The organism is Gemmiger qucibialis, from assembly GCF_027689445.1.
Lineage (GTDB): Bacteria > Bacillota > Clostridia > Oscillospirales > Ruminococcaceae > Gemmiger > Gemmiger qucibialis.
On record NZ_JAQFEN010000006.1, the window covers coordinates 1 to 163,229 of the forward strand.

The following is a 163,229-nucleotide window of genomic DNA, read 5'->3' on the forward strand; positions in this document are numbered from 1 at the left end:
TTGTTAGATAGTATATCATACTGTCTAACAAATGGGGTGCAGTCCACATTTTGGGCCGGCTGCCCTGTTTTTTGTTGCTTGGCGGGCGATTTTGCCCCCACACCGTGCTTGCAATGGGCGGTCAAACGCGGTATAATGTTTTTACATTGCCATTTGCGGGTGGTGCCCGCGCGGCAAATTGAAAGTATAGTAAGGAGACCCCACAACATGAAACAAAAATTCATCAGTCTGGCTCTGGCAGTCATGCTGCTGCTGGGCGTAACGGGCTGTGCCATGTCCACCCCGGCCAGCGTGGGCAGCATTGGCGGCGTTGATATCCCGGCCGGCATCTACCTGCTGGCCCAGTATAACGCCTACAACACCGCTTCCGGCGCAGCAAAGCTTGCCACCGGCGAAACCGCCAGCAATGTGAAAGCCGTGCTGAAAGCTGAGTGCACCGGCACCATTAACGGCGAGGAAGTTACCACCGACGGCGCAGATTACGTTGCTCGCCTGACCCTGCGCAGCCTGCAGTATTACGCAGCTGTGGAAAAGAAGTTTGACGAGCTGGGCGGCACACTGGACGAAGCCGCTACCGCCGAAGCCGCCAAGACCGCCGATACCCAGTGGGAGAATAACAGCGATCTGTACGCAGCAAACGGCATTTCCAAGGCAACCTTGGAAAAGTACCAGCTGAACAGCAAAAAGGCAGATGCCTGCCTGGAGCTGATCTACGGCGAAGCCGGCAGCAGCCCGGTCACCGAGCAGGAATATGCCGATTACATCAACAACGATTGCTACTACCTGGAGCTGGTCCAGCTGCCGCTATTTGACCAGAGCACTTATACCTTTGCCAGCGACGACCAGAAAGCCGAGATTGAAGCCCTGGCCAACCAGTGCCGTGATGACTTGGCCGCGGCTACCAACGAATCTGCCCTGTACAGTGCTGCAATGACCTATGTGCCGCAGGCCTTTACCGCACTGGGCAGTAGCGTGGAAGCAACCCAGGCACTGTATTACACCGGCAGCGGTCTGTTTACGCCTTCGGACCTGTCCAGCTACAACACCAATGACGGCGGCAACAGCATTACCGATGCGGTAAAAGCAGCCGGTACCGGCAACTGGACGGTGGCCGACCTTGGCATGAGCTACATGATCGTGCGCAGCCTGGACCCCATGGAGCAGGGCACGGTGGATGATTTTGTGAGCCGCTATAATCTGCTGGACGCTATGAAGAGCGATGCTTTGCAGGACGAGTTCTATGCAGAGGGCGCCGAGATGGAAAATAACCTTTCCGCCAGCGTGATGAAGACCTACAGCGCATCCAAAATCAAAAAGACCGTAAAGTAATCATCGGGCACCAAAGCCGGAGCAGTGCGGGTTCAAAACCGGCACGCCCCGGCTTTTTTGATTTTACAGAACAGCCAAAGATGTAAAGGCAACACCGCACAATTCCCGCCTAGCGGCTTAAGCACCGCTCCGGCAGCTGCGGCACGGCATCTGCGTTGCCAAAATGCTCGATAAGACATCCAGTATTATCTGCGCTTTTGGCTTAGCATCTGCCGCACCTCGCTCGCCGTATCGGCACTTAGAATTATGCGGTATTGCCCAAAAAAGGGGGAACACTTACATGAAGCAAACAAACATGCGTATGCTGGCATTGTGTGCGGCGCTTTGCCTGTGTGTGGCAACAGCAGCGCCCGCCTATGCGGAAAGCACCCGTCAGACCCCACGGACCAGCTTTGTGGAAACGCTGCTGGACATCCCGGTGCTGGGGGATATTCTGCGGTTTTTCAGCGGGGAGGAACCTTTGAGCCAAGCGGCAACGGCGGAAACCGCAACGGGTGAAACCGCTACGCCGGAAACCTCCACCCCGGAAACTGCCCCCACGGCCACCCCGGAAACGGCAACCCCGACCCCGGCCCCCACGCCGGGCGGTTCCTCCACACCGGAAAGTGCGGCAACGCTGCCGCCCACCGGTACCCCGCAGGTGTACCCCGCGCCGGATATTGTGGTGATGCCTACAGCCACCCCGGCCATTACCGCGGCCCCGCAGCAGGAGGAAGAAAACAATACCAGTGACGAGCCCCCCGCTGCTGCCGCCACATCGGCCCCCGCGGCGGCAACGGCAACTCAGCGCCCGGCTGCAGCCATGCCGCGCCCGACCACGAAGGCTACCCTGAAAGACCCTACCGCCGCCCAGGCGGAAGCAACCCCCATGCCCACCCTGGAACCCACCGCCACGCCGGAGCCGACCGAAAAGCCGACCCCGGACCCGGAGCAGGTGCAGCGCCAGGAACAGGCCGCCCAAACCAGCAGCAAACTGCCGCTGTATGTGGCGGTGGGCATTGCCGTGGTGTGCGCCGGCATTGTGGCAGCCGTGCTGATCAGCCGCCAGCTGCAGAACACCCAGGCACAGACCCAGAAGCAGAAGGACGAAAAGTCTGCTTACCACCGCAAGAAGGGCGGCAAATAATGCCCGCTGCCCCCACAAATATACCCGCACAAGCTGCGGAAGCAGGAGATAGGATATGACGGATTCCCGCTGGAAAAACCTGGCGCTGGAGGTCATCGGCTGTTTTGTTTCGGCCCTTGGCCTGTACAGCTTTGCTGTGGCGGCCGGGGTGCCGGTAACCGGTGTGGCCGGTATCGGTGCCATTTTGTTCCGCCTGTTTGGTCTGCCCATTGGTGTGACCAACATTATTATGAACATCCCCATTGTGCTGATCTGCTTCAAGTACCTGGGCAAGGATTTCTTTTTCCGCAGCGTGCGGTGCATGGTGCTGTTTGCCATTTTTACGGACTATGTGCTGGCTGCGCTGCCGGTGTACCAGGGGGACCGCATGCTGGCCACCATCTGCGGCGGTGTGATCGGCGGCGTGGGGGATGCGCTGATTTATATGCAGAACTCCAGCACCGGCGGCCTGGATTTTATCACCATGGCCATCAAATCCCGCCACCCGCACATGCCGTTCGGCAACCTGACCTTTGCGGCAGCGCTGGCGGTCATCCTTGCAAACGGGCTGGTGTTCCATGATGTGGATTCCATCATTTACGGCCTGATCTTCAATTTTTTGAGCTCTTACATCATCAACCGGATGATGTTCGGTTTCAACGCCTGTATGATGGCTTTGATCGTGACGAGCGACGGCCCCGCCGTGTGCAGGATGATCGGCGAAAAAGTGGACCGCGGTTCCACGATATTGAAAGGTTACGGCGGCTATTCCCAGGATGGGCGCGATGTGGTGCTGTGTGCCTGCAGCTCCAAGCAGCTGTATATCATCAACCGCGAAACCAAGCGCATTGACCCCGGCAGTTTTATCGTGATGCTGCAGGCGAACGAGGTGGAAGGCGAAGGGTTCAAACGGCTGGAACTGGGAGAACAGAGTTAGAAGTTAGGAAGTAGGAGTTAGGAGTTAGAAGCTGCAGCGGGGCAGGAAAGGCGCAGAACAAGGCAAAATGCGTATTTTCGGGGAAAAATGCGGGGGTTCCTTGCAAAACAGTGCAAACCGCTGTATAATAAATTGTCACTTAACAGAAAAGGGGAGTTACCTATGGAAACGATGGGCAGCCTGCGCCGTACCAACTATTGCGGCGAAGTGAGTATGTCAAACGTTGGCCAGGAGATGACCGTTTGCGGTTCCATCGCCCGTGCACGCGACAAAGGCGGTATTATTTTTGCCGACCTGCGCGATACAACCGGTATTTTGCAGCTTGTTTTTGATGAGGATACGCCGAAAGACGTTTTTGCTAAAGCAGAAAGCCTGAAAAGCGAGTATGTTGTGATCTGCCGCGGCCTGCTGCGTGAGCGCGCCGCCAAGACCACCAAGATCGCCACTGGCGATGTGGAGCTGTATGTCAGCGAACTGCGCATTCTGAGTGAAGCCCAGACCCCGCCGTTCGAAATCCGCGATGATATCAACGTCAACGATGACCTGCGCCTGCGTTACCGCTACCTGGATCTGCGCCGTCCTTCGATGCACGAGCCCATTGTGCTGCGCAGCAAGGTCATGCAGATCATCCGCAGCTATTTCTGCGATAACCACTTTACCGAGATTGAAACCCCGACCCTGATCAAGTCCACGCCGGAAGGTGCCCGTGACTATCTGGTGCCCAGCCGGGTGCAGCCCGGCCATTTCTACGCCCTGCCGCAGAGCCCGCAGCTGTACAAGCAGATTTTGATGCTGTCCGGATTTGACCGCTACTTCCAGATCGCCCGCTGCTACCGCGATGAGGACCTGCGCGCTGACCGCCAGCCGGAGTTCACCCAGGTGGACGAGGAAATGTCCTTTGTCAATGAGGACGATATCATGACCATCAACGAAGGTCTGATCAAGCGCCTGTGGAAAGAAATGCTGGGCGTGGATGTGCAGACCCCGTTCGTGCGTATGCCGTGGGACGAGGCTATGGGCCGCTTTGGTTCCGATAAACCGGATACCCGCTTTGGCCTGGAAATTGTGGATGTGACCGACATTTTTGATGGCACCGAGTTTAAGCCCTTTGCCGCAGTGTTGGAGCAGGGCGGCAGCATCCGCGCCATCAATGCCAAGGGCCTGGCTGGCAAGCTGACCCGCAAGCACATTGACAAACTGGGCGAGGTTGCCAAGACTTATGGCGCTAAGGGCCTGGCATTCAGCCGCCTGACCGAGGAAGGCACTTCTTCCAGCTTTGAAAAGTTCCTGACCGAGGAGGAAAAGGCAGCCCTGTACAAGGCGATGGAGCTGGAAACCGGCGACGTGCTGCTGATCGTCAGCGATGCTGACTGGGTCAAGGCCTGCACCGCGCTGGGCCAGGTTCGTTTGGAAATCGGCCGCAAGTACGGCCTGATCGACCCCGACAAGTTCAACTTCCTGTGGGTGGTGGACTTCCCGCTGTTTGAGTACAGCGAGCAGGAGGGCCGCTGGATGGCCATGCATCATCCGTTCACCCTGCCCAAGGCAGAGGATATTGACAAGGTGGAAACCGACCCCGGTGCCTGCCATGCCGTGGCATACGATATTGTACTGAACGGCGTTGAGATGGGCGGCGGTTCTATGCGTATCAATGACCCCGCTCTGCAGGACCGCATGTTCAAGGCTCTGGGCTTTACCGAGGAAAAGGCTCGCGAGAGCTTTGGCTTCCTGATGGATGCCTACAAGTTCGGCGCACCCCCGCACGGCGGTATGGCTTACGGCCTGGACCGCATGGTAATGCTGATGCTGAAGAAGGATTCCATCCGCGATGTCATCGCATTCCCGAAGGTGCAGAACGCAGGCGAGCCGATGTCCGGCGCACCGGATATTGTTGACCCGCAGCAGCTGAAGGACCTGTCCATTGCATTGACGTTGACAGAGTAAATATTAAAGGCAACACCGCACAATTCCCGCCTTGCGGCTTAAGCACTGCTCCGGCAGCTGCGGCACGGCATCTGCGTTGCCAAAATGCTCGATAAGACATCCAGTATTATCTGCGCTTTTGGCTTGGCATCTGCCGCACCTCGCTTGCCGTATCGGCACTTAGAATTATGCGGTATTGCCTAAAGTTGAAAGCCCCGCCGGGCGGCCATTGATGTGGCTGTTTGGCGGGGCTTTTGGTGTTGGTGGGGAAAAAAGAGGGTGGTTAAGGTATAGGCACGAGAACGTTTTAAAGAAAACATCCCGTTATAAAATGTTCCGGATACTTGCCATATTTGGAGTCTGTGGGATATTGTATATAGGTTTCGGAACGGTCAAGACCGTTCCCTACGGAGCAGAATAAAAAGAGCGGTAAACAATAAAAAGACAGCTGCTCATAAAACTCTTGGGCAGCTGCCTAAATTATAATTTAATATAATATTGTATTAAAGTTTCTTCGGTTCCCTTCTTTTCAAAGAAGGGAACAAAATCCCCCGTATAAATCTTACTCTTTTGTCACAAATACCAGGCCTGCGCAGCCGGGGCCGGCGTGAGAGGCAATGACGGGGCCAAGGCGGGCAACGCGCCCGCCGGTCATGTGCAGGTTTTCGTGCATGTAATGGTGGAGGGGGGCCAGTACACCTTTTTCGTCCGAATACAGCAGAGCGTACCCGTACCGAGGGTCCACCCCGCCCATCTTTTCAATGTTCTTAAACATTGCCACAAACGCGCCGGGGCGGCCGCGGGCCGTGTCCGCCAGCTTGATCTGCCCATCCACGACCGAAAGCACCGGCTTGACACCCAGGGCACCGCCCACCAGCGCCACCGCGGCGGGCAAACGCCCGCCCTTGTGCAGGTGCTTCAGGCTGTCCACTACGGCCAGAATGCGGATGCGCTGCTTGAGCTGTTCCAGCTCAGCGACAATCGCGTGCGCGGGCAGGTGCTCCTCGTCGCGCAGGCGCAGCGCTTCGCGAATCAGGATGCCCTCGCCCTGGGATGCCGTGCGGGAATCCACAAAAAAGACATCCTCAAAATCGCAGCTTTCCGCTGCCAGCCGCGCGCACTGATAGGTGCCGGACAGGTTAGAACTGATCAAAATGGCAATTACCTGATCGCCGTTCTCCTTGGCATCCTCAAAAATTGTCATAAAGGATTGGGGGCTGGGCTGGCTGGTGCGGGGGGGAACCTTGTCCACTTTCAGATGTGCATAAAATTCATCAGCCGTCAGCTCCACACCGTCCAGCCCGCCGGTGCCATCGGCAAAGGTAACGGACAGGGGCACAGTGTACACGCCGGGACGGGCACTGTCGGTCGCGGTCAGATCGGAAGCGGAATCAGTCAGAATACGAATCATGCGGAAAAACCTCTTTCTGTGCGGCAGCGCCCGGCGGCAAAAAAACAGCGCTGGGATGCAACATGATTGGGTGGTAAGCAATTGTGAATACACATAATTTTAACACAATAAAAAAAAATGTCAAATATTTGAGCAAATATTTACAAAAAGGTAAAAAAACAGCCGCTCATCAGCGTGCGGCTTGGGGAATATGAGCAATAAAATTTTAAAATCAGACGTCTGTACAAAATATTTTGCACAGACGTATAAAAGTTCGGATGTTGTTGGTGGATGGTTCAGATGTTGTGTGAGCGGCAAATTTCGCAATGTAGGGGGATTGCATTAGGTTGACGGGCGGCCAATGAAAGTGTGTGGCTAGAAAGCCAAACGCACGATAGGGGAATGGTTTATTCCGCTGAATTTAAGGCAACACCGCACAATTCCCGCCTTGCGGCTTAAGCACCGCTCCGGCAGCTGCGGCACGGCATCTGCGTTGCCAAAATGCTCGATAATGTCGGGTTGCGGTACCCGCATCGTGCTTCGGGGGCAAAAGCCCCTCGCACTCTGCGACCGCTGCCCCTGCTTCGGTTCGCTGTTTCCGCCACTGGCGGCGCTCACCTTTGCAGCATCCAGTATTATCTGCGCTTTTGGCTTAGCATCTGCCGCACCTCGCTCGCCGTATCGGCACTTAGAATTATGCGGTATTGCCTTAAAAATCAATCTGTAGGGGTCAATGCTTGCATCGTCCCGTAGACTGGCCCTGCCGGACATCTCACCTCGAAAATAGGGCAAACGCCTTACCGCACGCCATCGCGCAGGCGCTGTACGCAGGCAGTGATCACAGCGGCAGCGGTGTCGATTTCTTCCGCCGTGTTGGCGGCATCCAGCGTCAGCCGCAGGGTGCTTTTGGCCTGGGCGGGGGTCAGGCCAAGGGCCAGCAGTACATGGCTGGGCTCCACCGCACCAGCGGAACAGGCAGAGCCCGCGGAAGCGCAGATCCCGGCTTCGTCCAAAAGCAGCAGCAGGGTTTCGGCCTCCACGCCGTCAAAGGTAATGTTCACATTGCCGGGCAGGCGCTGGGCCGCATCACCGTTCAGATGGGTGCCGGGAATGGCCAGCAGCCGCTCCGTCAGGCGCTGGCGCAAATCCAGGCAGCGGGCTGTGTTGGCGGGCAGGTTGGCATCCGCCTGGGCCAGTGCCGCAGCAAGGCCCGCGATGGCGGGTACGTTCTCAGTGCCCGCGCGGTGGCCGCGCTCCTGGCCGCCGCCGTACAGCACATTCTGCAAGGCAATACCGCGCCGGGTATACAGCGCACCGGCTCCCTTTGGCCCGTGGAACTTGTGGCCGGAAAGGCTGAGCAGGTCAATGTTCGTGGCCTGCACATCAATGGCCAGGTGCCCGGCAGCCTGTACAGCGTCAGTGTGGAACAGCGCGCCGCGCTCCCGGCAGAGGGCACCAAGTTCCGCAATGGGCTGCACGGTGCCGATTTCGTTGTTGGCAAACATGATGCTGACCAGACAGGTGTCCGGCTGCAAGGCGTCCGCCAGCTGCTGCGGGGTGATAAGCCCGGCGGCGCTCGGCGGCAGCAAGGTTACAGTGAAACCCTGCGCCTGCAGCGCCTGTAAAGTATGCAGCACGGCGTGGTGCTCGATCTGGGTGGAGATGATGTGCCGTTTGCCTGCGGCAGCGCCCAGGGCGGCACCGGTGTATAAAGCCTGTACGTCGGATTCGGTGCCGCCGCTGGTAAAGGTGATTTCCGCCGGGCGCGCGGCGTGCAGTACGCGGGCCACCGTGCGGCGGGCGTCCTCCACCAGCTTGCGGGCCTGCTGGCCGGGGCGGTACAACGCGGACGGATTGCCCCAGGCATCCTCCAGCGCGGTGCGCATGGCATCCAGCGCAGCGGGGCAGGGGCGCGTGGTGGCAGCATTATCCAGATATATCATGGAAAAATCCTCCCGGTAACATGGTGGTGCAGGATTTTGGGGTGTTTGCTGCTAGCGCAAACGGGAACTTGTCGGAGTGAAACTCCGCCATTTTGCTTGCGCAAAAACGTTCTGTCACTCAAACACCCCGCAGGGGTGTTTGTTGCTAGCGCAAACGTGAACTTGTCGGAGTGAAACTCCTCCATCTTGCTGACGCAAGACCGTTCTGTCGCTTGAAAGCCCCACTGGGGCTTTCATTGCTTCACTTCGTTTCGCAAACGCGAACTTGTCGGAGTGAAACTCCGCCATCTTGCGCTGTGCGCAAGACCGTTCTGTCGCTTGCACACCCCACTGGGGTGTGCATTGTTGAACATCATTCAACAAACGCGAATTTTCAAATTAGTCTTTGCAAATAACCTTTGAACCTTCACCATCAATTACAATTCCCTGACGGTTGTTAATTGGGCATAGATTCAAATCCGAAAACTCAGTCATTATTTTCTCGGTAACTTTCTTAAATGGTGCTGTAAGATAATGCGGAAGAACATAGAAATCAATCAAATCAAGCCCTGCATCATCTTCTTGTGAGTAGTCCTCCGGCTTTTCATCCATTTGCTCGATATATTGGATGCTTGGAGCGCATATAATCGCACCTGCCGATTCACCAATCATCAGTTTTCCCTTTGCCAATTCTTTCTTCAACAGCTCATCCGTTCCCGTTTTACGGAGCTGGTCTATAAGGAAAAAAGAATTTCCGCCGGTAAAATATATCACATCCGCATCTTCAAAAACAGACTGTATCGTTGAATAAGCCTCCGTTGAAATATCAATTTCAGTTACGATTGCTCCCAACTTTTTGAATATTTTTCGAGCCGAGCCGACATAACCGGTGTAGCCTTCACGCAGCGAAGCTGTTGGAATAAATGCGATTTTTTTATTTTCAATTTCTTCCTTTATCAGACTTCCTACACTTGAAAAGTGCGAACATAAAAACAGTTTCATCAATATTCTCCTTTATAAATTCCGATTTGCCAAACTGCCCACGCAAGTTCGTCACTTTCTGGCCGGGATTTTTTTGCGGATGGTTTCCAGGCGGTTCAGGGCGGCACACAGGGTTTCGTCCCGCTTGGCAAAGTGGAAGCGGATCAGATGGTTGACCGGCTCCCGGAAAAAGCTGGACCCCGGAACAGCGCCCACGCCGACATCGCGGGCCAGCACTTCGCAGAATTCCAGGTCGCTGTCAAAGCCAAACTCGGAAATATCCATCAGGATATAATAAGCGCCCTGGGGAACCGTGTGCTGCAGGCCGATGGCATCCAGACCTTCCACAAACAGGTCCCGCTTGCGGGTATAAGTGGCAAGCAGGTCGTTATAGTATTCCTGGCCGAAGCGCAGGCCGGGAATAACGGCCTCCTGCAAGGGCGCAGCGGCGCCGACCGTCAAAAAGTCATGCACTTTTTTAATGCGGTCAGTGATTTCCGGCGGGGCAATGGTGTAGCCCAGCCGCCAGCCGGTGATGGAGTAGGTTTTGGACAACGAGCTGCAGGAGATGGTGCGCTGCCACATGCCGGGCAGGGTGGCAAAATAGGTGTGCTGGTAGGGCGCATAGACGATGTGCTCGTACACTTCATCGGTGATAACGTAAGTATCGTACTTTTCGGCCATGTCGGCAATCAGTTCCAGCTCTGCGCGGGTGAACACCTTGCCGCAGGGGTTGGAGGGGTTGCAGAGGATCAGCGCCTTGGGGTGCTGGCGGAACGCGGCTTCCAGCTCGTCCACATTAAAGTTGAACAGCGGGGGATGCAGCGGAACATAGATCGGCTCGGCACCGGAAAGGATGGTGTCGGCACCGTAATTTTCATAAAAAGGCGAAAAGACAATGACTTTATCGCCGGGGTTGGCAACGGTCATCATGGCGGCCATCATGGCCTCGGTACTGCCGCAGGTTGTCACAATCTCGGTGTTGGGGTCGATCTGCCGCCCCATCAGGCGGGACTGCTTTTTGGCCAGTGCTTCGCGGAAGTTCTGCGCGCCCCAGGTGATGGAATACTGGTGGAAGTTTTCGTGTGATACTTCGGCCAGGCGGTCCAGAATCGCAGACGGCGGGTTGAAATCCGGGTAACCCTGGGAAAGATTGATGGCACCGTACTTAGCGCTGACGCGGGTCATGCGGCGGATAACGGAATCGGTAAAATGTTCCGTGCGGGTGGATAACGGCTGCATATACATTCCCTCTCTCGATAAAACTAAGGCAACACCGCACAATTCCCGCCTTGCGGCTTAAGCACCGCTCCGGCAGCTGCGGCACGGCATCTGCGTTGCCAAAATGCTCGATAATGTCGGGTTGCGGTACCCGCATCGTGCTTCGGGAGCAAAAGCCCCTCGCACTCTGCGACCGCTGCCCCTGCTGCGGTTCGCTGTTTCCGCCACTGGCGGCGCTCACCTTTGCAGCATCCAGTATTATCTGCGCTTTTGGCTTGGCATCTGCCGCACCTCGCTCGCCGTATCGGCACTTAGAATTATGCGGTATTGCCTAAAAACGGCGGGGAGATTTACCCCCAACGGTGCGCCCTGCGGCCGATGCAGGAACGATATGATCAAACCGTGAGTTCGATCTGGTTCCCCTCGATCGCAGCAATGCAGCTTTCGTAATAGCCGTCGCCGGTCGTTCTGGGATCGCTGATGACCTTATAGCCGTCGGCTTTCAGTTCTGCGGTCAAGGCGTCTACTTTTTCACGGCTGCCCACGCGGAACGCGATATGGGCATATCCGGTACGGGAAAGCTCTTTTGGCTGATCCGGCATTTCCGGTTTGTGCATCAGCTCAAGCCGTGCGCCATCATCAAACGTGAGGAAATACGAGCGGAAGTCTGTTTTGGGGTTATGGTATCCATCGTTTGACGCTGCGCCCAGATATTTCATAAAGAATGTTCTGGCGGCTTCCAGATCATTTACATAAAGTGCGATATGTTCGATCATCATAACGTTATAAACTCCTTTGCAAGCGGCCGGGCGGTTTTATGCCTGCACAGGGAGCCTAAGGCAGCACCGCACAATTCCCGCCTTGCGGCTTAAGCACCGCTCCGGCAGCTGCGGCACGGCATCTGCGTTGCCAAAATGCTCGATAATGTCGGGTTGCGGTACCCGCATCGTGCTTCGGGGGCAAAAGCCCCTCGCACTCTGCGACCGCTGCCCCTGCTTCGGTTCGCTGTTTCCGCCACTGGCGGCGCTCACCTTTGCAGCATCCAGTATTATCTGCGCTTTTGGCTTGGCATCTGCCGCACCTCGCTCGCCGTATCGGCACTTAGAATTATGCGGTATTGCCTTAAAACTCCATGCTGTGCTCGCCCTGGCGGATGTCATCGCGCTGGAGCTCGGCTAAAATATCATCCTGGCCGCTGTGCAGCAGCAGGCGCTTGCTGTAGGTTTCAAAGCGCTCACATTCGTTGTCGGCTAGGTAGGCGGCAGAGTCCGGCCCAAGGGCCAGCTCATTGACAAAAACCACCATCTCCTGCCCATCGGCAAAGGCGCTTTCCATAAAGTCAAAGGCGCTTTCCAGCGCGTCCCCGGCCAGGCCGACGGCATCTTCCCGCTTGCGCACCTGGGCGTTAAAGCTGGCGCGCACGGCATCAAAGGCAGCATCGCGATCCAGCGCGGGGTCAAGGGCAGCGACCCAGGCATGCAGCAGAGCGCTGGCGGTGGTGACAACAGCCAGCTCTTCCCCAGTCAGGGTGCCGGCAGCCTTTTGCGCGGTCAGGTGGTCCGCATAGACATTGACCTGCGCGGCAAACACGGCGGCGGGCACAAAATCATCCTGGGCGGGGTCGGCGTTGTTCAGGGTGCGCTTAAAGCTGCGCATTTCCTGGTAGCAGGCGTCCGTCACCGCGTCCGCCCGGCGGGCAGCGGCAAAGCGGGTGTTCAGCCCGGCCAGCAGCAGGCTGACAAGGCTGATGCGCTCATCAAAAGCGGCTTTCTGTGCGCGCTCCAGCACGGCGGCAAAGGGGCGGCCCTGCAAAATATCTTCCACGCCGTAATCCTGGCGGTACTTTTTGTACAGCTCCCAATAGGCAGCAAAATCGCGGGCAACTTCAGGGTGGCGCAGGTACTGGCCGATCAGGGCTTCGTCCACCGGCAAATCCAGCTTGGTGCAGGCCGTCAGCATGGCGGAAAGATCCTCCCAACCGCGGGCCGTGACAAACTGCGGTCCGTCCACATCGTTCTGGATGCGGTAAAAATGCTGGGGGCGCAGTTCAAGGTAAGCCTGCACAGCGGGGTGCAGGCGGTGGGCGCGGGCATACTCCTGCCAGACGGCAAGGTTCGGCTCAATATCAATGCGGCGTACACGGTCCAGTGTGACAAGGTCAAAATCCCGCACGCTCTTGTTGTACTCCGGCGGGTTGCCGGCGGCAACAATCACCCAGCCGGCGGGCACAGCCTGGTTGCCAAAGGTTTTGCACTGCAAAAATTGCAGCATGGTGGGAGCCAGTGTTTCGGATACACAGTTGATCTCGTCAATAAACAAAATACCGTGTTCCAGGCCGGTCTGCTCCATCTTGTCATACACGCTGGCAATGATCTCGCTCATTGTGTACTCCGTTACGCTGCGGTCCGCGCCGCCAAAATTGCGGTGGCGGATAAATGGCAGGCCCACGGCGCTTTGGCGGGTGTGGTGGGTGATGGTGTATGCCACCAGCGCAATGCCGCATTCCTGCGCGATCTGCTCCATGATCTGGGTTTTGCCAACGCCCGGCGGGCCCATCAGCAGAATAGGCCGCTGGCGGATGGGCGGAATCAGCGGGGTGCCGGTATCGTCCACGGCAAGGTATGCCTTGACCGCGTGTTCAATTTCCTGTTTGGCGCGTTTGATGTCCATGGGGGGTACACTCCTTCATCAAAACATTAGGAACAAATAAGATGAATTACAACTCGGGCAGGTCCTCGGCTTCGTTCTCCTGCCAGTCAATTTCCGGCGTTTTGGGCACCGGGTCAGGCAAAAATTCTTCCGGGCTTAAAACCAGCCGCATGGCCCAGGGCGGGGTATCGGGCGGCGGGGTGCCGGTTTCCAAAAACAGAAAAGCTGTCTCGTAAGGCGGGCGCCTGGTAGGGTAGGTGCCTTTGCCATCGGTAAAGTAAAGCACGCCCTGCAAATCCCGCAGGGTGCCGTCCCGGCGCAGTTCCTCAATTTTGGCAAACGCGGGGCGGAAGTCTGTGCCTCCGCCGCCGGTCAGGGTCAGGCAGGCGGCAAAGCGGTCCAGCTCGTCGGTGCTGTGCAGAAAGGTCAGGTCACGCACCGCATCGTCACACTGCATCACGGCGATGTTGCATTTGGCAAAAAAGCTCTCGCCGGTTTTAAGCAGGCCGAACGTTTCTTTCAAAAATGCCTTGACCAGCTCGCCGGAGGTGGACTCGCTCGTGTCGATCACAATGACAAAATCCCGGATTTTTTTGCTCTCCCGGCTTTCCAGCGGCTCAATCAAGGGCAGGTTGCCGTAGGTGCGCAGGCCGTAAGAGTAGTAGCCCAGGTCAAACTCGTCGGGGTCCAGGCGGGGCTCTTCGCGCATCACGGCAAAGCGGCGCAGAAAGTCCTTGTACAGGCGGCGGCTGTGGGCTGCTTCGATCTGTGCCTGCATCGTTTCGGCCCCGGCAGCCTGCCCGGCCTGCTGGCCTGCCTGCTGCATGCTGATGCGGGTTTCGCGCCCAAGCTGTTCCCAGCGGCGGCCCTGCACCTGGGCCTGCTGGCTGGTGGGGTCCTTGGGCCAAAGGCGGTGGCTGTCGCACACAAATTCCCGGTGCAGCTTTTGCAGTTCGTCAGGCTCCTGAGCGGCAAGCCAGCGGTAAATGGGCCCGGCGGCGGGCATGGCCCCGTTTTTGCGCAGTGCCTGGTAGGTTTTTTGCCGCAGCCAGCCCACCGGACGGGTCAGGGATGGCACCTGCAAGGCATCAATCGTCTGCTCCACGGCAATATCGCAGGCCAGCCCCCACAGGCTGGCGTCCCGGCCTCCGCGCAGCCAGGGGTGGCGGAACACGCAGTGCAGAACGCTGTGCAGCACCGCGCGGGGCAGATAGCGCCGGTTGCTGCGGTACAGCCCAATGAACCATTCCGGGTCATAGCACAAAGCCGCGCCGTCCGTGGCAAGGTTGTGCAGCCCCGCGGCAGGGGTGGGCACCAGCGCACCCAGGGCCGCGTTCATGTAGCGCAGGTCCAGGTACAGCTCACTGCGGATGCGGTCCATGGCGCGTTTGGCCATGGCGGCAACCCATTCTTCCTGGGTCAAAACATGTTGGGAGGGCATTGATCATCACCACCAAAGTATGGGGAATCTACGGCACATCAAAGGTCGTCAAAATCATAGGTCTTCTGCCTGCGGGGGCGCTGGCCGCCAAGGGTCAGGGCTGCGCCCTCGCTCCAGCCGGACTGGGAACAGGCCAATGCAATCTGGCGGCGGTTTTCCTCGTCCGCCAGTTTCAGCACCAGCTGCAAAGATTCTGTATCGCGCCGGGCAATCAGCGGGGCCGCGGCGCTGGCGGCATGGGCGGCCAGGTAGGCGTTGTAGATGCCCTGTGCTTCCGGCAGCAGGGCAAACGGGGTACACAGCCGATCCAGCGCAATGCGGCAGAGCTTTTTTTCGCTTTCGCCCACGCATGCCTGGGGGAACGCCGCGTCATACTCCGCAAAGCGGAGCACGCTGCCGTCAAAACATTGACGGTAGCGGTAGCCCTCGCCCTCAATGCTGTGGTTGAAAATATGGGCGGGGGTATTTTCGTCCAAAAATTCAAAGTATTCCGGGTAGAACACTTTGGCCTGCACCGCCCCGCCGGGGGCAAACACCGCGCCGATGTCCGCGCTGACGGCGGCCACCAGCTTTTTCAGCCCAGTGGGGGCATCGGGGGCGGCATCTAAGATAAAGCGGTCAAGCGCGCGGCAGTTGGTGAACAGATCGCTGCCCACACTTTCCAGCGCGGAACCGGCGCACAGCCATTCCAGCTTGCGGCAGTTATAAAAGGCAGCGTTATGCAGCGCCCGCACCCCGGCGGGCAGGGTAACGCCCTGCACAAAATCCCCCGCAATGGGGTGGGGGTAAGCAGCGGGGCCGCGGCCGTCAACGCTCCAAAATCGGGCATCAGCAGACTGGCTGCGCTGGTTCTGCGCAAAGCAGTAGGGGCCGATCTCCACAACAGGGAACCCTTCAATCTGCACTGGCAGCGCGGGGCAGGGGCTGTCCCCAAACACGCGCAGAATGCGCGCACCGCCGGGGCACGCCTGCCACAAAATACCAAGTGAACTGTTCAAACCATGACCACCTTCAACAACAAAACAAAAGCTTGACAATACCCACATTATAGCATACATTGAATAGGTAAGGAATAGAAAAAGCAGGGCGCGGCGGGAATTGAGGAAGAAACCACGCCCCGCAAAGGACTGCGCACTGTGACAGGGCGGACAATGCCTGTGGCGGTGCGCTTACGTTATGTGGAGGATGTTTATGGCAAGAACGCCGGAGCAGAACAACGCGATTATTACAGGCAGCATACCGCGGCAGCTGCTGTTATTCTTTTTTCCCATCTGGCTGGGCACCATGTTCCAGCAGCTGTACAATACGGTGGATACCCTGATCGTCGGCAACTTTGTGGGTACCCAGGCGCTGGCGGCTGTGGGGGCAACCAGCTCTTTTGTGCAGCTGCTGGTGGGGCTTTTTGTGGGCCTGTGCAGCGGCGCGGGGGTGATTATTGCCCAAAGCTTTGGCGCGGGGGACCACGATGAAGTGAACCGCCAGGTGCACACGGCACTGGCCCTTGCCATTGCGGGCGGCGCGGCGCTGACGGTGATCGGCCTGCTCATCAGCCGCCCGGTGCTGCGCCTGATGCAGACGCCGGATGAAATCGTGGGTATGGCGTCCGAGTATTTGCAAATCTACTTTCTGGGCATGATTCCGCAGATGATTTACAACATGGGCACCAACATCCTGCGCGCGGTGGGCGATTCCAAACGGCCGCTGTACTTTTTGATCGTGGCTTCCATCGTCAACATTGTGCTGGATATTGTGCTGGTGGCGGTCATTCCGCTGGGGGTGGCCGGCGCGGCCATTGCCACGGTGGCCAGCCAGGTGGTCAGCGCCGTGCTGACAGTGCGGTGCATCCATGGCTCCCAGGGCATGCCGTGGCATTTGCAGCTCAAAAATATCCGCATTGAACGCAGCGTGCTGCTGGCGATATGCCGCATCGGCCTGCCGGGCGCGGCACAGAGCGCGCTGTACAGCATCAGCAACATGACCATCCAGAGCGCCATCAATGGGTTTGGCACCGTTGCCGTTGCCGCATGGAGTGTGTACGGCAAGATCGACTTCCTGTTCTGGATGACGGTCAGCTCCTTTGGCATTGCCGTTACCACCTTTGCGGGCCAGAACTTTGGCGCACGCCAGTATGACCGCGTGCGCCGCGGCACCATGACCTGCCTTGCCATGACGGCAGGTACCACCCTTTGCATCAGCCTGGCACTGTATCCATCGGCCCAGCTGCTGTTCCGGCTGTTCAGCTCGGACGATGCCGTGGTGGCGCAGGGAGTGCAGATGATGCACTACCTGGTGCCGGTGTATATGACCTATATCTGCATTGAAATCTTTTCCGGCGCGCTGCGCGGCTGCGGTGATGTGCGGGTGCCCACCATCATCACAGTGTTTGCGGTGTGCATCATGCGCATTGTGTGGCTGGCGGTGGCGCTGCCGTTCAAGCATGAACTTTCGGTGGTGGAATTCAGCTACCCACTGACCTGGATCACCGCAACCGTGCTGTTTGCGATCTATTACGCAAAAGGCGGCTGGATGCAGCGCTGCATTGAGGCCCAGAACGCAAAAACACAAGGGTGAACCAAGATGAAATTTGAAATGCGCCCTGCCCGCCCGGCGGATGTAGAGGCCATTATGCAGGTGATGGCGGATGCCATGGCCAATTTGCAGCACCCGGAATGGTTTGTGCCGGATGATGCGGTGTATATGGCGGAGCATATCAGCGGCCCCAAGGGCTTTTGCCTGGTGGCGGAGGAAAAAACGACCGGCGCACTGGCAGCGTATTTTACCGTCAAGCTGGCCGGTACTGCCCCCGATGCTCTGGGCTGGCAGTTGGGCATGAGCGAAGAAGAACTGAACACCACCGCCCAGATGGACAGCTGCTGCGTGGCCCCGCCCTATCAGGGCAATGGGCTGGAGGGTAAGCTGCTGCTGATGGCGGAAGATACCCTGCGCGGCAGCCGTTACCACCACCTTTTGGCAACCGTGCACCCGGATAATGCCGCCAGCCTGTACACCGGCCTGCACCGCGGCTACACCATTGCGGCGAACCATGTGATCTGCTATGGGGATAAGGTGCGGGATATTTTGTACAAAGAACTGGAAAGTAGGAATACAAATATGAATACAACGATCCGGGCCATGACCCCGGCGGACAAAGACAGCGTGATGGAGATGATGCGGGTGTTCTACAATTCACCCGCCGTGCTGAGCAATGGCTCGGATGAAATCTTTGCGCGGGACATTGAGGGCTGTATCAGCGATAACCCGTATATAGAGGGTTATATGTTTGAGCAGGACGGCGCTGTGCAGGGCTATGGCATGGCGGCCAAGAGCTTTTCGACCGAGTACGGCAGGCAGTGCATCTGGCTGGAGGATATTTATATCAAGGCAGAATACCGCGGCCTTGGCATTGGCAGCCAGTTTATTGATTACATAACGAAGAAATACCCGGATGCTCTGCTGCGGCTGGAAGTGGAAGAAGAAAACGCCCGCGCTGTGCATGTGTACAAAAAGAGCGGGTTTGAGTTTTTTGAGTATAAAGAGATGAAAAAAGAGTAAGGACAACGGGAATTTCAGGTTTTACGGAGAATAATCCGTAGGGGCGCACATTGTGCGCCCGTCGCCTTAGGGCAATACCGCACAATTCCCGCCTTGCGGCTTAAGCACCGCTCCGGCAGCTGCGGCACGGCATCTGCGTTGCCAAAATGCTCGATAATGTCGGGTTGCGGTACCCGCATCGTGCTTCGGGGGCAAAAGCCCCTCGCACTCTGCGACCGCTGCCCCTGCTTCGGTTCGCTGTTTCCGCCACTGGCGGCGCTCACCTTTGCAGCATCCAGTATTATCTGCGCTTTTGGCTTGGCATCTGCCGCACCTCGCTCGCCGTATCGGCACTTAGAATTATGCGGTATTGCCTTATCTGTAGGGAACGGTCTTGACCGTTCCGAAACACTGCTTTATACGTCATAACAGGTTTTACCGCAAAACAAAATGACCCCCACAGCCAGCGCTGCGGGGGTCATGAACTTTTATGGGGAAATATTACTTGGTGCCGAAGATGCGGTCGCCTGCATCGCCCAGGCCGGGGATAATGTAGCCGTTTTCGTTCAGCTTTTCATCCTGTGCGGCAACATAAATGTCAACATCGGGGTGTGCTTCGTGCAGGGCTTTCAGTCCTTCGGGGGCAGCAATCAGGCCAATGAACTTGATGTGCTTGGCACCGCGCTTTTTGATCTGGCCAATGGCGTCAATGGCGCTGCCGCCGGTAGCCAGCATGGGATCCAGAACAAAAACATCGCGCTCGGCAATATCCTTGGGCAGCTTGCAATAATATTCCACAGGCTCCAGGGTCTCCTCATTGCGGTACAGGCCAATGTGGCCGACCTTTGCAGCGGGGATCAGGGTCAGCATGCCGTCCACCATGCCCAGACCGGCGCGCAGGATGGGAACCAGGGCCAGCTTGCGGCCAGCCAGCACATGGGTGCGAGCCAGAGCAATCGGGGTTTCCACTTCAACTTCCTCGGTGGGCAGGTCGCGGGTAGCCTCGTAGCACAGCAGGGTGGCAATTTCGCTGACCAGATCACGGAACTCTTTGGTGCCGGTGTTGCGGTCACGCATCAGGCTGATTTTGTGCTGGATCAGGGGATGGTCTACAATTTTAACAACGCTCATGGCAGATTCTCCTTACAAGATAGAAATTCATCGGATACAATGCAAAGCCTGGTCCCAGGCGGGGTACAACAGTGGGGGAGCCTTAAAGGGTTTCCAGCGCCATCATCTTGTCAATGCGCTTCTGGTGGCGGCCGCCCTCAAATTCGTGGTCCAAAAAGGCGTCAACGATCTGGCAGGCAAGGCCGGGGCCCACAACGCGGCCGCCCAGGCACAGGGTATTGGCGTTGTTGTGGCGGCGGGTGTACTCGGCGCTGAACGGCTCCGAGCAGCAGCAGGCGCGGATGCCCTTGATCTTGTTGGCACACATCGACATGCCCACACCCGTGCCGCAGCACAGGATGGCGAAATCGCTGCTGCCATTGGTCACAGCGCCGCAGGTGGCGGCGGCATAATCGGGATAGTCACAGCTGGCGGTGCTGTTGGTGCCAAAGTCGCGGTAGGCAATGCCGCGCTCTTCCAAATGCTGTTTGATGGCCTCTTTCAGCTCATAACCGCCGTGGTCAGCACCCAGGGCAATCGGTTTTTCAAATTGTACAGCCATAATCAAAATCCTTTCAATTCGTGGCGGATTGTTGGGCGGCTTCGCGCTCGGCGCGCTCACGCTCAGCCTGGCTTAAACGGTGATAATCCGGCAGCAGCTCTGCGGGGGAAACGCAGGTGCCCGCATCCCACATGGCTTTGCCCGCCAGGGCAACCCCTGCGCCGCGCAAAACGCGCAGCGGCTGGGGGCAGGGCAGAATGCCGGGCTGGTCTTTATATGTATTGTAGCACAATGCGGCACCATCGCCAACAAAAATCAAAGGCTTTTTGCACTCTTTTACAAAAGCTTCCAGCGCAGTGACCGGTTCGGCGGCGTCCGGGGTCAGCCGGGCGTGGGTGGCAAGGTCAAACCCGGCCCAGTACACCTGGCCGCGGCGGGCGTCCTGTGCGCCAATCACAGTGCCTTCCCCGCACACGCCGTAAGCCAGGGCAGCCATGGTGGAAACCCCGGCGCAGGGGGTGTTGGCCGCAAAAGCCAGCCCCTTGACGGCGGCAAGACCGATGCGCAGCCCGGTAAAGCTGCCGGGACCGTTGGTCACGGCGTACAAATCCAGCTGGGCGGGGGTCAGGCCGCAGGCTTTCAGGGCGGTATCCACCATGGGCAGCAGGGTCTCGCTGTGGGTTAGCCCGGTGTTGGAAGCCATCTCATATAATAAAGTATCGTCGCGCATCACAGCGACGGCGGCAGTTTTGCCCGCCGTATCAATGGCAAGAATGTTCATTCGGGGTCAGTTCTTCCTTTCCAAAAGGGCGTGGCGTCAAGCCCCAGGCCGGGTGATGGTAATCTTGCGGGTGGTTTCATCCAGCCGGTCAATGTTAATATAAATCGGGTTTTCCAGCGCCAGCAGGTCGGCGCAGTTTTCGCTCCATTCCGCCGCAACCACAGCGCCCATATCCAGGTAATCATAAAAACCGGCGGCAGAAAGGTCCACTTCGGTATGGATGCGGTACAAATCAAAATGGGCAAAGGGCCGCGGGCCGCGGTAGTAGTTGACAATGGCAAAGGTTGGGCTGGAAACAGGGTCCGTGCAGCCAAGGCCCTCTGCAATGCCCTGGCAGAACGCGGTTTTGCCAGCGCCCAGCCCGCCGGTAAAGGCAATCAGGCTGCCGGGGGCAAGCTCTGCGGCAAGGCGGCGGCCCAGGGCCACGGTTTCATCCCGCGAATGGGTAATATATTCTTCCATACAGCAGGCCCTCCTACAAGTAAGCGGCTAAGTCAGCATAAACTACTTTATTATACAACATCCAGCCTGCTTTGTAAAATATTTTTGTGTGGCGCGCCATAAAACGCCGCAAAGCGTGGCATATTGCACAGGAACGCGGTATAATAATCGGTAATACGAGCAGGAACCAATACCATTGCACAGGGCAATGTGCTATACTGGGAACAAGAAAAACAAAAGTGAAAGGTGGCAGGCCATTGCTGCAGCTGACACGCCGCTATTTGCGGCAGATCGACGGAATATTTCTGGCGCTGTGCGCGGCGTGTTCGGTGCTCAGCGTGGTAACACTGGTTTCCATTGGGCATAACCAGCTGGGGTCCATCAACAAAGCATCGGTGCAGTTTATTGCCAGCGCGCTGGGCATCCTGTTGGCACTGATCGTTTCCACGGTGGACTACCGTGCGCTGGCCCATGCCTGGCCGCTGCATGCGGTGCTGGCCTGGGGTATGGTGCTGCCCACCCTGCTTTTGCACAACGTCCGCCTGGGCTTTTTAACGGTGGGGTACGATGCCGGTGGTACTTCCAACTACAGCTGGTACCGGGTGGGCGGCATGACTTTCCAACCGGCGGAACTGGCCAAAATCAGCTTTGTACTGACCCTGGCCCTGCATCTGAACCATGTGCGCGGCCGGGTGAACAAGCCGGCCAATTTGCTGGCGCTGGCGGTGCATGTGCTGCTGCCGGTGCTGGCCATTCACATCCAGGGTGATGACGGCACGGCGCTGGTATTTTTGGGCATTGGGCTGGTCATGGTGTTTGCGGGCGGTATTTCCGGCTGGCTGGTGGCTGGCGGGCTGGCCGCTGCGGGCGGTGGTGCGGCCCTGCTGCTGAAACTACGCCCGGGTCTGCTGAAAGGCTACCAGGCCAAGCGTATTTTTGCCGTACTGGACCCCGAAAACCCGGCTCTGGCCGATATCGCTTACCAGCAGAACAAGGGGGCTATGGCCATCGGAACCGGCGGATTGACCGGAACCGGCCTTTGGGGCGAGCATGTGTTTGTGCCAAACTCCTGGAATGATTTTATCTTCAGCTACCTGGCCAACGCGATGGGCTTTGTGGGGGCGGTAACGCTTCTGCTGCTGTTGCTGGGTATCTCGGTGCGCATTCTGCTGGCAGCGCTGCAAAGCACGGATGCTTTGGGCCGCTATCTGTGCGTGGGCATCTTTGCCGCACTGTTCTGGCAGTGCATCATCAACCTGGGCATGAATTTACAGGTGCTGCCGGTCATCGGGGTCACACTGCCGTTCTTCTCGGCAGGCGGGTCCAGCGTGGTCATGGTGTATTTGTGCGTGGGGCTGGTGCTGGCGGTATCCCGCAAGAACCGCCGCAAAAAGCTGGCGGTGCCCATTGAGCTGGAACAGGTTTGACACCGGCAAACGGACGCACTAAAATAGAAAAAGGCACTGCGGTAAGCGGTTGGCCTTTGGACGAAGAGCTTAGGAAACTTAGTAAACTAAGAACCGCCACTTGACCCGGTGGAGGTTCTTGCTTTTCACAGTGACCGTTGCGCTGCTGCCGCAATTCGACCGCCTGTGCAAGACAAAACAATAAGACAGACAAAATAAAGCCGGTGTACCGTAAGATGAATCAAACGGTACACCGGCTTTTACAGTGTCAGGCTTCCTCTTTTTTACTGGGGCTGCACAATGCGGGAATCAGGCAGATGGCTGCCGCCGCTACCAGAATATACACGGTGCGGGCCGCCCAGCTTGTCTGGCCGCCCAGCAGCCAGGCAATGATATCCAGCTTCCAAATGCCCACAAAGCCCCAGTTCAGCCCGCCAATGATAGCCAGCAGCAGGCAGATTTTTGAAAGAACAGAATTGCACATGTTGGAAAACACTCCTTCCTATAACGGAAGTATGCCCATGCCGCGGTGTGTCTATTCGATTTTCTGCCACCGGGCGGAAGCTTGGGCAAAAACAGCACCGCACAGCAGAAGGGCGGTGGGGTTGGTCGTCAGGTGGAAGGGCTGAACTTCCATATAGGCGTAAGCCAGCATGGCAAACAGGCAGCAAACCTCAACCCGGCGGCCCTGTTTGGCGTGACCCCACAGGGCGGCGGAAAACAGAATACCCAGCAGCGCGGCGACCACCGGACCAAACTGAAACAGTGCAAAAGCAAAGCTGTTATCCACTGTGGGCCAGTTGAACACCTGCCCTGCAATTTTGACATCCAGCAGGCGGTAGGCCATCCAGGTCAGCGAGATGCGGCAGGTGAGCAGGGAGTCCAGCTTTGCCAGCCATGCGGGGCCGATATCATTGTTCCACGGTCCCACCTTGATGACCAGCAGCGGCAAAAGGTAACTGACCGCCGCCGTAAGCCCCACCATACCGGCGCAGGTGCCGGGCCACCAACGGGGTACACTGTGCCCAGTGCGCAGGCGGCAGAACACCAGCCCGACGGCCAGTGCCAGCGTGCACAGCGCAGCGCTGCGGCTGGCGGGCCCCACCAGCAAAAACACGCCGACGGCAAATACCAGCAGGCAGTCCACCCAGCGCACCTTTTGGGCACGCAGCAGGGCATAGGCCAATACCAGGCCGAACACCAGTCCGCCGAATGTGTTGGGGTGGCCGTAGCCGTAAGTGCCGCGCAAAGCGCCCATCCGCTCGCTGGTCAGGTCCGGGGCAACGATCCCGGCAAAGTGCAGTGCCAGCACCACCGCCATGGCGGCACAGCCGCTGGCAAAATAGACCTGCAGCGGGCGGCGCAGGGGAACATCCTTGGCGGCAAGCACCGCCACCACAATGCCGATCCACCAGATGTTCTGGCTGTTGAAATAGACCCAGCGGGCAATGAAATACAGCGCTCCGCCAGCCAGCAGCTCCCGCCAGGTGTAGCGGGTGCCGAACAAAATCTTGGCACCAAAGCACAGGAACGCGAGCCATTCCAGCACGGGGCTCATCACGCCCTGCACCCACGCCCAGTTCTGGCGCGCCATGCTGTTGCAGAACACCACGCTAATCTCATACGCGGCCAGCCCGGCGGCAAACAGAATACGGCCAAGCTGCAGTCGCCATTCGGCCAGCTGCTGCCCAAATAACAGGTGCGGCGTGTTCCACAGGCCGTGCAACGCCCCGCGCAGCCCGCCGCCCCTGGCAAGGGCAAAAATTAGGTCAAAAACCGCTGCGGCAAAGAGCGCCAACAGCAGAAAATTAGCAAAACCAAACAAGGGATTCCCTCCTGAAAAAACGCATGGCCCTGTGTTTGACAAGGGCGGGTGCGGATGGTATGCTTCTATTATAAAGATTTTGGACGCAGCACACAAGGGGGCAAAGAATGACGGCACAACGCTATCAGGCAATTTTTGATTGGTTCCGTGCCCGCCCGGCGGCGCTGCGGGCGCTGGGATATGCACAAAAGATCAGCGTGCTGGGAGTATATCTGGTGTATGGCGCGGTGTTGGCCGTTACGCTCTGGCAGCGCAGCGGCCAGTTCTGGCGCGTGCTGGCGGTCCCGACGGCGGTGTACGTTTTGGGCACGCTGCTGCGCGCGGCCATTAACCGCCCGCGCCCGTATGAGGCATTGAACTTTACGCCGCTGTTCCCCAAGGATACCAAAGGCCAAAGCATGCCCAGCCGCCACTGCTTTTCCGCCGCAGCCATTGTGGCGGCGGCGTTTACCGTGTGGGTGCCGCTTGGCGTGGCCGCCTGCCTGCTGGCGGCGGTTGTGGCTGTGACCCGCGTGCTGACAGGGGTGCATTACCCCAGCGACGTACTGGCTGGCCTGGCCTTTGGCGCCGGGGCGGCTGTGATCGGCTTCCTTGTTATGACATGGGGATGATAACTGTGAAACAATACAAAAAAATAATTGCTGCTGTGGCAGCTGCCGCAATACTGGCCCTGCCCCTGAGCGGGTGCAGCTTTAACGATGTGATGCTGTACCTGTACGGTGGTGACAGCTTTACCAAAGAGGAAGGCGAGGACTACCAGACCTATGACGGCGAAAACGGCATCAGTGTAACCTATGATGCCAATATCTGGAACGAACCCAGCATGTCGCAGGAGGATACCATTGGCATTACCACTGGCAACAAGCTGAGCTATACGGCAGTACTGCTGCAGGTATCGGATGTTTACACGGACTTTTTGGAAGAATCCGCCGCGGAATTGAACGAGGAAGCCCAGACTGTGCGATATGACTTTGATTTGACCATCCCCGATGCAGAAACCGAGTCCGTCCGGTATGACTGCGGCACCTACCAGATGATCCTGGCCGAAGTGAACTATGACTGCGGCGTTACGCTGCATGTATCGGCAGCATCCCGCTCTGCCAGCTATGACCAGATCGTGGCGCTGCTGCAAAACGTGTACCCCACCGGTCACACGCCGGAAACGGCAGAATAAAAAGCAGCAGCCTTTTGCGGGCTGCTGCGGGTGGGAAAGGTTGGCTTGTAAAGGGGAAGTATGCCGTGTTCCGGGGTGAAATATCTGGCAAAGCCCCTATAAATGGGGTTCGGCACAAGTTTTGTAATACGCAACAGGACGAGGCTGTGGCGGGGTGAGGGCACCCCGCCCTACTGCCACTACAAAATCAGCGGATGAAATTGGTGCGGATGGTATTTTCTGCCTTGGGCGGCTCAATCCCTGCGGCTTTGCCTGCGGCAATGCACTTCAAGATCCAGGCCATGTTGTGGCCCAGGTTGCGCATGATCTGCATGCCCTCTTCGTCCAGGGCTGCCTGTTCGGCGTTGCTGCCGTGTACCATCGGCCAGTAGGTGGAGCTGATCAGCGGCATCTGGCAGAACTGGGGAATCTTTTCCAGGGCTTCCAGTGCGCTGGTGGTGCCGGCGCGGCGGGCGCTGGTAACAATAGCGGCGGGCTTTTGTGCCAACAGACGGCCTGCGCTGTAGCCCAGCCGGTGCATGAAGCCCAGCATGCTGGCAGCGGCGGTGGAATAATGTACCGGAGCACCAAACACAATGCCGTCGGCCTTTTCCACCAGCGGCAGAACATCAACGACTGGCCCGCCGAATACGCAGTGTCCGGCTTTGGCGCAGCCGCCGCAGCCCACACAGCCGCCCACCGGGACAGCGCCAATGTGGTAGATGGTGGTTTCGATGCCGTCAGCGTTCAAAGCCTTGGCAATCTCCTGCAAAGCAGCGTCTGTACAGCCATGTGCGTGCGGGCTGCCGTTGATAAGAAGTACGTTCATAATCGTTATGCCTCCGTTTTGAGAAAAAAGCTTTTGCTGCGGGGAAAGTTGGTGCACCGGGGTGCTCATACCCGGAACCGCCGATCCCCCTGTATAAACTATATTATAGCACACCCAAAGAAATGTTGAAAACCCTGAAAGGGAAGAAGGTCAAACACCATGCCTGTAACCTGCACCAATTATAAATTGAAATGCGGCGGCTGCCCGCTGCTGAACCAGCCCTACCCCGACCAGCTCAAGCGCAAGCAGCAGTTGGAACAACGCCTGCTGGGGCGGTTTGCCCCGGTATCCCCCGTGCTGGGGCAGGCAGAACCTTGGCATTACCGTAACAAGGCCATCGCCACCTTTGCCACCGGGCCGCGTGGACGACTGACATGCGGCATTTATGCAGCAGGCACCCACCGCGTGCTGCCGTATACGGACTGCCTGCTGCAGGATACCGTCATTAACCAGACCATTGCCGCTGTGCTGGAAGCCGCCCGCGCCTGCCGCTGGCCTGCTTTTGAGGAGGATCGCGGCACCGGTCTGCTGCGCCATGTGCTGGTGCGCCGCGGTAAAACCAGCGGTCAGGTGCTGGTGGTGCTGGTGACCGCGCAGGAAAACCTGCCCGGCAGCCGCAATTTTGTGAAAGCCCTGCGGGGAAAGGCCCCCTGGGTGACCAGCGTGGTGCAGAACTGCAATCCCCGCCGCACCAGCGCGGTGCTGGGCAGCGATGTGCGTACCCTGTATGGCCCCGGCAAAATTACCGATACGCTGTGCGGGCTGCAATTCGCCATTTCGCCCCGCAGCTTTTACCAGGTCAACCCGGAACAAACCGAAGTGCTGTACGCCAAGGCCATTGAGTTCGCTGCCCTGACCGGCAAAGAAACAGTGATCGATGCCTACTGCGGCATTGGAACCATCGGCCTGTGCGCGGCGGGCAGGGCAAAGCAGGTCATTGGCGTGGAGCGCAACCCGGACGCGGTGCGCAATGCCTGCGCCAACGCCGCAGCCAATAAGATCAACAACGCGCGGTTCATCTGTGCCGATGCAACCGATTGGATGCGCGCTGCGGCACAGCTCAACTCTGGCTTGCCGCACCCCGATGTTGTATTCCTGGACCCCCCGCGGGAGGGCAGCACCCCCGCCTGCATTGATGCAGTGGCTGCCATGAAACCCAAACGCGTGGTTTACGTCAGCTGCAACCCCGAAACTCTTGCCCGTGATTTGACCCACTTGACCCGCCGCGGATGGAAAGCATTAAAAATCCAGCCCGTGGATATGTTCCCCCACACGGAACACGTCGAGACGGTAGTTCTTTTATCCCACAAAAAACCAGATAGTTATATCCACATTGACGTGGAGTTTGGCGAGGGCGAAGGCAAGATTCCAGTGGATAAAATTGTCCAGAGAGCGGAGCAATATAAGCCAAAAGAACGTGTTACCTACAAGAGAATCAAGGAATATATTCTTGAAAAGTATGGTTTTAAGGTTCATACCGCTTATATTGCAGAGGTAAAGAGAAGTTTAGGACTGCCTATGTATGATGCTCCCAATGCAGTTGAAAAATTGAAACAGGCCAGAAAGCATCCTACACCGGAGAAAGTAGAAGCCATAAAGGATGCACTTCACTATTTTGCGGTAATATAATCTTTACATAAAATTAAATATCGCGCTTACATAGCCGTTTGTTCTTACGTTAGAGCAAGCGGCTTTTTTTATTCCCTTACATAGCTGTCTGTCTATCTGACCGGCAGCTTATTTTTGAGAAAGGAGGATTTCTCTTGAACACGCAAATCATCGCCGTCGCCAACCAGAAGGGCGGCGTCGGCAAAACGACCACTTGCGCTAACTTAGGGATAGGGCTGGCCCAGGCCGGGAAGAAGGTGCTGCTGGTGGATGCTGACCCGCAGGCCAGCCTCACCATCAGCCTGGGCAACCCGCAGCCGGACAAGCTGCCCTTTACCCTGTCCGACGCGATGGGCCGCATCCTCATGGACGAGCCGATCAAATCCGGCGAGGGCATCCTGCACCACCCGGAGGGCGTGGACCTCATGCCCGCCGACATCCAGCTGTCTGGCATGGAGGTGTCGCTGGTAAACGCCATGAGCCGCGAGACCGTCCTGCGGCAGTATCTGGACACCGTGAAGGGACAGTATTCCCATATCCTCATCGACTGCCAGCCCTCCCTGGGGATGCTTACGGTCAATGCACTGGCGGCAGCCAACAGGATCATAGTCCCCGTCCAGGCGGAGTACCTGCCCGCCAAGGGCCTGGAACAGCTGCTGTCCACCATCAGCAAGGTCAAGCGACAGCTGAACCCCAAGCTCCAGATCGACGGCATCCTGCTGACGATGGTGGACAGCCGAACCAATTTTGCGAAAGAGATCGCCGCCCTGCTGCGGGAGACCTATGGCAGCAAAATCAAGGTGTTCGGCACCGAGATTCCCCATTCGGTCCGGGCCAAGGAGACCAGCGCCGAGGGCAAGAGCATTTTCGCCCATGACCCCGGCGGCAAGGTGGCCGAGGGCTACCGCAATCTGACGAAGGAGGTGTTGAAACTTGAAAAGCAGCGCGAAAAAAGTAGAGCTGGCCTCGGTAGATGACTTGTTCTCCACAGAGGAAAGCCGGGCCGACGCCCAGCGGGAGAAGGTTCTGGAAATTCCCTTGTCGGAGCTGCACCCGTTCAAGGACCACCCCTTTAAGGTCAAGGACGATGAGGCCATGATGGAGACCGCCGACAGCATCCGGCAGTACGGTGTACTGGTCCCGGCCATCGCCCGCCCGGACCCCAACGGCGGCTACGAGCTGGTCGCCGGGCACCGGCGTCATCGGGCCAGCGAACTGGCTGGCAAGGATACCATGCCGGTCATTGTCCGCGACCTGGACGACGATCAGGCCACCATTATCATGGTTGACAGCAATTTGCAGCGGGAAAGCCTGCTCCCCAGCGAGCGGGCTTTTGCTTATAAGATGAAGCTGGAAGCTATGAAACATCAGGGCGAACGGTCAGATTTAACTTCGTCCCAAGTTGGGACGAAGTTACGAGCAGATGAAGTTCTTGCCAAACAAGCGGGTTCCAGCCGCAACCAAGTCCAGCGTTACATCCGCCTCACCGAGCTAATCCCCGAACTGCTTGACATGGTGGATGAAAAGAAAATCGCCTTTAACCCGGCCTATGAGCTGTCTTTCCTCAAAAAAGAGGAACAGACGCAGCTTTTGGACGCGATGGATAGCGAACAGGCTACGCCGTCGCTCTCCCAGGCCCAGCGGCTGAAAAAGTACAGCCAGGAGGGCCACCTGACCCTCGACATGATGCGGGTCATCATGGGGGAAGAAAAGAAAAGCGACCTGGATAAGATCACCTTCACCAGCGACACCCTGCGCAAGTATTTTCCCAGGAGCTACACCCCCGCCCGGATGCAGGAGACCATTATCAAGCTGCTGGAACAGTGGCAGCGCAAGCGCCAGAGAGACCAAGAGCGATGAAAGGAGCGTCTATGAGGGATATTTCAGCCAGAGAACTGAAAGGACATAACATTTTGGCTGTGGAGCGTTTTCGGGACAATACCCGCTGGATGATTGAGTTTTCCGTCCTGCGCCCCTGCACCTACGGCAGCCCCGGCGATGAAATGCGGCTGTTTCTCACCGAGAACGGGTATCAGGCCGCCTTGCTCAGCCAGCAGCGCCGGGAAATCAAAATCAAAAAGTGCGCCCATGTGGTTGAGGGGCACGTCCTGTATGTAAAGAAAAAACGGAGGAAATGAGATGTTCAGAGAAAAAGAAATCTGTGATGCTATTCGCACAGCATATCTGCACCTGTTCCCTGATAAAAAGGAACGGAAACGGGCGCTCTCCAGACTGGACCTGGAGCTTGTGGCGCAGGGGGTACGCTATCGCGGGGAAAGCGTCCTTGCCTACCAGACTTCCGGCAGCCATGAGTGCGCCCTGGACTATTACGGGCCGGAGCTGTTTCCCCAACGGGGGTGCTGTATTTATCAAAAAACGGTCCAAAGTCATTCCACCCAGGTGGATGCCGCTTGTATCCGGGAACTGTGGCTCCTGGAGGATGGACGGTTTGTGGAGGTGTCCGGCGTAACCACAAAATACCGTTCGACATACGAGCGGTTTTCTACCTGCTACCGCACGGTCCACCATATCGTCAAGGGCCGGGACTGGCAGGACTATCCACCAGAGGAGATTGCCGATGCCTTTGAGGACATCAACGACCATCCCTTTGACGGGATGCCCGGAGTTTTCTATGAAGTTTGAGCCGCGTCATAACTGACAGCGGCTTTTTTCATGCCATAAATGCTGAGAGGAGTGATGAAATGGCCGTTTTTCGCATTGAACGGACCCGTGATTATACCGTGATGTCCAACCACCATCTCCGCGACAAGGCGCTGTCGCTGAAATCCAAGGGACTGCTTTCCATGATGCTGTCCTTGCCGGAGGACTGGAACTACACCACACGCGGCCTCGCCAAAATCTGCAAGGAGGGCGTGGACGCCATCGGCGGGGCGCTGCGGGAGCTGGAAAGCGCCGGTTACATCGTCCGCCACCAGCTGCGGGACCGCCAGGGCCGCATCAGCGACACCGAGTACGTCATCTATGAGCAGCCCCAGCCCAAAGCGCCGGATACGCCCCAGCCGGATACGGCTTCACCAGATACGGAAAACCCGTATCTGGCTGACCCGGATACGGAAAAGCCCGCAGAATTAAATATAGAGAAATCAAGGACCCAAAAATCAAATACCCAGGGATCAAGTACCGATTCCATTCCCTTCCGGGGCTTTGCGGCAGCGCAGCTGCCGGAACGGAAAGGACGGGATGCGATGTCGGTGGAGGAAATGGAGAGTTATCGGGATTTGGTGTTGGAGAACATCAAGTACGACCACCTGTGCCGGGAGTTTACCACCTACCGCGAGGATTTGGACGAGATCGTGGAGCTGATCGTGGAAACGGTCTGCGCCAGACGCAAGACCACCCGCATTGCCGGGGCGGACTTTCCCCATGAGGTCGTGCGGTCGCGGTTCTTGAAGCTGGACAGCTCCCACATCGAGTTCGTCATGGAGTGCCTGCACAACAACACCACTGAGGTCCGCAACATGAAGCAGTACCTGCTCACCGTGCTGTTCAACGCGCCCACCACCATCAGCAACCACTACACGGCCCAGGTCAACCACGATATGCACGCAGGCGGCTGGTAATGGCCGCCTTTTTGCTGCACCGCCCAAGGAGGCACGATATGAACCAGATGGAAATTTTCAAAAACCCGGAGTTTGGCAGCATCCGCACTTTTGAGCAGGACGGCAAGGTGCTGTTTTGTGGAAAGGATGTTGCCCAAGCACTCGGATACCGCCGCCCGGCGGACGCTATCGCGGCCCATTGTAAAGGGGTCTGCGTTTTACCGACCCCTTCTAACGGCGGGATTCAACAAATGAAATTTATCCCCGAAGGCGATGTGTACCGTCTTATTGTCCACAGCAAACTGCCCTCGGCGGAGCGGTTTGAACGCTGGGTGTTCGATGAAGTCCTGCCCAGCATCCGCCAGCACGGAGCTTACCTCACCAGAGAAAAGCTGTGGGAGGTCGCCACCTCCCCGGAGGCGCTGCTGAAGCTCTGCTCCGACCTGCTGGCCGAGCGCGAGAAGAACGCGGCGCTGCAAGCGGACAACGCCCGGCTGCAAGGCAAGGCCGTCTACTACGACCTGTTCATCGACCTGCGGCACAGCACCAACCTGCGCACCACCGCCAAGGAGCTGGAGGTGCCGGAACGGCGGTTCGTCCGCTTTCTGCTGGAACGCCGGTACGTCTACCGCGCTCCCTCCGGCTGCGTGATGCCCTACGCCAAGAGCGCCAACGATGGGCTGTTCTGCGTGAAAGACTTCTGCCGCAACGGCCACACCGGCTCCTACACGCTGGTGACGCCCAAGGGCAAGCTGCACTTTGCAGAACTGCGGTCGCTGATTCTGGTGACGGTATGACAGGCCGGTATCTGCTGCGGCGGCTGGTGGTCCCGCCTTAGTATTCAAGGCCATCCACTGCATAACCGACGAAGGGAGGCGAGAAAAATGCAGGAGGAAGTGGAAAACAGGACTTTGACGCTGATCGTCAGCGGCACCAAGTTCACCGGGCGGCTGTTCAAGGCCGCCATATCCAAGTACATGGCCCACCGCAGGGAGAAAAAGCTGGAAAAGCAGCGCAGCCGGGATTCCCCCGTCATCCCCAAGGGCAAGCAGACGGTGAAGCAGCTCATCGGGCAGAACCAGGGCGTCTCCAACATCGAGATCAACGACCCGTCTATCCGGGACTTTGAGCGCATCGCCCGCAAGTACGGCGTGGACTATGCGGTGAAAAAGGACCGCAGCGCCTCCCCGCCCAAGTACCTGATTTTCTTCAAGGCCCGCGACGCCGACGCCCTGACCGCTGCTTTTACCGAGTACACCGGCAAAAAAGTCAAAAAGGCGGAGAAAACCGAGCGCCCCTCCGTGCTGGCGAAGCTGGCCCAGTTCAAGGAGCTGCTCAAAAATACCGTGGTGGACCGCAGCCGCCGGAAGGAGCTGGAACGATGAAGCAGCTGAATGTGAAAAAGCTGGTGCTGCTGAACCTGCCCTATTTCCTGCTGGGCCTGTTTGCCACCAACCTGGGGGAAGCCTGGCGGCTGGCGACCGGGGCGGACGCTTCTGCCAAGATGCTCTCGTTCTTCTCCACCCTGCCGGTGGCGCTGGGGAGCTGGTGGCCCAGCCTGCACCCACTGGATTTGCTGGTGGGGCTTTGCTGCGGCGCTGGCTTGCGGCTGGCGGTGTATCTGAAAGGCAAGAACGCCAAGAAGTACCGCCACAACGTGGAGTATGGTTCGGCCCGTTGGGGCACCCATGAGGATATTGCCCCCTACATCGACCCGGTGTTCCAGAACAACGTCATCCTGACCCAAACCGAGCGCCTTACCATGTCCAGCCGTCCCAAGAACCCCAAGTATGCCCGCAATAAAAACGTGCTGGTCATCGGCGGCAGCGGTTCCGGCAAGACCCGCTTCTGGCTGAAGCCGAATTTGATGCAGATGCACAGCTCCTATGTGGTCACCGATCCCAAGGGCACCATCCTGGTGGAGTGCGGCAAAATGCTCCAGCGGGGTGCGCCCAAGCTGGGCAAGGACGGCAAGCCGGTGAAGGACAAACACGGCAAAATCGTGTATGAGCCATACCAGATCAAGGTGCTGAACACCATCAACTTCAAGAAGTCGATGCACTATAACCCCTTCAGCTATATCCATAGCGAAAAGGACATCTTGAAGCTGGTGACAACGCTGATTGCCAACACCAAGGGCGAGGGCAAGGCCGGGGACGATTTCTGGGTCAAGGCGGAAACGCTGCTGTACTGCGCGCTCATTGGCTACATCCACTACGAGGCCCCGGTGGAGGAACAGAATTTCTCCACCCTCATTGAAATGATTAACAGCATGGAGGTCCGGGAGGACGATGAGGAGTTCAAAAACGCCGTGGACCTGATGTTCGATGAGCTGAAAGAGCGGGAACCCAACCACTTTGCTGTGCGGCAATATGCCAAATATAAATTGGCCGCGGGCAAAACTGCCAAGTCGATTTTAGTGAGCTGCGGCGCACGGCTGGCGGTGTTCGACATTGCCGAGCTGCGGGAGGTCACGTCCTACGACGAGCTGGAGCTGGACACCCTGGGCGACCGCCGGACGGCGTTGTTCCTCATTATGAGCGACACCGATGACAGCTTTAACTTCCTGATCTCCATGTGCTACACCCAGCTGTTCAATCTCTTGTGTGAGAAAGCCGACGATGTGTACGGCGGGCGGCTGCCTGTCCATGTGCGGTGCCTCATCGACGAGTGTGCCAATATCGGCCAGATCCCCAAGCTGGAAAAGCTGGTGGCCACCATCCGAAGCCGGGAGATTTCCGCCTGCCTGGTGTTGCAGGCACAGAGCCAGCTCAAGGCCATCTACAAGGACAACGCCGATACCATCATCGGCAACATGGATTCCTCCATCTTCCTGGGCGGCAAGGAGCCGACCACGCTCAAGGAGCTGGAGGCTGTGCTGGGCAAGGAGACCATTGACACCTACAACACCGGCGAAAGCCGGGGGCGGGAGACTTCCCACTCGCTCAACTATCAAAAGCTGGGGAAGGCTTTGATGAGCCAGGATGAGCTGGCCGTCATGGACGGCGGCAAGTGCATCCTCCAGCTGCGCGGGGTGCGGCCGTTTTTGTCGGACAAGTACGACATCACCCAGCACCCCAACTACAAGTACACCGCTGACGCCGACCCGAAGAACGCCTTTGACATCGAAGGCTACCTCAAGGTCCGGCTGAAGCTCAAACCTAACCAGGTCTGCGACGTGTATGAGATCGACGCCGCAGCTGGCGATTGATGTTCCGCTTTAGAAGGGAGTGATCGTATCTACCCGCCACAACCGCCCCGAAGGGGCCATCGGCGTACAAAGCGGACGATCTCTATCAAAAATAATGAAAAAAGGAGGAAGGCCGGAGTCAGCCAGCCCGGATACCGGGCGGCGGATTGTCCGGCTTTTGTATGCCTATGAACCATGACTAATCAATCTTTTCAAATGATTCCGGCCAACTTTATTTATGGAATTTTTCAATCAGGCAATCACCGTTCTCCAGACCCTCGTTATCGCCCTCGGTGCCGGTCTCGGCGTGTGGGGCGTCATTAACCTCTTGGAAGGTTACGGCAACGACAACCCTGGTGCGAATGCTCATGTACGATAAAGAAGTAAGATACTAAAAACAAAACATAGACCGCCAGTACCCCGCTATTCCGTTATTACCCTATGCAGAAAGTACAACATTTTGTAACTTTTCCGTGAAGCCTATTGACTTTGATACCCCAAAAGAGATATAATATAGTCGCTACTTAGTAAAACTAAATAGCAAAGCTGAAGAGAGGCGACAGTATGAATAACAGATATGTCCAACAATTCAAAAAAGGCTCTCTGGAAATGATACTCTTATGCCTAATCGGACGCAAAGAAACTTATGGATACGAAATTATATCCGAATTGAATAACAGTGCGTCTGTTTTGGGATATGCAAAAGAGGGAACCATTTATCCTATTCTGTATCGTTTGCAGGAAGCAGAACTAATTAAATGTCGATTGGCTCCGGCTGTGGCAAATGGCGGTTCAAAAAAGTATTACTCTCTAACTGATAAAGGCAGGAATATACTTGATGAACTAATCTTATTTTGGTCAAGCTATGAGAACTGCGTAAACGGCTTCATAGAAAGTTATCAACAAGCGAGGGTATCGAAATGAAAGAACAATATATTAAACAAGTTGAAAAGGAACTATCCTTACCACATAAAGCGAAAAAAGAGGTTGTGCGTGATTTGAATGAAGTTTTCGCGTCTGCTTTGGAGCATGGAGAAACGGAACAGCAGGTTATCCAGCGTTTAGGAACACCAAAAGAATTTGCAGACAGCACCGCAGAGCAGTTTGGTATTGATAACGCCTCATCAAAAAAAAGGAAAGGTATCATTTCTGCGCTTGTTGCGCTTATTGTTGCGGTTGTTGCCTTTTCGATATATGCTGTCACACGATTAGGAAAAGCACCAGAGGGCGCAATCGGACAGGCAGACGCAACAACAAATATCCAGATTGAGAGTGCATTGGGCTTTGATGTTTTACAAATCATTTTGGCAGTTGGGTTTGCCGCAGCGGTAATTGCTGTTTTATTGATTATCCGAACTATACACAAAAATAGGAGATAACTTATGAAGAAGTATATTTCTGTATTGGCAATCATATTCATAATTTCTTTGGCCGCGTGTTCTAATCAAACTATTTCGTCTACACCCACAGGTAATGAGAGCAATATACAATCTAACAGTATTACCACTCTTGACAAGGGTATCTGGCCTGTTAATGAATACACAGAGGGGCTTCCTATTCCGCCCGGTACGGTTGCATGGGCAACACTTGATACAGAACATGAAAATTGCAGTGTCAACCTTACCGGCATTAGCGACGACGACTATAGCGAGTACATGGAGGTTTTGAACCAAGAAGGTTTTTCCGTAATTGAGAATGTATCGGAGGAAATCGAAGAGGGAAACTATGTTTCGATTGGGACACTTTTATCAAACGAAGATAAGTGGTTGAGTATCAGTTACATACCAGATAGTTTAACTATCTATATTTCCTTTGACAATAATTGAAAGAGATAATGAAATAGCAAAGCCAGCCGAGCCAGTCAACGGTCAAGATGAACGGCGCATACGCGCCGCCGTTGACAGTCCCGCCCGTCTTTGCTGGTAGGCAATCAAGGGGCGACAGCAAGGAGTGCTGCCGCCCCGCACTATTATTCAGAGAGGGGGAATTTCCATGACCGAAGATGAAGCCTACAAAGTGCATATCCAGTACACATTCAATGCCTTTTGCAAGATTGTCATTCGTCACGCAGCCATAGATATAATTTTGAAGCTGCGCCGGAGGTGGGAACGGGAAGTTTCCCTTGACTACCTGATGAATGAGAAGTTTGTCCAGCTTGCCGAGCCGGAGCAGCTTGAAGAATATCTTTTTACGGCCTGCGGCCAGACCGCCGTTCTGTACCATGCGGAACTTGCCGCCGCCCTTGCCCGTTTGCCGGAGCAGACACAGGAAAAAATTTTCCGTTACTACTTCCTGCGCCAGCCGCAGCGCGTGATCGGCGTACATATTGGCCGGACACGCAGCACAGCGGGGCGGCATATCCAGCTTGCCTTGCAGCGGCTACGGCGGCTCATGGAGGAAAATCGCTATGAGTAAACTTCTCCCCTATGAAACAATCGTTAAGGCGCATGAGGGCGACCCGGACGCAATCGACACCGTCCTTTCCCACTACGCCGGATATATCCGCTACTTTTCCAAAGTACACGGACAGGTCAACGCTGAGGTTGAGGAATATGTGAAACAACAGCTAATTGCCGCGCTGTTCAAGTTTCGATTTGACCGATAAGAAAAAAACTGAATATCAGCCGCTACCAGCGGCCAGCGAAAGCAGTAAGTCTGAAAAAGATTTGCTGCTTTTTTTGTTGTCCATTTGGCAAAATCGCAAACTCACCCGTAGTAGGTAGGTAAAGCCAGAAAAAGGCTGCCTGCCCCGTTTGGCAAATTTCAAAATGCGGTGTTGTAGGGAGTGAAAGGAAAAATTCTCTGCCCCGCCGGTTGCCAAATTTCTCTTTTCCGCATTACAGAAGCAAAAGGAAATTTGAAAAAATCCCCGGACAGCGGGTAGCTGGCGGCCTTTCAAATGTATCTTTGGCGAAAGGAAAAAAGGCCGCGCACAGCGGGCTGAAAGCCCCGCCCTGTTCGCTCTATGTACGGAAAAACCCGGACAGGGGCAGTCTGCGGCTTACTAAGAGCAAGTTTCTACCACGGTGCCAAAATCCGCAATTCTGCGGTTTTGCCCCTCGCGGGAAACTTGTTGGGGAGTGCCTTCCCCAAACCCTGCTATGCGGCTTGCGCCGCAAAAAGATTTCCGTCCGGCGAAAAGTTTTTTCTCTCTTTCGCCCCAGAAATGGCTAACAGATAAGAGCATTTTTTGTGATAAGTGAAAGGAGGTATACAGCCCATGCCAAAGCGATACAACACACCCCACCGCAGCCGCGTTGTGAAAACCCGGCTGTCCGAAGATGAATACGCCGATTTCACAGCGCGGCTTGCGCCCTATGGTATCAGCCAGTCGGAATTTCTCCGGCAGGCGATACGGCGGGCGACCATACGCCCCGTTATCCATGTGTCAGCGGTCAATGACGAACTGCTTTCCGCTGTCGGGAAGCTGGCCGCCGAGTACGGCAGGATTGGCGGCAACCTCAACCAGATTGCCCGGTATCTGAACGAGTACGGCGCACCCTACAACGCGCTGTCCGGCGAGGTACGCGCCGCCATAGCCGACCTTGCCGCCCTCAAGTATGAAGTCCTCAAGAAAGTAGGTGACGCGGTTGGCAACACTCAAGCATATCAACTCTAAAAACGCCGACTACGGAGCCGCTGAACAATACCTGCTTTTCGAGCATGACGAGTTTACCATGAAGCCCGTCCTTGATGAAACCGGCAGGCTTATCCCCCGCGAGGACTACCGGCTGTCCACGCTGAACTGCGGCGGCGAGGATTTTGCCGTTGCCTGTATGCGGGCAAATCTCCGCTACGGGAAGAACCAGCAGCGGGAAGATGTGAAAAGCCACCACTATATCATCAGCTTTGACCCACGGGACGGCCCGGACAACGGCTTGACCGTAGACCGGGCGCAGGCATTGGGCGAGAAGTTTTGCGCCGAACATTTCCCCGGCCACCAAGCCCTTGTATGCACCCACCCGGGCGGGCATAACCACAGTGGCAACATTCATGTTCATATCGTCATTAATAGCCTGCGGATAGAGGAAGTGCCGTTCCTACCCTACATGGACAGGCCAGCCGACACGAAAGCCGGCTGCAAGCACCGCTGTACCGACGCTGCCTTGCGCTACTTCAAGTCCGAAGTCATGGAGATGTGCCACCGGGAGGGGCTTTACCAAATCGACCTCTTGAACGGCAGCAAGAACCGCGTCACCGACCGGGAGTATTGGGTGCAGAAAAAGGGACAGGCCGCGCTGGACAAGCAGAACGCCCCCATGATTGCAGGCGGTATCACGCCCCGGCAGACCAAGTTTGAAACGAACAAGGAAAAGCTGCGGCAGACCATACGCGCCGCGCTGTCTGCGGCGACCTCATTCGAGGACTTTTCCTCTCTGCTGCTGCGGGAGGGCGTGACCGTCAAGGAGAGCCGGGGGCGGCTTAGTTACCTCACGCCGGACAGGACGAAGCCCATTACCGCCCGGAAGCTGGGCGACGATTTTGACCGCGCCGCCGTCCTTGCCGTTTTGGAGCAGAACGCCGCCAGAGCCGCAGAAAAGCCCGCAGCCATACCCGAATACCCCCGGCATGGGAAAACCGGCATACAGCCCGCAAAAGCCCCACAAACCGCCCCGAAACAGGACGGTGTGCAGCGGCTTGTGGACATTGAAAAGAAGCTGGCCGAGGGTAAAGGCCGGGGCTATGAACACTGGGCGAAGATACACAATCTGAAGCAGGCAGCCAAGACACTGAATGTGTACCAGCAGTATGGCTTTACTTCCCCGGAACAGTTAGAAGCCGCCGTTGATACCGCCTATCAGGAAATGCGCCAGACCAGCGGCAAGCTGAAAACGCTGGAAACGAAGCTACAAGGAAAAAAGGAGTTGCAGCAACAGGTACTTGCCTATGCCAAGACCAAGCCCGCCCGCGACGGGCTGAAAGCGCAGAAATCCGAGAAAGCCCGCGCCGCCTACCGGCAGGCAAACGAGAGCGATTTTATCATAGCCGAAGCCGCCGCCCGGTATTTCAAGGCGCATAGCATTACCAAGCTGCCCGCCCGGAAAGCGTTGCAGGCCGAGATCGAGCAGCTTATCTCCGAGAAAGACGGCCTGTATAACACCTATCACGAACAGAAACAGCGGTTCAAGGAATTGCAGACCGTCAAGCGGAACATCGACCAGATTTTGCGCCGGGAGGAACTCCACCGCAGAAAGGAGCAGAGCCATGAGCGATAAGTTACCGAGAATGGACTACCGCCAGCACCGGCGGGCGCGGCGGCTGGTGCATGAGTGCTGTAACTACGACGAGGGGAACTGCCTGCTGCTGGACGACGGGGAGCCTTGCGTGTGCGTCCAGAGCATTTCCCTTTCCCTCATGTGCCGCTGGTTCCGTGTGGCTGTCCTGCCCCTTGACGGGGAGCTGGCCGCAGCCCTTTTGTACCGGGGAAGCCGGAAACGGTGTGCGGTCTGCGGCGCGGCATTTGTCCCCAAATCCAACCGGGGGAAATACTGCCCCGACTGCGCCGGACGCATGAAGAAACTCAAAGCCGCCGAGAGAAAGCGGAAACAAAGGCAGAGATGTCACGCTTTAGAGCCTTTCAAACCCGCATAAATCAAGGCTTTTTTCGTGGGTGTCAAAGGGTGCGCGATACATTTATCCTTTTCCCCCGGAAACGGCGTTCTAAATGCGTACAAACGCCCCAAATCCACCCAAAGGAGGAACCATGTCAGACAACCGAAAATACTACTACCTCAAGCTGAAAGAGAATTACTTTGACGAGGACGCTATCGTGCTGCTGGAAAGTATGCAGGACGGCATCCTCTATTCCAACATTCTCTTGAAACTGTACCTGAAATCGCTGAAAAACGGCGGGAAGTTGCAGCTTGATGAAAATATCCCCTACACCGCGCAGATGATTGCCACCATTACCCGCCAGCAAGTCGGCACCGTAGAACGAGCCTTGCAGATTTTTATGAAGCTGGGGCTTGTGGAGCCGCTGCCAAGCGGCGCGCTGTATATGAGCAACATTGAACTGCTTATCGGTCAATCCTCTACCGAGGGGGAGCGAAAACGGCGGGCAAGGCTGGCTTTGCAGGAGCAGAAAGCCTTGCCAAAGGCCGGGGCGGACAAATGTCCACCATATCAAGCGGACATTTGTCCACCAGAGATAGAGATAGAGAAAGAGATAGAGATAGAAAAAGAGAGAGAGCGAGAGTTAGATACGGGACAGCCCGCCCGCGCTGCCTATGGCCGGTATGAAAATGTCTTTCTTTCGCAATCAGAACTGGACGGGCTGAAAGCAGACCTGCCCGACAAATGGAACTACTACATTGACCGGCTATCCTGTCATATCGCGTCCAGTGGCAAGCGATACCGCAGCCATGCCGCCACAATCTACAAGTGGGCGCAGGAGGACGCAGCCAAGAAAGCCCCGAAAAAGGGCATACCAGACTACTCATGCAAGGAGGGTGAGAGTTTATGAAGAACGAAATCAACGCTGTTTTGGAGAATATGACGACTGTTACCCCGGAGCCGGAGGACTACACCGGCGAGGACGGTTTACTGTACTGCGGCAAGTGCCGTAAGCCGAAAGAAGCCTATTTTGCGCCGGATAAGGCCGCTATCTTTGGCCGTGACCGTCACCCGGCAGAGTGCGACTGCCAGAGAGCCGCCCGCGAGGAACGGGAGGCCGCCGAGAAGCGGCGCAGGCACCTTGACACCGTGGAGGAACTGAAACGCCGGGGCTTTACCGACCCCACCATGCGGGACTGGACTTTTGAGAACGACAACGGCAGGAACCCGCAGGCCGGGATTGCCCGCCGGTATGTGGAACACTGGGAGGATATGCGAGCCGACAATATCGGCTGCTTGTTCTGGGGCGGCGTGGGAACCGGGAAAAGCTACCTTGCGGGCTGTATCGCAAACGCCCTCATGGAGAAAGAAATCCCCGTTCACATGACGAACTTTGCCCTTATCCTCAACGACCTTGCCGCCAGCTTTGAGAACCGCAACGAGTACATTTCCCGCCTTTGCCGCTATCCGCTGCTTATCCTTGACGACTTCGGCATGGAGCGCGGCACCGAATACGGGCTGGAACAGGTTTTCAATGTGATTGACAGCCGTTACCGCAGCGGCAAGCCGCTGATCGTCACGACCAACCTCACGCTGGACGACCTGCGGAACCCAGAGGACACCGCACATTCCCGGATTTATGACCGCCTGATTTCCATGTGCGTCCCGGTACGCTTTACCGGCGACAACTTCCGGCAGGAAGCCGCGCAGCGGAAAATGGAGAGCATGAAGAAACTGATTACCGACTGAAAGGAGTATTGCCTATGGCAGATAACAAGCAGCACGACACCCGCACAGCCCGCCGCCCCGACTGCGTGACGGAAATCCGCATGGGCAATTCCGTCCTTGTCGTGTTCGGCTATTTCAAGAAAGATACCACGACCACCGCCGCCGACAAAATGGCGCGGGTACTGGAAGCGGAAGCCGCTGCTACACAAAAACCGGAAATTTGACAAATCATAAAGAAGCAGATTTTACACTTTTGCCGCTATACAGCCCCCGCTATTCCGTGGTACAATAAAGCTACGGAATAGTGGGGCTGGCTGTCGGAAACGGAGGATTTTATGTTAAGACAAGCCACCCAAAACCTCATTACCGCCCTTTATCCGAGATTGTCCCATGAGGACGAGTTGCAAGGCGAAAGCAATTCCATTTCCAACCAAAAGCGTATTTTGGAAACCTACGCCAAGCAGAATGGCTTTACCAATCTGCGCTGGTACACCGACGACGGCTTTTCCGGCGCAAACTTCCAGCGCCCCGGTTTTCAAGCCATGCTTGCAGACATTGAAGCCGGGAAAGTGGGTACGGTCATCGTCAAGGACATGAGCCGGTTAGGGCGAAACTACTTGCAGGTGGGATTTTACACGGAAATGCTGTTCCCCCAAAAGGGCGTGCGGTTTATCGCTGTCAACGACAATGTGGACAGCGCAAACGGCGGCATGGACAACGATTTTACCCCTCTGCGAAATCTGTTCAACGAATGGCTGGTGAGAGATACGAGCAAGAAAATCAAGGCAGTTAAGAGAGCAAAAGGCATGAGCGGCAAGCCCGTTACCAGCAAGCCGGTCTATGGCTACCTCATGGACGAGGACGAGAACTATCTCGTTGACGAGGAAACCGCGCCGGTTGTCCAGCAGATATACCAGCTTTGCCTTGCCGGGAACGGCCCGACCAAGATTGCCCGTATGCTTACGGAGCAGCAAATCCCCACGCCGGGGACGCTGGAATACCGTAGGACGGGCAGCACCCGCCGATACCACCCCGGCTATGAGTGCAAATGGGCGACGAACACCGTCGTTCATATCCTCGAAAACCGGGAGTACACCGGCTGTCTGGTAAACTTCAAGACGGAGAAGCCCTCTTACAAGGTCAAGCACAGTGTAGAGAACCCCGTGGAGAAGCAGGCTGTTTTTGAGAACCACCATGAGCCTATCATAGACCGGGAAACATGGGAGCGCGTGCAGGAGTTACGCAAGCAGCGCAAACGCCCGAACCGCTATGATGAAGTGGGGCTGTTCTCCGGTATGCTGTTCTGCGCCGACTGCGGCCATGTGATGTATCAGCAGCGGTATCAGAACAAAAACCGCAAGCAGGACTGTTACATTTGCGGCAGCTACAAGAAGCGCACCCGCGACTGTACGGCGCACTTTATCCGCACCGACCTGTTGACCGCCGGTGTCCTCTCCAATCTCCGGCAAGTGACGGAATACGCCGCCAAGCATGAGAGCCGCTTTGTGAAGCTGCTTATCCAGCAGAACGAGATCGGCGGCAAGAGAAAGACCGCCGCAGCCACCAAACAGCTTGAACAGGCGCAGGAACGCATTGCCGAAGTGAGCCGCATTATCAAGCGGCTGTACGAGGATAATGTGAACGGCAAAATCAGCGACGAGCGTTTCATGGAACTGTCGGCAGACTATGAGCAGGAGCAGCGGGAACTGAAAGACCGCGCCGCCGCTTTGCAGGAAGAACTGGATAAGTCGCAGGCCGCCACCGTCAACGCGGAAAAGTTTATGGGTATCGTCCGAAAGCACCTTGCCTTTGAGGAACTTACCCCCACCCTCTTGCGGGAGATGATTGAGAAAATCGTCGTGCATGAGTGCAGCTATGACGAGAACGGCACCCGCAGGCAGGACATTGAGATTTATTACAGCTTTGTCGGCAAGATTGACTTGCCCGAAGCCTAACGCCCGACCTATCCGACACAGCCCTAAGTGCCGGATAGGAACGGCAAAATTTTTTACATTTCTATTACTTCTTTATCGCACATCAGTAAAAAGCCAGGGCATGAAACAGCTGATGGCCGGCGCGGGCGTCGCCATCGTGGGCATGGTCCTTGTACCGCTGCTGTCCGGCCTGTTCACCGTCTGATCGTACCCCGCTGAAATCCTCGCCCCCTCCCGCGCACAGCGGGAGGGGCTGAAAGGAGGTTTGACACCGTATGGATTTCTTATTGGATGCCCTTACCAACTGGCTGAAAGAGATGCTGGTGGGCGGCATCATGGGAAACTTATCGGGGATGTTCGACAGCGTAAATCAGCAGGTCGCGGATATATCCGTACAGGTGGGCCAGACCCCGCAGGGGTGGAACGGCAGCATTTTCAGTATGATCCAGAACCTCTCCAACTCCATCATGGTGCCGATTGCTGGCGTGATCCTGGCTATCGTGATGACGCTGGAGCTGATCCAGATGATTACCGACCGCAACAACCTGCATGACGTGGACACCTGGATGATCTTCAAATGGGTGTTCAAATCCGCCGCCGCGATTTTGCTCGTCACCAACACCTGGAACCTCGTCATGGGCGTGTTCGACATGGCCCAAAGCGTGGTGGCCCAGGCGTCCGGCATCATCGGCTCGGACGCTTCCATCGACATCTCCGCTGTTATGACCGATATGGAGTCCCGGCTGATGGATATGGACCTGGGGCCGCTGTTCGGCCTGTGGTTCCAGTCGCTTTTTATCGGCATTACCATGTGGGCGCTGTATATCTGCATTTTCATCGTCATTTATGGCCGTATGATCGAAATTTACCTTGTCACGTCGGTGGCCCCCATCCCGATGGCGACCATGATGGGCAAGGAATGGGGCGGCATGGGCCAGAACTACCTGCGCAGCCTGCTGGCGCTGGGCTTCCAGGCGTTTTTGATTATCGTCTGCGTGGCGATCTACGCCGTACTGGTGCAGAACATCGCCACCGAGGAGGACATCATCATGGCGATCTGGAGCTGCGTGGGCTACACCGTGCTGCTGTGTTTCACGCTGTTCAAATCAGGCAGTCTCGCCAAAGCCGTATTTCAGGCGCACTGACCAGGAAGGAGGAAACGCAAAATGGCGTATGTACCCGTACCCAAAGACCTGACCAGGGTAAAAACCAAGGTCGCATTCAACTTAACCAAAAGGCAGCTTGTCTGCTTCGGCGGCGGGGCGCTCATCGGCGTGCCGCTTTTCTTTTTGCTGCGGGGCCCGGCTGGCAACAGCGTGGCGGCCATGTGCATGATGCTCGTCATGCTGCCCTTCTTCCTGCTGGCGATGTATGAAAAACACGGCCAGCCCCTGGAAAAGATCGTCGGCAACATTCTCAAGGTGGCCGTCATCCGGCCCAGACAGCGCCCCTACCGCACCAACAACTTCTATGCCGTGTTGGAACGGCAGGCAAATCTCGACAAGGAGGTGTATGACATTGTTCGCGGCAAAGACAAAGCGGCAGGCCGAAATGGCAGAGTCGCAGACTAAAACCCGGCGTAAGCTGACCCGCGCCGAACGCAAACAGATCGAGGCAGCGATTGCCCGTGCCAACCGCACGGACAAAAAAGAGCAGTCCGCCCAGGACAGCATCCCCTATGAGCGGATGTGGCCGGACGGCATCTGCAAGGTGGCGGATGGACGCTACACGAAAACCATCCAGTTCCAGGACATCAACTACCAGCTCAGCCAAAATGAAGATAAAACCGCCATCTTCGAGGGCTGGTGCGATTTCCTCAACTACTTTGACAGCTCCATTCGTTTCCAGCTGTCCTTTTTGAACCTGGCGGCGTCCCAGGAGACCTTCGCCAACAGCATCACCATCCCGGCTCAGGGGGATGACTTTGACCCCATCCGGGTGGAGTACACGCAGATGCTGCAAAATCAGCTGGCGCGGGGCAACAACGGCCTCATCAAGACCAAGTACCTGACCTTTTCCATCGAGGCCGACAGCATCCGCTCCGCCAAGCCCCGTCTGGAGCGCATCGAGACCGATGTGCTGAACAACTTCAAGCGGCTGGGCGTGGCCGCCGAGGTCCTGGACGGCAAAGCCCGGCTGGCCCAGCTCCACGCCATCTTCCACATGGACGAGCAGGCGCCGTTCCAGTTCGAGTGGGACTGGCTGGCCCCCAGCGGCCTTTCCACCAAAGACTTTATCGCCCCGTCCGGCTTTGAGTTCCGCACCGGCAAGCAGTTCCGCATGGGAAAGAAGTACGGGGCTGTCAGCTTCGTGCAGATTCTGGCCCCGGAGCTGAATGACCGTATGCTGGCGGATTTTCTCGACATGGAAAGTTCCCTCATCGTGAACCTGCACATCCAGTCGGTGGATCAGGTGAAGGCCATCAAGACGGTGAAGCGCAAGATCACCGACCTGGACCGCAGCAAGATCGAGGAACAGAAAAAGGCCGTCCGCGCCGGGTATGACATGGACATCATTCCCTCCGACCTTGCCACCTACGGGGCCGAGGCCAAGAAGCTGTTGCAGGACCTGCAAAGCCGCAACGAGCGGATGTTCCTGGTGACGTTCCTGGTGCTGAACACGGCGGACAATCCCCGCCAGCTGGGCAACAACATCTTCCAGGCCAGCTCCATCGCGCAAAAGTACAACTGCCAGCTGACCCGGCTGGACTTCCAGCAGGAGGAAGGCTTGATGTCCGCTCTGCCGCTGGGGCTGAACCAGGTGGAAATTCAGCGGGGGCTGACTACCAGCTCCACCGCCATCTTCGTGCCGTTCACGACCCAGGAGCTTTTTCAGAACGGCAAGGAGGCGCTGTACTACGGCATCAACGCCCTGTCCAACAACCTCATCATGGTGGACCGCAAACTGCTGAAAAACCCCAACGGCCTGATTCTGGGTACGCCGGGCAGCGGCAAATCCTTCAGCGCCAAGCGCGAGATCGCCAACTGCTTCCTGCTGACTTCGGATGATGTCATCATCTGCGACCCGGAGGCCGAGTACGCGCCGCTGGTGGAGCGCCTGCACGGGCAGGTCATCAAGATTTCGCCCACCTCCACCAACTACATCAACCCGATGGACCTGAACCTGGACTATTCGGACGATGAAAGCCCGCTGTCGCTGAAATCCGACTTTATCCTGTCGCTGTGTGAACTGATTGTGGGCGGCAAGGACGGATTGCAGCCGGTGCAGAAAACCATCATTGACCGCTGTGTGCGGCTGGTGTATCAGGACTACCTCAACGATCCGCGTCCGGAGAATATGCCCATTCTGGAGGATTTGTACGACCTGCTGCGGGCGCAGGATGAGAAAGAGGCGCAGTACATCGCAACGGCGCTGGAAATCTACGTCACCGGCTCCCTCAACGTGTTCAACCACCGCAGCAACGTGGACATCAACAACCGCATTGTCTGCTACGACATCAAGGAGCTGGGCAAGCAGCTGAAAAAGATCGGGATGCTGGTGGTCCAGGACCAGGTGTGGAACCGCGTCACCATCAACCGGGCCGCCCGCAAGTCTACCCGCTACTACATCGACGAGATGCACCTGCTCTTGAAAGAGGAACAGACCGCCGCCTACACGGTGGAGATTTGGAAGCGGTTCCGAAAGTGGGGCGGCATTCCCACGGGCATCACCCAGAACGTGAAGGATCTGCTTTCTTCCCGCGAGGTGGAGAACATCTTTGAAAACTCCGACTTCGTGTATATGCTCAACCAGGCGGGCGGTGACCGGCAGATTTTGGCCCGGCAGCTGGGTATTTCCCCGCACCAGCTGTCCTATGTGACCCACTCCGGCGAGGGCGAGGGGCTGCTGTTCTACGGCTCCACCATCCTGCCCTTTGTGGACCACTTCCCCAAGAATACCGAACTGTATCGCATTATGACGACCAAACCCCAGGAAATGAAGGAGGCTGATGGACGATGAAACCCGAAATTCTGCATAACGACCACATGATGTTTCTGGACCGGGCGCTGGAAACCCAGCGCACCGCGCTGCTGACGGCGATGGCGGACGCCGTTTCCGAGTGCCGCACGGCGACGGACCAGGCCGCTGAACTGACTGAAACCGGCGAAATTGGCCTGCTGCGGCTGGTGGAGATTCTGTGCGCCGCCAAGGTCCAGCGCGGGCAGGCCGGAGGTGCCGTGCTGGAGGGCACCGAGGTCCAGATTTTGGCCGACGTGGTGGCTCAGCTCTACGCCTGCCTGACCGAGTGCCGCTTTGTGGGTCCGCTGGGGCTGGCGGCCTATGCGGAGCTTTCCAGCATGGCGGCCTCCCTCATGCTGGGGGAATGGTTTGATTAAGGAACCGCGCCTGCGCTTTACGGAGGAAGAACGGGCGGACCCGGCGCTGGAGAAGCCCATCCGCAAGGCGGAAAAGGCCGCCGCCAAAGCGGATAAGGCGCAGGCAAAAATCCCGAAAAAGCAGGTCAAGCGGGCCGAGGTGGACCCCAAGACCGGCAAGGTCACGACCAAGCTGGTGCTGGAGGATAAGCCCCGGCCGCCCTCCAAACTGTCCCATACGGTGCGGGACGCGCCGGGCAACGCGGTGGCGGGTAAGCTCCATCAGGAGATCCGCAAGACCGAGGACGATAACGTGGGCGTGGAGAGCGCCCACAAGTCCGAGGAAGCCGTAGAGACCGGCGTGCATCTGGTCCGGGAGGGCTACCGCAGCCACAAACTGAAACCTTACCGCAAGGCCGCCCAGGCCGAGCGGAAGCTGGAAAAGGCCAACATCGAGGCGCTGTTCCAGAAATCCGTCTATGAAAACCCTGCGGCAGCCAGTAATCCACTGTCCCGCTGGCAGCAGAAACAGCAAATCAAGAAACAGTACGCCGCCGCCAAACGGGCCGCACAGTCCGGCGGGAGCGCCGCCGGTGCCGCCCAAAAGACCGGCAAGGCGGCCAAGACGGTCAAGGAGAAAGCCCAGCAGGCCGGGGCCTATGTGATGCGCCACAAAAAGGGCTTTGGCATCGTGCTGGCGATTTTCCTGCTGGTCTGCCTGCTGCTCAACACCATGTCCTCCTGTTCCATGATGGCGCAGAGCATCGGTTCGGCGATCTCCGGCACCACCTACCCCTCCGATGACCCGGAGCTGGTGGCGGTGGAGGCCGACTACGCCGCCAAGGAGGCCGCGCTGCAAGCCGAGATCGACAACATCGAGAGCAGCCACCCCGGCTACGACGAGTACCGCTATGACCTGGACATGATCGGCCACGACCCGCATGAGCTGGCGGCCTATCTGTCCGCCGTCTTGCAGGGCTACACGCGGGCAAGCGCCCAGGCGGAGTTGGAACGCATCTTCGCAGCCCAATACCAGCTGACGCTGACCGAGGAAGTGGAGGTGCGCTACCGCACCGAGACCCGGACGGACAGCGAGGGCAACGAGTATGATGTGGAAGTGCCCTATAACTATTACATCTTAAATGTGACCCTCACCAGCAAGCCCATCTCCTCCGTGGCTTCGGAGCTGCTGACGCCTGACCAGCTGGAAATGTACCAGGTGTACCGGCAGACGCTGGGCAACAAGCCCCTGATCTTCGGCGGCGGGTCCGCCGACACCAGCGATTCCGAGAGTTTGGCCGGTGTGGAGTTTGTCAACGGCACCCGGCCTGGCAATCAGGCGGTGGTGGACATCGCCAAAAGCCAGGTGGGCAACGTGGGCGGCCAGCCCTATTGGAGCTGGTACGGCTTTACCTCCCGCGTGGAGTGGTGCGCCTGCTTCGTGTCCTGGTGCTACGGCCAGATGGGGCTGACGGAGCCGCGCTTTTCGGGTTGCCAGTCCCAGGGCATCCCCTGGTTCCAGTCGCACGGACAATGGGGCGGGCGGGATTACGCCAACATCGCCCCCGGCGACGCCATCTTCTTCGATTGGGACCTGGACGGCAGCGCCGACCATGTGGGCATTGTTGTCGGCACCGATGGCAGCCGGGTCTACACTGTGGAGGGTAATTCCGGCGACGCCTGCAAAATCAAGAGTTATTCCTTGACCTACGAGTGCATCAAGGGCTACGGCTTGATGAACTGGTGACAAATTTTTATGAAGAATAGGAGTGATTTGACTATGGCAAAGAACAAAATCGAGCGCATCGACCAGGAGATCGCCAAAACCCGCGAGAAGATCGCGGAACAGCAGGAAAAGCTGAAAGACCTGGAAGCGCAGAAAACCGAGGCGGAGAACCTGGAGATCGTCCAGATGGTGCGCGCCCTGCACATGACCCCGGCCCAGCTGTCCGCCATGTTGTCCGGCGGCATGGTACCCGGCCGGGCGGCGGCTCCCGCCAATCCCGAACAGGAGGAAATGACCCATGAAGAATAAGAAGATTTTCAGAACCCTTGCCGCCCTTTGCACCTGCCTGATGCTGATGGGCGGCTTTTCTGTGACCGCCTTTGCCCAGGGCGCTGACCCTGCGCCTACGGCCACACCGGCTGCGGACGCCACCAATGACAGCAACGTGGTGGTGGAGGAAACTGAGGACAGCCCTGCCCTGACCCCGGAGGGCAACGCGGCCCTGGTGGATGACTTTGGCGGCAACAAGCAGCTCATCACCGTCACCACCAAGGCAGGCAACTACTTCTATATCCTCATTGACCGCGCCAACGAGGACAAGGAGACCGCCGTTCACTTCTTGAACCAGGTGGACGAGGCTGACCTGGAGGCCCTGATGGAGGACGGCGAGACGGCGGAGGAAACGCCCGCTGTCTGCAACTGCACGGAAAAATGCGCCGCCGGTGCGGTGAATACGGCCTGCCCGGTGTGCGCCGTGAACATGGCGGAGTGTACGGGCCAGGAGCCGGAACCTACGCCCGCCCCGGAAACAGAGCCGGAGCCGGAACAGGAACCGGCGGGGCTGAACCCGGCGATGCTGCTGGTGGTGCTGGCTGTGCTGGGCGGCATCGGTGCGCTGGTCTACTTCAAATTCATCAAGCAGAAGCCCAAGACCAAGGGCAGCGACAACCTGGATGATTACGACTACGGCGAGGACGATACCGAACAGGAGGATGCGGACCCCTGGGAGACCGAGGAATCTGACGAGCCGGAGGACGCCGGCGGGGGCGGCGATGAGGAAAGCGAGAACTCGGCCAAATGACCCGGTTCACCGACAGCCCCTATGAACCCATGATGACGCGCAGGCCGGAGGGCGGGAAGGCGGCTTCCCGTCCTCCCTCTTTATCTCCCGGCCACCCCTGTTATGGCTGCGGAAACTACCGCCCCGGCCAGCCCTGCGTGGGTTTCTGCCACAAAGAGCTGACCGCGTGGCTGCGTGAAAGGAGAAAAGCAAAATGAATTATTTTATCCAATTTCTCATTGTGTTCGACCTGATCTGCTTCGGCGTCTACTTTGGCGGCGACATCATTTGCACGGCGCTTGCCAAGGTGCGCAAAAAACCGGGCCAGAAAGACCCCTATGAATTTGAGGTGGAGGACGAACCCGCTGAACCGCCGCTGTCTATCGACGCCATCCGCCACTTGTTCCGCGGCGAGGTCCGCGATTTTGTCTGCAACAAACTTCTGCCCAGTGGGCAGGAGACGCTTTCCGCCCTGACCGAGCCGGAGCAGACAGCGGCCAGGTTCCTGTTCTGCGCCTTGATCGGCTATCTCAAAGAGGAAGCCCCGATGGATGAGCAGAGCTTCCCGATGGTGATGGAGATGCTGAACTACGCTGAGGGCGCGAAAGAGGACGGCGACAAGGACGTGATTGACATTCTGATGGAGGAAACCGCCGCCAGGACCCGCCAGCGCGAGGAATATTTCAGCGATTACCGCCGTTACCAGCTCATGCAGGTGGATAAGGCGCGGGTGCTGCTGGCCTGCCGGGTCATCATCAACGACCTGCTGGGAAAGCTGTACCGCTATGATTACAACGTCGGCTATGACTGCCTTCTGGACGATGGAAACAGCATTTCCAGAAAACTGAAAAAATCTAATGCAGAAATGGAGGTTGAGGAAGATGCGCCTTGTGATCGCTGAAAAGCCCTCGGTGGCAAAATCCCTGGCCGCCGTGCTGGGGGCCACTTCCCGCAAAGACGGCTACCTGGAGGGCGGCGGCTGGCTGGTGAGCTGGTGCCTGGGGCATCTGGCCGGGCTGGCGGATGCCGCCGCCTACAACCCCGACTATGCCAAGTGGCGCTATGATGACCTGCCCATTTTGCCGGAAACCTGGCGTTTTACCATCGCCAAGGATAAGCGGAACCAGTTTGACGTGCTGCGCACCCTGCTGTGGCGGGAGGACGTGACCGAGGTAGTCAACGCCTGCGACGCCGGGCGCGAGGGCGAGCTGATTTTCCGCACGGTCTACTGCCTGGCGGGCTGCCAGAAGCCCATGAAACGGCTGTGGATTTCCAGCATGGAGGATTCCGCCATCCGGGATGGCTTTGCCAACCTGCGCCCCGGCGCGGACTATGACGGGCTGCACCAGGCGGCCCTCTGCCGGGCCAAGGCGGACTGGCTGGTGGGTATCAACGCCACCCGGCTGTTTTCGGTGTTGTACCACCGCACCCTCAACATTGGCCGCGTCATGTCCCCGACACTGGCTCTCATCGTCCAGCGGGAGGCCGAGATCGACGCCTTCAAGCCGGTGCCGTTCTATACTGTGGCGCTGGACCTGCCCGGTTTTACCGCTGCCAGCGCCCGCATGGACAAGAAAGACGATGCCGAACAGCTGAAAACTGCCTGTCAGGGTGCGGCTGCCACGGTGAAAAAGGTGGAACGCAAGGACAAATCCGAGAAGCCGCCCGCCCTCTATGACCTCACCACCCTCCAACGAGACGCCAACCGCCTGTTAGGCTTCACGGCGCAGCAGACGCTGGACTATCTGCAAAACCTCTATGAAAAGAAGCTCTGCACCTATCCCCGGACGGACAGCCGCTACCTGACCTCCGATATGGCCGAGGGTCTGCCGGTGCTGGTGAATCTGGTCGCCAACGCCATGCCGTTCCGCAAAGGCATCGCCATTTCCTGCGATGCGGCGGCGGTCATCAACGACAAGAAAGTGACCGACCACCATGCGGTGATCCCTACCCGGAACATCCGGGAGGCGGACCTGTCCGCTTTGCCGGTGGGCGAACGGGCCATTCTGGAACTGGTGGCTCTGCGGCTGCTGTGTGCGGTGGCCCTGCCCTATATCTACGATGAAACTTCTGTCACGGTGGACTGCGCCGGTGCGGAGTTTACCGCCAAGGGCCACACGGTGAAGCAATCCGGCTGGCGGGCGCTGGACGCCGCCTACCGGGCCAGCATGAAAAATGCGGAGCCGGACAAAGAGACCGAGGACAAAGCCCTGCCGGAACTGGCCGAGGGCCAGGCGCTGCCAGTCGCCGGTGCCGCCGTCAAGGAGGGTAAGACCACCCCGCCCAAACACTTCACCGAGGACACGCTGCTTTCTGCGATGGAAACTGCCGGAAAGGACGATATGCCGGAGGACGCCGAGCGCAAGGGGCTGGGCACCCCCGCTACCCGCGCCGGGATTTTAGAGAAATTGGTGTCCACCGGCTTTCTGGAACGCAAAAAGAGCAAGAAAACCGTGCAGCTTTTGCCGTCCCACGACGCCATTTCCCTGATTACCGTCCTGCCGGAGCAGCTGCAATCCCCGCTGCTGACTGCTGAATGGGAGTACCGGCTGGGCGAGATCGAGCGCGGCGAGCTGGCCCCGGAGGACTTCATGGCCGAGATCACCGCCATGCTGAAGGAGCTGGTGGGGACTTATCAGGTCATCAAGGGCAGCGAGTACCTGTTTGCCCCGCCCCACGAGGTGGTGGGCAGATGCCCCCGCTGCGGCGGTGAAATTGCAGAAATGCAAAAAGGCTTCTTCTGTCAGGACCAATCTTGCAAATTTGCGATCTGGAAGAACAACAACTGGTGGGCAGCGAAGCGCAAACAGCCCACCAAGGCCATTGTGGCGGCGCTGCTCAAAGATGGCCGCGCCCATGTGATGGGGCTGTACTCCGAGAAAAGCGGCAAGACCTACGACGCCACCGTGGTGCTGGAAGATACCGGCCAGTACGTCAACTTCAAGCTGGAATTTGACCGGCAGAAAGGCGGCGGCAAATGAAATTGAGTTTGTATGAACAGGAAACGATTATCCTCTACAACCAGGCCGAGGCCACCGCCGAGGTCTATTCCCACGACCCGCGCCTGCTGGAAAAGCTGCGGCGGCTGGCGGAAAAATACCCGGACCAAATCGTGAAAAAGGACCGTCAGACCTTTACGGTGCCCAAACGCTGCGTGTCGGTGCGGGAGCCGTACAGCGCCGAGCGCCGCAAGGCCGCCAGCGAACGGGCCAAGGCCGCCGGGTATAAACCGCCCGTCCCGAAAGCGGGCGGCAAGTAAGCATGGGCGAGAGCGTATTTGAAGTCGTAAAACAGTCCGTCACCGCCAGAGAGGCGGCGGAGCTTTACGGCATCGCGGTGGGGCGCGGCGGCATGGCCTGCTGCCCCTTCCACGATGACCGCCACCCCAGCATGAAGGTGGACACCCGTTTCCACTGTTTTGGCTGCGGCGCAGACGGCGACGTGATCGACTTCACCGCCAGGCTCTACGACCTGTCCCCCAAGGAGGCCGCCGAAAAGCTGGCCCAGGATTTTGGCCTTTCCTATGACAGCAAGGCCCCGATCCGGCGAAGTTATGTCCGGCAGAAAACCGAGGCGCAGGTGCGGAAAGAAAAACGAGAACACGGCTGGCGCGTCCTGACGGACTACTATCACTTGCTCCGAAAATGGGAGGCCGACTATTCCCCCAAGACGCCGGACGAGGACCCGCACCCGCGCTTTTTGGAGGCCATCCAGAAAAAAGACTACATGGGCTATCTGCTGGACGCCTTTCTCGACAGCAGCACCGAGGAACAGGACCAGTGGATCGCAGAACACACCGCTGAAATTTCGGCCATAGAAGGGAGAGTGAACATCATGGCTGACAAACCCACCAACCGGGAACGGTTGCAGCAAATCACGGCGGGCATCGAGCAGGGTATCAAGGAACTGTTCGAGAGCGAAAAGTATATGCGCTACCTGTCCGTGATGTCCCGGTTCCACCGCTACTCCGTCAACAACACCATGCTCATCTATATGCAGAAGCCGGACGCCACCCTGGTGGCCGGGTACAACAAGTGGAAAAATCAGTTTGAGCGTCATGTGAAGCGCGGCGAACACGGTATTACCATCATCGCGCCCACGCCGTTCAAGAAAAAGATTGAGGAACAGAAGCTGGACCCGGACACCAAAGCCCCCATGTTGGATCAGGACGGTAAGGTCATCATGGAGGAACGGGAAGTCGAGATCCCCATGTTCCGTCCGGTGAAGGTGTTCGATGTGAGCCAGACGGACGGGAAACCGCTGCCGGAGCTGGCGTCCACCCTGTCCGGGAGTGTCCAGAACTATGAGGCTTTCATGGAAGCCCTGCGCCGGTCCGCGCCGGTGCCGCTCTCCGTGGAGCCGATGGCCGCCAACATGGACGGGTATTTCTCGCCGGACCAGCAGCGCATCGCCATCCGGACAGGCATGAGCGAGGTGCAGACCGTTTCCGCCGCCGTCCATGAGATCGCCCACAGTAAACTGCATAACTACGCCCAGGTCCAGGAGGAAGCGGCCAGGGCCGGTGACAAGGAGCCGCCCAAGAAGAAAGACCGCAACACCGAGGAGGTGGAGGCCGAGAGCATTTCCTATGCGGTCTGCCAGTATTTTGGAATCCAGACCGGCGAGAACAGCTTCGGCTACATCGCCAACTGGAGCCAGGGTAAGGAGCTGCCGGAACTGCGGGCCAGTTTGGAAACTATCAACAAGGCAGCCGGGGAACTGATCGCGGACATTGACCGGCATTATAAGGTTATCTGCAAGGAGCGCGGCATTGACCTGACTGCTGCCCCGGAACCGCAGCGGGACCCTATCGAGCAGCTGGCAGCCGACATCGACCAGTTTTCTTTTGACTACGATACCTATGAATACCGGGATCAGGTGGATAATCGTGAGGATGCGCTGCGGGAATTGACCGCTGCGTTCCGCGGCGGGGATGCCAGCGGTGTTCGGGACTGGCTCCAGGAATTTGCCGATGAAAATGAACCTAGAGAAGCGGCCACAAAAGCTGCCGAGCTGTTGGATCGCCTGGAGCAACTGGTGCCGGAACCTGACCCCAATCTTGTGAAAATGGCGGATGAAGCGATAGCGATGGGCGTAGAAACTACCCCGCCCAGCACCGAGTACCGCGAGGCCCTGCTGGTGCTGGATGATACCACCTATCTTCATGTTCAGCCCTGCGACACCGGCTGGGACTACACGCTCTACGACGCCGCCACCAGGAAGCAGCTGGACGGCGGCCAGCTGGATGCGCCGGAGCTGCCCCTGTCCACCGCCGCGCTGAAAATCTGCGAGATGCACGGGATGGGCGGCCAGACCATTCGGTATGCGCCGCTGTCCATAATCGAGACCTTGCAGGAGACCGCCTACCAGCAGACCGCAGAAGCTACCACCACCCAGCTGCCGGACGCCCCGGAACAGCATCTGGACGAATACCCCATGCCGGACCCGACGCTGACCCAGGACGATTTGGAAAAGTGCGGCTATCTGGACGGGGACCTTCTGCCCCTTTCCAAAGAACGCGCCTATGAGCTGATGGAGCGCGACCTGACCGTTTACATCATCCAGCAGGGTGAGAATCCGGCGATGGCTTTTGATACCACTGACCTGGATGCCCATGACGGTATCTTTGCCGTTACTCGCGAGGAATGGGAGGAAAGCACGGCTTTCGATGCCCAGGTCAAAGAGCGTATGGACCACCAGCAGGAACGGGAGCAGGCGTTCCTCGACCATAAGGGCGACTGCTTTGCCATTTATCAGGTGAAGCACACCGATGAGCTGCGGGACATCCGCTATGAGGGGCTGGAATGGATCAAGTCCATCGGGCAGACGGTGCAGCGAGACAACTACGATCTGGTCTACACCGCGCCGCTGACCCCCGGCGACCTGAAAGGCAGCGTGCTGGACAATCTTGAATACCGCTTCAACAATGAACACCCCGCCGACTACCGCCACCCGTCCATGAGCGTCAGCGACATCGTTGCCATCAAGCGGGACGGCAAGGTATCCTGTCACTACTGCGACAGCTTCGGCTTTGCCGAGGTTCCCGGCTTCCTGCCGGACAACCCGCTGAAAAATGCGGAGATGGCCGTGGAGGATGACTACGGCATGATCGACGGTATCATCAACAACGGCCCCAAGGAGCAGACGGTGGCCCAGCTGGAACAGCAGGCCCGTAGCGGCCAGCCCATTTCCCTGATGGACCTGGCTGCCGCCGCCCACCGGGAGGACCGGGATAAAAAGAAATCCGTTGTGGAGCAGCTGAAAAGCCAGCCCAAACCCGAACATAAAAAGACAGCGCCCAAAAAGAGCGCGGAAAGGGAGATCTGATATGAACGCTTTGACCTTTGAGGAAACCAACCTGCTGTGCATCTACAACCCCGGCACCCGCCAGGGGGCCATCGAGGCCCTGACCGAGATGCGCGGCCACTTGCAGGCGGACGAGACCGAGCTGCTGGCCCTGACGGACAGCACCCTCGCCAAGCTGCGTGCCATGACCGACGCCGAGTTTGACGAGCTGGAACTGTACCCGGATTTTGACGAGTAACCCGCTGTTTTAACCAGCCGGGGCGGCCGCCGTGCCGCCCCATTTTCATATCCGAAGGAAGGGAGGATAGAACCCCATGCCAACCAAAGCAGAACAATATGCGCAGATGGCCGACCAGGTGGCGCGGCAGCTCACCGGCAGCTGGCAGGAGTGGGCGGGCTTTCTCACCACCGCCGCCCGACTTTACAAATATCCGTTCCATGAGCAGATGATGATCTACGCCCAGCGCCCGGACGCCACTGCCTGCGCCGAGTACGACCTGTGGAACAACCGCATGGGCCGGTATGTGCGGCGCGGGTCCAAGGGTATCGCGCTGGTGGACGATTCCGGGGACCGGCCCCGGCTGCGGTATGTGTTTGATATTTCTGACACCGGCACCCGTGAACACTCCCGCACCCCCTGGCTGTGGACGATGAACGAGGAACACGCCGCGCCGGTCATGGCGATGCTGGAGAGTAGCTACGGTGTGGGCGGCGAAGAACTGCCCCAGCAGCTGGCCGATGTGGCCGCCGGTCTGGCGGAAGAATACTGGACGGATCACCGGCAGGACATTCTCTATATCGTTGACGGTTCCTTTTTGGAGGAGTACGATGAGTACAACATCGAAGTCCAGTTCAAGTCCGCCGCCACGGTCAGCATCACCTACGCCCTGATGTCCCGCTGTGGGCTGGAGCCGGAGCAGTATTTCAGCCATGAGGATTTCATGGCGATCTTCGACTTCAACACCCCTGCCACCGTGGGGGCGCTGGGCACGGCGGTCAGCCAGATAAACCAGCAGGTGCTGCGGCAGATCGGCGTCACCATCCAGAACTATGAGCGTGCCAAGAGCGCGGAAAGGAGTGCCACACATGGAGAACAACCTGACTTACACGAGGAACGGCGATTACCTGATCCCCGACCTGAAGCTGTCCGAACAGCCGGAGAAGCCCCTGGGCAAGTACGGCAGGATGAGGAAAGCGTATCTGAAGGAACACCGGCCCATCCTCTACAACCAGCTGCTGATGACCGAGAAGCTGTACTCGCACCTTCTGGAGATCGACGAGACCGCGAACAGCCGTCTGGAGCAGATGATGCCCCGGCTGGCAGAGTCGGCGGGCGCGACGGAGGCGCTGAAAGCTCGCGACCCGATGGCCTGGGTGGGCCTGATGAACACCTGCAAGGCCCAGGCGGAGGAGATTCTGCTGGCGGAACTTATCAACAGCTGACCTTAAACCTGTTCCTCTCCGAAGCGGAACAAATCCAAAGAATAGACGAAGCAGAGAGTGTGAAAACGCCCTCTGCTTTTTCTATGCCAAAACCCGCTGCGCAGGCGGAACCTGTGCGCCGGGCGCTGACCCAGGCGGAAATCGACGCCGCCATCCAGGAATGGAACGGCAATATTGAAAGTAAGAACGCGGTTGTCCGCTACATGAAGGACCACGCCCGTGAAAAGGATACCGCCGCCTGGCTGCGGCAGGAGTACGGCGATGACCTCCCGGCCTTACCTGTGACGGTGGACGGCGCGGTGGGCGACGTGCCCTGGCCCAAGGTGCAGCGCCGGATCGCCCAGCTCATCAAGGAAGATCGGTTCTATACCGAAGCGGAGCAGGACCGATTTGACAACATCGACCCCATCGCCATTCGGGAGGCCCTGGCCGAGCGCGGCATCGTGAACGGCCAGGTGGTGGACCCGGAAAAGCTGGACAACGATCCGTTCATCCAGCAGGTCATGCGGGATGTGGAGGCCGTCGCGGCCGAGGAACAGGCCGAGGCAGCGGCAAAGCCGCCTGTGCCTGACTTATCCGGCCAGCCCATCACCCGCGAGGGCGACACCCTCACCATCGGCAGCGGTGAACCTACCCATGAGATCGACATCACCGTTTCTGACGAGGAATATGAGGCTATCCGGCAGACTATCCCGGAAACAGAAGAGCCTATCGCCTACGACCCCGCAACACCCCCTTACCATGTGGGCGATACGGTCTATCTGGACAATCAGGAATACCAGATCACCGAACTGCGGGAGGATACGGTGCAGCTGCTGCCTACCGGCATGAGCTATCCCATCTTCCGGGCTGAGAGCCGGGAGCGGTTCGAGCAGCTTCTACAAAACGACCTGCGAAACGGCCCCGTTACCGAGTTCCTTTACGTTGACCCGGAGAAAGCGGACCAGGACCTGCGAGAAGTGCTGACTTCCGGCCTGTTTACCCGGCACGACAAGGAGTATATTTCTCACTGGCTGCGGGATGGCGAGGGCAACACTAAAATTGCCCAGCGGTTATCTGAGCTGTATTCCGGGCGCGTGGAAACGATGGACCTTGTGACCGGCGACATAGCGGACTACCGCACCTTCACCACCAGCGTTGAGGTGGAGATCCTGGACCATGAGGAACGAAAACTTACGACCCTGGCATACCACTGGGATGAACTGGCTCCGCTTCTCCGGGGACTGTATGTGTATGAACTGGACGGCTTCTTCCAAGACCCGGAAGGCTTTAAGCGGTATGTGGTAGAAGAAACATCGGATGCGTTTGAAGAACCCTTCATTATTCGCGACCAGCAGACGGGGCGCTATTATGATCTGGATGATATATACCAGACCTTTGAAACAAGGGAAGAAGCTGAAGCCTTTGCGGTCCGGTTGAACACGCCCTTCCTGGAAGGAATCCCATCTTACCAGGTAGGCGATCAGGTAACGCTCCCTGCGCCCGACCACCCCATCGCCGGCACGATTGATGCCATTGAAGATACAACGGTCCGTATTTATACCGGGCCTTACACCTGGAGTTATGATGTCATCAGCCGGGAACAGTTTGAAACCTGGCTGCGCCAGGATGAGCGAAATGCCGGACTGTTCACGCCGGACACCAGAGAAACCCCTGCGCCGGAAATCACCTCCGAGCCGGTAACGGTCTATCCCGGCGACAAAAACGGACTTCCCTATGATGTGGTGGTGGAACGGCTACACATAGACGAGCCGGAACCCACGCCGCCGGAACAGCGTCCGCCTGAGAATTTCCGCATTCTGGACGATGACCTGGGGAAAGGCGGGCCAAAGGAAAAGTTCTGGCGCAACATCAAGGCGATTGCCACGCTGAAGCAGATCGAGCAGGAAAATCGCTATGCCACCCCAGAAGAACAGCATATTCTCTCACAATATGTGGGCTGGGGCGGCGTGGCGGATGCCTTTGACCCGGACAAACCCGCGTGGGCCGCCGAGTATGTGGAGCTGAAAGAACTGCTGACCCCGGAGGAATACGCTGCGGCCAGGGCCTCCACCCTCAACGCCCACTACACCAGCCCCACCGTCATCCGCGCCGTTTATGAAGCCGTGGAGCGGATGGGCTTCCGCACCGGCAACATTTTGGAGCCGTCGATGGGCGTGGGCAATTTCTTCGGGTTACTGCCGGAGAGCATGGCCGGGAGCCGTCTGTACGGCGTGGAGCTGGACAGCATTTCCGGGCGCATCGCCAAGCAGCTCTACCCCAAGGCCGACATCACCGTGGCGGGCTTCGAGACCACTGACCGGCGGGACTTCTATGACCTTGCCATCGGCAACGTCCCTTTCGGACAGTATCAGGTAAACGACAAAGCCTACAACAAGCTGGGCTTCAACATCCACAACTACTTCTTCGCCAAGGCGCTGGACCAGGTGCGGCCGGGCGGCGTGGTAGCTTTCGTCACCAGCCGCTATACAATGGACGGCAAGGATTCTACCGTGCGCCGGTATCTGGCCCAGCGGGCCGAGCTGCTGGGGGCGATCCGTCTGCCCAACAACTCTTTCCGCGCCAACGCCGGGACCGATGTAGTGTCCGACATCCTGTTTCTGCAAAAGCGGGACCGTCCGCTGGACATCGCCCCGGACTGGACGCAGACTGGCCGGACCGAGGAAGGCTTCACGGTCAACCAGTATTTTCTGGATCACCCGGAGATGGTGCTGGGCCGCCCTACCGCCGAAAGCACCCAATACGGCAAACAGGATTACACCGTGGCCCCCATCGAGGGGCTGGAGCTGGCCGATCAGCTGCACGATGCCGTGAAGTACATTCGCGGCACCTACCAGGAGGCCGCGCTGCCGGAGTTGGGCGAGGGCGAGGACATCGACGAATCCCTCCCGGCTGACCCTAACGTGAAGAACTACTCCTACACGGTGGTGGACGGCGCGGTGTACTTCCGGGAAAACAGCCGCATGGTGCGCCCTGACCTGAACGCCACCGCCGAGGCCCGCGTCAAAGGGCTGGTGGGGCTGCGGGATTGTGTGCAGCGGCTCATCGACCTGGAGATGGACGCCGCCGCGCCGGATGCCGACATTCGGGCGCAGATGGCCGAGTTGAACCGCCGCTATGACGATTTTTCCGCCAAGTACGGACTTATCAATGACCGGGCGAACCGGCTGGCTTTTGCCGATGACAGCAGTTATTACCTGCTCTGTGCGCTGGAGGTGCTGGACGAGGATGGCCGGTTGGAGCGCAAGGCAGATATGTTCACCAAGCGCACGATAAAGCCCCATGAGGCTGTCACCACCGTAGACACCGCCTCCGAGGCCCTGGCAGTCTCCATTTCTGAAAAAGCCTGCGTGGATATGGCCTACATGGAACAGCTCACCGGCAAAACCGGCGAAGAATTGGCTGACGAGCTGCGCGGTGTCATCTTCCGTGTGCCGGGCCAGACTGAGCCGGACGGAACTCCACATTATGTGACCGCCGACGAGTACCTGTCCGGCAACGTGCGCCGGAAACTGCGCCAGGCCCAGCGGGCGGCGGAGCAGGACCCGGCCTTTGCGGTCAACGTGGAGGCCCTGACTGCCGCCCAGCCCAAAGACCTGGACGCTTCCGAGATCGAGGTGCGGCTGGGCGCAACGTGGATCGACAAGGAGTATATCCAGCAATTCATGTACGAGACCTTCGACACGCCTTTTTACCTCCAGCGCAGCATTGAAGTCCACTACACCCCCTTTACGGCGGAGTGGCAGATCTCCGGCAAAAATGTTGTGGGGCAAAACAACGTGGCCGCCTATTCGACCTACGGGACCGGCCGCGCCAATGCCTATAAAATCCTCGAAGATTCCCTCAATCTGCGGGACGTGCGAATCTACGACACCGTGGAGGACGCGGACGGCAAGGAGCGCCGGGTGCTGAACGCCAAGGAAACCACCCTGGCCGCGCAAAAGCAGCAGGCCATCCGGGATGCTTTCCGCGACTGGATTTGGCGCGACCCGGAGCGGCGGCAGGCGCTGGTGCGCCAGTACAACGAGGAAATGAACGCCACCCGCCCCCGCGAATATGATGGCAGCCACATTGTTTTTGGCGGCATGAACCCGGCCATCACCCTGCGGGAACATCAGAAAAACGCCATCGCCCATGTACTGTACGGCGGCAACACGCTGCTGGCCCATGAGGTGGGCGCGGGCAAGACCTTTGAAATGGTGGGGGCCGCGATGGAGGCCAAGCGCCTGGGCCTGTGCCAGAAATCCCTCTTTGTGGTGCCAAATCACCTGACCGAACAGTGGGCTTCGGAGTTCCTGCGTCTGTACCCGTCCGCGAACATCCTGGTAACGACCAAAAAGGACTTCGAGAAGCACAACCGCAAGAAGTTCTGCGCCCGCATCGCCACCGGCGACTACGACGCCATCATCATGGGTCACTCCCAGTTCGAGAAGATCCCCATCAGCAAGGAACGCCAGGAGCGGCTGCTGCATGAGCAGATTTGGGAAATCACCGAGGGCATCGCCGAGGTGGAGGCCAGCGGCGGGGAACGGTTCACCGTCAAGCAGCTGGAACGCACGAAAAAGTCTCTGGAAGCGCGGCTGGAAAAGCTGCAAGCCGAGGGCCGCAAGGACGATGTGGTGACGTTTGAACAGCTGGGCGTAGACCGGCTGTTCGTGGACGAGGCGCACAATTACAAGAACCTCTTTCTCTACACAAAAATGCGCAACGTGGCGGGCCTCTCCACCACGGATGCGCAGAAATCTTCAGATATGTTCGCCAAGTGCCGCTACATGGACGAGATCACCGGCAGCCGGGGCGTCATCTTTGCCACCGGCACGCCGGTTTCCAACTCTATGACCGAGCTTTACACCATGCAGCGGTATCTCCAGTATGACCGCCTGCAAGAGCTGGGCATGGCCCACTTTGACTGCTGGGCCTCCCGCTTCGGCGAGACCGTGACGGCGCTGGAGCTGGCCCCGGAGGGCACCGGCTACCGGGCACGGACCCGCTTCTCCAAGTTTTTCAACCTGCCGGAGCTGATGAACCTCTTTAAGGAGGTCGCGGACATCAAAACCGCCGACCAGCTGCACCTGCCCACGCCCCAGGTGGAGTACCACAACGTCGTGGCCCAGCCCACCGAACAGCAGCAGGAAATGGTGAAGGCGCTCTCGGAGCGCGCTTCCCTGGTACACAGCGGCACGGTGGACCCGTCCCAGGACAATATGCTCAAGATCACCAGCGACGGGCGCAAGCTGGGGCTGGACCAGCGGATCATCAACCAGCTGCTGCCGGATGAGCCGGGCACCAAGGTCAACCAGTGCGTGGACAATATCATGCAGATTTGGCGGGACGGCGAGGCTGACAAGCTGACCCAGCTGGTGTTCTGCGACATTTCCACGCCCCAGGCCCGGCCCACCAAAAAGGTGGCGAAGGCGCTGGACAACCCGACCCTCCACGCTTTAGAGGACGCGGTGCCGCTGGACGAGCCGGAACCGGCCTTTACGGTCTATGAGGACATCCGGCAAAAACTCATCGCCCAGGGCGTGCCCGCCGAGCAGATTGCCTTTATCCATGAGGCCAACACCGAAGTGCGCAAAAAGGAGCTGTTCTCCAAGGTCCGCACCGGCCAGGTGCGCGTCCTGCTGGGCAGCACGGCCAAAATGGGCGCGGGCACCAACGTCCAGGACCGCCTGGTGGCACTGCATGACCTGGACTGCCCGTGGCGGCCCGGCGACCTGGCCCAGCGAAAGGGCCGCATTGAGCGCCAGGGCAACCAGAACGAGACTGTCCATGTGTACCGCTACGTCACCGAGGGCACTTTCGACGCCTACCTCTGGCAGACGGTGGAGAACAAGCAGAAATTCATCAGCCAGATTATGACCTCCAAATCGCCGGTGCGCTCCTGCGATGACGTGGACGAAACGGCGCTTTCCTTTGCCGAGATCAAGGCGCTGTGCGCCGGGGACCCGCGCATCAAGGAACGCATGGACCTGGATGTGGACGTGGCGCGGTTAAAGCTGATGAAGGCCGACCACCAGAGCAAACAGTACCGCCTGGAGGACCAGCTACTGAAAACCTTCCCGGAGGAGATCGAGAAAAACAAGGGGTTTATCGCCGGACTGGAAGCCGATATGGCGACCTTGGCCGCCCATCCCCACCCGGAGGACGGCTTTGCCGGGATGGAAGTCCGTGGCGACACCCTCACCGACAAGGAAAACGCTGGGGCCGCGCTGCTGGACGCCTGCAAGGAGGTCAAAGGGGCCGACCCGGTGCCGGTGGGCAGTTACCGGGGCTTCGCTATGTCGGTGTCGTTTGACGCTTTCCGGCAGGAGTATATGCTCCTGCTGAAAGGCCAGATGACCCACCGGGCGACGCTGGGCACAGACCCCCGTGGCAACCTCACCCGTATCGACAATGCGCTCAGTCAGATGCCCCAGCGGCTGGAGGCGGTGAAGAACCAGCTGGACAATCTCTACCAGCAACAGGCCGCCGCCAAGGCGGAGGTGGGCAAGCCCTTCCCCCAGGAGCAGGAACTGCGGGACAAATCTGCCCGGCTGGCCGAACTGGACGTACTGCTGAACATGGACGGCCGGGGCCGACCTGCGCCGGAGGCGGTGCTTGCCAAGAGCAGCCGCCCCTCGGTGCTGGAGGGGCTGAAACGCCCGGTGCCGCCGCGCTGCTCCGAAAAGAAACCCAAACACCACGAACAGGAGGTGCGATAACATGAATCCCGACAAAAACGCGGTCCTCTATGAGAAGATGGCCGCCGAACAGGACAAGTTCCGGGACTGGCTGAAAAGCCAGCCCCCGGAGGAAATTCTAAAGCATACCTATGAGTACACGGTCCGGGAGGATATTTTGATGGCGATGGAGGAGCTGGACCTGCCACAAAGCCGGGCCGCCGCGCTGCTGGCGTCGCCGTCCCCGCTGGCCGATGTCTACAAGGAGTTTTCTGACCGGGAGACTTCCTACATGGATGTGGTGCGGGACAGCATTGAGCAGCGGGCCGAGGCGGCGCTGGACGCCCAGCGGGAACTGCCGCTCTACCGGCACGACGCCGCCTATGCCCGCGAACAGGGCGACCTGGATTTGTACCGGGCGTCCCGCCGCGCCAACATCGCCTGCAAGGAGGCCATTGAGGCATCCATTTCGGAACATTACCGGGACAACCGGCTGGACAAGGATGCGGTGCCCCAGGTGATCGAGCAGTTCGGCTACACCCGCACCCTCTATGTGCTGGCAAACACCGTACAGCAGAAAGATTGGGATGAGCGTTTCAGCCCGGCCAACAAGGCGTGGGCAAAGACGGTGGACATCCCATCCAACCCGGACGGCTTCGGCGGCGAACGCAATCTGGACTTTGTAGTGGACAGCCACTCCGGCCTGGTCGATCTGTTCTTAAGCCAGGCGCGGCAGGATTATCTGCGGCTCCAGCCGCTGACGCCGGAGGAAATCCGCGCCGAGGCCGCCCGGCTCTTGCAGGAGCTTCGTGCGCCGGATACGCCCAACAGCCCCCACGGCACCCACTATATAGCCCGCGTTTCGCCGGACTTTCTGGCCCGCGCAGGTTCCCAGGCCCACGACCAGCTGATGACGCTGCTGCCATTCCGCAGTCTGGCGATCACCGGCATGAAGGACCTGCCCGGCACCTATATCACCATCCTGGCCAGCGAGGACCGCAGCAAGGATCTGCGCCCGCCCCGCCGCTCTGTCCGCCGCCAACTGAAACAGGAGCCGCGCCCCGCTGAAAAGAAAGCTCACATCCATAAGAAAAAGGAGCCGGAACGGTGAGCGCCCCCAAGCGCAAGCGGGAAGTACAGCTGAACTTCCGGGTCTCGCCGGAAGAACTGGCGCTGATCGAGCAGAAGATGGCCCAGCTGGGGACAAAGAACCGGGAAGCCTACCTGCGCAAGATGGCCCTGGACGGCTATGTGGTGCGCCTGGAACTGCCGGAACTGAAGGAGCTGGTGTCCCTGATGCGCTATTCCGGCAACAACTTGAACCAGCTGGCCCGCCGTGCGCATGAAACCGGGCGCATTTACGACGCTGACCTGGAGGATATATCCCGGCGGCAAGAGGCTTTGTGGGATGGGGTACATCAGGTATTGACCCAGCTGGCAAAGCTGTCGTGACAGGGGCATACGCCCCGGCTGTGAGGGAGGTCCGGCGCGTGCGGGCTGCATCGCCGGGCCTCCCTCTTTTTTCTTTGTCGGTATCGTTGCGTTTTGGCGGGTTGTGCTTGATAATGGAGTCAGAAACGAGGTGATGGCTGATGTTGACGTTTGAAAACGTCTTGGAGATTTTTCAAGAATACCTGCTGCGCGACCCGGAGGAAGAAGTTCTCCCTTGTAAACGCGGCTATGTCCGATTGACCTGGGACAAGGATTCCCGCTACTGTGTGGATGGCATTCTCTGCCGGACCCCGGAGGAACTGTTCGATATACTTCTCTCGGATTTTCAGGATTTTGCCATGATCTGCCGGACGCGGGGGCGCCGGGAGGTGACAGAGGCGGACGAAAAGGCCGTAGAGGAACTGTGCCAGCCATACCTGGACTGGCGGAAGGAGGCGCTGAAATGAGAGCGGTGCTGTTTATTTTGAAATTGGGGCTGAAAATCCTTGCCGCGCCGGTAGTGCTGGCGCTGACGCTGTTCACCTGGCTGTGCTTCGGGCTGCTGTATGTGTCCAGCTTTATCTTCGGCCTGGCCTCCACAGTGGTGGCGCTGCTGGGGATCGCGGTGCTTGTGACCTACTCGCCGCAAAACGGCGTAATCCTGCTGGTGATCGCCTTCCTGGTCAGCCCGCTGGGCCTGCCGATGGCCGCCGTCTGGCTGGTGGGCAAGGTACAGGACCTGCGGTATGCGATCCAGGACGCGGTGTATGGCTGAATAGGAAGCGAAGAATTGCCGGGAGTGAGTGCCCGGCAATTTTTTGACTTTACTTTCGTGCTAATTTTGCGTATAATATTAGCATGAAAGGAAGGTGAAGAACGTGAGCCAATTTCAACAGCTGGACCAGCTGATGGAACGTCAGGATGGGATGCTGCGCACCGGGCAGGTCCTCGCGGCCGGGATCTCAAAACCTGTTTTTTATCAATTCGTGCAGTCTCGTGGGCTGGAACAGGCGGCGCATGGGATTTATCTTTCCAAAGACGCCTGGGTGGACGCCATGTATCTGCTGCATCTTCGCTGTCCGCAGGCAGTTTTTTCCCATGAAACGGCGCTGTTTTTCCATGACCTGACCGACCGGGAGCCGCTGGCCTATTCCATTACGGTCAAGACGGGCTACAATCCGACCCGGCTCAAGGACGAGGGCGTTCAGGTCTTTACCATCAAGGCGGAGCTGCATGAGGTCGGCCTGACAACCGCGCAGACCCCCTTCGGTCACGATGTGCCGGTCTATGATATGGAACGGACGATCTGCGATGTGCTGCGCAGCCGGAGCCATATCGAGATGCAGACATTCCAGGACGCTTTGAAAGCGTATGCCCGCCGGAAAGATAAGGACCTGCGGACGCTGGTGCGCTATGCCAAGCTGTTCCGGGTCGAGAAGATTTTACGCCAGTATTTGGAGGTACTCCTATGATAAAGACAGCCAGACAGCTGAAAGATTTGATCCGTAACCTGTCAAAGAAAAATGCTGCGGATGCGCAGGTTTTGATGCGCAACTATATGATGGAGCGTTTTCTGGAACGCATTTCTCTCTCGTCCTACCGGGACAAATTCATCCTCAAGGGTGGGATGCTGGTGGCCGCGATGGTCGGTCTGGACGCCCGCTCTACGATGGACCTGGACGCAACGGTCAAGGGGGCCAACGTCAGTGTCGAGGATGTGGAGAACATGATGGCCGAGATCATCGCTGTTCCCATTGATGACGGCGTTACCTTCCAGGTGAAAAGCATTTCAGAAATCATGGATGAAGCGGAATATCCCGGCATCCGGGTCACGATGACAACGCTCTTTGACGGGGTGCGCACCCCGCTGAAAATCGACATTTCCACCGGCGACGCCATCACCCCTAAAGAGGTGCGGTACAGCTTCAAGCTCATGCTGGAGGACCGCTCCATCGAAGTTTGGGCCTATAACCTGGAGACCGTGCTGGCCGAAAAGCTGGAAACCATCATCACCCGCACCACGACCAACACCCGTATGAGAGATTTTTACGACATCGCCATCCTGCAACAACTCTATGGCAGCACTCTGGACCGGCACGTTCTCCATGACGCGCTGCTGGCGACAGCCCACAAGCGCGGCACCGAGCGCCATCTGGCCGAGGCCGCCGAGGTCTTTGATGAAGTGGAGAACAGCCCGGTCATGCAGGACCTGTGGGCGGCCTATCAGCAAAAGTTCTCCTATGCGTCCGACCTTGGCTGGGATACGGTCATGGCTGCGGTCCGTCAACTGTTCGCTCGTTGCGAGGGCACGGTATGAAAAAGCGTGGACACTACTGCAAGGTCTGTGGCGAGTATAAGGCAAACGAAAAGTTTTCCGGCAAAGGCCATGCCGCGCACATCTGTAAAACCTGCGCCGCCCTCCCGCCAGAAAAGCAGGCGGAAGAAATGACGCTTACCCGCCTTGTCAACCTTCCCTGGCGATTATCCAAAGAACAACTTTCGTGGTTGAAGAAACGGATGAAGGACAAGCGGGATGCCGTGCGGGCCTTGGCAACGGAGCAGTATGAAATGCGGTTCCCGCCCAGGATAGAACTGGATGAATTGGAAGATGGCTTTGAGGAAGATTTCGATTTTTATATGGACGAGGAAACTGATATAGAGTAAACCGATGCGGTCTGTGATAAGCAGGCCGCTTATTTTTTTGGAAAGGAGGCGGACCCCCACATGGCCACCACACGCATCATACCACTGCACGCTGGCAAGGGCCGCACGGTCGGAAAGGCGATCAGCGACATCATCGACTATGTGAAAAATCCAGAAAAGACCGACCACGGCAGACTTATCACCAGCTACCAATGTGACAGCCGCGTGGCCGACGCGCAGTTCCTGCTGGACAAGCAGACCTACGCCGCCCGCACCGGCCGGGTGCGCGGTGCGGACGACGTGATCGCCTACCATCTGCGGCAGTCCTTTGTGCCGGGCGAGATCACGCCGGAGGAAGCCAACCGACTGGGCGTGGAGCTGGCTCGGCGCTTCACCAAGGGCAGGCACGCTTTCATCGTCTGTACCCACATCGACAAGGCTCACGTCCACAACCATATTATATGGAACTCCACCACACTGGAATGTGACCGCAAGTTCCGCAACTTTTGGGGCAGCACCCGCGCTGTCCACCGCCTGAGCGATACCATCTGCATCGAAAACGGCTACTCCATTGTGGAGGCTCCCAAGCGGCGCGGGCAGAGCTACAACAAGTGGCTGGGCGATGCGGCGAAGCCCTCCCATAAGGAGCTGCTGCGCCGGGCCATTGACCGGGCGCTGGCACAGAAACCTGCCAGCCTGGAGGAGCTGCTGCGCCTGCTGGAGCAGGACGGCTTTACCGTTCACCGGCGCGGCAAAACCATCTCCATCAGCGCGGAGGGCTGGGGCAACAACGTCCGCTTTGACCGGCTGGGGGGCGGCTACACGCTGGACGATCTGTTGGCAGTTCTCTCCGGCCAGAAAGAGCATACGCCCCGCAAACAGCCTGCCCCGCAGGCCGCCCCGCCCAGGGTCAATCTGCTGGTGGACATCCAGGCAAAATTGCAGGCCGGGAAAGGTGCCGGGTATGCCCGCTGGGCCAAGGTGTTCAACCTCAAACAGATGGCCCAGACCCTCAACTACCTGTCCGAACACGGACTGCTGGATTATGCCGATCTGGAAGCAAAAACGGCAGAGGCGACGGCCCGTTACCATGCGTTGTCCGACCAGATCAAGGCCGCCGAGAAGCGCATGGCCGAGATCGCCGTGCTGCGCACCCACATCGTCAACTATGCCAAGACCCGCGACACCTATGTGGCCTACCGCAAGGCCGGGTATTCAAGAAAATTCCGGCAGGAGCATGAGGAAGAAATCTTGCTGCACCAGGCCGCCAAGGAGGCGTTCAAAGAGCTGAACGTGAAAAAGCTGCCCACCGTCAAGGAGCTTCAGACCGAGTACGCCAAGCTGCTGGCAGACAAGAAAGAGGCTTACGCCGAGTACCGGCAGGCCCGCGCCGCCATGCGGGAGCTGCTGACGGTCAAGAACAATGTGGATCGTGTTATGGGCTTTGAGGATGAAAAGCAGGTTGAGAAAGAACGTGAGCAGAAGAAGAATCGTTGACAACTTTGGTACAGCAAAGCGCCGGGCGCGGGGGCTATATGGTCTCTGCGTCCGGCGCTGTTTTTTATGGAGCTTCACGAACCCAGCCAATAGGTGTTAAAAACCATCTTTTTTCACTATTCTCATATATATCAAGGAATTTGGATAAATCGCTCCCTTGTTTTCGCACAATTTCATCATCGGTTGGTAGCTGCCATCCTAAAGTCATGTACATTTGATAGTTTTTTTCGTTAAAAGGGCCTAGATCATATTCATTCCCAAAAGTATCATAAATAAGTTGTATTGCATCGCCATAATCGGCCTCTGCTTCGTCAAATGCACCCGAAGAATTTTCAAAAATTGGTTCACCATACTTATTTGCTACAACGTGATATATTTCTTTTCTACCAAGAAAATCAAAATCCGCTGGGCCAGAATAATCACCTATGGGCTTATCACTCGAAGCATAAAAGCCTTTGAACAGCGCCATATAAAAAAAGAGTGCTGCAACCACTATCATTCCGGCTAACACAATGCAAAAGATTTTTACTTTGCTTTTTTTAATTTTCATTGTATCACCCCTAAATAAGTTTTGGTAGTGTCAACTTTATACGTTCAAATCGGCTCAACCCCAGTATAATCAAGGCTTTCAGGGGCTATGAATCTTTTCATAATCAAGTGTTGTTTCATATCCTCGTCCACGGCCAGCTCGTCGATCATGGGGGCATAGTGTTCAATCACCTTTTCCATGGCCCACTTCTCACCCGCGACGGCGGCCCTGCTCGTGGCGCTGTCCAGCAACATTTCCTGTTTGGCCATCCTGTCCACTCCTGTCTTTTTTATGCTTGTATCAGCATAACACAGAACCGGCAGAAATACCAGCGGCGGAAGTTTTTTTCTACGCATTTAGAAGCCATTTCTGGCGGGGATTGGATAATCTGTCCCGCCTGCCCGCCGACCATGTCGGAAAAGCTCCGAAATATCAGGATTTTCAGTGGCTTAAATGCGTAGACAAGAGGTATCTTTTCTCCTGCCATTCGGCTGCGTTCTTCCGACGCGTGGCTGCCGCTGAATACGGTCTGTACTTACACTCTATTATTCATATTTCCTGCCTTGTGTTCTTCGAGCAAATGAAATATAATAAAAAAACTCGTTTGAACACTATTAAGAAATCAGTCTTTTCATGCCGGGAGTGAAATTACCTACTTCGCCTCGGCATTTTACCTGTAAAAATTATTTTGAAAAAAGTGAACCGCATATAAAGTCATGGCGAATATAGGGTGAACGGGCAATGGAGGTGAAACATTGGACGCAAGAGAAATCGAGAAGTGTATTGATGAGTTCGGTACAGATATATATAGATTTTGCCTGAAACTCTGTATGGACAAATCAGAAGCAGAGGACTTATATCAACAGACTTTTCTAAAAGCGTTAGAAGCTGAATGGACGCTTGACTGGGGGCAAAATCCCAAAGCACTGTTTTTTTCCTTGACACACAATCTTTGGAAAAGCGATAGACGAAAGCAGGCCCGCCGAAATATGATTGCTCCATGTAGTAATTTGGATGATGAAGCAGAAACAGTCTTACATTCCGACGAAAGTATTGAAGAAAGCTACTTGCAGAAAGAATTGATTTCAGAAGTTAATCGGATTATTGAAACCCTACCAGAAAAAATCCGAATACCGCTGACACTGTTTTATCTTTCTAATTGTTCCGTAGAGCAAATATCAACAATCATTAAGAAACCGCCCGGAACGGTAAAAAGCCGATTGTTTAAGGGAAGAAGTCTGATTAAGAAAAGATTGGAGGAAGCAGGATATGAAAAATGACCTTTTCAATACAGAAATGGATGAACTCATCCGGGCTTCTATGAAACTGGCTGACGAACCAGACCCGGAGTTGAACAACAAACTGAAAGCGACATTGTATCAAAAAGAAGCGGCAATGCGAAAGCAACCCGCCACACGCGGTTTTTCTCTCTGGTATTTGCCGATGATTTTGAACTTAGTTACATTTATTATGCTGGCGGGTGTAGCACTAATAGTAATCAGCAACACATATTTGTCTTACTTTGCTGCTGGTATCTGTTTCTACATTGGACTGGCTGGCGTTTTGCTTACCATAGTTGGTGTAAAAAGGACAAATATGAAAGAGGATATAACAATCCGTGTTGAGAAAAGAGGTGTATTGGCGTGAATAATACAAAAAAGAACAGGCTTCCGCTTTATATTGGTATTCCAGTTATCTTGCTGTTGATTTTCCTGCGGTTTGGCCTGTATTTTCTAAAAAGTGATGGCTTTAGCGGTCTTTCTATGCTACTTCCCATTCTTCTTCTTCTCTTTATCCTTTTTGCCTTGTGTACTGCTGCTTTCTTTGCGGCGTGGGTATATCAAGATTGCAAAAAGCGGGGCGATGACCCGGTGTTATGGGCGATTGTAGTTTTTATCGCAACCCCTTTTATTGGCTTGCTGATTTACTTTCTGCGCCGTTCAGAGATAAAAGCAACGTGTCCTGCCTGCGGGCATCGAATTTCAATGAAAGCAAAATATTGTGAGGAATGTGGAACACATATTGAAAATAGGGAGGCTAATGGTGTTATGGTAAAACAGGGAACCCATCATTTGACATTGATTGTTGCGGGTATTGTCAGCATGGTGCTTATGCTGATGTGTTTGACCGGCTTTATCGTCAGTGCTGCTACGGGAAATGGTGTGAATACAAATGTTACTTCTAACGACCGTGTTTGGAATTTAGGTGTAATTAGCATGAACTCTAACACCTATCTGAATGGTGTCTGGAATTTGGATTTTAGAAGTGCAAGCGATGGTTTTGTGGAAGAACAGGACATGATGATAGATGATGCAGACACCCAAATGCTTCACGCTGATATTTCCTGCGGAACGGTGCCTGAGGGCACAACACTTGTTTTGTGGTTGGTACAGGGCGAGGTGGTGAAATCCGTTGATGTGACAAATCTGTCCGAACCGCTTGAATATCCGCTAAATGATTTTGAAAATGGAGAAATCCATGTAAGATTGCAAATCAATGGTGTGGAAGATACGATTTCAGAAATCTATGTGAAATAACAAGTTGTTCTCACCTATTTGGTTCATAAAAAACGCCGGGCGCAGGGCCAGCAGGCCGCCGCGTCCGGCGCTTTCTCATGGGCTGTTTTCTACGCATTTAGAAGTGTGTTCTGGCGGGGATTGGATAATCTGTCCCGCCTGCCTGCCGACCATGCCAGAAATACCTTGTCACGGCTGGGCTTTCACCGCCCTAAATGCGTAGACAGGAGGTATCTTTGCCGCTGCCGTTCAGCCTCTTTCTTCCGGCGCACTCGCGCCGCGCAATCCGGGCAGTATTTGGCCCGGTTGGACTTCGGCGTGAACACGGCCCCGCACTCGACGCAGCGTTTCACCTCGTCCCGGCTCTTGCTGATCTCGGCGCACAGGGCCGCGTCCAGCAGTGAACTGGCTATGGCCAAAAGCGTTCGCAAGAACGCGCAGCCACAGATTGAAAATCTGTGTTCAAAGGGGGCTTGGGGGCGCGGCCCTCAACAAGCGCGTGGGGCTATCTGGATAGCCACAAGCATCGCTTGCCAGTCACTCCCGTCCTTATCTTGCAATATTACAAAGTCTGATTTTATGTGCGTTTTACTGTACTTATTAACTTTGTCCTCGACCATCGCTCGTAGAACAAGGGTTTATGCAGGGCCATGCGAATTCCGGCAAAGAACAGCCAGAACAAATACCCGCCGACCAGCAATCCGTGAAGTACAAGAGACGCCAAGCTGTCAAGGTGCAATACATTCATCAGAATAAACAGCAGCCGGTTCAACCAGTATGGAACCCCGACCAGACCAGTTATCAGCAGGCCATACCGAAGAAAATATTGATACCAATGCGCTGTGTCGCTGTTCGCTTGCACGATTTTCATTCGTGTCAGCCGCTTACCTGGAGTCTGCCCGTGACAAAAAGCAGGAAGCAGCCCAAAGTACAGAAGAAATAGAACTGGCAGCCATTGAATGGAAAGGGTAATTCCAAACGGGACTACGAACACGGCCAGGATGCACGATGCAAAGATCAGGCAAGCCATGTCGGCCAGAAAGGCAAAAACGCGTCGCGTAAAGGATATGGAAGCACCCCGTTGGAAACTGACGGTATCCAACTCTTGCCGGGTGGGCAGTAGACGGCTCACCGGTCCGGCCAAAGCGAATCCAATCATGCTGCCCGCTGTGTTAACGATCAGGTCATCCACATCAAACAGGCGGTAGCTGCCCGGATAGACAAAATACAGACCGCTGAGCTGGGTCAGCTCGAAAAACAAAGATAATAAAAAGGACAACCGTAATGTTTTGCGCCAGTGATAACAAAAGTAGTATCTCAGATAGACGCCAAACGGCATCGTCATAAATAGATTGAAAATGGTTGTCCAGAAGGCGCTGCCTGTGAAAATGTGAAGCCAGCTGGCAGGCTGTCCAGGTTGGATTTCTGCTTGCTTGACTATATCGGCAAGAAAAGAAAACGGGATAAGCTGCGCCTTATGCCCATGCAGAGTGGCGGCCTTTTCTGGCGTAGGCAACGGTAGAATGACAAGGCAATAGACGCAGAGAAGGTACAGAAGAAAGCTGTACACGATCAGAACCCGTAAACTGAGGACCGATCCATATTTATGATAACTCCATGCGATGTATGGCACTGTAAACAGGACGACGATCATCGGGTAAATGACCATCGCCTGCCGCAGTGCTTCAAGATATTGGCTCATCTGTTTTCCTTTCGGGGTTTTGTTCTATATTGCCGAGATTTATGAAATAAGTGGCTGGGTCGGCAGAGAGATTCTGACTTCCAACCCATGTGGGGTGCTGCCGGAAAAAGAGACAGTTCCGCGATGAGCTTTTACGATCTGCATCACCAGCTTTAAGCCAAGACCATGCTCGTTCTTTTCATCACTGCCTTGGGTACTGGTAATGTCGTCTCCGCGATTTAATACTTTCAGACGTTCCGGCTTGATCCCTATGCCATCGTCAGAAACTGTGCAAAGGCAACGCCCGTTTTCTTCTCCGACAGAAACGGAAATTCTGCACCCATGCGGGTTGTGGGTGATACTGTTGCGGATCAAATTGTCCAGCATACGCCGCAGCAGTCCATCGTCTCCCAAAAGGTGGATCGAGCGCCCTGGCTGCATCTCGGCAAATACGATCTCATACCGGCTGTCCAGACCACTATTCAGCACTTCACTGACAGCCTGGCGGCTGGTCTCTACCCAATCCACATCTTGGAAGTGAACGGGCTGGAGCGCATATTCCAGCTTGGTAGTCAGGTTCAAATCGTCGATCAGCCGTTTCATCTTTTCGCTTTCCCGGCGAATGATCCCTGCCTGCTTTCTTGCGTTCAGTGGAAGGGCGCAGTCATCTTCCAGCTCGCTGGCATACCCCAGCACCATCGAAAGCGGTGTGCGGATGTCGTGAGATACGCCGCGAATCCACTCCGCTCTTGTGTTGTCCTTCTTCTTCATATAACCTGCGGCCCGGTTCAGTCCGGCGTTGATCTCAGCCAGTTCCCCTTGTTCTTCCAGATGCAAAGCTTTTCCGTGACTTAAATTTTGAATGCCTTGCAGAATGGGCGTCATCGCTTTTTCGACTTTCCGCGTATTCCGCAAAATCAGGAAAATAATGAGCAGCAGATTGATGATAAAAACCGCTGCAATTCCACCAAGTAAAACCCCCATGTAGGGCCATTCCAGAGAAAAATAATATTTTACCAGCGTTCCGGGCTGATAGCCTACAACCATGAGCTTGCCATCTGCACGCGTCCATATTTTAACTGGATAGTCCTCCAGATACCAACGGCTGAAAGAAGCCACCTCTGTACTGGTATAAGAACGCGGCAGCTTTTCTGGCAGGCTCTGCTGCCAGATGACATCGCCATCTTCATTTAGGAGCATTGCCCAGGCAGATTGTTCTTGCAGCATGGAAAGGGCAGTATCATCTGCGACCCATTTCCCATCCTGCAGCACTACATGGTCCGAGAAATCACGGACGGAAAAAGAGGTATCAGCCCCACTCATGCCCCCTGCAATGATGATTACAAAGAGCAAAGCGATGTTGACGGCAAAAAATAAAAGTACGATCCCGACCGTGGAAAGAATATAGCGGCGGAAAAATCGCTGCACGGCGTTCATGGCGACACCTCCTTGAGATTAAGGCGATAGCCAAGCCCTTTAACCGTGACAAGGGAAACAGGCTTCGACGGGTTTTCCTCGATTTTCTCCCGTAAGTGTCGGATATGGGTGGAAAGGGTGCTTTCATACCCTTGCCAAAATTCCCCGCATATCGTCTCGCACAGGATACCCGTGGTAACGATCCGCCCTGCGTTTTGATACAGCTTTTCAAAAAGCTGCATCTCTTTGGCAGTCAATGTTTGTTTCTCTCCGTTTTTCCAAACTTCTGCGTTAGCCATATCCACGGTGGCTCCGGCAAGTTCCACCATTTCATTTTGCTTTGGGTAAGCGCGGTTTAAGATTGCGCCGACCCTGAGCAGTAATTCTTTGGGTAAGAAGGGCTTGGCGAGATAGTCGTCTGCGCCGATCTCTAACCCCTCGATGCGATCCTCCGCTTCACCACGAGCGGTCAGCATCAGAACGGGAACCCGGCTTGTGCGCCGTATTTCTTTCAAAACTGAGAAGCCATCCATGTCCGGCATCATCACATCCAACACGATCATACTTGGCTGCTCTCTCTGCCATATCCGTAATGCCTCAGCGCCAGATGCGGCGGTTATTAGATTTGTATATCCAGCCCGCCGGAAGATTGAGAGCAGCATCTCCAATACATCACGGTCATCATCAACCAGCAGTATTTTGTGATTTGTCATAAGCAAATTTCACCACCTATCTTTATTTACATTATAACGCAAAGGAAGTCGGATGCCTATTCTGTGTCTAAAATCTCAGAGATAATTCAAGGTTGGCTCAGCGTTATCTCAAGGTTGGGATGGTATGCTTAAATCATCACGAAAAGGAGGTATTCGCACATGAGCGATTATGTTATCGAAACCCGTGGCCTTACCAAAACATACGGGGAACAGAACAGTGTATCCAATCTGTCCATCCATGTGAGAAAAGGGCGTATCTACGGCCTGCTGGGCCGTAACGGAGCCGGGAAAACCACCACCATGCGGATGTTGCTGGGTCTTACCGCTCCATCTTCCGGCGATGTGAAGATTTTCGGCAAACCGCTTCGCGGCAACGAAAAAAACATCCTGCCCCGTATTGGTTCTTTGATCGAGTCGCCTGGGTTTTATCCGAACCTGACGGGAACAGAAAATCTTCGGATTTTTGCCGATTTGCGGGGACTCAAAAGCCCCAAATACATCAAAGGCGCGTTGGAGGTTGTCAACCTTCCGTACCGGGACAAAAAGCTGTTTTCCCAGTATTCGCTGGGCATGAAGCAGCGTCTTGCCATCGCACTGGCTGTCATGCACAACCCGGAACTGCTGATTTTGGATGAGCCGATCAACGGCCTTGACCCTATCGGTATTGCAGAGGTGCGCGGTTTCATCCGGGAACTGTGCGACGCCACCGGGAAAACCATCTTGATCTCCAGCCATATCCTGTCGGAGATCTCCCTGCTTGCCGATGACATCGGAATCATTGACCACGGCGTATTGCTGGAAGAAGAAAGCCTTAAGGAGCTGGAAGCAAAGAACGGGAAATATTTCCGCTTTACTGTTTCCAATGCGGCGCTGGCTGCTAACTTGCTTCAGAGCAAACTTGGCATTCAGAATGTCCAGGTGGACAGTGCCAATGAGCTGACGGTCCGAGACCTTCGGTTGGACACTGGCGCGGCGGTCCGGCTGTTTGTAGACGCAGGGCTGTCTGTGTCCGAAGCCCATCTCTATGAGGACACCCTGGAAGATTACTTCAAGCAGGTTACAGGGGGTGAGGGCATTGCTTAAACTTTTGCGCTGTGAGTTTGCCAAGCTGAAACGAAAGCCCCTGTTCTTTGCGGCTGCGGCCATTTCGGCTTTGATTCCCCTGGGGTGTGCGCTGTTTCTGCCGGAGATGCAGGAATTTTCAAGTGGCGCGGAAGCGGTGGACCGCCTGATGTCTACTCTGTTTCAGTTGAGCGCCTATCTGCTCCTGATGCCTGCCGTAGTAGTGCTGGCATCGAATCTGCTCTTTGAAGAACAGGATAACGACACCTTAAAGAATCTCATGACCGTTCCTGTGAGCAAACCCGCGCTGGCCCTGGCAAAGATGACGCTGCTATTTCTGTTTTCCATTGCGTTTATGGCTGTCGGCGGCCTGGTCAATCTGGCGATTGTGCTGGTCTCCGGGCTGGAGCCGGTCGGCTTTTGGGAACTGTTTTTTGTAGGCATCGGACAAGGGATCATGATGTGGGCCGGGGCGCTGCCCTGTGTCCTCCTGGTGGTGCTTTTGAACCGCAGTTACATTATCTCCGTAATTATCACGTTCTTCTACACGGCGGTCAATTATATTTTTGGCACCAACGACTATTTCATCATGCAGCCGTTTGGGTTCAATCCAGGTACGCTGTTACCCGGACCGCTGACCTTCCGCTGGTTCTTTCAGTATCTGGACACATCCGGCGCACAGATGACGGAATTGATGGAGCGGATCAGTCCTTACTTTGTGACAACGCCCCAAGCGTTCCTGGTCGTTATCCTGGAGTCGGCAGTATTCCTGACATTGATCGCACTGGTCTATAAGCGCCAGAGCTGTTAAGGAGGTGTAAAGTCATGTGGAGTATTCTAAAAGGGGAATGGCGCAAACTGCGACGCTGCCAGATCCTGCTGGTTGGTATTGTAGCTCTGGCACTGTGCCCTGTCGTGCAATATGGCACCCAGCTGATTATCAACCCGGAGATGCGGGACCAGAACTTTGATTTTGTCAAACTGTTTGCCAATGTCATTTGGGGAAACACGCAGATTTTCCTGCCGATCTCGCTGGTTATGATTGGCGGCTGGCTGATTGACCGTGAGAACACAAATGACACCATGAAAAATCTGTTGACCGTGCCGGTATCCTACCCGAAGCTGCTGGGCGGGAAACTAATCGTCACGATTTTCCTGTCGATTCTGTTTGGAATTTATAGTGTAGCCATAACGGTTCTGACGGGCACACTCGCCGGTCTGGATGGATTCTCTGCTGATGTTCTGCTGCGGCAGGGCGCGCAGGTGGTTGCGGCCGCTTTCAATACCAGCCTGGTCTGTATGCCGATGATCCTGATTTTTGGACAGATGCGGGGAGCCTACCTGGGTGGGTCGCTTCTGACATTCTTCCTGGGGTATTGCATCTTGTTCTTCAAGAGCGGCTTCCTGCTCTCTGCTTATCCGTTTTCGGCGGCATTGATCCTCGCCGGTTTTGATATGCAGGAATACAATGGCGCTACGCAGGCTCCCAGCGTTTTGTTGGCAGCAGCAGGCATAGCGGCGGTGCTGGTTCTGACGATGGCGATTTTACTGCTTTCCCGCCCCAGCAAAAAAGCAGGCAATAACAAAAAGAAAAAAGTCAAAAAGGGACGCGGCAGGCGTCGCGCCTGACGAAAGGAGAGAGTTCATGCGAAAATTAAACTATGCAGGTAAAATCTGTGCCCTTCTCTGCGCAATTTTTTGTATCGGCAGTTTGTCTGGATGCTCGACGGCCATGCAGTCTTTGGCCGACGGGACGGATGCCGTGTTAAATGGATTGGCGAACGGCACAGATATTGTACTGAACGGATTGGCGGATGGAGCTGATCAGGCTCTTGGTGATTTATCTGAGGCTGACGATGGCCAGGCAAAAGACAGCATTTTAGAAGCCTTTGGCAAACTTGTTGATGATGCGGGGACTGCTGCGCTGACGCCCCAAAGTAAACTGCAAGGCCACAAGGAGAACGGTGCAGATGATTACACGGGGTCCTATGAAGCAACGTATTCCAATTTGACAGGTACAGAGATTTTGTTTGGTGGTACTACCCTGGAGCGCGAAGCGGGTAGTACGATCCACATCACCTGTTCTCTTTCGCTTGAAAACGGCGAGGCAGCGGTTTTTCTTCGCTCAGGAGCAGATGATCCGACCATTCTTCTCTCGGAGAGCGGTGAGTACGATGGCACAATAGAAGTTGATGGTACAAGCACTTATATCGGTGTGTGGGGCGACCAGGCAGAAGGAACCGTATCCATCGAAATTGAGTAAGGAGTACACATTATGAACGCAAAGAAAAAAACAATCATCATTGCTGTTATAGCTATCCTGGTAGTAGCGTTTATCGCGGTTGCTTTTCTTGCCACGCAGAAAAGCGCCGATTACTACACGCAAATTGACAACGACTGTGTAACCGAGATCGCACCACACGGAGCGATGAATTATCGCTACACATTAAGCGCCTACGATGAAACCGGGGCCGAAAAAGAACTGAACTTTGAAACGAGCCGAATTCTCACTGACGATGCCTACTTATGCCTGAAGGTAGCCCCATTCCGTGGTGTTGTTACCTGGGCAGAAGTGCAATTTGATGAAATGCCCGCCGCCGTGCAGGAACAATACGGCGGCAATTCGTAAGCCGAAGCCTATGTAGGCGCTACTTCAAACGGAAAGGCAGGTGCAGCATGAAAAGAATAAGAAAGTTCCTAATTCGCTCCTTCGCGCTTGTGATGCTTGCGATGCTCGTTGTTGGCGGTGTTTTGGGCGGATTTGGTTATAAAATGTACCGTGATGCACTTGCCGAGCAACCTCTTGAGGAAAAAGTTGCCGAGATTCAAGCTGATCCCGATTATACGACCCTTGCTGAAATCCCAGAGATTTATTTGGACGCCGTTGTGGCAGTGGAAGATCACCGTTTTGAACAGCATTTTGGAATTGACCTGATTGCCATAGGACGAGCTGCTTGGAACAATCTGACCTCTTGGAGCCTGCGTGAGGGCGGCAGCACCATAACACAGCAACTTGCCAAAAACCTGTATTTTACGCAGGAAAAAAGTTTCATCCGCAAGATCGCCGAGATGTTTATGGCATTCCGCTTGGAAAATACCTATACAAAAGATGAGATTTTAGAGCTGTATGTCAATTCTATCTATTTTGGAGACGGCTACTACTGTATTTACGATGCAAGCCAAGGATATTTTGGGAAAGCCCCTATTGATATGACGGATTATGAATGTACTCTCTTGGCGGGGATTCCCAATGCGCCCTCAGTTTATTCGCTGACAGCCAACCCAGAGCTGGCGGAACAGCGTCAAGAGTATGTCGTACAGAGAATGGTTCAATACGGCTACATAAGCGAGGATGAGGCACAAAGCATCTTGCAAGACCAATCATAACTGATAGATATATGCGATCTATCTGCCGGACGACGGCAAAAGAAAAAAAGCCGTCGTTCAGCAGGCAATCGCCATGCCCTAAACACACTTACGGCGGCTTTGACAAAATCAAGGCCGCCGTTCCTTATGCCCAAAGAGTGACGACCCTGTTTCAATGGTGACGGCGGCTTTAGGAGGGAGCCGCCGTGAAGCAAAGACTGCTTCGACATAATTCGGCAGGAATTTACCTGTCAAAAAAAGCCTGACCGTCAATCGGCCTCCATCTGCTTATGAACAGGCACTATCGTGTCTGGTCCATAAGCGTCATAAGTCCTCTTTTAGCAGCGCCAGCCGCCGTTCTTCGGATGCTGGCGCTTTTGCTTGTCGTTTTTTCGGGAATTTTCCCGAAAAGTGTCGCCCACCACCTTCGTTTCGGTTCACCCGTCAACCCGTGAATCGAAATGGAGGTACATAATGCAGAAGATCAATCTTCGGGAGCTGTATCCCGATGTGTATAAAACCGATGTCTTTGTGGACGTGGCCGAGGAAGTCCTGGCCGTGATCCGGGGCCAGGAGCAGGACGATGCCGCCTATGAGCGCCGGATGTACCGGCACAAGGCCCACTACTCTCTGAACCGGGAGGATGGCATTGAAAACGATGCCCTCAACCGGCCGCTCACCCCGGAGGAAATCCTGGAGCAGAAGCATCTGCGGGAGGAAGTGTACGCTGCGCTGATGCAGCTGACCGCCATCCAGGCCCGGCGTATCTACGCCCGGTTCTATCTGGGCATGACGGTGGCGGAGATCGCCCGAATCGAAGGCGCTGACCGCCGCCGCGTGTGGGAGAGCATCCGGCGCGGGCTGAAGAAGCTGGCACGTCTGCTGGACACGGCCCGATAACCTGACCGCCGCATAACGGCAAAAGAAAGCCGGTGGGGGATTTTTATTCCTCCACCGGCTTACTTATTCTCTAAATGTTCATCTGGGTCAACACCAGCCGTCTGCACCATCTCTTTCAGCTCATCAGCCAACGCACGGGTCGAGTTTAACAGCACTTTTCTGGCAGCCGGAGGGCACGAAAGGTAAAGCTGCCGCATATCGTTGGCGGCTTGCTCATCTTCTGGTAGATCGAGATTCATCAGGGAATCTAAAGATAAATTCAAGACTTTGCCAAAAGCGCGCAGAACCTCAAAAGAAGGGTTTTTCACCCCTCTTTCGCAGCCTTGAACGTGCTTCAGAGAAACATGGCTCAGATCTGCGAGTTCCTGCTGCGTCAGTCCTTTTTCCTTACGCGCTTTTTGTATCCTTCGTCCCAGCTCTTTTATCAGTTCCATAGGCACTATCGTCTCCTTAATCATATTTTATCGTGCCCATTTCCTTGCAGGAAGAACCTTATAAAAGGCGTTTTTGAGTACGATAGTACCTATTTTATTGTGCTTGTAAGGAGCTTGCGCTGTCCGTAGCTTCTATGAAGCGGTAGGGCAAAATATTTTTTTCAAATAAATCGCAGTACAGACAGGACAAATCGCCTGTTTTTGTCATGGCTATCAAGAAGGGGATTTTTCCTTCGCTGATCTTTGACAACTGAATACACGGCAGAACAGGTACATAACCCGCGCATGAGCGAGTGCAGGACGCCGCGAAGATGGAGCAGCCAGGAGGTGATGGACAAGCTGTTTCGGAGCGATCAACGGCCCTGTGACCCGGATGGTGGCACATCCGGCGCGATGATGGCGCGGGGGCTTAAAGATACTTCCTCACGGCCCGCCAAAGACTTGGGGGGAACCCTGCGGCGCACGCTATGAACGACGCTGCGGAGTTATGACAGCCGCGCCAGCGGAGACCTGTTCTGTCCCCAGCGTCAGGGGTGCGTGGCAAATATGACGAGCATAAGATAAACTACAATACAGCAGCCGTACCGATAAACTGATTCGCACGTATCCTCAAATTTGTCGGTGCGGCTGCTTCCATTTTATATGGATTGAAACAAACTGTTTTCGCAAGTAGCTCATGTTCTTGTTTGCATTTATGAAGGAAGAGGTCATTATGTTTGATAAATTACGACGAGGTGATATATACTCGGCGGATTTAAGCCCATCTGTGGGTTCCGAACAAAGTGGTTTTCGCCCTGTGCTTGTCTTACAAAACAATATTGGAAATTGTTTTAGTCCCACGATTATTATAGCAGCGATTACCGGTGTAAATAAGAAAAGCCAAAAGTTTCCTACCCATTATCATTTGAAAAATGAATGTGGATTGACACGGCCCTCTGTTGTTATGCTGGAACAGATTAGAACTATAGATAAGAAAAGACTCAAAAAGTACATCGGCCATTTGAATGCTGTAGATATGAACAACATAGACGAGACGCTTTTGCAAAGTCTTGGAATTTCGCGGGGCAGCTAATGCCAATCGCCATATCATTTCCAGAGTAACCAAGATGCCATATAATATTCTTAGGAATTGCGGAGGTGATTCTACATGGAAAATATCCATAACGCAGATGCGTTGGCAACTTCAGACCAGGTTCGGATAGAAAATATTTCGGCGAACCAGAAGTTTGAAGCGTTTATCACTTCGTTGGCGCATATAGTCGAAAAGTACGGCATGAAAGTGCTTAATGAGGGTGATGGAGCTGCGTGAAAATCGCAGCTTTACATAATGGATATTTCCCCAAAATAATTTTGGAGGTATAGAAATGAACCGATATGGAAAGAGATGTGTTCTATATCCGCGTGTCAGCACAGAAATGCAGGTAGACGGATATAGTCTGGAAGGTCAAAAAACGATGTTAACTCGTTTTGCTGACCGTGAGGAAATGGTTATTGTCGATACTTACGAAGATGCCGGTAAGTCTGGAAAGTCCATTGAAGGACGTCCTGCCTTTCAGAAAATGCTTAGAGACATTGAAGAAGGTTTGGACATTGATTACGTCTTAGTCTATAAGCTCTCCCGGTTTGGGCGTAATGCAGCGGATATACTAAATTCACTGGAACTGATTCAATCGTATGGAGTGAATTTGATTTGTATCGAGGAAGGAATTGATTCTTCCCAGACAAGCGGAAAACTCCTGATTTCCGTTCTGTCGGCTGTGGCAGAGATTGAGCGTGAGAATATCATAGAGCAGACCATGAATGGACGCCGAGAAAAAGCACGGCAAGGTGGCTGGAACGGCGGATTTGCACCTTATGGATATGCTCTTGTTGATAATAAGCTGGTGATCGCGGAAGCAGAGGCTGTGGCGATCCGAAGGATCTTTGAGTTGTATACATCCTCGGAAATCGGTTTGGGCGGCGTGGCAAATCAGTTGAATCTGGAAGGCATTAGAAAAATTCCCCGCCAAAATGGTACACTAGAAGATTGGACAGGCCATTTTATCAAATTGATTTTGGATAACCCTGTTTATTACGGGAAAATAGCATATGGAAGAAGGATCAAAGAGAAAGTTAAAGGCACAAAAAATGATTATCAGATGAAAAGAAATGATGACTATATTCTGACAGATGGACAGCACGAGGGGATTGTCAGTGAAGAAGTCTGGGAGAAAGCTCATGCTAAAAGACTTCGGACAGGTGTGAAGCAGCCATCCAAAATTGGACGGGATCGCGTTCATTTATTGTCCGGCTTGCTGAAATGCCCGGTTTGCGGAAGCCCAATGTACACCAATAAACACGCGTGGACCAATAAAGACGGAACATACAAAGAAGTATACTATTATGTATGTAGCCGAAATCGTATGGTCAGAGGTAAACACTGTGAATATAAGGCCATGCTGAAAAAAACCGATATAGAACCGATGGTTATCGAAGCGATTAGAGAGATTGTAAGAAATAAAGAGTATGCTCAAGCAATCAAAAAGCGTATAGGTGTTCAGATTGACACGAAGGCAGTAGACAAAGAACTTGAGGGTTATCGTGCAAAGCTGAAGGAGGTAGATCTAAATAAATCAAGGCTGGAACGAGAAATCGATAATCTTCCTATTGACACCAAGTATCGAGAAAGAAAGCTCCATGACATGACCCTGCGGTTAGATTCCCTTTATGACATCATTGTAGAATTGGAAGAAAAAATTGAGGATGCGATGATGAGGCGGGACGCTATCGCCCAACAGGCCATTACCCTTGAAGGTATTTACAAAATCATGGTGAATTTTGACTGCGTTTATAATATAATAAGCGATGAAGAAAAGAGAGCGGTCGTTACAGCTCTGATTAAGGAAATAGAGCTTTATCGAAACGACGAGTCCGAGTGTCCGCTAAAACGGATTGGATTAAACTTCCCCGTGTTTAAAGATGGTAAGGAAGTTTCGGAACTCTTGTGGGATAAAGGGAATACCGTCGAGACGGTATGTTTATTGTCCAAACTTCAAAGTAAGGAACATATCGAGATCGAAGTGAAGATGGACGAGATGGATTTGACTTCGGCTGAGAGTAAGGCGACTTATGAGGAAATCCGGGAATATGTCTTAGAACATACCGGGCTGAAAGTCAGCCATCTTTATATCGCACAGGTGAAGCAGAAATACGGCATTATTGAGCGTGAGAACTACAATAAGCCAAAATCCGAAAACGCCAAGCAGCCCCAATGCCCAGCGGAGAAGGAAAAAGCAATCACGGAGGCATTACGTCACTTTGGGATGATTTTGTAGATGCTTTTTGAAAGAAATTGCAGGTAGCGGTCGGCACCAAATGATCTTTCGCTATCAGGCTGTCTAAAGGCGAAACGGTCAGTATAAAAATGCTAATGAAGGTGCGTAAAACACTGAACTGCAATATTGGAAATATCCGAAAGCTGATTTCTTCCCAAGAAGGCATCGTTGAATAAGAGGTGGATGGTATGTCGGCAAAAAAGAAAAACATAATTAGCAAGGCTAGCCCTCACACAATAAAAAAATTTGAGCTGATAGAAGAGTACATCAAATCGTGGGCACAGAAGTTGCTGCTGACTGAGTCTTGCAATGGGCTGATCTTTATAGACTGTATGTGCAACAGTGGTGTATACACCGACGATGCTGGACAATTGGTGAAAGGTACAGCAGTACGCGTCTCAGAAGCACTTAGGGAAGCATCAAGAACCTATACGGAGAAAAATATACACATTTACTTGAATGACAAGGATAAAGCGCGCGTAGATGAGCTAAAAAAGCATCTTCCACAGGATGAGCGCAATTTTAAGATTGTCACGTCTTGTGGTGATGCGCACGAGCTACTCCGAACTATCGGGCCACAGTTATATGGAACTGGGCACCTGCATTATTTCCTGCTCTACGATCCATATGATGCGACTATTGACTGGGAAGCACTTCTGCCGTTTTTTCGTAACTGGGGTGAAGTTATGATTAATCACATGGTTTCAGATCCGGTGCGGGCGATCACAAGCGCCAAGAAGAAAACGACAAAGGCAAAGTACGAGAACACTTATCTGGAAGACTTTGAGAAACTTGTGCCTTACGGAAGTGACAAGAAGGCCTATGAGGCCAGAGTGGAAGAAATCATAAATTCACTGAAAGGAGCTCGCAGGTACTACGTATCGGCATTTCCGTTCTATAACACGCAGAACTCGCTCGTCTACAATTTGATTCATTGCACGAGCAACAAGGAGGGCTTTAAGCTCTACAAGAAGAGTGCTTGGAAGGTATTTGGCGCACAGTCCTCTACCAAGCACTCGGTTGAGAACAGGCAGTTGTCATTTAACCTTTTCGGTGAGATTGCTGAAGAGGAAGATGAAAGCTGCTTGTATGTTATCGATATAGCGAAATACCTGCAGCGCAGCTTTAGAGGCCGAAAGCAGGTGCCTCTGGATGAGATGTGGGAACTTCTGGATAACCACCCGTTTTTCCCGTCAGAGGGATTTCGTAATGAGGTAAAGAGCGATCTTACCGATTTCTTTGGCGCGAAGATTGAGCAGATTGTGAATCCTGATACAGGAAAGAAGGAAACGGTGATCTCTTTCTCTTCTTGAGACTGAGTTTCAAATAGATGAGGTGGTTGGAATTTATGGCAACGTCGCAGAAATTTGGTGGCAATTGGACTGAGGAGAAGTTGAATATCTTCACCAGCTACCTGGACGCATACCTGATTGCACTGCAAAATCAGAAGTTTAAGAAGATTTATATAGATGCCTTTGCTGGAACCGGTGAGATCGAGACCAGTGACGGCGGGCAGTTTCTTGTGGGCTCTGCTAAGCGTGCACTGGCGTCTGAAAAGAAGTTCGATCATTATTATTTCATAGAAGCGGACTCTCAGAAGGCAGGAGAACTCCAGGATATGATAAATTCCGCGTTTCCGCAGATGAGGAGAATTGTTACGATTTACTGCGGCGATGCGAATGATAAGCTCGCGGAAATTATTAGCAACGTAGACTGGAGATATAACAGAGGATTGCTGTTCTTAGATCCATATGCGACGCAGGTAAATTGGGCTACGCTTGAAAATGTAGCACAGACGAAATCGATAGACGTATGGTACCTGTTTCCGTTCTCTGCACTTGAACGTATGCTGCCGAAAAACGGAAAGTACGATAAATGGGAGGATTGCATAGATCGATTGCTTGGAGATTCCGGATGGCGGAAGGAATTCTATAAGAAAGATCCCCAGATGACGCTTTTTGACTTGTTCCCGGAGCCCGGACAGAGCGATGGCGAACGGATGGTTAAGGACGCAAATCCAGATCACATAAAGGAGTATATCCTCTCTCGGCTTGGGACAATCTTTCCATGCGTGTCAAAGCATGCGCGGATTTTCAGGAACAGCAGGAACTCGCCGATGTTCCTATTCTGCTTTGCCATTGCGAGTGAGAGTCTGAAAGCGCAGGGACTTGCACTGCGGATGGCAGACTACATATTAAAGAACAAGTAGGCGGAGGATGAAAACACCTTGAAGACGATAAAACGAAAATCCATGCTTTATCAAACAGGGGTAGAGTATGGTGACTACACAATGAATCACGTGCAGGGGTGTGCACATGGGTGCAAATATCCATGTTATGCATTCCTGATGAAGAAGCGATTCGGGCAAATTAAAGATTACGAGAGCTGGCTTGAGCCGGTGCTTGTATCAAACACGCTTGAATTGCTGGATAAAGAGATACCGAGGCTCAGAGATAAGATTCAGTCTGTGCAGCTTTGCTTTACCACAGATCCGTTCATGGAAGGATATCCAGAGGTGTCCCAGATGAGCATTGCGGCTATCCGAAAACTGAACGAGGCCGGTATCAAATGCACTACATTGACGAAGGGATTGCTTCCCATAGAATTGGCGGAACTTTCTCCGGAAAATGAATATGGGATCACGTTGATAACGCTGGATGAAGCATACCGGGAACAGATGGAACCGGGAGCTGTTCCCTGTGCAGACCGACTGGCAGCGCTGAGAGCGCTTCACGAAGTTGGTTGCAAGACGTGGGTGAGCATAGAACCGTATCCAACACCGAACATGATAGAGCAGAATTTACGCGAAATCTTGGAAGCTGTAGCATTTACCGACAGGATCATCTTCGGCAGAACGAATTACAGCAAGACAGCAAACGCCTATGAAGGACAACGGCACTTTTACAATGAATGCGCAGCAGAGGTGACGGCTTTCTGTCAAGAGCGCGGCATTGATTATCACATAAAGGAAAAGACGATCACAGAAGAATGAGGTGGAAACAGTGGCGCTATTACAAGACTTGATCCGGCAGATCAACGATCCAACACTTAGGGATAGGATTTTGCAGGAAACCAATAAATTGATGAAGCAGAAAAAGTTCGGACTCGTATTCGAGGAACATCTGCCGGAATGCACGCCACTCTACGATGTGCCGATTCGTGTTGGTTCCAAGGTCGCGCTGAAGACCGGATATGTTAGCGACATCTATACTGTCGTAAAGATGAACGGTGATGAAGTGCTCTGCGATCGCCGAGATACACACGAGCAGAAAAACTTTAAGCTGGATGAGCTTGTGGTAGTGGCTGAGTTTGGTGAGCCGATCTATCCCACACTAAAACCGCTGGATGCAGTTCAGAACGCTCCAGATAGCGACCTTTGGCATACGTTGATTGAGGCGGACAACTACCACGCGCTCCAGTTGCTGGAATATCTGTACGCAGAGAAGGTGGACTGCATCTACATCGATCCACCATACAACACCGGAGCCAAGGACTGGAAATACAACAACGACTATGTAGATGGTTCCGACGCTTATCGTCACAGCAAATGGCTCTCCATGATGGAAAAGCGTCTTAAGATTGCTAAAAAACTGCTGAATCCCAAAGACTCCGTTTTAATTGTAACCATTGATGAAAAAGAATATCTTCATCTTGGCTGCCTTCTTGAGGAGATTTTTTCTGGGAAAACGATGCAAATGGTTAGTATAACCATTAATCCCTCTGGAGCAAAGCGAGATAATCTATTTTCGCGCTCTGATGAATATGCGTATATTATTCTCTTTGGTAACGCACAAGTGGTACACCCGAAAGGAAATGGCAATGAACGAGAAGTAAGATGGTGGTATTTACGCAGAACGGATTATGCCTCCAGAAGAGGGACTGTTAAAGGAGGTGTGGCCCAATTTTATCCAATATATGTTGATGATAAGACAATGAAGATCGTTGCTATAGGAGAGGCATTGAAACCAGAGCAACAAAGATTTGATATCCCAGCTATTGAAGGTGCTACTCCTGTATTCCCCGTTAGAGACGATGGAGTTGAAATGAACTGGGGAATAACAAGGGACTCTTTACAGAAACTTTGTAAAGAAGGCGTTGTAAGAGTTTCTCCAGGAAGCAAAAACCAACCATATGTGTTTAGATATTTAAGTGCTAATTATGTTGATAAAATTAAAAGCGGTCGATGGGCCGTACGAGGCCTACGCGAGGATGGAACAAAAATAGTTGTCGAAACAGAAGGTAAGGTTACAAGAACAACAACCGTATGGCAAAACAAAAGTTATGATGCGGGACAATACGGAACATCTGTACTTGGCGATATAATAGGAAGCGGTAAATTCACTTTCCCAAAATCGGTGTATGCTGTAATGGATACACTCAAGTATTTTATTGCAAATAAGAAAAATGCTCTTGTTGTTGATTTTTTCGCAGGATCTGGTACAACCATGCATGCTGTCAATCTGTTAAATTCGATAGACAATGGTCATCGTCGGTGTATTATGGTGACCAACAATGAAGTTTCAGCGGATGAAGCAAAAGCGTTAGATGAAAAAGGATATAGGCCAGGAGATAAGGAGTGGGATAGACGCGGTATTGCTAGGTATGTCACATGGCCTCGAACGGTTTGTTCCATTAAGGGATGCAATATTGATGGCAAACCTCTCGATGGGAACTATGGATGTAATGTAGAACAATATACCGAAATTGACGGGGAAACTGTTAATCCTGAAACTGGAAAAAAGATTCGAGGAAAAGTATATAAAAAAGAAAAAGAACCTGCTTATCCTGAATTAGCGGATTTGAAGATGTCTGATGGATTCAAAACCAATGCTGTGTTCTTCAAACTGAGCTTCCTTGACAAAACCTCTGTTGCTCTCGGCAGACAGTTCCGTGAACTGCTTCCGGTGCTCTGGATGAAGGGCGGCGCCATTGGTAAGTGCCCTGCTCTTGAAAATGATAATCTCCCGAACATGCTGATCTTGCCGCAAAACAAAATGGCTGTTCTGGTAGATGAAATATATTATTCAGAGTTCGATGCCGAATTGAGCCAGCATCCAGAAATCCAGACAGTATTCATTATAACGGATTCAGAGACAGCATATCGGTCAATGATCCGTACCTACGATGGCAAAGACTGCTATCAACTTTACAGAGACTATCTGGATAATTTCAGAATCAATACGGGGAGGTAAACATCGGTGTACAAGGGGTACAAACAAGATAAAATAGAAATGAGGGGCGATAGAGCGGAAATGTCAGATTTTCCACTCTATCAGAACACGGTCGCTGGTGGCCTTGATCGTAGAGATCAAACCATCGGCGGCTTTTCTTTTGTCGTCAAAATCTATACTGTCCCAGTTGTCGAGATAATAGGATAACTTCTTTATCTGCTGGGGAGAGATGGTTTCAACGCTCAATTCGGCGATTGCCTTTGAAATGGTCTGGCGTCGGGTGTCCAGTTCTTCAATTTTTTTGTTGGCGTAGGCAAGCAAGGTCGCATTGGCTCCGGTCAGCGTATCCAGCAACTTTTCAATTTCTGCCTCCACCTGTGCCAGTTCCACTTGATAGGCTGTCAGTTTCGGATTGACTTTTTCCTCCCTGCCGTGGAGTATCTGAAAGTCTTTGAACTTCTCCTGCATGGCCGAGAAAATGAATTGCTCAAATTCTTCTTTGCGGATTTTCCCGCAGCCCGGACAGCCTTTGTTTTCCGTCCGTTTGGTACAGCGGAAATATCCGGTGCTGTTTGGTACATGGGTGGCTTTCAGAGCATACCCACAATGCCCGCATTTGATTTTTCCGGCCAGCCAAGTATTTTTCGGTTTCCGTCCCTGCTGGAATGTGGTATTTGCCATAAGTTTTTTCCGGCATTTAAGCCATGTGTCAGAGGAAATGAGTGCTTCGTGGGGAGCAATAACAAGTATCTGGTCTTTTAAGCACCTGTCCTTGTCCTCCTTCACATCCCGCCCCTGATAGAGATAGCAGCCGTTTGTTCCGGCAAAGTCGGAAGCGTCATTGACAATCGCTGCGCCCTGACTCTTGAAAAATTCGTACAGCTCCAAATCGGCCTGTGCGTAAACGGGGTTTCTTAAAAGCTGGGAAAGAAATGTACGGAACATGGATTTGCCATAAATTTTTATGTCATGTTCCTCGAAGTATCGGGTAATATCTCCGAAGGAGGTTTCCGATTCAGCGTACATTTCAAACATCAGCCGAACATGGTCGGCGGCTACGGGGTCGGCAACCATTTTCTTTGTGCGGATACCCTCTACCACAGTAGGCTCTAACTGATAACCGTATGGTGCCTGTCCGCTCATGTGAAAGCCTTTCAGGCACCGTGAATAGTAGGCGTCTGTGACACGCTTCTGAATTGTCTCACGTTCAAGCTGGGCGAATACAATGCAGATATTCAGCATGGCCCGGCCCATCGGGGTCGAAGTATCAAACTTTTCCGTGGAGGATACAAACTCTACATCGTACTCTTGAAATAGCTCCATCATCGTTGCAAAGTCCAGAATAGAGCGGCTTATACGGTCCAGCTTGTACACGATGACTCGCCTGACCTTTCCCTTGCGGATCTCGCCCAGCAGCTTTTGAAACTCCGGCCTGTCCGTATTTTTACCGGAATAGCCTTTGTCCTTGAATACCCGGCAGCTCCCACCTTTCAATTCATACTTGCAAAAGTCGATCTGACTTTCAATGCTGATACTGTCCTTGCGGTCTACTGACTGTCTTGCGTAAATACAATCTTCTCTGATAAATTCCATATTGGGCTCCTTTCCTTGTTGGAATGGAGCTACCAACCTTACAACTATATTATACCATCAGCAGCCCCGGACAACAATGTTGCGAATGATTAGGGAAATCTGTCTCCATATTTGCGGAACACCTCATAAAGACAACGCTCAATTTCTTTTTTGCGCTGTGCTTTCTCCTTCGGGGGAAGTACCGGCGTGAGGCTTTCCAGCACAATGATCTTCCCTTGAAATGCGACAGACTTTGTTTCTCGTTCATAAGTGACAGCTTGCGTCATTGAAAACCTCCTTTGCGAAAGTGCGTGTATATGCCAGCCTTTCCCACTTGTCCCGTGGGGAAATGTCAAAAGACGGCACACAGCAGGTGCCGCCCTTTGAGCTTTCTCCACTTCGGGTCAATGTGGCCCGAGGTCAGTAAGGACTGGAAAGGTACTTTTCTTTGGCGCCCTCCACGCTGTTGAGGTCAAATACTTCATAAAGCTGCCCCACAACACGCCGTATATCTTTCTTTGAAAATCCGCAGTCCTCCATTGCCATAATGACATAACCGCGGCAGGCGTCATTGCTCCATTCGTCCGTTTCCAAGCCGGGGATCATTCCAAACGCATTTCCCATAAAGTGCTCCTTTTTTGAAAAGATGGGGAGCCACGCCGGATCGGTTGGCCTATCATCAGACAGCATTGCCGGGGGCTCCCCATAGGTTTTCACTTCATTTCAGACACACCGGACGGGCATAGGCTTCATGCCCCATAGTATTTCAACTCTCCCCATTCTGATGGCAAGGCGTTCTCATTGCCTGCGACGGCTCACGGCTTGCAAGGCCGCTTCAACGCTCGGACTGTGACTAAACGCAAGTATCCGGGTTCTGCGCCTGTTCCGGTGGAGCCAGCCTTGCCCCACCTATGGCATGGACCTGTTCGCTCGCTCAGTTTTACAAAGACTGTATTCTCTGAAATCTGAGGTCATGGCGGGTCTGTCACACAGCGCGTTCCCCTTCGTATCCGGGTGTCTTTTTATTCAATTTTCAATCTGCATGAGGCTTGTCTGAACCTCGGGCCATTGTGACCCGAAGTGTTTTGCCTCTCATAAACCATTTCATTTTCCGACCTAAATCGGTACGCCTTACAAAGAATTTTTCAAAATTTTTTCTAAGCGACGCAGACCTCGCTCGATTGCGACACGAACTACTTTTTCATGGACGCCCTCTGCCCGGGCAATGTCCTGTTTGGTCATGCCGAGAATGAAATGGGCGTAAATCCGTTTTGCCTGTTTGTCTGGCAGACTGGTAATCGCTGCGTGAAGTTCCTGCATGGTCACTTTCCGCTCATACAGTTCATGGGGAGATAAAGCGACAAAGACAGCCTCATGCTCCAGCCCGTCATCCCGATCAAGGGAATAGTAGGCTTTGTGGCGGTATGTACGCAGCCGATAAGCAGCCTCTTTACGATCAAACTCTTTGAACATTTCTGCAACTTCTTCCGATACTTCCATGAAGCAATCCGATGTATAGAATGGGTAATAGTCCCGCAAATTGATAATAGCCATATTGACCTCCGTTTCGGTTGTTGGTTGACGAGTGACCGAAACGAAGGCGGCGGGGAGCGGCACCGGGGAATGACTTCGGGCCAACATGACCCGAAGCAGCCCCATAAGAACACAAAAGCGCCCGGGCGGCATGAAGCCACACGGACGCATGAAATGACATGATAGTTAAGGTTCCAACAAATTTCGCATACATAGCCGGAATAACCCGGAGGGGGAGCTACGCTTTTTTTAGCTGGTGCAGATCATGGGTACTGTGAAAAAAGACAAAAATAGACACGGCGGCAATCCTCCTATATGCCGCCGTGGATTTACACGGTGTTAGGTCGTCGTTGGTTTAGGATAGACGAAAAGAAACGGCGGCTCTGAAAATCAAAGCCGCCGCTTCATAGGCGCGTGAAAATGTGTCTGCTTTACGACGGCTTTTTTTCTTTTGCCGTCGTCCGGCAGATCATTAGATATATTGCATTTATTTAGTCTTGCGGTTCAATCCTTTCAAAATTAACAATGACAAAATCACACAAACCATCAGAATTACAACACCGATTAAAACCTGAAACATATTTGCATTATAATAACCAGAGATATTGAAAACGGCTGTCATGGGATATACCGTCTTTAACTGCTGGGACATACTCGCAAATAATCCAGCAAACGAATAAATTTCTGCAAATACCAGAGCCAGCCAATACCCCTTTTTCATCCGCGCTACCAGAGCGATAATAGGCGAAATTGCAAAGAATACGCCTACCCCATCCAGAAAATATATTTTCAGATTTTCTAACACAAGGCCAACGGAAAGTGCTTCTAAATGCAAAACTGCCTCGACAAGAAAGGTAATTGCAAAAAGTAAAAGGTAAATCAGAACGCTGAACACAAAGGCAAGTATCATTTTGGCAAGTGTCAGTTTCACTTCATCTACGGGAATGAGCCGCAGAGATTTTAAGGTATCCTCCTGTTCCTCCCGGCAAATCATATAACTTCCCAATAGGGCAATTACAGCAGGCAGAACATAAAAGGTAGCAAGGGATTGGGCCGCTGTCATAAACCATCCAGCCCCGTCAATATATCGGCGGTCATAGAATGTAAACTGTCCCTGTGCAAAGACGATCAACCCTACCATGACTGTTGCAAACCCAGCAATCCAGAGTATTTTGGAACGGTGGAGTTTCTGGCTCTCCGCCCAAAGCAAATCTTTCATCATTTTTTGCACCTCACTTTCTCCGAACCAAAGCCACATTCGCCAATACAGCCGAAGCAGCAGCCCATACACCAATACACAGAAATGCGGCTGGAATATTTAATGGCTGATCGAATACAACACCCGGAATATCATACATAACAATAGCGGTCATACTGGACAGCGGATGTAGGTACATATTCACCATCAAGAGGATAAAGCCGAGGAATGTATAAATCAGCGTCAGGCAAACAGGGAGAATATAGCCCTTTTGCGCTGCGGCAACCGCCAGTACTGGTAACACCGCAAAGGCGGTCAACAGAGAAATTTCCATACACTTCCGCAAAAGATAAAGGACACTTTCACTGTCAAAGGGAATATAACCGGATAGTATGCCGGTCAGAATGGACGCCGTTGCGGTAACTAGCATAAAGCAAATGGAATACACCAGCACCACAGCAAACTTGCTGAAAAAGTATGCCATTTTATTGACCGGTACAATCCAAAGCTGTTTGAGCATATCATACTGGTTTTCGTTATACATCAGCATGGTACACAACATCCCCAGCACTACCGGTAGGATGATCCACGGGGTATAGCTGAACGCTGTCCATTTGTAAAACATAATGGGGTCCACACCGGTTCCTTTGACACTTGAAAAGTAAAATACGGCAGCCAGTGGCATAAAGAGCGCCGCCAGCAGCATGAGCCAGATAAACTTTCTCCGGCGCAGTTTTAGAAATTCAACTTGTATCAGTTTAAGCAATTCCCTCTCCCCCTGTGATCTGTTTGAAATAATCCTCAAGGGTATCATTGCAGATTTGGGAGCTGATAACAGCTACATCCTGCACCACAAGGGCCTTGTTGATTGCCGCCATATCCAGTGCGGTGTCATAAAGCCGCAGGTTGTGTTCGTCCTGCACCGCATAATCGGTCACATGGAATTGCCTTTCCAAAATTAAAGAGGCTTTTGGAATATCCGACACTTGAAGCTGGATGTATTTCCGATTTTTCTTTTCTAATTCTTCCATGCTGCTTTCTTCCAGCAGAACCCCGTGGTCGATAATGCCTATGTCATCTGCCAACAGTGAAATTTCGGAAAGTATATGGCTGGAAATTAGGATGGTTTTGCCACGCTCCACACTTAAATTCTTAATAAAGTTCCTCACTTCGGCTATACCGATAGGGTCAAGTCCATTGGTCGGCTCGTCCAAAATCAAAAGCTCCGGGTCATGCAGAATAGCGTTGGCAATACCGAGGCGCTGCTTCATGCCGAGGGAATACTTACTGAACAGCTTTTTGTCCTTGTAGGGCAATCCCACAACTTCCAGCGCGTTCTTGACAGCATTGGGCTGGGGTGTCCCTCGTAACTTCGCAAAAATTTCAAGGTTTTCTGTGCCGGTCAGATTCGGATAAAAACCGGGAGTTTCGATGATGGCTCCAATACGGGGATAAATGCGTTTCTCATGGCCTTTGATGTTCTGTCCGAACACATCTACTTCGCCGGAAGTGATTGGTGTAAGGCCCAAAATCATTTTCATAATTGTGGTTTTACCGGCTCCGTTGCGTCCTAAAAGTCCATAAATCCGGCCCGGTTTTACATGAAGATTCACAGAATTAACGGCAGTTTGTTCCCCGTAAATCTTTGTCAGCTTTTTGGTTTCAATCACAAGATCACTCATAAAAATGCCTCGCTTTCTCATTTTGTTTCGTTCTTCCAGATAACATAGTTGTAAAGGCTGCCATCCGGGAAATAGTTGATGAATACTTTGAAATTGCCTTTGTCACAAGGAATGACAAATTCAACACGGATTTGGTCAGAGTGTTCCGGCACATAGCAGGACACATCCGGGGAAGTGTTCTCCGGCAGCCCGCCCAGCTTATCGACTTCTTCTTCCCATGTTTCCTGTATCGTCTCCGCAGAAATATTGTCCTGTACGCCCTGCGGCAACGCATTGAAGAAAGTTTCAAAATCTCCATCCATCATTTGGTTAAAGTATTCGGTTGCTTCTTCCGTAATGGCCTGTTGGTCGGGAGCCTCGCCGGAAGATGGAGCGGCCTGCTGGCAGGCACAAAGAGAAAAAACAAGCAGAATACCGAGTAATAAACAACTCAATCGTTTCATAGGTCTTTCCTTTCAGTAAGATTGCTTTTTTAGAGCCACTACGGATGCGGCGGCAAATGTAGCACCGATCAAGAGCAGCGAACCGACACAAACAAGCGGCGAAGTATTGAATAAAACGCCTTGCATCAGGCTTTCTACCATAGCTGCGGCCGCTTCGGAAATATGGGGATAAATCCCCATCACGCTTGCCAGCGGGTGTATTCCCGTAAGATAAGCCGGGGCAATGACTACGGGAATCGGATAAAGCAGCGTTGCGCCAATGGGCAGGATATATCCCTTTGACAGCGTGGAAAGAAACACAATCGGAAGCATGGCTATGGGAATCAGAATACCACCTGCCAGATACAAAAGACCAGCGTCCATCAGTGTTTGGGCGTTCAGATCGGGAAAGCCTCCGGCAATCAGCCCACCGACAACACACAAAAGAAAAGTAATCAGGCACAGTCCTACGGACATCAGAATAACCACAGCGACTTTTGAAAAGTATAGCTGTGCTTTTGTAATAGGGATGATAAGCAGTTCTTTCATCGTGTCATTTTTGTGTTCATCGAAAAACAGTGTCGTTGCAAACATTCCCAGCACAATCGGCAGAAACAGGCTGGACAGATTCTTAAAGGCCAGTGTGTAAAGGTCGCCAAAACTATCCATAAAGGGACTGCTCCTTGAAATGCTGCAAGCCCTTTCAATCGCAAACGCTCCAAGCAGAAGTGTTAGAGCCAAAATGCACCAGACAATTTTATTCCGTTTCCATTTCTGGATTTCAGTTGTAATAATCGTCATACGGTTTCCTCCTTTCATGGTTCCAATTATAAAACGCAAACCTTGCCATAACCTTGCCGAGATAAAATTTTTTCAAAAAAAGCTCCGTGGGATCACAGAGCTTTCGGAAGTATGATGATAAAGGTTGTTCCGTTTCCGGGAACACTAGCGGCTGTAATCGTTCCTTTATGAATACTGACTAACTCTTTGGCAATCGAAAGGCCCAGCCCGTTCCCTTTGGCAGAACGGGAGTGATCGCATTGATACATCCGTTCAAAGATATGCGGGAGATCAGAGGCGGCAATCCCGTTGCCGTTATCAGCAACAACGATTTTTGCTTGCTGCTCAGTTTCAGTCACGGTCAGGAAAACTTTGCTTGCATCACTGTGCGTCAGGATATTTTGCAGTAAATTATTGAGAATACGAGTGTAGGCGGTAGAGTCAACACGTGTCATGTATTCTGTTTCGGGTATCTCAATTTCATAGCTAAGATCGTGGTTTTCCAGCAGCGGCACCCAATCAGCCATGATGTCACGGGAAAGCTCATTCAGGTCGCAGACCTCAAAATGAAAAATCTGTTCCCCGGCATCCAGCTTCACCCATTCAAACAGGGCGGTCACAAAATCTTTCAGGTGGTAGGCTTTTTCCATAGCCACCCGAATGTATTCTTCCTTCTCAGCTCCTGTTACCATCTTGCTTTCCACAGCCTCCAAATATCCAACCAGAGAAGCAAGAGGGGTTTTTACATCATGGGAAAGGCTTGTCATAAGCCGTTTATAAGCCTGTTCGGATTGCTTTTGCTGTATAAGCCGAGATTGGCTGCTCATGGCAATCTCGTTAATATCATAACAGATTTGTTTTGTCAGGTCGCTTTCCCGCGCCAATACACGGCGGTTCAAATTCCCGGCTTTTATATCGTTTAGGGCATCCCTAATAAGAAAAAGCTGACCACGGACGCGGTGAAGTTTTCCCAAAAGATAGCTGATTACCAGCAAAGCAATCAATAAGGACAACAATAGATAAAGGTTAATTTCCATGCTCATGCCTCCTTGTTAAAGCGATACCCTACACCGCGGACAGTCTGAATATAAAAAGGTTGTTCTGGATTTGGCTCGATTTTTTTTCGCAGTTTACTGATAAATGCCATGAGGTTATTGTCGTCAAAATCATATTCTTCTGTCCACACCTGCGTATAAAGTTGTTTTTTAGTAAAGACCCGACCCTTGTTGGACGCCAAAAATAGAAGCAAATCAAACTCTTTGCCGGTCAAGTCTACCGGGAGATTTTGAACCGTTACGGTTCGGTTGATTTTATCAATTACCATATCTTTCAGAAGCATGGTGGCGGCTTCGTTTCCGGTCACAGGGTTTAAGGTGGTATAGCGCCGGATTAGAGAATTGACACGAGCCATTAGTTCGTTAATTCCAAACGGCTTTGTCAGATAATCGTCCGCTCCCAGCCGCAGACCAGAAACCTTATCTTCTTCGTCGCTTTTGGCGGTCAGCATCAGCACCGGCACATTGTTTTTCTCTCGGATTTTCTGCAATACTTGAAACCCGTTCATATCTGGCATCATCACATCCAGAATAATTAGTGAACAGGTATCCTTGTTTTTTTCCAGTAGCCTCAGACCCTCTAAGCCGCCATGTGCTACTACCGCAGATAAATTTTCTTGTTCCACACATTTTTTCATCAAGGCACAAAGTTTCTTGTCATCGTCTATAATCAAAACACTATTCATGTTTCAGCAACCTCCCTTGTTTTGTCCGGCCATCAATCGGCTTTTCCGCAGCTTTAGGGATCAGCCAAACACCAGCCATTTTCACAGCACCGGGGATACGTCCACCAGCACAATAATAATTTGCCCTACGAGGTGTCACGCCCCACTTTTCGGCGGCCCCTTTCAATGTCATATAGTCCATTTCGCGCCTCCACAGAATACATTATAGTTCTTTACCTCGAATAGTACAAGTTGGAGGCTGCACATTGATGAAATGAAATACTACTTTATGTAAAATTTCATTACATTCTCATAATCCAACCCGAAATGTACAATGATATAGGGTGATATGAGAATGAACCAAAATGAAAGAAGGTTTGACTTTCACGGCCTCGGGGCGGCTCTCAAACGGGCCAGAGAAGAAAAGGGCTGGACGCAAGCCTATGTTGCGGAATTGGTAGACCGTGACTCCCGTACCATTATGAATATCGAGAACAAAGGACAGTATCCGAGTTTCAACCTTTTTGTAAAGCTCATTACCATGTTTGACATTTCGGTTGACCAGTTTATTCATACGGACGGAGGCGAACAGGAAAGCCCTTGCAGAAAGCATATTGATGTGCTCCTAAACTCCATGAACGAAAAAGAGCTTGTCGTGATAGAAGCCACAGCCGAGGGGCTCAAGAAAGCCAGAGAAACGGAGGTTCCAGAATAAGGGCCTCTGTTTTTTTGCGCCATTTTAGGGGCTGCCGCTAAGTGGCAAGCAATGCCTCTGTGGCCACAAGTGGCACAAAGGCGGCTTGTTGGGGCTCGCCCCAAACCCGTATCTTCGGGCCAACATGGCCCGAAGTGTCAGCGTCGCTTTGCTCCTTGTTTTCATAACCTTAACGCTCCTTTTCCTGCTTTCTTCCCGGCTCGGTGTAGCCCATCAGAGTGTCAATGTTCGCCTTGATTGTGACGATCTCCTGCATATCCCGTCGTGCCTTCTGGTATTCTCCATAGAGCTGTTTTTTCTTTGCTGTGAGCTTACGGCCTTCTTCCTTCAGCACATCCATTTTGGGGAGCTTCGCCCCGCCCAGCAGAGAGCGCATTTCCGTTTGTGCAGCCCGGTACAGTTCAAGGTCGGCCTCATGCTCCGCAAGGAATTTCCGGCTGTACTTCGTCGCCTTATACTGCTCAAAGACTGGACGGGTTTTGGCATACTGAACCGTTGCGGCCTTTAGCCCGGCATTGGTTTTCATGGCCTGTTCCGTCTGCTTGATCTGCTCGGAAATGGCATGAAAACGGTCTGCTGCTTCGGTGGCTTTCTGTGCCAACTGCTCATAATCGGTCAGGCCATTGTCCTGTATATAAGCAAGGGCAGCAGCCATCTGCTTAATGTTAAATACCTTCGCCCAGCGTTCATATCCCGGCCCCTTACCGGCAGCCAGCTTTGCTTGAATATCCACCGCCAGACTGATTTTCCGCTCCGAGCGCCCGGTGCGTTTTTCTTTGCCCTCAATGGCGGACAGAACATCTTGCAAGTCGTAGCCGTCCCCCAGCGTGGAGGCACGCAGACGGGTGAAGCGTTCCTGTCCCTGCCCGGTCAGCCGGAAGCTGATACCGCCGCCCCGAACCGTCTTGACCTCATACCCGGCCCGCTTCATCAAATTGAGAAATTCGTCCAGATCAGCGGGGCGTTCCGCCAGCGCAGTATCAATAGCAAGGCGCAGTCGGTCCTGATAGGAAAGCGGTCCTTTCCGGTCTTTCTGCCACTCCCCATAGTTCCGATACTTGCTCTTGCTCCGGGGCTTCGGGTTCTCCACGATGGACAGCCCGTTTTCAAGGCACAGCCTGTCAGAGAGCCGCCGAAGGGCGAAGCTGGAGCCCCAAAAATTTCGGAATTTCCGGGTGCAGTCAAGGGTGGTGGAGTTGTAATAAATGTGACAATGGATGTGCTGCTTATCGGTGTGCGTGGTAACGATAAAAGCGTGCCGCCCCTTTGTCCAGCGCATAGCCAGCTCATAGCCGATACGGTTCGCCTCCTTCGGGGTGATCTCGCCCGGATAGAAGGATTGTCGTATCTGATAGCACAGCACATTATTTTCTTTCTTCTGTTCCCGGCCCGTCATAGCGGCATAGCTGGCCTTTGCCAAAAGGAACTCGTCCGCCACGGTGGCCGGATCACATTCATAAGCGGAGATATACTTTCCGCTTTCTGTTTTCTCCGGGTCCTTGCCATAGTCCAGACAATCCCGGATAGCCTCAGCAATCGTTTCGCCTTCGCCCGCATGGCGCTGTAACAAAGTTGTGGTAGCCAAAAATCATTCCTCCTTTCCATGAGAAAGGGGCGGCCCATTCAGACCGCCCCGACTTCGGGCCAGTATGGCCCGAGGCTGCTTAACTTGCCAGAAACCGGTACAGAGCGGATTTGCCTCCGTCCAGCGCCCAAAGAAGGGAGCCCGCCGCCGCTTGCAGTCCATACGGCGAAAGAAGGAAGGCAAGAAACAGAAATACAATCCCGCCTATGGGCGTCGGCGTGAAAAAGAGAGCGACACCCAGCACCGCCAGGATCACAGAGGCAATCGTCAGCAGGACGGCACAAATATCAAATAGGAACACCAGCAGAGCCGCCAGAAGGGACAACGCCAAAGCAAAGGGAGCAACCAATATTTTCAGCAGTATCTTCATCATCAAAACCTCCTTTATTCTTTCTATCTCTATTTTATCATGCTTGCCCGGGGACATAAATGTTGCGAAAGATTAGTAAATCCTGTCCCAAACTTTTGGGTCATACTGGCCCGAAGTGGTAAAAAAAGAGCAGGGCGGCAAGCCCCACAACGGAAGCCTGCCGCCCTCGTCTTACTTTGCCACCAGCTCGGAAAGCTCCCGCAGCACCTTTGACACCTCGCCCCACAGCTTTTCATAGTCCCGCTTCAATCCGTCGATTTCCTCCGGGTACACGCCATAGGTGTGTGCGTGTACGGCGACCTGATTGAGATTGTTGGAACAGCGCCGTTGCAGAGAGATCAGCTCTTTTACGGGCGTAAGGTCGATGTGCAGGATATACCCGTTCAGAGCCATTTTCCGCACATAAGCCCCGGCGTTGGAAATGCCCGCCTCAGCCATCCGTTCATGGATGGCTGCCAGCTCGTCCGGCGTTACCATAACGTGCAGATGGACATTCCGCTTGCGGTTCTCCATCAGCGTTCCAACTCCCGGCCTTTCCGGCGCTCTTTGGGCTCCTTTACCTTATCAAGCGGTTTTGCGTCCAACTCCGGGGGCGTGGGTGGGATAGGCGTGTTGTTGGGTACGCCGTCGATCATGTTGCAGTTCTGCTCCGTGGAGAGCTCGGCGGTTTTCAGATAGTTGTCTTTTTCGTGCATGGCGATCCTCCTTTATCGTTCCTCATGGTTTTTATGGCTCCGCTTCTGGCCGGGCTCCTTCGGGGGTTCCTGCCCTCTGGTTCCTTCTTTGAGCCGGGCGGTAATGGATGGGCGCACCCGGTCAGGATTGCCCGGTGCTGGTTTCAGTTCATAATCCTCTATCTGCTTTTCGGTCAGCGGCTTTGCGTAGGTCAGTTCGCCCCATGCCATCAGCCTGCCGTCTGCCACAGGACGCCGCCTGTCGTCATCGTAGTTGACGATGGAAAGAGGCTGGTTATCCGGCGGCTTCGGGTAAGTTCCTATGTCCACGGGCCGCTGGGTGGAATAATAGCGGTAAACGCCCTCCGGTCCCAGCTCGGTATGCTTGACCGCCGCATGGTAAAACTGCTGATAGTCGTCCACCCGGCGATCAAAGTCCCGCTGCGCCCACGCCTGACTGGTTCCATAGCGGCCCCAGTAGTAATCCCGATGGCCGTTTTCCCCCTCGGTAAACTGCCAGGTCACAAAGGGGCTCGGCGCTCCCGGATTATGCCCCAGCGCAAAGCCGTGTCCGGTTTCAAAGGTGGCAGCTTTCAAAATCACATATCCTTGTACTGTCTCCAAGAGATCCCTCCTTTCTATGCCTCGGGTCAACATGACCCGAAGTGCTGGATGTTACGAAATAAGAGGGCAGACCGGGGAGGAATGTAATAAGATATTCCCACCCCAGAAACACCCTCAAAAAAGCCCGGAATGTCAAGCCTTTGGAGGCGGCAAATCGTAACAGCCGCCCGGCCTTTTCTCCCGCATTTTCCTCATGCGTTCCCGGCTTTTCCGACGGTTTCCTTCGGCCTTGCAGACGTCGGAGCAGTAGGCTTGACGCCCCTCGGGCCAAAATGCCTTTCCGCAGACCGCACAGGCCCGCAGTTCCGGGGAGATTCCTTCCGTTGTCAGCGCCGCTTGAAGCTCCGGGTCAAGGGGCAGGACAGCCTCACGGAAGTAACGGCAGTACGCCCCTGTCCAGCACTTGTGCAGCATATAACAGGCACAGTCCAGAGGAAGGCACAGGCCGCTTTCCCTGTCATAGTTGGCACACATCCCCGTGACCAGAGTGCGGATTTTCTTCTTCTCGTCACGGGTCAGCTCCCGGGCGTCCATTTAAGACTTCGGGCCACGATGGCCCGAAGGGCGGGGCTCCACGATCAGCGCCCGAAACTTCTTCCGGCACTGTTTTTTCTTTCCTTTGCACTCCTTGTAGTAACGGCATCCCTTACAAGGGTTGTCATTGTCCCAGCCGGGGTGCGGTACTTCCTTCATCATTCGTTCAAAAGGGCTGCTTGTAAAATTCATTCTCATTCCTCCGTATCTTCCTCCCACGGCGGGGTATCTTCGTCCTCGGGTTCCTCTGCGATCTCCTCCAGCTCCCCGTCCTCATATTCGCAGTAATCATCTTCCAAATCCGGGGCCTCATGCTTCGGCTTGTAAATCTTGAAATAGTAACCAATTCCACCGCCGGCCAGCACCACCGCACCAATCAGGAGCAGAGAGAGAAGGGGGCTGTCCTTTTTCTCCGGCTCGGGTTCCGGTACTTCCTCCACCGGTTCAGTGGGCTTTGGCTCTGGCTCCGGGGTCACTTCTTTGGGCGGTTCCTTACCCTGTTCGGCAAGAGGCAGAAGGTCGTCTGTGGTAACGGTATTGAGGAAATAGACGTTCTCGCTGGTTTTCTGTTTGTCGATCACCAGATAAAACACGCTCTCGTCTGCGGTGGTGATGGTGTAGAACTCCTTTCCATCCTCGTCGGTGGCGTTGTCCACCACGGTTCCCGTCCCGTCCGGGGTAAAGGGGTTCTGGGTTTCCGGCTCTGCTTCGGTTTCTGCCGGGGAGGGAGCTGTCTCCGGCTGCGGCTCGCTGCTCTGTGCATAAGCCGGGACTGTAAAGATCAGGCAACACAAAAGGCTGGCAGCCATCGCCGCCAGCCTGCGGTATTTAATTTTCTTCATGGGCTGTGTCCTCCTTTTCGGGTGCCTCCGGCTTCGGGTCAGTATGGCCCGAAGCGGTAAGGCTGTTTTTGGGGTCATTCAGAAATGCCATCAGCTGGGCGGGCGTCAGTTTAAGGGAGCGCACCGCCTGCACGATCTGGCTGTTTTCTTCCTCCTGTTTCTGCTTTTCCAGCTCCCGGATTTTGGCCTGCCACTCGGCAGCCTTCTCCCGGGCTTTTTCCAGTTCCTTATCGAGCTTGTCGATCTTGTTCATGCAAGGACTCCTTTCCTCTGGCTCACAAACGCCCGAAGGCATAGAAATGTGTCTGCCAGTAGCTTGAATTGATGTTTGCGTATTGGATGGGCGAACCACAATGGAGCATCATCCCGTCGCCCACATAAATCCCCACATGGGACACAGGGCCGGGGCTGTCATAGGTTCCCGTGAAAAAGATAATGTCGCCGGGCTTTGCCTCGGAGGGGGAAATGATAGCGCACTGGTTATAAATGCCCTGCGCCGTGGTACGGGGCAGGTTGTGGACGCCGCTGGCCGTGTACACCCAGCAGACAAAGCCCGAACAGTCAAAGGAGGTGGACGGGCTGGAGCCGCCCCACACATAGGGCCAGCCGATGTACTTTGTGGCTTCTTCCATGAGCGCCGCAAAAGCCGGGTCATCCAGTGCCTCGCCGGGTATCTCATAGCTGGGCCCGGTATCTTCGCCGCCGTTGTAAATCCCTTCCCACAGATAGGGTTTGTTGCCTTTGAGCTGCTGCATAACGGTGTAGATTTCCCGCTGCTGTTCGTTAAGCCTCGGCAGGATCACGGCGGGCAGCGTCTTGTTTGTGAGGATCACATTGAGAATGTAATACTCATAGGGGACTTCCTCGGTGGTGGTTTCCCCGGTCTCCGGGTCGGTGCTGGTTTCGGTGCGGTAGCGTATCTCGACTTCCTCCGTCAAGGTCAGCTCATACTGTGCCTCGAAGATTTCTCGCAGTTCGTCCTGCACCTGTTCCCGGAAATACACATGGTACTTTGCCGAGAGATAGGACGCCAGCTCATAGGGGTTATGGCCGATCTCGTCCACGGAATAGCGGTACTCGTCATAGCCGGGATGGGTGCTTTCAATGTTCGCTACCGTCTGCGCCAGCTCGTTTTCCAGTGCCGTGTAGTCCTCGTCTACGCCCAGCAGATCCGTATCCTCCGAGGCGTAGGAGGTGCCGGATAACGCATTGGCAAGGCCGCTGCCAAGCGTGGGAAAGATGGAGCTTACCGCCGACACAAGAAAACAGAGTAGCAACAGCAGGAGCAGGACCAGCACCGCCACAGGATGACGGGTCACAAACTGCGCCGCCCGCCGGGTCGCAGTTCCCGAAGCGGCAGCGGTTTTCTTTGCGGCCTTTGCGCCCTGTTTTGCAGCCGCCTTTGCCTCTTTGGAATACCGGCGTTTCAGTTTCCATTTCTGCTGCACACGGGAAAGCGGATTGCTGGCAAGTTCCGGGTGATCGGAGGCCATCTTTTGAAAATCCACATTGGCCCGGGCTTTTATGTCCTTCCGTTCCCACTTTGCCACCTTCCGGGCCGGGTGCTCCTGCCAGCGGCGTTTGGCATACCGGGTCAGTTTCCGGGCTCCGGCCTCGGCGGTCAGCTCGGATTTATGGGCTCCTTCCACACCCACATTTTCATGCTCGACCTCGTGTATCTTGTTGTGGACATAGAACCATGCTTCTGTACGGGCTCCCCGGACTGCCTTTTTTGCAAGCCCCGGCGGCTTCTTCGCTGCCCGTTTTGCCTCGGTCTTGTCCAGTTTCTCCCGGGCCTTTCCCAGCTTTTCCCCGGCGTGTTCCGCTTTTGCCTGTGCTTTCTGGTACTTGTCCTTTTTGCTCCCGGCCTTCTCGGCGGAGCCCTCCGGCTCCTGTGCCTTGCCGGTATCCTGCGGCCCGCCCGCTTCATCCTCCTGCCTCATGCGGTCAGAGGGACGGCTTTTCCGGCTGTCCTCTTGAAACTTGCCGCTTTTGGACTTCGGGCCATCATGGCCCGAAGGGCTGTCCTGTCCGGTATCCTCGTCCTCAAACCGCAGACGTCGGGATGGTGCAGGGGAAGGCCCTTCCCGTTCAGCCGGTCCGGGGCGATTGCCCCCGGTATCCTCCGTCGGCCCCGGCCTTTGAAAATTCCGTTTGTCCGGTTTCTTTCCGATGATGTATCCCTCCTTTCCAAACCTCGGGCCATCATGGCCCGAAGTGTGTTATGCCCGGTTCATTTCCTGTTTTTTGTCCTCCGGGCGGGTGGTCATAATGGCGTACAGCTCTGTGTTCTGCGGGAAGCGGTCAACAAACGGGATGGTGGTGTTCCCGAAGAACAGCAGCCCTTCGCCGGAATTGGTATGGGTCACATAGGAAAGCTGGTGGGGGCTGATCCCAAGCTGTTTGGCTAAAATCTGCCGGTCCCCCTGTGCCTGCGAGAGCAGCACAAGGAAGTCCGAGTTTTCAAAGATGTTCTCAATCTCCGGGCTTGCCAGAAAATCCTTTACGTTCTGCGTTAAAGCACTGGGAACGCACCCTTTTTTTCGCAGCATTTTCCAGATCGCCACACAATAGCTTGCCGTCAGACGGTCACGGAGCAGCACATGAAATTCGTCGAAGTAGCACCATGTAGCGATACCGCGCAGGAAATTCATGGACACCTGCGAGTTTACCAAATCCTGCATAATGAGCATGGCAATCGTCCGAAGCCCGGCACCCAGCTTTTTTAAGTCAAGGCATACCAGACGGCGGTTCAGGTCCACATTGGTTTCATGGTTGAACACGTTAAGGGAACCCGACACATAGATTTCAAGGGCAGTTGCCAGCCGTACCGCCTCGCCCTCCGGCTGGGAACAGAGCAGGTCATACAGGGTTTGGAGGGTCGGCATTTTGCTTGTTTCCGGGTCCTGCAAATGTTCCCGGTACATCTGGCGCACACAGCGGTCAATGACGGTCCGCTCCACCGGCTGCAAGCCGTCCTTGCCGCCGACGATCAGTTCCATCAGCGACAGGATAAAGTCGGCTTTCAGCGCCATCGGGTTTTCCTCGTCAAAGCTCAGGTCAATGTCCATCGGGTTGATGTGGTGGGGGCTGTCCGGGGCGATCTCGATGACCTGTCCGCCCAGCCGCTTGATAAGGGGCGAGTATTCGCCCATCGGGTCCACCACAATGATCCGGTCACGGGTGGCAAGGAACACGTTCACAAGCTCCCGCTTTGCGGCAAAGGATTTGCCGGAGCCAGGCACGCCGAGGAACAGGCCGTTGGGGTTTTTGAGCTTTTTCCGGTTTGCCATGATGACGTTATGGGAAAGTGCGTTGAGCCCGTAATAGACGGCTTCGCCATCCATGCGGAGCTCCTGCGTCATAAAGGGAACGAAAATGGCCGTGGAGCTGGTCGTCATGCCACGCTTGATCTCAATGCCGTTATGACCCAGCGGAAGGCTGGAAAGAAAACCGTCCTCCTGCTGGAAGTCCAGCCGCTTCAAGGTGCAGTTGTATTTCTGGACGATACCCGACACCGTGAACAGGTCGTTGTCCAGCTCCCGGCGGGTCGGGGCCATGTTCACCACAAGGAAGGTCAACAGGAACATTCGCTCGTTCCGGCTCTGCAAATCTTCCAAGAGGGTCTTTGCGTCGTTGCTGTACGTTACAAGGTCGGGCGGGAGTATGTCCATGTCGTACCCGGCCCGGGCGGCCTTCTTCTGTTCCTCCACCTTCATCTTGTCAATGTCGGAGACTTTGGCCTTGATGGATTTCACGGCGGCGGCCTGATCGACGGTTTGGATATGGAGAGTGATGGTCATTTCCGCATCCATTTCCAAAAGCTCCGCCAGCAGCTTGTCCGAGAGCTCTGAGGCCAAAATCTGCAAGTAGGAGGCAGCGCCCCAAGTCGTCCCCACCCGGAACAGTCGGCTGAAACGGAAATCGAAGCTGTCCGGGGCGATAAAGTCTTTGGTGGAAAGCCCGGTTTTGGGGATCATATCCCATGAAAACCGGAAGGGGGAGCCGCTGCCGGGGTGGAGCTGCCCGTGAAGAAGCTCCAGCCGTTCCAGCCCCGAAAGGGATCGGCACTTGACGCCCAGCTTTTTGAAGTTCCCGCAAATGTCCGCCTCTACACGTTCCAGCCTTGCCCTGGCGGTGGAAAGGTCGTCCACATTCACGCCGAAGGTCAGGAGCTTTGTGCGGACAATGCCGTTGTTGCTTTTGGCGATCTGGTTTTCCAGCATTTCCACATACTCACACCGGACGCTGTTGTAATCATCGTCCTGCATGGGGATGTTCACGCTGTATCGGCTGCCCGGGCGGCTCCGGTGGTTGAGGAAGGAAAGCTGGAACGGAAGGCTGCTATCAAAGTAGTTGAGGCAGGCGCTCCACCCGTCAAAGATGGCCGCCTGATCTTCGGACTGTGCGAGCTGGTAGTTGATGTCCTCGTATTCAATGGTCTTGGTGTAATAGCGGTCCGCTACCCGGCACACCCCGTCCCGGTACATTTCCCGGTAAGGGAGGGTCTGCTGGGCGGTGGTGGGAATGTTCTTTCCCTTTGTGAACAGGCCGAGAAGGCTCTGCTTTTCAGGCTTTTTGCCTGCGGGCTTTCCGGCCCTTCTGCTGTTTCGCAATCGGCTGCGCCTCCTTTCTGGCGCTAAGCAGCGCATAGAAGTTTTCGGTTTTGTAAGGCCGCACACGGGGATAGAGGAACCGGGTGCGGATGATGTTTTTCAGCACTTTTTCCAGCGGCAGACTGTCTCGTTCATACATAGCCAGAAAGAAGAACGGGAGCATGAGGCCGATCATCAGGAACATGGCGGCGCTGTTCCCGATACTGCCACGGGAAAACAGGTAGGCCGGGAGGCCCACCGCCGCCGCGCTGGAAAAACAAACAAGCTGGCGCTTCGTCAGATTGAAGGCCAGCTTTGTCTTGATTTTGGAAAGGTCTTTTGGTACTGGCACATAGGCCATTTTGGTACACCTCCTTTATTGCTTCGGGCCAGCATGACCCGAGGTTATCTTGCGGCTTCTTTGGCCGGGGCTGTGCTGCGGGCAGCTTCGGCGGCCTCTCGTCCGCTCTGCCTTGCCCGCCAGTATTCGGGGTGATACTGCCGGATGGACTGATTGAGTTTTTCTTCAAACTGTCCTTTGTCCTTAATGCGGTCAGGGATTTTCCACAGCTTTTTGTCCAGCAGCTCCCGGAGCACTACGCTTTCCTGTGCGTCCTCCTCATAGCAGATATAGCCCCTGTCCTTGAAGCCGCATTTTTTGGCCGCTGGGGAGAGAACGGCGGCTACCTCGTTTGCCACCATCGTTCCGCCGTGGCTGGCGGTAGATACCAGAAACACCCCCGGACAGAGGGTTTCACAATTCTGCACCTCGCCCCACGGGGAGCTTTTCGGCGCATGGAACATTCCGCCCGTCCGGCTCCGGTCCGCCTGCATGAGCGCCGCCTTTTCCAAGATGGCTTTCAGTTCTGGGGAAAAATAGGCATATTCCCGAAGGACACGGGCGGCCTCCCCGCCGCAGGCGTTCATCAACAGGGTATAGGCGTCGCTGTCCGCTTTGGTACAGCGGCCCAGCAGTTTTCCGTCGTAATAGCAGGCCGCGTCATAGCCCGTCCGTTTGCGTGGCATGGTTCCCGCCTCCTTTCTGCTTCGTGCCAGCATGGCCCGAGGTCAACGCTCTGCACTGCGGCTGGGCTTTTCCTTCGGAGGCCGCTCTGCCTTTGCCTGTTCGGCAGCCGCTTTTCCGGCTTTGAGCTGGTCGCTGATGGACGCACGCCCCACAGAGCCGCGCTCCGCCATCTGTTCCAGCTTTGCCTCATAGGCTTGCAGAACAGCAGTATTGAGCTGTTCCCGGAACTCCTTTGTGACAGGGTAGGCCATATCCCGATAGCCGCCTTTGCCGTCCGGCTGGCTGGGCATCCCAAGAAAGAGGCCCTTGCTGCCCTGTACGATTTTCAGATTTTCCACCACAAAGCAGTCATTGAATTTCACGCTGGCAAAGCCCATGAGGTTTTTCACAGGTTCGATGACCCGCACGCTTACATCCAGCTTTATAGGGGCGGCTGGTGTTCCGCCCGCTGTTTTTTCCTGCATGGATTTCTCCTTTCCGCTTCGGGTCGTCATGGCCCGAAGTCTCTTAATGGCAGCCGAAGATGGATTTTGCAAGACTGCCTGTTTTGAATAAGGTAAAACACAGCAGCACCGTATATCCCACGCAGCCCCAGATCGCCCCGATGGGGTCGCCGTCGGTGGCGATACTCTGGATCAGCACCGCATAGATGGCGACACAGACTAAGATCAATAGGCCTTGAAAGCCCACCGCAAAGAGGGAGCGGAAATAGTTCTGCCCCATGTGTCCGGTTTCCCTGTTGGGGACTGTGGCAAACGGGATAGGCGCTAAACTTGTGAGTAAATAAATTTCAATCATACGGCCATATACGATGACGAAAATCACGATGTTTAAGGCAATCATGGTAAGCTGGATCAGGAAGGACTGGAGCCAGAGTCCGAACAGAGGGCCTAACTCCATCGCCTCAAGCTCTGTCCGCAGACTGTCCAGCACATCCGGCGTGATTTCTGTCCCGTTCTGGATAATGCCCGCTGACTGCTGGATCACATGCTGGCTCACATCAAAGACCGCCAGCACGATATTGAAGGTATTCGTCAGGATCATCACAGCCACAAAGGTTTTGAACACCCACTTAAAGAACATCCATGTGTCAACTTCATGGAGGTTGTTGCGTTCTATGAGCATCTGTATCAGTTCATAGGTCATAACAAAAGTGAGGATGACCCCGGCGATTGGCAGAATGGCAGTTTCGGAGATCTGTCGTATCATGGAAAAGACCCCGGCGTTCCAGTCCGCCGGGGTCGTGCCTACCTGTGTGGCGATTTCGCCAACGCTCTGATTGACGTTATCGAAAAGGCCGTCCAGATTTCCCATGATACCATCGACGAGCAGACCTTTCAGCCATTCAACGATTGCGTCGATGATAAAGTCCATACATCAGCTCCTTTTCTGGAAAAAGGGACAACGGGTGACATTTAGCTGAACAGCCCGGACAGCAGAGGGATAAGCTGAAGGCCGATCAGAACGACACCGCCGCCAGCCATGAGCTGCTTAATGCCCTGGCTTTTTGCCGCAGGGTTGTCCGACCCGTAACCTTCCAGAAGGTTGATGACGCCCCATACCGCCAGACCAGCGCCAAGAGCCATGACCAGAATTTTAAGAATGTCGATTGCCTGATTGAAAAATTCCATATACGTTCCTCCATTTTGTTTGTTTGATGATTTTGGGTACAAAAAAAGCCGCCCACATCGGCGGCGCTTCGGGTCAACATGGCCCGAAGTTACACAAACTCGTCGCTGTCCAGATCATCGAAATTCAACAGGTCAGCTTCTTCGTCCGTGTCGGAGCCGTCCACTTCGTACACCGTGTATTCGTCCTCCGGCTTTAGTCTCAATGGCCGGTGGCGGAACAGGCTTTCCAAGCGGAAGGCGTTTTTCTTTTTATCAAATTCGGCTGTGTACTTGTAATTCGGGTGCTTTTTCAAGTCATACTTCGGGGACAGGAAGGGCGGGAGCCCCCGAAGCTGCAAGATACATTTATCCCCGGGCATGGTGGTGATCTCGCTGGTGGTCATCAGCTCCCGGCCAAGCCGCTGCATATTCTGGCTGTAACTTTCAGACTGTCCACGGCTTCGGCCCTCGGTCTGCATAGAGATGGTGGCCTTGCCCAGCCAGTTTTCCGAAATATCCTTTAGGGTGGAAGCCTCCCGGCCTCCGAGGAATACGATACTGTCCATGTTGCCCATGATGGTTTCGGAATGGTCTTTGTACAATGCCTTGCACTGGCTCATTGCCTGATAAAAAAGCGTCAGGCTGATCTCACGGGAGCGGATGACGGCCACGATCTTTTCCAGCCCCGGCACCTGTCCGGTGTTGGCTGCCTCGTCCCACAGCACCCGCACATGGTAGGGCAGACGCCCGCCATAGGTGTTATCAGCCCGTTCACACAGAAGGTTGAACATCTGCGAAAAAGCGAGGGCAACCAAAAAGTTGTAGGTGGTGTCCGTGTCGCTGATAAGAAAGAATAGCGCTGATTTTTCATCCCCCAGCTTATCCAGCTCCAGTTCGTCATAAGACATGATCTCCCGAAGTTGGGGAATATCAAAGGGAGCCAGTCTTGCACCGCAGGAAATCAAAATGCTTTTGGCTGTCTTGCCGCTGGCGAGCTTGTATTTCTTATACTGCCTCACGGCGAAGTGCTGGGGGCTGCGGCGTTCCAGCCCGTCAAACATATAGTCCACCGCATTTTTGAAGGTTTCGTCATCCTCCCGGACTTCCATGCTGTTTATCATTTCCACCAGCGTATTCATGTTGCGTTCTTCCTCCGGCCCCTCAAAGACGATGTAGGCCACAAGGGCGCAGTACAAGAGGGTTTCGGCTTTGGTCCAGAACTCGTCGCCCTCCTTGCCGTCGCCTTTGGTGTTGGCGATCAGAGCAGTAACAAATTTCAAAACATCGCTTTCCGTCTTGATATAGGCCAGCGGATTGTAGTGCATGGATTTTGAAAAGTCGATACTGTTGAACACCCGCACCCTGTATTTCTCCCGTTGCAGAAACCGCCCGCACTGGTCGAGGGTGCCGCCCTTCGGGTCTACCACCACATACGAGGAATGGGCTTGAAGGAGCTGCGGGGTCAACCAGAACCTTGTCTTTCCCGAGCCGGACGAGCCGATGACACAGGCGTTTAGATTCCGGGCATTGGCAGGTATCTTCGGACGGGTGTTCATGGTAAGGAACTCCGTCCCGGTCAGAATGACATTGTTCTGAAATTTAGGGTCAACAAACGGCTTTATATCCTCCTTTGTTCCAAAGCGGGCGGTGCCGTATTCCGCATCCCGCCGGAATTTTTTCGCCTGCCTGATCTTTGACTGTATCAGCAGATACACCCCAGCCGCACCGGCAAGGCCCACCAGCAGGTCAATACCGCCAAGCCCCGGCCAGTAGGTTTCAAAGGCTTTGGGGAAGGTATCGAGCATCCCCATGAGCTTTGTCCCGAAGTCTGTGCCGGGGGCGATCCGGTAGGCCGTCCCGATTTTGGAGAAAAACCAGAACACAAAGAGGTACGGCAGGTTGGGGAGCACATATTTTCTAATCTTGTCACTCAACGTCCGTCCTTCACCGCCTCTCTGGTCCGCTGCTTTTCCTTTGCCTGTGTCCTGATCTGCTCCGTGAATTTCCGAAGCTGGCCGAGGATGGAAGCCTTGTCCTGCTCTTTATTCAGCACCTTTGCACTGTACTTCTGGAAGGCCGCTGTGATGGCGTCCGCCTGATTGGCTTTGAAGAACAGCAGGTAATGGCCGGGGCTCACTTTATGGAAAGCGTAGTCCACATGGAACTCCTTTGCGATCCGGTCAAAATCCTTTGGAGCTCCCACATAGGGCATGGCACTTTTGCCGCCATAGTGGTTCATCAGCTTTTTCACGCTCTGGCGTCCCTGCGGGGTCAGCGCCTTCTGGTGGTGCTTTTGCAGCGCCCGAACCACCTTGCCAAGAGCGGCAGCCAGCACTTTTCCTGTGAGCTTCGTTGTCCTGATCGAAAGGGCAACCGTTTTTTGGTTTACTTCTTCCTGCATAAAACCTCCTTTCCGTCGGGGTTCCCGCTATCCGGGAGGCCCCCGTACAATCTCGGGGAACAGAAAACCTCGGGCCAATGTGGCCCGAGGCTTACCGCTCGGCATCTCTGCCGGACGGAGCTTTCTTTTCCGGCTCCGTCTGGACTTTTTCGTCCTGTTCCCGCATGGTCTGCAAGATAGAGGGCTTCTTTTGAAGTTGGGAGGGCTTTTCGCCGGACAGCGGCTTGATACATTCCAGACGGTCAGCCGCCCGGATGGCGTTGTCCGTGAGCTGCCTCTGCCATGCGCCCACGCTGGGAGCCCAACGAAAGCCGCTGCTTTTCAGCTCGGCCCGGGTGTCCGCGTCAGGCTTTCCGTCAAAGAACACCTGCAAGCGGTTGTCCTCCCGGTTCATTTCCACACGACCCCCATCGAACTCCCAGCCGGAAAATTCCTGCTGTGCCTGTTTGGAAAGCTGTTCGATACGGGCCTTTACCCGGCGGATCTCCGCATTGTTGTTGGTTAGCTGGTAACTTTCAAAGGGCCTCGGGTCGCTTCGCCAACTTGACGCCATGCTTGCTTTCAGCTTTTCGATCTGGTCCGGCGACAGCAGCGCACAGCCGTCCAGCTTGCCATGCTTGCGGTAATAGGCGTTGACCTCCTTCATAATGAGCTGGGAGCGTTCCAGCCCGTCCAGCTTCTTCTGGAGCTTTTCAATCGCTGCCGGGTCATCGGCGCTGATCCCGCCCATGCCGGTGCTGCGTATCTTATCCAGCAGCCCTTGAATATGCCGCCATTCCTCCATGTTGCTGTCCCGCGCCCGGTTCTGTTTTTCCTTCTTTCCCACCGGGAAATTGGAAGGCCCGGCGATCAGCACAGAGGGAACCCTCGCGTCAATGGCAAAGCCTTGGTTCATGTTTTCGGCCAGCTTGCGGGCGTAGGTGTCTAACAGATGGTCGATCTTCTCATGGTACATGGGGTCCACCCGGGATTTCTGCTTTTCCGCTATGGCGGCGGCCTTGTCCACCATTGCCCGGTATTCCGCCGTTGCGCTCCCTTCCTTGTAGTCGGAAAAGCTGTTCATTTCTTTTGCCCGGCGGGCGGCTCCTTCATTGATAGGGTAATAGTTGATGGTATGCACCTCCTTTATGCTTCGGGCCATGCTGGCCCGAAGTCTTACCGTTCTTCATGGGAAGGCCCCGCCTTGTCCTTTTTCGGAGCGAGTGGGGCTTCTTGAAACCGTTTGAGTGTAGCGAGAATGGAGTGGACAGGCTCGGCCTTTTCAGGATAGGCAAATATCCGGTGTTCCGGCGGAATGTCCTGCGGCCCGTGGTAATACTCCTTGAAGCCCTCCGGGACTGCCGACACATACCCACCGGGAGCGAATACGCCGCCCTCGTTGATACGCACATCCCGCCCGTATGCCTCATAATCGAAGTAGTTCTGAATGTGCTCCGGTATGTCGATAGTCCCAAGCTCGTCGGCGTAAAGACGGCCCAGCCCTTCATCATCGGAAATATCCGGGTAAAAGCGGTAAAGGTCAAGGTTCTGCGTCAGGTTTATCAAATCCTTCACGCTCCTTGTGTGGTTTCCCAAGACAAGAGCGGCTTCAAAGGTTTCCAGTCCGCCCTTATCCCGTACTTCCAGCAGGGCGTGGCCCAGCTCGTTCAGCTCGTCGATGTTCTCACATTCGTAGAGATAATCGTAGAGCCCCAGCACATCACTGTCAAAGCTGGTAAAGAACACTTCGCTGTACCGTTTCCCGTCTATCCCGATTTTGGCAAGGGCGGCCTGCAACTCCTGTGTCGTCATGGGGAAATGTACCGTTGTCCCTACCTCAATCCCCATTAAGGGGTATAGGGCTGTATTGGTTATATAGGCTTCAAACATGGGCTCATTCCTCCTTTCCGGCCCGGTCAGCCAGCACCTCATAAATCCCGGCCATAATGTAATCGGCGCAAGGGAGGGCAATCGCGTTTCCCAGTGCCTTGTAGCGTTGCAGAGGCCGGATTTCCACGCCGTCCGCCCCGTACTTTGTCCAGCCCTCTGGCAGCCCCATCAGCCGTTCGCTTTCCGTTTCCGTCAGAAAACGGATACAGCCGCCCTTCGGGTCGCCCTCATACCAGAAGGCAAAGGGCGTTACATCACTGGCTAAAAGAGTGGGAAAAGGGTCAGTTGGTAATCCGAAGCTGTTTCGGAAGGCCGTTTCTTCCTGCCTTTTTGCCGCTCCCCGCATACGGAAGCACTGAAAGGGGTGGATGACTGGTATCTGCCGCCCTGTTTCAAAAGAAGCTGTTCGATCTCCTTCGGCGGCGGCCCACCCGCCCTCTCCGCAAGGCGGAGGAAGTGGGAGCATTGGACGGGGCTTAAATAGTATGTCTGCGGCACGTCTGCCTCCAAAATCCGCCACGACGAAAATCCGCTGCCTTCGTGCCAGCCTTCGGGAGCCTGCCCAATACTGGGCGTCCATGAGTCGCCAGCACACATCAGGCGTTCCCCCTCGCACCATTCCGGCGTTTCCCCATCTTCCCGAAGGAGGCATTGGAACTTCGGTGTCCGAGAAGGCGGATAAGACGGCTCTAAAGTCCATCCGGTCATTTGTAGAAAACGCTCCCATGACGTTTTCCCAAACAGCGATAGCTGGATATAGGTTATCAGTAGCATCCCTCATTTCCTGTATGATACGAAACGCCTGATAGAACAGGCTTGATTTTGCCCCGGCAAGGCCGGAGCGGTTGCCGATCAGAGAAAGGTTCTGACAGGGGGAACCGAAGGTAATTATATGGACAGGTGGGATTTTCCCGCCGTCCACCTTCGTAATATCCCCCAAATGCACCATGTCGGGAAAGTGCCTTTTGGTTATGGAGATGGGCGCTTTTTCAATCTCGCTGGCCCATACCGGACGGATACCGCACCGTGAAGCAGCCAGAGGGAACACGCCGATCCCGTCAAAAAGGCTCCCCAGCTTAATGTCCGGCATGGCCCGGGGTGCCGTGTCCCTTCACGGCAAGCACCCCTTCCAGCGTTGTCGCCGCAATGCCCAGCCGTCCGGCAACCGCAATATCATTTTTTACATCCTCGTCCACAGCGCTGCCGCAGACGATCAGGGTGTGGGAGCGCCGCAGCATATCCCGGCGCATATCAATCCCGGCCTTGTGTTCCTCGGGAACGCTGTCATTCAAAAACAGCGGCAGATACAAGAGCGGGCAGATCGGGGAAAAGCCCGCCTCATAAGCAAGACGGCAGTAGTGGGCCGCCAGCTCCATATCAACATCCGGCTCGCCGCTCCATGCGGCGGTCAGGTATGCTAAAGGTCGTTTCATTGGTTGAGCCTCCATTTCTGTTTTGGTTTAGGGAAAAGCAAGAGTTCGCCCAACCCCTCCGCCCCTTCCCCCGGGAAGGGGAACGGCTCTGGAGAATTTATATCCCCGTCGCTTGACCGGGAAAAAGCATAACCGGGAGAAATCCGTCAAGGGTGCCTCTGGCACCGCCTGCGGCGGCGCTGCCCTTGACTGATTTTCCCGGCTATGCTACGGAATAACTGGCGACGGGGAATAATTTATATCTCCAGAGCTTCGGGGCGCGGGGCAGAGCCCCGCAATCCTCGGGCCATGCTGACCCGAAGTTTGGGCTTACTTTTCCTGTTCGGTTTTCTTCTCCGGCTTTTCATGTTCCTTCTGCTGACCCTTCCAGTCGTCCAGCAGCTTGATGATCTGGTCCTTCATTTCCCTCGGCGTAGTTTCCTTGCCGAAATACTTGCTCAGTTCCGCACCTGTCAAAATCACTTTGTCTACCTCCTTTTTGTCCTCCATCATAATGCCGTCGATCACATCCCCGTTGAGCAGCTTCTTTTCGTCCAGCTCACGCATACGCTTTGCCTGCGCCTGTGAAGGCGAGGACTGCTGGCTGTCAATGGCGACGGCGATATAGTTCTGGTTCTTCTTGCCGATATAGGAAAGCTCCACCGCCGTAGTAAAGCCCAGCTTTTTTTCATCCATCAGCTTCATCAGGTCGGGAACCAGCTCATTGAGCCGGATATACCGCTGCACCTGCTTGACCGCCATCTTATTGCGCTCGGCTACAATTTCGTTGGAGCGTTTTCCTGCGTCCTTCGGGTCAATCTGGCCCGAAGTGCGGGAGCCCTGGTGCTTGATGGCCTCAAGCTGCATTTTCAAGGCTTTGGCCCGCTCACTAGGAAGGATTTCTTCACGCTGGTTGAGATTGTCCTCGACCATCTGCGTGATGGCTTCATCGTCCGTCAGATTGCGAACAATACAGGGCATATCCGCATATCCGGCAAGCTCGCTGGCCTTCTGGCGGCGGTGGCCGGACACGATCTCATAGCCGCCATCCTCACGGGGACGGACGATAGCAGGCTGGGTAACGCCCTTGTCCTTGACGCTGGACACCATAGCCCGCATTTCTTCATCGTCTCGGACTTCAAAGGGATGGTTCTTGAAGGCGTGGAGCTCGTTCAGCTTGATATAGACGATCTGCTCCTTGCCCCGGCGTGGAGTATCCTTTGGCTTTTCGGGTCCTTTCGGAGCGGGAGCGGCCTGTATCGTTGGAGCCGTTTTTTTCTCCGGTTCCTTTTTGACCGCCTTTTCCGGTTTCTGTGCGGGAGCTTTGGACTTCGGGGCTGCGGCCTTGTCCTTATTTGCTTTCGGGGGACGGCCCCGGCGCTTCGGCTGTTCCAGCTCTTTGGGTTTTTCCTCTGCTTTTTTCGGAGCCTCCGGCTGCTTTTCCGGTTTCTCCGCTTTTGCCGGGTCAGGCTTTTCCACGCCGGGAGCTGCCGCCCGTTCCTCGACTTTCTTTTCCTTCATAATTTCAGCGAAGTTATAGACAGAAACCTGTGGGTTCTTTACCTCTGGTTCCGTCTTTTTTTCCGGCTCCGGGGAAACGGAAACCTTCCCCGGCTCTTTTGGGGGAGCGGGAGGCGTTTCCTTGCCCGGCCCGCTATCCGTTACCGGCTGTTCCGGCGTTTTTGTGGTTTTATCATCTGCCATAAGCATTTACCTCCTGTTTTTTGGCATGAAAAAAGGGGCTCAACTTTTCAGTCAAGCCCCCGTGGGAAGTTCCTCCTTTCTCCGCCATGATACAAAAATACCGCCCGTAGTCTCGTTTGGGCGGTACTTTGTGTAAGATTGGCAGTCCATTATTAAGTTTTTTATTATGTTCCCTTTGTACACCGTTGCAACCATGAGAGTAGAATTATTCCCTTTTCAGAAAAGAGCGCTTGCTGATATCCGTATGAAGACTGCGGAGGCAATGGGTAGCTATCACAGAACACATGCGCCGCAGGTGGTTTCCTTTACTGCTCCAACCGGAGCCGGAAAGACCATCATTATGTCCGCGCTGATTGAGGCTATTCTTTTCGGTGATGAACAGTATATGGAGCAGCCGGATGCAATCATTGTCTGGCTTTCGGATTCGCCTCAGCTGAACGAGCAGTCAAAGCAAAAGATCGACTCCAAGGCTGATAAGATCAAGTTGTCGCAGTGCGTTACAGTTTCCGAGGAATCCTTTGATAAAGAGGTATTTGAGGACGGTCATGTTTATTTTCTGAATACGCAGAAACTGTCGGTCACCTCCAAGCTAACGAAAAATGGCGATGGCAGGACTTATACAATTTGGCAGACGCTTGCAAATACTGTTCGGGAAAAGAGCGACAGGCTGTACTTTATCATAGATGAAGCGCACCGCGGCATGCAGGGACGTGAGGCCAGCAAGGCCACGACAATCATGCAGAAATTTATCAAGGGTAGCGATGAGGAGCATATTCCGCCGATGCCAGTGGTGATTGGTATGTCCGCGACGACTCAACGGTTCAATGCTCTGGTCGAGGGCACATCCTCAACCATACATAAGTCCATTGTCACAGCGGATGAAGTGCGGGCGTCCGGACTTTTGAAAGACCGCATTGTCATCACTTACCCAGAGGTCAGTGCAGTCAACAACGATATGGCTATCCTGCAGGCGGCAGCAGACGACTGGAAGGAAAAGTGGGAACATTGGACGCAGTATTGTTTTGAGCAGCATTACGCCTATGTGAATCCAATTCTGATCATCCAGGTGCTAAATGGAACCGGAGGCAAGCTGACCGATACCAATCTGGATGATTGCATCGCAAAGATTGAGGAACGGACCGGATTCAAGCTGGAAAACGGTCAGGTAGTCCATACCTTCGGAGGAACAAATGCCTCCCTTACGGTAAACGGGCTTGAAGTACGTTATGAGGAACCTTCCCGTATCGCAAATGACCGAAATATCCGTGTCGTGTTCTTTAAAGAGAACCTGTCCACAGGATGGGATTGCCCAAGGGCAGAGACCATGATGTCTTTTAAACACGCGAATGACGCAACCTATATCGCCCAGCTCCTTGGACGCATGGTCAGAACTCCGATGCAGATGCATATTCAGGTCGATGATGTCCTGAATGATGTGCATCTGTATTTGCCGTATTTTAACGAGGAAACGGTCAAAAATGTCGTGGAGGCATTGCAGAGCAGTGAGGGTGGAGATATTCCGACAGACATATATGGTGAGTCGCTATCTGGGAAACGCTTCGAGACACTAACTGTTAAACCGAAGAAGAAAATGCAAACGTCAATTCCGGGACAGCTGACTTTGGAGGTGCTTGCAAATCAAGGTACCGAGGTGCCAGCTTTGGTATCCATAACGGATACACAGGGTGCACCTACTCCGGTACAGCAGCAGACACAGATCCCGGATGTAGCAGAAGTGACACCCGCACAGCCTACAAATGCCTTCCAGCAAATGAGCGCCGATAGCACACAGACCGTTCAGACGGATGTTAAACCGACAGCAGATGCTCAGCCGAGCGCAGTTACTGCACCTGAAACTATGGCTCCAGATAGCCAGCAGGAAGAAGTGGAGGATTTATTTGACCGTGAAGCGGTTATGAAATTTATCAATGATGCCGGTCTGCTTTCTTATAATGTCAGAGCGCTCCGGATTAACGATTACCTCAAATCGCTATATCGGATGGCACACCTGCTTAGTATGTCCAAGCTGCACCGTGAGGCAATCAGAGAGGTGCAGGATGAGATTGTCCAGATAATTCGTGATTATGTGGAAGATATGAAAGCTACGGGCAAGTACGATGATCTTGTGCAGCAGGTAAAACAGTTCAAGCTGGCCACGCAGATTTTTGATGCGTTCGGCGAGACTGTGGACAACTATTCTGTTCATGATATGTTTACGACGACCGATACAGATATTGAACGTCAGTTCCAGATTGCCGATGTGAAGTTGGGACGTGAAGGCATTGGTATGGCATATGGCAATAAGTATGGCGACCTCAGTGACCTCACGGCTTTTAAGATAGACGTCATTCTTTTTGTTGCTGACGAGAACTGCATGAACAGACTTCACACCTATGCGGAAAACCGGTTCCACGGACTGAATGATGATTATCGCAGATATATTGCCACTATCAGCTCAGAGAAAATCCGCAGAGATTACGACAGCATCGTCTCTGATGGTGATGTGGTCAGCAAGCATAACTTCCGCCTTCCAGAGACAATACAGGTTCCACATGAGGCTGGTGGCAAAGAATACCGTGATCACTTGTTCGTTAGTGATGCCACGGGAACAGCGAAACTGAAGCTAAACGGCTGGGAGGCTGATTTGATTGCAGAGGAAGAAAAGCGGAAGGATTTTGTCTGCTGGATTCGCAATCCTTCCAGAGCGTCATGGGCACTGTGCATTCCCTATGAAATCAACGGAGAGATTAAACCAACTTATCCTGATTTTATCATAGTGCGTGAAGATGAGCGCCTTGGCTATGTGATCGATATCCTTGAGCCACACAGTGCAGACTTTAAGGACAATCTTGGAAAGGCTAAAGGTTTTGCAGAATACGCAAGACAGAATCCGGGTGTCGGTAGAATCCAGCTTATCCGTATGGGTAAGGATGCAGCGGGAAGAAATCAGTTCAGACGACTAGATATGTATAAAACAGCAATCCGTGAAAAGGTTTCTTGTGCGATAAACACAGATGAGCTAGATCATATCTTCGATACAGATGGTGTCATCGAGTAAGAATCATAATATCTAGGTATTTTTACAGCATCTGGAACTTCGATACTTTTGAAGCAAAGTTGGGTAATAACAAACAAAACCTTCCACAGAATTCATCTCCCCACTGGATGAAATCTGTGGAAGGTTATGTTTTAGGAGGCTATAAATGTGCAAGCTGTGATATAGTTGCATCTTCATAGGCGACTAAAACAAGGGGAGTGCAGAGGGGAGCAATCTCCTTTGACGCTGGGTTTCCAATAGGGGCGCGCAGCATCCCTGTTGGCACACGATTTTGCTCTGCAAAGTCTAGTGTGTTATACCTTTGCTTCCGGCTGACGCGGGAAAGGGGTTGGCGGCATACTCTGCGGTGCGGCAGAGTGTGGCAACAAACGCTTTTTCGCGGCAGTAGGACAGGTGGATTTTGTGACGGGGGTTACGGCACAAACGCAGGATTTTTGAGAAGCAAAATCCGACTGGCCGGAAAAGGAAGGAAAGGCATATAAAACCCCTCGTCTCGCCGCCGCGCCGCTCCGGTTTCAACGTTTCTTCCGTTTTCCCTTGCCGTGGGTCATAGTCGTTTTCCCTCGCTGGCTGATGGGGCTTTTCAGGTACTTGGACTTTTTAAGCCCGCTGATGATTGAGACAAATTCTTCCTTCGTGAGTGTGTCATAATCAAGCCCAATCGTTGCCATGAACGCACGGATTTGCTTTTCCTCGGAACTGCCCTCAAAGTTCATTGCCTCCCGCAACTGGTTCTGCATATTTTCTGCAAAGGAGACTTCATCCGCAGTCATGGTGTCAGGGCGATGCTGCTCTCGAATATCACGGAGGATACCTTTCAGATCATCCGCAATCAGGCTTCCGAAATATTTATCTTCCCGAATCTGCGCCACTTCCAGCGTCCGCAGGTGCAGGTCATTTTCCTCGCCGCCATTTTTCATCAATGCCATCTGCCGGATGGCTTCCAGCACGGCGTTCATATCGTTGACGCGCATATCTGCGATTCGGTCAACGTAAATCTCAGCATCCAGCATAAAGCGCTGGAAATCTTTATGGCAGATCAGCTCCGACAGCAGCCGGTGGTTGAACTTGCCCGCTTTCAATACATCAATCGAAGCATCACTCAAATGCAGCTCATGCAGAGCTGTGTTTGGGTGATTTTTTGTTTCCGTCCGTCCCATCAGATAGTCGCAGGAAACACCGTAATAGTCAGCCAGCAACAGAATGCTGTACGGGCTGATGTCCTTGCCGTTATCCGATTCATATTTGCCAAGTGCGGATTTCGAGATACCCACCTCGGCGGCAAGCTGCTCCAACGTCAGCTTTTGTGCTGTTCGTAAATCCTTCAAACGTTCCCCCATTGTCAGCTTAACCTGCATACACCAGCCTCCTTTGCAGCTTTTTCTGTATTATATCATGCTTTTTCGCTTTTGTCTAAGAGCGTGGAAAATCCGACTTTCTCCACGCTTTTCCTACCTCTCGGATATACGGGAAAGAGCCTGTTTTCTTACTAAAATTTAGACGTAAACCACGCAGCACCTTGAAAATTTCATGATCGTCCGATGAGGATATGCTTCCGGAGAAGTACCGCATTCCGCGTACCAAGGAAGAGGCAACGCCGGGGTAAGGACTCGGGCAGGAACGGCATCGAGTAGAACGGCGAAGTTCAATTATTTTACAGGAGGAAACAGGTATGGATTTATTTACACAAATCAAGATGGGATTTTCCGTAAAAGAGGCTGCCGAATACTACGGACTGGAAGTGAACCGTGGCAACATGGTCTGCTGTCCCTTCCACAATGACCGTACACCCAGCATGAAGCTGAACGAGGATTACTTTTACTGCTTTGGCTGTGGGGCAACTGGTGACGTGATCGACCTTGTGGCAAAGCTGTTCAACCTGAGCAGCTATGACGCAGCGAAAAAGCTGGCGTATGACTTTGGGATCGACCCGGACAAGCCCCCGGCCGCGGCAGCGCTGCGGAAGCCGAAATATCCGCTGGCAGAGGCGTTCCAGAAAGAGGAACTACATTGTCAACGGATATTGTACGATTACCTGCATCTTTTGGAGCATTGGAAGGTGCAGTACGCACCCAAAACGCCGGAGGATACTCTTGATGACCGCTTTGTGGAAGCCTGCCAGATGCTCGATTATATCGAGGATCTGACAGATATTTTAACCTTTGCGGAGTTGGAGGTTCGCGTGAAAACCGTGGATATGCTTCAAAAGGACGGCATGATCGACCGGCTGGAAGAACGCTTGAAACGGACGGAAAAGGAGGTGGATGCCCGTGACGAAACGGAAATCGGCTAATTTAGACGCGCCCATCTGGTTTGACGGCACAAATATCAATGAAGCACTGTTCTGTGATGAATTTCTGAACAGCCGGAAAATCATCTTTGCCAACGGTGCTTTCTTCACGCCGGACGGCAGGGTGACCGACGATCTGCCGCTTCGTGGCGAAATCTATGAGAAACTGAAATGCTGCGCCGTGAACAATATCCCCCGCAAAATCACCAACATTCTGGAAGTGATGAAGCTGGCGGCTCATGTGGAGGACTTTGCACCGGAAGCAGATAGAATCCATCTGGCAAACGGTACTTTGAAGCTGGACGGCAGCTTTACCGAGGGCAGACCGAACATTGTGCGGAGCAGACTGCCGGTGGCATACCGCCCTGACGCACCGGCTCCCGTCCGGTGGCTTTCTTTTCTGGATGGGCTTCTCTATACAGAGGACATTCCAACCTTACAGGAGTTTATTGGCTATTGCCTGATTCCCAGCAATAAGGGGCAACGCATGATGGTGATTAAGGGAAACGGTGGTGAAGGAAAATCACAGATCGGTGCTGTGCTGGTTGCGCTTCTCGGCAGCAACATGAAGGATGGCAGCATCGGCAAAATTTCTGAAAACCGCTTTGCCCGCGCCGACCTGGAACACATTCTGCTGTGCGTGGATGATGATATGCGGATGGAAGCACTGCGGCAGACCAACTATGTCAAGTCTATCGTGACCGCCCAAGGTAAGATGGATCTGGAACGCAAGGGCAAGCAGAGCTATCAAGGGTGGATGTTTGCCCGCCTGCTGGCGTTCTCCAACGGCGATCTGCAAGCGCTATATGACCGGAGCGATGGATTTTACCGCCGACAGCTTGTGCTGACTACCAAGGAAAAGCCTGCGGGACGGATAGATGATCCTGACCTTGCCGAAAAGATGAAAGCCGAAGCCGAGGGGATTTTCCTCTGGGCGTTTGAGGGCTTGAAGCGGCTTGCCGCCAACAACTTCAAATTCACGGAAAGCCAGCGCACACGGGATAACCGGGAGGCAGTGAAGCGAGATAACAATAACGTCTTTGATTTTCTGGAATCCGAGGGCTATATCCGGCTGAAGGCGGACTGCACCATCAGCTCTAAAGACTTGTACGAAATTTACCGGATGTGGTGTGAGGAAAATAATCTGACACCGTTAAAGCGCCGCAGCTTCAGCGAGAGTGTGATTGCGAACCAAAGCAAGTACAATCTTGAATACTGCAACAAGATCACCAATGCTGCCGGACGGCGTGTATGGGGCTTCTTCGGGATTGAAGCGATTGCGAAACCTAATATAAATGGGTTTTCTGATGTCTCAGAGCGTACGTACGTACCGGAGGATTGACGATAAATTTTCTGCGACTGCGCCGTGTACGTATGTACGCAGCGTTTTTCCCAAAACGCCGCTATATGAAAAACTCTGACTGGCAGAGCCTATATTTTTGGGCACGAAATCAAGCTAAGTAAAATCCGTAAATTATTTGCCTGATGGCAGAAATGCTTTCACGAAATCACACTTCTCGGAACAACAACATGGGTGCGCGGAAACGCGGGAAATCATACGCTTTAGAGCGAAGTCACTCGGAACAGAAAAGTCGATAGGTGTCACCTGTGGACAGGACATCATAACGGCGATTTTGAGCGGATTTGAGAGTAAGGCTTTTTTCACGATGCAGCGAAGCGGATGCGCCGAATGGCGTACCGGCTTCGCTTTTTCATTATCTGAATTTTGGAGGGGATTTGAATATGAGTGTACGCAATGAAATCAAGGCGCAGATCATTCGCGCCGGTTTTACCATGCAGGAAGTTGTTGACCTGTTACATGATGAATATGGCTGGTCGGACAGCGTTTCCAATTTGTCCGCCAAGTTGCAGCGGGAGAGCATCCGCTATAAAGAGGTCGTCGAGCTTGCCGACGCGCTGGGTTATGAACTGATCTGGCAGAAACGGAGGGAAAAATAAATGAGTAAGCCACAGTTTGCGATTCTCCGCTTTGCAAAGTATAAAGGACCGGAAATTTCTAATATTGAGGCGCACAATGAGCGCACAAAAGACGAATACGCCAGCAATCCGGATATCGACAAGAGCCGCAGCTGTCTGAACTTTCATCTGCTCGAACCGGAGCACAAATATCGTGCAGAGGCAGAGCGGCAGATCAAGGACGCCGGTTGCCGCACCCGTTCGGACAGTGTGCGGCTGGTGGAGGCTCTTGTGACCGCAACGCCAGAGTTCTTCAAGGGTAAGAAGAAAGCTGAAATCAAAGCCTATTTTCAGGAGGCGCTGGATTTCATCCGGGAACACCAAGACCAGAAAACCATTATATCCGCCGTGGTGCATATGGACGAGAAAACGCCCCATATGCACCTTTCTTTTGTCCCGCTGACAGCGGATGGGCGGCTCTGTGCCAAAGAAATCGTAGGCAACAAGAAGAAGCTAACGCAATGGCAGGACAGATTTTGGGAGCATATGGTCAAAAAATACCCGGATTTGGAGCGAGGCGAGAGCGCCAGCGAAACCGGACGCGACCATATCCCACCACGGGTGTTCAAGGAGATGACCCGCCTGACCAAGCAGAAGGCCAAGCTGGAAGAATTGCTTGCAGGTGTCAATGCGTTCAATGCCAAAGGAAAAGCAGCAGAGATCGGTGCATTTTTGGACAAGTATATCCCGACTGTGGAGCAGATGCACACGACGCTGAAAAAGTACAATACAGCGTTTACCGCCACGACCGCCGAGAACAAAAAGCTGAAAAAGAAAACAGAGCAGTTGGCGCAGTCGCTGGACAAAGCTACGAAGGAAAGTACCTTGAAAAAGCTGGCCGATGCCAAGCTGCACCGGGATTATGAGGATGCCGTCGCCGTGCTGGATCGTATTCCGAAGGAAGTGCTGGCGGCATATACGCACAGAACGGAGAAAGAGAGGGAGACTGCCTATGGTAGATGAATGGAGCGGCTTCGCCGCTTTGCTGGCAAATTTGATTGAAAAGTATGCCTTGGTTCTGAATCTTGATGCGCTGCCCGATCTTGTCATAGAGGAAGCCGTGCCTGAAAAAGACGGGGCAGATGAGATGATTCACGAAAACGATATTGAACCCGTGAAAGCAGCATGATATAATTGTCATGAAATAAGTGTCCAAACCGCCATTGCAGGAGCAAAAGCTCCTGCAATGGCAGAAAACGAGGTGAAGTGACCATGGAACGCTGGGAGAATGAGCAGAACAATTCTGAAATGATGATTTATACCACAGAGGATGGCTTAACAAAGATCGAAACGACCTTTGACGGCGATACGGTTTGGCTGTCCATTGACCAGATGGCAGAGCTGTTTCAGCGTGATAGAAGTGTGATTGGCAAGCATGTGCGAAACATTTTCAAAGAAGGAGAGCTTCAAAAGGAAGCAGTATGGGCAAAATTTGCCCATACTGCCGCCGACGGAAAAGTGTATGATGTCGATTACTATAATCTTGATGTTATCATTTCTGTCGGCTACCGTGTGAAATCTCAGCGCGGTGTGCAGTTTCGTATTTGGGCAACAGGAATTTTGAAGGAGTATATGCGAAAAGGCTTTGCTCTGGATGATGAGCGCCTGAAAAATCTGGGCGGCGGCGGATACTTCAAGGAGCTGCTGGAGCGTATCCGCGATATCCGCGCTTCCGAAAAGGTGTTTTACCGTCAGGTGCTTGAAATCTACGCGACCAGTATTGACTATGATCCCAAGGCGGAAATCTCCGTTCAGTTTTTCAAGAAAGTCCAAAACAAGATTCATTATGCCATTCATGGACAAACCGCGGCGGAGGTCATTTACACACGCGCCGATGCGGAGAAAGAATTTATGGGCTTGACCACCTTTGCGGGCAATCAGCCCACGCTGAAAGAGGCGGTAGTTGCCAAGAACTATCTGAACGAGAAAGAGCTTCGTGCTATGGGGCAGCTTGTGTCCGGATATCTGGATTTTGCGGAACGACAGGCGGAGCGGGAGCGGGCAATGACCATGCAGGACTGGTCAGAGCATCTTGATCGGATTCTGACCATGAGTGGAGAGCAGCTGCTGATTGGCAACGGAAGCGTCAGCCATAAGCAGGCTATCGACAAGGCAACCGGCGAGTACAGAAAATACAAAGCCCGTACCCTCAGCGAAGTTGAGCGCGATTATCTGGATTCCATCAAGCTGTTGGAGCATAAAACAGATAAAAAGTAGGCTGAGGCGGAGAAGACATGATGAAAAAAGAAAAGATAAAAGTCTATATCTATACGCGCGTGTCCACCGCCATGCAGATTGACGGATATTCTCTGGATGCACAGAAATCCAGAATGAAAGCCTATGCCGAGTTCAATGACTATGAGATTGTGGGCGAATACGAGGATGCCGGTAAATCCGGCAAGTCCATTGAAGGGCGTGTAGAGTTTAACCGCATGATGGAGGATATCAAGTCCGGTAAAGACGGCGTGTCCTATGTGCTGGTGTTCAAACTCTCCCGTTTCGGCAGAAATGCGGCAGATGTGCTGTCCACTTTGCAGGTTATGCAGGACTTTGGCGTTAACCTGATTTGCGTGGAGGATGGGATCGATTCCTCCAAGGATGCGGGAAAGCTGATGATTTCTGTTTTGTCAGCGGTTGCAGAGATTGAGCGGGAGAACATCCGTGTGCAGACGATGGAGGGCAGAATCCAGAAAGCCCGTGAGGGAAAATGGAACGGCGGTTTTGCGCCATATGGCTACAGGCTGGAAAAGGGACAGCTTTTCATCAATGAGGAAGAAGCAGCGGCAATCCGCGTGATTTTTGACCAGTATGTACATACGGATACCGGTGCAAACGGTCTTGCAAAATACCTTGCAACCCACGGGATTCACAAAATTCAAAGGCAAAACGGAAAAAATCCCTTATTCGATGCAGCACTGATCCGCAGAATTCTAAAAAATCCGGTATACTGCGGGAAAATCGCCTATGGCAGACGCCGGACGGAAAAGGTGCATGGCACCCGAAATGATTACCGGCTGGTGGAACAGGACGATTATCTGCTGGTGGATGGTCTGCATGAGGGAATCGTTTCCGAAGAACTATGGCACGAGGCGCAGGTCAAGCTGCTGGCGCAAGCGGAGAAATACGAACACGTCAACAGGGGTAAGGACACCAAAATTCATCTGCTGTCCGGTATTGTAAAATGTCCGGTCTGCGGTGTGGGAATGTACGGAAACAAAAGCATCAAACATAAGGCGGACGGCTCAAAATACAAGGATTTTTATTACTATGGCTGTAAGCATCGTACAATGACGCACGGACATAAATGCGATTTCAAGAAACAGATCAATGAAGAACTATTGGACAGTGCCGTTGCGGAGGTTATCGTAAAACTGGTAAGCAATCCGAAGTTCGCTGCCATGATGCAGGAAAAAATCAGCATGAAGGTGGATACCTCTTCCATTGAGCAGGAGATCGCAGCGCATGAAAAGCAGCTTCGCCAGAGCTATTCAGTAAAGGCACGGCTGATGGATGAAATTGATTCCCTCGATCCGGACGATAAGCACTACATCAAACGCAAAGCAGACCTTGATGACCGGCTTTACAAGATGTATGATAAGATCGAGGATACAGAAAACCAGCTCGTTGCTGCCAGAGCCAAGAAAATGGCGATTGAGGCGGAAAAGCTGACAGGCGACAACATCTACAAGGTGCTGATTTACTTTGATAAGCTCTATTCCGTCATGGACGATCAGGAAAAGCGGCAGCTCATGGAATCGCTGCTTTCCGAGGTTCAGATTTACGAGGAACGGCAGTCCAACGGTCAGTGGCTCAAGTCCATCAAATTCAGGCTTCCAGTCATTGCGGAAGATATGAGCTTGAGTTTGGACAATGATTCACATATAGAGACGGTTGTCTTGCTTTCCAAGGGTGAGGTCGACTCGAAAAAGATTCGGGTTGAGTTCTCTTTGGAAGATATGGATATGTCCGAATTTCAGGATGGGGCAACCTATCCGCAGATCAAGGAGTATGTGTTGGAGCATACCGGGTTAAAGGTGTCCAACCTCTATATCTCACAGATTAAACGAAAATGTGGGATTGGGGTTGGTAAGAACTATAATCTGCCGAAGTCCGAGGATTCCAGACAGCCCCAGTGTCCGCAGGAAAAAGAGAAAGCAATCCGAGAAGCATTCAAATATTTTGGGATGATCTAACATCCCGCAAAATGGAGGTTTCTTATGGATAGATTGATTTCTTGTGAGTTTAACATGGATACCGCTTGTGTGGAACTGAAATTTTTAGATGGCAGCATGATTGCCATTGATACCATCGCCGTGGAGAATGAGGTTGCTGACAATATGTATCAACGGTCAGAACTGGATTATCTAATCTACAATGATCCGGTTGGATATGCAGACTTGATCTTGAACGGTGATCCCGAAATTTATCTAAAAACTGTAACTGAATGTAAACCCTTAGATTAAAACTCAGCCCTCTGCCTTTTCCTTGGCAGAGGGCCGTTTTTTGCTTAACAGTTATTGAGCATCCCTTAATTGCTCTACAACACTGCATTTCGCTGCATTGTCATACATCATGCAAGGAATCAGCCACCCCAGCAGAAGAAATACCGGAATTGTCAGCAGGACAGGCAGAATGGTGAATCGATACTCAAAGAACCAGAACATACTGCCCAGCATTTTTCCTGCAAGAGGTCCCACCGCCAGCGACAGAATAAAGGCCGCCGATACGGAGGACATTGCGTAAAACAATCCCTCGTAGATCAGCATGGTTTTGAGCTGCCGGTTCGTCATTCCTACAGCCTGAAGCACAGCAAATTCACGGCGGCGGGAAAGAATACTGGTCATCATGGCGTTGAAGAAATTTAAGAGTCCCACCAGCCCGATGATAGCACAGAGGATACCACCTACCAGAAGGAACATCTGCCGGAACTGAGCAAACTCAGAGCGAGCCGTGGCCTTGCTTTCATACATCAAGGGTGAAAACTCACCGGCAGTGAGCTTCGATAGATATTGCTCTGCTTCGGCCTCGTCTGCGTCGTCTGCTGTGTCGAACAGGTAGAGCATCGGAATGGCCGCACCGCCGCTGTCCCTCTGTGCGGTATCCACAGACAAAACTGTCTCATATCCAATACCACCATAACGATAACTCATGGAATACGGAAGTTCTACCAAGGCGCAGACCGTGTACTCTACATCTCTGGCTCCATACAATTTTGCCTGAATGTACTCCTCCGGTGTATCTTCGGTGCAGAGTTCCCCGGTGCGGCTGTCGATATATTTCACATCGTCCGCATAGGTAGCGGTGATCGTGTCTCCCACCTTGGGGTAGTATTCAGGATTGGGCAGATTACCGTAATCATCCAAAGAAACCGCAATGGCAATGGCGTTATTATCCGGCTCCAACATGGGAGAAATATCGCCGTCGAGCACTTGCAGCTTGTCAAACAGACTGTTATCCAGAGCCTCAATTCTGGTCTTTCCCATCACCATATTGCCCCGGTGCTCCAGACGGCTCATATGGCTGTCCAACTGCTCGGCGCTTTCGAACCATGCATAGTCCTGCCGCAGAGCATCCTCCGTCATCCACAGGTAGGCGGGTTTTCGCACAGCATATCCCGTGCCGGAAAGACTGGCCTTTGTGTTTGCGGAGATATCCTCGATCTGTTCTGGCGTGATGAATTCATCTGCCGGGTTGTAACGGAAATAGTCGGGCGTGCTGACGATAAAATCGGCGCAGGTCTTGGCGGATACATACTTCTCCATGCTGAAGCCGCCCACAAAGGCACACAGCGCATTGAACAGTGTCACCGACAGTGCCAGAGACACCACCACCAGCACCGTCTTTTTTTTGTTTCGTCCCAGATTGGCAAAGGCCATCTGATGGAGCTTCGCTCCCCGGGTGCTGCGCTGTTTTTTCTTGGTCTGCATCGCATCTGTATATTTGGTAGCCTCCACCGGAGAAACCTTGGCTGCCATTTTTCCGGGCTTGGAGCAGGACAAGAGCACTGTCAGCAGAGCAAACAGCACGGAGCCAACAAAGATCACAGGCGAGGTGCTGATGGTAGTGATGCCCACCTCCAACTGGGTGGAGCGCAAGACAACAGGCACCAAAACAGCGCCGATGCCGTAGCCCAGCAGCAGCCCTGCCGGAATGCCGATCAGACAAAGCAGAAGTGCCTGCTGGCGAATGATACGTTTGAGCTGCCGGGGCGTTGTGCCAATGGTTTTCAGAAGTCCGTAAAACCGGATATCTCCCGCAACAGAGATCTGGAAAATGTTATAGATGATAAGATACCCAGTGAAAATCACCAGCAGCAAAAAAGCTGCTATGGCGACCATCAGCTCTGGATCGAGCTGTGACTCCAGCTGGGATGAGGTATATCCCCAATTGACGCCGATCCGGACGCTGTTGGGATCGGTATAGCTGTCCCATGTGTAGCCAAGATCGGTATCCACCTGCTCCATCTGCCCTTGAATGTTTGTGCCGGAGGCCAGCATGACATTCAAATCGGTGCGGAAAGGCTGTAAACCTGTTTTCACTGCCTGCGCTTCGATGTCATCTGCGTAATCACGGCTGATGTTGATGTAATGAACAGGCATTAGTTCATCATAGTCCCAATAGCCCACCAGCGTAAAGGTATCTGTTACAGTAAAGGCGGTTTGATCCTTGTCCGTAATGGAATAGGAAACCGTGACCTCGGCGCCCAGTTCCGGCGTTACGCCAAGCAGCTGCAACGCTGCCGTATCCATGGCTACCTCTTTGCCGCTTTCGGGCATCCGTCCGGTAGTAGGGGTTGCATAGCTCCATTTGGTGCAGTTGGCATCCATGTAGCTGATCTCTGCAGGGTTTTTGGAAAAGACACCATCCGCAGTGATGCCGATCACCTTCCGTGCCCCCGCCGCCTTCACCTTTGGGTGGGCAGCGATGCGTTCCGCCTGCTCGGGGGAAACATCCTTAAAGGTGCCATGCGCATAGCCGCCTACCTGCCGAAACTGGTAGGTTTCATAACTGGCGTTCAGCGACAAGACAATGGTGAACATGGAAGTAAATAGCAGCGTTGTCAGCGCAATGGCAAAAATAGCGATCAGATTGCGGCGACGGTTCGCATAAAGAGATTTTAAGCTGAGCTTTCGAATACATTTTCTGTTTTTGACATTCATCGCAGCCACCTCCCGTTAGTTCTGGGAGACAATCCGACCATCCTCGATACGGATAATGCGGTCTGCCATCTGCGCAATTTCTTCGTTGTGGGTGATCATCACGATGGTCTGGGCGAACTTTTGACTGGTGACTTTCAAAAGGCTCAATACATCCTGGCTAGTTTTGGAATCCAGATTGCCGGTCGGTTCATCTGCCAGAATGATAGCGGGTGCTGCCGCCAGCGCACGGGCAATGGCTACTCGCTGCTGTTGACCGCCTGAGAGCTGATTGGGCAGCGCATCCAGACGATCATCCAGCCCAAGTGTCTGTACAATCTGCTGTACGAAATCCTTATTGACCTTGCCACCGTCCAGTTCAATGGGTAGAACAATATTTTCATACACATTCAGCACCGGAACAAGATTATATGCTTGGAACACAAAGCCGATTTTCCTGCGGCGGAAGATGGTCAGCGCTTCCTCCTTCAGGGAGAAAATATCCTGTCCGTCCACCATGACCGTGCCACTTGTAGGGCGATCCAGCCCGCCCAGCATGTGCAGCAGCGTGGATTTGCCGGAGCCGGATGTGCCGACAATTGCAACAAATTCGCCCTTCTTTACACTTAAATCAACTCCATCCAACGCATGAACTGCATTATTGCCGGAGCCATAAATCTTTTTCAGGTTTTTTGCCTGTAAAACTTCCATAAATGAGTACCTCCATGAAAAAATCTGTATGTATGAAAGGAAATGATCCTTTGATACATACAGATTATCGCATAGGAATCTTTCCACATTCTTTCCGGCGGAAAATGAAATCTAACAGTTTTGATAGAATTGTTGTTATTTCGGCAGAAATATGGAAAATGTACTTCCTTTTCCCGGAACGGAAGCAATCTTGATATAACCTTCCTCACCGGATATGATCTGTCGGGCAAGGTATAAGCCGATGCCGACCCCTTCCTGCTCCTGAACCGCCTTTGAGCGGTAAAAGCGAGCAAATATCTTCGCTTGCTCAGTTTCCGGTATGCCTGAACCGGTATCCGATATATCGACCCTTGCAAACATTTCATAGCTTACGGCAGAAATAGTAATGGTGCCATGCTCCGTATATTTGATGGCGTTGTCTACGATATTAGCCAGCGCTTCCGCTGTCCATTTGAAGTCGAATACGGCAAAAGCATCGGTATCTTGCAGTCGCAAAGACAATCCTTTTTCAGAAGCCTTGGCGGCATATTGTTCTACTACGCTTTCAAGCAGCGGCTGCAGCGCTGCTTGCTGAGGGGAGAGTGAAATGATCCCGTTTTCCAGTCTGGAAAGCTTTACGAGAGAATCGATCAGAAATCGCAGCTTTTCCGATTGTTTGTACAGCGCCTCCACATTTGCCTTCGCCGATGCAGGCAGAGTTTCCTCCATCAGAAGCTCGCTGTATAACAGCAGGTTTGCAATCGGCGTTTTCGTCTGGTGGGAAATGTCCGCAATCAAGGTTTTGATTTTGTCTTTTTCCTGCGCTATGTTTTGAGAAGATGCTTCTGCGGCGGAAAGATAGTGCGCAAACTTTGTTTCCAATGCAGACAGCTGGCTTTCATCAAAATTGGTTTCAGAAAAGGAGCCGGTCATGGCAGCGTCCAGCATCCTTTCGATTTCTTCCATCGTTTTTCTGGTCTTTCTCCGCTCCAATAACACAACAGCTGCCACCGCCAGAAAACACAGCAGTATGATCACAATGCCGGTTTTATTCATCTTTTGTCACCCAGCTATAACCGATTCCGTAGATGGTTTTAATGTATTTCTGTGCGCCAAGCTTATCCCTCAGACGCTTGATCGTAACAGACAAAGCATTTTCATCCACATATTCTGCGCCATCTGTCCAGATCCGGTCGACAAGGTCTCCACGGGTCATGGTTCGACCACGGTTTTCAACAAGCAGACGCAGTAATTTTTGTTCTGTTTTACTCAATTCCACTTTTGAATCTCCCACATAAAAGGTCATAGCCTCAAAGTCAAAGTGAAATAGATCCATATGGAACGGCGCATTTTTATGGTTTGACGCTTGCTTTCGCAGTTGGGTATTCACCCTTGCCCGCAAAACCGAAAGAGAAAAGGGCTTGGTAATATAATCATCAGCGCCTCTCTCCAGTCCGTCTACGATATCCAGATCGGTGTCATTGGCAGTCAGTAGAATAACAGGAATCCCGGGCGTGTTTTCCTTGATCTCCCGGAGCAGCTCAAGCCCACTGCCATCCGGCAGATTGATATCCAGCAGAACCAGGGATACACTCCCGCAAAGCAATTGTTCTCTTGCCGCTTTTAGATCATGGCAGGATATAATCTGACGGTCATCTGCTTTCAGCGCTTTGCATAAGCCTTGATTCAAACCGATATCATCTTCAACAATCAGTAATTGCTCCATGTATCTCACTCCCTCGTTATTCAAAGGCCACCATTATTTCCTTGGGTAATTTTTCGTTCTCACAGTTCAGAAGATAGGCGATTGCTCTGCTTGCAAATTTGTTCGTTTTCACTGTATCCCAATCGGCAAGCAAAATGACCTCTGCCTTGCCGTTCTCAAAATCTAATGATATTTCGCCCCATTCGCCGTCGCAGTCTGCCTGATATTCGTAGATTGCGGCGGCGATTTTCTTTTTTCGCTTGGTCTTGGATTTCTGTTTTAGCCGGACTGCATGGATTGCGCCCTCGGCAACCAAAAATTCCGTCAACTTGTCCACTGCTTTTCGGTAGGCTCGTTCTGCACCGCTGGCTGTACTGCCCTCAAACATAACCGCCAGTTCTTCAAAGGTGGGGCGGTCTTTCCATGAGCTGACACGCCCACAGGTCATGCAAATTGCTAATCGTTTTTCGAGCAAGGTCTGTTCCCGGTAATTCAGTTTCTCAAATGCCCGCTGCACCTTTTCTGCCTGTATGCCGTTCCAGAGGATATCGGTATAGTTCCAGCTATCGTCAAGGGCTACATCCTCGCCTGTTTCTTCGCCGTCCTCGTCTGTGACATAGAAAGGCTGCTGATTGCGGATACCTCGCACAACTTTCAGATAGTTTTCGGCAAGAGCAAGATCACAGTTGTATTTCTTGGAAAACTCGTTGACCGCATCCTTGGTATTGTGGTACAGCCAAGCCATTGACCGCACCATTTTGTAATTAGTCAGAGAGGATACCGACCATTTTTCTTCGCCCATGCGAAAACGGAGCATAGCATCCCGGATGAACGGATAGATGTATGTAGCATACTCTGCGCCCTTGGTAAGGTCATAGTCCATCAGTTTTTGGAGCATTTGTTCCCGGCAGGAGAGCTTTATATCTATAAATCGGTCTGTGTCGTACAAATCGCCGCCATCCACACCGAGAAAGTCTTTGATGCGCTTGTTAAGCTGCGGCTCGTAGTGGTGTAGGAAGAATGAGAAATGTATCAAATTCTTTTCCTGCAAGGCAGACAGGATATATTCGTTCAGACTGCCTACCTTTGGCGGCTCAGGTTCCAGTTGGAAGATGCGCTCTGCCACATAGGGAATGATACCATCACCGTGCGGATTGACTTGGTGTTTCGGTATGTATCCGGTCATATTCCATGTAAAATCACTCAGCATAGCGCACCTCCCTTCTCATTTCTATAAGAATCCCTTAAGACATTCTTTCATAAAAAGCATGAAGTATTTCTGCCAATTCCTGCGGTGATTCAATATTAACTTCATGTCCGGCACCAATAATCGTTTTTAATTCCACGTTCTTAAGCAATTCTGCCAATTCAATAGAAGCATTTTTATTCGCAGTATCTTTCTCGCCATATAACAATAGTGTAGGGCATGATATTTTGTGCAGAGAGTTGTTAAAGTCCAACTCCATCATGGTTTCGCATAGAAGTAAGAAATCAGCTTTTCTAAATCCCATTTGTTGAAACATGGATTTAGGCATAAATCTAAAGAGAAGATTTTGAAATTTCAGAAGCTTCTTGGGCATTTTATATTGTGTGGCGATAAGCACCAAGGAGCGAACTTTTTTCGGATATTGTATAGCATAGTTCAGAGCTAATACGCCCCCAAGCGATAAACCGCACAAATCAATAGGCTCATCATATTGATTGCAGTAATCTGAAAATGCAGCATATAGATTATCATAGGTCACTTCTTTGCTATGAACTAAATCAGGAAGATTCGGACACAAGCTGTAATCAGTAGTTTGCAAAATATCTATTGTTTTTGTCCAACTGTCAGATGTTTGTCCTAATCCATGCACATATATTTGTTTCATATTGTTCCCCCACTAAATATGTATCTTAGCTTCTGCAAGCAAAGCAGCCTGTTCCATTTCTTTTTCATAAGCTCCTTTGGCATAAGCAACATCACTTTTTGCCCGGAGTTCTTTATCTTTTGCCAGTTTCTTCATGACCTCCGCAAGGTCAGCGTCCAGAGTACCACGCTTTACATAGCGATTTATGGTGTTCAGCCTCTTTTCATATATCTGGATAATCGGATGATCGTCTGCAAGCTCTCGCTGTTCTCTGCCTTTTAGATTGCCGATCTGCCGGCAAGTGCGGTGCAGCTTGTCCCCCGGTGCATAGCCGCCGCAGTATTTGGTGTGCCTTGCGTTGGTGGTGAGGAACCACTTGCCGCAGATTTTGCATTTTTTCGGGGCATGACCAACACATAAGCCCTCAAAAAGATCAGACCGGAACATCCCTACAAAGGATACATAGTGCATCCGCTTGACCAGCTTCGCAACTTTTTCGCCGGGACGGATGACCGATATATACTGAACGGAATTGTTCAGGGTAGACATCCAGGCATTGCCCTCTGTGATAGAAAACTCCGGTGGGAAATAGGTGCCGAACATTTTCGCAAAGCCCTCTGCGGTGCGGTCTGCTTCGTTTCCGTCCGATTGTTCTGCAAAATCAAGCATCGCCTTTTGGTATTCCTCAAGGGAGTAAGCCAGATGCCCGCATACAGCGGTATAGCGCTGGAGCATCACCGCATCAGCATATTTCGGAACTTCTTCGAACGGTAAAGAATTGGTTACGGCTTTTATGGCGAACTCCACATATTTCAGAGCATTGTCCGCAGTAAAGACCCTTTCTATTCGTTCCCGGTGCTTTGGTATATCCATATAGGAGAACGGCGGCGTTTTGCTGAGAATCTCTAACATTGTCAATGCAGCTTCCTTTGCCATTGGAAAGAGTGCAGAAGTATCCTGTCCGGCATTCAGCATCCCGAGCAGCAGATTGATTTTCTCGCATTGCTCGTTCATTTTTGTAATAGTATCCGCAGGAACATTCAGTGCATCACAGGCAAGCGTGCCGACAGGGAATGTTTTGCCCTCATATATGACCGTATCCTGCCAGAAGTCCAATGTCATCAATTCTTGGTTCATGCTTACCTCCTGTCCTGTTTTTTCACTTTCTTAATTGTATCATGCTAATGTAAAGAAATCTACATCTATCAATAAGTTGTCCTGTTTTTTGAAACGGAGTTGTCCTCCGATTAGCCTGTTTTTTGAGAAATCCGTCATAACCATAATAGAAGGAGCGAAGCACCTGCCAATCACTGCGGGTGCTTCGTGCTTTCCAGAATATTATGAACGGAGGGTTTTTTATGACAATCTATGGAACCATCAAAGCGGCAATCAGTGTCAAGCAAGCCGCCGAACACTACGGGCTGAAAGTCAACCGAAACGGTATGGCTTGCTGCCCGTTCCACAATGACAGGCATCCGAGCTTGAAGCTGAATGAGGACTATTTCTTCTGCTTCGGCTGTGGAGCAAAGGGAGATGTGATCGACCTTGTGGCAAGGTTGTTCAATATGAGCAGCTATGAAGCAGCGCAAAAGCTGGCTTCGGACTTCGGACTTGACCCGAAACCGCCCACTGTCGCAGCTATGGTCAAGCCAAAGCGTCCTTATATCCGTCAGTTCCGGGAGGATGAAATGCTGTGTTTCCGGGTGCTGACGGATTATCTGCATCTGCTGGAAGATTGGAAAGTGCGGTATGCACCCAAAACACCGGAGGAGGCTCTGGATGATCGTTTTGTGGAAGCCTGCCAGATGAACTGTCCTATCGAATATATGGCAGATGTGCTGACCGTGGGTGATCTGGAAGAGCGGGTGGCATTGGTGGACGAGCTGATGAAGGAGGGAAAAATTACTTTTCTGCAAGAGTACATCACACGAAAGAAAAAGGAGGTGGCGCACCATGGCGAAGAACCGGAAAACGCCTGATATGAATTTGCCTGTCTGGTTTGATGGGCAGAACATCAACGAAGCTCTGTTTTGTGAAGAATTTCTGCATGAGCGCAGAATCATCTTCGCAAACGGAGCTTTTTTTACGCCCGATGGTCGAGTGACGGACGATCTCCCACTGCGTGGGGAGATTTACGACAAGCTGAAATTCTGTGCCGTGAACAACATCCCCCGGAAGATCACCAACATTCTGGAAGTGCTGAAACTGGAAGCGCAAGTGCCTGACTTCCCACCGGAGCAGGATCGCATCCATGTGTTCAACGGTACGCTGCTATTGAACGGCACATTTACCGAGGGCAGACCGGCTATCGTGCGAAGCCGTCTGCCTGTTGTCTACAATCCCGATGCTCCTGCGCCCGTGATCTGGCTGAACTTTTTGAATGGACTGCTCCATGCGGAAGACATTCCCACCTTGCAGGAGTTTATCGGTTATTGCCTGATCCCCTCCAACAAAGGACAGCGCATGATGGTGATTAAGGGCAACGGTGGCGAGGGTAAATCCCAAATCGGTGCGGTGCTTTCGGCTATCTTTGGCACAAACATGAAGGACGGCAGCATCGGCAAGATTTCTGAAAACCGCTTTGCCCGTGCCGATCTGGAGCACATCCTGCTGTGCGTAGATGATGATATGCGGATGGAAGCTCTGCGCCAGACCAACTATGTAAAATCCATCGTGACAGCACAAGGCAAGATGGATTTGGAACGTAAAGGCAAGCAGAGTTATCAGGGCTGGATGTTCGCCCGGCTGCTGGCATTCAGTAACGGTGATCTGCAAGCCCTGTATGACCGCAGTGACGGATTTTATCGCAGACAGCTTGTGCTGACCACCAAGGAAAAGCCGGTGGACAGAGCTGACGATCCTGATCTTGCAGAGAAGATGAAAGCTGAAGCCGAGGGTATCTTCCTGTGGGCATTTGAAGGCTTGCAGCGGCTTGTTGCCAACAACTTTAAGTTTACGGAGAGTGACCGTATCCGGGAAAACCGGGAAGCGGTCAAACGTGACAACAACAATATCTTTGATTTCATGGATTCCGAGGGATACATCCGGCGTAAAGCGGATGCGTCCATCAGCTCCAAGGATTTCTATGAAATCTATCGGATGTGGTGCGAGGAAAATTCTCTTGCTCCGCTGAAAGCCCGCAGCTTCAGCGACGCCATGATTGCCAATGCCAAGAAATTCAATCTGGAGCATTGCAACAACATCACCAACTCAGCCGGACGGCGGGTGTGGGGATTCATGGGAGTGGAAGCCATTGCACGACCTCATATAAATGGGTTTTACGGAGATTCGCCGTGTACGTACGTACCGGAGGACATTCCGGAGGAATGGCGGCAGGTCGAGTAAATCCCATTGCTGGTATGTATGTACGCAGCAAAAGAGCGTAAAACGCTTGTTATAGAAACAGCACACATCCTCTCGTTCGGGCTGTTTCTATGTCCACAGGCTTTTGAAAAAGTGTCTGTGGACACCGACTGCAAGAGGAAGTTGACACAGAAGAGCTTCATGCAGACGGGCTGACCATGGGAAAAGGCGCAGACATTTTCGCCTTGGTCAGCAGAGGTCACCGCAGTGACCGCATTCCCCCTCGGGAGAGCCCTCGGAGAGCCCACGGCACTTTGCAGCCAGTATGGATGAAAGTGTCATAGTGGGTTATTACACTTTGAAAAAGTGCCGTTCTCCAGCCTTCCGCTGTCTGCAAATCTCAAAGAAAGGAAAAATCCAATGGCAAGAAATGATGGAATAGACCGTACCGTAGCCAGAAATCAGGACTTGGAAACACCGGCTGATGTGGCGAAGGTACAGGAACACAATGAGCGTGAAAAGGACAGCTACAGCAATCAGGACATCGTGCCGGAACGTACTGCGCTGAATGTTCACTTCAAGTCTCCCACTGACGATTATGTAAAAATGTTCGAGCAGATGGAACAGGATGGCGTGATCTCCACCAGAGGTCTGAAACCGGATGCCGTCAAATACGGTGAGTTGATCTTTGATGTGAACTCTGCTTACTTCTACAATCACGGCGGCTATGAATTTGCAAAACAGTTTTATGCCGATGCCTATAAAGCCGCCGTGGAGATCGTAGGCGGTGAGCAGTATATCCTATCCGCTGTGATGCACGCCGACGAGCGCAACCAGGCAATGTCCGAAGCTCTGGGCGAAGATGTGTACCACTACCACCTTCATGTGGTTTATATCCCGGTGGTAGAGAAGCAAATTCTGTGGTCGAAGCGATGTAAGGATGAATCCCTCCGGGGAACGGTAAAGGAAACGATCACGCAGGTCAGCCGCAGTAAAAAATGGGAGTCCAAGCCGGTGCTTGACAAGGATGGTAATCCAATGTTGAACGCAAAAGGAAAAAAGATTTTGAAGTCGTCCTACAGTGTGTTGCAGGATGACTTTTTTCATTTCATGCGAAATGCCGGATATACCGATGTGGAGCGTGGAGAGCGTGGCAGTACAGAGGAACATCTGACTGTGACCCAGTTCAAGGTGCAGGCAGAACAGCAGCGCTTGGAAGCTGTGACCGGGCAGGTGGCACAGGCGAAGCGGGGGTTGGAGAATGCCAAAGCTGCCACGGAGAAACAGAAAAAGAAACTGGAAGCTCTGCAAAAGGAAACCAAAACAGCAAAGACCGTTGCTCTGACGGTGCAGGAGATTGAAACGATGGGAAAGAAAGCCACATTCGGAAATAATATCACGCTGACACCGGATGAATGCGACACGCTCAAACGCTATGCGGTCAACGGCATTATCGCCAATGCTGACAACAAGCGCTTGAAGGAGAAACTGGCTTCCGCTGAAAAGACGGTTTCCATCTGGAAACAGCGGTATGAAGCAGTAAGCGAAAAATATATGGAACTGAAACAGAAAGCCCAGCCTTTTCTGGATGCACTGGAAATTGCATCCGAAAGGGTTCGGGCTTTTATCAATTCTATCCTCATCAGAGGAAAGGAAACGCAGGAACACAAACACCCTGCCCAGAAGCGTGGACAGGATATGGAACTTTGATGGAGGAATTGCCTATTGAAGAAATATTATGAGGAAGCGAAATATAATGCGGCATTTGACCGCTGTGTGGATGTTATGAGCCAGATGCTCCAGAAGTACGGGCATCAGGTTTTGGATAAATTAGAGCAGGATACTCCACAAACGGTGGAGTGTTCCAAGGATGATAAGCAAGCGCAGCCTTTGACGGATAAGGCTGCGTAAAAATTTACAATTTACACGTTGCGTACTTGTTGCGGCTATGCTATAATATGTACGCAACGTGTATTTTTGCTTTTTTGGAGAAAAGACGAATGGATTGTAAAAACAGAATTATTAAGTTGCGTGAAAGCACAGGACTGAACCGGAAAGATTTTTGCAAGCTCGTCCATATTCCTTACCGGACTATGACCGAGTGGGAATTGGACAACCGCCATGCACCGGATTATGTGCTTAGACTTTTGGAGTATTATATCCGCAACGAGGGATTGATGGTAAAAGAAATGAGCGAAGGAGGTAGCGATTCTGAAAAAGAAGCAACTTAAATGTTATCTATATACGAGAGTGTCCACCTCCATGCAGGTAGACGGATACAGCTTGGATGCCCAGCGGGACAAGTTGCGGAAGTATGCGGCATACGAGGATATGGTCGTTGCCGGGGAGTATTCTGACGAAGGATTTTCCGGCAAGAACATCCAAGGGAGGCAGGAGTTTCAACGGATGCTGAACGACATCCAGGACTGCAAAGACGGCGTTTCCTATGTGCTTGTCTTTAAGCTCTCCAGATTTGGCAGAAATGCAGCCGATGTTCTGAACTCTTTGCAGCTCATGCAGGATTTTGGTGTCAACCTGATTTGCGTGGAGGATGGCATTGACAGCTCCAAGGATGCCGGAAAGCTGATGATCTCTGTGCTGTCTGCGGTGGCAGAGATTGAGCGAGAAAATATCCGCACACAGACAATGGCAGGACGGGAGCAAAAGGCTCGTGAAGGCAAATGGAACGGCGGTTTCGCTCCCTATGGATACAAACTGGAAAACGGAAACCTTGTCATTGCAGAGGATGAAGTGGAAGTTATCCGAGTAATCTATGATCGTTATATTCATACAAACGAGGGTGTTGCAGGAGTTGCAAAATATCTGAACCGCAATGGTTATGTAAAGAAACTAAGACAGAATAATACCATTCCGGGATTTTCAAGAGATTTTGTGAAAAATGTATTGTACAATCCTGTTTATATGGGGAAGATTGCTTACGGCAGACGAAGAACTGAAAAGAAACAGGGTACAAGAAACGAGATTCACGTGGTTGAGCAGTCGGAGTTTCCGGTTTATGAAGGACAGCACGAAGCTATCATTTCTGAAGAGGATTGGTATCTGGCACAGGAAAAGCGCAAGATCAATTCCTTTAAGCGGGAAAAGGTCAACAATCCAGACCACGCACACATCCTGTCCGGTATCTTGAAATGCCCATGCTGCGGAAAGAGTATGTACGGCAATATTGCCAAGGCTCATAGCAAGGACAAGAAAACACGGTATTATTACTACTGCAAAAATACAGTTACGCCGACAGGGCATGAGTGCAGTTTCCGGCTGAATATCGAACAGACAGAGATCAACAAATTTGTGGCGAAGATTATTTCCGCTATGGTCAACAATCCCCGATTTGTAGAAGCAATTCAAGCGAAAATCGGAACAGCGGTTGATACAGAGGATATGGAAAAGCAGATCGCCGTCCTGCAAGGGCAGCTAAAGCAAGCCTTTGGAACGAAAAGCCGCTTGGAGCGTCAGATGGATACCTTGGACATCAACGATGCCCACTATGACAGAAAGATTTTGGACTTGCAACGCCGCTATGATGAGCAGTATGATACGATAGAGGAAATCGAAGTTCAGATTGGCGAATTGCAAAGTCAGATACGCAGTATCCAGCAGGAGAAAATATCCGGCGATAACATTTATCGGCTCTTACTGGCATTTGATGAAGTCTACCATTCCGCAACAGAAGCGGAACAGAAAGAGTTTATGAAAGCCTTTATCGAGCGAATTGAAATGTTCCCGGAAAAGAGAAAAGACGGAAGCTGGATAAAGAAGATTGTATTCAATTTCCCTGTGCCTGTTGATGGCGAGGAAGTGAAAGAACTTCCCTTGGAAACTGAAACAACCGTCGAAACGGTTGTATTGGTGTCAAGGGTTAAGGAATAAAGTGTAAAAAACAACCTATTTCCAGTATTTTAGGCAATATTAGCTGACATCTAAATCACCAACTCACTTGTTTGGAAGTATGCGAGAGAACATATCTGCCCAAGCGGAAAGCAGGCAGGAAAATTGAGTTACTGGATTGGATGTCATAGCTTAACAGCAGTTCGGAGCACTCGATTTTCTATGAAATTGAGTGTGTAGAATTGCACTGATTATAGAGTGAACGGAGTTGTGAAAATGGGACAATTAAAACTGAAAGATTTATATATTGGTAAAACTGATGGATACAACGAATTTTTAGAATACGGAAGTGATGTATGCCGCAATCTATTTTTTGAGTATCCCAATCTAGACATAAGCAAATTACTTGACGGCTCAGTATATTATATCTGTGGTGATAAAGGCACTGGAAAAACCATGTTGCTCAAATATGTTGAGTCACTTATTGCAGATAATTCCGACACCAATTTTTCTCAGTTTATTCGATTTAAGAAAGATGTTGACGAAGACCAGAGAAATCAGTTGAAAAGAGCAGCACTCCCGCAAGCACCTTTTGAAGAAATCATTGAAAGTGAAATTCCAACAGATACTACTATTGATTGCGTTCTGGCATGGCAAGTATATTTAATTAAGGTAACAGTAAATCGTTTAAAAGCAACAGAGTGCGGCGTTTTTGAACGGAACGATACATGGAGCAAGTTATGCTCATTGCTAGATGCTATATACAACGATAAAAATGATACCAATCCCTTAAAGAAGATTTTACCCAAAATAAAAAAGGGCAATGTCGAGATAACGGCTGCAAGTGTGGCCAAACTAAATCTGGATCTTGAATGGACTGACGATTCGAAAAAAGCTGTCCCATTTGTCAATGTAGGCAAAAAGGTTGTCGACTTGTATAGTTCATTAACTCCTTGCGAAAATCGCATCTATGTTTTTGTTGACGAATTAGAACTCTCATTGAAGAAAACCAAAAAATACGAGAGGGACATTACATTAATCCGTGATTTGATTTTTGCAGTACAATACATGAACGAAATATCAAAATTAAATGGCTATAATGTCTTTCTAATAACTGCAATCCGAAATGAAGTATACCAACATGTCAAGTCAAAAGGCCTAGAAATAAACAAGCCCATTCACGATTTTGGCATTCAAATTGATTGGAGACAGAAAGGTGGCAACATTCAAGAACATCCTTTGCTAAAAATGCTTGCTCGACGTTTTCAATACAGTGAGGAGTATCATGGCTTGACTCCAACTCCAAATATATATTCTAATTATTTTCTACCTGAAGTCGGTCGTGCAAAGGTTCCTATTTATAATTATATCTTGGATCAAACATGGTATAGGCCAAGGGATATTATCCGCTTGTTTTCTATTATTCAATCTGTTGCTGGAGAAAAAAATTATATTGACCAGCAGACATTTGAAAGCGTCAAACAACGCTATTCAGAGGAATCATGGGCAGAATTTGAGGAAATACTGACAGTAAAATACTCCGATCGAGAAGTTGGTGGAATAAAGATTGCATTGACTGGACTCCAAGTTCCGTTTACTGTTTCAGATTTTGAAAGAAGCATAAACGGGAAAGCCAGCGTATTTGAAGAAGTGGAATTATTACAAAAGAAAAAGGCAACCTTTATATTACGTGACTTGTATGATATTGGCGTCATAGGTAACTACGGCGATTTCCCACGTTTTTCTTTCAAAGGCGAAAAAGATATCGATCCTCTCCTTCCGCTGACTTTCCATTATCCGCTTCTTAGATATTTTAAAGCATCAATCAGGAACAAAGAAAACCGGTTAGACGTATACAAATAAACAACAAGCCCTCCCGACCATCAATCATGGTAATCAGGAGGGCTTTGTTGTTCCCGCATCACTATTCTGCATCTATGTCCACTTTGAGGCCAGACTTCAACTCGACCGTATAATGGTCCTCGTGAATTACAATCTGCTTGAACCAGCGCCGGACCAGGGTTTCGTCAAATTCCGTCAGTTCGGCGGGCTGGCTTCGGATAAAATCCTGAAGTGCTGTGATACGCTTGATTTGTTCGTCTCTTGTTAGCTGGGATGCCCATCGTAGCCAAAGAAGATACACTGATATCGCGATTTAATAAAATTCAGCTGTGCGTGTATATTATTGATAATGGACAATATGCTAATGAAGTTTAGGCAGTTGCTCTCAAATATAGATGCTAGCAATAGCTACGAAGTTCTTGAAGAGACTGGTGACTTAAAAACAAACTAAAGTACTCTCTGCTGTATTATTGAAAATTGCTATAATTGCGATTGTGAATTTTGCAAACCAGGCAGGATCTGCATTGCAGAATGTGAATTTTGACGATTTTGCTCAAGCAATGACGTCGCACAAGACTTTTAGACTGAAATAACAAACAACCCTCCCGGCCATCATGGTCGAGAGGGTTTCGTGCATCTATGGGATTATCTTTCAATATCCATGTTCAGCCCGGACTTAAGTTCCACAGTGAGGTGGTCCTCCCAGACAATGATCCGCTCAAGCCATCGTTTCACCAGGGTCTCGCCGAAGGCCTCTAAGCGAGCAGGGGGCTGTTTGATGAAAGTCCTGCAGCTCGTTGATGCGGGCAATCTGTGCGTCTCTGGCAGCAGTATTGACCGTACATTTTTCTCGCTGTTCCCGGAGTTTGAAGATCTGGTCGGCAATCTCGTCGTAAAAGTCCTGCAAGAAGTAAATCAGCATAAACTAACGATCCAGTTACGCCTTTTAAAGATAATTAACGATACAGCAAGCCTGAACAATTCCTCCGTGGTAAGCAATGTATACACACCAACAATTCCCCACTTGAATACATATGCTGCAAGCAGACACAGTGGAATTCCGATACACCATGTGCCAATAATATCAATAATCATAATGGTTTTTGTGTTGCCGCCACTTCTTATAATGCCTCCGCCAAGGATCATATTTTCCACCTTGACCGGAGCATACAGGGCAAATACGATGAGCAGCGTCTTTCCAAGCTCTTTTACGCTGTCATCAACACGATATAATCCGGTATATGCTCCAGCCAAAAGAATGAGCAAAGCTGATACTGCTACTCCACCAAATAAGCCTGCATACATAATCTTCTTTGATTCTGCGTAAGCCTCATTATATTCTTTCCTACCAAGCCTTTTGCCGATCATCACACCGGCAGCCGCAGACAATCCACTAAGTGCCCCTACGATAAGCGCTTGTATCGGACCGGTAAGTGTATAGGCTGCAAGGTTTGATGTGCCAAGATGTCCATAAACAGCAGACTCTACATTTTGCCCGAGACTCCATAAAAACTTACTGATCAGAATCGGCATAATCATTATCAGATAATCCCTGATTGTGATTTTTTTAAAATGTAGAGACAATACCGGTTTATCTCCATCTTTTTTGATACATAAGACAAATCCGATAACAATAAATACAAGATTAAACAACTGCGAAATAAGTGTGGCAATCGCAGCTCCTTTTATTTCCATACAGGGAAATCCAAATTTTCCAAATATCAGCAGATAGTTCAGTCCGGTGTTTACAATAACTGCTCCAAAGCTTGCCAGAAATGGTATCGTGGCATATTCCTTACAGCGCAGCCATGAGGATAAAATATTGCTGACAGCCATTGGAATATAAGAAAGCGCTACGATTCTAAAATAAACCGTACCAGTATTTACAATACTCATATCTTTCGTATACAGTCCAAGAATCTGCGACGGAAAAACTCCAGCTGCAAGCAGGAACAATACTGACATTATAATTCCGCAGATGAGGCTCACATCAAAACTGCACCATGCCTCTTTGCTTTCTTCCGCACCAATAAACTGAGCAATTAATATCCCGGCAACCGTGCTTACTGCACCAATCATCACTGAAAAAATCAGTGAAAAATTACCGCATAATCCAACTGCCGATATATTTGTTTCACCTAACTGCCCGATCATGATCTGGTCAACAATTGAAAATGATGACTGCAGCATACTTTGCAATGTGACAGGAAGTGCTATTTTACACAACGATTTCAAAAACCTTGACATTATAATTTCCTCGTACTTTCCCTTTTTATTAAGGCAACACCGCACAATTCCCGCCTTACGGCTCAAGCACCGCTCCGGCGGCTGCGGCACGGCATCTGCGTTGCCAAAATGCTCGATAATGTCGGGTTGCGGTACCCGCATCGTGCTTCGGGGGCAAAAGCCCCTCGCACTCTGCAACCGCTGCCCCTGCTTCGGTTCGCTGTTTCCGCCACTGGCGGCGCTCACCTTTGCAGCATCCAGTATTATCTGCGCTTTTGGCTTAGCATCTGCCGCACCTCGCTCGCCGTATCGGCACTTAGAATTATGCGGTATTGCCTTAAGTTTGCTTCCTGATGAATCGTTGTGAGGGAAGGATTGCTTTCCTTACTTGCCATGCTATCATCAAAGCCAATAATCTGGATATCCTCTGGAATCCGAATGTTCTTTCCTTGCAAAAACTTCATAAATCTGCAACATCTACGATTCTAATCCTGTTCTGTGTCATTTCCATTCCTTCTTCTGTGGCATTATGATTATATGGTACATGATAAATGTGAAATTTACAAAGGTTAAGCGCGTAACCCACTACAAAATTTGCATTCGATTTTTGTGACGTTTTACTAATGTATTACGCATTTTCAGCAATCTGAATACACATGAAAGCTACTTATGGACATAAAAATGACAGGCAGTTTTTTTCACCGTGAAGGAAAGATTCCATCATGGGTTAATCATTTATGACATTCTTATTTTAATAGGTAAGACAAAAAGTAAAAATAATTGATAGTATTGTGTATAAGGGCCGTTCACAGTAGCGGAATTAAAGATGGAGCGCACAAATACATTGTGACTGGCGTGCAAAAGAACAGTGGGCCAAAAGCTGTGCGCTTTCAGGCAGAGGGCGTTGACAGGGAAAGTAAAGCCCATGACCATAACGAAAAAACAGAGAAGCGAGCAATGAACAAAAATAGCGGCTAAAGTGACAAGTGTAAAAACCTGGCAGCTGGTGCCCCTCTTGACAAAAGAGAAAGCTGTGATAAAATAGTTCAAAAATGAACAAAATACAGAAAGGAGAATGCGAAATGCAGCTGGTCAACCCGCTGGAGCAACAGAACGCGGTAAAAACGTTATATTCTGAATTTGTCAGCCCGGTGTGCGCTAAATATGGCTTAACGCGCATTGAGCTGGATATTTTGCTGTTTTTAGCGAACAACACCCGCTATGATACGGCAACCGATATTGTGGAGGTTCGCTTTTTAGCAAAATCTCAGGTGTCGGCGGCAATCAAAAATCTGGAAGCCCGCGGCTGCTTGCGGCGGGAATACCAGTTGGAAAATCGCAAAACCGCCCACCTGCGCCTGTGTGACCCCGCGCAGCCGATGATAGCGGCCGGGCGCAGCGCACAGGAACAGTTTGGCGCGGCGCTGTTGGATGGATTTACCCCCGAAGAGCTGGAGCATATGCAGCGCAGCATGGAGCGCATCCGCAAAAACGTGGAAAAGTATCTGGAGGATAAAAGCAATGACAATGTTGATTAAATTTATCGTGTGCTTTATTGCCGGCATCGGCGCGGGCCTTGGCACCGGCTTTGCCGGCATGAGCGCGGCGGCGGTCATCAGCCCGATGCTCATTACCTTTTTGGATATGCCCGCTTACGAGGCTGTGGGCATTGCACTGGCCAGCGATGTGTTGGCCAGCGCAGTCAGCGCTTATACTTATGGCAAAAACAAAAATCTGGACATTCGCAACGGCGTTGTGATGATGGTATCGGTTTTGTGCTTTACCATGGTGGGCAGCTGGATCTCCAGCCAGGTGCCCAACAGCACGATGGGCAGTTTCTCGGTATTTATGACATTCCTGCTCGGCGTTAAGTTTATTGTAAAGCCGGTTATGACCACCAAGAACGCAATGGAAGCGGTAGATCCCAAAAAGCGGTTTGTACAGTCGGTGATCTGTGGTGTGATGATCGGCTTTATCTGCGGGTTTATCGGTGCAGGCGGCGGCATGATGATGCTGTTGATCCTGACCAGTGTGCTGGGGTATGAGCTGAAAACCGCTGTGGGTACCAGCGTATTCATTATGACCTTTACAGCCTTTACCGGTGCCGTCAGCCACTTTGCCATCGGCGGTATGCCGGACCTGTGGTGCCTGGTGTTCTGTGTGGGGTCCACGCTGTTGTGGGCGCGCATTGCCGCACGCTTCGCCAACAAGGCCAGCCCCGCCACCCTGAACCGCGCCACCGGCGTTGTGCTGGTTGTGCTGGGGGTGGCGATCATGGGGGTAAACTACATTAAATAATTAGAAATTAGCAATGAAAGGAAAAAGCGCACAGCGCCGATAGATCGGGCGCTGTGCGCTTTTTTATATCGCTTAGTAAATGGATTACTGGACGTCGGAGGAAGAGTCGTCGGAGGAAGCTTCGGTGGATTCTTCGGCTTTCTCGGTGGGGTTTTCGGGCAGGGGCTCGTTATCTTTGGCGAGGGCGGCGTTCAGTTCGTCTTCGCGCATCTTGTTGATGGTGCTTTCAATGGTAAAGCACTTGTTCAGCGGCTGGTAGATGCACAGCAGGGCAGGAAGCATCGGCAGCCAGAAGTTGGTGAACGGCAGAATGATCGTCGTCAGCGGGAAGAACAGCAAAATGGCGCCCCAATACACGGCTTTGATGGCGATGGCACCCAGGCTGCGGGGCAAGTAGCCCAAGAACAGCAGCAGGCTGTTTTTCAAAATGCCGTACAGCGGCAGATCCAGCAGGGCAATCTGCGGCCAGATGTAACTTTCCAAGCCCAGCGTTACCACAAAGCTTAGGATCAGCAGCACCCAGGTAACAATACCGGCGCTGATGACCGACATGTGGAACAGGGTAAAGATCTGCATCGAAAGCACCAGGCCGGTCAGCATGCCGGGAATCAGGCTTTCCCTGGCGTTGCGCTTCCACACGCGGCGGTAGGTTTCCCACCAGTAGCCAGGTTCATCGCGCAGGCTGCGCAGCACGGTATCAGCCATGGCGCTCAGCTCCGGGCCTGCAATCAGGCCGCCGATGATACCGGCCAGCAGCATGAACAGCAGCGCGTGCGTTTCAACGGCAAAAAACATACCGATAATGAAAGGCAGGCAGCCCAGGAAAGCCAGGAAACCGGCGCGGAAAAAGTTCCACATATCGCGGCCCATAATTTCGGCCAGGCGGGCAACACCCTTTTTGCGCGGGGCGTCCGGGCGCACGCCCGGTCCGGGACGGGTAAAGCGGTCAGAAGAGAAAAAAAGTCCCATGGCGGTAGAATCTCCTTTGTTTTAACAAGCACTGCGCTTGAAATATACTTATTTATTATATCAGTGTTGGCGGCCAAGAGCAACAAAAAAATGCGGGTGGGGTGTGGGTGGTATGCCGCGGTGACATGTAAAATCTGGTTTTAATCTTTACAAATCATTACAAAACAAGTACAATAAATCTATACGTTGCCCGGAGCTTTGGGCCGGGCAGGATTTTATCCATCCAGCTGTATGAGCAGAAAAGAGGACCCAGCCGATGAAACGTAATATCCTTTGCACTCTGGCCGTTATGGCAGCTTGTGCGATCCTGGTTGCCTGCGGCAAAACCGATGATCAAATCTCGCCCATTACGCCGGAATCCAACGCCGCCAGCAGCGAGGCCGAGGCTACCCCGGAACCCACCCCGACCCTGCCCCCGTATGAAGCCAATGTGCTGACCGGCGAGGCTAAAGGCGAAAATTATCCAGAGGGCCAGCGCATTACCGCCCTTATGGTGAACAACCTTGTGGACGCCCGCCCGCAGCGTGGCCTTTCCAAGGCGCAGATGCTGTTTGAAATCAAGGTGGAAGGCGGCATCACCCGCTTTATGCCGGTGTTCAATGATTACCACGATATTGATGAGATTGGCCCCATCCGTTCCGGCCGTGACCAGTTCTTCCAGCTGATCCTGCCCTGGCAGGCCCTGTATATCCACGAAGGCCAGTCTGTTGTCATGCAGCAGTACGCCCTGGATTATGATTACGGCCTGCTGAACAACAACGATGGTGCTTCCGGCTACCGTGATTACAACCGTGTGAACTGGCGCGGCCTGAGCTATGGCAACGGCCTGGCACTGGAACACACGATGTACACCAGCGGCGAAAACATTGAAAAGTATATCACCAACAACAATGTGGATATGAACCGCACCTACAATTCCACTTTCTTTAACTTTGTGGATTACCGCCAGGATAACCCGGTGCGCGACCTGACCCAGTCCCAGGATTCCCAGCTGACCACCAAGGACGGCCCGGTGGTGAAGGACGGCGAATATGTGGAGATCAGCCACAGCCAGTCCTACAAGACCCGTTTCCTGTACGATAGCACCAACAACGTCTACCTGATGCAGCAGAACTTCTCCGGCAACTGGCGTGATACCATTGACGAAGAGTACAACGATTATCAGCTGCAATTCCCCAATGTGATCGTTCTGTTCACCGATATTCACACCTACCCCGGCCACGAAGCCAAGGACCTGCAGTATGTAGAATACAGCTGGGGCGGCATCGGCTATTACTTCTATGGCGGCAAGTGCGAAAAGATCTACTGGCAGAAGGGTACCCCGCTGGAAGCCCTGCGCCTGTACTATCTGGACGAAAACGGCCAGTGCAGCGATACCCCCTGCGAGATCAATATTGGCAAGAGTTATGTGACCATTGTGGATGTGGACGAAGCCATCAACCTGAAGGTGGGCAACCTGGCCGACTTTGACCTGGATGCCGCAACGGTAAGCGCTTCCAACACTTCCATTGATGCCGACGCCAAGGCGGGTGAAAGCCTGGGGGCTTCCACCACCGACCTGGTCAGCGCAGCGCGCAACAACCAGGCTGTGGGCAACACCGAAAGCAATACCCAGAGCACCACCCAGAGCAGCACCACCACCAATACCAGCAATGACAGCCAGAGCGCGGAGTCTGCCCCCCAGCAGGACAACACCCCGCAGCAGGATGCCGCCGACCAGAGCAGCGCAGATGACACCGCCAGCGATGACAGCGGTGAGGATATCCCCTGGGCGGATTGAGCGTGACGCCGGAGCGCCACGCTCCTGCACCTCTCCTTTGAAACCACTCCATCGCAAAAAAAGCATGTCATCATGCCTTTTTCGCTCGCAAGGTATTCCAAGCGTCGGCGCATGTCTGCCGCTTGGAATGGCTTTTAGAATTTTTTTCGACAGTCTAAAGTGCCCGCCCGCAGGGCGGGTACTTTTTTATAACAGGAGTCTGTATGACTGAGCGTTCAAACAAGAAAAAATACCCCCTGTGTGCCGCAGCCCTGGCGCTGGCTGTGCTGCTGGCAGGCTGCGCCCCGGCGGAAGGCACCGCAGCGGCCACAGCGCAGCCCACAGCAGAGCCGACAGAAGCACCCACCCCAACGCCGGAACCCGAAACGAACCCCCTGACCGGGGAGCAGGGCGATTATACCAACCAGCGCCCGGTGGCGGTCAGCATCCGCACCGGGGATGGCAGCACCCCCCAGTGGGGCATTGCCGCTGCGGATGTGCTGATCGAGGGCGTGACCGAGGGCAAGACTGCCGGGCTGACCGCGGTGTTTGCCAGTGTGGACAGCGTGGAAAAAGCCGGCCCGGTGGCCCCAGGGCGGGATCTGCCGCTACAGCTGGTGCTGCCGCTGAATGCCGTTCCGGTACACATTAACAAAAGCGTGTATGCTTCCAACCTGCTGAACGTGCTGCAATACCAGGATCTGGACGGCTACCATGCGGGCACCGCAGGTTTTGCCTTTGACGAGGACCGCGCCAACAGCGGCTACCGGGAGGAAAACTGCTGGTACACCACAAAAGATCTGATCAATACCGGCCTGGCAACCTATAACACTGATACCGCCGGTGCCAACATGCCGCTGTTCCACTTTATCCAGCGCAAGGACCCGGAGCAGCAGAATGCCAAAAGCCTGTATATCACCTTTTCCAACAAGGATACCGAAGAACTGGTTTATTCGCCGGAAGTGGGCCTGTACCTGAAAAACAATGCCGATGGCAGCCCCATGATGGATGCGGGCAATAACGAGCAGGCAGCGTTCACCAATGTGTTTGTACTGTATGCTTCCTCCGGCGTAAAGGATGACGGCGTGACCCGCCAGTATGACCTGACCGGAGGCACCGGCATTTACCTGACAAAAGGCGGATGGGAGACCATCCAGTGGACCAAGGGCGATGCCACAGCGCCGCTGCAGTTGACCGATACCAGTGGTAAAACGCTGGATGTGAATCCCGGCAAGAGCTTTCTTGCCATCTGGGGCGGCTATTATGGCCAGGCCCTGCGCCTGTTGGACGGGGACGGTAACGAGCAGGCATTGCCGGAAAAACCGGCCCTGCTGGACAGCGCCGTGCCGGACGAAGCCGCCGAGGCTGCTGAGCTGGAACAGCAACGCGCCCAGGCCCTTGTGGATGCCCAGGACAAGCTGAACCAGGCCCAGACTGCCCTGAATGAAGCCCTGCAGGCCCAGCAGGATGCAGCCGGAACGGCAGACAGCGCCGATGACGATGCCGCCAGCCAGCGTGTGGCGGAGGCCCAGGCGGCCTATGACGCCGCCGCTGCCGAGCTTGCCGCTTTGCAGCCCGCGGAGGAACCCGACGGGAACACCGAGCCCGCCGCCGACAGTGCCGAGGAACCCCAGAGCGAACCGGATTCAGCCAACGGGGAAAACGCAGGCTGACCCACAACAGAAAACCCAAAAATAAAATGCCGTCCCTGCCAAAACAGGGGCGGCATTTGGTTGATATTGGCGGTGTTGACGGGATTACTCTTCCGCACCGTCCAGGTAGCCATAGGGCACAATGTCAAAAGCTTCGGCAATATGGTCGCGCATCCACATTTCGGCGTCCAGGCGCAGGCTGTAGCCACAGCCGGGGTCGGTCATCCATTCCTCCGGCTTGTGCTGCGGCAGAACGTGGTTGGCCATCATGTTCATGATCACGCCGCCGTGGGTGATGCAGGCAGCTTCCTCGGTATGGGTGCGCAGCTGGTATTCAAACAGCTTCATCAGCATCACGTTGGTGCGGTCGTAGAAGGCTTTGCGGTCCTCGGCACCATCGGGGTTGGTGCGGCTGGTGGGGTCCATCCACTGGGCAAACTCCGGGTCCTTGACCAGTTCAGTGATGGGGCGGTTTTCAAACTTGCCAAAGTTCATCTCCCGCAGGTCCTGCAAAATCGTGAGCTTGGCGTTGGGGAACAGCACTTCCGCTGTTTGCTGGGCGCGCAGCATGGGGGAGCAGAACACAAGCGGAACATCCGGATACTGGAACTTGGCTTTCAGCTCCTCCAGCTGGGCGCGGCCCTCCGCGCACAGGGGCAGGTCTGTGCCGCTGCCGATATAGCGGCCATCCAGGTTGCCCTGGGTCAGGCCGTGGCGGATCAGATGCAGTTTATAATATTTCAAAAACAAAACCTCCTGACGGATATATGTTGCAAAAAGAGATTACAAAATGGTTACAAAATAAGAACGGGTGAAAAAAGACACACAATATTTGTACAGGAAAACACGCAAAATGTCAATATCTAGTTTGTTTGGCCCGCTTTGAAGGAAATACCGAAAAAATTGACAAAAAATTGGCGAATTTGATGTTTACAAATCGTTTTTTGGCAGATATAATTTACACCATGTAGAATGCAGTAGAGCCCGCATTTGTGCCGCAGCCAAAAGCGGCGCACAAAAGCGCGGTTCCTGCCAATAGGATGCCTACCCGGCCCAACACGGCGCAGCGAACCCTTAAGCTACATTCCGGTGTGCTTTGGGGGATTTCTGCGCATTTTGGGGTCTTTATCTGCCGCAAGCCCGGCAGGGTGTAAGGCGGCAGGCAGCGGTGCAAACCCGCAAGGCGGAAAACAGAACGGCGGGGGCGTGCCGGCCCCTAAGGTGCTGCAGGAACCGGCGGAATGTCCGGCCCCTGCGCCCTGGCGATGCAGCGCAAACCCTGTGCGGCTTTTGCGCGCTGCGTTCTGGTAAAGTGTGAAGGATGGCAACAAGATGGCAATGGAATTTAACCGCATCATTACCCTGCTGCGCAAAGAGCGGGGCATTACCCAAAAACAGGCGGCGCAGGAGCTTGGCATCAGCCAGGCGCAGCTTTCCCATTATGAGAAAGGCATCCGGGAATGCGGCCTTGAATTTGTGGTGCAGATTGCGGATTACTATAATGTTTCCTGTGACTACCTTTTGGGGCGCAGTGCAGAGCGCAGCGGCCAGACCATCAAGGTGGAAGAGCTGCCCGATGCCGGCGGCGCAACCTCCGGCAGCATTTACCGCGGCAGCGTGCTGCCCACCATGTATAAAAAACTGATTGAAAATTCGCTGGACATTTTGTTTGACCGGTTGGATCAGTGCAAGGATAAGCGGGTGGTTACTTCCGTCAGCAATTATCTGATGCTGGCCGTCTACCGCATGTTCCGCCGCCTGTACCAGGCTGCGCCGGGCAATGTGGCCAGCATGTTCCGCGTAACGCCCGCCCGCTGGGAGCGTGACGCCGATGCTGCAATGTTCTTGCAGGAAGGTGAGCTTTCGGCCACCATGGCAGGGGAGAACGGCGCATGCCCCGACCCCGCTGCCTTTGAGATGAACACCGAGACCCTGGCCAGGGATTACCCGCGCCACGCCACCAGCCTGATGAACCTGATCAAGAACAGCGAGGAAGTCATCCACAAGCACAATGCCTGAACCGGATGCCGCTGCAAAATAACAAAAATTCTGCCTGCCCCAAGGGATTGGGACAGGCAGTGTTTGTATAAGGGTGAACGGTGCGGCAGAGCTTACAGTTTGGCAAGCTCCTTGCGGCAGGCTGCACAGATGCGCTTGCCGCGGAAAAGAATGCTATCCCCAGTTACTTCACCACACAGGTCACAGCAGCCGTCTGCGCGGTACTTGCGCAGCAGGATGGTATCACCATCGGTAAAGATTTCAAGGGGAGTATCAGTGGTGATACCAAACGAATCTCGCAGTTCCTTGGGCAGAACAAAACGGCCTAAGCTGTCAACACTGCGGATGATTCCAGTAGATTTCATAGGCTAACCTCTTTCATATGTAGTACATCACCCGGAAAAAGCGACACCAACGCTTTTTGTATACACAGTATACCTTTAATTTCCACCAATGTCAATATTTGGAAATCGAAAAAATGAAATTTTCCGGCGTTTTTGACAAAAAAAGAAAAATAACGTTTTATCGTGTATAAAAATTGTAATTTATGTACGTTTTGGTCATCTTTTGCTACAACTCTGATACCAGTACAGGATATGATACAGATAACGATGGTAGATTTGGAAAGGTTGGTGTGCAGGATGACAAGATACAAACAGGAAAGCGCAAAATATCGCAAAATAGTTGCGGTAGTCCTGATATTGTTGGCAGTGCTGGCGGCCGTTTGGCTGGCGGAAAGATGGTATACCAGGCATAAAACATCGGCGGCTGCAGCGGGTGTAAACCCCATCGGCCAGCTGCTGACCGGCCAGCCCGACCCGGCGGAGCCTTATACAGGTACCATCAGCCTGGTGGTGGCCGGGTATGACCGTTCGGCGGAGGACGGCGAAGAAGAGATCGGCCTGACGGATATGATCCTGTATCTGCAGTGGGACTGTGACCGGAACAAGCTGGAGGTGCTGCAGGTTCCGCCCAGCCTGTATGTGGGGTGGAGCACCGGACAGGCGGAAGCAGGCGAGGGGGAAGAAAACGCCGCAGACCCCACCGGCCAGGGCAGCACAACGGGGCGTATCAATGCCGTAGCCAGGGAGACAGGCGGTCTGCAGGGACTTTGCGATGAAATCACCGCCATGACCGGCCTGCCGGTGGATGGCTACCTTGGCATGGACCTGAACGGCCTGGGCGATATTGTGGAGTACATCGGTGGGGTAGAAGTGGATATTCCGCAGGAAATAGAGAACGGCGGTTCCTACCTGCCCAAAGGCAGGTACCTGTTGGACCGCAGCTCGGTGGAGTTCCTGGTGCGGGAACGCCGCAGTTATGCGTATGGTGATATGGATCGCCAGCGCGTGCTGCGCAGCGTGTTTGCCGGATTGCTGCGGTATGCCCAAAGCTGTACCCTGGTGGATGCCGCCAAGCTGGTGCCGGTCATTATGCCCTATATGCAGACCAATTTGGATATGGATACCCTGATGCAACTTGCCGCCAGCGCGGAGAGCCTGCAGGCAGAACAGGTGGTGTTTACCATCCCCAGTGCTTACGCAGTGCAGACGAACAGCGTCAGCGCGATTGTGTGGGACCCAGAGATTATGGCACCGCTGCTGCGGGTGCGCTTTGGGCTGGACTGTGACCCGCAGGACCTGAACCTGCCCGCCCCCGCGCTGGAAGCCAGCGAAGCGGACGCGGGGGAGAGTTATGCCTATTCTGATTATATCGAAGGCAGCGTGCAGAACCTGAGCGAGCTGGCAGGCGGCGAAGAATGAATCTCCAGAGTCAATAGGAAAAAATTTCCGCACAAAAGTTGTAACAAAACGCAGAGCTGCATCGTTTTATTGAGTGAAACCAGGAACGAGAACATTTCCCCTGCATCACAGGCAGGGGCAGATTAAAGATAAGGCAGAACCGCATCCGGCAGGGCAGCACACAAACCGCCAGGCGGATGCGGGGGCGCCATAGAGTTGTAAGGAAGAAAAGATGGCAGTTTACAGAAAAAAGCAGCCTGCCCGCCGTCCGGTGCGGCGCGGCTGGAAGCGGCACGCGCGCACAGGGATGTTCCTCTTCGCGTTTGCGCTGGTGGCCGTTACTGTGGGGGTGATTTTGCCCCACGCGGGGGTGATGAGCGCTGCGGCAGAGGGCAGCACGCTGACAGAGAAGATTTTTACCACCGTGCAGAACAAGAACCTGCCGGTAATCGCAATCGACCCCGGCCACGGCGGCACTGACCCCGGCAGCGAGGGCAGCGGCCTGTGGGAGTACGAGATGACCTGGCAGGTGGCCAACGAGCTGGTAAACCTGCTGGAGCAGGATGGCCGCTATGCCCCGGTGCTGACCATTACCGAGGAAGAAAGCCAGAACAGCGATATGCCGCGCGTGGAACCGGCGGAACGCGCCCAGCGCGCGAATGACGCGGGTGCAGTGCTGCTGTTTTCTATCCATGGCAATTCCGATCCGAGCGGCACGGCCAGCGGCTTTGAATGTTACGCCATTCCGCCGGGGCAGCAATACCATGACGAGAGCGTGGCCCTGGCCCGCCTGACCGCCCAGAAGATCACCCAGACCGGCCAGCCCCTGCGCGGGCAGGACGGTGTGCGGTACATTTATTTTGATACATACGATAACCGCATGGTGTATGAATCCAGCGACGAGACCCCGCGCAATGAACCGACCTTCCGCCTTTTGGCGGACGCCGACTGCCCGGCGGTGCTGGTAGAACAGTGCTTTTTGACCAACCCCCAGGATGCCGCCCGCCTTGCCACCCCCAGCGGCACCAAACAGGCCGCAAAGGCGTATTATGAGGCAATATGCGAATGGATGGAAGGCAGGTAAAAGGCAGAAAGTAGGAGTTGAAGGTAATTAGGAATTAGAAATGAGAAATTAGCAAAAAAGAACCGGTGCAGTTTGGGCGGGGTTCGTAAAACAGTTAAACCGACCTATGGTTACGATCATAGGCCGGTTTTTATGTTATGCACTGGCGCGGCAGCGCCCAGGGCTCCCTTGTGTAAAGGGAGCTGTCAGCGAAGCTGACTGAGGGATTGCTTTACCGCAGCATCGATATACTCACAAACTCCACAGAAATTTCTGCCGACATCGTTGTTGGGAATACGGATGACTCTCAGACCATATCCCTCCAGAAAAGCGGTGCGGTCTGCATCTTTTTTGATGTTTCTATCCTCATAGTGTTGAGAACCGTCCAACTCAATGACAAGCTTTGCTTCTGCGCAATAGAAGTCAGCGATATATTTTCCCAACACCTTTTGTCTGGAAAAACGGACAGGGTAGGACCGCAGAAAATCATACCATAGGTGCCGTTCTTCCTTGGTCATTTCTTTTCGCAGCTGTTTTGCCAAAGGAACCAACTGCTTATTGTGCTTTGGCTGCATGACAATCCCTCCGTCACGGCTTACGCCGTGCCACCTCCCTTTACACAAGGGAGGCTTTGGTGCTGCGCAAAATTGCAGACCGTACAATACACCGAAAGGTGTATAGAAGTGCGCCCTATCCCAGAACTCGGATAGGGCGCATTATC

At 53.4% G+C, this 163,229-nt stretch carries 164 protein-coding genes and 3 pseudogenes; 95 read left to right on the plus strand and 72 right to left on the minus strand.

Annotated elements, in window-relative coordinates:
- Positions 1 to 207: 207 nt before the first annotated feature.
- The 4 genes from PG062_RS09970 (at position 208) to aspS (ending at position 5,315) form a co-directional block, all read left to right on the plus strand.
- On the plus strand, positions 208 to 1,329 hold the full coding sequence (locus tag PG062_RS09970) for a hypothetical protein (RefSeq protein WP_270752184.1): 1,122 nt from the start codon (positions 208 to 210) through the stop codon (positions 1,327 to 1,329).
- A 280-nt stretch (positions 1,330 to 1,609) separates the two neighbouring features.
- Positions 1,610 to 2,455 (plus strand): hypothetical protein, encoded by an 846-nt coding sequence (locus PG062_RS09975; protein WP_270752185.1) that lies wholly within the window; start codon positions 1,610 to 1,612, stop codon positions 2,453 to 2,455.
- 55 nt (positions 2,456 to 2,510) lie between these two features.
- Entirely contained in the window at positions 2,511 to 3,371 is an 861-nt protein-coding gene (locus PG062_RS09980) for a YitT family protein (protein ID WP_270752186.1), read from the plus strand.
- 162 nt (positions 3,372 to 3,533) lie between these two features.
- Positions 3,534 to 5,315, plus strand: a complete 1,782-nt coding sequence (gene aspS, locus PG062_RS09985; RefSeq protein ID WP_270752188.1) for an aspartate--tRNA ligase — start codon at positions 3,534 to 3,536, stop codon at positions 5,313 to 5,315.
- A gap of 541 nt (positions 5,316 to 5,856) precedes the next feature.
- Here the strand turns inward: aspS and PG062_RS09990 are convergent.
- From PG062_RS09990 to PG062_RS10025, 8 genes are all read right to left on the minus strand, one after another.
- On the minus strand, positions 5,857 to 6,705 hold the full coding sequence (locus PG062_RS09990) for a DegV family protein (RefSeq protein WP_270752189.1): 849 nt from the start codon (positions 6,703 to 6,705) through the stop codon (positions 5,857 to 5,859).
- A 776-nt stretch (positions 6,706 to 7,481) separates the two neighbouring features.
- A complete protein-coding gene (locus PG062_RS09995; protein WP_270752190.1) occupies positions 7,482 to 8,627 on the minus strand; it encodes a cysteine desulfurase family protein in 1,146 nt (381 codons plus the stop codon).
- Positions 8,628 to 9,005: 378 nt separating this feature from the next.
- Positions 9,006 to 9,608 carry a Type 1 glutamine amidotransferase-like domain-containing protein gene (locus PG062_RS10000; protein ID WP_270752191.1) on the minus strand — a complete coding sequence of 201 codons (603 nt, stop codon included), beginning with the start codon at positions 9,606 to 9,608 and terminating at the stop codon, positions 9,006 to 9,008.
- Positions 9,609 to 9,659: 51 nt separating this feature from the next.
- The gene (locus PG062_RS10005) at positions 9,660 to 10,829 is read right to left on the minus strand and encodes a pyridoxal phosphate-dependent aminotransferase (protein WP_270752192.1); all 1,170 of its coding nucleotides are present in this window, start codon (positions 10,827 to 10,829) and stop codon (positions 9,660 to 9,662) included.
- A gap of 374 nt (positions 10,830 to 11,203) precedes the next feature.
- Positions 11,204 to 11,587: a VOC family protein gene (locus tag PG062_RS10010; RefSeq protein WP_270752194.1), complete on the minus strand. Its 384-nt coding sequence runs from the start codon at positions 11,585 to 11,587 to the stop codon at positions 11,204 to 11,206.
- A 343-nt stretch (positions 11,588 to 11,930) separates the two neighbouring features.
- Positions 11,931 to 13,478 (minus strand): AAA family ATPase, encoded by a 1,548-nt coding sequence (locus tag PG062_RS10015; RefSeq protein WP_270752196.1) that lies wholly within the window; start codon positions 13,476 to 13,478, stop codon positions 11,931 to 11,933.
- A gap of 46 nt (positions 13,479 to 13,524) precedes the next feature.
- Positions 13,525 to 14,898 carry a vWA domain-containing protein gene (locus tag PG062_RS10020; RefSeq protein WP_270752197.1) on the minus strand — a complete coding sequence of 458 codons (1,374 nt, stop codon included), beginning with the start codon at positions 14,896 to 14,898 and terminating at the stop codon, positions 13,525 to 13,527.
- Positions 14,899 to 14,936: 38 nt separating this feature from the next.
- The gene (locus PG062_RS10025; protein WP_270752198.1) at positions 14,937 to 15,896 is read right to left on the minus strand and encodes a leucine-rich repeat protein; all 960 of its coding nucleotides are present in this window, start codon (positions 15,894 to 15,896) and stop codon (positions 14,937 to 14,939) included.
- Between the two features lie 193 nt (positions 15,897 to 16,089).
- On the opposite strand from PG062_RS10025, the gene PG062_RS10030 reads away from it, so the two are divergent.
- Both PG062_RS10030 and PG062_RS10035 read left to right on the plus strand, forming a co-directional pair.
- Complete coding sequence (locus PG062_RS10030; RefSeq protein WP_270752199.1) at positions 16,090 to 17,469, plus strand: MATE family efflux transporter; 1,380 nt, start codon at positions 16,090 to 16,092, stop codon at positions 17,467 to 17,469.
- A gap of 6 nt (positions 17,470 to 17,475) precedes the next feature.
- Positions 17,476 to 18,450: a GNAT family N-acetyltransferase gene (locus PG062_RS10035; RefSeq protein ID WP_270752200.1), complete on the plus strand. Its 975-nt coding sequence runs from the start codon at positions 17,476 to 17,478 to the stop codon at positions 18,448 to 18,450.
- A gap of 480 nt (positions 18,451 to 18,930) precedes the next feature.
- Here PG062_RS10035 and upp read toward each other — a convergent pair whose 3' ends face one another.
- The 4 genes from upp to tsaE all read right to left on the minus strand — a co-directional run bounded on the left by upp (position 18,931) and on the right by tsaE (position 21,284).
- Entirely contained in the window at positions 18,931 to 19,560 is a 630-nt protein-coding gene (gene upp, locus PG062_RS10040; RefSeq protein WP_114000394.1) for a uracil phosphoribosyltransferase, read from the minus strand.
- 82 nt (positions 19,561 to 19,642) lie between these two features.
- Entirely contained in the window at positions 19,643 to 20,101 is a 459-nt protein-coding gene (gene rpiB, locus PG062_RS10045) for a ribose 5-phosphate isomerase B (protein ID WP_114000393.1), read from the minus strand.
- Positions 20,102 to 20,114: 13 nt separating this feature from the next.
- Complete coding sequence (tsaB, locus tag PG062_RS10050) at positions 20,115 to 20,822, minus strand: tRNA (adenosine(37)-N6)-threonylcarbamoyltransferase complex dimerization subunit type 1 TsaB (RefSeq protein WP_270752201.1); 708 nt, start codon at positions 20,820 to 20,822, stop codon at positions 20,115 to 20,117.
- Positions 20,823 to 20,858: 36 nt separating this feature from the next.
- A complete protein-coding gene (tsaE, locus tag PG062_RS10055; RefSeq protein ID WP_114000391.1) occupies positions 20,859 to 21,284 on the minus strand; it encodes a tRNA (adenosine(37)-N6)-threonylcarbamoyltransferase complex ATPase subunit type 1 TsaE in 426 nt (141 codons plus the stop codon).
- 236 nt (positions 21,285 to 21,520) lie between these two features.
- On the opposite strand from tsaE, the gene PG062_RS10060 reads away from it, so the two are divergent.
- Positions 21,521 to 22,690, plus strand: coding sequence for an FtsW/RodA/SpoVE family cell cycle protein (locus PG062_RS10060; protein WP_270752202.1), 1,170 nt, complete (start codon positions 21,521 to 21,523; stop codon positions 22,688 to 22,690).
- 247 nt (positions 22,691 to 22,937) lie between these two features.
- Here the strand turns inward: PG062_RS10060 and PG062_RS10065 are convergent, their stop codons facing one another.
- Positions 22,938 to 23,153: a DUF378 domain-containing protein gene (locus PG062_RS10065; RefSeq protein ID WP_114000390.1), complete on the minus strand. Its 216-nt coding sequence runs from the start codon at positions 23,151 to 23,153 to the stop codon at positions 22,938 to 22,940.
- Between the two features lie 51 nt (positions 23,154 to 23,204).
- On the minus strand, positions 23,205 to 24,494 hold the full coding sequence (locus PG062_RS10070; protein WP_270752205.1) for a hypothetical protein: 1,290 nt from the start codon (positions 24,492 to 24,494) through the stop codon (positions 23,205 to 23,207).
- A 107-nt stretch (positions 24,495 to 24,601) separates the two neighbouring features.
- Between PG062_RS10070 and PG062_RS10075 the strand changes: the two genes are divergently transcribed.
- Positions 24,602 to 25,105, plus strand: a complete 504-nt coding sequence (locus PG062_RS10075; RefSeq protein ID WP_270752206.1) for a phosphatase PAP2 family protein — start codon at positions 24,602 to 24,604, stop codon at positions 25,103 to 25,105.
- Between the two features lie 5 nt (positions 25,106 to 25,110).
- Positions 25,111 to 25,668: a hypothetical protein gene (locus tag PG062_RS10080; RefSeq protein ID WP_114000387.1), complete on the plus strand. Its 558-nt coding sequence runs from the start codon at positions 25,111 to 25,113 to the stop codon at positions 25,666 to 25,668.
- A 187-nt stretch (positions 25,669 to 25,855) separates the two neighbouring features.
- On the opposite strand, the gene PG062_RS10085 is transcribed toward PG062_RS10080, so the two are convergent.
- Positions 25,856 to 26,476, minus strand: a complete 621-nt coding sequence (locus PG062_RS10085) for a flavodoxin family protein (RefSeq protein WP_270752207.1) — start codon at positions 26,474 to 26,476, stop codon at positions 25,856 to 25,858.
- A gap of 159 nt (positions 26,477 to 26,635) precedes the next feature.
- On the opposite strand from PG062_RS10085, the gene rlmD reads away from it, so the two are divergent.
- The 45 genes and pseudogenes from rlmD to PG062_RS10320 all read left to right on the plus strand — a co-directional run bounded on the left by rlmD (position 26,636) and on the right by PG062_RS10320 (position 71,133).
- Positions 26,636 to 28,105, plus strand: coding sequence for a 23S rRNA (uracil(1939)-C(5))-methyltransferase RlmD (gene rlmD / locus PG062_RS10090; protein WP_270752208.1), 1,470 nt, complete (start codon positions 26,636 to 26,638; stop codon positions 28,103 to 28,105).
- 134 nt (positions 28,106 to 28,239) lie between these two features.
- Complete coding sequence (locus PG062_RS10095) at positions 28,240 to 29,061, plus strand: ParA family protein (RefSeq protein ID WP_270752209.1); 822 nt, start codon at positions 28,240 to 28,242, stop codon at positions 29,059 to 29,061.
- Positions 29,018 to 29,944 (plus strand): ParB/RepB/Spo0J family partition protein, encoded by a 927-nt coding sequence (locus PG062_RS10100; protein WP_270752210.1) that lies wholly within the window; start codon positions 29,018 to 29,020, stop codon positions 29,942 to 29,944. The genes PG062_RS10095 and PG062_RS10100 overlap by 44 nt, the downstream gene beginning before the upstream one ends.
- An 11-nt stretch (positions 29,945 to 29,955) precedes the next feature.
- Complete coding sequence (locus PG062_RS10105) at positions 29,956 to 30,222, plus strand: DUF5720 family protein (protein WP_270752211.1); 267 nt, start codon at positions 29,956 to 29,958, stop codon at positions 30,220 to 30,222.
- 1 nt (position 30,223) lies between these two features.
- Positions 30,224 to 30,727: a hypothetical protein gene (locus PG062_RS10110; RefSeq protein WP_270752212.1), complete on the plus strand. Its 504-nt coding sequence runs from the start codon at positions 30,224 to 30,226 to the stop codon at positions 30,725 to 30,727.
- Positions 30,728 to 30,786: 59 nt separating this feature from the next.
- On the plus strand, positions 30,787 to 31,665 hold the full coding sequence (locus tag PG062_RS10115) for a DUF6017 domain-containing protein (RefSeq protein WP_270752213.1): 879 nt from the start codon (positions 30,787 to 30,789) through the stop codon (positions 31,663 to 31,665).
- Between the two features lie 38 nt (positions 31,666 to 31,703).
- Positions 31,704 to 32,441 (plus strand): BRO family protein, encoded by a 738-nt coding sequence (locus PG062_RS10120; protein WP_015573040.1) that lies wholly within the window; start codon positions 31,704 to 31,706, stop codon positions 32,439 to 32,441.
- Between the two features lie 87 nt (positions 32,442 to 32,528).
- Complete coding sequence (locus tag PG062_RS10125) at positions 32,529 to 33,029, plus strand: PcfB family protein (RefSeq protein ID WP_270752214.1); 501 nt, start codon at positions 32,529 to 32,531, stop codon at positions 33,027 to 33,029.
- Positions 33,026 to 34,855 carry a VirD4-like conjugal transfer protein, CD1115 family gene (locus PG062_RS10130; RefSeq protein ID WP_270752215.1) on the plus strand — a complete coding sequence of 610 codons (1,830 nt, stop codon included), beginning with the start codon at positions 33,026 to 33,028 and terminating at the stop codon, positions 34,853 to 34,855. The genes PG062_RS10125 and PG062_RS10130 overlap by 4 nt, the downstream gene beginning before the upstream one ends.
- Positions 34,856 to 35,072: 217 nt before the next feature.
- Positions 35,073 to 35,201: pseudogene (locus tag PG062_RS10135) on the plus strand (Maff2 family mobile element protein); the annotation flags it as partial.
- Between the two features lie 197 nt (positions 35,202 to 35,398).
- The gene (locus PG062_RS10140) at positions 35,399 to 35,758 is read left to right on the plus strand and encodes a PadR family transcriptional regulator (RefSeq protein WP_055194866.1); all 360 of its coding nucleotides are present in this window, start codon (positions 35,399 to 35,401) and stop codon (positions 35,756 to 35,758) included.
- Positions 35,755 to 36,213, plus strand: a complete 459-nt coding sequence (locus tag PG062_RS10145) for a DUF1700 domain-containing protein (RefSeq protein WP_055194864.1) — start codon at positions 35,755 to 35,757, stop codon at positions 36,211 to 36,213. The genes PG062_RS10140 and PG062_RS10145 overlap by 4 nt, the downstream gene beginning before the upstream one ends.
- Before the next feature lie 3 nt (positions 36,214 to 36,216).
- Positions 36,217 to 36,660, plus strand: coding sequence for a hypothetical protein (locus PG062_RS10150; protein ID WP_055194861.1), 444 nt, complete (start codon positions 36,217 to 36,219; stop codon positions 36,658 to 36,660).
- A 166-nt stretch (positions 36,661 to 36,826) separates the two neighbouring features.
- A complete protein-coding gene (locus PG062_RS10155; protein ID WP_147601579.1) occupies positions 36,827 to 37,249 on the plus strand; it encodes an RNA polymerase sigma factor in 423 nt (140 codons plus the stop codon).
- Positions 37,242 to 37,439 (plus strand): helix-turn-helix domain-containing protein, encoded by a 198-nt coding sequence (locus tag PG062_RS10160; RefSeq protein WP_117536057.1) that lies wholly within the window; start codon positions 37,242 to 37,244, stop codon positions 37,437 to 37,439. The genes PG062_RS10155 and PG062_RS10160 overlap by 8 nt, the downstream gene beginning before the upstream one ends.
- Before the next feature lie 615 nt (positions 37,440 to 38,054).
- Positions 38,055 to 38,453 (plus strand): IME relaxosome accessory protein, encoded by a 399-nt coding sequence (locus PG062_RS10165; RefSeq protein WP_147601580.1) that lies wholly within the window; start codon positions 38,055 to 38,057, stop codon positions 38,451 to 38,453.
- A complete protein-coding gene (locus tag PG062_RS10170; protein WP_270752216.1) occupies positions 38,425 to 40,050 on the plus strand; it encodes a relaxase/mobilization nuclease domain-containing protein in 1,626 nt (541 codons plus the stop codon). Before PG062_RS10165 ends, PG062_RS10170 begins: the two co-directional genes overlap by 29 nt.
- The gene (locus tag PG062_RS10175; RefSeq protein ID WP_270752217.1) at positions 40,040 to 40,426 is read left to right on the plus strand and encodes an IME_Rho_tet family cysteine-rich VLP protein; all 387 of its coding nucleotides are present in this window, start codon (positions 40,040 to 40,042) and stop codon (positions 40,424 to 40,426) included. The genes PG062_RS10170 and PG062_RS10175 overlap by 11 nt, the downstream gene beginning before the upstream one ends.
- A gap of 112 nt (positions 40,427 to 40,538) precedes the next feature.
- Complete coding sequence (locus tag PG062_RS10180) at positions 40,539 to 41,297, plus strand: putative phage replisome organizer (protein WP_195991318.1); 759 nt, start codon at positions 40,539 to 40,541, stop codon at positions 41,295 to 41,297.
- Entirely contained in the window at positions 41,294 to 42,136 is an 843-nt protein-coding gene (locus PG062_RS10185; protein ID WP_147610107.1) for an ATP-binding protein, read from the plus strand. Before PG062_RS10180 ends, PG062_RS10185 begins: the two co-directional genes overlap by 4 nt.
- Before the next feature lie 14 nt (positions 42,137 to 42,150).
- A complete protein-coding gene (locus PG062_RS10190; RefSeq protein ID WP_147610106.1) occupies positions 42,151 to 42,339 on the plus strand; it encodes a transposon-encoded TnpW family protein in 189 nt (62 codons plus the stop codon).
- 111 nt (positions 42,340 to 42,450) lie between these two features.
- Positions 42,451 to 44,070, plus strand: a complete 1,620-nt coding sequence (locus tag PG062_RS10195) for an IME_Rho_tet family element recombinase (RefSeq protein ID WP_270752218.1) — start codon at positions 42,451 to 42,453, stop codon at positions 44,068 to 44,070.
- 88 nt (positions 44,071 to 44,158) lie between these two features.
- Positions 44,159 to 44,254, plus strand: a pseudogene (locus PG062_RS15830) (Maff2 family mobile element protein); the annotation flags it as partial.
- Positions 44,255 to 44,324: 70 nt separating this feature from the next.
- Complete coding sequence (locus tag PG062_RS10205; protein ID WP_270752220.1) at positions 44,325 to 45,194, plus strand: VirB6/TrbL-like conjugal transfer protein, CD1112 family; 870 nt, start codon at positions 44,325 to 44,327, stop codon at positions 45,192 to 45,194.
- A 21-nt stretch (positions 45,195 to 45,215) separates the two neighbouring features.
- Positions 45,216 to 45,620: a PrgI family protein gene (locus PG062_RS10210; protein WP_270752222.1), complete on the plus strand. Its 405-nt coding sequence runs from the start codon at positions 45,216 to 45,218 to the stop codon at positions 45,618 to 45,620.
- Positions 45,562 to 48,009, plus strand: a complete 2,448-nt coding sequence (locus PG062_RS10215; RefSeq protein ID WP_408611412.1) for a VirB4-like conjugal transfer ATPase, CD1110 family — start codon at positions 45,562 to 45,564, stop codon at positions 48,007 to 48,009. Before PG062_RS10210 ends, PG062_RS10215 begins: the two co-directional genes overlap by 59 nt.
- The gene (locus PG062_RS10220) at positions 48,006 to 48,386 is read left to right on the plus strand and encodes a DUF3851 family protein (protein ID WP_270752223.1); all 381 of its coding nucleotides are present in this window, start codon (positions 48,006 to 48,008) and stop codon (positions 48,384 to 48,386) included. Before PG062_RS10215 ends, PG062_RS10220 begins: the two co-directional genes overlap by 4 nt.
- A complete protein-coding gene (locus PG062_RS10225) occupies positions 48,379 to 50,112 on the plus strand; it encodes a C40 family peptidase (protein ID WP_270752224.1) in 1,734 nt (577 codons plus the stop codon). Before PG062_RS10220 ends, PG062_RS10225 begins: the two co-directional genes overlap by 8 nt.
- 33 nt (positions 50,113 to 50,145) lie before the next feature.
- On the plus strand, positions 50,146 to 50,400 hold the full coding sequence (locus PG062_RS10230; RefSeq protein ID WP_105204183.1) for a DUF4315 family protein: 255 nt from the start codon (positions 50,146 to 50,148) through the stop codon (positions 50,398 to 50,400).
- Entirely contained in the window at positions 50,390 to 51,172 is a 783-nt protein-coding gene (locus tag PG062_RS10235; RefSeq protein WP_105204185.1) for a DUF4366 domain-containing protein, read from the plus strand. Before PG062_RS10230 ends, PG062_RS10235 begins: the two co-directional genes overlap by 11 nt.
- On the plus strand, positions 51,169 to 51,369 hold the full coding sequence (locus PG062_RS10240; RefSeq protein ID WP_105204187.1) for a hypothetical protein: 201 nt from the start codon (positions 51,169 to 51,171) through the stop codon (positions 51,367 to 51,369). The genes PG062_RS10235 and PG062_RS10240 overlap by 4 nt, the downstream gene beginning before the upstream one ends.
- Positions 51,366 to 52,052 carry a conjugal transfer protein TraG gene (locus PG062_RS10245; RefSeq protein ID WP_270752226.1) on the plus strand — a complete coding sequence of 229 codons (687 nt, stop codon included), beginning with the start codon at positions 51,366 to 51,368 and terminating at the stop codon, positions 52,050 to 52,052. Before PG062_RS10240 ends, PG062_RS10245 begins: the two co-directional genes overlap by 4 nt.
- Complete coding sequence (locus PG062_RS10250) at positions 52,033 to 54,132, plus strand: type IA DNA topoisomerase (RefSeq protein WP_270752227.1); 2,100 nt, start codon at positions 52,033 to 52,035, stop codon at positions 54,130 to 54,132. Before PG062_RS10245 ends, PG062_RS10250 begins: the two co-directional genes overlap by 20 nt.
- Positions 54,129 to 54,410 carry a hypothetical protein gene (locus tag PG062_RS10255; RefSeq protein ID WP_054334841.1) on the plus strand — a complete coding sequence of 94 codons (282 nt, stop codon included), beginning with the start codon at positions 54,129 to 54,131 and terminating at the stop codon, positions 54,408 to 54,410. Before PG062_RS10250 ends, PG062_RS10255 begins: the two co-directional genes overlap by 4 nt.
- 2 nt (positions 54,411 to 54,412) lie before the next feature.
- A complete protein-coding gene (locus tag PG062_RS10260) occupies positions 54,413 to 57,478 on the plus strand; it encodes a YodL domain-containing protein (RefSeq protein WP_270752229.1) in 3,066 nt (1,021 codons plus the stop codon).
- A 1-nt stretch (position 57,479) separates the two neighbouring features.
- Positions 57,480 to 57,695: a transposon-transfer assisting family protein gene (locus tag PG062_RS10265; protein ID WP_113998769.1), complete on the plus strand. Its 216-nt coding sequence runs from the start codon at positions 57,480 to 57,482 to the stop codon at positions 57,693 to 57,695.
- A gap of 76 nt (positions 57,696 to 57,771) precedes the next feature.
- A complete protein-coding gene (locus PG062_RS15975; RefSeq protein ID WP_456298758.1) occupies positions 57,772 to 65,604 on the plus strand; it encodes a helicase-like domain-containing protein in 7,833 nt (2,610 codons plus the stop codon).
- 1 nt (position 65,605) lies between these two features.
- Positions 65,606 to 66,673, plus strand: a complete 1,068-nt coding sequence (locus tag PG062_RS10285; RefSeq protein WP_270752231.1) for a DUF3849 domain-containing protein — start codon at positions 65,606 to 65,608, stop codon at positions 66,671 to 66,673.
- Positions 66,670 to 67,014: a plasmid mobilization protein gene (locus PG062_RS10290; protein ID WP_270752232.1), complete on the plus strand. Its 345-nt coding sequence runs from the start codon at positions 66,670 to 66,672 to the stop codon at positions 67,012 to 67,014. Before PG062_RS10285 ends, PG062_RS10290 begins: the two co-directional genes overlap by 4 nt.
- 140 nt (positions 67,015 to 67,154) lie before the next feature.
- Complete coding sequence (locus tag PG062_RS10295; protein WP_105204202.1) at positions 67,155 to 67,460, plus strand: hypothetical protein; 306 nt, start codon at positions 67,155 to 67,157, stop codon at positions 67,458 to 67,460.
- A complete protein-coding gene (locus PG062_RS10300) occupies positions 67,457 to 67,768 on the plus strand; it encodes a CD1845 family protein (protein WP_270752234.1) in 312 nt (103 codons plus the stop codon). The genes PG062_RS10295 and PG062_RS10300 overlap by 4 nt, the downstream gene beginning before the upstream one ends.
- A 103-nt stretch (positions 67,769 to 67,871) precedes the next feature.
- Entirely contained in the window at positions 67,872 to 68,465 is a 594-nt protein-coding gene (locus tag PG062_RS10305; protein ID WP_002576331.1) for a type IV toxin-antitoxin system AbiEi family antitoxin domain-containing protein, read from the plus strand.
- Positions 68,462 to 69,310, plus strand: a complete 849-nt coding sequence (locus PG062_RS10310) for a nucleotidyl transferase AbiEii/AbiGii toxin family protein (RefSeq protein WP_270752237.1) — start codon at positions 68,462 to 68,464, stop codon at positions 69,308 to 69,310. Before PG062_RS10305 ends, PG062_RS10310 begins: the two co-directional genes overlap by 4 nt.
- Positions 69,307 to 69,657 (plus strand): hypothetical protein, encoded by a 351-nt coding sequence (locus tag PG062_RS10315; RefSeq protein WP_270752239.1) that lies wholly within the window; start codon positions 69,307 to 69,309, stop codon positions 69,655 to 69,657. Before PG062_RS10310 ends, PG062_RS10315 begins: the two co-directional genes overlap by 4 nt.
- A 60-nt stretch (positions 69,658 to 69,717) precedes the next feature.
- Entirely contained in the window at positions 69,718 to 71,133 is a 1,416-nt protein-coding gene (locus PG062_RS10320) for a relaxase/mobilization nuclease domain-containing protein (protein WP_270752240.1), read from the plus strand.
- Between the two features lie 64 nt (positions 71,134 to 71,197).
- On the opposite strand, the gene PG062_RS10325 is transcribed toward PG062_RS10320, so the two are convergent.
- Both PG062_RS10325 and PG062_RS10330 read right to left on the minus strand, forming a co-directional pair.
- Positions 71,198 to 71,683, minus strand: coding sequence for a hypothetical protein (locus tag PG062_RS10325; protein ID WP_270752241.1), 486 nt, complete (start codon positions 71,681 to 71,683; stop codon positions 71,198 to 71,200).
- A gap of 44 nt (positions 71,684 to 71,727) precedes the next feature.
- Positions 71,728 to 71,931 carry a helix-turn-helix domain-containing protein gene (locus PG062_RS10330; RefSeq protein WP_270752242.1) on the minus strand — a complete coding sequence of 68 codons (204 nt, stop codon included), beginning with the start codon at positions 71,929 to 71,931 and terminating at the stop codon, positions 71,728 to 71,730.
- Between the two features lie 486 nt (positions 71,932 to 72,417).
- Between PG062_RS10330 and PG062_RS10335 the strand changes: the two genes are divergently transcribed.
- The 3 genes from PG062_RS10335 to PG062_RS10345 are packed head-to-tail and all read left to right on the plus strand — an operon-like array spanning position 72,418 to position 74,199.
- Positions 72,418 to 72,942, plus strand: a complete 525-nt coding sequence (locus PG062_RS10335) for an RNA polymerase sigma factor (protein WP_270752243.1) — start codon at positions 72,418 to 72,420, stop codon at positions 72,940 to 72,942.
- Positions 72,932 to 73,309 carry a hypothetical protein gene (locus PG062_RS10340; protein WP_270752244.1) on the plus strand — a complete coding sequence of 126 codons (378 nt, stop codon included), beginning with the start codon at positions 72,932 to 72,934 and terminating at the stop codon, positions 73,307 to 73,309. Before PG062_RS10335 ends, PG062_RS10340 begins: the two co-directional genes overlap by 11 nt.
- Entirely contained in the window at positions 73,306 to 74,199 is an 894-nt protein-coding gene (locus tag PG062_RS10345) for a zinc ribbon domain-containing protein (protein WP_270752245.1), read from the plus strand. The genes PG062_RS10340 and PG062_RS10345 overlap by 4 nt, the downstream gene beginning before the upstream one ends.
- Before the next feature lie 182 nt (positions 74,200 to 74,381).
- On the opposite strand, the pseudogene PG062_RS10350 reads toward PG062_RS10345, so the two are convergent.
- From PG062_RS10350 to PG062_RS10365, 4 genes and pseudogenes are all read right to left on the minus strand, one after another.
- Positions 74,382 to 74,576 (minus strand): annotated as a pseudogene (locus PG062_RS10350) (hypothetical protein); the annotation flags it as partial.
- Between the two features lie 179 nt (positions 74,577 to 74,755).
- Positions 74,756 to 75,880: a VanZ family protein gene (locus PG062_RS10355; RefSeq protein ID WP_270752246.1), complete on the minus strand. Its 1,125-nt coding sequence runs from the start codon at positions 75,878 to 75,880 to the stop codon at positions 74,756 to 74,758.
- 39 nt (positions 75,881 to 75,919) lie between these two features.
- Positions 75,920 to 77,296, minus strand: a complete 1,377-nt coding sequence (locus PG062_RS10360) for a sensor histidine kinase (RefSeq protein WP_270752247.1) — start codon at positions 77,294 to 77,296, stop codon at positions 75,920 to 75,922.
- A complete protein-coding gene (locus PG062_RS10365; RefSeq protein ID WP_147565994.1) occupies positions 77,293 to 77,988 on the minus strand; it encodes a response regulator transcription factor in 696 nt (231 codons plus the stop codon). Before PG062_RS10365 ends, PG062_RS10360 begins: the two co-directional genes overlap by 4 nt.
- A 159-nt stretch (positions 77,989 to 78,147) precedes the next feature.
- Here PG062_RS10365 and PG062_RS10370 point away from each other — a divergent pair, with 159 nt between their 5' ends.
- From PG062_RS10370 to PG062_RS10400, 7 genes are all read left to right on the plus strand, one after another.
- Positions 78,148 to 79,071 (plus strand): ABC transporter ATP-binding protein, encoded by a 924-nt coding sequence (locus tag PG062_RS10370; RefSeq protein ID WP_270752248.1) that lies wholly within the window; start codon positions 78,148 to 78,150, stop codon positions 79,069 to 79,071.
- The gene (locus PG062_RS10375) at positions 79,055 to 79,861 is read left to right on the plus strand and encodes an ABC transporter permease (protein WP_270752249.1); all 807 of its coding nucleotides are present in this window, start codon (positions 79,055 to 79,057) and stop codon (positions 79,859 to 79,861) included. The genes PG062_RS10370 and PG062_RS10375 overlap by 17 nt, the downstream gene beginning before the upstream one ends.
- A gap of 14 nt (positions 79,862 to 79,875) precedes the next feature.
- Positions 79,876 to 80,679, plus strand: a complete 804-nt coding sequence (locus PG062_RS10380; RefSeq protein WP_270752250.1) for an ABC transporter permease — start codon at positions 79,876 to 79,878, stop codon at positions 80,677 to 80,679.
- 16 nt (positions 80,680 to 80,695) lie between these two features.
- The gene (locus tag PG062_RS10385) at positions 80,696 to 81,313 is read left to right on the plus strand and encodes a hypothetical protein (protein WP_270752251.1); all 618 of its coding nucleotides are present in this window, start codon (positions 80,696 to 80,698) and stop codon (positions 81,311 to 81,313) included.
- Between the two features lie 12 nt (positions 81,314 to 81,325).
- Positions 81,326 to 81,679 (plus strand): YxeA family protein, encoded by a 354-nt coding sequence (locus PG062_RS10390; protein ID WP_147566001.1) that lies wholly within the window; start codon positions 81,326 to 81,328, stop codon positions 81,677 to 81,679.
- A 47-nt stretch (positions 81,680 to 81,726) separates the two neighbouring features.
- Positions 81,727 to 82,437 (plus strand): transglycosylase domain-containing protein, encoded by a 711-nt coding sequence (locus PG062_RS10395; protein WP_147566003.1) that lies wholly within the window; start codon positions 81,727 to 81,729, stop codon positions 82,435 to 82,437.
- Positions 82,438 to 82,890: 453 nt separating this feature from the next.
- The gene (locus PG062_RS10400; RefSeq protein WP_270752253.1) at positions 82,891 to 83,316 is read left to right on the plus strand and encodes an RNA polymerase sigma factor; all 426 of its coding nucleotides are present in this window, start codon (positions 82,891 to 82,893) and stop codon (positions 83,314 to 83,316) included.
- Between the two features lie 59 nt (positions 83,317 to 83,375).
- Here PG062_RS10400 and PG062_RS10405 read toward each other — a convergent pair whose 3' ends face one another.
- The gene (locus PG062_RS10405; RefSeq protein ID WP_270752254.1) at positions 83,376 to 83,750 is read right to left on the minus strand and encodes a helix-turn-helix domain-containing protein; all 375 of its coding nucleotides are present in this window, start codon (positions 83,748 to 83,750) and stop codon (positions 83,376 to 83,378) included.
- 712 nt (positions 83,751 to 84,462) lie between these two features.
- Between PG062_RS10405 and PG062_RS10410 the strand changes: the two genes are divergently transcribed.
- From PG062_RS10410 to PG062_RS10440, 7 genes are all read left to right on the plus strand, one after another.
- Entirely contained in the window at positions 84,463 to 84,822 is a 360-nt protein-coding gene (locus PG062_RS10410; protein ID WP_270752255.1) for a type II toxin-antitoxin system PemK/MazF family toxin, read from the plus strand.
- Positions 84,823 to 84,897: 75 nt separating this feature from the next.
- A complete protein-coding gene (locus PG062_RS10415; RefSeq protein ID WP_270752256.1) occupies positions 84,898 to 85,059 on the plus strand; it encodes a hypothetical protein in 162 nt (53 codons plus the stop codon).
- A gap of 55 nt (positions 85,060 to 85,114) precedes the next feature.
- On the plus strand, positions 85,115 to 87,064 hold the full coding sequence (locus PG062_RS10420) for a recombinase family protein (protein WP_270752257.1): 1,950 nt from the start codon (positions 85,115 to 85,117) through the stop codon (positions 87,062 to 87,064).
- Between the two features lie 188 nt (positions 87,065 to 87,252).
- Complete coding sequence (gene tcmP, locus PG062_RS10425; RefSeq protein ID WP_270752258.1) at positions 87,253 to 88,377, plus strand: three-Cys-motif partner protein TcmP; 1,125 nt, start codon at positions 87,253 to 87,255, stop codon at positions 88,375 to 88,377.
- Between the two features lie 35 nt (positions 88,378 to 88,412).
- Entirely contained in the window at positions 88,413 to 89,273 is an 861-nt protein-coding gene (gene tcmP, locus PG062_RS10430; protein ID WP_158538843.1) for a three-Cys-motif partner protein TcmP, read from the plus strand.
- Positions 89,274 to 89,291: 18 nt separating this feature from the next.
- Positions 89,292 to 90,056: a radical SAM protein gene (locus tag PG062_RS10435; RefSeq protein WP_022402664.1), complete on the plus strand. Its 765-nt coding sequence runs from the start codon at positions 89,292 to 89,294 to the stop codon at positions 90,054 to 90,056.
- 1 nt (position 90,057) lies between these two features.
- Positions 90,058 to 92,256 carry a site-specific DNA-methyltransferase gene (locus PG062_RS10440; protein WP_270752259.1) on the plus strand — a complete coding sequence of 733 codons (2,199 nt, stop codon included), beginning with the start codon at positions 90,058 to 90,060 and terminating at the stop codon, positions 92,254 to 92,256.
- Between the two features lie 63 nt (positions 92,257 to 92,319).
- On the opposite strand, the gene PG062_RS10445 is transcribed toward PG062_RS10440, so the two are convergent.
- The 12 genes from PG062_RS10445 to PG062_RS10500 all read right to left on the minus strand — a co-directional run bounded on the left by PG062_RS10445 (position 92,320) and on the right by PG062_RS10500 (position 101,344).
- Complete coding sequence (locus tag PG062_RS10445) at positions 92,320 to 93,828, minus strand: recombinase family protein (RefSeq protein WP_270752282.1); 1,509 nt, start codon at positions 93,826 to 93,828, stop codon at positions 92,320 to 92,322.
- Between the two features lie 89 nt (positions 93,829 to 93,917).
- Entirely contained in the window at positions 93,918 to 94,094 is a 177-nt protein-coding gene (locus PG062_RS10450; RefSeq protein WP_165483719.1) for a hypothetical protein, read from the minus strand.
- 133 nt (positions 94,095 to 94,227) lie between these two features.
- Positions 94,228 to 94,431 carry a hypothetical protein gene (locus PG062_RS10455; protein WP_270752260.1) on the minus strand — a complete coding sequence of 68 codons (204 nt, stop codon included), beginning with the start codon at positions 94,429 to 94,431 and terminating at the stop codon, positions 94,228 to 94,230.
- A gap of 507 nt (positions 94,432 to 94,938) precedes the next feature.
- On the minus strand, positions 94,939 to 95,361 hold the full coding sequence (locus PG062_RS10460) for an RNA polymerase sigma factor (RefSeq protein ID WP_172679366.1): 423 nt from the start codon (positions 95,359 to 95,361) through the stop codon (positions 94,939 to 94,941).
- 466 nt (positions 95,362 to 95,827) lie between these two features.
- A complete protein-coding gene (locus PG062_RS10465) occupies positions 95,828 to 96,559 on the minus strand; it encodes an ABC transporter permease (protein ID WP_179148991.1) in 732 nt (243 codons plus the stop codon).
- Between the two features lie 13 nt (positions 96,560 to 96,572).
- Positions 96,573 to 97,304, minus strand: coding sequence for an ABC transporter permease (locus PG062_RS10470; RefSeq protein ID WP_005945158.1), 732 nt, complete (start codon positions 97,302 to 97,304; stop codon positions 96,573 to 96,575).
- Positions 97,297 to 98,220: an ABC transporter ATP-binding protein gene (locus PG062_RS10475; protein ID WP_118526926.1), complete on the minus strand. Its 924-nt coding sequence runs from the start codon at positions 98,218 to 98,220 to the stop codon at positions 97,297 to 97,299. The genes PG062_RS10470 and PG062_RS10475 overlap by 8 nt, the downstream gene beginning before the upstream one ends.
- Before the next feature lie 17 nt (positions 98,221 to 98,237).
- On the minus strand, positions 98,238 to 98,663 hold the full coding sequence (locus PG062_RS10480; RefSeq protein WP_085808135.1) for a DUF3887 domain-containing protein: 426 nt from the start codon (positions 98,661 to 98,663) through the stop codon (positions 98,238 to 98,240).
- A 12-nt stretch (positions 98,664 to 98,675) separates the two neighbouring features.
- Positions 98,676 to 99,443 (minus strand): ABC transporter permease, encoded by a 768-nt coding sequence (locus PG062_RS10485; RefSeq protein WP_270752261.1) that lies wholly within the window; start codon positions 99,441 to 99,443, stop codon positions 98,676 to 98,678.
- 92 nt (positions 99,444 to 99,535) lie between these two features.
- Positions 99,536 to 100,459 (minus strand): sensor histidine kinase, encoded by a 924-nt coding sequence (locus PG062_RS10490; RefSeq protein WP_118760993.1) that lies wholly within the window; start codon positions 100,457 to 100,459, stop codon positions 99,536 to 99,538.
- Between the two features lie 2 nt (positions 100,460 to 100,461).
- Complete coding sequence (locus PG062_RS10495) at positions 100,462 to 101,163, minus strand: response regulator transcription factor (protein ID WP_005945175.1); 702 nt, start codon at positions 101,161 to 101,163, stop codon at positions 100,462 to 100,464.
- Positions 101,156 to 101,344, minus strand: coding sequence for a helix-turn-helix domain-containing protein (locus tag PG062_RS10500; RefSeq protein WP_005945178.1), 189 nt, complete (start codon positions 101,342 to 101,344; stop codon positions 101,156 to 101,158). Before PG062_RS10500 ends, PG062_RS10495 begins: the two co-directional genes overlap by 8 nt.
- Before the next feature lie 147 nt (positions 101,345 to 101,491).
- Between PG062_RS10500 and PG062_RS10505 the strand changes: the two genes are divergently transcribed.
- A complete protein-coding gene (locus PG062_RS10505; RefSeq protein WP_202183514.1) occupies positions 101,492 to 101,857 on the plus strand; it encodes a helix-turn-helix transcriptional regulator in 366 nt (121 codons plus the stop codon).
- Positions 101,858 to 102,026: 169 nt separating this feature from the next.
- Here the strand turns inward: PG062_RS10505 and PG062_RS10510 are convergent, their stop codons facing one another.
- The 23 genes from PG062_RS10510 to PG062_RS10620 all read right to left on the minus strand — a co-directional run bounded on the left by PG062_RS10510 (position 102,027) and on the right by PG062_RS10620 (position 121,110).
- On the minus strand, positions 102,027 to 103,442 hold the full coding sequence (locus PG062_RS10510; protein WP_118760991.1) for a relaxase/mobilization nuclease domain-containing protein: 1,416 nt from the start codon (positions 103,440 to 103,442) through the stop codon (positions 102,027 to 102,029).
- 79 nt (positions 103,443 to 103,521) lie between these two features.
- Complete coding sequence (locus PG062_RS10515; RefSeq protein WP_243105699.1) at positions 103,522 to 103,815, minus strand: CD1845 family protein; 294 nt, start codon at positions 103,813 to 103,815, stop codon at positions 103,522 to 103,524.
- A 168-nt stretch (positions 103,816 to 103,983) separates the two neighbouring features.
- Positions 103,984 to 104,325 carry a plasmid mobilization protein gene (locus PG062_RS10520; RefSeq protein ID WP_005927607.1) on the minus strand — a complete coding sequence of 114 codons (342 nt, stop codon included), beginning with the start codon at positions 104,323 to 104,325 and terminating at the stop codon, positions 103,984 to 103,986.
- Positions 104,325 to 104,507, minus strand: a complete 183-nt coding sequence (locus PG062_RS10525; protein ID WP_003500078.1) for a DUF4316 domain-containing protein — start codon at positions 104,505 to 104,507, stop codon at positions 104,325 to 104,327. The genes PG062_RS10520 and PG062_RS10525 overlap by 1 nt, the downstream gene beginning before the upstream one ends.
- Positions 104,508 to 104,519: 12 nt before the next feature.
- Entirely contained in the window at positions 104,520 to 105,110 is a 591-nt protein-coding gene (locus tag PG062_RS10530) for a defense against restriction DarA-related protein (protein WP_210410584.1), read from the minus strand.
- Between the two features lie 132 nt (positions 105,111 to 105,242).
- Positions 105,243 to 105,644 (minus strand): cysteine-rich VLP domain-containing protein, encoded by a 402-nt coding sequence (locus tag PG062_RS10535; protein ID WP_118128104.1) that lies wholly within the window; start codon positions 105,642 to 105,644, stop codon positions 105,243 to 105,245.
- Positions 105,645 to 105,836, minus strand: a complete 192-nt coding sequence (locus tag PG062_RS10540) for a hypothetical protein (RefSeq protein WP_318272949.1) — start codon at positions 105,834 to 105,836, stop codon at positions 105,645 to 105,647.
- 2 nt (positions 105,837 to 105,838) lie between these two features.
- Complete coding sequence (locus tag PG062_RS10545) at positions 105,839 to 106,486, minus strand: DUF4366 domain-containing protein (protein WP_032521002.1); 648 nt, start codon at positions 106,484 to 106,486, stop codon at positions 105,839 to 105,841.
- Entirely contained in the window at positions 106,473 to 106,739 is a 267-nt protein-coding gene (locus tag PG062_RS10550; RefSeq protein WP_005927622.1) for a DUF4315 family protein, read from the minus strand. The genes PG062_RS10545 and PG062_RS10550 overlap by 14 nt, the downstream gene beginning before the upstream one ends.
- A 22-nt stretch (positions 106,740 to 106,761) precedes the next feature.
- The gene (locus PG062_RS10555; protein ID WP_270752262.1) at positions 106,762 to 108,429 is read right to left on the minus strand and encodes a C40 family peptidase; all 1,668 of its coding nucleotides are present in this window, start codon (positions 108,427 to 108,429) and stop codon (positions 106,762 to 106,764) included.
- Positions 108,430 to 108,708: 279 nt separating this feature from the next.
- Positions 108,709 to 111,138: a VirB4-like conjugal transfer ATPase, CD1110 family gene (locus tag PG062_RS10560; protein WP_373098350.1), complete on the minus strand. Its 2,430-nt coding sequence runs from the start codon at positions 111,136 to 111,138 to the stop codon at positions 108,709 to 108,711.
- The gene (locus PG062_RS10565) at positions 111,056 to 111,442 is read right to left on the minus strand and encodes a PrgI family protein (RefSeq protein ID WP_195280404.1); all 387 of its coding nucleotides are present in this window, start codon (positions 111,440 to 111,442) and stop codon (positions 111,056 to 111,058) included. Before PG062_RS10565 ends, PG062_RS10560 begins: the two co-directional genes overlap by 83 nt.
- Positions 111,443 to 111,486: 44 nt before the next feature.
- Positions 111,487 to 112,107: a DUF7007 domain-containing protein gene (locus tag PG062_RS10570; RefSeq protein WP_330589012.1), complete on the minus strand. Its 621-nt coding sequence runs from the start codon at positions 112,105 to 112,107 to the stop codon at positions 111,487 to 111,489.
- A 42-nt stretch (positions 112,108 to 112,149) separates the two neighbouring features.
- Positions 112,150 to 112,572 carry a SpoVG family protein gene (locus PG062_RS10575; RefSeq protein WP_117613993.1) on the minus strand — a complete coding sequence of 141 codons (423 nt, stop codon included), beginning with the start codon at positions 112,570 to 112,572 and terminating at the stop codon, positions 112,150 to 112,152.
- Between the two features lie 43 nt (positions 112,573 to 112,615).
- A complete protein-coding gene (locus PG062_RS10580; RefSeq protein ID WP_005927637.1) occupies positions 112,616 to 113,482 on the minus strand; it encodes a VirB6/TrbL-like conjugal transfer protein, CD1112 family in 867 nt (288 codons plus the stop codon).
- A gap of 41 nt (positions 113,483 to 113,523) precedes the next feature.
- On the minus strand, positions 113,524 to 113,739 hold the full coding sequence (locus PG062_RS10585; RefSeq protein ID WP_016306504.1) for a Maff2 family mobile element protein: 216 nt from the start codon (positions 113,737 to 113,739) through the stop codon (positions 113,524 to 113,526).
- 89 nt (positions 113,740 to 113,828) lie between these two features.
- The gene (locus PG062_RS10590) at positions 113,829 to 115,652 is read right to left on the minus strand and encodes a VirD4-like conjugal transfer protein, CD1115 family (RefSeq protein WP_021425361.1); all 1,824 of its coding nucleotides are present in this window, start codon (positions 115,650 to 115,652) and stop codon (positions 113,829 to 113,831) included.
- Positions 115,649 to 116,119 carry a PcfB family protein gene (locus PG062_RS10595; RefSeq protein WP_025543433.1) on the minus strand — a complete coding sequence of 157 codons (471 nt, stop codon included), beginning with the start codon at positions 116,117 to 116,119 and terminating at the stop codon, positions 115,649 to 115,651. The genes PG062_RS10590 and PG062_RS10595 overlap by 4 nt, the downstream gene beginning before the upstream one ends.
- 91 nt (positions 116,120 to 116,210) lie before the next feature.
- Positions 116,211 to 117,260 (minus strand): DUF8626 domain-containing protein, encoded by a 1,050-nt coding sequence (locus PG062_RS10600; RefSeq protein ID WP_050005642.1) that lies wholly within the window; start codon positions 117,258 to 117,260, stop codon positions 116,211 to 116,213.
- 14 nt (positions 117,261 to 117,274) lie between these two features.
- Complete coding sequence (locus PG062_RS10605; protein ID WP_118701000.1) at positions 117,275 to 117,988, minus strand: antirestriction protein ArdA; 714 nt, start codon at positions 117,986 to 117,988, stop codon at positions 117,275 to 117,277.
- A 4-nt stretch (positions 117,989 to 117,992) separates the two neighbouring features.
- On the minus strand, positions 117,993 to 119,078 hold the full coding sequence (locus tag PG062_RS10610; RefSeq protein ID WP_050005641.1) for a DNA cytosine methyltransferase: 1,086 nt from the start codon (positions 119,076 to 119,078) through the stop codon (positions 117,993 to 117,995).
- Positions 119,065 to 119,421 (minus strand): DUF7768 domain-containing protein, encoded by a 357-nt coding sequence (locus PG062_RS10615; RefSeq protein WP_003500157.1) that lies wholly within the window; start codon positions 119,419 to 119,421, stop codon positions 119,065 to 119,067. Before PG062_RS10615 ends, PG062_RS10610 begins: the two co-directional genes overlap by 14 nt.
- Positions 119,422 to 119,730: 309 nt before the next feature.
- Complete coding sequence (locus PG062_RS10620; protein ID WP_270752263.1) at positions 119,731 to 121,110, minus strand: ParB/RepB/Spo0J family partition protein; 1,380 nt, start codon at positions 121,108 to 121,110, stop codon at positions 119,731 to 119,733.
- A 238-nt stretch (positions 121,111 to 121,348) separates the two neighbouring features.
- Between PG062_RS10620 and PG062_RS10625 the strand changes: the two genes are divergently transcribed.
- On the plus strand, positions 121,349 to 124,162 hold the full coding sequence (locus tag PG062_RS10625; protein ID WP_408611414.1) for a DEAD/DEAH box helicase family protein: 2,814 nt from the start codon (positions 121,349 to 121,351) through the stop codon (positions 124,160 to 124,162).
- 515 nt (positions 124,163 to 124,677) lie between these two features.
- On the opposite strand, the gene PG062_RS10630 is transcribed toward PG062_RS10625, so the two are convergent.
- On the minus strand, positions 124,678 to 125,520 hold the full coding sequence (locus PG062_RS10630) for a helix-turn-helix domain-containing protein (protein ID WP_113999840.1): 843 nt from the start codon (positions 125,518 to 125,520) through the stop codon (positions 124,678 to 124,680).
- Between the two features lie 314 nt (positions 125,521 to 125,834).
- On the opposite strand from PG062_RS10630, the gene PG062_RS10635 reads away from it, so the two are divergent.
- The 8 genes from PG062_RS10635 to PG062_RS10670 all read left to right on the plus strand — a co-directional run bounded on the left by PG062_RS10635 (position 125,835) and on the right by PG062_RS10670 (position 132,892).
- The gene (locus tag PG062_RS10635; protein ID WP_113999839.1) at positions 125,835 to 126,455 is read left to right on the plus strand and encodes a CHC2 zinc finger domain-containing protein; all 621 of its coding nucleotides are present in this window, start codon (positions 125,835 to 125,837) and stop codon (positions 126,453 to 126,455) included.
- Complete coding sequence (locus PG062_RS10640) at positions 126,427 to 127,794, plus strand: DNA primase family protein (RefSeq protein WP_113999838.1); 1,368 nt, start codon at positions 126,427 to 126,429, stop codon at positions 127,792 to 127,794. The genes PG062_RS10635 and PG062_RS10640 overlap by 29 nt, the downstream gene beginning before the upstream one ends.
- A 401-nt stretch (positions 127,795 to 128,195) precedes the next feature.
- Positions 128,196 to 128,411, plus strand: a complete 216-nt coding sequence (locus PG062_RS10645) for a phosphoribosylglycinamide formyltransferase (protein ID WP_071428310.1) — start codon at positions 128,196 to 128,198, stop codon at positions 128,409 to 128,411.
- On the plus strand, positions 128,412 to 129,392 hold the full coding sequence (gene mobV, locus PG062_RS10650) for a MobV family relaxase (RefSeq protein WP_113999837.1): 981 nt from the start codon (positions 128,412 to 128,414) through the stop codon (positions 129,390 to 129,392).
- Positions 129,382 to 129,558, plus strand: a complete 177-nt coding sequence (locus tag PG062_RS10655) for a hypothetical protein (RefSeq protein WP_199488089.1) — start codon at positions 129,382 to 129,384, stop codon at positions 129,556 to 129,558. Before mobV ends, PG062_RS10655 begins: the two co-directional genes overlap by 11 nt.
- Positions 129,559 to 129,641: 83 nt before the next feature.
- Positions 129,642 to 130,646: a virulence RhuM family protein gene (locus tag PG062_RS10660; protein WP_113999836.1), complete on the plus strand. Its 1,005-nt coding sequence runs from the start codon at positions 129,642 to 129,644 to the stop codon at positions 130,644 to 130,646.
- A gap of 20 nt (positions 130,647 to 130,666) precedes the next feature.
- Positions 130,667 to 132,622, plus strand: a complete 1,956-nt coding sequence (locus PG062_RS10665; protein ID WP_270752284.1) for a recombinase family protein — start codon at positions 130,667 to 130,669, stop codon at positions 132,620 to 132,622.
- A 24-nt stretch (positions 132,623 to 132,646) separates the two neighbouring features.
- Positions 132,647 to 132,892, plus strand: coding sequence for a DUF6061 family protein (locus tag PG062_RS10670; RefSeq protein ID WP_021683568.1), 246 nt, complete (start codon positions 132,647 to 132,649; stop codon positions 132,890 to 132,892).
- Between the two features lie 51 nt (positions 132,893 to 132,943).
- Here the strand turns inward: PG062_RS10670 and PG062_RS10675 are convergent, their stop codons facing one another.
- From PG062_RS10675 to PG062_RS15980, 7 genes are all read right to left on the minus strand, one after another.
- The gene (locus PG062_RS10675) at positions 132,944 to 135,589 is read right to left on the minus strand and encodes an ABC transporter permease (protein WP_270752264.1); all 2,646 of its coding nucleotides are present in this window, start codon (positions 135,587 to 135,589) and stop codon (positions 132,944 to 132,946) included.
- Between the two features lie 15 nt (positions 135,590 to 135,604).
- Positions 135,605 to 136,276 carry an ABC transporter ATP-binding protein gene (locus PG062_RS10680; protein WP_006858253.1) on the minus strand — a complete coding sequence of 224 codons (672 nt, stop codon included), beginning with the start codon at positions 136,274 to 136,276 and terminating at the stop codon, positions 135,605 to 135,607.
- Positions 136,277 to 136,411: 135 nt separating this feature from the next.
- Positions 136,412 to 137,311 carry a sensor histidine kinase gene (locus PG062_RS10685; RefSeq protein ID WP_270752265.1) on the minus strand — a complete coding sequence of 300 codons (900 nt, stop codon included), beginning with the start codon at positions 137,309 to 137,311 and terminating at the stop codon, positions 136,412 to 136,414.
- On the minus strand, positions 137,304 to 137,981 hold the full coding sequence (locus tag PG062_RS10690; RefSeq protein ID WP_270752266.1) for a response regulator transcription factor: 678 nt from the start codon (positions 137,979 to 137,981) through the stop codon (positions 137,304 to 137,306). The genes PG062_RS10685 and PG062_RS10690 overlap by 8 nt, the downstream gene beginning before the upstream one ends.
- Positions 137,982 to 137,997: 16 nt before the next feature.
- Positions 137,998 to 139,170, minus strand: a complete 1,173-nt coding sequence (locus PG062_RS10695) for a sigma-70 family RNA polymerase sigma factor (protein WP_055058961.1) — start codon at positions 139,168 to 139,170, stop codon at positions 137,998 to 138,000.
- A gap of 34 nt (positions 139,171 to 139,204) precedes the next feature.
- The gene (locus PG062_RS10700) at positions 139,205 to 139,831 is read right to left on the minus strand and encodes an alpha/beta fold hydrolase (protein WP_055058962.1); all 627 of its coding nucleotides are present in this window, start codon (positions 139,829 to 139,831) and stop codon (positions 139,205 to 139,207) included.
- 12 nt (positions 139,832 to 139,843) lie between these two features.
- Positions 139,844 to 140,947, minus strand: coding sequence for a DUF6076 domain-containing protein (locus PG062_RS15980; protein WP_055058963.1), 1,104 nt, complete (start codon positions 140,945 to 140,947; stop codon positions 139,844 to 139,846).
- Between the two features lie 221 nt (positions 140,948 to 141,168).
- On the opposite strand from PG062_RS15980, the gene PG062_RS10710 reads away from it, so the two are divergent.
- The 7 genes from PG062_RS10710 (at position 141,169) to PG062_RS10740 (ending at position 148,822) form a co-directional block, all read left to right on the plus strand.
- A complete protein-coding gene (locus PG062_RS10710; RefSeq protein WP_117554474.1) occupies positions 141,169 to 141,789 on the plus strand; it encodes a CHC2 zinc finger domain-containing protein in 621 nt (206 codons plus the stop codon).
- The gene (locus PG062_RS10715) at positions 141,764 to 143,155 is read left to right on the plus strand and encodes a DNA primase family protein (protein ID WP_055189204.1); all 1,392 of its coding nucleotides are present in this window, start codon (positions 141,764 to 141,766) and stop codon (positions 143,153 to 143,155) included. Before PG062_RS10710 ends, PG062_RS10715 begins: the two co-directional genes overlap by 26 nt.
- 378 nt (positions 143,156 to 143,533) lie before the next feature.
- Positions 143,534 to 144,823, plus strand: a complete 1,290-nt coding sequence (locus PG062_RS10720) for a plasmid recombination protein (protein ID WP_055058966.1) — start codon at positions 143,534 to 143,536, stop codon at positions 144,821 to 144,823.
- Between the two features lie 15 nt (positions 144,824 to 144,838).
- The gene (locus PG062_RS10725) at positions 144,839 to 145,024 is read left to right on the plus strand and encodes a hypothetical protein (RefSeq protein ID WP_007488117.1); all 186 of its coding nucleotides are present in this window, start codon (positions 144,839 to 144,841) and stop codon (positions 145,022 to 145,024) included.
- Between the two features lie 89 nt (positions 145,025 to 145,113).
- Positions 145,114 to 145,344, plus strand: coding sequence for a helix-turn-helix domain-containing protein (locus PG062_RS10730; protein ID WP_055058967.1), 231 nt, complete (start codon positions 145,114 to 145,116; stop codon positions 145,342 to 145,344).
- Positions 145,325 to 147,001: a recombinase family protein gene (locus PG062_RS10735; protein ID WP_333559414.1), complete on the plus strand. Its 1,677-nt coding sequence runs from the start codon at positions 145,325 to 145,327 to the stop codon at positions 146,999 to 147,001. Before PG062_RS10730 ends, PG062_RS10735 begins: the two co-directional genes overlap by 20 nt.
- A gap of 234 nt (positions 147,002 to 147,235) precedes the next feature.
- Complete coding sequence (locus PG062_RS10740; RefSeq protein ID WP_270752268.1) at positions 147,236 to 148,822, plus strand: P-loop ATPase, Sll1717 family; 1,587 nt, start codon at positions 147,236 to 147,238, stop codon at positions 148,820 to 148,822.
- Between the two features lie 697 nt (positions 148,823 to 149,519).
- On the opposite strand, the gene PG062_RS10745 is transcribed toward PG062_RS10740, so the two are convergent.
- From PG062_RS10745 to PG062_RS10755, 3 genes are read right to left on the minus strand one after another with little or no spacing between them, the layout of a single operon-like run.
- Positions 149,520 to 149,723 carry a hypothetical protein gene (locus PG062_RS10745; protein ID WP_270752269.1) on the minus strand — a complete coding sequence of 68 codons (204 nt, stop codon included), beginning with the start codon at positions 149,721 to 149,723 and terminating at the stop codon, positions 149,520 to 149,522.
- Positions 149,717 to 151,273, minus strand: a complete 1,557-nt coding sequence (locus PG062_RS10750; protein ID WP_270752270.1) for an MATE family efflux transporter — start codon at positions 151,271 to 151,273, stop codon at positions 149,717 to 149,719. Before PG062_RS10750 ends, PG062_RS10745 begins: the two co-directional genes overlap by 7 nt.
- Positions 151,274 to 151,290: 17 nt before the next feature.
- Entirely contained in the window at positions 151,291 to 151,491 is a 201-nt protein-coding gene (locus tag PG062_RS10755; RefSeq protein ID WP_270752271.1) for a substrate-binding domain-containing protein, read from the minus strand.
- Between the two features lie 618 nt (positions 151,492 to 152,109).
- Between PG062_RS10755 and PG062_RS10760 the strand changes: the two genes are divergently transcribed.
- A complete protein-coding gene (locus PG062_RS10760; RefSeq protein WP_270752272.1) occupies positions 152,110 to 152,565 on the plus strand; it encodes a MarR family winged helix-turn-helix transcriptional regulator in 456 nt (151 codons plus the stop codon).
- Complete coding sequence (locus PG062_RS10765) at positions 152,555 to 153,325, plus strand: sulfite exporter TauE/SafE family protein (protein ID WP_333559415.1); 771 nt, start codon at positions 152,555 to 152,557, stop codon at positions 153,323 to 153,325. Before PG062_RS10760 ends, PG062_RS10765 begins: the two co-directional genes overlap by 11 nt.
- Before the next feature lie 84 nt (positions 153,326 to 153,409).
- Here the strand turns inward: PG062_RS10765 and PG062_RS10770 are convergent, their stop codons facing one another.
- Positions 153,410 to 154,294: a YesL family protein gene (locus PG062_RS10770; RefSeq protein WP_114000176.1), complete on the minus strand. Its 885-nt coding sequence runs from the start codon at positions 154,292 to 154,294 to the stop codon at positions 153,410 to 153,412.
- Positions 154,295 to 154,550: 256 nt separating this feature from the next.
- Here PG062_RS10770 and PG062_RS10775 point away from each other — a divergent pair, with 256 nt between their 5' ends.
- Positions 154,551 to 156,074, plus strand: coding sequence for a DUF3048 domain-containing protein (locus tag PG062_RS10775; protein WP_270752274.1), 1,524 nt, complete (start codon positions 154,551 to 154,553; stop codon positions 156,072 to 156,074).
- 203 nt (positions 156,075 to 156,277) lie between these two features.
- The gene (locus PG062_RS10780) at positions 156,278 to 157,726 is read left to right on the plus strand and encodes a DUF3048 domain-containing protein (RefSeq protein ID WP_270752275.1); all 1,449 of its coding nucleotides are present in this window, start codon (positions 156,278 to 156,280) and stop codon (positions 157,724 to 157,726) included.
- An 84-nt stretch (positions 157,727 to 157,810) separates the two neighbouring features.
- On the opposite strand, the gene PG062_RS10785 is transcribed toward PG062_RS10780, so the two are convergent.
- Entirely contained in the window at positions 157,811 to 158,449 is a 639-nt protein-coding gene (locus PG062_RS10785; protein ID WP_114000179.1) for a histidine phosphatase family protein, read from the minus strand.
- Between the two features lie 588 nt (positions 158,450 to 159,037).
- Here PG062_RS10785 and PG062_RS10790 point away from each other — a divergent pair.
- The gene (locus PG062_RS10790) at positions 159,038 to 159,724 is read left to right on the plus strand and encodes a helix-turn-helix domain-containing protein (RefSeq protein ID WP_270752276.1); all 687 of its coding nucleotides are present in this window, start codon (positions 159,038 to 159,040) and stop codon (positions 159,722 to 159,724) included.
- 92 nt (positions 159,725 to 159,816) lie between these two features.
- On the opposite strand, the gene PG062_RS10795 is transcribed toward PG062_RS10790, so the two are convergent.
- Positions 159,817 to 160,068 (minus strand): AbrB/MazE/SpoVT family DNA-binding domain-containing protein, encoded by a 252-nt coding sequence (locus PG062_RS10795; RefSeq protein ID WP_270752277.1) that lies wholly within the window; start codon positions 160,066 to 160,068, stop codon positions 159,817 to 159,819.
- 345 nt (positions 160,069 to 160,413) lie between these two features.
- On the opposite strand from PG062_RS10795, the gene PG062_RS10800 reads away from it, so the two are divergent.
- A complete protein-coding gene (locus tag PG062_RS10800) occupies positions 160,414 to 161,466 on the plus strand; it encodes an LCP family protein (protein ID WP_270752285.1) in 1,053 nt (350 codons plus the stop codon).
- A 211-nt stretch (positions 161,467 to 161,677) separates the two neighbouring features.
- Positions 161,678 to 162,529 carry an N-acetylmuramoyl-L-alanine amidase family protein gene (locus PG062_RS10805; RefSeq protein WP_270752278.1) on the plus strand — a complete coding sequence of 284 codons (852 nt, stop codon included), beginning with the start codon at positions 161,678 to 161,680 and terminating at the stop codon, positions 162,527 to 162,529.
- A 185-nt stretch (positions 162,530 to 162,714) separates the two neighbouring features.
- Here the strand turns inward: PG062_RS10805 and PG062_RS10810 are convergent, their stop codons facing one another.
- The gene (locus PG062_RS10810) at positions 162,715 to 163,083 is read right to left on the minus strand and encodes an endonuclease domain-containing protein (protein WP_114000183.1); all 369 of its coding nucleotides are present in this window, start codon (positions 163,081 to 163,083) and stop codon (positions 162,715 to 162,717) included.
- Positions 163,084 to 163,229: the final 146 nt, after the last annotated feature.

Bases quoted from the DNA above. Each gene is read 5' to 3' on its own strand.
- PG062_RS10700 (WP_055058962.1), bottom strand. From the start codon at position 139,831: ATGAAACAAATATATGTGCATGGATTAGGACAAACATCTGACAGTTGG.
- PG062_RS10120 (WP_015573040.1), top strand. From the start codon at position 31,704: ATGAACCAGATGGAAATTTTCAAAAACCCGGAGTTTGGCAGCATCCGC.
- PG062_RS10540 (WP_318272949.1), bottom strand. From the start codon at position 105,836: ATGAATTTTACAAGCAGCCCTTTTGAACGAATGATGAAGGAAGTACCG.
- PG062_RS10360 (WP_270752247.1), bottom strand. From the start codon at position 77,296: ATGAACGCCGTGCAGCGATTTTTCCGCCGCTATATTCTTTCCACGGTC.
- PG062_RS10795 (WP_270752277.1), bottom strand. From the start codon at position 160,068: ATGAAATCTACTGGAATCATCCGCAGTGTTGACAGCTTAGGCCGTTTT.
- PG062_RS10250 (WP_270752227.1), top strand. From the start codon at position 52,033: ATGCGCCTTGTGATCGCTGAAAAGCCCTCGGTGGCAAAATCCCTGGCC.
- PG062_RS10065 (WP_114000390.1), bottom strand. From the start codon at position 23,153: ATGTGCAATTCTGTTCTTTCAAAAATCTGCCTGCTGCTGGCTATCATT.
- PG062_RS15975 (WP_456298758.1), top strand. From the start codon at position 57,772: ATGCCAACCAAAGCAGAACAATATGCGCAGATGGCCGACCAGGTGGCG.
- PG062_RS10145 (WP_055194864.1), top strand. From the start codon at position 35,755: ATGAAAGAACAATATATTAAACAAGTTGAAAAGGAACTATCCTTACCA.
- PG062_RS10555 (WP_270752262.1), bottom strand. From the start codon at position 108,429: ATGAGGCAGGAGGATGAAGCGGGCGGGCCGCAGGATACCGGCAAGGCA.
- PG062_RS10020 (WP_270752197.1), bottom strand. From the start codon at position 14,898: ATGCCCTCCCAACATGTTTTGACCCAGGAAGAATGGGTTGCCGCCATG.
- PG062_RS10340 (WP_270752244.1), top strand. From the start codon at position 72,932: ATGAAAAATGACCTTTTCAATACAGAAATGGATGAACTCATCCGGGCT.
- PG062_RS10640 (WP_113999838.1), top strand. From the start codon at position 126,427: ATGCCCGTGACGAAACGGAAATCGGCTAATTTAGACGCGCCCATCTGG.
- PG062_RS10490 (WP_118760993.1), bottom strand. From the start codon at position 100,459: ATGGAAATTAACCTTTATCTATTGTTGTCCTTATTGATTGCTTTGCTG.
- PG062_RS15980 (WP_055058963.1), bottom strand. From the start codon at position 140,947: ATGAACCAAGAATTGATGACATTGGACTTCTGGCAGGATACGGTCATA.
- PG062_RS10185 (WP_147610107.1), top strand. From the start codon at position 41,294: ATGAAGAACGAAATCAACGCTGTTTTGGAGAATATGACGACTGTTACC.
- PG062_RS10175 (WP_270752217.1), top strand. From the start codon at position 40,040: ATGAGCGATAAGTTACCGAGAATGGACTACCGCCAGCACCGGCGGGCG.
- PG062_RS10740 (WP_270752268.1), top strand. From the start codon at position 147,236: ATGGGACAATTAAAACTGAAAGATTTATATATTGGTAAAACTGATGGA.
- PG062_RS10000 (WP_270752191.1), bottom strand. From the start codon at position 9,608: ATGAAACTGTTTTTATGTTCGCACTTTTCAAGTGTAGGAAGTCTGATA.
- PG062_RS10180 (WP_195991318.1), top strand. From the start codon at position 40,539: ATGTCAGACAACCGAAAATACTACTACCTCAAGCTGAAAGAGAATTAC.
- aspS (WP_270752188.1), top strand. From the start codon at position 3,534: ATGGAAACGATGGGCAGCCTGCGCCGTACCAACTATTGCGGCGAAGTG.
- PG062_RS10215 (WP_408611412.1), top strand. From the start codon at position 45,562: ATGACATTGTTCGCGGCAAAGACAAAGCGGCAGGCCGAAATGGCAGAG.
- PG062_RS10190 (WP_147610106.1), top strand. From the start codon at position 42,151: ATGGCAGATAACAAGCAGCACGACACCCGCACAGCCCGCCGCCCCGAC.
- PG062_RS10775 (WP_270752274.1), top strand. From the start codon at position 154,551: ATGAAACGTAATATCCTTTGCACTCTGGCCGTTATGGCAGCTTGTGCG.
- PG062_RS10635 (WP_113999839.1), top strand. From the start codon at position 125,835: ATGGATTTATTTACACAAATCAAGATGGGATTTTCCGTAAAAGAGGCT.
- tcmP (WP_270752258.1), top strand. From the start codon at position 87,253: ATGTCGGCAAAAAAGAAAAACATAATTAGCAAGGCTAGCCCTCACACA.
- PG062_RS10015 (WP_270752196.1), bottom strand. From the start codon at position 13,478: ATGGACATCAAACGCGCCAAACAGGAAATTGAACACGCGGTCAAGGCA.
- PG062_RS10505 (WP_202183514.1), top strand. From the start codon at position 101,492: ATGAGAATGAACCAAAATGAAAGAAGGTTTGACTTTCACGGCCTCGGG.
- rpiB (WP_114000393.1), bottom strand. From the start codon at position 20,101: ATGGCTGTACAATTTGAAAAACCGATTGCCCTGGGTGCTGACCACGGC.
- PG062_RS10805 (WP_270752278.1), top strand. From the start codon at position 161,678: ATGGCAGTTTACAGAAAAAAGCAGCCTGCCCGCCGTCCGGTGCGGCGC.
- PG062_RS10420 (WP_270752257.1), top strand. From the start codon at position 85,115: ATGAACCGATATGGAAAGAGATGTGTTCTATATCCGCGTGTCAGCACA.
- tsaE (WP_114000391.1), bottom strand. From the start codon at position 21,284: ATGGAAGAATATATTACCCATTCGCGGGATGAAACCGTGGCCCTGGGC.
- PG062_RS09980 (WP_270752186.1), top strand. From the start codon at position 2,511: ATGACGGATTCCCGCTGGAAAAACCTGGCGCTGGAGGTCATCGGCTGT.
- rlmD (WP_270752208.1), top strand. From the start codon at position 26,636: ATGCCTGTAACCTGCACCAATTATAAATTGAAATGCGGCGGCTGCCCG.
- upp (WP_114000394.1), bottom strand. From the start codon at position 19,560: ATGAGCGTTGTTAAAATTGTAGACCATCCCCTGATCCAGCACAAAATC.
- PG062_RS10195 (WP_270752218.1), top strand. From the start codon at position 42,451: ATGTTAAGACAAGCCACCCAAAACCTCATTACCGCCCTTTATCCGAGA.
- PG062_RS10520 (WP_005927607.1), bottom strand. From the start codon at position 104,325: ATGGAGAACCGCAAGCGGAATGTCCATCTGCACGTTATGGTAACGCCG.
- PG062_RS10660 (WP_113999836.1), top strand. From the start codon at position 129,642: ATGGAACGCTGGGAGAATGAGCAGAACAATTCTGAAATGATGATTTAT.
- PG062_RS10480 (WP_085808135.1), bottom strand. From the start codon at position 98,663: ATGAAACGATTGAGTTGTTTATTACTCGGTATTCTGCTTGTTTTTTCT.
- PG062_RS10255 (WP_054334841.1), top strand. From the start codon at position 54,129: ATGAAATTGAGTTTGTATGAACAGGAAACGATTATCCTCTACAACCAG.
- PG062_RS10005 (WP_270752192.1), bottom strand. From the start codon at position 10,829: ATGCAGCCGTTATCCACCCGCACGGAACATTTTACCGATTCCGTTATC.
- PG062_RS10710 (WP_117554474.1), top strand. From the start codon at position 141,169: ATGACAATCTATGGAACCATCAAAGCGGCAATCAGTGTCAAGCAAGCC.
- PG062_RS10615 (WP_003500157.1), bottom strand. From the start codon at position 119,421: ATGAAACGACCTTTAGCATACCTGACCGCCGCATGGAGCGGCGAGCCG.
- PG062_RS10525 (WP_003500078.1), bottom strand. From the start codon at position 104,507: ATGCACGAAAAAGACAACTATCTGAAAACCGCCGAGCTCTCCACGGAG.
- PG062_RS10310 (WP_270752237.1), top strand. From the start codon at position 68,462: ATGATAAAGACAGCCAGACAGCTGAAAGATTTGATCCGTAACCTGTCA.
- PG062_RS10300 (WP_270752234.1), top strand. From the start codon at position 67,457: ATGAGAGCGGTGCTGTTTATTTTGAAATTGGGGCTGAAAATCCTTGCC.
- PG062_RS10600 (WP_050005642.1), bottom strand. From the start codon at position 117,260: ATGGCCCGAAGCATAAAGGAGGTGCATACCATCAACTATTACCCTATC.
- PG062_RS10240 (WP_105204187.1), top strand. From the start codon at position 51,169: ATGACCCGGTTCACCGACAGCCCCTATGAACCCATGATGACGCGCAGG.
- PG062_RS10390 (WP_147566001.1), top strand. From the start codon at position 81,326: ATGAACGCAAAGAAAAAAACAATCATCATTGCTGTTATAGCTATCCTG.
- PG062_RS10760 (WP_270752272.1), top strand. From the start codon at position 152,110: ATGCAGCTGGTCAACCCGCTGGAGCAACAGAACGCGGTAAAAACGTTA.
- PG062_RS10325 (WP_270752241.1), bottom strand. From the start codon at position 71,683: ATGAAAATTAAAAAAAGCAAAGTAAAAATCTTTTGCATTGTGTTAGCC.
- PG062_RS10745 (WP_270752269.1), bottom strand. From the start codon at position 149,723: ATGCTGATTTACTTCTTGCAGGACTTTTACGACGAGATTGCCGACCAG.
- PG062_RS10400 (WP_270752253.1), top strand. From the start codon at position 82,891: ATGCAGAAGATCAATCTTCGGGAGCTGTATCCCGATGTGTATAAAACC.
- PG062_RS09975 (WP_270752185.1), top strand. From the start codon at position 1,610: ATGAAGCAAACAAACATGCGTATGCTGGCATTGTGTGCGGCGCTTTGC.
- PG062_RS10690 (WP_270752266.1), bottom strand. From the start codon at position 137,981: ATGGAGCAATTACTGATTGTTGAAGATGATATCGGTTTGAATCAAGGC.
- PG062_RS10235 (WP_105204185.1), top strand. From the start codon at position 50,390: ATGAAGAATAAGAAGATTTTCAGAACCCTTGCCGCCCTTTGCACCTGC.
- PG062_RS10580 (WP_005927637.1), bottom strand. From the start codon at position 113,482: ATGGACTTTATCATCGACGCAATCGTTGAATGGCTGAAAGGTCTGCTC.
- PG062_RS09990 (WP_270752189.1), bottom strand. From the start codon at position 6,705: ATGATTCGTATTCTGACTGATTCCGCTTCCGATCTGACCGCGACCGAC.
- PG062_RS10620 (WP_270752263.1), bottom strand. From the start codon at position 121,110: ATGCTTATGGCAGATGATAAAACCACAAAAACGCCGGAACAGCCGGTA.
- PG062_RS10460 (WP_172679366.1), bottom strand. From the start codon at position 95,361: ATGGCTATTATCAATTTGCGGGACTATTACCCATTCTATACATCGGAT.
- PG062_RS10695 (WP_055058961.1), bottom strand. From the start codon at position 139,170: ATGCTGAGTGATTTTACATGGAATATGACCGGATACATACCGAAACAC.
- PG062_RS10410 (WP_270752255.1), top strand. From the start codon at position 84,463: ATGTTTGATAAATTACGACGAGGTGATATATACTCGGCGGATTTAAGC.
- PG062_RS10565 (WP_195280404.1), bottom strand. From the start codon at position 111,442: ATGGCCTATGTGCCAGTACCAAAAGACCTTTCCAAAATCAAGACAAAG.
- PG062_RS10475 (WP_118526926.1), bottom strand. From the start codon at position 98,220: ATGAGTGATCTTGTGATTGAAACCAAAAAGCTGACAAAGATTTACGGG.
- PG062_RS10455 (WP_270752260.1), bottom strand. From the start codon at position 94,431: ATGGGAAATGCGTTTGGAATGATCCCCGGCTTGGAAACGGACGAATGG.
- PG062_RS10675 (WP_270752264.1), bottom strand. From the start codon at position 135,589: ATGAATGTCAAAAACAGAAAATGTATTCGAAAGCTCAGCTTAAAATCT.
- PG062_RS10105 (WP_270752211.1), top strand. From the start codon at position 29,956: ATGAGGGATATTTCAGCCAGAGAACTGAAAGGACATAACATTTTGGCT.
- PG062_RS10645 (WP_071428310.1), top strand. From the start codon at position 128,196: ATGAGTGTACGCAATGAAATCAAGGCGCAGATCATTCGCGCCGGTTTT.
- PG062_RS10515 (WP_243105699.1), bottom strand. From the start codon at position 103,815: ATGATGAAGATACTGCTGAAAATATTGGTTGCTCCCTTTGCTTTGGCG.
- PG062_RS10560 (WP_373098350.1), bottom strand. From the start codon at position 111,138: ATGCGCTGCTTAGCGCCAGAAAGGAGGCGCAGCCGATTGCGAAACAGC.
- PG062_RS10165 (WP_147601580.1), top strand. From the start codon at position 38,055: ATGCCAAAGCGATACAACACACCCCACCGCAGCCGCGTTGTGAAAACC.
- PG062_RS10720 (WP_055058966.1), top strand. From the start codon at position 143,534: ATGGCAAGAAATGATGGAATAGACCGTACCGTAGCCAGAAATCAGGAC.
- PG062_RS10075 (WP_270752206.1), top strand. From the start codon at position 24,602: ATGACGGCACAACGCTATCAGGCAATTTTTGATTGGTTCCGTGCCCGC.
- PG062_RS10610 (WP_050005641.1), bottom strand. From the start codon at position 119,078: ATGCCGGACATTAAGCTGGGGAGCCTTTTTGACGGGATCGGCGTGTTC.
- PG062_RS10605 (WP_118701000.1), bottom strand. From the start codon at position 117,988: ATGTTTGAAGCCTATATAACCAATACAGCCCTATACCCCTTAATGGGG.
- PG062_RS10085 (WP_270752207.1), bottom strand. From the start codon at position 26,476: ATGAACGTACTTCTTATCAACGGCAGCCCGCACGCACATGGCTGTACA.
- PG062_RS10450 (WP_165483719.1), bottom strand. From the start codon at position 94,094: ATGACGCAAGCTGTCACTTATGAACGAGAAACAAAGTCTGTCGCATTT.
- PG062_RS10665 (WP_270752284.1), top strand. From the start codon at position 130,667: ATGAAAAAAGAAAAGATAAAAGTCTATATCTATACGCGCGTGTCCACC.
- PG062_RS10245 (WP_270752226.1), top strand. From the start codon at position 51,366: ATGAATTATTTTATCCAATTTCTCATTGTGTTCGACCTGATCTGCTTC.
- PG062_RS10465 (WP_179148991.1), bottom strand. From the start codon at position 96,559: ATGAAAGATTTGCTTTGGGCGGAGAGCCAGAAACTCCACCGTTCCAAA.
- PG062_RS10035 (WP_270752200.1), top strand. From the start codon at position 17,476: ATGAAATTTGAAATGCGCCCTGCCCGCCCGGCGGATGTAGAGGCCATT.
- PG062_RS10295 (WP_105204202.1), top strand. From the start codon at position 67,155: ATGTTGACGTTTGAAAACGTCTTGGAGATTTTTCAAGAATACCTGCTG.
- PG062_RS10680 (WP_006858253.1), bottom strand. From the start codon at position 136,276: ATGGAAGTTTTACAGGCAAAAAACCTGAAAAAGATTTATGGCTCCGGC.
- PG062_RS10285 (WP_270752231.1), top strand. From the start codon at position 65,606: ATGAATCCCGACAAAAACGCGGTCCTCTATGAGAAGATGGCCGCCGAA.
- PG062_RS10810 (WP_114000183.1), bottom strand. From the start codon at position 163,083: ATGCAGCCAAAGCACAATAAGCAGTTGGTTCCTTTGGCAAAACAGCTG.
- PG062_RS10010 (WP_270752194.1), bottom strand. From the start codon at position 11,587: ATGATGATCGAACATATCGCACTTTATGTAAATGATCTGGAAGCCGCC.
- PG062_RS10320 (WP_270752240.1), top strand. From the start codon at position 69,718: ATGGCCACCACACGCATCATACCACTGCACGCTGGCAAGGGCCGCACG.
- PG062_RS10755 (WP_270752271.1), bottom strand. From the start codon at position 151,491: ATGAAGTTTTTGCAAGGAAAGAACATTCGGATTCCAGAGGATATCCAG.
- PG062_RS10545 (WP_032521002.1), bottom strand. From the start codon at position 106,486: ATGAAGAAAATTAAATACCGCAGGCTGGCGGCGATGGCTGCCAGCCTT.
- PG062_RS10790 (WP_270752276.1), top strand. From the start codon at position 159,038: ATGGCAATGGAATTTAACCGCATCATTACCCTGCTGCGCAAAGAGCGG.
- PG062_RS09970 (WP_270752184.1), top strand. From the start codon at position 208: ATGAAACAAAAATTCATCAGTCTGGCTCTGGCAGTCATGCTGCTGCTG.
- PG062_RS10110 (WP_270752212.1), top strand. From the start codon at position 30,224: ATGTTCAGAGAAAAAGAAATCTGTGATGCTATTCGCACAGCATATCTG.
- PG062_RS10380 (WP_270752250.1), top strand. From the start codon at position 79,876: ATGTGGAGTATTCTAAAAGGGGAATGGCGCAAACTGCGACGCTGCCAG.
- PG062_RS10365 (WP_147565994.1), bottom strand. From the start codon at position 77,988: ATGACAAATCACAAAATACTGCTGGTTGATGATGACCGTGATGTATTG.
- PG062_RS10115 (WP_270752213.1), top strand. From the start codon at position 30,787: ATGGCCGTTTTTCGCATTGAACGGACCCGTGATTATACCGTGATGTCC.
- PG062_RS10495 (WP_005945175.1), bottom strand. From the start codon at position 101,163: ATGAATAGTGTTTTGATTATAGACGATGACAAGAAACTTTGTGCCTTG.
- mobV (WP_113999837.1), top strand. From the start codon at position 128,412: ATGAGTAAGCCACAGTTTGCGATTCTCCGCTTTGCAAAGTATAAAGGA.
- PG062_RS10130 (WP_270752215.1), top strand. From the start codon at position 33,026: ATGAAGCAGCTGAATGTGAAAAAGCTGGTGCTGCTGAACCTGCCCTAT.
- tsaB (WP_270752201.1), bottom strand. From the start codon at position 20,822: ATGAACATTCTTGCCATTGATACGGCGGGCAAAACTGCCGCCGTCGCT.
- PG062_RS10595 (WP_025543433.1), bottom strand. From the start codon at position 116,119: ATGCAGGAAGAAGTAAACCAAAAAACGGTTGCCCTTTCGATCAGGACA.
- PG062_RS10570 (WP_330589012.1), bottom strand. From the start codon at position 112,107: ATGCCACGCAAACGGACGGGCTATGACGCGGCCTGCTATTACGACGGA.
- PG062_RS10220 (WP_270752223.1), top strand. From the start codon at position 48,006: ATGAAACCCGAAATTCTGCATAACGACCACATGATGTTTCTGGACCGG.
- PG062_RS10385 (WP_270752251.1), top strand. From the start codon at position 80,696: ATGCGAAAATTAAACTATGCAGGTAAAATCTGTGCCCTTCTCTGCGCA.
- PG062_RS10125 (WP_270752214.1), top strand. From the start codon at position 32,529: ATGCAGGAGGAAGTGGAAAACAGGACTTTGACGCTGATCGTCAGCGGC.
- PG062_RS10780 (WP_270752275.1), top strand. From the start codon at position 156,278: ATGACTGAGCGTTCAAACAAGAAAAAATACCCCCTGTGTGCCGCAGCC.
- PG062_RS10445 (WP_270752282.1), bottom strand. From the start codon at position 93,828: ATGGAATTTATCAGAGAAGATTGTATTTACGCAAGACAGTCAGTAGAC.
- PG062_RS10210 (WP_270752222.1), top strand. From the start codon at position 45,216: ATGGCGTATGTACCCGTACCCAAAGACCTGACCAGGGTAAAAACCAAG.
- PG062_RS10500 (WP_005945178.1), bottom strand. From the start codon at position 101,344: ATGGACTATATGACATTGAAAGGGGCCGCCGAAAAGTGGGGCGTGACA.
- PG062_RS10160 (WP_117536057.1), top strand. From the start codon at position 37,242: ATGAGTAAACTTCTCCCCTATGAAACAATCGTTAAGGCGCATGAGGGC.
- PG062_RS10230 (WP_105204183.1), top strand. From the start codon at position 50,146: ATGGCAAAGAACAAAATCGAGCGCATCGACCAGGAGATCGCCAAAACC.
- PG062_RS10260 (WP_270752229.1), top strand. From the start codon at position 54,413: ATGGGCGAGAGCGTATTTGAAGTCGTAAAACAGTCCGTCACCGCCAGA.
- PG062_RS10155 (WP_147601579.1), top strand. From the start codon at position 36,827: ATGACCGAAGATGAAGCCTACAAAGTGCATATCCAGTACACATTCAAT.
- PG062_RS10685 (WP_270752265.1), bottom strand. From the start codon at position 137,311: ATGAATAAAACCGGCATTGTGATCATACTGCTGTGTTTTCTGGCGGTG.
- PG062_RS10585 (WP_016306504.1), bottom strand. From the start codon at position 113,739: ATGGAATTTTTCAATCAGGCAATCGACATTCTTAAAATTCTGGTCATG.
- PG062_RS10405 (WP_270752254.1), bottom strand. From the start codon at position 83,750: ATGGAACTGATAAAAGAGCTGGGACGAAGGATACAAAAAGCGCGTAAG.
- PG062_RS10765 (WP_333559415.1), top strand. From the start codon at position 152,555: ATGTTGATTAAATTTATCGTGTGCTTTATTGCCGGCATCGGCGCGGGC.
- PG062_RS10140 (WP_055194866.1), top strand. From the start codon at position 35,399: ATGAATAACAGATATGTCCAACAATTCAAAAAAGGCTCTCTGGAAATG.
- PG062_RS10485 (WP_270752261.1), bottom strand. From the start codon at position 99,443: ATGACGATTATTACAACTGAAATCCAGAAATGGAAACGGAATAAAATT.
- PG062_RS10730 (WP_055058967.1), top strand. From the start codon at position 145,114: ATGGATTGTAAAAACAGAATTATTAAGTTGCGTGAAAGCACAGGACTG.
- PG062_RS10630 (WP_113999840.1), bottom strand. From the start codon at position 125,520: ATGCAGGTTAAGCTGACAATGGGGGAACGTTTGAAGGATTTACGAACA.
- PG062_RS10575 (WP_117613993.1), bottom strand. From the start codon at position 112,572: ATGCAGGAAAAAACAGCGGGCGGAACACCAGCCGCCCCTATAAAGCTG.
- PG062_RS10330 (WP_270752242.1), bottom strand. From the start codon at position 71,931: ATGGCCAAACAGGAAATGTTGCTGGACAGCGCCACGAGCAGGGCCGCC.
- PG062_RS10265 (WP_113998769.1), top strand. From the start codon at position 57,480: ATGAACGCTTTGACCTTTGAGGAAACCAACCTGCTGTGCATCTACAAC.
- PG062_RS09995 (WP_270752190.1), bottom strand. From the start codon at position 8,627: ATGATATATCTGGATAATGCTGCCACCACGCGCCCCTGCCCCGCTGCG.
- PG062_RS10550 (WP_005927622.1), bottom strand. From the start codon at position 106,739: ATGAACAAGATCGACAAGCTCGATAAGGAACTGGAAAAAGCCCGGGAG.
- PG062_RS10670 (WP_021683568.1), top strand. From the start codon at position 132,647: ATGGATAGATTGATTTCTTGTGAGTTTAACATGGATACCGCTTGTGTG.
- PG062_RS10030 (WP_270752199.1), top strand. From the start codon at position 16,090: ATGGCAAGAACGCCGGAGCAGAACAACGCGATTATTACAGGCAGCATA.
- PG062_RS10770 (WP_114000176.1), bottom strand. From the start codon at position 154,294: ATGGGACTTTTTTTCTCTTCTGACCGCTTTACCCGTCCCGGACCGGGC.
- PG062_RS10355 (WP_270752246.1), bottom strand. From the start codon at position 75,880: ATGAGCCAATATCTTGAAGCACTGCGGCAGGCGATGGTCATTTACCCG.
- PG062_RS10150 (WP_055194861.1), top strand. From the start codon at position 36,217: ATGAAGAAGTATATTTCTGTATTGGCAATCATATTCATAATTTCTTTG.
- PG062_RS10625 (WP_408611414.1), top strand. From the start codon at position 121,349: ATGAAGACTGCGGAGGCAATGGGTAGCTATCACAGAACACATGCGCCG.
- PG062_RS10315 (WP_270752239.1), top strand. From the start codon at position 69,307: ATGAAAAAGCGTGGACACTACTGCAAGGTCTGTGGCGAGTATAAGGCA.
- PG062_RS10370 (WP_270752248.1), top strand. From the start codon at position 78,148: ATGAGCGATTATGTTATCGAAACCCGTGGCCTTACCAAAACATACGGG.
- PG062_RS10535 (WP_118128104.1), bottom strand. From the start codon at position 105,644: ATGGACGCCCGGGAGCTGACCCGTGACGAGAAGAAGAAAATCCGCACT.
- PG062_RS10205 (WP_270752220.1), top strand. From the start codon at position 44,325: ATGGATTTCTTATTGGATGCCCTTACCAACTGGCTGAAAGAGATGCTG.
- PG062_RS10415 (WP_270752256.1), top strand. From the start codon at position 84,898: ATGGAAAATATCCATAACGCAGATGCGTTGGCAACTTCAGACCAGGTT.
- tcmP (WP_158538843.1), top strand. From the start codon at position 88,413: ATGGCAACGTCGCAGAAATTTGGTGGCAATTGGACTGAGGAGAAGTTG.
- PG062_RS10395 (WP_147566003.1), top strand. From the start codon at position 81,727: ATGAAAAGAATAAGAAAGTTCCTAATTCGCTCCTTCGCGCTTGTGATG.
- PG062_RS10715 (WP_055189204.1), top strand. From the start codon at position 141,764: ATGGCGAAGAACCGGAAAACGCCTGATATGAATTTGCCTGTCTGGTTT.
- PG062_RS10655 (WP_199488089.1), top strand. From the start codon at position 129,382: ATGGTAGATGAATGGAGCGGCTTCGCCGCTTTGCTGGCAAATTTGATT.